Here is a 230,686-nt window from a genome sequence, read left to right on the forward strand (position 1 = left end):
TTTTGTCTTGTTTGACTTTCGTTTCCTGTCTATGTGGTTTTCTAGGTCCTTCCGGAAATCCTTCATTTTTCAAGGCTTTCCGTGCTCGCGTGTGCCGCGAACATTTAATATATTACCACCTGTTTACTCCCTTGTCAACATCTTTTTTTCGGATTTGCAAACTTCTTTTTTGACTGAAGTAAAATGGGCCGTTTCTACCTTTATACAGATCAATTCAGCACCTTCTCCATCCTACAGAATAAACTCTGCCTTCCGGTTCACCGTCGGCTGTGCAGTGATTCTAAATCTTAATTCTTGCCGGTGCAACAGAAATGTCTGAAGGATGTGTCACACTAAAATCACAGGAACACAAAAAATCCGCACAGAATTTATCGCACCGAATCTCATCAGATCACCTGAAGTAGTGCTGGAACTGCTCGTTCAGGTATTGCGTAAACGCTTTCCTTGCCTTCAGATAACAGTCCCTTCCGAGTTCCACCCTGCACCCGTTGCTGAACGTGATGCTTTGCTGCTTCATACACTCCACCTTTTCAAAATTGATGATGATTCCGTCTGAACACCTGTAAAACTGCCGTCCCAGACATCCCGCAATATTATCCAGTTTCTCATAATACTGAAAATCGCCGCTTTCTGCTTTAATCTCCAGTTTTCGATAATTCCTGGAAATCATCATTACATCGCTGATTCGCACTCTCGTCGTACAAGCTTTTGTTACAATCGGCAGGTAACCCACATTCGTATCCGTCATCATAAGCCTCCTCTCCGCTTCTGTTCATTTTTTCCTTTAAAAAACGCTCGTATCTAAAAATAGTATGTGTATTCTTTATTTTACAGCAAATGCGTGAATTTATCACCGGACATTTTCCGACTCTAACCGCTTCTTTGCCTCCCTTTCTCCGACCTTTTCCGACTTCTGCCGACCTCCGCCGACCTTTTCCGTATCGTTTCCGTCTACAGGTCTCCCGGTCATCAATAAAAAACACCCGCAAACGCAGGTGTCTTCATTCTTATATATCCATGCTCGCAGATTTTGACTCGCATGTCTGTGATTCACATATCTTCTCCCTGAGCCTCAGCTTCAGGGACAGTTCCTTCGACGGAAGGTTCTTCCTCAGAAAGGTTTTCCGTAGGAGCCGTATTCTGGAGTTCTGCACCATCCTCAGGATTCTCGAAATCTTCATCAGAAGCACTTTCATCACGGACATAGGTAATCAAGTCCTCCGCAATCTCCCAGGCCGCAATGGAAACCGGCCGGTCGCAGTGCGCGTCTTCCGTCAGCGCAGGCTTTCCATCGATCAGATCACGGGCTCGCTTGGCCGCCAGAATCGCGATTGTATAACGGCTGTCCGCTTTTTTTCTGATTTCATTTATTGACGGGTATAACATTTAGATCTCCTCCTTATATCTCTCAATCAGTTCGTTTATATTCTCCGTCACCCGGGAGTGCTCCGCGACGACGATTGCTTTGACGCGATCCACCGCCTCCTCCAGTTCCCCGTTTACGACGACATAATCATATTCTTCAATATATGACAATTCTCCCAGCGTTTTGGAAAGACGCATATCAATAATATCCATGCTGTCTGTTCCCCGTCCCGTCAGACGTTTGCGCAGAATCGACATCGAGGGCGGAAGGATAAAGATGAAAATTCCATCAGGATACGCTTTTTTTACATTCATCGCTCCCTGAATATCGATTTCCAGAACAACATCAATTCCGGCTTCGAGTTTTTCGATGACCTTCGCTTTCGGCGTGCCGTAACAGTTCCCGTACACCTCCGCGTGCTCCAGGAATCCGTCCGCGAGAACGTTCTCCCGGAACTGCTCCATTGTCACAAAATAATAACTGACCCCGTCTACCTCTCCCTTTCTGGGCGGGCGGGTCGTCATCGATACAGACAGTTCCATTCTGTCCGGATCGCTGTCTTCAATCAGTCTTTTGCAAATCGTTCCTTTTCCCGCTCCGGAAGGACCTGAAATGATAAACAGTTTTCCCGTATGCTGTGCGTAAGCTTCCATTCTAACTCCTCTGATTGTCATTTTGTCAAAACAAAATTATACCACGTTTGCGATCACGGTTCAAGTCCTGTCCGTCGGGTAATACACATGTCCGCCGGGTAATGCATATGTCCGTCGGGTAATGCACATGTCCGCCGGATTGCACAGGATGTCCACGGTGTCCTCGCGGGATGTGCTCGGGACCGCAGCACACTGTTTAGCGAACAAAGAGTTATTCGATGTTCTGCACCTGTTCGCGGATTTTTTCTATTTCCGCTTTAATCTGAAGCATCAGCGACGTGATCTCGAGATTGTTTGCTTTAGAACCGATCGTATTCGCTTCCCGGTTCATTTCCTGCACCAGAAAGTCAAGTTTCTTCCCGTCGGCTCCGCTGCTTTCAGTAATGATCGTCTTCATCTGATCCATATGGCTCTTCAGACGGGTGAGTTCCTCCGTTATGTTACATTTGTCGGCAAAAATCGCCGCCTCCACCATGATCCGGTCCTCGGGAATTTCAACGCTTCCCTCCAGCAATTCACCAATGCGGTCACGCAGCCGTTTCGCATACTCTCTCGGAACATCATCCGCTTTAACCTCGATCCGGGATACCAGCTCGCGAATAAGGTCTGCCCGCATCAGCAGATCCTGCGCCAGTTTCCTGCCCTCCGCTGCACGCATTTCTTCCAGATTCTCCACTGCCTGCATCACCGGCGTCAGAATGCAGCGGGTCATCTCATCCTCGTCCTCAACATCCGGAATCTGTTTCAGAACCTCCGGCATCTGCGCGATCAGAGACAGACTGATCTCACCATCCAGACGGAATTCATTTTTCAGCCGGTTCAGATTTTCGATATACTGATCGGCGACAGGCTCGTTCAGACGAATCGTCACATCGCTTTCTGTAATATTCTCCACAAGTATGGAAACATCCGCTTTCCCCCGGCTGATCTTTCCCCTGATCGTCTTTCTGACTTTGTCTTCCGCAAAAGAATATCTGCGCGGCATTCTGACCGCAATATCGCAGTAGCGATGGTTTACTGTTCTGATTTCAACCGTGACGTTCCGTTTTCCATCGGAAAACTCTCCGCGGCCGAAGCCGGTCATGCTCTTGATCATTTTCTGTCCTCCTGTACGTCCTCTGCCCTGTATAGTCTACCATAATCCGCCTTCATTGACAAACCAATATCGCTCAAGTAGAATAATACTGTTCCGCCGCAGCGGGCGTACCGACAGGATCAGCCGGACCGGAAGAAAAACCGCAGAGCGGCAGAGCGGCGGCTCTGTTCCGCCGCGCAGATTCCGGCGCAGCCTGCCGGACAGCGACAGAAAGGAAACAGAAATGGCATTTGACGGAATTATTACCCAGGCGATTGCCAAAGAGCTGGCAGAGCAGATCACTCTGGGGAAAATCGATAAAATTTATCAGCCGGAGGCGGACGAGCTGGTTCTCCACATCCATACCCGGAAAGGAAACCGCCGGCTTTATATCACAGTTGACAGTTCAGCGGCCTGCATCCGGTTCATCGGAGAGAATCCGGTGAATCCGCCGCAGCCGCTGCCCTTCTGTATGTTGCTTCGCAAGCACATACAGGGCGGCCGGATCGTAGCTGTGGAGCAAAAGGATTCTGAACGAATCCTGGAGATTTCACTCGAAACTCTGAATGAGCTCGGATTTACTGTGGCACGGAAGCTGATTATCGAAATCATGGGAAAACACAGCAATATCGTACTGGTAGACATGACGACAGGAAAAATCATAGACAGCATCAAGCGGATTTCCATCGATGTCAACCGGGCGCGGCAGCTCCTTCCCGGCAAGCTCTATGAATATCCTCCGGCCCAGAACAAAATCCCATATAAAGAGGCCACCGAAGAAGATCTGAGAAACGCCGGAGACACAGGGAAGGCTGTCCTTTCTAAAATCGGCGGAATTTCCCCTGCAATCGCTGACGAACTGGCTGCACGGGAAGATCGTTATGAATTTCTGGCGAGCGTGATGCGAAGCATCGAAGAACTTGAATTTGTTCCCCGTGTATACGTCGACGAATCAGGTACGCCCCGGGAATTTCATATCGTCCCGCTGACCGCATTTGAAGAGAGCTGCAGTGTCATGACTTTTGAAAGTCTGAGCCGGGCTATGGGATGGTACTTCGAGCATAAACGGAGCTCAAACCGGGTGCGGCAGAAATCACATGATCTGGTACGATCGGTGAACGCGTCTCTGGACAAGCTGTATCTGAAAAAGCAACGGCTTTCCGAAGACCTTCTGCAGGCGGAAAACTCAGACAATCTTCGCCTTTACGGGGAGCTTCTGACCGCGAATATCCATCAGATGCGCCCGGGAATGAAGGAAATCACAGTGACAAATTATTATGACGGCAGTGATGTGACCATCCCGCTGGATCCACGGTACTCTCCCAACAAAAATGCGCAGCAGTATTTCAAACGTTTCGGCAAGGCGAAAACCGCCGTGAAGGAGAAAAAGCTTCAGCTGGAATCGGCACAGCAGAACATCGACTATCTGGAATCCGTGCTGACATTTCTGAACAACACAGACAGCATCCGGGAAATCGAAGACCTTCGTGAAGAGCTGGAAGAAACGGGATTCGTCCGCCGACGCAGACAAACCGGACGGAAAAGGAGGCAGAAGTACAGGCCTGAACCCCGCCGTTATACGACAAGCGACGGATTCCGGATTCTGGTGGGACGCAACAACCGGGAAAACGATATCCTGACATTGCAGACGGCCGGAAAAACCGATTACTGGTTTCACACCAAGGATATCCCGGGGTCTCACGTGATCCTTTTCACCGAGGGACATGAGCCCACCGAAACTGCGATACTTGAGGCGGCTTCTCTGGCCGCGTTCCACAGCAAAGCCAGGGAATCCGAAAACGTTCCGGTGGACTATGTCCGGGTCCGTTACGTAAAAAAACCATCCGGGGCAAAGCCGGGGATGGTTATTTTCACAAATAATAAAACGGTATGGGTAAATCCCGGAGAGCCGGTGTCAGAGAATAGCACGCGCACCTGAACACACATACGTACGCCCGCGTGAGTCCGGAAATCTGCTTACGTACGCTCGCGCGGGTCCAAAACACGCGGAGTCTGAAAATCATTTCTTCTTTTCTTTGTCGCCGCGAGTTCCCAGTTTCTCACGGATCGCCAGCATTCTGCGGTCGGTGTCCGCGATGGTATCCGCACAGGCCTTCAGTTCTGCAGCGATTTCATCCGCCTTATACTGCGGCAAATCTTTTTTGTACCTGATCTGATGCTCCAGGCTCGCCCAGAAATCCATAGCGACAGTACGAATCTGCACTTCGACCCGGATCGGCTGTTTCTCGTGCGTAAAGAAAACAGGAACCTCCAGAATCATATGATAACTCCGATATCCGTTGGGTTTGGGATTCTTGATATAATCCTTCACCTCGATCAGCGTGATGTCATCTTGCTGTACCAGCATTTTCGCAACTTTGTAGATGTCGTCCACAAATGCACAGATCACACGCACGCCGGCCACATCGTTCAGATTTTCTTCAATCGAACGCAGATTGATGTCATTTCCCTGTCGAACAAGTTTTTCGTAGATGCTTGCCGGTTTCTTCAGCCTGGAATGAATAGAGGAAATCGGGCTGTCATCCTGTGTCAGCGTCAGTTCGGAATTCAAAATCTCCAGTTTGGTCCGTACCTCCAGAATTGCAGACTCGTAGCGCATCATCAGATACTCGAAATCATCGAATGCGATGAGCACATCCTCCGGATGGCTCGGCATCAGCTGTTTCAGAAGATCGCTGGGAATCTCATTCACACTGGCAATTTTCGCCTCGCTCATTTTCAAGACCTCCTGCAGTTCATTTCTGCATTTCGACATTCAGAGTCGAATCCATGACATCAGAAAAAGTTCCTCTTGCTTTCCCCATACAACGGTTTTACAGTATCCATACAGCAGTCCCTCACTGTGCGATGTATCGGATAAGAGAGGAGGAACCCATAAAAGAGTGCAAATATACACATTGCTGATCGCATGAAATCAATCGACAAACCAATTCAAATTCCCCTGTCTCACAATACGAAGAAAATCACTCCCCTACCGTCATCCTCAGTACCGGGTCTGCATCGGAACGTCTCTCACGGGCGTTCCGTTTTACTTCTCAGCGTGCAGACCACACGCCGGAACTCTTCCGGAGGATCAACCCGGAATTCCATATATTCTCCGCAGGAAGGATGGACGAATCCGAGAATTCCTGCGTGAAGCATCTGCCCCTTAACATTGAATATCTGTTTTTTTGATCCGTACAGCGGATCGCCGATAAGCGGATGCTTGATATAGGCCATGTGAACCCGAATCTGATGAGTTCTTCCAGTCTCCAGTTGACAACGGATCAGCGTATATTCTCCGTAGCGCTCCAGCACGCGGAAATGCGTGACCGCATCCTTGGCTCCTGCGCCGTTCACCGCTTTTTTCAGTCGGTTTTTCGGGTCTCTTCCAATCGGCAGATCCACCGTGCCCTCGTCCTGACGGATGTTGTCCTGCACCAACGCTAGATATTTCCTTGTGATTGTGTGCTCATACAGCTGTCTTGAAAGGGAAACATGTGCCCGGTCATTCTTCGCCACCATCAGAAGTCCGCTGGTGTCTTTGTCGATCCGATGCACAATTCCCGGACGGATGACCCCGTTGATGGATGACAGGCTGTCGCCGCAGTGATACATTATCGCATTGACCAGTGTTCCATCCAGATTCCCGACGGCCGGGTGCACGACCATTCCCACCGGTTTATTCACAACCAGAACGTCATCGTCCTCATATACGATGTCCAGCGGGATGTTCTGGGGCTCGATTTCCAGCTCCACGGGATCCGGGAGAACCACATCGATTATATCACCGGCAGCAGCCTTATAATTCTTGGATGTGCACTGTTCGCCGTTGACGCGGATTCCTCCGAGATCAAAGATGTTCTGAACATGAGAACGGGACATCCCGTCAATTGCCTTCGCCAGCACTGAATCAAGGCGTTTGCCTGCTGTTTCTTCACTGATTTCATACCTGAATCTTTCGATCGTTCCTATCCTCTTTTCTGTGATAATTTCTCTCCTCGGAAAACAAATATCATCAGAAGGCCGCAACCCACTGTCACAGCAATATCTGCCACATTAAACACCGGCGGGAACAACGAGAAGGAAAACATATCCGTCACATAACCGAATACAATACGGTCAATAAAATTCCCGATGCCGCCTGCCGCGATCATAGTCAGAGACAGCTTGCCCAGCCAGTGCATCTGACGGTTTTTCAACAGGAAAACGACGATCAGAACCGTCATGACCAAAGGAAAAACCATCAGAAATCCCCGCATGCCCGACAGGATTCCCCATGCAGCCCCGTTGTTCCGGATATATGTGATCCGAAAGAAATTGCCGAGTACAGCAACAGCGCCTCCCAGCGGCAGAGCCGCGCGGACGGCTGCCTTCACAAGCTGATCAGCAAGCAGAATCCCCGCCGCAGCAATAAAATATCTCATACAGTTCTTACGGGGCAGTAAACTGCCCCGCCTCCGCTTCATATTTCAATACTTCGCATCGAACCGACGACTTAACGGCCGTCCGGGTTCTGATGCAGAAAAGCCTCTGAACCGTTCATCACGATCGTCTTGGCGTTTTCGTCGAAGTCTGGCGAAGTTTCTCCCTGTTCCAACACCAGGTCGGTCAGGGTTTTGTCAGTCATATTTTCCGTCGGTTCCTCGTCAGCAACGTCCGCCTGGACCGCTACAGGTTCAGAGAACAGATCATCCATCGGGGTCCTGACCGGCGCGACAGGTTCATCACTGATCGTCTCGCTGAACAGCCCCGCAGCGATGGCCGGATCCTGCATATCATTCTCAACGGCCGGAGCCGGTTCTTCCTCCAGCTCTGTTCCCGGATAGAAATCACTCCGCAGATCTGCGAACAGATCGTTCTGAACACCGTCAATCCGGTTCAGTTCCTGCTTCAGAAGTTTCTTATAGTTGCTCCTGAACGTGTTCAGGTGCGACTTCATCGTATCACTCTGACTGGTCAGATTGGCGACGGATTCTCTGGCGTCCTGTACGATCCGGGACGCATCGGCGTGCGCGTTCTTAATGATCACTTCCGCTCTCTTTTCCGCACTCTCGGAGATGTCGCTCATGAGACTCTTCGCCTGTTCGATGGTTTCCATCACAGAAGACTCGTTCTGCTTGTGCTCCTGAATTTCCGCCTGCAGATCAGCAACGTTCTTTTTCAGTCGTTCGTTCTCCGCCAGGAGGGACTCCATTCCCATCATGATCTCGTCCAGGAACTTGTCTACTTCTTCCCTTTTGTATCCCTTCAGCGCGGAAGTAAATACTTTTTGTTCAATATCCTGTGGTGTTATCATATGCCTCCCCCTTCACATTGTTACAATGCGATTAAGACTATAATCCGTATCAGCACCCTCTCGACAATCTCGACCAGAAAGAACGCCAGCAATACTGAAAAATCAAACATACCGGTATTCCATCGGCTGAGCAGCTTCCGGCAGGGCGCCACCATCGGTTCCGAAAGCCGTACAAACGCCATATAGGCTTTCCCCATAGATGAATATGGATCTCTCGCAAACCAGCTGAGAATCGCTCTTCCCATCAGGATAAAAATCAAAATGTTGGCGAACCAGCTGATCGCTCTTATCAGTGTATAGACCAAATTTTACTTCCTCCAGGGGTTATCTGCTTTCATTGTCGCTCTGTCATCCGTAGGGAATTCCGGTCCCGACCGATCCTCGGAAATACCTCCCGCAATATCAACATTCTCTGGCGCGAAAATAAAGATATTATTCGCTACCTTCTGGACGTTTCCGTTCAAAGCATAGGTTGCTCCGCTCAGGAAGTCAAAGATTTTTCTGGCGGTCTCGGTCTCCAGTTTCTCCAGGTTGATGATGACCGGTTTTCTGCTCTTGAGACTGTCTACGAGTTTCGGACATTCCTCAAAGGTCTTCGGCTCCAGCAATACAAGCTTGAACGCATTGGTACTGGTCACTGTAAATCTCCTTTCTCCCCGGGCGGGACTGGAGGATGTCATCGGCGGTGTCTGATGACGCTCCGGCGCGGGCGCCGGTGCCGCCTGAGGAACCTCCTTCGCAGCGCTTCTCATCGGCGCCTGCTTCGTCAACTGATCTTTTGCCGCATTTACTTCCTCTTCCGTGATCTCATCAAGCTCCTCGATGCCGATCAGCTTCTTCATGGAATCCCCAATGCTCATAATTTCTCCTCCTGTTATTTCTCTTCTTTTCTATAATCACGATATCCGAAGATCGCAGTTCCTACCCGGATCAGGTTGGATCCCTCCTCCACGGCTACCTGAAAATCGTGTGTCATGCCCATGGACAGGTACCGGAAATCCACCCGGTCTGTTTTCTGACCCGCATATCTGTCATATATCTTCTTCACCGCCGCAAAATACGGTCGGGCGTCCTCCACATTCTCCTCGAACGGCGCAATGCACATCAGTCCGCGGATCCGAATGTTCGGGCATTCTTCAGAAATCTGCTGAATAAGCTCGTCAGTCTCATCTGTAGTAATTCCGAATTTGTTTTCGTCCATTGCCGAATTGACCTGAATCAGGATATCCATCGTCAGATCATGCTGCGCAGCCCGTTTGTTAATCTCCTTCGCCAGGTGGAAACTGTCAACGGAGTGAATCATGCAGACCTTGTCGATGATATACTTGACCTTATTCGTCTGCAGGTGGCCGATCAGATGCCAGCGAACTGGTTTCACCGAGTCATATTTGTCCATAATCTCCTGGACTTTATTTTCCCCGATATCTGTAATCCCGGCGTCGATCGCTTCATTGATCTCTGCCGGAGTATGGAGCTTGGTCACCGCGACCAGAAGAACATCCTCCGCCTTCCGTCCGGACTTCTCCGCCGCCTGCGCCTTCAGCTCGTTTACATAATCGATGTTTGATTTAATTGACATTACTCTCACCGTCTTTTCTTATAAATCTTTATTTCAGGCTCTTCTGAGCACCTCATCGTAATTCTGCACGGTACTGACCGCATTTCCGTCGGAATCATAGAAACTGGAGCTGCTGATCACGGATTTCTTTCCGTCTGTGGTAATCACCTGAACAGGCGTGAATCTGTATTTCCCGTTGTTCTGCCGGACATAGACTCCCTTCCGCCCGTTCTTTTTCGTGATGCTGGAGTTGTAAATCACAAGCCCCGTCGCATCGGATGTGATGATTTTCACCGGCACCGTCCGCACCGATGCGAAGTCTTTATAATAATAATCTGTCCGGATCACCAGTTTCAGACGGCCTTCCTCTCTGTTCACTCCCGTCACCCTTCCGTAGATCTCTGTCTTCTGATTCAGCACCAGAGTGTACCGTTCGCCGGTCTTGTACCGGCTCCTGTTTTCGAGAGGAACATAGCACACCATATACCAGCCGGACCGATCCACAATTTTGAAGACCGGGTCGCCCTTCGCGACCTCGCTCCGTGCCAGATCAATGCTTTCCGCCTTTCCCAGTTCCCTGAAATCATCGTATTTCTTTTTGTCAATATCAGAGGGGGTAAACTCAGCCTCGTATCCGTCGGCATAATAACTCACAACTCCCTCCGCCTGTGCAGCGAAACTGCTGGTCGTGATTCCCGCGTTGCCGACGTTCTCCCGAATCCTCCGGTATCTGCGCTGTTCCCGGTCATCATTGCTTCCTGTCAGCGTCATGACCTTTGTGCCCTTCCGAATCAGTTTGCCGGCACTGATGTAGCGGTTTTCCTCTCCGCCCGTACCGGCAAAGTAGATCTTCTCATTCCGGACAATGTATCCGTCTGTTTCATCGGAAATCTGAAGTTCACCATATTCCACGGTATAGGAAGACCTCAGCGCACCGGTCAGCGTTGGAATCACATAGATTACACAGTAGAGCGCCGCCAGCACGAGAATGAACAATAAAATTGGCTTTCCTTTAATACCCTTCATAAAATCCTCTTTTACCTATTCTACAACATTCCCAGTACTTTTTCCATCACTTTCTGTTCATCTTTTGGCAATTCACCGTGTTTCTTCACAAAATCTTCAAACAGCTCCGGTCTCCTCTCCGCCGTCAGCCGCAAGGCCTCTTCAAACCTCCAGAGATCTATTTTTCTGTGATCCCCGGACAGCAGAATTTCCGGAACCTCCAGTCCCCTGAAGGAGCGCGGCCGGGTATACTGCGGATACTCCATCAACCCGGAATACACTGATTCCCCCATCGCGCCCTCTTCGCTTGCCAGCACTCCGGGAATCAGTCTGGACAGCGAATCCATCAGTACCATCGCCGGAAGTTCTCCTCCTGTTACGATATAATCTCCGATGGAAAGCTCCTCTGCATTCCAGTAATCCAGAACCCGCTGATCTACACCCTCGTAATGGCCGCAGAGAATCACCAGTTCCAATTCCTCTGCCAGAGATTCCAGAATCTCTCTGCTGATGATCTTCCCTCGAGGAGACATGTAGATAACTTTCTTTGTTCCCGCATCCACAGCCTCCATCGCACCGAAAATCGGTTCTGCCATCATGACCATGCCCGGCCCGCCTCCGAAGGAATAATCGTCCGCCCGATTATGTGGATCGCGGCTGTAATCCCGGATATTCACAAAATTGAATTCCAGAAGTCCCCGGTTCGCAGCCCGTCCCAGGATGCTCGTCGTCATCGGAGTGAACATCTCCGGAAACAGCGTCAGAACATTGAATTTCATGGCAGCATCCCTTCTATCAGAGCGACCGTGATGCGCCGGGTCGTCTCATCGATTTTTTTAACAAAGACAGGTACCCCCGGAATCAGAACCTCCCCACCGTCTTCTATGTTCACGACATACACCGGCTGCGCCCGCTCAGTGAGTACATCCTTCAGCGTCCCGACGATACGGCCGGAGGGTTCATCATACACCTCCATGCCGATCATATCCCGGATATAGTGCTCGTTCTCTGGTAGCTCCGGAAGTTCCTCCTCACTCATATAGACGTTTTTCCCCCGCAGCCGCTCCGCCGTGTCGCGATCATCCACGCCCTCCAGTTTCAGCAGGATCATGTTCTTCTGATGACGTACCTGCTGAATGCGGTACCGGTTCCCGCCGGCAAAAATCTGTTCCAGTTTCTCGTAGCGATCCTCCGACCCCGAATAATTATAGACCTTTACTTCGCCGGAAAGGCCGAACACGTTCACGATTTTTCCGATCAGTATCTTCTCACTCATAGTTCTCCGTATTCATCCGCAAAAAATCATCAAAGCACATGGAACCCTGCCCCAGAAGTTCAGGTCTTCCATGTGCCGATCTACTCTTAGTTCACACCGTTTTCCAATGCTTCCCCTCCGCCGTTTTCCTCCTCGAATTCCTCCTCCGAGATGATCTCGACGATCACTTTCTTCTTCTCTCTGGTAGCGGCCGCCTTGACAACCGTTCTCAGAGCCCTGGCGATGCGGCCCTGCTTACCGATCACCTTGCCCATATCGTCGCCGGCGACCCGAAGCTGCAGAACGCTGCCCTGCCTGTCATCCTTTTCCGTTACAATTACCTGATCCGGATGATCCACAAGGGATTTTGCAATGGTTTCGACTAACTTTGTCATTGCGTATCACCGCTTTCCTATTCAATGATTCCGGATTTCTTCAGCAGATCCTTTACAACATTTGTCGGCTGCGCACCCTGGGCCAGCCATTTTTTCGCCTTTTCGTCGTCGATGCGAATGACATTCGGCTCCACCATGGGATCGAAATAGCCGATCTCCTCGATGAATCTTCCGTCTCTCTGTGTGCGGGAATCTGCAACAACAACTCTATAAAAAGGCTTCTTGTGTGCTCCCATTCTCTTCAATCTGATTTTTACCATTTTATTTCCTCCATCTTTTTATATGTTTTGTTAAACAAAATATGAAACAATTTGTTCCGCCGCTTCCGGCACTTTCCGGCGCTCATCGCGCTGCGGCGCTCTCAAAGTTGTGCTGCGGCGCATCCGGGCGCTTTGCTTCAGACTCCGTGGAGCTTTCATCCCGGTCCTGATGCAGTCAGGTTTTTTAAAACAGTCCGCGCAGCATGCGGTTTTTCTTCATGGCACCGGGTCTGCTGAACTGCTTCAGCATTTTCTTTGTTTCCTCATAACGCTTGATCAACGTATTGATCCGGCTCACCGGAAGTCCGCATCCCGCTGCAATCCGCTTGCGCCGGCTGGCGTTCAGGATACTCGGATCCTGCCGTTCTTCCTTTGTCATGGAATAGATGATGGCTTCATACTGACGGAACTCTTTTTCGCTCTCGTCGAGGTTGACATTCTGCATCTGCTTACTGCTGACGCCCGGCATCATCTCCAGGATCTTGCCTATGCCCCCCATGCGTTTGACCTCGCCCATCTGCTCCAGAAAGTCCTCCAGCGTGAACTGGTTCTTTTTCAGGCGCTCCAGCTGCTTTTCCGCCTTCGCCTCATCGTAGTCCCGCTCAGCGTTCTCGATGAGGGAGAGCAGGTCTCCCATTCCCAGAATGCGGCTGGCCATACGATCCGGATGAAAAGCTTCCAATGCGTTGTATTTCTCGCCGGTTCCCAGAAACAGGATCGGTTTTCCCGTAACTTTTCTTGCGGACAGTGCGGCTCCTCCTCTGGCGTCTCCGTCCATCTTTGTCATGATGATTCCGTCCACATCCAGCTTTTCGTTAAAGCCCTTCGCCGCATTAACCGCATCCTGACCGGTCAGTGCGTCCACTACCAGCAGAATCTGGTGAGGCTTGACCTTTTCCTTGATGTTCTGCAGTTCCTGCATCAGCTCTTCATCGATCTGCAGGCGGCCGGCGGTGTCTATAATCAGAACGTTATATCCCTTTTTCTCTGCCTCCGCTCTGGCGTCATTTGCGATCTTAACCGGATCCTGGCAGTTGCGGTCGGTATAAACCGGAGTCCCGCAGGCCTTTCCCACAACCTCCAGCTGGTCGATCGCCGCCGGACGGTATACGTCGCAGGCCGCAAGCATAGGCTTTTTCCCTGATTCCTTCAGGTAGTTGGCCAGTTTGCCGCAGGTGGTCGTCTTACCTGTACCCTGAAGTCCCGCCATCATAATGGTCGTAAATCCTGTCGGTGAATAGCTGAGTTTGACATTTTCGCCTCCCATCAGCTCCGTAAGCTGCTGATCGACGATTTTAATCACCTGCTGCGCCGGGGTCAGACTCTTCATGACCTCCTCGCCCAGACACTTTGCCTTGACATCCGCCACGAATTCCTTCACGACCTTGAAGTTGACGTCTGCTTCCAGCAGAGCCAGTTTGACCTCGCGCATCGCCGCGTCGATATCCTTCTCTGTCAGAACGCCTTTCCCCTTCAGATGTTTAAAGGTATTCTGTAATTTATCTGATAAACTCTCAAATGCCATCTCATGCCCTTTCCAGTTCCCCCAGAAGTTTCCGGAGTTCTGCAAGTTTCTTCTGCATAAGCGGATTCTCTCCGCAGTCCTCTGCAAGCTCCGCAACGACTCCGAGAGCCTGTCCGCAGGTACTCCGCAGCGCAGTCATATGCGCCACCATTCCAAGCTTCCGCTCGTATTCCGCCAACTGCCGTTCCGCACTTTTCAGGGAATCATGTACAGCGGCTCTGGAGATCCCGAAATTTTCCGCAATCTCTGCCAGGGAAAGATCCTCCTCGTGATAGAGTTCCATGACCCGGCGTTTTTTATCTGTCAGGAGGCTTCCGTAGAAATCGAACAAAAGACTTTCTTTTGCTATTTCATTCATCCCGCATCCTCCGTTCACAGTATTAACGGGGCTCCTCACCTTTTATTCCTTCTGAGAATACACGGAGATGCTCCGCCCCCTTTCCACGTTACCTGACAAATATACCACAGGCCGCATGCGGTGTCAAGTATTTTTGCTTAACATCCTGTTCGTATCTTTGACTGACTTCTTCTCCGTTCCGGAACAGTCTTCATCCGTTCCACATATACGATGATGAGGTGACATTATTTCCTCACCTGAGACAGATATGTGATCGTGAAGGTCTGGTTTTCCTGCATAACCGATTTCAATGCCTCAAGCTCCGAAGCGCCGGAAGAGTTCCCTTTTCCCAGCACCCTGCTCAGGCTCTCGCTCAGAAGGCTCTGCAGAAATCCGGTATTCTCGTCGTATTCGATTTGCTTCGCCTTCACAGCGGAGCTCATCTTATAGCGTGCCTTCATATCGGCGACAGCCTCGTCATAAGTTCCGATCTGATCAACCAGACCCAGCTTCTTCGCCTGCTTTGCGGTATATATTCTGCCGTCTGCAAGTTTCCGAACCTTCTTCAGACTCATATTCCGCCCTTCAGCCACGATGCCGGTGAACTGTTCATAGGCCTCGTCCACCAGACCCTGCAGGATTTTCTTTTGTTCCCCAGTCATCTTCACCGTGGAGCTGCCCATGGCTTTGTTCTTCCCGGAAGTGATGGTCACTGTTCTGATGCCGTATTTCTTCAGCAGTCCGGTTATATCATACATAGTTCCCAGAGTGACTCCGATGGATCCGGTCCAGCAGTTGCGGTTCGCAACAATGCGGTTGCAGTTCGAACTGATGTAGTAACCGCCGGAAGCCGCCTCGCTGGCCATGTAGGAATAAACCGGCCTTCCCGTCTTTTTCTGATAATGCCGGATTGCCAGATACAGTTCGTCGCTGGCATAAACACTCCCGCCCGGCGAATTGACATAGAGAATCATGCCTTTGTTATTTGAATCCTTAATCATATCGTCGATGCGGCTCAGAATCCAGCTGTGATGATAGCTCGAGCTGCTCAGCAGCCCGGAAGTGTCAGACTCTGATATCGTCCCCTCTACCGAAAGCACTCCGATATACGGATCACTGAGTTTCAGCGTTCCCCCGTCGCCAATGACCGCGTCAGATGATTTCATATGCCCCCTGATCAGAATTCCCGCCGCGATGATCACCGCAAGAATAATCAGAAAGACCAGGATGCCCTTCTTCCAGGTGAACGGCTTTTTCGTCTTTCCGGCCTGAGAATCGAATGTATTTACTCTGTTTTCCATAATATTAATCTCTCCTTATCATTCCTGCTGAATAATAGCCCCTTCGGATTAGTGATATTCCAGGCTTATCCAATCATATTCAATGAATGAGCGTGTATTTAGTATTATACCATTGAGCCGCTTTTGTTGTAAAGAAATCGCACAGAACAAATTCTCTCTTGACAGTGTACTATCCGGAGTAGTATACTTAGCACACAACAGGGGTAAGTTAATACATCAGCGTCTGTCCTCCCGGGCAGGCGCAAGAAGAAAAGGAGGATGCGATGTTTCAGCTCGATATGAAATCAGGAAAATCGATTTACGAGCAGATTATCGACAACATCAAAGAGCTGATCATGACTGATGTTCTCGCGGAAAACACCAGACTTCCGTCGGTAAGAACACTCTCCCGTCAACTGACCATCAATCCGAACACAGTCCAAAAGGCCTTTAAGGAACTGGAACGTGAAGGCTACATCTTCACTGTTTCCGGCAGGGGGACCTTTGTCGGCCCGAAGAGCAGCATCAAGGCGGATCCGGCCCAGGTGAAAAGCGCCCTGACAGACGTGATCAGCGCTTTTAAGCAGCTGCTCTATCTGGGACTGTCGCCGGAGGATGCACGGGATATGAGCGTCAGCGCCATCGACGCGCTGATAGGATCAGTCGGAAAGGAGAAGGGACTATGATTGAAACAAGGGGACTGACAAAGAAATACGACGGCTTTCAGGCATTGTCCGGTCTGGATATGACAGTACCTTCGGGCTCGATTTACGGCCTGATCGGCATTAACGGTTCCGGCAAGACCACGGTACTCCGTCATCTGGCCGGAGTACTGCGACAGGACGCAGGCGAAATCCGCTTCGACGGAGAAGATGTATGGGAAAATGCCGCCGTAAAGCAGCACATCGGACTGGTTCCCGATGATCTGTTTTTTCCGAACGGATATAATCTGGCCGGCATGAAAAAAATCTTTGCGGGCAGTTACGCCGCCTGGGATGATCGGAGGTTTCACGAAATGACACAGGCCTTCCGTCTCAGCGAGACCGCACGTTTGCGGAACTTCTCAAAGGGGATGAAAAAGCAGGCCATGTTCTGTCTGGTCATGTCCACCATGCCGAAATACCTTCTGCTGGACGAGCCGATTGACGGCCTTGACCCCATCGTGCGCAAGCTGGTTTGGAAGTATATCGTGGACGACGTGGCCGACCGGGAAATGTCAGTACTGGTTTCCTCCCATAACCTCAGAGAAATGGAAGGAATCTGCGACCATATCGGAATCCTGTCTGCAGGGAGCATGAAGATGGAGCGGGAGATGGATTCTCTGCGGGGAGATCTGCACAAAGTCCAGATTGCCTTCGGAGCCGGCGTGCCGGAGAATCCCTTCGCAGGGCTGAACGTGCTCCATCATGAAAAAAGAGGCTCGGTAGAACTGCTTCTGATCAGCGCTCCCAGAGATGAGATCGAAAGCAGACTCCGGGTTCACGATCCGCTTATCTTTGACATCCTCCCGCTTTCATTGGAGGAAATCTTTATCTATGAGTTGGGAGGTGACGATGATGAAATCAGCAGTCTCATTTTCTAAGACCTGGATGCGGGAAAACTTCCGGCGCTACTGGATTGTTCCCGTTCTCGGATTTATGGGATATTTTCTGTCTTCAATACTGCCGGTGCTCCTTTGCTATCAGCGCTTTGACATCGTCAGCAGTTACGCTTCTATATCAATTTCCAATCAGAATCCCGCGATCATTGGAATTGACTGCATTCTCGCTGTCCTGATGGCAGTCTGCGTGTTCAGTTATCTGCACAACAGCGCCTCAGTCACGATGATTCACAGTTTTCCGTCGGGGCGCGGTCAGCTGTTCGACGCCTCCGCTCTCAGCGGATTCTTCATGATGCTGATTCCCGTCGCCGCGAACGGCATTCTGATGATGTCTCTGTCGGGCGCCAGAACCGATGTCAGTGACACGGTTCTGGCATCGGAACTATTTTCGCCGCTTCGCTGCCTGGAATGGATCGCAGAGACGATGATCATCATCTTCTTTGTCTATGCGCTCTCTGTACTGGCCGGAGTTCTGGCCGGGAACCGGACGATTCATACGCTGCTGGCGCTTTTCCTCAACGGACTTCCCTTTGTCCTGGTCATCATCATCCGCATGGCGGAATCGATGTTTCTCTACGGATATTCAGACGAGATCCTGGCAAACTGGACTCTGAGGCTGTCGCCGGTCAGCTATATGGCGCTGAAAGGAACCGGGAGTGTTCCGTCCGGTCTGCAGTACGAGCTTCTATATCTGCCGGCGGCGGCCGCGGTACTGATCATCGCGCGTCTCGTCTATCGGAGAGTGAAGCTTGAGCGTGAGGAGCGCGCCTGCGTCTTCCCGCTGATTGCGGACATTATCTGCATTCTTCTGACCTTCATCTGTGCGGTGCCGTCCGCATGTCTCATGATGGTTGTCTTGACCTCGGGCGCACATATCAATAATTCGTTCCGGATCCGCTATCTGATTCTGTTTGTCATATTCTCCGCGGTATACTACCTGATCAGCCGCGCCATCGCAGACGGAATCACCCATGTATTCAACCGGAGCACGTTGAAGAAATTCGGCATTTACGCAGTTATCGCAGCGGTCTTTCTCTGTTTCACGGTCTTTGATCTGAGCGGTTACAGCACCAGAACTCCCGAAACTTCCGATGTCGCTGCGGTCGAAATCACCGCCGATCTGGTCTCGGACGTCACTGGATACGCACCCTTGCGGCTTACGGGAAGAGCTGCGGTGAACAAAACCATCGCCCTGCAGAAGGAGCTTATCGACTCTCGCGAGGTAAACGACGCTGATGCTGACTGGAGTACCGATATCACGATAACCTATCGCCTGAAAAACGGAACCGCAATGCGCAGAACCTATAGCTGCATGTACAGCAAGGATCACCCTGAATCCTTCCGGGCACTCCAGACTCTGTTCGCGGCTCCTGAGGTAATTGAGAAATTCACCGGCAGAATTTCTAAATTCCAGTCAAGGGCTTCCAATATCAGCCTCAGTCTCGATGAAACGGCGCTGCAGATCCACCGCTCTGACTGGAGCCGACTGTTCAGCGCATACAGAAAGGATCTGCGTTCCATCTCAGGCAGCACCCTGAAAACTCTGATGAAAAATTCCAACCTGTACTTTCTGAATGTCGAGCAGGGAAACAATGAGAGTACCATCTATCTTCCGGTTCAGAAGAGCGACCGGAATACTATGAAATTCCTGCAGAGCCGGGGATATCTGAAGGAATTGAAAACGCTGAACTCCGAAAGTGACAAATAGTGTCTGCCTGCTAAGTCCCCGCCGGACTTGGCGGGCGCCGAAGGCAGTTTGTCAGAAGCGCCGCGGCACACAGCACAGTCCGGCTGAAGGCTGTGTGCCGACGCGAATTAATGTATGGAAGCCTTTCCGGTTTCCGCTCCTCACAGAAAAACGGCTGTGTGCCGGCGTTCCTAATATCGCCGGCTTCACAGCCGTTCTTTAATGCGTGCTCATCTATCGAATATGCCTGAAATACCAATCCAGACTCTACTCCACGGAAACAGCTTCGCAGTCGTCCAGATCTACCGGAACGATGACGTTCCTCGCGTCCTCCAGACACTCCGCTGGCACATACAGTTCGATTTCACCTACCGTATTCGTCCCGAACACGATCTCCAGATAATTACTGGAACCGACATATTTTTTCTCACAGGGGATGTTCTCACTTCTCAGCTTGGATTCCAGAATATCCGCCTGGAAGCTGTCGGTGACCGTACAGAGATAAGCCCCGTCCCGCCAGCGATAGCTGTCTTCCTGCTCCGGAGAGGCCTTTCCTCCCCGTCTTCTGAATATTTCCGCCATCCGGATATGACCTCCTTGACTGTTCTCCTGTCTGCAGCCCCGCTATTCCTCTTCCGCGGCTTACTCGCCGCCCTCTGCCGTTCCTCCGCCGGTACCGCCTGAACTGCCCGAACTTCCGCCTGAACCTCCGGACGAGCTTCCCCCGGAGCTGCCTGAACTGCCGGAGCTGCCTGAACTGCCGGAGGACCCTGAGCTTCCCGAGCTTCCTGTGCTGCTGCCGGAGGATTTCGATGCGGATGAGCCGGACGAACCGGAGCTTCCGGAAGTTCCGCCGGAGGTGCTCCCTCCGTAGCTTCCGCTTCCGCTGTAAGTGCTGCCCGAGGTGCCTGCCGTTCCCCCGGAACTCTGTGTCGAGCCTCCCGCCGCACCGGCAATCTGCGCGGCGATAGTAGAGACCGTTCCTGAAACGTTATAATCCTTCTGCCCGAACATCTGCTGATGTAATTTCACCACATTCGCCGCCAGATCGGACGGGAACACATAGGAAACGCCGTTCAGGTTCCCTGTGGTCACATTATACGGCCAGCCGATGCTCTTGCCGAACTCCATCTTGGAGAGCCGCTGCGCCAGACCGATCATATCGTTATTAGACAGATTCGTTTCAATCTGCGGAAGCAGATCATCCATAATGTCCATCAGCTCCGCCAGATTCTTCTCCTGCAATTTTTTTGTCACCTTCTTAATAACCACACGCATCCGGCTGGTACGCTTGAAATCGTCCCCGACGCCCTTGCGTATACGGCCGTACGACACTGCCTGCACGCCTTCCAGCGTCTGCTTTCCCGCCTTCTTGACAAGCTTATATTTTTTTTGTCCTATATTGTGGGCAGTCTGCTTTGTATATTTGTTCAGCTCTTCAATTTCATAATCATGGACGTTCACCGTAATTCCGCCGACCTTGTCCACCAGGTTCGCCACCATCTTGAAGTTAAACAGCACATATTCCGAAACATTCAGATCCATCGTCTGATTGATGGTCTTCATGGCGCCGGTCGCACCGCCGGAGGCGTATGCGCTGTTGATTTTGTTGTAGGTGTCGGTTCCGTTGATCCTCGTATAGGTGTCGCGGTATACGGAAATGAGATTGACCTTCTTCGTCTCCACATTCATGCTGACGATGATAATACAGTCTGTATTATGCTGCTTCAGGTTTTTTTTCTTCATGCTCCGCGAATCCACACCAAGCAGTGCGATATTCACATACCCGTCCACGTCTACGCAAGACAGTTCCTTTGTGCTAAGCTTCTTTGTCTTCTGCACCCTGTTCAGCATACTGTAGACAGAGGTTGCCACCAGCGCGCCCGTCACAATCAGGAACGCCACCAGAAGCAGTGCGACAACCGCCGCCGGTTTTTTCCTGAGTTTCTGAATCAGCTTCATAGAGTCTCCTTTTTCTCCAGCGCCCGCTTTTCCGCAAGGCGCCGTTCTCTCTTTTTCCTTCTTCTCTCTGCCTTCTCGGCATCCTCCCTTTCAATCATTTCATCGTAAAACGCCGCAGCCTCGCTGATTCCGCCGTCGAAAATCAGTTTTCCCTTCTTCATGACGAGACCGCGGGTACAAAATTCTTCGGCCACTGCTGTGGAATGAGTCACGAAAAGAAATGTGACATTTTCGTCCTCTACCAGTTCCCTGATTTTTTCTTTGCACTTCTTACGGAAGGATTTGTCTCCCACGCTCAGCGCCTCGTCCACGATCAGGATCTCCGGATGGATACTCACGTTAATCGCGAAGCCAAGACGCGCTTTCATTCCGCTGGAATACGTTCTTACCGGCTGGTCCATATAATCTCCCAGCTCAGCGAATTCAATGATCTGCGGTTCCAGTTCCCGAACGTCCTCCTCCTTCAGTCCCAGAAGGTTTCCTCGGAAATAAATATTCTCCCGCCCTGTGAATTCAGGGTCGAACCCGGCGGTCAGCTCAAGCAGTGCACTGACTCTCCCGTTGACCTCGACCTCTCCGCTGGAGGGATAGGTGACCTGGGTAATCATTTTCAGCAGTGTGGACTTTCCGGCGCCGTTGCGTCCGAAGAGTGCCACCGCTTCCCGCGGCATAACGTCAAAGGAGACGTCATTGATCGCCTTCCTCTGCTTGCACTTCACATTTTTGAAAAAGATTGCGCGAAATCGCTGCTTATCATCTTTATACAGTTTATAGGTTTTTGTGACATGACGAAATGAAATCGCCGTCTTTGTAATACTATCTTCCATATCTCATTATCTCTTTGTGTTCGGTCTTGCTTCATCGGTGCCGCTTCACGAAGGGATCCTCATCGGTGTCCGCCTCACGAAAGAAGCCTCGCTCGGTGTCACCGTACAGGATTCTGCCCGGCCCGCAGGGCGAAGCAACTCTCGATGCCGCTGTACGAGACGAAGTGACGCTCCAGAGAGCCGTCAGATCACGTCCGGAATCTCCTTCTTCAATCTTTTGTACGCCCAGATTGCAAGGACGCACATGATCACCGTCATGATCACAAAGTTCCTGATCTGTCCCGGATATTCCCAGATCCAGCGGTGATAAATCATGGCGTTGCGGTAACCGTTGGCAACCAGTGTAATGGGGTTGAACAGCATCGTCTCACGAATCCAGGGAATGGTGATCCGATTTGCATCGTAAATAACCCCCGACAGCCAGAACAGCGCCTGCGTCACAGACTTCACCAGGTTCAGAAAGTCCTTGCTCATGGCAGACAGCATCCCCGCCATAAGACTCCATGCGGTGAAGAAAATAAACATTCCGATAATAATCAGCGGAATCTGCAGACAGTATTTCGTGGGCATGAATCCGAAACCCATAAAAATGAAGATCATAATGATCTGCAGCGCCAGATTCACGATCAGATTCGACAGACTCACGAAAGTCGGAATCGTATCCACCGGAAACTTGATCCGCTTCACCAGATACTTATACTTCCGTATAGAGCCCGCGCCGCCGGTCAGCGTCGCCTTCATATAAAACCACGGAATGAATCCGCTGATCATCCACAGAAAAAAAGGATACCCGTCCACATCGTGTCCCCGCCGGACTCCGATGGAGAACGCGAACCAGAACACAAAAATCGTAACGGCCGGTGATATGACCGCCCACATCCATCCAAGCGCCGCGCCGCGGTACTGCTTCACGATATCGGATTTCGCAAGCTTCAGCAGCTGCCTGCGGAATTTAATATGATCGCTGACGATCTCTGAAAGTGTATTCAAATCCCTTCTCCAATCCATTTTTTGCAAATCAGTATATAGTATTATAGCCTAAAATCCTTCCCTTCGCAACAGTGCATTGCGGCCGGGTAGTGTAAAATAAGTGTGGAACTTTTCCGAGGGATTTAGAAAAAAGAAAATAGAGGTCAACTCTTTGTGTTAAAATAGAATTTGCAAAAAACAACACGAAGGGAGCGACCTCTATGAATTATAGTAATAGTATACACCAGATCGCAATGGATTTGAGAAGAAAAATCATAAAAAGAACAGAAAACGGTGAGATTCAGGATCTGGATCTCATGGCGAAGGACATTGCCGAGGATTGCCGCACATCAGCCAGAGCTATGGTGGAAGCGACACTGAAGTATCTGAATGAATCTATTCGCGAGGACAAAAGCGAACGTAAACAGCGAAATCAGCCGTCAGACGGTGAGAAACCATACAGGTTCCGGAAAAACAGCCGGACGAGAAACGAAGTCCGGAAGTCCTGCACATATACGCAGACGAAGACCATGTCCATATGCAGAAACCGAAGAAGGAGAGGGGAAAAGGAAATCAGATCGTCCCGCTGGTCACAGTGAGCGAGGGAATTGAGAAAGTGAGCGAGCGGCGAAACCGGACGATCCGGCCGATGCACTTTGTGGATGAAGAGTTTAACGGAAAGCAGTTATGGGAAAGTGTAGAGGGCTATATATCCAAAGCGTATGATACAGAAGCGCTCAAACACATTTATGTACATGGAGACGGCGGAAAACGGAAGGTCAGATCAGTCATGTACTCTCCGAACGATTCAGCCGGAATCCGATGGGATGGAGCAGGAAAGGACTGACGAAACTGAGCAAAATCAGGGTATTGAACCTTAATGGACAAAAAATCACAGCGGCTGATTTCAGAGGCGAGCAAGAGGAGACCTACCGGGAATATGGAGAGCGAATGATATAGGAATACGTGAACGGATATACAGACTGAAGTGTATTTGAGCGAGAAGTCCCCATCTACGATACAAACGCAGGAATGCAGAGATTGCTGCAGGCGTATGGACAGAATCACGGGGTTTTAAATTAGAAGCAAATTAAAAATACAAGAGAATTGTCAACCGAAAAACTCTACAACAAGTTGACACCGCCGTGCGGCCGGGGCGTTATTGCCTTTTCTCAGAATATATGGTATATTTAATTCGTGTTTCGTGCGCATCTGTCTTGTCAGCGGAAGCTTCGCGGAGGGCAGCGCGCACACTTCAAACCGGGTCATTATCGTTACAGAGAGAAAAATGTGAATGTGGAGGTGTGAATGAGTATCAGGGCGATACTGCTTAACCTTGCAGATCGGGGCGTGACAGGCACTTATGATCTGCACAGAAGAAGAAAGAAAGCGCGGAGTGTCTACGCAGAGCTGACGGACTATTACAAAAAACGACCCTTTCTGCATATGGATGCCCGGCAGCGCAAGGAAACGATGGATCATATTCTGGAACTGGAAAATTCTTTTCAGGGTCTGGATCACGTTCTTGCCAAACAGTATCGCAGGGAGGTAAAGGCCTATTATCTTAAGGGCCTCGGTCCTCAGTGCTATGCGAAATATGCGAAGCAGCCTGTGAAGGACAAAGTTGTATTTCTGGAAAAAGGCGGTCCCAGGAGCGCTCCAAACGGATATCTATCTGATGTCCTGAAGGCTCAGGGGAAATACCGGGTCGTCATGATCGGCGCTCAGCTGCGTAAACGCTCTGACATAGAAGCCTATGAAAACATCCTGAAGTTTTATCGCGAAGCCGCTGACGCAAAGGCCATCTTCATCTCCTCCGCCAACGAATTTCTGAGCCAGTTTGATCTCCGTCCGGAAACAAAGCTGATTCAGCTCTGGCATGGTCTGGGAATCCTAAAAAAAGTGGGATACAGCACAATCGACAATGAGAAGTTCGGACGTTCCCGGAAAGAGGCGGAGGAGTACGATTCATATCGGAACTATGATTTTGTTACCCTCCCCTCCATGGAGCAGGCGTGGATCTTCGAGGAATCCATGCACATCCCCGCAGATTCCGGAAAGCTCCTTCCGATCGGTGTTTCCCGCACGGATCAGTTCTATAAGCCGGACATCATCCGCAAAGGCTACGAGGATCTCCACCGGAAATTCCCCGCAACTGCCGGGAAAAAAATCATTCTCTACGCGCCGACATATCGCGGCAGGCTTTCCAACGCATCCGCACCGTCCGCCATGAACTACAGAGCGATGGCGCAGGCACTCGGCAACGAATACGTGCTGCTGATTAAACAGCACGGCTCCGTCAGGAATCTCCCGGGCTATCCGGAAGACCTCCTGAACACCTTCCTCTTTGATATGAACCGGACTCCGATCGTCGGCGCCATTGAGCGACTGCTGATGATTGCAGACATCTGCATCACGGATTACTCCTCAATCGCTTTTGAATACGCGCTTCTGGAGCGCCCGCTGCTGTTTTTCGCCTACGACCTGGATGAATATTATGTAGATCGGGGCTTATACTACAAATATGACGAAATCACGCCCGGACCGATCTGCTCCACGACAGAGGAACTCATCGACTGCATTCAGCATATCGACCTGTGCTTCGATAAACAAAAAATCATCGACTTTAAAAACCGCTTCGTCGGAGCCTGCGACGGCCATGCAACTGAACGGACGATCGCGCTGATCGAACAGGCGCCGCAGGCCGCGCGCCCGTGAAATACCCTCGACGAAGCGCGTGAACGTGCCGCCGCGAAACGAAAGATGAAAAAGAAATAAAGAAGGTGCGAGACTGATGAAGAGAGTTATTACCTACGGAACCTTTGACCTGCTGCATTACGGTCATGTAAATCTTCTCCGGAGAGCAAAAGAATACGGCGATTATCTGATCGTCGCGATCTCAACCGACGAGTTCAACTGGAATCAGAAGCACAAGAAATGCTACTTTACCTACGAACAGCGTAAAAACCTCGTAGAAGCCATCCGCTATGTGGATCTAGTTATTCCTGAAGAGAACTGGGAACAAAAACTCAGCGATGTAAAAGAATTCAAAATTGATACCTTTGTCATCGGAGACGACTGGAAAGGAAAATTCGATTTCCTTAAAGACTACTGCGATGTTGTCTACCTGCCGCGAACTCCGGAGATCTCCACAACACAAATCAAAAACGAACTGAAAAAATAGGGAATAGGGTTCTTCATCAGCATGTGTGGGTGACTGAAGTGCCGTGACCCTTGAAAACAATTGAAAAAGCATACAATTTCCTGTAGGATTTTTTTTGCAACAAAAATCTCTTACGTAAAGGAATCTGTATGCTTACCAAAACAATACTCAAAAAAGCACTGAATGTCAAGCACACTGCCATCGATAATGTAACTTTTGGTTCGGACGATTCGATTATCGTCCGTGTCCACCCGACGAAGGGTGAACAATGTCGCTGCGGCAAATGTGGACGGAAAGCTCCGCGATATGATGCCGGCAGCGGGATCAGACGCTGGCGGACCTGCGACATGGACACGCATAAAACGTATCTGGAGTCAGAGGTCTATCGGGTCAACTGCCCCGAGCATGGTGTTGTTGCCTGTGCTGTTCCATGGGCCAGACACGACTCGGCATTCACATACGAGTTCGAGCATATGACTGCATGGGTCGCGGTGCACTGTTCCCGTAAGGTGACGGCTGAGTTCATGCGGATCTCATGGAACACTGTCGGTCCGATCATCAGTCGAATCCGGCAAGATGCGGACTTCGATCAAAAGAGCCGTTTCGATGGACTGGTGAACATCGGCGTCGATGAGACCAGCTACAAGAAGGGCCACAAATATATCACTGTCATTGTGAACCATGATACCGGCAAGGTCATCCGGGGATACGCCAAAGCCAGATACCACAGCGAAGGACATCAAATCCAGTAAGTTCGCTCTCGGAAGGCTCCGGAGAACCTGACCGAGAAGCAACGGGCGAAGCTTGAACTGATTGCCAAGAAAGACAACCGCCTGTATCGGGCATACCTTCTGAAGGAAGAACTGCGGCTGGTGTTCCATCACGGATTGGATGCAGGGAAGGAACAACTGGATCACTTCATCAAGTGGGCACAGCACTGCAGGATCCCGGAGTTCGTGGAACTGCAGCGAAAGATCCGCCGGCACTACGATGCAATTCTGGCAACACTGGAGCACAAACTGTCCAATGCGCGCATTGAGGCAGTCAACAACAAAATCAAGCTGACGATCCGTATGGCTTACGGATTCAGAGACATTGACAACATGATGGGCATGATCATGCTGCGATGCTCAGATATCGAGGTGAATCTGCCGTGGAAAGGTCAGATTCTGACCCACATATGTTGATGATGCCTCAGAAATAGGAGACAACTCTCTGGTATTCGGGAGTCTGTATTGTCCCATCAAATCAGAAGATTTGAACCATAGCTGTCAGTTTCAACCCATCTCACTCAGGCCTTCAGATAGTTAGTCGATTAAGGTTAGGAACCCGGCCGCCGTAGGCTTATGCGGGCACCGGCCTATGCCAGCGAGTTCCCGTCGTCGTTTCCGAAGATCAGGTCGATTACGCGGTCCGTTGAATGGCCGTCCAGGTCGCGGAAGTTCTTCGTCAGGAAGCCCTGCAATTTTTCCGCTTCGTAGTCCTCGTTTCCGATAGCTTCGACGAGGGCCCGGAGGGTCTTCACGATTTTGCCGGGCACGATTTCCTCGTAGGGTTCGTAAAAGCCTCTGTCATCGTTGTAATTGTCCAGATCGAAGGCGAAGAACAGCATCGGGATGTTCAGAAGAGCCGCCTCATAGATGACCGAGGAATAGTCCGTGACCAGAACATCGGTTACCGTCAGCAGTTCGTTGATGTCCGGGTAGTCGGTCGCGTCAATGAAGTAGTCCTGATATTCCTGCGGGATGCGGATTTCACTCTTTACAAAGGGATGCAGCTTGATCATCATGCAGTACCCTTTGTCCCTCAGAAAATCACCGAGAATATGGAAGTTGATGATCTGCAGCGGGAAAGACGCACTTCGGGCGTTATTTCCCCGGAAGGTCGGGGCGTAGAGAATCACCTTTTTCGCCTCCGATATCTGCGGATAATGGGCGCGAACCTTTTCTGCAGTGCGTTCCAGATATTCCCGGTCAAAGAACACATCTGTTCGGGGGATTCCTACCGGATAGAATTTGCTCTCACTGAGGGCGAACGCCTCCGCGTTATGACGGGCGGAATGCTCCGAACTCACAATCACATGAGTGTAATTCTTATGTGTCTTAGTCAGGAGCATCGGTGCGCCCTTCTTTCCCAGTCGTTCAAATCCGATGGTTTTGAATGCGCCACAGGCATGCCACAGCTGCACCAGCTTGACATCCGGGTCGTACTCATTTTTATACAACTCCGGCTGATAATCATCCGTGAAAATCACATCCGAGGTTGCCAGATCATGGGTAAAGCGGAATTTCTCCCGGAAACTGCGCCGCGCCTTGATGCCGTCCTTGAAAGAAAATTTGAATACATATTTGTCCCCCAGACCCCGCTCGAGCATACGTTCATAGACGAACTTCTCGTTCCCGGCCAGCTCGTTAGTCCGGTCGGAAGTGAAGAATACCTGGTTCCCCTTCTTGGGCTTGTTGCTGAATATATTGAAGGCCACATGAAAGCCCCAGGTGGCCAGACTGCGATACTGCCGATACACAGTCTCCTTCAGCTGCTGTGTAAATTTCCGGAATCCGGTCAGCTGCTCCGGAAAAATAAAGGTGACGTCCAGATAATAGGTCCAGTCTTCAGTATTTAAAGCCGAAATGCCTTGCCAACTTTCGCCCTCGTTATTGTCCATTACAAAATTTATTTTTATTTCGTCCATGACAGCCATGTGTACTTGGTCATAGACTGAGTCGGAAACATAATCCTTCAGCCGTTTCTCATCACCGATGTCAGCGCGCAGATACCATTTCCCTGTCCGGATCGGGTATTCCCCGTCCAGTTCCATGACATTGACGCGCAGACGGAAGCGATTCCCCTCTGTCTCCACAGCCTCAATATCCAGTTCCCGCTTCTGCTTCTGTTCCCGCAGATAAAAACGGGCGCCTTCGAGGCTGTCCACATCCTCCACGTGCCCGATGATGTGAAGAATAATCCTCTGATACTTTACCTGATCGATAATCAGCTTCGTCATATACCGATTCCTTTACTTCTCCCAGACCATCACGGTTTTCCCCCCGCTCTTGCGAATGTCCGCGTCGAACGCGCGGTTCATGTCCGCAATGGAACGGACCGTAATGGTCTCTCCAATGATACTCTCCAGATATTCCTCCACGTCCTTGTTGGAGTTGTACAGCTGAATCGTATCCCGAAAATCCTGTACGCCGCTTCTGCTGGAGCCGAACACATTCAGTCCCTTCTCCAGAATCATGCGGGTGTTCAGGGGCACCGGATTCTCCGACACTCCCATGATCGCAATGGTCCCTTCCGGATTAATAAAATCGATAATCTGATTGATGGCGATTCCCGAGGCCTCCGTCCCGACGCATTCGAACGCGTGATCCACCCGCAGCTCCGGCGGGATGTCCGTGATGTCATACGTCGCGTCCGCAAACACGAAATCCGCCATCTTGTAGTCGTTCTTTCCGAAAATCAGCACCTGACTGTCCGGCATCCTCTTTTTCAGCAGCAGCGCCGTGATAAACGCCAGATTTCCGTCGCCCCAGACGCCGATCCTGTCACGGCGGCGGTGTGCCCTGACATCGAAGCGGTTAATCGTGTGGTAACTGACCGACACGAGTTCTGTAAACGCCGCCACTCTTTTGTTAATCCCTGCCGGCAGAAGCACGAGGCGGTCTCTGCCGATAGCGACACTGTCCTGCATGAAACCGTCGAAGCCGCTGGCCCGGAACTTACTGCTGCGCAGATAATTCTCCGCGATAACATCGTCCTTTTCCACCGGCGTATTCGGCACCATCGCCACCGACTGCCCCGGCTTGTACTCCCCACGGGGGTCGTACAGCACATCGCCGATGCCTTCGTGAATCAGCGCCATCGGAAGCTTCTTCTTCAGTACCTCCGGCGCCCTCTTGCCCTGATAATATCTCTGATCCGCATTGCAGATCGACAGATGAGTGGGCCGAACAATAATATTGTCATCCTTCAGGCTGATATCAGAGAACTCCGCCTCGAAACGCCGGGGCGCTACCAGCCGGTAAATCGTATTCAGCACTTTTTCTCCCCTCCCAGCAAAGTTTCTGCCAGCTGCAGATCATACGGATACGTTACCTTGATATTGAACGTCTCGCCCTGTACCAGCGTGACCTTTTCTCCCTTCATCACAAAGACCTTCGCCGCATCTGTCAGGACTTCCCGTTCCTCCTCCGTCAGCTCCTGATAAAGTTGTTTGAAGGCCGCCGCCCGGAAGCTCTGAGGCGTCTGCCCCTGATAATAGAACTTGCGGTCCGGAATCGCGCTGATCACCGCTCCGTCCCGGCTTTCCACAATGGTATCCGTCGCGGGAATCACCGTATCACAGATCACGCCCTGCTGCGCCTTCTCGATATTCTCTTCAATGATGCGGTGAGTGACAAAGGGCCGGACAGCATCATGCGTAACCATGATGGTATCCTCATCCAGTCCATAATTTTCTTCGACATACCGGATCGCATTCATAATCGTCTCATTGCGAACCGCGCCTCCCTGAATCACTTCCACTCTGCTGCCGTCCGGAAGATACTTGCGGAACAAATCCTTTGTATAAGAAATCCACTGCTCCGGGCAGAGCACGATTACCTTCTCGAACTTGTCATTCATTACAAACTTTTCTACCGTATGAACGATAATCGGCTTTCCGCCGATGGTCAGAAACTGCTTCGGTTTATCTACATTGCCCATGCGGGTTCCCTTGCCGCCGGCCAATACTGCTCCAAAAATCATATCTGTCCTCCTCTCCATGTATCAGACGTTAATAGATTTATTATATAATAATCTCACAAACTGCGCAAGTTTATTCGTATTTCGTGTTCCGCCCGCCACGAAGCGATCTGCAAACGCTTTCTGCTTCACCGGATCCCAGCGTTCCTCCTCAATCGCCTTCATGACCTTCTCCGGTTCGCGGTACAGCTCCTGCGGCATTTCTGACGGAAAGTCAATACAGAAGCCCCGGCGCTGAAGATAGACGTCGAGATCCCATGTATAGAAGAACAAAGGCCGGCCCGCAACGGCTGCCTCAAAAAGAAATGCCGAATAATCCGTAATCACATAATCCGCCACAGACAGCAGTTCCATACTGCTGTACTCAGGGCACCGAAAGACTCCCTCCAGATCCAGTTTTCTCCGTTCCACCGGATGGAGCTTGACAATCAGATTGAATCGGGTCCGGTCCGCCGCATCGATCAGCCCGCGGACCGCCTCCGCGGTATCCACTCCCTTCCTGAAGGTGGGCGCGTAGAGGATGTTCTTTTTTCCGTCTCCCAGCTCCGGATAAGCAGCACGGATTCTGTTTCCTCTCTCCTCCATGAACACACTGCTCCGCAGCAGATCCACACGCGGAAGCGGCAGAACCTTCACCGTTTCCTCCGGATAATGAAACGCCTTTGCGTAATACGGGCGACAGAATTCACTGCTTGCCAGAATCGCGTTGTAATTGCGGTGCATCCGCAGGGCACGGATAAGTTTCGGACTGTAGCCCTCTGCTTCACCCTCAACATAGTATCCGAATTTTTTACAGATCCCGAGGGCATGCCACATCTGCAGGATCTGCAGTGAACGTCTGTGCCGCAGCACGCTGGCAGTGATACAGTATCCCTCTAGAATGACGACTCTGGAAGTCGCAAGTGCATGCATCTCCGGTCCCATCATATGAAAGAGATATTTCACCTTTCCGAACAGTCCCGGAGGAATCATCCGATACAGGGCCTGTGTTTCAATCTCCGGATATTCCTTTCCGATTTCCTCAAGAAGCAGCTTCACATCAGGCGACGGGGCCGCGCTCTGTCTGCTGATGACAGAAACCCTGTTTCTGACCGGAGCAAGCTTGTGAAAGCAATAGATCAGGTTCAGAAACGCAACGCCGATATTAATCACGATTTCCATCTGTTCCCACCTCCTTCCCGAATATCCACTTACAGGTTCTCTCCGTGGAATGACCGTCGCATGCGCTGAGGAAGCGCTGCCCGAAGGCTGCTCTCTTTTCTTCCGCCATGTCCCCCTCCCGGACGGCGCGAATCAGTTCCTGCTGTCCGGTCACAACCGGACCGTACAGATAATCCTCATAGGGATAATACAGCCCCCGCCCGTCAGCATACACCTCCCGGTCGTAGGCGTAAAATACAATAGGTTTATTAACAAAGAAATAGTCGAAGATAACCGAAGAATAGTCAGTAATCAGAACATCTGTCACAAGCAGAAGATCATTAATTTCCCGATGCTCCGACAAATCCAGATAAAAGTCTCCGTATTTTCCGGGATCCCATTCTCCCCCCTTATGGCGGAGAATATTGTTGTACACCGCCGGGTGCCATTTGAACACAAAGATATAATCCTCTCCCAGTCCCTCGCGAATCCGCTCAAGATTCAGACGGTTGAAATCATACCCCGCATCGTCTGCCCGGAGCCCCCGATAGGTGGGTGCAAACAGAACGACCTTCTTCCGTTCGAGCTGCGGAAATTCTTCATACAGGGCGTTCTGCGTCTCCCGAATCTTCTGTGCATCGAAAAACAGATCCGTCCGCGGAACTCCGGTGGCCCTCACCTTCTCCGGCGGCAGCCCGAAGGCCTCCGCATAGCAGCCCCGGATACTCTCCGCACTGACGATGGCCTTCGCGTATTTCCGATACCCTTTATGAATGCGGATTTTCTCATTTCCGGCGGCGCGGCTGTAGCCGAATTTTTTGAACGCGCCGGCGCCGTGCCAGAGCTGACAGATCTGCTGTCCCGGCCTGACGCTGTAATAGGAGGTATATCGGAAATAATCCTCCAGGAGAATCGTTCCCGCCGTGGTCATATCGTAAACGAACCGGAGGAATTTCCCCGGTCCTGTGATCTGTCTCCGGTCTGCTTTCAGGTATGTCACTTTTTCGTAACTTCCGTCGAGATAATCATAAACGTCCTTCAGATTTCCGCCCAGCTCTGCCCGGACATCGGAAACGAAAAAGACTTTGTTTTCCCTTACCTCTGTAAAAATAGCGATCAGCCGGCTCAGTAGGATAAACGCCACCGCGCTGATTCCGTTCTTAAAATATCTCATGAATGCTCCAGTAGTTTTCTGCCGTGCCGCCTGCGGCACGCACTCTGTGTCACCGTTTCTCTGTTCCCGGGTTTCTTCTCGCCCTCCTACACTATACCATAATCCGGCGGGCCCGGTAAAGTCCGCCTCCCGAAATCTGCGCGCCGAGAACCGCTCTTTGTGATATAATCAAGAGGTATCGCACAGTACACAGTAACAGAAACGGAGGTTTCATCATGACAGCTTCAGAATATATCCTCGCATCCGCATCTCCCAGAAGGTCCGAGCTGATGAGGGATCACGGCCTGCGCTTCCGGACGGTCCCCGCGGAGGTCGATGAGACGCTGCCGCCGGACACGGACGGACCGGACGCCGTTATGTATCTGTCCCTGAAAAAAGCTCTCTGGGTGGAGTCCCGTTATCCTGAGTTTGCCGGCAGACGGATCATCGCCGCCGATACGGTCGTCTGCACCGGGCGCATTCTCGGAAAGCCCGCCGATATCGGTGAGGCGCGGGAAATGATTACGGAGCTTCGCGGCGCAGTGCATCACGTGTACACCGGCGTGACGCTCCTGATCGCGGGGGAACCGCGCCGGAGATGCTTTTGTGAGGGTACAAAGGTATTCGTCCGCGACATCAGTGATACGGCTGTCGAAGCATACATCCGTACGCAAGAGCCATATGACAAAGCCGGAGGCTACGCCATTCAGGGAGCCTTCGGGAAATATATCGATCACATTGACGGCGACTTCGAAAATGTGGTAGGACTTCCCTGCCGGCGTATGCTGCAGGAACTCGCGCTCCTCTGACCGAAGATCAGTAATTCCGGACCAGCTTCCGGAATTTTTTCATGGTCATAAACCCGTTGACCTTCAGCCTGCGGATGTTATAGGGATCATCGCTCCTGCGGGCGTACACGTGCCGGTCGAAGCCGAACGCCATTTTCATTTCGCTGTGTCTGGCCGCCTGCAGGTAGTTTTCCGGTGCGAAGCCGTAGGGATATGCGATGTAGTCATATCCTGCGTCTGTGCATTTTTTCAGATCCTCCGTCAGTTCATCGTAGCTTCTGCTATAAACGGCGCCTTTTCCGTTCTCATAATGATGCAGATCCCATGAGTGAGCCTGGAATTCAAACTGCGGATATTCCTCCCGGACTTCACGAACCTTGTCCCATCCGATGAATCGCTCTTTGGCCGAGCCGTCGTAAGGCTCTGTTGTCTCCTGCGTTCTGGTGCCGACCAGAAAGGACGTCATTTTCATTTTGTATTCGCGGATCACCGGATAGACGAGATAATATCCCTCATAGAACCCGTCGTCCATGGTCAGCATCACACTGTTCTGAGGAAGCTCAATGTCTCCGCGGTACCACTTCCGGAACTGATCTGCGGAAATGGTTTTGAATCCGTTGTCGTGCAGATAACGGATCTGTTTTCTGAAATCTGACAGAGCCGCCACCCACTGGTTATCCGCATAATAACGTTTCTTTATCTTATCCGGCACGATTCGATGGAACGTGAGGATCGGCACAGTTCGGATTTTCTGCTTCGGATCCACTCCGACCATGACATGAATTTTCGCACGCTTCCCGTTGTGAGCGATACAGTAAATATAGCATTCGCCCTGATCCTTCGCGCGTATCCTGCCTTTCGCGGAGACCGCGGCAATGCTTTCGTCACTTGAATACCAGCTCTTTGTCATTTTATGCGGCTTCTGTCCGACACGTCCCGTTTTCAGCGTAACAACAGGTTTCACCGTCGCTCCTGTCACCAGGCGGTAACTCTTTTTTTTCGTCGTTAAACGGCTTACATTATTCTTCTTTGATCCGTCAGGCGCCAGATATACACCGATGCTTCGGGAGGTTTGTCCGTACAGCGCGTTTCCGTCCACGTTTTTCCGAGCCCGGATCCGGTAGCGATAATACCGTCCCTTTTTCACTCCGCGGTCCACATAACGACATGTCAAGGTTCCGGATTTCGCAGTAAGCACTGCGATTTCCCGATATAGTCCGGTGCGCTTGCTGTACCGCTGAATAGAGTACGCATCCGCCTCAGTGTTTCTCTTCCACTTCAGAACGATCTCCTTTTTCTTTGCTGCTCCTCCCCGGAACTCGCGGATCGACAGCTGGGAAATTTCCTTCCGGACCGTATCACTGCTCTTCTCTGATGCAGCGACTGCCGTATATAAAACCGCCGGGTCAGTATCTTCCGCCCAGACCACCGAAAAGAGTCCGGGAATCATCAGTGCCGCCAGAGCCACGGACGCAACTTTCTTTCCGACTCTTGTTCTGATCTTCTCTCCTATATGCTCCTCTGTTCTCATTATCTTCAATACGCCGCCTCTCTGCCGGCGAAATAATCTCTCTTCCTTCCGCACTGTATTTTCGCAATCACCATTTAGCGGCGATACGGTTCACAATACGCTCCGCTGAATGCCCGTCGCATTTCTTCATAAATCTGTTACGAAACGCCTCCCTGTCATCCGGGTCAATCCGCGGATTCTTTAAAGCGTCAATCAGCTCCTCCTCTGAAAAGACCTGCTGTCCCCACGCATATTCGGTCAGCCTGCGGCCGGGCTTTTTCCGCAGAAGATAGTCGTTAGCGTCGAACCAGTAATGTATCATCGGCCGATCCAGGAGACTGTACGCGAACCCCAGGTCAGTATAATCTGTAATTAGAATGTCTGCGGCCAGCAGCAGCCCGTTGAGATCCGTCTCCCGAGACAGGTTGAGATCAAAGGATTCCACCGTTTCCCTATCGCGAAACTCCGTCTCATCCTCCAGAAAGCTCTTTGTCCGGGGGTGCCAGCAGAGCGCCAGCACAAAATCCTCCCCAAGAGCGTCACTGACGCGCCCGGGATTAAAATATTCAAAATCATATCCGGTCTGAACAGAGAGTCCCTGGTGGAAGGCCGGTGCGAACAGCGCCAGTTTCCGCCCCCACAGACGGGGATAACGGCGCTCCAGGCGCTTCCTGGCCGCCAGGGCGGCTTCCCTGTCGAAGAACCTGTCCGTTTCCGGAATCCCGTACTCCTGCGTCTGCGGGCAGACCAACGGCGAATGCTCAACCAGATCCCCTCCTCTCGTATGCCAGAGACGGATCAGCTCCTGGTTTTTTCTGAGCTCCAGTCCGTCCGTTGCCACATCGTCGTCCTCCGCAATCAGCGTCCCGGCAGTCGCATAATCTGCGGCGTAAGCGACGTTGATCTGTTCGCTCTGTTCCAGCTCCGCCGCGGCCGCATCCTGCAGAACATCACCTCCGCGGTCGTTCAGGGCGTCTGCCAGAGGTCTCAGGTTCCCTCCCGGCTCATGAGCAACCACACCGAGGAACAAAGTTTTATCTGCCTGTACTCTCCGCAGCTTCCGGGCGATACGGTAGGAATTTCCCAGAGGAAGCCCGTTCCGATCCTTCTCTCCGTCCTCCTCCGTCCCGAAAGGCTTCAATCCCTCCGGTTCCGCCGGTGCCTTGGGTTTCTTCGGTTCATATCCGGACTGAAGGCCAATGCGCACATTAGCGACGCGCCGGTATGTCAGCTTCCCGAAGGCGGTTCCACAGACCTGCTCCGGGCCGGCGGTTTCATCCAGTTCCTTCAGAACATCCATAAGGGCGTTTCTTCGGAAAAGCTTGTTGAACAGGCGGCAGTCGATTTCATTGTGTCGCGCCATCACCTTCGGATTTTTCTCCGCATTTCTGCGTCCTTTCTTTGTAAAACAGCTATTCAGACGGTCGATGCGTTCTGTCGTTCCCTCCCGGTATCCCAAAGGAAGAACGGAGATGAAGTCAACATCAAGCTTCTGCAGGTTCCGCAGCATCAGCCTCACCGTATTCTCGTTATATATGGCGCTCCCGTCGATAATCTGCAGGCAGCGACCCTTCGTCTGCGAAGCCAGTTCTCTTAACCCGCAATTATCCTGTTCGGAGATATACAGATTCTCCTTTTTCGTATATTCCTCCGGAACGCTCTGACGATAGCAACCGTCCAGCCAAACCTCGAAATTCGGGCAGTCCTGATAGTACAAAGTGTCAAGGAATCGGGAAAGTTCCTTTTCCTCCAGCCCTGCGGCGACCGCCACACTCAGATACGGATCCTCCAGAATTTCCTCTTTCGTTTTCAGCCTCTCCTCAGATTCCAAATCTGTCATCGCCGGTCCCAGCGCGGCCAGGTCTTCTTCCGTCAGCTTTTCACGGTACTGCTCCGCTGTCGTCATAACCTTTGAAAGAGTCTCTTTCTCCAGAATCCAAAGATGCCTGTAATACTCATTCACAATGGATGTACGGAATATCCTTGCATTAAGCGTTCTCTGCATAGATTCCGTTCTTCTCTCCTTCACCAGTTTTTGGATCTCCTCCACAGCCACAATCAGATCGTCAAACATAAGCGCGTCCAGCCTGCTCAAAGCGCTTTTCGCCTCAAAGGGCAGTGCTTTGTGATATTCGTACACGACTCTGGGGCATCCGATGATTTTCCCGCAGACATCCAGAAAAGAATGCAGGAATACGCCATCCTCCGCATGTCGGATTATAGGAAAACGGAGTCGGTGCTCTTCAATTATACTCCGCCGGAACATTTTATTGCAGACACTGAAACTGTTTATGAACCCCACGTCATCTCTCTGTATTATCACCTTTTGTGAAAGCAGTCTGCTGTTTTTCAGGATGCTTTCACCGAAGCTCTGAATTCTGCGAAACTCTCCCACCACGAGATCCGCTTCCCACTGCCCGGCGAGGAAAAGCATTTCCTCAATCGCATCAGGACGAAAGGTATCGTCTCCGTCCAGAAAGGCCACGAACTCCCCGGAAGCAGCATCCAGTCCCGCGTTTCGCGCTGCGGATACACCGCGGTTTTCCTGGGTGATGACCCGGATGCAGGAATGCTTCCCCGCCAGATCCTCAAGAATTTCTGCGGAATTGTCGGTAGACCCATCGTTAATTACAATCAGTTCCAATTCCTCAACTTCCTGATTGATCACCGAATTCACCGCGCGTTCTATATACTTCCCGTTGTTATATGTTGGCAAAATTACTGAAATGTCCAAAATCCCACTCCTTCTGTATTTTGTGAAACCTCAACTTCACGGGTTCATCCTACTGTTTCCCCTTATAAAAAAAATGAATAAACGTGTTCAGCAATGCTGTCAGCAAAGCACTGCCCGCAGTCCCTGTTAAGCCCGTCAGAGGCTTAATAATCAGACACCCAACTACTTTTTCAGTATACCATATTTTTTCGATTCGCCCAATAGAAAATCCCCGGCAAGCCGGGGATCGGTAAGCATTTAACGAACTTTATCAGTTCTTCTTGGTCGCTGCGTCGTGGAGGTCCTCTGCCTTATCCCACTCTGCGATAATTTCCGGAATAACCTTATACAGGTCACCTACGATACCATAGTCCGCAACCTCGAAGATCGGAGCATCCGGATCTTTGTTGATCGCGACGATGATGTCGGAGGTCTGCATTCCGGCCAGGTGCTGGATAGCACCGGAGATTCCGCAGGCGAAATAGATTTTCGGCTTAACGGTGGTACCGGTCTGTCCAACCTGATGAGAGTGATCGATCCATCCTGCATCGACTGCCGCACGGGAAGAACCGACAACTCCGCCGACTTTATCAGCGAACTTCTTGATCAGTTCAAATCCGGAAGCATCGCCCAGACCACGTCCGCCGGAGCAGATGATGTCAGCATCCGTCAGGGAAACCATTTCCTTAGCGGATTTAACAACATCGACAATCTGAACATGGATATCGGACTCGGAGATCTCCGGCTTGACGTTGATGATCTCGCCGGTCGCTCCCTCTACCTTTTCTCTCTTCTGCATTACGCCGGGGCGTACTGTGGACATCTGCGGTCTTGTCTTCGGGCAGATGATGGTGGCCATCAGGTTTCCGCCGAAAGCAGGACGTGTCTGCTTGATTCCTGTGGAAGGATCATTCGGGTCCAGAGTGGAGGTGTCCAGAGTGGTCTTCTTCTTGGCGAAGTCGATGTAGCTGGAAACCTTGACGTCCAGTCTGGTGCAGTCTGCGGTCAGACCGGTGTTGCATCTCGCGGCGATTCTCGGAGCCAGGTCGCGTCCGATATGAGTCGCACCGTACAGAACGATTTCCGGCTTGTATTCGTCGATAGCATCGGTGATAACCTTGGTGTAAGCATCTGTGGTGTAGTGCTCCAGAAGCGGATCCTGGATCATGTAGACCTTGTCAGCGCCATACTCGAAGCACTCGGAAGCCAGATGGTCGATGTTGTTTCCGACCAGAACTGCGCATACCTGCGTGTCCTCACTGATTTCCTTCGCCAGTCTGTAGCCCTCGCCGATGAGCTCAAGAGCAACATTCATCAGTTTGCCGTCTCTCTGCTCAGCGTAAACCCAGATGTGCTTGTAAGCGGAAAGGTCAACTGCTCCGCCAACCTGAACTTCCTTAATCGCGCCGAATTTGCAGGATGTCAGACACTGGTTACAGAAATTGCACTTGTCATTCACTTTGCAGACTCTGCCGAGCTTATTTCCATCATAAGGCTCAAACTCGAAGGCGTCATATGGGCAGGCTTTGAAGCAAAGTCCGCAACCGGTACATTTTTCTTTTATAATTTCAATAGCCATTGTTACTCCTCCTCATTAGATGACTTGCTTTTCCTTGAGATTTACCAGCAGTTCGTCAGCGATTTCCTTCTCGGTATCGCCTTCCAGAATCACGCCCTTGCCCTTAGGAGCAGGTGTGAAGGATCTGAATACGTTTGTCGGAGAAGCCTCCAGACCTACTGTGTTCAGGTCAACCTCGATATCCTTTGCGTTCCATGTAGTCATCTTCTTCTCGCCGAAGATTCCGGACATCGACATGTATCTTGGCTCGTTCAGCTCTTTAATCGCAGTCAGCATGCAGGGAGTCTGCAGCTTGATCACTTCATATCCGTCTTCCAGCTGTCTCTTGACCGTGATGTTCTTCAGATCGTCATCGATCTCGAAATCCTCAACATAGGTAACCTGCGGCAGACCGAGTTTCTCAGCCAGCTGCGGTCCGACCTGCGCAGTGTCTCCGTCGATTGCCTGACGTCCTGCCCACAGAAGGTCGAAATCTCCAACCTTTCTGACTGCCGCTTCCAGAGTGTTGGAAGTCGCCCAGGTGTCGGAACCGCCGACCGCTCTGTCGGATACCAGGATGCCTTCGTCAGCGCCCATTGCGATGCACTCGAACAGCAGATCGTTCGCCTGAGGAGGTCCCATGGTGATTACTGTGATATGAGTATCAGGATACTTGTCCTTGATCTTCAAAGCTTCTTCCAGCGCGTTCGCATCGTCATTGTTCAGAATGCTCGGCACGCCTTCTCTGATCAGAGTACCAGTCTTAGGGTTAATCTTGATAACGTTCGTATCCGGTACCTGTTTTGCGCATACGATAATCTTGAATGCCATTTCTATTTCCTCCTACTTTTTATTTTCCGAAAGTGTTAGCAGCAATTACGATCTTCTGAACCTCAGAGGTACCCTCATAGATCTCGGTGATCTTGGCGTCTCTCATCATTCTTTCAACCGGATAGTCTGCAGTGTATCCATATCCGCCGTGGAACTGTACACACTTTGTTGTTACCTTCATTGCGGTCTCAGCAGCAAACAGCTTCGCCATGGCAGCAGCCTCGCCGTACTTCGCATGCTGATCCTCGAGGAACGCGGCTTTGTAAACCAGCAGTCTCGCTGCCTCGATTCTGGTTTTCAGATCCGCCATCTCAAACTGGAGCGCCTCCATCTGAGACAGCTTCTTGCCGAACTGCTTTCTCGCCTTCATGTAATCTACGGTTACATCGAACGCACCCTGCGCGATTCCCAGGGCCTGGGAAGCGATTCCGATACGGCCGCCGTCCAGTGTGGACAGAGCGATCTTGAAGCCGTCGCCGACCTCGCCCAGCAGTCTGTCCTTCGGGATTCTGCAGTTCTGGAAAATAAGCTCTGTGGTGGAGGAAGCGTGGATACCCATCTTGTCCTCGGTCTTTCCGATGGAGAAGCCCGGGTCACCCTTCTCTACGATGAAGGAACTGATTCCGCCGTGTGTTCCCTTCTTCTTGTCTGTCATCGCCATAACAACAAATGTGCTGGCATATCCGCCGTTGGTGATGAATACCTTGGCTCCGTCGAGAACCCACTCATCTCCGTCCAGGACAGCTCTCGTCTGCTGTCCGGCAGCGTCGGTTCCTGCGTTTGGCTCAGTCAGACCGAATGCACCGATCTTTCTTCCGGAAAGAAGATCCGGCAGATACTTCTGCTTCTGCTCTTCTGTACCATATGCGTAGATCGGCCAGCAGCACAGGGATGTATGCGCAGATACGATAACGCCCGTCGACGCACATACTCTGGAGAGCTCCTCAACAGTAATCGCATAGGATACTTCATCTCCGCCTGCTCCGCCATACTCAGTAGGGAACGGAATGCCCATCATGCCGTACTTCGCCATCTTAGCGACAGTTTCCTCAGGGAATCTGTGCTCTTTGTCGATGTCAGCCGCCAATGGTTCAACTTCGTTAGTGGCAAACTCTCTTACCATTTTCCTTACGAATTCCTGTTCCTTCGTCAGTTGAAAGTTCATGTAAATGCCTCCTTAAATTATAATAACGGCCCCTATCCCACAGGGAGGTTTTTAACCGTTTAACTTTAGTCAGATGAACGCACGCAAAAAAAATGCGAAAATTCTGCGGACGCACAAATGCACCATCTATAGTTAACCACGAATGTATACTTTTTGCAAGTGATTTTTGCCATTTTGAAGGGCATGAATCTTCAGATTTCCGATGATGCGCAAACGAATCACCCGTCAAATCATCCCACATCGATACGGACAATCTCCTCAGACTTCACCGCAGCGTCCACCAGACCTTCTACGTCCAGAAGCGCCTCCGACGCTTCAATCTGCGCCAGTCTGGGCTTTGTGGTAGGATGCTTGGGCAGGAACACCGTACAGCAGTCCTCGTAAGGCTCAATGGATTTTTCGTAGGTTCCGATCTCCATCGCCTTGTCCATGATGTCCACCTTGTCCATGGCGATCAGAGGACGCATCACCGGCATCTGCACGCAGGCGTCAGTCACCACCAGAGCTTCCGCCGTCTGACTGGCCACCTGGCCCAGATTTTCTCCTGTAATCAGCATCATACATCCGCTGCGTCGGGCGATTCTCTCCCCTATTCGCATCATAAAACGACGCACCAGAATAGTGGTCTCCTCTTCCGGGCAGTTCTGTACTATCTGCTCCTGAATCGGCAGCAGATTAATCACATGAATTTTCATCCGGCCGCAGTAGGACGCCACTATGCCGGCCAGTTCCTCCACCTTCTGCTGTGCCCGCGGACTTGTATAAGGATAACTGTGAAAATGCAGCGCCTCGATTACCATCCCCCGCTTGGCCATCATCCATGCTGCCACAGGGGAATCAATACCGCCCGACAGCAGAACCAGACCTTTCCCGTTAGTGCCCAGCGGAAGTCCTCCGAAGCCCTGGATTTTTTCATCGTAGAGATATGTCCGATCTCTGCGGAGATCAACGAACAGCTTGCAGTCCGGCTCATGGACGTCCACCTTCAGCACTTTACAGCCGATCAGAACGCTTGCGCCGATAATCCGGGCAATTTCAGGCGACTTGACCGGAAACGTCTTGTCCGCCCGTTTCGCCTCTACCTTGAAGGTTCGGATTCCCCTCTCCCTGATCTGCTGCTTCATGAATTCCACCGCCGTTTCGCCGATAGCGTCCAGATCGCTGGGAGCTTCCACCGCAGGGCTGATTGAGGACACGCCGAACACTCTGGACACCTGCCGAATGATTTCCTCCGAATTCAGTTCTTTAGGGCTGCGTACAAAGATCAGTCCTTCGTGCCGTTTAACCTCCACGCCATCGTAATCCTTCAGATTCCTGCGGATCCGTTCCGCCAGTGTTTTCTCAAAATACGGTTTGTTCATTCCCTTCAGTGCGACCTCGCCGCACCGGACGATAAAAATATTTTTCTCGTTCATTTACCGAAAACTCCCCAATCTTCTGAACCGGTTCACAGCCGCTGTGAGGCGGCCGAGCACCACGTCCATCTCTTCTACGGTGTTGTAACGACTGAAGCTGAATCGAATCGCGCCCTCGATTTCCTTCGGAGAAAGCCCCATAGCGCTCAGCACATGACTCCTGCCTTTTTTGTTGGAAGAACACGCCGACCCGGTCGACACATAGATTTCATCCTCTTCCAGTGTATGAAGAAGCACCTCCCCTCGGGTTCCGAGAAAACTGATGTTCAGCACCGATGCAGCCCCGTCCTTCGGAGAATTCACCCGGATGTCCGGAATCTGTTCACGGATTCCCTCCAGAAGATACATTCTTGCCGCGGCCATCTTTTCTGTGGATTCCCGCTCCAACAGCCGGCACGCCTCGCCGAGACCAGCGATTCCGGGCACGTTCTCCGTGCCGGATCTCATGTTTTTTTCCTGGCCGCCTCCCGGCAGCAGCGGCGGAAGATGCGTCCCCTTTCTGATATACAGTGCGCCGGTTCCCTTAGGCCCGTGAATTTTGTGACCGCTGACAGTAATGAAGTCTGCGCCGATCCCTGCGAGAGGGATTTTCCCCAGCGCCTGTACAGCGTCTGTATGGAACAAAATCTTCTTCGCATGGGCTGCCTCCGCCATCCGGCGGACAGGCATAACCGCTCCGGTTTCGTTATTGACTGTCATCACGGAAACCAGAACAGTCCTCTCATCCAGTTCCGCTTCATACCGCTCCATATCAATCCGGCATTCTCCATCCACAGGAATACGAACCACCTCGAAGCCTTTATGCTCCAGGCGCGCGCACGCCTCTAGCACCGCCGGATGCTCCACCGCGCTGGTGATGATTTTGTTCCCCCGGTGCCTGCGGCTTTCCGCAACGCCGGAAATTACTGTGCTGTCACCTTCTGTACCGCAGGAGTTGAAGCAGATCTCCTCCGGAGTTGCCCCCAGGGCCTTAGCCACCTGCTTCCGCGCCAAGGTTACGCGGTTCTGCGCCGAGAGCCCCAGCCGGTGCAAGGAGGACGGATTTCCGAAATCCTCGCGGGCGACCTCGCTCATCAACGCTGTAACCTCGTCCGCCTGCCTCGTTGTCGAACTGTTATCCAGATAAATCATATCCACCTCTTAACAAAGGAAGAGCCGGCACCAGCGGTGCAGGCCCTTCGCGTCTTTTCTCTGTGTCGTTACTTCGCATACTCAATCGCGCGGGTCTCCCGCACGACGTTGACCTTAATCTGTCCGGGATATTCCAGTTCGGATTCGATCCGCTTGGAAATATCTCTCGCCAGCAGTGCGATCTCATCATCCTTGACCTCCTCGGGCTTCGCGATGATGCGAATCTCGCGGCCGGCCTGAATCGCATAGGACTTATCCACGCCCGGCGTCGTATTGGCGATTTCCTCCAGTTTCTCAAGCCGTTTGATGTAAACGTCCAGAGTTTCCCGGCGAGCACCCGGTCTCGCAGCAGAAAGCGCATCCGCAGCTGCAATCAGCACAGCTTCCATACTCTTCGGCTCATAATCGCCGTGATGTGCCGCCATTCCGTTGATCACAGCCTCCGATTCTTTATATTTCCTCAGGATCTGAATTCCGATGTCCACATGAGTTCCCTCGTATTCATGATCCAGCGCTTTTCCGATATCGTGCAGTAATCCGGCCCGCTTGGCGAGCTTCACGTCTAGTCCCAGTTCTCCTGCCATCAGCCCGGCCAGATGACTGACCTCGATAGAATGCTTCAGAACGTTTTGACCGTAGGAAGTTCTGAAATGCAGGCGTCCCAGAAGTTTAACCAGTTCCGGATGCAGATTGTGGATGCCGACTTCGAACGTAGCCTGCTCTCCTTCTGCCTTGATCGTCTGATTCACTTCCTTCCGGGCCTTCTCTACCATCTCCTCGATTTTCGCCGGATGGATGCGCCCGTCTACAATCAGTTTCTCCAGCGCCAGTCTGGCGACCTCTCTGCGTACCGGGTCAAAACCTGATACAATCACAGCCTCCGGCGTGTCGTCAATGATCAGATCCACTCCGGTCAGAGTTTCAATTGCCCGGATATTACGTCCCTCACGTCCGATAATTCTGCCCTTCATATCATCGTTTGGCAGATTCACAACCGAAAGGGTCGTCTCTGCCACATGGTCGGCAGCGCAGCGCTGAATCGCTCCACAGATGATTTCTTTTGCATTTCGATCCGCTTCTTCTTTTGCTTTTGTCTCAATGTCTTTAATCATCTGTGACGCTTCATGCCGGCAGTCCTTCTCAATACCTTCCAGCAACAGCGCCTTGGCCTCTTCCGCTGTGTAACCTGAGATCTTCTCAAGTTCTGCGATCTTACGGTCAAAGACCTTACTGATTTCCTCTCTTTTCCGTGCGATATCCTTCTCGTGCTGTGTAATGCGTTCTTCTTTCTTCTCGATTCCCTCGAGTTTGCGGTCCACATTTTCTTCCTTCTGGACCACTCTTCTTTCCGCGCGCTGGATCTCGGCCCGCCTCTCGCGAACCTCCTTCTCCACGTCGCTCCTCATTTTGTGCGCTTCTTCTTTGGCTTCTAATGTAACTTCCTTCTTTATCGTCTCAGACCGGTTCTCTGCGTCGAGTATCAGGTTTCTGGCCTTCTGCTCAGCACTTCCGATCGTCTTTTCTGCAACGTTTTTTCTGAGTATATATCCAATCAATATGCCCAAGGCAATTGCTACAATTCCAACGATAACAGCTAAAACAACTGGAGACATTAAAGCACCTCCTTTTCTGTCAGAATTTATTCAGTTTTCATCTATAGAAAATCTGCATTACTTATATTGCACGGTGATATATTCAATATCTTTTATATTATAATTGTTTATCTGACGCAATGTCAAGTGTATCGGAGTGCATTTCTCGGTGAATATGCTGCATTTCTCGACAAATGCAGAGATTATAACAGATCTCAAAAGTTCTTTTACCCTTCAAATTCTCATACAATACCGATGATCTACCCGATTTTCAATTCTTACCTCAAGCAATTTTCGGAAAATAGATAATAATATCAAAACATTGCATTGAGCCATTTAAGTCCTTGTAATTTCATCCGAAAGGCTGTACAATACTGGCATATGGTCAAAAAGGCTGTCTCTTAAATACGATATACAATATATTCTCATTAATAAATATGCACTATAAAACTGTGTGTCGGACTAAATATGTAATGACTCTGCGATGCATGGAGTACGCCGTCTGTCTGACACTTTCTGCGTTAACGATACTATTTAATTAATATCTCAGGAGGGATATTTACCATGCTACCAAAAATTTCCATTATTGTCTCCACATCTTATGCTACTGACAATTCAGTAATTCAAACGTTAGACTCTATTATCTTACAAGCCTTCACTGATTTTGAAATAATAGTGATTAGCGACAATTCTTCCGCCAACACCATAAAAACCGTCGATTCTTACCGTCACAAAGATGAACGCATTAAATGCGTTTCTAAAGATAACAACAGTGTTGGCTGCGCACAAAACGTCGGTCTCAATGTCGCTGCCGGTGAATATGTTTTATTCTGTTCTGCAGGCGATTATATTCCAGAAAACGCTTTATCCACCATGTACCATCGTGCACGGACGAGGATGGCAGATCTCGTCATCGGTATGCAGGAAATACATTACATGGAAGAAGTGTTCATCCCTGAAGCATCCAGGGAACTTGCCGAAAAAAAGGATATCGATAAATTTGATTTTATTCTGAACCAAAACCTTATATTAGAGAATAAATTGTTCAAAAGATCCGTTATCGAAGACCATGGGCTGCAATTTAATTCTACAAAAAATGGGGCTGATGCAGTTTTTGTTTTCAGCTTCATCCACGGTTGCAAAAGAATCACAGGATGTCCCAAAGTAGTGTATATACAAAACAAGAAACCATTTTGGCATAAATTCTCAACAGATCAAATTTACGATTTGAATTCTCTAAATAATGCCGAGAAAAATTTCAGAGAAATTGCTGAAATTGCTGACAAGTCAATCGCCGCAGAGGAAGAGCGCCTGAGTTCCTCAGATTATTCCCAGATGCTTCGGATAGAAAGGCGAAACATGCATGAACGTTACCGGTCAGATCTTTATAGAAACTTTATTTCGCTGACACTTCTGAACGAATACTACCGGTATATCTGGAAGTTGACAGAACCTGTTCTCCAGAAACTCAAAACACTTTTGGATAAATATAAATTAAATTTATTTCCGACAGCGTGGAAATCAATCATTGACGAGCATCCGGATCTGCGTCTCCAAAACGGCATGATGTCTAAAGAAGAACTTTGTAAACAACCTCTTCTTTCAATCCTGATTACGGACAATGTAAACAAGGCTCGAGTTTCAGACATATTGCAGAGTTTTTACAACCAATCTTTCCCGGCCTTTGAAATATACCTAGACAGTACTCTGAAGGCCTTTGTTCCCGATGCTCTGAAAGAGTGTCCTAATTTTCATTATATCACACATGAAATATTTTCCGAATCCTTCCATCGGAATGCGCTCCAGATGTTTAACGCACCGCACGCCTTATTTGTAGAAGAAGACGTAATTCCATCTGAACACACAATTAGACAGATGATGCTAGAAATAGGAAATTATACCTTCATTTCCGCACCGGTATTACATATGAATATCAATAATGAAACTTTTCACCCTCTTATCACACAGAATACGGTTTATGTAAACGATCTGAACATCGTCAGATTGCGCTCCGCTTATAATCAACTGGACTGGTTAAGCGGAAATAAGATTTTCAATGTAAAAGTTCTACGGAGCAGAATAATTTTATTTAGCGATAATTACGTCCATGACATAAACAGACTATATAGAAATGCGAAATATATAAAAACAACAACAACCCACTTTTTTACTACATTAACTGACAAAGATATTTTGCGGAACACTAAGGGATTCCGCGTCAGAATAGGATATAAATACAAAAATCGGCAAGAGTTAAAAAGGATCCAACGCATTGAAAAGGAGAATACCCGAATTACAACAATAAAACAAAAATTCCTCCATATGCGCGAGCGTAATATGCGCAAATGGTATAAAGCCCTAACGGTAAAATATTTGTATCCCCTGCAGTATAAACGCATGTCGAGAAAACCAATTGACAAAAGTAAAGTCGTAATAATTGTCAGCACACAAAAAAAACTCACTTCCGCAACGCAACATATGGCTGATGTCCTACAAAAAGAAGGATATGATGTTCATGTGCAGTGTCTGCTCCGTTTGTCTCTTCGGTTCCGAGACAAATTCAAGACAACTATGTCTCTGATTGCGGATATTGCAACAGCAAAAGCGATATTCATGGATGAGGCTAACGTTGAAATAAGCCGCATAAAGTTTCGCCCAGAAACATGCGTTGTTCAATTGTGGCATGGATGCGGTGCATTTAAAAAATTCGGCTATAGCACAGTTGATAAAATTTTTGGCGGGGACAAAAAACAGCAAGATATGTATCCCCCACACCAAATCTATGACCTTGTCACAGTCAGCAGTCCTGAAGTTATCTGGGCGTATGAAGAAGCAATGCAACTAGAGGGTCAAAACAAAGTTAAAGCTACAGGAATCAGCCGAACCGATGTTTTTTTCGATAAAACGTATATCAACAAGGCTAGAGAGCGAATATATAACTTAGTCCCAACCGCGCGCAGTAAAAAAGTAATACTTTATGCTCCAACTTTTCGCGGAAGAGTAGCACGCGCCACAGGACCGAGCCGTTTGGATTTTGAACAGTTGTTCCAGTCACTTTCGGAAGAATATATACTTCTCATCAAACATCATCCATTGGTGAAGAAATTGCCTGAAATCCCAACGCAATACAAAAATTCTTTTGTATTTGATGTTACCCGTACAGCAGACATAGAAGATCTGATTTGCACTGCAGATATCTGCATATCCGACTATTCCTCATTGATCTTCGAGTATTCCCTTTTCGAGAAACCAATGATTCTATTTGCGTACGATTTAGATACATATTTTGATTGGCGCGGATTTTATTATGATTACTTTGATATGGCTCCCGGACCGGTTCTGTTCAGTACAGAAGAAATCATAGATTATATCGTTCACCTCGATGAACGTTTTGACAAAGAAAAGGTCATCCGTTTCAGAGAAAAATTTATGGCATCTTGTGACGGTCATTCGACAGAACGTATTCTGAAAGAGGCGGGACTGAACAAGCAACCCGTTAGTTTAAAAATTCCGTCTGTCGTAGGAGACACAAATTAAACACGGTGTATTATAAAGAACTCGATGCATCTTCAGAAGGACCCGGAAGCGTCTGTTACGAAACAAACGTTTCCGGGTCTTTCATCATATAAATCCATTTTTTTGAATCAGTTATCTGTCAGCGCACGTGTCGCTTCATACAGCCGCTTCGCCGCCTGATGATCGTCGTGAAGGAAGAAATCCTCAATACGTTTTTCATATGCCGGTTTCAGGACACAGCCGTGTTCCATATAGTCGCAGAGCACCGCAACAAGCTGTTCTGCGGAACGGCAGATTTCGCCGAATCCGATTCCCTCATAATCGAAATTTGTTATACGCCAATAGGGCAGCGCAGGGTCGTGATAGTAGACAACCGGTTTGCGCATATACGCAAAATCGTATTGAACGCTGCTGTAATCCGTAACCATCAGATCGCTCTGACGCATAATTGTCACGTAATCGATATCCACAGTACAACTCAGAGACTGCACTGTTTCATCAGACTCATGGTCTCCGGCCTGCGCACTCATCTTGGGATGCAGGAAGAACTTTATCTTATATCCGTTCTTCTTCGCCGTATCAAGAAGCCTCTCATCACGCAGCACCTGTTCATACAGGCGAAAATACGCGGATGATCGATAGTCACTGTTATACCGCGGTTTTCCGTCTTTTCCTATGCCGCTGCACAATGATGGTCTCCAGGTTGGAGCAAACAGAATCTGTTTCCTGCGGTCATCAATCAGATCATCATATCGCGGCATCCCGGACTCAATGATCTGTTCTGGTAGGAAACAGTTTTCCTCATTTGTATAAAGAATCTTTTCATATGCGGATCCCACAGCCACAGCGGCTGCATCATTTGCCATCTGTGCGTAGGATGCGCTTCTGGTAATCGGGAAACCGTGATAGAGCCGGATGATTTTGGGATTCATAAGATCCTTCAGATACCTCAGCATACCATCCGCAATCCCAAGCTTTCGATACGGCGGAACATGGGTCATATAAATGACTTCCGCGTGCAGAGCCGCGAGCGCGGCCTCATCTGTACCGGGGCGCATCACAGTATATCCCTGTTTCCGGAGTCTCTCACCGTCCACACTTTTCTCAATGTAAAACAGTTTTTCGATACCGTCACTCTGTCCGGCTGCGTATCGCAGCGCGTATTCAGCGTTGTCGCCGGCTTTGAACGCCTTGTCGTTATAGGTCCAGATCCTTCTGTCTTTGTATTTTTCAAAAGTTTCCCAGTACAGTTTTCGCCACCGCAGCGCCTTCTGCAGCTGCTTTCTCTCCCGAGTGCCCTCCTTCATGGAATCAAGGCGTTTTTCGAGTGTCTCAAGATATTTTTTCTCGGCGGTCTGCCGAGCTTCCTCTGAAGCCGGGCGAATCCGGATTATGCCGTCTGTGCAGTCGATCAGCATGGAATCCGTATACCAGTAGCTGCCCTCCAGGTTGCTGCTCAGCTTGTTCTGCCAGACATCGGAAAAACTGATCCGTTTCGGATAAATATATTCCCCGAACTGCATCTCTCCGCGAACGGACAGCCTTCCCCCTGTCACAGGGACAAACACATGGTAGGCGTCTCTTCTCGCCGCGTCCCGGTCGAAGAATGTCACCGTTCCCGCCAGTTCCGTCAGAAGCTTCGCCTTATATTTCTCTTCTCCTTCATCATCTTCGCGTACAAAATAAACTTCAAACGAATCTGACGGATAGCAATGCATGACCTGGAATATGATATCCAGACCCGGTCTGCCTGCAGAATCTGCTTCATAGTGAAATATGACAACAGAGAGACGGATATCCGAAAGTCCGCAAAGCGCGGATTTCGCATCGGAGCCTCTGAGATACAGCCGCGCGTCCTCACGATCCTTTCGGATGTCAAACCGCAGGGGTTCATGCGGATTCCTCAGCTGTGCCAGATAAATTTTCTTATACCGCTCCCATTTTGTCGCTCTTGTCCGGATACAGAGAACCTCATCACTGATATTTCTCATGACTGCTCCGGCCTGTTCCAGATATTCGACGCAGCGCTCCGGCGTATCAAAGACCATTTTAATTTTCTGCCCCTGATTAGAACGGAATCTCTGTATGAGAAGAAAAAGCAGAGCAAACTGGGCGATCTCCGAAAGCTTTCCGTCTCTCTTCATCCTGTCCATCAGTTTTACAGCAGAATCAAAATACCAGTCGATATTCTGGCTCTGCGGAGTCATGTCCGATGACTCGTCCAGAATAAGACTGGTTTTGTATGTGCAGTGATTGAGGCGCACGGAAACAGGAGCCTGCTCAGCAAACTGTACCGCAAACAGCTCATCCCTGCAGTAATTCAGTTCTTCATCGAAGCGGAGCCCCGCCTTCCGGATCACCTCCGTCCGGCAGACCACCCCGCAAAGGTGCAGGTTCACAAATGTGAACCTGGTTTCCGCATCCAGCCGCACACATTCCTTCTTCGGGTCTCCGGAACAGGGAACCGGGTTCCCTTTGTGGTCGCAAAGACTTCCAATCGCAGAATCCGCTTCTCCGTCCATCACAAGCTCTCTGAGAAGTTTCAGAAAGTAATCCTCTCCGAAACCCGCCTGCGGATCTGTGAATCCGACAAACGGGGTCTCTGTCTCCGCAAGGATTTTATTAATCTCGGCGGCTTTCTGTGTGATGTCAATCAGACGGATATCCTTCTCCGAATACCGGGCCGCTCTCACCGAACGGCAGATCTTTTTCACTCTTCTCCTGATACCTCTCAAACGCATCTCTCTTTATCTCCCCTCTTCCTCAATCAGCCTGTCGCAGATGTTTTCAAAATTCTGCTGAATATATGTTCCTTTCTTCAGCACAATAGGCTGCCCCAGATTGGTCGATATGTTGATGTTCATATCGAACTGGATTATTCCGATCAGCTTCGCCCGCATGATGGAACTGATTACCCGGAGCCGCGGAATATAACCGGAGTTCATCATTTCCGCAATCAGTTTGTTCAGAACGAGATATCGTTTCTTCACGCCCAGCCGAACCAGTTCCCGGTCTACCGCATCAGCGTCCCGAAGCGCTGCGTATTCCGGCGTCGTAACGATGATCGCCGCGTCCGCGCCGGCGCTGGCGAGCACAAGCCCGTCGTCGATACCCGACGGCGAATCGATGATGATATAGTCAAACTGCTCCTTCAGTTTTTCACAAAGAACCTGTATATGCAACGGAGTAAGGTCGCCCTTGTCCCGCTCCGGGGAAGATCCGATCATGTACAGTCCGTCGATGCGCCGATCCCGGATCAGCGCCTGACGAATCGGGCAGACCCCTGTCACTACGTCATAAACGTCAAACACAACGTTGTTCTCCAGCCCGAGATACAGATCCAGGTTCCGGAGTCCCATATCCATATCGACCACTACGACACGATATCCCTTTTGTGCATAAGACGCACCCAGGTTCACAGAAAACATCGTCTTTCCCGTGCCGCCCTTTCCGGATGCTACTAAATACACCTTGCTCATTGATTTCCTCCGTTTGATTCTGTCTATTGCTCTATAAGCCCCATTCCTCTGAGGCTGGCGTAGGCGCCGTCTCCAATCACGATATGATCCAGCACCCGAATTCCGAGAACCTCTCCGCCCGCAATCAGTCTCTTCGTAGTCAGGACATCTTCCTCGCTGGGCGTGGGATCGCCGCTGGGGTGATTGTGCACAAAGATCAGTCCGGCAGCGCTCCTGCGCACCGCCTGACGAAATACCTCCCGCGGGTGAACCACCGTGCTGGAAAGTTCTCCAACGGAAACATCATCAATTGAGATCACATCTCCCCTGGAATTGACCATAACCGACTTAAAGTGCTCTTTCTTTTCATACCGGAGTGTCTCCATGAACAGCCCCGCCACCTCGTCTGCGGACGATGCGGACAGCCGCCGGGCTCCCGGACTGGTTGCTATTCTTTTTCCCAGCTCGATCGCAGCCAGCACGGTCGCTGCCTTGCTCTTCCCGATTCCCGGAATTGATGTCAGTTCCTCCATCTCAATCGCACCGAGATCAGACAACCCCCGGGCACAGACACTTAAAACATTCTCCGCGAGGCGTATGGCCGAACCTCCCGGCGTCCCCGTGTGAATGATCAGCGCCAGAAGTTCTGCATTCGACAGAGTTTTCTGCCCCGATCTGGCAAGTTTTTCCAATGGCCGTTCTTCTTCAGGCAATGATTTGATACGCATAATAACCTCCAAATCCCTTCGCCTGAAACCAATCTAACTCAATTAAGGTCTTACAACACTCATAAAAGAATACAGTAATGTAAATTATACCATTGTTTCCGCCCGCTCACAAGTGCAACTGTCTCAGTTCTGCCCGTCTTTAATCCGGCGGTAAATAGCGTCAATCACTTCCTGCGGACTCATGTCCGTGGAATCCACCTCAATGGCGTCCTCCGCCTTCCGCAGCGGATTCAGTTCACGGTGGGTATCGTTATAATCCCTCTGCCGGATGTCTTCCAGCACCTGCTCCATCGTCTCTGTCCCGCCTTTTTCCTGAAGTTCCAGGAACCGTCGTCTGGCCCGTTCCTCCGCATCCGCCGTCAGGTAGAATTTGAACTGGGCATCGGGAAATACATTGGTTCCGATGTCCCGGCCGTCCATGACAACGCTGCGCCGGTGGCCGATTTCGCGCTGCGCTCTCACCAGTTTCTCCCGCACCGCGGGAATCGCCGAGTAGACCGAAGCAGCTTCAGAAATTTCAGGAGTCCGGATCCGCCCGCTGACATCCTCTCCATCCAGGCAGATTACGCCGTTCTGAAAGTCGATTTCTGTATCCGTCAGAGCGGCTTCCAGTCGTTCCTCCTCTCCGGGGCCTATCCCTTCCCGTTTCATTTTGTATCCCACGGCGCGATACATGGCGCCGGTATCGACATATTCTATGCCCAGCCTCGCAGCCACCGCCTTCGCTATGGTGCTCTTCCCTGCTCCGCTGGGTCCGTCAATTGCGATTCTGATCACGCTGTCACTGCTGCTCATTCTGATTTTCCTGCACCCTTTCCGGATTTTCCCCGGCAGCGCCGGCCGATGCACCGCCGTTCGAATCCTTGTTCCCCATCAGTTTCTCAATTTCCTTAATGAATGTATTGACATCCGTAAACTGGCGGTACACGGACGCGAACCGGACGTAGGCAACCTCGTCCAGCTTCTTCAGTTCGTCCATCACAAGCTCACCGATGAATTCGCTCTTGACTTCCTTCTTCATCAGGTTGCTGAGTCCCCGCTCGATGTTATTGGTAATGCTCTCAATTTCCGCCATGGAGACCGGTCTCTTTTCACAGGCCTTGATGATGCCGTTTGCGACCTTGCTGCGATCAAAAGCCTCCCGTCTCCCGTCCTTCTTGATGATCATGATAATGGATTCCTCCACCTTCTCATAGGTGGTGAATCGCCTCCCGCATCTTTCACAGCCCCGGCGGCGGCGGATCGCGTGGCCGTCCTCAGTCGGCCTTGAATCGATTACCTTGGTATCCTCGTTTTCACAAAACGGACATTTCATCTTCTGCCTCCTTCGCCTGCACGGCCATTCTTACCGCCTGACCGTACATTATCATTTTACTACACATCCGTCCGCTTTACCATATTTTTTCCCCCTCACACAAAAAAACCGCCGCGTCGCTGCGGCTCCGCTGATTGCGGATGCCCGGCGCGGCAGTTTAACCGAATTCGATTTTCTGCAGTCATCCTTACTTAGATTTCTCTTTTCCGTACTTTATGACCTTGTTCAGAACCTTCTGCAACAGCAGATTGGTCTTATAGTCGTTGTCTTTTCCATACTCTTCAATGGACTGACCGTACTGGCTCTTAAAGCTTTCCTCGGTAAAACCTGCCTCTTTTAGGAGCTTGGACAGGTAGTTCTTATATTCCTTGTTCGTAACCTTCAGACCCTCCTTCTTGGCAATGGAGTGCATGACCAGTTTCTGCTTCACAACACTCTTCGCATAGGATTTCGCCTGCTTGTTGAAGCTCTTGGAATCTGTTTTCATGTAGGTCTTCAGGAACTTCGACCAGGACAGGTTATAGCTCTTGGCCATCTTCTTGTAGCGGGCGATGACCTGTTCCTGCTCGTACTGAAGCTGTTTCTGCGGATATTTCTTCACCTTGGAGGAGGCGACGACCTGATTCCATAGAGTGTTCTTGACCTCGTTCTCCTTCTCAGACTTCTTTGTTGCCAGCAACTCCTTCTTCACGGAAGCCTCATATGCTTTCAGTGTCTTGTAGCTCGTGTATTTCTTGACAAAGGCAAGATTGTATTTCGGCGTTGTCGTAACCTGTTTGGAATTAATCGTTAAGGTGAAGACGACCTTCTTGTTGGACAGCTTGGTGTTTGCGGAATAGTTCTTGGGGAACCGCAGATTCAGCTTCACCTTGCTTCCAACTTTCTTCCCGATCAGTCCGTCTGTAAAGCCGTCGATCATGGAGGTCTGTCCGATGGTGATATTGCTGTTTTCCGCACTTCCGCCGCTGAAGGTCTTGCCGTTCACTTTTCCGACATAGGATATGTTGATGGTGTCTCCGTCCTTGACGGTTCCGGTTTTCACGGATTTGGTGGTCGCTTTGGCCGAAACGTTGCTCTTGATCTGCGCCTTCACTTCCTTGTTGGTTACGGAAACCTTGATCTTATCGTAGGACAGTCCCTTATAGTTGCCGACCTTGACGTATTTGTCATAGTTCAGCTTATACTCAGAGGTAAACAGGCCGAACGTATCGAATACAAACACCATCAGCAGGATGATCACCGCAATGACTGCGACCGCAGCCGAACATCCAATGATAATCTTCTTTCTTTTTGTCATCTCTAAATCTCTCCTGTGTCGTTAATATGCGATAAAATTCGCCTCGGACAGTCCCGCCCTCAGCGTACTTCATAATTCTACCATCACGGATATACATTTTCAAATGATATCAATTTATTTCACTAAAAAAACACATAAAACCGCTTGCATTCATATTCAAATTCGCATATAATTAGTTTGTCAAAAGGAAGGGAAAATAATCCCCCTTTTGAACGTTCTTTCTTAATTAAATAAATATCGCAACCAAAAGACCCTGTTTCTTGAAATCAGGGCCTTTTGGTTTTTTGATTCATTTGTCCGGTTTTCAGCCCAGAGTACGGCGCAGGGTTTCAAAGCCGTAATCCAGCATCGCCGCACTGTGACAGTCGCTGGACAGCAGGACCGGACAGTCCAGCCGATCGATTTCATCCAGCAGGAACCGCGCAGGATACGGACGGTCCATATAGCCTCTGGCCATAGCTCCTGTATTGATTTCAAAAACCGGTCGGTTCCGGGCTGCTTCTCTGAGTGCGCAAAGTGCCGTTTTCCTGTACCATTCACTGTCCTCATCGAAGAAACGGTTCCCCCGGTTAAACTTTGTTACAATATCAAAATGCCCGACGATGTCGCAGCCGGTCTTCTCCACCACCTGCGCCACTGTGTCATAATACTGCTCCGCCACGGCTCTGTAATCCCCGCCGAAAAGCTCTTCAGTCTGCCGGATCAGCCGCTCCGGCGTATCCTCCACACACATGTATACGCCGTTCTTCCTGAGATAATGCACCGATCCGATGACGAAATCGTAGGGGAAATCGTCCGGTTCACCGTAAAAATCCTTCTCGATTCCGAGAAGGATCCGGATCTGGCCTCTGTATTTTTTCTTCAGCTTGAGGATCTCGTTCCGATACTGCACCGTCCCCTCCAGGCTCATACAGACGTCCGTGTCGTATGGGGCGTAGCCGTGCCCGGAAAACCCCAGCTTCGTAAAGCCAAGCTCAATCGCCCGGCGCACCAGTGTCTCCGGCTCGTCCTTTCCGTCGCAGTATTTTGTGTGCGTATGGAGATTCCACCTTCCGTCTGCGTTCAGGATTCTCATTTCGTCATTTTCTCCTGCTTCACTTTGTGGTCGATGATGTGGCGGTCTGCAAGCTCCTTCCGGATCTCCTCCACGCTGATTCCCAACTCCACCATCAGAACCAGCACGTGATAAGCCAGATCCGCAATCTCATAAACAGTCTCCGCCTTATCCTCCGCCTTTCCGGCGATAATTACCTCTGTGGATTCCTCGCCGACCTTTTTCAGGATCTTGTCCAATCCCTTTTCAAAGAGGTATGATGTGTAGGAACCCTCCGGCATCTCTGCCTTCCGTCCCTCCAGCATTTTATACAAAGAATATACAGAGAAGTCATCCTTTCCCGGCTCCTCACCGCAGCCCGGATCTACTTCTCCCATCAGCGGATATTCAAAGCAGGAGTCGGTTCCCAGATGGCATGCAGGCCCGTCCTTATCCACCAGAACCGTCAGCGCATCCCGGTCGCAGTCTGCGATAATGCTCTTCACATGCTGATAATTCCCGGAGGTTTCACCCTTCCTCCACAATTCCTGCCGGGACCGTGACCAGAAACAGGTTTTCCCTTCCTTCAGCGTGATTTCAAGGCTTTCTCTGTTCATGTAGGCCAGTGTCAGCACTCTCTTTGTTACAGCGTCCTGCACAACTGCCGGAATCAGTCCCCTGTCATCGAATTTAAGTTCATCTATATTAATCATCGTCTATCTCCTTACATTAATTCCGGCTTCCGCCAGCTGTCTCTTCAGTTCCGGGATCTGCACCTCGCCAAAGTGAAAAATCGAAGCTGCAAGGCCCGCATCGATATCCGGAATCTCCCGGAACAGATCAATAAAGTCCTGAATGCCCCCGGCGCCTCCGGAAGCGATTACCGGAACGGAAACGATCTCCTCCACAGCCTTCAGCATCTCGATATCAAAGCCCGACTTCACGCCGTCTGTATCTATACTGTTGACCACAATCTCCCCGGCTCCGTCAGCCTCACCTCTGCGGATCCATTCGAGGGCATCCATACCCGTGTTCTCTCTGCCTCCTTTTGCGAATACAGTAAACCTGCCGTCCACCCGTTTCACATCCACAGAGAGCACCACGCACTGGTTTCCGTAAAGTTTAGCCGCCTTTCCGATCAGGGACGGATCCCGGATCGCCCCGGAATTGACCGAGACTTTATCAGCCCCGCATTTCAGCACTCTGTCGAAATCCTCAAGCGTATTGATTCCGCCGCCGACTGTCAGAGGAATAAAAATTGTCGCAGCCACCTCCCGCAGGATATCCGCGAAAAGCCTCCGTCCTTCCGCAGAAGCGGTAATGTCGTAAAACACCAGCTCGTCCGCGCCGTTTTCACTATAATATCTGCCCAGATCCACCGGAGAGGAGACGTCCTGAAGTCCCTCGAAATTGACGCCTTTCACTACTCTCCCGTCCCGCACGTCCAGGCACGGTATGATTCTCTTTGTTATCATCTCTCAGCTCCGTCTGTTCATTTCCGTCTATTCATTGTATCGTTCTACGGCTCCGGCAAGATCGATGGCCCCGGTGTAGAGCGCCTTTCCGATAATCACGCCGTCCACGCCGATCTCCGCCAGCTGCTCCAGATCGTTCTCCGAGGAAATCCCGCCCGATGCGATGATGTCAGCGTAGCCGCCGTATTCCTTCACAAGATGACGATACAGATCCATGTTCGTTCCCTCCATGGCACCGTCTTTAGAAATATCCGTACAGATAATCGTATGCACTCCGTCATCAATGAGCGTTTCAAACATCTGATCTACAGTCGTCTCGGTCACCTGCGTCCAGCCGTTAATCGCCACCCTGTCGCCGGCAATGTCCACTCCGACCGCTACGTTTTTCCCGTGTCTGCGAATCATCCTGGCCGTAAACTCCGGATCCCTGATCGCCATGGTTCCGATAATGACGCGAAGCGCACCGATAGATGCATACTCCATCACGATCTGTTCGGTCCGGATCCCTCCGCCGATCTCGACCTTCAGATCCGTCCCCTCGATAATTTCACTGACCGCAGCGAAATTAGGCGTGTTCCCATCCTTCGCACCATCCAGATCCACGACATGAAGAAACTCCGCCCCGGCATCCTGAAAACCGCGCGCCACCTCCAGCGGATCTTCCCCGTATACCGTCATCTTGCTGTAATCTCCCTTGAGCAGACGTACCACATGTCCATCTTTCAGATCAATTGCCGGAAAAATCTTCATCGTTATCCCTCCATGTCACAAAATGCTTTCAATATCTTCATGCCGGTTTCCCCGCTTTTCTCCGGGTGAAACTGCAATCCGTAAACACTGCCCGCGGACACCGCTGCGGTGAGTTCCGGTCCGTACTCGGTGGTGGCAATCACCGCTTCGCTGCAGTCCGTGCCGTAGTAGGTATGCACAAAGTAAACAAAGTCGCCCTCCCGGACATCCCTGAAAATCGGACTCTTCGGCCTGTCTTTCGGAAAGTGAAGGGCGTTCCACCCAATATGCGGAACCTTATAGCCTTCCGGCACCACCGGTTCCATCGAAACCACACATCCGGGAATCAGTCCCAGTCCTTTGTGCTCCCCGTATTCAAAGCTTTTCTCAAAGAGCAGCTGCATGCCCAGGCAGATCCCCAGAAGCGGTTTCCCTTTCTCCGCCTCCTCAGTAACAACGTCTGCAAGCCCACTGTTCCGCAGCTTACGTGCAGCGTCCCCGAAAGCGCCCACGCCGGGCAGAACGATCTTGTCCGCCCGCCGGATTTCTCCGGGGTCCGAGCTGAGCCGCGCATCCGCACCGATATGCCGGAACGAGCTGTAAAGAGAAAATATATTTCCTACTCCGTAATCAACTATTGCAATCATCTAAAGAACACCTTTCGTTGACGGGATCTCATCCCTGTATTTTTCGTCAATGGCGGCCGCCTCTCCCATTACCCTTGCGAAGGCCTTGAACATTCCTTCTATAATATGATGGGAATTTTCACCTGCCAGCTGCCGGAAATGGAGTGTGACTCCTGCCTTGCGTACAAATCCGAGAAAGAATTCCTTCACCAGTTCGGTATCCATGTCCCCCACCTTCTGCGTAGGTATCTGCACATCAAAGCCCAGATAATCTCTTCCGGAAATGTCAACTGCGCAGAGAATCAGCGCCTCGTCCATGGGAAGCGTGATATCCGCATAGCGCCGGATTCCGGCTTTGTTCCCCAAAGCCTCATAAAAAGCCTCTCCCAGGGCGATTCCGATGTCCTCCACCGTATGGTGATAATCCACGTGAGTGTCTCCCGCACATTCCACGAACAGGTCGAATCGCCCGTGACGGGCGAACAGCTCCAGCATATGGTTGAGGAAACCGCATCCGGTATTCACATCATATCGTCCGCTGCCGTCAACGGTCAGCGCCAGATTGATCTGGGTTTCCGTTGTGCTTCTGTCAATTCTGCTGCGTCTCATATGCTCTCCTCCTCCCTCAGGATCTCACGGATCGCGGCCATCAGCCGTTCCATCTCCTCCTGTGTTCCGATGGTGATTCTATTGTACTGTGTAATCCGCGGGTTGTCAAAGTGTCTTATCAGAATCTTCCGTTCCTTTAGTTTCCGATAAAGGGTTCCGCCGTCGATACGGTCGCTTTTGGCGAATACAAAGTTGGCAATGGACGGAATAACCTGAAAGCCCGCTTTCTCCAGTTCAACTGTAGTCCATTCACGGACAGACATGGTCCGCAGGCAGTTCGCCGAATAGTAGTCGTCCTCTCCGATTGCGGCTACTCCCGCCGCTGCCGTGATGGAATTGACGTTGTACGGGTTGGTGGAATATTTGATTCTCTCGAGATCTCCGATAAGCGTCTCTGACGCTATAGCATAGCCCAGACGAGCTCCGGCAAGGCTCCGTGATTTAGAGAAAGTCTGCACCACCAGAAGGTTTTCATATTCCTTTGTCAGGGGAATCGCTGATGTGCCGCCGAAATCAACATAGGCTTCGTCAATCAGTACGACGTGATCCGGATCGAAGGCACAGAGATCCGCGATGTCCTCCTGCCGGATCTCCAGACCGGTAGGCGCGTTGGGATTCGCGATCACGATCATTCCGCCCCTTCCTTTGTAATCCTCCGGATTCAGTGTGAAATCCTCCCGCAGCGGAATCTGCGTATAATTCACCTGGTGCAGATCGCCGAAAACCGGATAAAATCCGTAGGTGATATCGGGGAAGACCGCTCCGTCCTCCGCAAACGCCATGAACGCGAAATTAAGGATATCGTCAGAGCCGTTGGAAACAAACACATTGCTTTTTCCGACGCCGTAACGGTCCGCGATGGCGTCCTTCAGTCTGACGGAATCCGGATCCGAGTACAGGCGTAGTCTCTGCGCCGTCTCCCTGCTGCATACGGCCTTTTGGGTCTCCGGTCCCGGCGGATACGGTGATTCATTGGTGTTCAGTTTGGTATACACGGTGTCCTTCGGCTGTTCGCCGGGAGTGTAGGCGTCCAGCGTCCGAAATCTCTGATTCAGATATCTGCTCACCTGCGGCCTCCTTTCTGTTCTCCGCCGGTCTTCACCGCCTCCGGCGCCTCCTTCATGTTTTCCTTTGTCACATCCTCTGCGAGAGCGTCCCGAATCGCCTCAATCTCCCCGGTCTTGAACCGAAAGCTCGCCTTGTTCGCGATCAGCCGGGCGCTGATGGGAACGACAGTCTCTATGACCTCAAGATTGTTCTCCTTAAGCGTCTTCCCCGTCTCCACAATGTCCACGATCACGTCGGAAAGTCCTACCAGCGGCGCAAGCTCGATACTGCCGTGAAGCTTGATGATGTCGATGTCCCTGTTCTCCCTGGCATAATAGTTCGATGCGATATTAGGGAACTTGCTGGCCACCCGGAGAGTCCGCTCCGGATTGTCGTGGTACCCCTTCAGAGCCGCCACAGCCATCCGGCATTTTCCCATGTTGAGATCCAGCAGTTCGAACACGTCTGGCTCGTACTCCAGGATGATGTCCTTTCCGGCAATACCGATATCCGCGGCGCCTCGCTCCACATAGATAGTCACATCGGTAGGTTTCACCCAGAAATAGCGTATTCCCTTTTCTTCATTCTCAAAGATCAGCCGCCGGTTGTCTTCTCTGATCGCCGGACACTCATAGCCGGCCTTCTCGAACATATCGTATACTTTTTTGCCCAGTCTGCCCTTCGGCAGCGCCACATTAATCATTTTCTTCAACCGTCACAACCTCACTTCCATCCAGTCTGATCAATTTGCGGTAACGCAGTTTCTCCGGGATTTCCTTCTCCACCAGCACCGTACTTCCCTCCTGAATCATCTGCCGTACAGCCTTGTACATCGCGCCCAGATCGTCCTCAAGCGTATACAGGAACACGATATCCACGTCGTATTCCCGGTCGCTCCCCTCCATCCGATCCAAATCGTCCAGATAGACAGCAAACCCCAGTGCACCGCCCTTCTTCCCCATTCGGCTCATCAGTCTGTCGTAGCGTCCGCCGGAAAGCACCGCTTTCGGCACACCTTCCACAAAGCCTTTGAACAGGATCCCGCTGTAATAGGTCAGGTCATTGACGATGGAGAAATCAATGTTCACCCTGGAAGCCATCTTGTACGAAGCAAGCAGACTGACAACGTCGCTGAGCTGATCCAGCGCCTCTCTGCCCCTCTCCGTCAGCGGCAGTTCCCTCATTTTCCGGATCACACGCTTATGATCTCCGTAAGTGGATACCAGCATCTCCAGCGCCCGTATCGTCTCCTCCGCAATTCCGTTCTCCTCTGCGACCTTTCTCAGTTCGTGGATGTTTTTTTCTCCGATGCACTCTACGATTCTGTCCTGCACCTCTGTCTCCACATCCCTCAGCAGGTCCGCCACAACGCCCATATGGGAAATCTCCAGTACGTAGTCGCTGTGGATGGACGCGAGCGAGCGGAGCGCCAGCATCGTCACCTCGAAGGTGTCATACAGACCGACGTCTCCCAGGCACTCCAGTCCGGTCTGCGCGATCTCCCGATAGCGGCGGGAGTTCTGGGACGCCCTGTAGATGTTTTCGCTGTAATAGACCTTCTGCACAAAGCCGGGACGATAACGGTAATTTTTTACGATGGACAAAGTAAGATCCGGCTTCAGCGCCATCAGTCTCCCGTTCAGATCGCTGAATGCGATGATGTTTTCCGTCCCGATAAAGTCTTTGTTCCTCAGATACAGATCGTATTCCTCGAATTTTCCCATCTTGTATCGGGAATAGCCGTATTTCTGATACAGAGAATGCAGCTCAAGCTGTGTCTTCTCCTCCGTTGTCATTCGGTTTCTGTCGATTCTCATTATTTCTCCCTTCACCAGTATAGAATTGAGGACGCCTCCGGGCTCAGCATTTTCAGACTCCGCGCCGCATCTGCCCGTCAGCCATAAAAAAAGCACCCCGGCGAAAAAGTTCGTCAAGGTGCCATCATGCGCCAATACACGTCAAGACCGCACCTCCTGTCAATGGACAGGGGCGCTGGTATGGTTGTTTTCCTGCTTGCCGCAGTTTCCGGACAGGGCACAGCCGCTGCATCCCATGCTGCAGCTCCAGCCGTCGCTGCTCGATTCTCCGTCTGCCTTCTTCTGTTCCTCCCAGCGGGCGGCGGCAAAAGCCCAGACACAGCAGATTGCACCGATCACCAGTCCTGCAATTATGATATAGATGATGTGATCCAGAAAATATTCCATTGCAATCTCCTTTCATGTTCTCTTAACGCCTATTAGTATACCACATCTGATACAAAAAACAACACAAAAATTGAAAATACAGCCTAAATAACAGGCTGTATTTTTGTTGTTTTTCACAAAAGCCAATTGGCTGCGGCAAGCCGCTGCGCAGACACACGGCGCGTCAGACAATACGGCGCTCCGCCGGTAATGTCTCTGCGGCTCCGTCCGCCGTTTTATTTGCAGTGCTCCTGCACCGCGACGGCAGTGGCCACACTGGCACCAACCATCGGATTGTTTCCCATGCCGATGAAACCCATCATTTCAACGTGAGCCGGCACGGAAGAACTTCCCGCAAACTGTGCGTCTGAATGCATTCTGCCCATGGTGTCGGTCATTCCGTAGGAAGACGGTCCCGCCGCCATGTTGTCAGGATGCAGAGTTCTGCCTGTACCGCCGCCGGAAGCAACAGAGAAGTATTTCTTTCCCTGCTGGATACGTTCTTTTTTATAGGTACCCGCGACAGGATGCTGGAATCTCGTGGGGTTCGTGGAGTTTCCGGTAATGGAGACATCCACGTTCTCATGATGCATAATCGCGACGCCCTCTCTGACGTCAAATGCACCGTAGCATTTCACCTTCGCCCGGTCGCCGTCGGAATAAGGAACCTCCTCTACAATTTTCAGTTCCCCGGTGAAAAAGTCGAATTCTGTTTTCACGTAGGTGAAACCGTTGATTCTGGAGATAATCTTCGCGGCATCCTTTCCGAGACCGTTCAGAATGACGCGGAGCGGTTTCGTTCTGACTTTGTTTGCAGAGTTCGCGATTCCGATAGCTCCCTCTGCAGCGGCAAAGGATTCATGTCCTGCCAGAAACGCGAAGCACTCGGTCTCCTCATCAAGAAGCATGGACGCCAGATTTCCGTGCCCGATTCCCACCTTCCGGTCATCCGCGACAGATCCCGGAATGCAGAAGGCCTGAAGTCCCTCGCCGATAGCACGAGCCGCATCTTTCGCGTCCGTCGCTCCTTTTTTTATCGCAATAGCCGCTCCCAGCACGTAAGCCCATGCGGCATCCTCAAAGCAGATGGTCTGGACGCCCTTAGTGATTTCATAGGGGTCAAATCCCTTATCTGTACATATTTTTCTCGCTTCGTCGAGACTGCCGATACCGTACTGGCTCATGACCTTCTCGATACCTTCAATTCTTCTCTCGTAGTTCTCGAATACTGCCATAGTCCGCACCTCCTATTCCTTCCTCGGATCGATCTTTTTGACCGCTTCATCGAATCTTCCGTAGGAGCCTGTGGCCTTGTCAATCGCTTCCTTCGGATCCATTCCGTCCTTGATGAATTCCAGGAGTTTCCCGGTATTGATATATTTGTACCCGATAATGTTATTGTCCTTATCCAGTCCCTGCTCCAGAATGTATCCCTCTGTCAGCTGCAGATAACGGGGACCCTTCAGTGCCGTGGAATGAATCGTTCCCACCTGGCTGATCGTGCCTTTTCCGAGATCCTCCAGACCGGCGCCGACCGCCAGACCGTCCTCGGAGAATGCGGACTGTGTTCTGCCGTAGATAATCTGAAGGAACAGTTCGCGCATAGCAGTATTGATTGCGTCACAGACCAGGTCGGTGTTCATCGCTTCCAGGATCGTCTTCCCTACAAGGATTTCTCCGGCCATAGCCGCGGAATGAGTCATGCCGGAGCATCCGATGGTTTCAATCAGAGCCTCCTGAATAATCCCTTCTTTCACGTTCAGAGTCAGCTTACATGCTCCCTGCTGCGGCGCACACCAGCCCACGCCATGCGTCAGGCCGGAAATATCGCTGATCTCCTTCGCCTGCACCCATTTCCCCTCTTCCGGGATCGGAGACGGACCGTGAGTTGCATCCATCCTGCCAACAGGACACATGCTTTCGACTTCTTTTGTATATATCATAAGCCAAAACCTCCATAAAAACAGTGCAATCACGTACTCAGGCGAAGCGCAGCCTTCCCGGAGGGAGTACCCGCCAAAGGTAAAACGACCGCCTGCTTCCGGAGACTCCGCCGTCGTACATTGCCGCGGCAGGTGCGCCTGTGCCCCATCAGCTGCAGACGCGCGCTCCGGTATGAGTTAAGTATAGCATCAGTTGATTTTTTTAGCAACTAAAAACCGGCACCCTTCGATGCCGGTCTGTCTTATCGGATTCATCCCTGCGCCGCCTCTGTTCAAAGCCCGAACTGATTGTCAAAAAGCGCGGGACAGCCTGCACCTGGCCACTCTTAGCCGGTCGTCTGGAAATCGAATCAGCCCGCGGCTACTGGTTGACTGCCTTCTTCGGCGGCTCAACCGCCTCACCCGGAAGTGACTTCCCAGTTTCTTTGTCCCAGAGTTCTTCCGCATACGGTTTCCAGCATTCCGCATACTCCCGGCACTTGGCGCAAAGATGCTCTACACTCTCCGGTGACTGCAGATCTGTGGACTTCGCTCCGCTCTCATGAACAAGCTTAGGCAGCACGTCCGGGTTCTCCAGCATCGGACAAGGCCTCAGATGATTGTCGTTGAACGGCTGATTGTTGTGATACGCCATAAACAGCGGTGACTGCAGAATCTCAAGCAGTGAATTCTTCTTGATATTCGTGTTGGAATAGTGGATAAACACACATGGCTCCGCATCTCCGTTAGCGTTGATATGGAAATAGTTTCTACCACCGGCGATACAGCCGCCCACATACTCTCCGTCATTCTGGAAGTCAAAGCAGAACAGTCCCTTACCGTCCTTCATCGCTCTGATCTGTCTCAGTCTGTCCTTAATCATTATTCTCTGATCCGGCGTCGGCATCAGCTCAGGCGATGCGTCGTTTCCTACCGGCATCAGATGGAAATACATCGAGAACTTGACGCCCTTCTGGATTTCCATATCAATGAATTCATCTGATGTAACATAGTCGATATTATTCTTTGTATACGCAATCGAAGTGCCGAACAGGCACCCGTTCTCCTTCAGCAGATCCATCGCATGCATGACCTTCTGGAAAACTCCTGAGCCGCGTCTGTCATCGTTAGCCTCCTCGAAGCCCTCCAGGCTAATGGCCAGGTAGAGGTTTCCGACCCTCTTCAGCTCTGCAACAAAAGCCTCGTCCACCAGCGTTCCGTTGGTGAAGGAAATGAATGCGCAGTCCGGATGCATCTCACAAAGCCGGATCAGATCGTCCTTCCGCACCAGCGGCTCTCCGCCGGTATACATATAATAGTAGATTCCCAGTTCCTTGCCTTCGCGGATCACCTTGTCCATGTCCTCAACGCTGAGGTTCAGACGGTTTCCGTACTCTGCCGCCCAGCATCCGGTACAGTGCAGATTGCATGCGCTGGTGGGATCCATCAGAATCAGCCATGGCACATTGCACTGATACTTTTCCCTCGCCTCATGCATGACCTTGGTTCCGCAGAACATCGCCTCATAGAGGAAATTCAGCAGGAATGTTTTCAGAACATGCTCGTCGGTCTCATCAATGATACGGCAGATGTACTTGTTCAGCGCACTGTTCTCGTCCTCCAGGCAGGCTTTCATGCCGCTGAGATCTATGCCCATACCCAGATTATTGATATACTTTTCGGCGAGATTGAAAATGTCCATCATTCCCTTCTGCCGATCCTTGCCAACTTTATTGTAAGCCACATCAAACGCTTTGCTGAACGCCATGCGTCCCATCTTATGTTTCATTGTCGCCATAATGTTACTCTCCAATCTCTAAATTTTTACCAACATAAATCACAATTCTCCCGAATCTGTGCTTATTATAAAGCATGTTTTCGCGGATTCCTATTTACAAAAAAGCCCGTTTGTCTAAAATTTTGTCAAACGGGCAAAGTTTATCACCATTGTTATTTCTGTTTTGCTGCCGTGTCGCTGCCGCATTGCTCACCGCGCGCCCCGACCGAGGCAGCCGGCGCATATGCCGTAGATCACTGAATTTCTGCACTGGATCTGAAACCCGTGTTCCTTCATGATATGTTCTTCAATCTCATCCATGAACCCGCAGTCCAGATGCTGAATGCAGCCGCAGCGCACGCATTTCAGATGCAGATGCTCGCTGCACCTGCGCTCCCGGTTCGTCAGCTGATAGGAGGTCTTTTTCCCGTTTTCTTCTACAAAACGCGCTGCCGTCCCTTCCCTTTCCAGCTTGTCGAGATAACGGTAAATTGTGGTTTTGTTCACCGCAACGCCCGTCTCGTCCAGATGCGCCTGAATCTGAGCGACGCTGACCGCACGGTCTCCGTTCTCCTTAAGAAACTCCAGAATTTTCATCCTGCTGTTTGTCTTATATTCTCTGCCTGCCATAACTTTGTTCTCCCTAAAAACTGATTCCCAGAACCTCAATCACAACGCCCCAGAAGACGCTGACCACATAGAGGATTCCGATGACCATTCCGTCCTGCTTCCAGTGATGATTTTCCCGAATCAGGACAAGCAGGCCCACTCCGGCGCTGCACAGAAGTCCGCTCATCATCGGACCGGCGCCGATGACCCCCTCCAGATACATCTGCGTGATCACAACGGACGCCGCACAGTTGGGAATCAGCCCCACAAGTGCCGCAATCAGCTCACCCGCAACGGGCAGATCCTGAAAAAGACCTGAAATTGCCTGGTGTCCAACAGCTTCGATGGCGCATCCGATGACGATTGAAACAAGCAGAATGAACGCGAAAACCTGCAGTGTCTTCTGAACAGATTCAATGAAGAGCCCCGTCCCGCATCCACAGCCGCAACCCGGTCCGGATTCACCGTCATAACCTTTCGGCACTCTGCGACGTCTGGCCAGCCATCCGAAAAAGAATTCCACCGCATATCCGGAAATCACGCCGATGATCACCTTGGCTGCCATAATGGACACAATCGTCCCGACCGGAACCTTCTCAGAAATAAAAATCGGAAGCATCTCATCCGAAGTGGACAAATAGATGGAGATAAGCGTCCCCAGTGTAACAACCTTTCCCACATAAAAATACGTCGCCGCCGCGGAAAAACCGCACTGCGGGATTGCACCCAGTAAGCCGCCCCAAATCGGTCCGACCTTCCCGGCCTCTTGTATAACTGCTCTGGCATGCCGACCCGCAGCCCGTTCCAGCGCTCCCATCACCAGATAGGTGACAAACAGAAACGGAACCAGCTTGACGCTGTCTACCGCCGCCTCAATAATCGCTTCCTTCATAAAACTCCATATTTCCCATTATTTGCAACTTGATATCATTTGCAACTCAGTTGCATTTTGTATTATAACAGGAGATTTGCTTTTGTCAATATGCAAAAGTCGTCTGGCGGCGGGAAATTCATGAGGAGTCGCGGCGGCGAGGACAAAAGCCATATGGGGCCGGCCCGCCCTCGTCATCGTTTTTTTCGGGCTATGCTTTCAGTTCTGGAGTTCCCGAATCCGGTCCGCGATGAGTTTTGCCACATCGGCTTTGCTCATCAGGGTATGTGCCTCGTCTGTATTGGCGGTGATCAGCGTCACGAGATTTGTATCGGTACCGAAGCCCGCGCCGTCGTCCTTCAGATTATTTGCAACGATCATATCTACATGCTTGCGCTCCAGTTTCCTGCGGGAATTCTCCAGCAGGTTCTCCGTTTCCATGGAAAATCCGCAGAGAAACTGCCCTTCCCTGCGATGTTCACCGAGATACGCCAGGATATCACGGGTTCGTACCAGAGGAATCGAAAGGTCGCCGTCCTTTTTCTTGACCTTCTCCTCTTTATATTCGGCAGGCGTATAATCCGATACTGCGGCCGCCATCACGATGACGTCCATTTCCGGCGCACGGGAGGTGATTTCGTCAAACAGCGCAGAAGCACTCACGGCTTCCACGATGTTGCAGAACATCGGCGGCTCAGCAGTGACGGCCGCCTTCACAATCGTAACGTCCGCTCCCCGCAGCATATACTCCTTCGCGATGGCGAATCCCATCTTGCCGCTTGAATGATTTGTGATAAAGCGGACCGGATCCATCGCCTCCCGCGTCGCGCCCGCGGAAACCAGCACATGCTTTCCGGTCATATCCTTCGGACGGGCGATTGCCTTCTCCACGTATGCATACAGCACTTCCGGCTCAGGCATCTTGCCGGCTCCGACGTCGCCACAGGCCAGATACCCTGAAGCCGGTTCGATCACCTCAAAGCCGTAAGCCCTGAGCTTCTCCAGATTATCCTGCGTTACCGGATTTTCATACATTCCGGTGTTCATCGCAGGCACCACAATTTTAGGACAGGAGGCGGCCAGAACCGTGGTCGTCAGCATATCATCCGCAATTCCACAGGCCAGCTTCGCCAGAACGTTTGCCGTTGCCGGTGCAACCATGATCAGATCCGCCTTCTTGGCCAGTTCCACATGCTCAACTTCATAATGCCCCTTACGCGCAAAAGTGTCAGTCACACACTCCCGGCCGCTGAGAGTTTCAAAAGTCAGCGGCGTGATGAACTCACAGGCGTTTTTTGTCATAATCACATGAACCTCCGCCCCCGCCTTATGCAGGCGGCTGACCAGATACGCTGTTTTGTACGCCGCTATTCCTCCACTGACTCCGATTACTACCGTCCTTCCATTCAGATTCATGCCTGCTTCCTTTCTCCGCAAGCCGCCGCAATTTTCTCGACGGCATCCTCAATCAGATCCGATCCCGACTGTGCGTTGACACCCGCAATGAGATTGTCGCACATGTTCATCGGGATCAGGACACGCACCGCAGCGCTCTGGCATACAGCCATCGCCATTCCGGGCGTGACCTCGCCCATCAGAGAATCCGCGATTACTATTCCCAGCGGTCCCACAATAAAATCCGCGTGACGGCATGCGACAACCACGGGATTCTCCCCCGTCGCGCCTTCGTTTGCGCCCGCCTTCAGCATCGTTGCCGTCGCCACACTGTTCGTCCCGATCGCCTGAATCACTGCATCCGGAAAACGCCTTCTCAGAGAACTCACCAGTTCCCTTCCCAGCCGACCGCCCTGACCGTCAATTGCAACAATAATCATTCCTTCTCTCCCTTCATGTCGATCAGCGAACCGTCCCGGCTCCGCGCCAGCTCCGCCAGATCTTCATATTCCGGTTTGCTTCGTTCCACGCCGTATCCGCGGTAAGACTTGACCCGGAGACCGTCTCGTTCCGTACTTTCTCTTTGCAGCACGTATCGCACAAAATCCTGTCTGCGGATCCCTGCGGTGCGGGTGTGTCTGAAGATCACTTCCGCCATGGCTTTCGCTTTCTCCCTTCTGCAAAGGCAGGACAGCTTCACGGCCGGTCTCGATTTCTTCATTACTATGGGCGTATAATAGACGTCCAGCGCTCCCGCTTCCAGGATCCGTTCCATTGCAAAGCCAAGCTCTTCTCCGGTCATGTCATCGATATTCGCAGAGAGTTCGCAGATCCGATCCATCTGAGAGTCATCGCTGCTGTCACAAAACATTTCTTCGTCTGCAGCCGGCCGGAAATCTCTGACTTCCGGCTGTGTTCCGTCATCATCGCCGGAGGTTTCCCGGGCTTCACCCAGGAAAACCCTCAGAATGTTCGCCTTAGGAAAATCCTTTGTTCCTGCACCGACACCCACAGAATCAACCCTCATGCGTGGTCTCTCCGCAGTCTCATCAGCAAAATGCGTCAGGATTGCCGCACCCGTAGGCGTACAGAGCTCGCCCCGGATCTCATCACTGTAATATTCTGTTCCCTTCAGGATTTCTGCAGTTGCAGGAGCCGGCACCGGAAGAATTCCGTGCGCACACCGGACGCTTCCTGACCCAACATTGACCGGAGAGCTCACGATGCGCTCTGCACCGATGGCTTCCAGCAGAAAGCAGTTACCTACCACATCTGCGACAGCGTCCATAGCGCCGACCTCGTGGAAATGAATTTCACTGACCGGCTGTCCATGTACCTTGGATTCCGCGGATGCGATACGTGTGTAAATGGCCAAAGCATTTTCTTTGACCGATGCCGGCACGGGGAGCCCGTTGATAATGCTTCGGATATCCTCTATTCCATAATGATGGTGTTCGTGGTGATGAACATGCTCCGCGTCATGGTCGTGTCCGCCGTGGCTGTGGTGATGAGCATGCTCCGTGTCATGATCGTGTCCGCCGTGTCCGTGGTGATGAACATGCTCCGTTTCATGGTCGTGTCCACCGTGGCCGTGCTCCCCGACGCTGCCCTCTTCCTCTCCGTGTACCAGGACGTGCGCACGCGTTCCGCCGATGCCGCACTTTTCGCCGTGCTCAAATGAAATCTCTGTTCCCGGGATTTTCAGAGTGCGGAGCTTTTCAACCGCTTCAGCCGGCGCGATTTCCGCCAGCGCTCCCATCAGCATATCGCCGGCGATGCCCATATTGCATTCAATATATAAAGTTTTCATACAGCAACTCCTTTGTGATTAATCATGCTGGCCAGATAGCCGGCGCCGAACCCGTTATCGATATTTACGACGCTGACGCCGCTGGCGCAGGAATTCAGCATTGAAAGCAGGGCGGTCACTCCGCCGAAGGCCGTCCCGTAACCTACACTTGTGGGGACGGCGATCACCGGACAGTCCGCCAGTCCGCCCACGACGCTGGCCAGCGCGCCTTCCATTCCTGCGATGGCGATGATAACGTTGGCTGCCATAATAGAATCCGTGTTGCTCAGCAGGCGGTGAATTCCGGCAACGCCCACATCAAACACCCGCTCTACTTTGTTCCCCAACGTTTCCGCTGTAATCGCAGCCTCCTCCGCGACCGGGATATCACTGGTACCGCCGGTAATCACAAGTACCGTGCCTTCGCAGTCCGGCTCGATCATCGAGCCGACCACTCCCGCATGTGCATCGCTGTAATAGGTGAATGGAATGTCCTTTGTCAGCGCATCCGCGGCCTCCTGTGTCATACGCGTGATCAGGATCGTCCTCTGTCCGTCCTTCCACAGCGCATGAGCGATGCGGTCGATCTGTTCAGGAGTTTTGCCCGCACCGTAAATTACCTCACCGATGCCCTGCCGCAGTCCCCGGTGAGTGTCCAATCTGGCGATATCGATATCATCATATGGCGCCATTTTCAGTTTCATTACTGCGTCCTCCACAGAGGATGAGCCTTCCGCAACCGCCTGCAGCAGTGCTCTTGTCTCCGATTCAGTCATGAGCTTTCCTTCCTTCAAGATCCAAAGCGATTTTTTCAAAATAGGGACGTATACCCAGAGCGATTTCCTCACGCAGCCGAATTACTGAAACCATCTGGCATTCCGGGACCTGAATCAGCCCCGTATCGCCTCTTTTGCGAACCCGGAAATCAGAGAATCCCATCATTCGGAGCACGTTTTCCGCGCCCTCTACACGATGCAGTTTATCATCTGTGATTTCCTCGCCGTGGGGAATGCGGGTCGCGAGACATGCATAGGACGGCTTGTTCCATGTGAACAGTCCGGCCTCCCGGGACAGGCGTCGGACATCGTCCTTGGTGAGTCCGCATTCGCGAAGGGGCGACCGGACCTTCATTTCCGCCAGAGCGCGGGTTCCCGGACGATCCGATGCATCGTCAGAAGCGTTGGTTCCGTCAATGATTACAGAATAGCCGTCCTTTGCCGCCTGCGCAAGGATGTTTCCAAAGACGTTGTTTTTACAATAGTAGCAGCGGTCCTCGGGATTCCTCGCGACATCCGGATCGCACAGCGCATCCAGCTCCATTATACAAAGTCCTGCTCCGACTTCATCGGCAAGACGCCGGGCGTCCTCCAACTCAAACTCAGGCTGGAACTGACTTTTGACAAAATACGCCTGAACGTCCGCCCCATATTTGGTCGCCGCATAAAGCAGATACGACGAGTCAACGCCTCCGGAGAACCCGAGTGCAACTTTGTTGTTTTCGCGAAAAAAATCCTGTAATGTCATATTGTTTGTTCCTCCATCTGAATCAGCGGCGTCCGGCTGTTATACAGCCATTCCCAGGTCTGCCGGGGGGCGGTCAGCCCCGCCCCCCGGTGCTTCAGCGCGCTGTTCTGCTCTGCCGCCGGTACTGCCGTGCCTGTCCCCGGCACGCATTTAAGTAAAGGATAGTACAGCGCCAAAGAAAAATCAAGTTATTTCGGCAGCAGTCTCCGGTGCCGCGGATTTGCAACAAAATATGCGTAATTGCAACGCTCTGCCCTATTGACTTGACCTGCTGTCACTGCTAAAATATGTGAAACAGAGGTCACGAAGACCGAAAGACACCCACGAAGGGCTGCTCAACGCGGACAATCCGCGGATTTTACGATACAGTACCCTTGGTGGTTTTTTTGTAGGAGGTAAGCAATATGCATATTCCTGACGGATATATGGCGCCGCAGACGACGATTCCGGCGCTGGCGGCGATGGTTCCGATGTGGGGAATCGCCGCACGGAAGGTCAAAAAAGAAGTCGGTGAAAAGAACCTGCCGACACTGGCTCTCGGAGCCGCTTTTTCCTTTACTGTAATGATGATGAACGTACCGGTGATCGGCGGAAGCTCGGCCCACGCGGTAGGAGCGGTTCTGGTGGCTGTCCTGCTGGGACCGTGGGCCGCCGTAATCGCTGTGTCCTGCGCCCTGCTGATACAGGCGCTGATTTTCGGTGACGGAGGGATTCTCGCCTTCGGGATGAACTGCCTGAATATGGCTGTAATCATGCCGTTTGCGGGATACGGCGTTTACCGGCTCATTGAGGGCCGGAACAAAATCGGGAGCAGCCGCAGTATTCTCGGTGCGGCGATCGCCGGCTATATCGGCATTAACCTGGCGGCGTTCTGTGCCGCCGTCGAGTTCGGCATACAGCCTCTGCTTTTCCGCGCCTCGGACGGAAGTGCGCTGTACTGTCCATATCCGCTCTCTGTCTCGATCCCCGCGATGATGCTGCCGCACCTTCTTGTTGCGGGCGTTCTCGAGGGCGCGGTCACAGCCGCTGCAGTTGCGTATATCCGGAAAGCCGCGCCGCAGATCTTTCTGCGTAACCAGACGCTTTTACCGGCGAATCCGGGAGCAGCGTCAGAAACGCAGCCGGGAACCGTGCCGGCAGCTCAGCCGGAAACGCAGACAGAGCCTTTCCTGCGGCGTTACAAAAAACTTCTGATTCCTCTCGGCGTACTCGTTCTTCTGACACCGCTGGGGCTTCTGACCGGTGCAACCGCCTGGGGTGAATGGGGCGCAGATGAACTGAAATCCCTTGCCGGATACGTGCCGAAGGGATTCGCCGCCGCCGCGGAATGGTGGACCGCAGCTATACCGGATTACTCTGTTGCGGGACTCGGCGAAACCGGAGGGTATATTCTCTCGGCTGTAATCGGGATTCTGCTCATCACGCTGCTGATCCTCGCTCTGTCTGTCTTCATGAAGAAATCCGGCAGAAGGGAGCAGTAAATGCGAAAATCCGTAAATGTCTGCGGAACGGGATTCCTCGCTCATACGCTGGACCGTTTCGCAGCGCTTTTTGAGAACGAGCTGTACAACGACTATTATTCCAGAAACGGAAAAATGCTGCAGAGCCTTGATCCCCGGATCAAGGTTATTGTTGTTCTCGCCTTCATTATCTACGGGAATTTCACCACAAGTCTTGTGATTCTTCTCGCCCTCGGAATCGTCGCGGCGCTGTACGCCGCTGCCTCCGGTCTTCCCATGAGCAGTTATCTCCGCCGAACCTGGCTGTATCTTCCCGCACTGCTCTTTCTCTGCTCGCTGCCCGGCGCCTCAAGCCTTCTGACACACGGAACTCCTCTGATCGGAAATGAAACATTTTATTTCACCGCCGCCGGACTTCAGATGGCGTGCCGGATCGGGCTCCGAACAGGTGATTCCCTGGCCTTCGCTTTTCTTCTTCTGATGACCACGCGCTGGACGGACCTTATGGCAGGTCTGCGGGCGCTGCATCTTCCGTCGCTTTTCATTTCCGTGCTGAACATGGCCTACCGTTATATCTTTTTAATCGCAGAAACCGGAAGTTCCATGATGCAGGCACGGTATCTCCGGACAGTCGGCCGGATATCCGCACGTTCAGGGCGGCAGTATATGGGGAACAGCTTCGGGCGGATTTTCGTCAGTGTTCATTCATTCAGCGAAAACATCTACGACGCCATGGTCCTGCGAGGCTACGACGGTACGCCCCGGACGATGCGCTGTCTGAAAATACAGGCTGCGGACTGGCTATTTCTCCTCATTAATATTATAATATTGATGATTCTAACAGTAGGAGGTTTCATCTTTGGATAAATATGCGTTTGAACTGAAGGACATCACCTTCTCCTATCCCGTCTCCGAGCCGGTTCTTCGAGGTCTGACGCTGCGGATACGCAGCGGCGAGAGCCTCTGCATTCTCGGTGCGAACGGCTGCGGAAAGTCCACACTGCTCAGAATTCTAGGCGGGCTGCTGATTCCTCAGGAAGGTAGTTTTTATTTTTACGGAAGCATGATCGACTGGCGGTCGATCACAAAAAAAGACGCCGCTGCTTACCATCTCCGGGTCGGCTACGTTTTTCAGGACTCCGACGTCCAACTGTTCTGCGGCAGCGTCCTGGATGAAATCGCCTTCGGACCTCTTCAGACCGGACTTCCGCGGGAAGAGATCATGGATCGGGTAACCTCTCTGGCCCGTTCCCTTGATATTGAAAAGCTCCTGGACAAGGCTCCCTACCACCTCAGCGGAGGAGAGAAGAAAAAGGTCGCCATCGCCAGCACTCTGATTCTTGATCCTGATGTTCTCATCCTGGACGAACCCACCAACGATCTGGATCCCCGCTCCCAGACCTGGCTCCTGAAGCTTCTGAAAGATCTGCGGAATCAGGGAAAAACTCTGATCTTCGCCACCCATAATCTTGAACTTGTTCCCCACGTCGCCGACCGTGCGATTCTGTTCGCGGAGGATCACACGCTTCGCGCGGACAAACCGGTACGCGAGCTCCTGGAAGACACTGCGCTCCTGCGGAAGGTCAATCTGGTGGACGAGCATTTCCATACCCATCCCTGGGATTTTGAATAACGTTATTTTCCTCTGACGATGATACAGGAGAGCAGCATCTGAACAATTTCATTTTCGTTCAGGTCGTCCAGATGCACTCCCAGAAAGTTCTCCGCAGTCTGAAGGCGATAGGTCAGCGTATTGCGATGGATAAACATCTCCCGGGCCGTCGACGCCACACTGCGGCCGTTGACGAGATACATCCGGATACTTTCCAGCAGTTCCTCCCGATTGTTGCGGTCGCTCTGACTCAGCGCCAGAATGCCCGGATCGCAGAGAGAACGCAGTTCCCCCGTCTTTTTTAATTCATCCAGAAGAAATTCCATATATTTTTCGGTAAAGGCGACGCATCGCTTCTCATCCGCGTCGAGCTCCGCATAATGCAGCGCATTGCTGCACTGTACAAAATACGTCCCCAGATCCATAAAATCATGGAAACAGTTGCTGACGCCGCAGTACATCCGGCTTCCCAGACAGAAATTCTCCAGTTCCCCGCGCTCTCCGGGCTCCAGCAGATCACAGTCTTTTTTCCTCATAACGGTAATGATGTAATCGTTATAATAGAAAATCAGCGCCTTCGGATATTTCTTCTGGATCCTCCGGTGATAGGAATGCCCCTCGCGGGAAATCGTAAATCCGTCGGAAAACCGGAAAGCCGCCATGTAGTAATCATCCTTTGTCGTCCACCCCAGACGCGCCAGATGCTGCTCCACAGTCCTGGTGTCATTGCTCTTCCCGGCAATCAGCTGCAGCGCATAAAAGACATCCTCCTCGTTGGAATAGGCGTGGGTTCTGAACTTGAAAATATAATTCAGTAGCTGTCCGATGCGATGGCAGAGTTCCAGCTGTCCCTGAGTGATCGGCTCCCGCAGATCCACCATTCCGATTGAACCGATCTGCCGCCCGTCCGCCCGTATCGCGCCCATCAGATAACAATGTTCCGGATCCCGTCGGGGATTCATCAGCACCGGTTTGTCCCCGGACATGAATTTCCGGTTGACCCACTCGATTTCAGAGCGGCTGAAAAAACTGACCGTCGGATATTCCTGTGCCAGTGATTCCTCCCATATTGTCCCTCTGGCTTCCTCCGGGGTAATGGATGAATGATAGATCAGCGCCTGGGCTGCGTCATAGATGCCGATCGGATTTTTCAGTTTCTGAATCGCAATGGCCATAAAGTCATCCAGGCTACGCTCCTCCATCACCTCGGTACACAGATCCGAGTCCCAGGCGGAATATTCCTCACAGATACGCGCCACGGCGGGAAATATCCGGTCGACGGAAATATTTTTTCGCAGCACAAGCATATTGGCGTAGAGCGCCCTCCCCAGCTCATTCTTTGTCTTCTCTGAACAAAAAATAAGATTCCCCGGAATCTCTTCTGCCTCCTCCAGCAAATTCTCGTCCTCCGCGATGTACAGATATCGAGGATCGCCGGCCCCGTCTCCCGGCTTCCACCAGCGGATCCCCCTCGTTCCGGCAGCATCCGGAATCATCTCTATATATTCCGGGGCAAACCCGTTCAGCTCGTCTTTTATCACAGCCAGATGTACGCTCAAAAAAACATCCTTTCGTCATATCGTGAGAAAAAATTATAACTTTTTCTAATTATATGACCATTCATCGTAAAAAGCAACAGTGCTACAATTCTTGTATTAAAACAAATACATACGCACAGGGTATTCAAAGTTACTGGCCACACATTGAATTCTTCTCCTGAAGTCACGAAGACTTTCAGGTAACTGTAGTTGCTGTATGAGGAGGTACAAATTATGAGTAGCACAAACAAAGGAGCGGGCGGAAAGGCCTGGGCAATCGTAATATTTTTTACACTGTTCATGGTCACGATGACGTTCAATCTGATCGTCTACCCCGCATGCGCCGCGGATACGATGCGGCAGTACGGCATTTCACAGGCGGGTCTGACGACACTGTCGTCCGTCACCTCTGTCGTCGGTCTGTTCGCCGGATTTATCTTCGGGCCGATTCTCGACAAACGGGGCTCCAGAAAAACCATTCTTTTCGGACTTCTTGTCGGAGCGGTTCTGTTCTTCGTGAGGGTGCTGGTTACCAGCTACGCACTCGCTATCGTTCTGACCTTCCTGGCGTCCTTCTTCGTCGGAGTCTGTCAGGTGGCAGCATCTAAAGTTCTGGCCACCTGGTTTACGCCGCAGACGGTTTCCGTCGCTTATTCGTTTCAGGCCGCCGGAGCCGGCTTCGGTTCTGCGGGGGCGTTCATTATCGGCGCGGCTCTCGGACTGAAAGGCTCGCTTCTTTTAATCGCCATCGCCTACACTGTTCTGTTTATCTATTGGCTTATCGCCGGGAAGGACGGCCCAATCGCCGTACAGGGCGCGCAGCCGCCCAAAGGAAGTTCCGCCATGGTCTGGAAGAGCCGGACGCTCTGGCTCATGGCCATCGCCGCTTCCTGTGCAGTCGGCTCCACACTGCTGATCAATTCCTACTGCATCAACGCTTTTGTCGGAAAGGGAATGAACCCCGGACAGGCCGCTCTCATCGGCACCGTGCTGAATCTGTCACTGCTGGTCGGCGGATATCTGGGAACCTTCCTGATGAGTGTGATCAAGCGCTACAATATCGTCACTCTGATCTGCTTTATCGGGGGCGCTGTCGGTTATCTGATGAGCTGGTTCTCGCCTCTGGGCGCCGCAACATGGTGCTGGCTGGTCATCGGCGGACTTCTGATGGGAGGCACTGTCGGACTGACCATGGGCAGAACCGCCCTCATCCCTCTTACCGGACAGTTTCCCGTGGAGGCAATCGGGAGCGCCGGGGGTGCGCTGGAAGCCATCAAGGGTGCCATCACCTTTGTATTCCCCATCGTGATCGCGAACATCTTCGCCACAAATTACAACGCGATTTTCATCACCTTCGGGGTGCTCTGCGTCATCGGATTCGTGACCGGCGGTCTTCTGGTTCCGGAACTGGGACCGAAGGGGAAGCTGCAGCAGGAGCAGGCACAAAACTCACACTGACCGGTATCTGCCGACGCGCTCTGCAATTGGCTCTCGCGCCGAGGCGCTGCCGAAAGAGCGCCGTCAGCGCCCGCCGGATCCGGCAGGGGCACAATAAGCAGACATTATTTTTCAATATTTATCGTATTTAACACATAACAAGGAGGTTTACATTATGAAGGATATGCTGAAGGATCAGGTCGCTATCGTTACAGGAGGAGGCTCCGGAATGGGAGAAGCCACCGCGAAACTCTTTGCACGGGAAGGAGCTAAGGTCGTCATTGCCGATTTCAACGAAGCAAACGCGAATAAAGTCGTAAAGGATATCACCGACGAGGGCGGCGTTGCCAGATTTTATCAGAAAATGGACGTTTCTGACCGGGCGCAGGTCGAGAAGATCGCAGAAATGACTTATGACGAATTCGGACGCATCGACATTCTCGCCGCATACGCGGGCGGAACCTTCGACGGAGATCCGAATCTGAGCCAGCAGGAGGTGCTGGAAAAGACCACTGCTGTGAATCAGTGGGGCATGTATTACAGCTGTTTTGCTGTCGTTCCGTATATGAAAAAGGCGCACAGCGGCAAAATCATCATTTGTTCCTCAAACGGAGCCTTCAACCCCACCGCACCGGCCTATGAATATCATATGGCGAAGGGTGCCTGTGAATCTCTCTGCGTCAACCTGGCCATGGATCTGGCGAAGTTCGGCATCCGTGTGAACTGCATCAAGCCGGGCCCCATCGTCACCGCCTTCTGGGACGAGCTGATGGAGGACGGGCCGGAGCGGAAGGCGATTCTGAAGGGAATCGCAGACGTGGAGATTCCGCTGGGACGCACCGGAACCGCAGAGGACATCGCCGGGCCCGCTCTGTTCTTCGCATCTGATCTTTCGCAGTATGTCACCGGTCTGTGCATGTATGTCGCAGGCGGCGCGGGATATGTCTACGCCTTCGGACAGTCATCCATCGCTCACGCCGGCGTCGGGCGCAGTGATCTTTAATCGGTGACAGAGCACACACAGACTGATCATATTTCGCTAACAAAGAATAATTCGGAGGACTTTCTGATGAAAAAGGAAATTGATTTTGGGAAACGCCTCGCCTACGGCTGCCTGCGTCTCCCGATTGTGGAGGCCGGTTTTGTCGCTCCGGGATTTCGGGACGATTCCAATGTGGATGAGGCCGCATGGCAGAAAATCGTGGATCGCGGCATGGCGAACGGATATAACTACTTTGACACCTCCTGGTTTTACCATAACGGTAATTCCGAACGGGCCATCGGCCATTGTGTAGCCGACAGATATCCGAGAGAATCCTTCATTCTCTCGGATAAGATGCCGGTCAAGTTCATGAAGGACGGGTCGGAAATGGAGCCGATCTTTGAGGAACAGCTGAAAAAATGTCACGTGGACTACTTTGACTTCTATCTGATCCACGCCATCAGCTCGGAAACCTATGACAAATGGACGAAGGAAGGACTCTTTGACTTCCTCGTCAAAAAGAGAGAAGAAGGAAAATACCGCGAATTCGGGCTGTCGCTCCACGAGACCCCGGAATTCCTCGACCGGATTCTGACGGAACATCCCGAAGTGGATTTCGTAATGCTGCAGATCAATTATCTGGACTGGGATTCTCCTGCGATACGCTCCCGGGAACTGTATGAAACTGCCGTCCGGCACGGAAAGCCCATCGTGGTCATGGAGCCCTGCAAGGGCGGCACACTGGCGAATCCGCCCGAAGAGGCAGTAAAGCTGATGAAGGACTACAATCCTGACGCTTCCATCGCCTCATGGGCATATCGATTTGTCGGTTCCCTGCCGGGAGTCCGGGTCGTTTCTGTCGGTATGCCGAGAATGGAATTCCTGGAAGACAACATGAAGACCTTCGACAACTTCCAGCCGCTGAACGATGAGGAATACAAGATCCTCGATCAGGTTACAGACATCATCAACAGCAAAACCGCCATTCCCTGCACCAACTGCAAATACTGTGAGGAAGCATGCCCCTTCGACATCCCCTCCGGCGACTATTTCCAGCTGTTCAACGACTATTACCGGATGACGGAAAGCTCCGACTACAACGATGTCTGCACACCGGCCATCACTTACGGTTTCATGAAGGAACGGCGCGCCGGTGCAGATAAATGCGTCGCCTGCGGCAAATGCGAGAAGGTCTGTCCGCAGCACCTGGATATCGCGAATCTGCTGAAGGAGAAAATCGCCGGCGAGCTCTACTCACATAACCCCGATTCCATGCTGACTGACAAAACCGATGAAATGGGGAAGCCGGAATAAAAAAAACTCACCAAAGAACTTATTATAAAAGGGAGTGCGAAAAAATAAATTATTTCACACTCCCTCGATTCGCTTAATGCGAATCTGGTATTATCGGGAGAAAATGGGGGTTTGTTTTATCGGATCTTTGTACTTTTCGCTTTACTCCAGGAGGAATAAATCTTAGTCCCCTTGACTTTTTTATATGTGCGAACCCGGACATAGTACTTTCCCTTCTTCGCCTTCAGCGTTTTCAACAGTTTGGCTCCGGCTTTTATCCCGGTTTTTCTCTTCACCGTATACGTTTTCGCTTTCCTGAACGATTTCTTTGCCGCGATCTGAAGCTGGTATCCGGAGATCTGTGTCGGCTGTGCATACCAGTAAACTGTGACTTTTTTCTTGCTCGCCTTGAGTTTTTTCAGTTTGGTTCCCACCGGATGAATCGTAACCTTAAAGGAAGTGCGGTACTTATATCTGCCGTTAAAATCAAGTTTTACAGTATAGATACCGACGGAGCCGGAGAGTGTTGTAACAAGATACTGATCTCTCGATACGTTCTTCTTGTTCGAGTCTTTCACCTTGATCTGCGGTATGATCTCGACTCCTTCATAAATATAATCTTTGACAGGTGACACAGTTGTCAGTTTCGGGATCGTTTCTTTATAACTTCCTCCACAAATTTCACATGTATAGGTCAGCACGCCGTTTTTTGTCCTTGTCGCCTGCTTCGTGACGTTACCGGAGTCGAACGCACAGTCTTCAGTCTCAATGATTTTTCCTGTATCTTTATCGATCACATCATGCCTGCGAGTCGATTTATCATACTTGTATTCGTATTTCAGTTCGTATTCATAATCGGTTCCGTCGGACCGATCGCTCTTCAGCGGCGCAGATTCAATCTTTTTCAGATTCCATGCGGCATCCCAGTCGAATCCGTCGGTAACGGCCATAGCATCCTTATACGACGAGATATTTCCCTTTGCGACTGAATGAACCTTGCCGCCCTTCATAAAGGAAATATATGGCAAATACGGGTTAGAATACACGAAACTGTCTTTCGAATCAATATGCTTATACATATCATAAGCCAGTTTCTTGTCTCCGTTGCTGTCGATCAGTCCGAACGACGCATTGTTCTTCGTTTCCGCTTCATGATCTACAAGGCGGTAGTAACAAAGTGCCTTAACTGCATCCAGGTTCGCACAGCGGTAGTATAGCTGCGCAATGTATGCGGCCTGCCGTTTTTGGCCGACCTCAGAGCAGTCTCCTGAGGATACGCCGGTCTCTGTCAGATAGATGCCTCTCGGTTTGCCGTCATACATCATATCTGCCTGTGACAGATATTTCTGAAGTACTTCAAGGTTCAATACTGTTATGAACTGGGACGTGTTGTAATCCCCTGTAATTTTAAAGTACGGATGCGTCGAATCGGCCCCGGTATCGACCATACCTATATCCGTAGCCGGAAGGCTGCCGCTGTAGTTATGCTGCGCAACTCCCCAGTCGTAATCTCCACGGGCGGATTCCCGTTTCTCAATCCAGCTGAGAACGGCTTTCGGAGCGTATGTATTACGAATCAGCGGAGAATAATTATGCCGTACAGATTGTTCATTGTACGCCCAGTCATGTGTCAGCGAAACGAGCACGGCTGCATCCGCAGCATATTTTTTAACAGCCAGGTTGGCAATGCGAAGCGCTCTGGTATACTCTTCCATAAAGGTGTCCAGGGATTCTCTCTTTTCGATCCATTTGCCCTTCCATGCACCGCTTTTATACTTCGCAGTGTTCTTTGAGACCTTCCAATAATTGTACGGATGATCAATTTCATTCCCGATTACATAGCTGGATATCACTCCATGTCCGGTGTTCGAATAACGCGAAGCCAGAAATTCCATGACGGCCTCGAAATACCCGAGCCCCTTCCGGTTTGATGTGTTGAATCCCATGACAGGGGTCAGCGCTCCGTCTCCGTAAGTCAGGGACACCGGATGGGATGAGTAATCTGAATTCGGCATTGCAACCATAATGGCGGTAACGTTAATCCCGGCAGCGGTCGCTTCAGATATGGCCTTGTCGTAATAGTCAACGCGTTTTTTATTAAAGAAATATGTTTTCCCGTTGGAACGAAATGCGATTCCGCCGTGCTCCCGTTCGTCGACAGGTTTCCCGTTTTTGTCTTCGTTCGCATACAGGAGTTCGGTTACATCAATATTCAAAGCTGCCTGCTGTGCACCCAGATCCTTTGCCGGAGTGACCGGGTCGTCTCCTTCCAGAAGGATGCCTTTTTTACTCGTCGTTTCAACACGAATCCGATTTTTCTTTGATTGAATATCGGTTGCATAGACCGGCCCCGCAAGAATTTTTTTGTCCTGTATGACATAATATTTATCGTACAGACGGTCTTCGCTTTTCTCGTTGTATCTGTCGATCGTCAGCGTTTTGCTGCCTCCGCAGGAATATGTACCGATAAGATCGCCATTCCCGCGTATCGTGCTGATTCCGTGAATCGAATCACCCTCTGCATACTCATTTGCTGATGCTGCGTATACCTGCGCTGTGCCGCTGTCACCAATATCAGAAAGGGTAATTGTAATCTGATCTGATCTAACAGCAACCTTCATATTTCCGGAATCGGCATATACCGGTCGGAACATTCCCAGGCAGAGCATACCGATCAGCACTATCAGGACAGGACTCAGTCTGATGATCCGTGCTGATCTGCAACCTGTTTCTTGTAATTTTCTCATCATTTTCTCCCCTTTAATATCTGAGAAAAAGCCGCCGCAGTTTTCCGCTGCAGCGGCTTTTTGAGCGGTTTATGCCGAAATTCTTATCTCACCTTAGCGCTCTTCACAGAACTCCACGATCCGTAAAGTTTCACCTTTTTACCCGAGATGTTCTTTACCGTCTTGTAGGAGCGTACCTGTACATACTTTTTCCCCTTCTTGACTTTCGAGAACTTATAGGATGTTGTCTTATAGCTCTTGATCGTCTTGACCTTCGCACTCTTCATCGACTTCTTCGCAGAGTAGCGAACCTGATATCCGCTGACTTTGGAATCCTTTTTCCAAGACGCTTTCAGCGTCTTTTTGCCGGCCTTGACCGATTTCAGCGAAGTCTTCTTCGGGTTGATCGTATAGGTCAGCTTCTTCGTTCCGTCATATTCATTCTGGAATTTCACAGTCAGTGTATAGTAACCGATGTTCTTGCTCGATTTAGCACGAGTCACCAGATAGTGATCATTCTCGACGATAGTCTTGCCGTCCGCATCTATTACTTCCACGATCGGCTTAATGGTCTTTCCTGTGTATGCATAGGCGGATTTTGAAGTCTTAACGGACGCAATCTTTGCGATCTTGCCGGTCACAACATGCTTGTGGCACACTGTGCAGGTCTCCGCATACTCGCCGTCCTCTTTATCAGTGGCTTTCTTGCTTACAATTGTCTTTCCGTCAAGCTTATGACCGAGTGCCGGGATGAAATCCTGCTTCGTTTCACCGCATAATTTACAGGTGTATGTACCGGAACCCTTGTCTGTACAGGTCGGTTCACTCTCCGTTTTTGTCAGCTCCCACTCATGTCCGGTGATCTTGACATTTTCGATCGTCTGAATCGGATAATCATATCCTGCGTCTCCGTAAAGGATGATCTTATATGCTCCCTCGTCCAGACGATTCTTCCAGTCCTTGTTTTCCCGGTTATTGGATACCGCATGAAGAAGATCGACCTCTTTACCGTTTTCCCAGGAAAGTGTCGTCTTGTCGGCAGGATCCTTCCAGTAGCCTGTCGTTTTATCGACATCATCGGAACCGTCTACATAGTACCAGAAATAGGACTCTTTGCCGCCCTTCGAATGGTTCGTGTTCTCATCCGACTGCTTGTAGATTGCGACCCACGCTCCGGAATCTTTCGGAGCGGACGCCGTTACCGGAAGCTTACCGCACGACGCATAGGACTTCGTGTTATCAACCGAAAGCTTATAGTCATCCTTGTTGATGACCTTCTTGATGCTCACATCAAAGCTCTTCTCGATGATATACGGATTTCCACTGCCACTTTTGATCAGTACCAGCTTGTACTCGCCCGCCGGAACCGTACGATCCTTAGTATCGTTATCCTTCAGCAGATTGAAGGTTCCCTTGCGGTCTGAATTAATCATTGCAAATGTTGCAGATGTATCTTTGTTAATAACATTATCACCCTTCTTATACAGACCAACCCATGCTTCCGTATCGCTGTCCGGAACAGAAGCCTTGATGTTCAATGCTTCACCGTCATTGATTTTTTCATTCTCAACGGTCAGATCGTAGCCGGCATCCGCTTTCACCGTAATGTCCTTCGTTGCGTACTCTGTGTACGGCGGCTGAGCTCCGGTCTGAAGAGAAATGATATATTTGCCCGGCATAAGCTGAGTCAGCGATTTCGGTCTTCCCGTACCCGTTGTTCCTTTGGTGATGTCCGCGGTTTTATTTCCATCGATCCACCAGTATGACGCCTGCGTACCATCCAGGTAATCTCCCTCGTCCACGCCGTAAATACCGACCCAGGAACCGCTCGGACCGACCGAAGTGACATTGATCGCTTCGCCGACCGTGTACTCGTCTTTGTCCGTCGTTACACTGTAACGGCTGTCCGCCTTTACAGTAATAGTTTTTTCGGCGTACTGCGTGTACGGCGGCTGAGCTCCGGTGAGAAGAACAATCTTGTACTTTCCCGGCTTCAACTGAGTCAGCGATTTCGGTCTTCCCGCACCCGTTGTTCCTTTGGTGATGTCCGCGGTTTTATTTCCATCGATATACCAGTATGACGCCTGCGTACCATCCAGGTAATCTCCCTCGTCCACGCCGTAAATACCGACCCAGGAACCACTCGGACCGACCGAAGTGACATTGATCGCTTCGCCGACCGTGTACTCGTCTTTGTCCGTCGTTACGCTGTATTCGCTGTCTGCATAGACCGATCCCGGCGCAAATGCCGCAAATACGGTAATACACAGGAGCGCAATAAGCCATCTGACAGACTTTCTCTTGCGTGCTGTTACCATTTCTTGTCCCTCCTTATATCATGATATGCAGCGCTTGCGGCAGTGCAGGCGCCACATATCGTCTAAACGTGTGTCTGAAGATTTATTTAACGGTTACTTTCACGTCTTTTCGGTTCATCGTCTTCGTTCCGCTTCCGTCCGAGGTGATCGTGATGACAGCTGTTCCCGCCTTCTTAGGCGTCACTTTTCCAGAGCTGCTGACCGTCGCGATCGAGGCGTCTGAGGAAACATAGGACAATGCCGCATTTGATGCAGACTTTGCATTCAGGCTGTATGCCTTTGATGTCTTCTTCAGCCTGACAGATGTCTTTGATACGGTAATCGGATCTTTTTCTACAATGAACATTGCAGACGGGATCCATTTGCCGTTCACAAAGTCACGGCCCAGCACCGCGATCTTATCATTATATACGCGGATATAATATCCGTTCGATCCCTCGGTGTACTCCCCGGCTGTCTCATTGTAGCTTGTCCAGAGATATCCGACCGAGGCGGTATTGAATGCAACCGGCGCATTCGTACTGCCGCTGAACATACATCCGATTGAATTCAGCTCCCAGTGGCTGTGTCCGTTGTACAGGATGATCTGTCCGTATTTTTTCAGGATCTGCTGGAACGATTCTGTGTTGTCCACGCCATCCCAGCCCTGTCCGCTGAAACTTCCCGCTACGGTGTTTTTCATGGACTGATGCAGGAATACGAATACAGGTCTGTTCGGATCTTTTTCAGTGTCTTCCTTCATTTTTTCGTCGAACCACTTCAGTTGCGCATCGGACATCTGCGCGTGCAGACCTTCCTTTTCACCACCCAGATAAATAAAGTGATATCCGTTAATCCACTCGTCATAATAGACATTCTTCGGCGTTGATACCGACGGATTGAACAGGTGCACAAAATCCTGGAACTGATTGTTCGGGTTCCCAGCCATCCAGTCGTGGTTTCCGATAGCAATGTGGAGTTTCGGCGTAACGCCGGCGGAGTCGTACAAGGATTTCATCTTGTAGAACTGATCTTTTCTTCCGTTATTCGCCATATCTCCGTTGATCACAATCGCACGGCTGTTCGGACTGTTTTTCTTCACATCGTTCAGCATTTCCGTGAAGTGCTCGTTATTGTACTTATCATAGTATTGCAGCGAGCTGTCATTTGTGATATGGACGTCACTCACGATCTGGAATTCCATGATCGGTGAACCGAGCTGATAGCTGCTGCCTTCCGGAAGATCAACTGAAACCGCTTTGGAAGACAGTTTTTTTCCGTTTGCCGCATAAGCGATCAGTTTCTTCGCACCCTCCGGAATAATCGTATGCTCGTACATGTGGAATGTGGTCGTATCGCCTGTCAGCCTGAATTTCGCCAGTGCATCGTATCCGGCCAGCGGGTTGCCATCTGCACCTGCCCAGTACATCACGCAGTCTGTCGCAGTTTCGTTCGCAGCATCTTTTGTTATTGTAACTGTGCCATTCGCATAACCGTCCGAGGTGTTATCCTGCGAATAGTGAATCGATTTCAACGTGTCCGGAGCTGATTCTCCAACGGAGATCTTAGTCGACGCTACTTCATCATACCCAGAGCCCCTGAACAGAATAACCTTGTATTTTCCTGCCGGGATCTCATGTGTAGGAACCCTGTCAGTCCGGTTATAGTTTGTATTCTGGAGAATGACCGGAACACCGGCTTTCTTTCCACTGTCCTTATCGTTTACATAATACCAGTAGATTGAAGTCGTCGTTCCGCTTCCCGTACCATAGGTGTCATCTTCATTATATATGCCGACCCAGTACGCTCCCTCTCCGGTTGCTGTTGCGATGATGTTTTCTCCGACATGGTAGCTGGTCTTGTTCGTTTTGACCGATTCCTTCGCTGTATCAATGCTTCCGGTGATGGTAATGTCCCGGCTCGAGACCACATCAGTACCGTCTGAAAGCAGCGCAATCTTGTATTTACCGGCGGTCAGCGTCGCTTCATCATAGCGTGAATCGCTGATCTGCCCGGCGGCGCGAACATCATAGGTCTTCCCGGAAGTGTGACTGATTCCGTTATTCGTATTTCCGACATAGTACCAGAAGATCGGTGCTTTCGATTCCGGATCATCTCCTGCTTTGTAGAGTCCCACAATATCGCTGGATGCCCCGGCAGCCGTTACCCTGATCGAATCGTTTGCATCATAAGAATCTGCACTTACAGAAAGAGACCGTTCGACCTTGCCAGTTTTCCGTTTTTCAATCTTTCCTGTGCTCCACTGCGTATCCCAGTTGAATGTGGAATCGACGACCTTCATCGCATCCTTCCAGGTGCTGATGTTGCCGTTGGCCTTCTTGTATACCTTTCCGCCCTTCTGGAACTGAATATATCCAAGATACCGGTTTGAATAGTCAAAACTCTTATCCGTATCAATGTACTTCCACAAAGTATATGCCGGCTTCTTCTTTCCATCCATTCCGATCAGACCGAAGTTCGCATTGGCCTTTTCAAGTTCCTTCGTATCATGCAGCCGGAAATACATCAGACTGCTGACGCAGTTCATATGCGCCGCTTTGTAATAAAGCTGTGCAATATATGCAGCCTGCCGATACTTATCGGCTTCTGTATTCTTCTCCGAGGACACACCGGTTTCCTGCAGAATCACGTCACGGACTTTTGTACCATAGCGCATTTTATTCTGTTCCAGGTATTTCTGCAGGATTTCGAAGTTCGAAATAGTGAGCCATTTTGACGAATTGTAATTTCCGCCGACTTTAACATTCGGGTACATCGGATTCATTCCCGTATCGTTATAGCCGACATCCGATGCCGGCAGGTTGAATCCGTATATATGCGGCGTGATACCCCAGTCATAGCCGCCTCTCCGGTTCGAATACTTCGCCAGCCATTCCAGCATTGCCTTCGGTGCATAGGCAGTTCCGCCTACAGCTTCATTTCCCGGAGCTGCCCAGTTATGTGTAATGGAGATATGAACCTTCGCATCCCCCGCATATTTTTTTACTGCCGCATTCGAAAGGCGAAGCGCTCTCGCATACTCCTCCATATATTCGTTGAAGCGAGCCGTTTGCTTTTTGCCCTTTGCTTTTTTCTCCGGCATAAAGCATCCGGTGAAATCCACTTCATTTCCGATCACATAATTATTGATCATCCCATGTTCCTGACCTCTGGAATAACGGGATGCCAAAAACTCCATACATGCGATAAAGTAGTCTCTGCCGGAGGAATTGGATGTGTTCATTCCGAAAGATTCTCCCGTACGGTTGCTGTACAGAAGTGCAGACGGAATTCCGTTACTCTCGCCGTTGTCCATCAGAAGTATTGTCGCCGTAGTATTGAGACCATTCTGCGTATTTGCTGAAATCAGATTGTCATACTGTTCAATCTTACTCTTATTGAAATAATATGTTTTTCCGTTTGACTTGAAGCGAATTGCATTCGAATGATATTTCGGGTACAGAATTCCAGCCAGATTGATATTGATCGCCATCGAGGATGCACCCAGGTCCTTCGCATCACTCAAAGCGGCAGCATCATCCATAAAGAGTCCCTTCTTGGAGGCCATTTTTATGGTTACAGACTTCACCGGGGAATAAATTTTCGATGCATAGATCGGGCCTTTGACAATCTTCCCTTTCTTGTCCACGAGATAGTACTTGTTATACAGCAGGTCAACACCTTTTTTGTATCGTTTGACTGTAAACGTCTTGTTCGATCCCATCTTGTACTTACCGATGTACGTTCCCTTGACCTTTGCAGATTTGCTGATACCGTTAAGCTTATCCTTTTTATTGTACTGGTTCGCCCGGCACATATAAAGCTTGGCTGTGCCTTTCTTTCCGACTCGTTTGATCTTGATTTTGACTTTTGACTTCTCCACGCTGACCGTCATGCCGGAGGATTTCGCATCCTTTGAGCTGACCGCATACGTGTCATGGCAGACAAAAGAGAATGCCGCCGTGACAAAGATGATCGCGAGCAACGTAATGACAGCCGTATGAATGCCTCCTTTTCTTAATTCAGCACGGAGGCTAATTTCTTTCCTAAACATTTCCTTTCTTCGCCTTCTTCCCTTTCTTCACTTTCTTCGCACTTTGATTTAACTGTTGCCCTATACCGGGAAAATCTGTTAAACCCTGAAACCCAATCCTTCAGGCAACGAGCACATAAATCGGCCTGATACCTCTGGTATAACTGAATCATCCGATATTGAATACTAAATTCACCGAAAGTTCATTACACCTTATCAGATTATCTGCAATTGCAAAAAGGACCAGAATAATGCGACTTACTCTGATCCCTCATTCAAGTTCTGTTTTAGCGGACGATTTTGACAGAATACAAACTGCATATTACATTCCCGGCCGAATTCCGCAGCAGCCGGACTGCAGCCGCAACGCCCTGTATCAGACCGGATATCATCCAGTTCATATAAGCGCATTTTATAATAACGTCCCTTTTCCCGATGTTAAAAGCTCATTTATTTCGCGACAGCGGTCTTCGCTGTTTCACAGAGCTTCGCGAATCCGGCCTCGTCATAGATCGCCATCTCGGAGAGCATTTTTCTGTTGATTTCGATTCCGCTCTTCTTCAGTCCGTCCATCAGACGGCTGTAGCTGATGCCGTTCATTCTCGCGCCGGCGTTGATCCGGGCGATCCAGAGTTTCCGGTAATCTCTCTTTTTGCGCTTTCTTCCGACGTATGCGGACCGCAGTGATCTCATCACCGCGGGATTCGCCGCGCGGAAGACCTTGCTCTTCTGTCCGTAGAAGCCCTTTGCCTGCTTCAGAATTTTCTTATGTCTCTTGTGAGCGTTTACGCCCTTCTTTACTCTTGCCATATTCTATACCTCCTGTATACTGATATTTCAACCTTTAGTAACGCGATCCTTCCGATGCGCTATTTCGCCATTGATCTGAGCATTCTCTTCTGATCCGCTGAGGTCAGAACCGTGGATTTACGCAGACCCTGTTTTCTCTTCGGCGTCTTCTTGGTCAGAATATGACTCTTGTATGCCTTATGTCTCTGGATCTTTCCGGATCCGGTGACCTTCATTCTCTTGCACGCGCCTCTGTGAGACTTCATCTTGCATTTTGCCATAATTATACCCTCCTATGTCAATTATTATTTCTCGTTATCCTTGGATTTCTTATGCTTCTCAGCAGGCTTCGGCGACAAAAACATGGTCAGACTTCTACCCTCGAAGGAAGGTTTTTTGTCCATAACCCCATATTCTCCACAGGCCTCTGCAAAGGAATTCATGACCTGACGTCCTCTGTTGACGTAGTCGCGTTCACGTCCTCTGAACCGGAGACTGACCTTGACTTTGTCCCCGTCCTTCAGAAACTTGCTGGCAGTCTTCGCCTTCACCAGAATATCATGCTCCTCGATAAAGGTGCTCAGTCTGATTTCCTTGACCTGAATCGTCTTCTGCTTTTTCTTGGCCTCTTTTTCCCGCTTCTGAAGTTCATAGCGGTACTTTCCATAGTCCAGTATTTTCGCAACAGGCGGCTTCGCGTTCGGTGAGATTTCCACTAAATCCAGCTTCCGCTGTTCTGCCAGTTCCAAAGCCTCGCTCCGGCTCATGATTCCGACCATTTCTCCATTGCTGTCGATCACTCTCAGTTCTCTGGCACGAATCTCTTCGTTGATTCTACTTTCTCTGCTAATTTCTCTACCTCCTACTAAAAAACGGATACCTTCTGTATCCGCTTCAAAAAACGCAAGCTACGCTGTTTTCAACTATTTACCCAACAAACACGATCGTCTGAAAGGTGAGAAGCGGATAACTTCTTCTTGATTACTTCAACAGTATACCATCCGTTTCCGTCCCTGTCAAATATTTTTCAGGAATTCAGAGGCCGCCCGGACAATCCGGGCGGCCTCTGAAAATGTAATTATTTCTTCCGTTTTATTTACTCAATCATTTAACCTAACTGCCGCAGAACCGCGATATCTCATTACAAGTCCGCGATCTGCTTATGCACAACCGGAATCGGCGTCGGATCCACCTCGTCGATGTTGTGTACATATTTATGCACGTCATCCATCAGATGCCCGCTCAGCAGCCACACCCCGATAACGTTCGGGATGACCATCAGACCGTTCAGGATATCCGCAATCGTCCAAACGGTATTCAGTGCGATTACGCAGCCGACAAAGGACAGAACCACAAACGCGATCTTATACGGCATAATGATCTTCGGTCCACAGAGGTATTCCGCACACCGCTCACCGTAGTAGGACCATCCGAGAATCGTTGAGAATGCGAACAGTGCCAGCGAGAGGGCGATGATCGGACGTCCGACAACCGGAATCAGTCCGAACGCATGGAAGGTCAGAACTGTCGTGTCAGTATTGCTTCCGGCCTCGATGAATTCAGGATGCGCCAGTGCGGAGCTTACCAGCGTAAGTCCGGTCAGCAGACAGATGACTACTGTATCCCAGAAGGTACCGGTCATGGATACCAGAGACTGTCTCACAGGGTTTCTGGTCTTCGCCGACGCCGCTACGATCGGAGCGGAGCCCATGCCGGACTCGTTGGAGAACAGGCCTCTCGCACATCCGTAACGCAGTGCGACTGCAACGCTGTAACCGAACAGTCCACCGGCGCCTGCCTGTACTGAAAATGCCGATTTGATAATGAGAACGAGCGCTTCACCGACGAAATGACCGTTCATAATCATGACCCAGATGGAACCGATTACATAGAACGCCGCCATAAACGGTACCAGCTTCTCGGTAACCATCGTGATGGACTTGACTCCGCCGATGATCACGATCGCCGTGAATACCGCAACCAGTATTCCGGCCACCCATTCAGGAAGTCCGAAGTTCTGCTTCAGGGCTGTGGAAATGGAGTTCGCCTGCGTCATACAGCCGATTCCGAACGCCGCGATAGCACCGAACAGTGCGAACAGGACGCCCAGCCATTTGGCGTGCAGACCTCTCTCCAGCGCAGTGAACGCGCCGCCGATCATGCGTCCGTCTTCCGTCTGCTCTCTGTACTTGACAGACATCGCGGTTTCCATGTATTTGGTCGCGATGCCTAGAACGCCGGTCATCCACATCCAGAAGACTGCTCCCGGTCCGCCGCTCGCCACCGCAGTGGCGACGCCGATGATGTTTCCGGTTCCGATTGTCGCCGCAAGGGCGGTCGTCAGCGCACCGAACTGCGATACTTCGCCTTCTCCATCCGGATCCGGCGTAACGGATAACTTGATCCCCTTAAATGTATGCTTCTGGATAAAACCTGTTCTGATGGTGCAGAACAGATGTGTTCCGAGCAGAACAATAATCAGGGGCAAGCCCCATAGAAAAGCGTCAAAGTTGTCTAGGGCCTTTACCATACTCTCATGCCTCCTTTGCAAAAGTGCTAAGACAATAACGAATAATAATTACGTTCTTATTATATCACACACTCTTCACAAAGCAAACCCCTTTTCTAAATAATCACATTATTTTAAGTGACTTTTTTGTGATTCACATACAAGCATACCGTATATTTTATATTTTAAGCGCACAAAAAGCGCTCCGCAATATTCGGCGAAGCACTTTTTGTGTATATTCCGTGTATATTTCAGAGGCATTTCAGCGGAAATTATTCCGTGCCGGATCGTATCCCCTACTTCAGAAGCGCGATCAACTGGCCGGCTTTGACCTGCTGTCCCTTCTTGATAAAGATTTTCTCCACCTCTCCGGAGGTTCTCGCAATGATATTGGTCTCCATCTTCATGGCTTCGATTACCGCGATCGGCTGCTGATCCGCCACAGTATCACCCTCGTTGACCAGCACCTTGACGATGTTCCCCGGGATGTTTGCGCCGATCTCCATGGGGTTCTCCTCATCCGCATAGCGTGCTGATGAGCTGGAGACTGCGGCCTCCACCTGATTATCCTTGATGCGGACGACCCTGCGGTTTCCGTTGACCTCGAAATCCAGATCCCGGAACCCTTCTTTGTCCACATCCCTGACCTCCGTCAGACGGATGACCAGCTCTTTTCCTTCGTCCAGCTTGACCTCACAGGTTTCGCCCTCACGCAGCCCATGGAAGAACACATCAGAGCCCATCAGGGTGAAGTGCCCGTCCTTCTTGATACTCTTCTGGTACTCCTCGTAGACCTTCGGATACATGGCGTAGCTGATGACCTCACGGTCTGTTCCCTCCAGTCCGAAATAGTTCTGCAGGCCCGTGCGTATGTACTCGAAATCCTCCGGCTCCAGCAGTTCTCCCGGCCGTTTGGTAATCGGCTCCTTGTCCTTCAGCACCAGTTTCTGCAGATCCTTCGGGAAACCGCCCTCCGGCTGTCCCATCATTCCCTCGAAGAAAGCGACGATGGAATCGGGGAAGTCGATGCTCTTTCCCTTCTCCATAATATTCTCCGGTGTCAGGTCATTCTGCACCATGAAGATCGCCATATCGCCGACCGCCTTGGAGGACGGAGTAACCTTGACGATGTCGCCCAGCATATCGTTGACGCGCTTGTACATCTCCTTGACCTCACGGAGCTTGTGACCCAGTCCGAAACTCTCCACCTGCGACTGCAGATTGGAGTACTGCCCGCCCGGAATCTCATATTTGTAGATCTCCGCGGAAGCCGTCTTCAGATCACTCTCAAACGGCTGATACACCGGCCGCACATCCTGCCAGTAATCCGAGATCTCCTGCAGTCTGTCCGCGTCGATTCCGGTCTCTCTGTCGGAAAATTCCAGCGCGGCGACGATAGAGTTCAGCGCCGGCTGCGAGGTGAGGCCTGACATGCTGTTTACCGCGGCATCGATAATATCCACTCCCGCATCCGCCGCCCGCAGACAGGTCGCAACACCGTTTCCGCTGGTGTCGTGGGTATGAAGATGAATCGGTACGCCCACTTCCTCCTTCAGTGCGCGGACCAGTTTATACGCCGCTTCCGGCTTCAGCAGGCCGGACATATCCTTGATTCCGATAATGTGCGTTCCGCGCTTCTCAAGTTCTTTTGCCATCCGAACATAATACTGCAGATTATATTTGTCTCTGCTGGCGTCCATGATGTCGCCGGTATAGCACAGCGTCGCCTCTGCGATCTTGCCCTGGTTCAGCACCTCGTCCAATGCGATTTCCATTCCCGGAATCCAATTCAGCGAATCGAAGATGCGGAACACGTCGATGCCGCCCTTCGCCGCCTGCTTCACGAACTCCCGGATGACATTGTCCGGATAGTTTTTGTACCCCACCGCGTTCGCGCCGCGGATCAGCATCTGAAACAGGATGTTCGGAATCTTCTCACGCAGCTCGTCCAGCCGCTTCCACGGCGATTCCTTCAGGAATCTGTACGCGGTATCGAAGGTCGCGCCGCCCCACATCTCCAGAGAGAACGCATCCTTCTCGTACAAAGCCACTGCCGGAGCGATCTTGGTCATATCGATGGTCCTCACCCGCGTCGCCATCAGGGACTGCTGCGCGTCCCGCATCGTAGTGTCGGTGACCAGCAGTTTCTTCTGGTCCAGGATCCAGTTTTTCACAAATTCCGGTCCGTGTCTGTCCAGCAGCTGCTTGGTTCCGGACAGCTGATTGATCTGAGTCATCTTGATTTTCGGGAATACCGGTACGTTAAACTCCGGCTTGTTCCCGTGGGTCTCGTTAACCACAATATTCCCGATGTAGCTGAGCACCTTCAGCTCGCGGTCCACCTTGGTGCTGATGTCCAGCAGTTCCGGGTTCGCCGCGATAAAGCCCGTGTCGCACCTCCCCGCAATGAAGTCCGGGTGGTTCAGCACGTTAAGCAGGAATCCGATATTGGTTTTAACTCCTTTGATCTGGGTTTCCTTCAGCGCCCGAATAGCCTTCCGGCGCGTATCCTCGAAGGTGAGCGCGCTGGCCGTAATCTTGACCAGCAGGCTGTCGTAATACGGGGTGACCACCGAGCCGGTGAAGCCGTTCCCGCCGTCCAGACGGATTCCGAATCCGGAAGCGCTCCGGTACAGTTCAATCGTGCCCGTATCCGGCGCGAATCCGTTGGCAGGATCCTCGGTCGTGATCCTGCACTGAATCGCCGCTCCACGCACGTTCACATCGCTCTGCCCGCGGATCCCGATCTCATCGGAATCCAGGGTATAACCCTGTGCGATTTTAATCTGCGCCTGCACAATGTCGATGCCTGTCACAAGCTCCGTCACGGTATGCTCAACCTGAATTCTCGGGTTCATCTCGATGAAATAGTGATTTCCGTGCTTATCCAGCAGGAACTCCACCGTTCCGGCACTGCGGTAATTCACATGTCTTGCGATTTTCAGCGCATCCTCACAGATTGCCGCTCTCTGATCTTCTGTCAGACACAGCGCCGGCGTGAACTCAACTACCTTCTGGTGTCTTCTCTGAATCGAGCAGTCGCGCTCGAACAGATGCACGATGTTGCCCTCTTTGTCCCCCAGAATCTGGACCTCGATGTGCTTAGGATTCTCCAGATATTTTTCGATGAAAATGTCGTCGTTTCCGAACGCCTTCGCCGCTTCGCTCTTCGCCGTCCGGTACTCATTGATGATATCCGCCTTTTCGCGGACCACACGCATTCCCCGGCCGCCGCCGCCGGCTGCCGCCTTCAGAATCACCGGGTATCCGCATTTGTCAGCGAATTCCACTGCCTCGTCCTCACTCCGGATCGCCGCCTCGACGCCCGGAATCGTCGGAACTCCTACTTCCTCCGCCACCAGCTTGGACTGGATCTTGTCACCCAGCTGATTCATCATATCCGCAGTCGGTCCGATGAACTCGATGCCTGCGTCCTCACAGGCCTGAGCAAAATCGGGGTTTTCCGAAAGGAAACCGTATCCCGGGTGAATCGCATCTACGCCCTTCGCTCTGGCGATTTCAATTATCTCATCGATTCCCAGATAGGCGTCCACCGGTGATTTACCCTTGCCCAGCTGATAGGACTCGTCCGCCTTGGTACGGAAAAGGGACGTGTTGTCCTCCTCCGAATAAATGGCGACCGTCCGGATCCCCAGTTCACTGCAGGCTCTGAAAATCCGAATCGCGATCTCACCGCGGTTGGCGACCAGTACTCGCTTGAATCTCTTGATTTGCTTCATCTCTCGTTTCTCCTGTTCTCTAAAGATGCTGTTAAAAAGATGTTGTTTCTGTCTCTCCGTTTTCTGTACACCGATACATTTCATCCTCGCGTTACCGCGTCAGATCCTGTCCGGTTTTCGTAACCTCGATATGTGGATACGGGATTCGTATCCCTCGCCTGTCGAATTCTTTTTTGATTGCTTCTTCCATATAAATCAGGGCTTCGCCGCGGTTCTCGGTCCGGCACCAGATGCCGACGTCGAACACAAGTCCCCTCTCGCCGTGCTGTTTCAGGCATATCCAGGGCTCCGGCTCTTCCAGAAGCATCGGTCCCTCGCGAACAACCTGACGGATAGCGTCTCTCGCCTGATCGATGTCCGAGTCGTAACTGATGATGAATTCTCCGCTCACCCGACGCAGCTCGCGCCTGGACGCATTGATTACCATGGACGTCGTTACATTTCCGTTGGGAACGATGATATCCCGGTTATCATAGGTATGCAGATGCGTCGTCAACAGATCGATCCGGTCAACGATGCCGGTGGTTCCGTTAATCTCGACCTCATCTCCCGCCACAAAAGGCTTTGTGAACAAAAGAATGATTCCGCCTGCCACATTGCTCAGCGAGTCGCGCAGTGCCAGCGCAACCGCCACCCCCGCAGCGGCAAGCGCTGTCACCAGAGGCGCCATGTCCACGCCCAGTTTGGACAGAATCGTCAGAATCAGCAGAATCCACAGGACGATGCCGGTGGTTCGCATGATCAGAGTATGAACCGACCGGTCCAGGGCGGACTTTTCCAGCGCCGTTCTCTCAATGCGGCGGACGACCCGGATGAAAATCCAACCAATAACCAGAATGAGCAGTGCCTCTCCGAATTTTTCCAGCAACGCCCATCCGTTTTCCGCCGTAAAAATATTGCTGAAATTCATGAAAGGAACCTCCTATCTCCCCGCTCTGCGGCGATCCAGTTCATGCAGGAGTTTCTTGCGCAGGCGGATATCGTCCGGCGTAACCTCCACCAGCTCGTCGTCGGCGATAAACTCCAGCGCCTCCTCCAGTGTAAAGGTTCTCGGCGGTGACAGCTTAATCGTCTCATCGGATCCCGCCGCGCGCATATTGCTGACTTTCTTGGCCTTGCACGGGTTGACATCCATATCGTCACTCCGGGAATTCATCCCCACAATCATGCCTTCATACACATGTGTTCCCGGCTCTACGAACATCTGAACCCGCTCGCCGATATTGAACAAAGCATACGGGGTGCAGTTTCCTTCCTCGATGGCGATGGCGACGCCGTTGGTCCGTCCGGGGATCTCCCCTTTATATGGTTCGAAATCGAAGAACCGCCGCTCCATGCTTCCCTCTCCCCGGGTATCGTTGATAAACTCAGAACGGTACCCTAGCAGTCCTCGGGTAGGCACATGGTATTCCAGCCTGGAATACCCGTTTTCTCCGCTCATCTGCACCATCATTCCCTTTCTCTGATTGAGCTTGGAAATCACAGATCCTGAGTACTCATCCGGAACGTTGATGACGACCTCCTCCACCGGTTCCAGTTTCCGTCCGTTCTCATCCTTATGGAAAATAACCTCAGGCTTGGAAACCGCCAGTTCATAGCCTTCCCTTCTCATATTTTCTATCAGAATCGACAGATGCAGCTCGCCTCTTCCTGAAACCTTGAAGCAATCGGTCGAATCCGTATCCTCCACCAGAAGTCCCACGTTGACTTCAAGTTCTTTGTTCAGGCGCTCCCGGATGTGGCGCGAGGTCACATATTTCCCCACTCTGCCGGCAAAGGGCGATGTGTTGACCATGAAATTCATGGACAGGGTCGGTTCTTCAATGTGAATCATCTCCATCGGCTGCGGATCGGAGGGATCGCAGATGGTTTCCCCGATGGAAATATCCGAGATTCCGGAGACCACAACGATGTCTCCGCACTCTGCCTGCGGCACAGCCATGCGCTTGAGGCCCCGGTAAACAAAGACCTGGTTGATTTTTTTGTTCTCGATAGTTCCGTCTTCTCTGGCGACAGCGACAGTCTGTCCCTCCCGGATCACGCCCCTGGTGATCCTGCCAATGCCGAGCCTGCCGATGTAATCGTCATACGCCAGCGTGGAAACCTGAAACTGCAGCGGCTCATCGCGCAGATCAGGATAAGGCGCACAGTGCTCCACAATCGTGTCAAACAGCGGCGTGATATCCAGTCCGCCAATTCCTCTTGGCGTATGGCGGAGTTTTTTGTCGCCCTCGCCGACCTCGATGCCTTTTACCTCCTCCGGATCGCGTACCGCGATTCCCTGACGGGCGATGCCGTAAAGAATAGGGAAATCCAGCTGCTCATCATTGGCGTTCAGATCCATGAAGAGTTCATAGACCTCGTCCACCACCTCGTCGATGCGGGCGTCCTTCTTATCGATTTTGTTGATCAGAAGAATAGGATTCAGCCCCTGCTCCAGCGATTTGCTCAGCACGAATCTCGTCTGGGGCATCGGTCCTTCGCTGGAATCCACCAGCAGGATCACCGTATCCACCGTCTTCATGATCCGCTCCACCTCAGATGAAAAGTCCGCATGTCCCGGAGTATCCACGATGTTGATCTTTGTATCTCCATGCATAATGGAACAGTTCTTGGAATAAATCGTGATTCCCCGTTCTCTCTCTATATCATCGCTGTCCATGACACAATCCACGACCTCTTCGTTTTCACGGAAAACGCCGCTCTGGTTCAGGAACGCATCCACCAGCGTAGACTTTCCCGCATCTACATGGGCAATCACAGCGATATTGATTATTTTTTGTTTTTCTGCCATAAAATATAATCCCCTCCAATGTGTAGGCTTAACAATTAATGTTACCATAATTTCAAAGCCAATTCAACACCCGGAAGGGATTTTCTTACACTCACCCGGAAGGGATTTTCTCTCACTCATCGGCAGAGCGATCTTCTCATGCTCTCCCATGACTTCGCAGATAGCGGGCAAGAAAAATCTCGTCTTCGATTTCCAGGCCTCTCTCCCCGGACAGACTCTCCAGATGATGACGGAACTCATGGCGAAGCACCTCCCGGATCTTCCGGGTCACCTGTTCCTCGTCAGCGTCCTCCATCATCCGGACAAATGAACCGTAATACAGCGTGATTCCTCTCCCGAAGTTCGGCGAGCGCGTATACTCTCCGAGGATGTACAGATCGTCCGCTACGCCTCTGGGATGGGGCCTGGCATATTCCTGAACGATCACGCCGTTATTCAGCTCCCGGAAAAACGCCGCCGGAAGCTCATCCATCATATCTCCCGTGATTTCGCGGAAGCGTGCGAGGCTTACCATGCTCCGCCTCCGCCGCCTCCGAAACCGCCTCCGGAAAAGCCGCCTCCGCCGAAGCCTCCGCCGCCGTCACCGCCGATGTCGCCCCAGCCTTCTGACACAGCATCCGCGACAGCTGAATCGAATTCGCCGGCGATTCCCCGTCCCCAGGAGTTCAGCATACTCCCGTACCACAGCGGAGTCCATACAGAAGCGGTATCGTAGCTGTCGTACCATTCCGGCTGCGGAACCTTGATATCGGTGAATTTCTTCGCCCATCGGGTTGACATTCCCATGACATACGCATACGGCATGATATCGAAAAAATATTCCGGATCCTGATCGGACAGCATTTTCAGCCGGTCGTACTCTGCGTCCCGGATGAAGTCGCGGAAGCCCAGGATCTTTCCCTGCCACTCCGCGCTTTTCTTTGTGCGGGCCTTCATCAGCGCCACGAAGACATAGGATATCGCAATGGAAACAAGCACTGCCGCCGCAACCGGCATGCTGCCCAGCCGGTCGAAAGCAAGCGACGCCGCCAGCATCGCTCCGGCTCCGGTCAGAGCGATTCCCGCGGAAAAGCGGACGATATTTGAACCTCTGGTCCGGGCGTCCTTGTGATCGAAGGCGCTCATAACGCTTCCGATTCCGATGATCTGAATAATCAGTTCGATTGCGATCCACAGAATGCTCGTGCCCGCGCCTGTTTCCATCCTGGGCAGCTGAATCGCCGCAAGCGGCGGAACGACCAGAAGAGCCATTCCGATCCCTCGGCAGACCTTGGACGCTTCTGTGAACAGCCTGTTCTTTTTCTTATTGTAATGACCGATCAGCTTATCCTTTGTCACCATCAGCGCATCGCCAAACCCGGCGGGCGGGTTCTGCATATCCGCCTCATCTCCCTCGGCAAACAGCTGATTGAACAGATATTTCACAAAGCCCTTTTCCTGTTCGTCAATCTCCCGGAGCTTTGTCACCCGGAAGGCATTACGCTCATACTCCCGGATCTTCAGATAGCCCTTCGATGCGTAGTACATCAGGAGAGAGGAAATATCCGTTCCCTCCACGTTCCCGTCGATGATGTACCCCAGTTCTGCCGGCGTCATATTGTCCGGCGGATAGAATTCCACCGTCCTGACCACCCTGGGATCCCGTCCGAACAGGAACCACAGGAGCAGGAGGATCAAAGGAATCAGCGCCAGCACACAGTAAAGCAGAACCCTGAAAATGTGTCGGCTGGCAGGATCCACCCAATAGCCCTGCGGCAGCGTCGCCTTGACCGTCACGCCGTAATGGCGCGGCAGACTGCTGCCCTGAATAGTGAGCGTATTAGTCTTCTTATCCACTGTCCTGCTGAACATCGGATCCAGGCCGCCGACCGTCCGGTACGCGCCGCTGTAATAGCTGACCTTATCCCAGTCTATCGCTTTCGGCATGGTCAGGGTCAGCTTCGTCTTTCCTATCGCGGTCACCCACTCGGTGGGAAGCAGATCCAGCGACAGGTAGTCCTCCTTTTCCGAGTCGTCCTCGTAGCAGACCAGATCGTAGGAAAGCGTATAGGTATGCTTTCCGGTGATGACCTCGTCGGGATCGCCGATCTTGATGTAACAGAAGGAATACTGACCGCCCAGACTGCTGTCGGAGCCGGCTTCCATCTCATAATCCGACGGATCCTTACCGCTGTCGATATTCCGTATTTTATAATACTTCTCCGGTACAGGTATGTACCGGGTGATGCCGTGGTGCGCAGACTGATTGAAATTGACCCGTATAGTCTCCTTCACATGGATCACATGGTTTTCACTGACGGTCGCGCTGACATTGAATATCTCCGTTTCAAAGTCGTCCGATGTCGCGAACGCGTCGTGTGGCGAAGACCAGATCACCGCAATCAGCGCCAGAAACAAAACAAAGGCTGCGATCCGCGGCCTTTTAAATGATGCGCTATGCATTGAAATCCACCTTGACGTTCCGGCGTTCCTCCTCGTTTTCCACCTCAAACATCGGCTTCCGGGTATAATGGAAAACGTTCGCAATGATGTTGCTCGGGAACATCTGACATTTGTTGTTGAAAATCTTGACGACCGCGTTGTAGTACTTCCTGGAGTTCGCGATCTCATCTTCGATTCTCTGGAGCTGCGACTGCAGATCCATGAAATTCTGATTCGCCTTCAGATCCGGATAAGCCTCCGAAATCGCAAAAAGAGACTTCAGCGTGCCGGACAGAATGTTCTCTGCCTGCGCTCTTTCCTCCACTGTCGACGCGCTCTGCGCCATGTTGCGGGCCTCCACGACCTTCTGCAGTGTGTTCGACTCATGAGCCGCATACCCCTTGACGGTTTCCACGAGATTCGGAATCAGATCGTATCTCTTCTTCATGTACACGTCCATGGTGGCAAACGCCTCTTCACAGTTGTTGTTCGCCCGGACAAAGCCATTGTACGCGGCAATCAGCCACACTACAATGACGCCGACGATGACGGCGATAATAATACCGGCAATAGCAATCATTCAACTACCTCCCTGTCTCCCAGTTGACCGGTTCCTGACCGGTGCTGACCAGGAATTCATTCGCTCTGGAAAAGTACCGCCCTCCGAAAAAACCGTTATAGGCCGACAGCGGACTGGGATGCGCTCCTGTGAGTACGAGGTGTCTGCGGTTGGTAAGCAGCGGCCGTTTCGCCTTTGCGTTCCCTCCCCACAAAATAAATACCAGCGGTTTTTCCCGTTCGTTCAGCAGCTGGATGATCCGGTCTGTGAGAATCTCCCAGCCCCTGCCCTTGTGAGAGTTTGCCTGATGTTCTCTGACCGTGAGCACCGTATTCAGAAGAAGCACGCCGTCTTTCGCCCAGTTCACCAGGCTGCCGTTATCCCGGGGCGGCGGAGAGATTCCGAGATCCTCCTGCAGCTCCCTGAAAATGTTCACCAGCGACGGCGGCTGCGGTACTCCCGGCATCACGGAAAAAGCCAGACCGTGCGCCTGTCCCTCTTCATGATACGGATCCTGCCCCAGAATCACAACCTTCACATCATTGTACGACGTATATTTCAGCGCATTGAAAATATCGTACATATCCGGATAAATTCTGCGGCTGCGGTACTCCCGGATCAGAAACTGCCTCAGTTTCTGATAATAATCCTTATCAAATTCTCCCTTCAGGATTTCATCCCATTCATTTCCAATACTAACCATGTCACAATTATACCTGAAAGACACATGAGATTCAAGATAAATGCGGAACGGGGGCGGCTCCCGGCTCCATCTCTGACGACAAAGGATCTGCCCCGACGCCGCAGAGCGGCGGATTCCCAAAGCCGCGAAACGACTGCTCTTAAAGGCGGAACGCTTCAGACAGCGCGATGACCGCTTCGTTCTTTTTGTCAGAATCAATCGCCGCGGAAATCGAAATCTCCGAGGTCGTGATGTTATAATGCCGTATACCGTTTTCCGCCAGCGTTGCAAAGGTTTTTCCGGCAACTCCCACATGAGTAGTCATCCCCACGCCCACCAGCGAAACCAGGCAGATGTCTTCCTTCTTCATGACCTCCAGATTACAAAATCGGGAATTTCCGGCAAAAGCTTTGTCGATAGCCTCAATATCCCCGCCGGAGCAGCTGAAGGATACCGCGCACGCATTCTCCGAATACGTCTGCTGCGAGATCACATCGACATTCACGCTGAGATCACCCAGCATCTCAAACAGTTCCGATATCGCGTCCCCGCTGGTGGCGATATCCTTGATAGTATAAATCACGATGTCATCCGACACGCTGATTCCGCTGACCGCAGCTTCCTGCACAATCACACTTCTGTCCACGATGAATGTACCTCCAATCCTGTTTTCATTGAACGCCGGACCCACAAAGACCTCAACGCCCAATGTCTTCGCCAGTTCTATGGCGCCTGCCTCCAGATCCGTTTCACCCAGAGCTGTCAGCTCCATCGCCTCTTCATAGCTTATTTTCGGGAACACGGTACGGCTTTCCGAAACCTTCGGATCCACGACACAAACGCCCTCAGCATTTCCGTAGAGTTCGCAGCCGCATTTCAGGCCGCCCGCAATCGCCACGGCCGTCGCGGCGGAACCGTACCGTCCCAGCCGGTCCTCCATGCCGAAATCTCCAAACCCCTGAAATCCGGGAATAACCGCAACCTCTCCGGCAAGGAACGCGTGCTCTATACGATCCAGCATAATCTCATGCTTCCCCCGATACCGATCCACGATATCCAGAGACTGCCCCCGGATATCCTCGATCACACGGGCTCCGACACCTCTCTTTTCCAGAGCGCACGCCATCAGTGCCGCAGTCTGAAGCTCCGACGCCGAAAACAGCGCGTCCAGCTTATCCCGGCTGATCTCTTCCCCGAAGGTTTCTGCACGTGTCAGCGTCTGCTCCGCGATTTCGTGCATAGACGCCATAACGAGCACCAGCCCGTCCACGCGGCTGCGGTATTCCGCCACATGATCCGCGATCCGGTTCAGATCCTCCATGTTCCTGAGGTACTTTCCCCCATATTTCTGTACCAGATTCATAGTTCCTCCATTTTCTCCCGGTTCTTCACAACCCTGTCTTATATCGGATATTCTAACATAATCGCACAATTTAACAAGTCTTTTTTTGTTGTTTTTCAACAAATAATATTGTGCGCCGCCTTCGCGAAAAATACTGCCCGGCATTTACATTTCCGTTCCGCACGTATATAATGTTGGCAGCGTTATCCCGCCGGCAGTTACTGCATAACGACGGCCGCCGGCTGGCATCCTGCAGCAGATTCTGCACCGGTGACGAATCAAAAAGGAGAAATCTGAAACTGATATGAAGAAGCATGCGATCATCCCGATATTCATTCCGCACCTCGGATGCCCCTATAACTGTATTTTCTGCGACCAACGCACGATTACGGCTCACACGGCACCCGTCAGCGAGGAGGAGGTCACGGAAACCATTGAAACCTGGCTCTCCACACTGGAACACGTGGAGACGCGGGAGATCGCCTTTTACGGCGGAAGCTTCACGGCCATTCCCATGGAACTCCAGAACCGGTATCTGCGGATCGCCGGACGATACAAGGATAGCGGCAGGATTCACAAAATACATCTGTCCACACGGCCGGACGCCATCAGTCCGTCCATTCTGGAAAACCTCAGACGACATGGCGTCGATACTGTCGAACTGGGCGTGCAGTCCTTCGATGACCGGGTTCTGACCCTGAGCCGCCGCGGACATGACAGCGCCGTCGTTTACCGGAGTGCCCGTATGATACAGGAATACGGCTTTGAACTTGGAATTCAACTGATGATCGGCCTTCCCGGTGACAGCCCCGAAGCCTGCATCCGCAGCGCCCGTGAGACGGTTCGCATCCGTCCGCAGATCGCCCGGCTCTATCCTGTCATTGTCATTGAAAACACCGAACTGTATCATCTGTGGCAGAGAGGCGCCTATCATCCGCTTACGCAGTATGAGGCAGTGCAGTGGACAAAGGAAATGTACAAAATCCTTGACGCCGCCGGTATCAATATCATCCGCGTCGGTCTGAAAAGCAGTGATCATATCCGGACGGGCGGAAGCATCGCGGGAACCACTTTTCATCCCGCTTTCCGTCAGCTGGTGGAGGGGGAAATCGCAAAAGAGCGAATCGAAGAGCAGCTCGCCGCATCCGGCTTTGTTCCCCGCAGCAGCAGAAATCCGAAGAGGGAAGTTCTGTGCATGGCAAACGCCCGCGGACTCTCGAATCTCGTGGGAAACGGAGGCCGCAACCGCAAATATTTCCTTGATAAATACCCCGGAATTGTTTTATCATATAGAGTATGCAATGAACTACACGATGGTGAATACATCGCGAGAATAAAGGGAGACAAATAATGAACGAAACACAGAAAGCAGTCGTTACTGTCATCGGAAGGGATATGGTCGGAATTCTGGCCAGGGTTTCCACCGCGGCAGCAGAAGGAAACGCGAACGTTATGGAAGTGACTCAGTCCGTTCTGGACGGTTATTTCTGCATGATCATGATCATCGACATCACAGAAGCGACCCGGTCCATCGAGGAGCTTCAGGACAGCATCCGCACGGCCGTACCCGATATGCAGGTCCATGTCATGCACGAGAACATCTTTAATTCGATGCACCGGATCTAGGAAAGGGGTGGGCACAGTATGCTGAATATGAGCGACATCATGGAAACCATCACCATGATCCGGGAGGAAAATCTGGACATCCGGACCATTACTATGGGAATCTCTCTGATCGACTGCGCCGACGCAGATATCGACCGATCCTGTGAGAAAGTCTACCGGAAGATCTATTCCCACGCAAAGGATCTAGTGAGAACCGGCGAAGTCATTGAAAAAAAATACGGTATTCCCATCGTGAACAAGCGTATCTCCGTCACTCCCGTCTCGCTTCTGGCGGGAGTCAGCGGTGGCGATCCTGTAAAATACGCCCGGACTCTGGACCGGGTTGCGCATGATGTAGGCGTGGATTTTCTGGGCGGCTATTCTGCGCTGGTGCAGAAGGGCTTCAGCGCCGGAGACCGGGAACTGATCGATTCCATTCCGCAGGCGCTTGCGGAAACGGAGCTGGTCTGTTCCTCTGTCAACATCGGATCCACCAAAGCGGGAATCAACATGGATGCGGTAAGTCTGATGGGCGAGAAGGTTCGAGAGGCTGCAGAACTCACAAAAGATCGTCAGTGCATCGGCGACGCCAAGCTGGTTATATTCTGTAACGCCGTGGAAGACAATCCATTTATGGCAGGGGCCTTCCACGGAATCACGGAGGCCGACACAGTTGTCAGCGTCGGCGTGTCGGGCCCCGGCGTGGTTCGCTCCGTACTCTCGAAAATGCCTAAGGACGCTCCTCTGAACGAGGTGGCGGAAACTATCAAGCGCACCGCCTTCAAGATCACGCGGGTCGGTCAGCTGGTGGGGACGGAGGCCGCAGAGATGCTGGGCGTCCGGTTCGGCATCATCGATCTGTCACTGGCCCCCACTCCTGCAGTCGGAGACTCGGTCGCCCATATCCTGGAAGAAATCGGTCTGGAGCAGTGCGGCGCTCACGGGACGACGGCTGCGTTGGCAATGCTCAACGATGCGGTGAAAAAGGGAGGTCTGATGGCTTCTTCCAGCGTCGGCGGACTTTCCGGCGCCTTCATTCCGGTCACTGAAGATGCGGGGATGATTGCCGCCGCCCGCGCCGGCACCCTTTCCATTGAAAAGCTGGAGGCCATGACAGCTGTCTGCTCTGTCGGGCTGGACATGATCGTCATTCCGGGCGATACGCCGGCGGATGTGATCTCCGCAATCATCGCCGACGAAGCCGCCATCGGTATGGTCAACTCCAAGACCACCGCCGTCCGTGTGATTCCGGCGATCGGACTGGCCGAAGGCGAGGAGCTGGACTTCGGCGGTCTCCTGGGCAGCGGGCCGGTCATGAAGGTCCGGAGTCAGTCCCCCTCCGTCATGATCCGCCGCGGAGGAAGAATCCCCGCGCCGATGCAGAGTCTGAAGAACTGACATCACATGCCAAAGCGCCCTGCGGGCAGCAGCGTCACACAGCTGTCCGCAAGGCGCTTTAGTATTTCAGCGTTTTGGCATCTCAGCGGATTTTTGTTTTCAGACTTCCAGCGCTTGCGGTTTACTGAATCGACAGAACCTTGTAATCCTTCGCCTCTACCGCCTGCTTCAGCACATCATCCGACACGTCTCCGCTCAGTGTGACCACAGCTTTGTTCGCCTCGTGGCTCACTTCAGCGCTCTCTACGCCCTGCACCTCTTCCAGCGCCTTCTTCACGGTCGCTTCGCAGTGTCCGCACATCATTCCTTCGATATTCATTGTCTTTTCCATTTCTGTAACCTCCTGATTTACATTTTCCTTTCGCTTTATCTTTTTATCCTTTGAAGCGTCATGCAGTCTGAAAAGATTCAGGCGCAGCGCGTTCATACACACGCAGAAGCTGGACAAGCTCATGGCCGCGGCTCCCAGCATGGGATTCATGGACCATCCCGTCAGGTGGACATAGGCGCCTGCCGCCACCGGAATAAGGATGGCGTTATAGAAGAACGCCCAGAACAGATTCTCATGTATATTCTTCACCGTCTGACGGCTCAGCCGCAGCGCCGCCGGAACATCGCTGAGTCTGCTGTTCATCAGCACCACATCCGCCGCGTCGATGGCAACGTCCGTTCCCGCACCGATGGCGATGCCGGTATCTGCCCGTGTCAGAGCAGGCGCATCATTGATTCCGTCCCCGACCATGGCGACCTTGCCCTGCTTTTTCAGTCTGCGTATTACGGCCTCCTTGCCGGTCGGCAGAACGCCCGCGATAACCTCGTCCACGCCGGCCTGCCTTCCGATCGCCCGGGCGGTACGCTCGTTGTCCCCCGTCAGCATGACCACATGGATGCCCATATTTCTGAGCTGCCGGATCGCCTCCGGGCTGTCCTCCTTGATGGTATCCGCCACCGCGATCATTCCGGCGAACCGGTCGTCCTCTGCGAAATACAGACAGGTTTTTCCTTCCTCTGCAAGCTTCTCTGCCCTGTCAAGGATCGCCTGAGGCACCGGGCATTTCTTTTGTACAAAATCAAGGTTTCCCCCGGTCAGAGACAAGCCGCTCCGCATCCCATGCAGCCCGTGACCGCTGACGGCCTGAAAAGCCGTAACATCGTCGGGTACGACTCCCTGCGATTCCGCCCGGGACAGCACTGCCCGCGCCAGCGGATGCTCACTCTTTCCTTCCAGCGCCGCGGCCAGGGACAGCAGTTCAGTTTCTGTGAAGCCTTCTGCAGGAACCATATCCGTCACCTGCGGCTCGCCTCTGGTAATCGTTCCGGTCTTATCCAGCGCGACGATCTGCGTGCGGCCGGTTTCCTCCAGCGACTCCGCAGTTTTAAACAAAATCCCGTTCTTCGCGCCCAGGCCGTTTCCGACCATGATTGCGACCGGCGTCGCGAGCCCCAGTGCGCAGGGACAGCTGATTACCAGAACAGCAATTCCGCGGGCCAGCGCATATCCCGGATCCTGCCCGACGAGGAGCCAGATAATCATCGTAACGATTGCAATTCCGATGACAGCGGGAACGAAAATCCCCGAAACCTTATCTGCGATCTTGGCAATCGGAGCCTTTGTCGCCGCAGCATCGCTGACCATCTGAATAATCTGCGCCAGGGTAGTATCCTCGCCTACGCGGGTCGCTTCGGCCCGGATGAATCCGCCCTGATTCACCGTCGCTGCTGAAACCATATCGCCTTTTCCTTTGTCCACCGGAATACTCTCTCCGGTCAGCGCCGATTCGTCAACCGCGGTCTCACCCTCCAGAATCACTCCATCCACCGGAATGTTCTCCCCCGGACGGACCACGAACTGATCTCCCGCACGGACCGAATCAACGGCAACCTCCGTCTCCACGCCGTCCCGCAGAATCGTTGCGGTTTTCGGTGCAAGTTTCATCAGGCCTTTCAGCGCGTCAGTCGTTCTTCCCTTCGACATCGCCTCCAGCATCTTTCCGATTGTGATCAGCGTTACAATCATCGCGGCTGCTTCGAAATAAAAGTCGTGCATATCCGCCATCACTGCCGCGCTGTCTCCGGCAACCTGATCCCCTGTCATGCGGAACAGAACGAATACGCTCCATCCGAAGGAAACCGCCGACCCCATCGCCACAAGAGTGTCCATGTTCGGCGCGCCGTGCATCAGGCTTTTGAAGCCGCTGACAAAGAATTTTTTGTTGATCATCATAACGACGACTGCCAGGATCATCTCCAGAAGTCCCATGGCCACATGATTCCCCTGAAAGAACGCCGGCACCGGCCAGCTCCACATCATATGTCCCATGGAGAAATACATCAGCACCAGCAGAAATCCCACGGACGCGATCAGGCGGCGCTTCAGGACCGGCGTTTCGTGATCCGCAAGAGCCTCCTCCTCCGCCGCGTAACGGTCATAACCGGTTCCGGCCGCCGATGCTGACGCGGCCACTGGTGATGACGCGTCCGTTGATGCTGACGCGCCCACTGATACGGGCGATCCCGGAGTTCCTCCGACAACTTCTTTTGCCGCGCCCTGCACCGAAACGCCCCCTGCATTTCCCCGCGTCTTCGGCGAAGCGCCGTATCCCGCGTCCTGCACTGCTTTGATGATTTCCGCATCCGATGCGGTGCCTTCAACCCCCATGGAATTGGTCAGAAGACTGACTGAGCATCCGGTAACTCCCGGTACTCTGTTCACCGCCTTCTCCACCCGGCTCTGACAGGCCGCGCAGCTCATTCCCGTAACAATATACTGCTTCAAAATCTCGCCTCCCTTGCGTTGTATCTCATTATTTCATCAGTTTCTGAAGTGTCTTCAGAAGCTCGTCAATCGTTTCGTCATTTCCCTCACGAATATCGTCAGCCACACAGGTGCGGATGTGATTCGCCATCAGTACCCGGTTGAAACTGTTCAGCGCCGAGCCGGCCGCCGCGCTCTGGGTCAGGATGTCAGGACAGTAGGCGCCCTCCTCCACCATGCGTTTCAGCCCGCGAATCTGGCCTTCAATGCGGCTCAGCCGATTGATCAGATCTTTATATTCCTCCGGAGTCCGCTCCTTGGTTCGATGCTGGCAGCAGCAGTTCGGTGCTGATCCTGCCGCCATATCCGGCGGCGTTGGCAGAGTCGTCGGCTCGGCTGACGGCGAGACCGCGGGCACTGTTGACGGCGAGACTGCGGACGAAGTTCCGGACTTTGACGAAGCACCGGATGCTGACGAGGCTGTGGTCGCTGTTGGCGGCGAGGCCGCCGTTTCCGCTGTTTCTATTTCTGATTTAGTACGGTTCTCCATGATTTTCCCCTTCCTTCTTCCACCGGCACTCCGCAGACTGTGCTCCACCTGCCGCGGCACATACATGCCGCATCGTTTTTCTTTTGTTGTCCCTACATACCCCATCGGGGTATCTGCCAGACACAGCTATTATATACCCACCTGGGGTATCAGTCAAACATCAGATTCTCTGCAGTCTGCAGCAATAATTTCCGTCGGTTATTGCGAATCATCTCACTCTGTGGCATAATGACCGCAAGGAGGAATCACTCATGAAAAAAATCAGTCTTGGAAAAACAGGAATCACTTCCGACAAAAACGGATTCGGTGCGCTGCCCATCCAGCGCATTTCCTTCGAAGATGCCGAGCGCATCATTCTCAGGGCCATCGAAGGCGGCATCACCTATTTCGACACCGCCCGTTTTTACACAGACAGTGAGCAGAAGCTGGGACGCGCACTCGCGGGCCGGCGGCACGAAGTCACTATCGCCACAAAGACAATGTGCAAAACCACCGAAGAATTCTGGACTCAGCTTAATCAGTCGCTGACCGATCTGCGCACCGACTACATCGATATCTACCAGTTCCATAACCCGGACTTCTGTCCCAGGCCAGGCGACGGCACCGGACTTTATGAGGCCATGCTGGATGCGAAAAAGCAGGGGAAAATACTCCATATCGGCATCACCAATCATCGTCTTCCGGTAGCCGAGGAAGCTGTTGACTCCGGACTCTATGAAACACTACAGTTCCCGTTTTCTTATCTGGCGGCCCCACAGGATCTCGCGCTGGCCGAAAAATGCGCACAGAGCGGAATGGGATTCATCGCAATGAAAGCTCTTAGCGGCGGTCTGATTAACCGCGCCGACGTTGCTTATGCATTCTGCGATCAATACGATTATGTACTGCCTATCTGGGGAATCCAGAAAATGTCCGAGCTGGAAGAATTCCTGGAATGCAGAAAGAATCCACCCGCCTACGACGAGGAAATGCAGGCTTTCGTCGCTTCCGAGCGCGCCCAGCTCTCCGGTGATTTCTGTCGCGGATGCGGTTATTGTATGCCATGTCCCGCAGGTATAAAAATCAACGATTGTGCCCGGATGTCACTGCTGATACGCCGTGCGCCTGTCGAGATTTATATGAACAAAGAATACCAGGCTGAGATGCAGAAGATAAAAGGATGCTTGCACTGTGACAGTTGCCGGCAAAAATGTCCCTACGGCCTGGACACACCGGCACTGCTGGAGAAAAACCTCCTGGATTACGAAGAAGTTCTGGCCGGAAAAGCTTTGTAACTGCAGCAGCGCTTACTTTGCTACAACGACGCAGCGAGGCCTCGTACCCCTGCAAGCAGACGGACAGCCCCGGGAGGCCTCGCAAAGCCCGGCATTGTTTCATATCTATTGTCAGCAGCAAGCACTGCATCACAATGTATCGTAATTAGCCGATTTCAAAGCTTCCTAAATGGCCCTTGATCTGAAAATCTGCCACATTTCTCGAAAAATCCAAAAATGTGGCAACTCTGACCATCATCTAACCCGTACCTGGCTTTAACTCCGGCACCGGCCGTTCTTGGCCGACAGTCTCCAGGCTAATCCGAGAAAGTCCGACATAATCAACATAATCCGAAAAGACCGCCGAAAAAAAGAGGCTGTACATCAGCTTTTTGTATTGCCAGATGCCGCAGCCTCCTGTTTATGCATATTCCGATGTTTTAATTTCGTCCCTGCCCAGTTCCGCAGGTTAATCTGCGTTTTCTCCGGTCTTATTGTCCCCTGTGCAGCAAATCCGATTAAATTCTGTCAACTTCGCCGGACTCGGCTTCATTCCCTTGCGGGCTCGTTCGCAGTGCCTTGTGGATTCGGTCGCAGTTTCCTACGGACTCGGCCGCAGCTATTTAACCTTTACGGTTTTGGTTGCGGAGAATTTGCCGAAATAGTTTTTGCCGCCGACTGTCTTGTACGCGCGGACTTTGACGGAATACTTCTTTCCTTTCTTCAGGTTCTTAATGGTCTTTTTGGTCAGCTTCGTGTTGACCTTGAACCACTTACTTGAGCCCTTCTTCTTATATTTGATCTGATACTTCGCGCCTTTGATCTTTTTTACGGAAACTGTGGCTTTCTTTGTTCCTGCCTTAAGCCCTGTAATCTTCGCGGTCGCGATTTTCGGGGCTTTGACAGTGACAGTCGACGCCTCACCGAAGATTTTGCCTGTAATATTTGCGCCGGTCCAGTCCTTAATGTTGACGGTTCCTGTCGGCGCAATTGTATAGGTACCCGGCTTTGTCAGAGTAAATGTCGCCGCACCGTTCTTGTAGGATGTCTCGACGGCGGTCAGTTTTCCGGTACTCTTATCGACTGTATTCAGCGTTACGGCGGCCGGCTTGATGCTGCTGTTGCTTACGGCGTCATATACTGAAACCTTTGCCGTGATTTTCTCGCCTGCCGTCGCGGTGTACGCGGTCTTTGTCAGATAGCTATACTGATCCGAGTAATTTTTGTCGCTGTAGGCTCCTGCGAAGAGCCTGTCTCCATCCTTCACCGCGATTTCAGAAACGCCCATCTTATTATATTCGCCGTTTGTAAAATAGTATCCGACGATATCATGCCCGAACTGCTTTGTGACCAGCGAACCGTAGTCGGTTCTGGAGAGCCCGAGATACTCCGTCACCTTGTCTTCTCCGTATGTCTGAATGGTTGCCGCGACAAGGACGTCAGCGTAGGACACACCGTCCGCCTCCACGGTTTTCAGATCCGGGAAATACTTCTCCGCCAGATCGCCGGTGGCCGTAACCTTCTCATTTACCATATCATACTGATCCGGAATGCCGGCACTGAACGTAACCGTCGCCTTCTGCGACGCCGTACCCTCCGCGAACGCCATTCCCGGCATAAACGCCATTACCATTGTCAGGGCGAGCACCGCGATCAGTGCTCTGGAAAACTTCTTCATCACTTAACCTCCTCTGATAATCTACTTTACCTTCTTATATACGATACCGGAATATGCTCCGTATATCTTCTTACCGCTTACTGTGCGGTATGCGCGAACCTTGTAATAATATGTCTTGCCTTTTTTGAGCTTCTGGTTGGTGTATTTCACGGAAGATCCCTTCTTCAGGGTCGCGGCGGTTTTATACTTTCCGCTTTTACTGGTGGCTCGAACTACCTGATAACCGCTGGCTTTAGACACCTTTTTCCAGCTCACGGTAATTTTCCTGCTTCCCGCTCTGGCTTTCACTGAACCCGGCGCCGGTGGCAGAGCCTTCACCTTGAGTGTCGACGAATTGTCCGTCACCGAACCGTCCATCAGCTCCGCGCGAATCCGGAGGTAATAGGTTTTCCCTGTTTTCAGACTTCCGACGGCCGCCGATGTGGCGCTGTTCTTTGCGGTTTTCACCTTCCTGTAAGTCTTTTTGTCTGTACTCTGGTAAATAACAAAGGATCTTACATTCTCCCGCGGCGACCAGGACAGCGTGACCGACTCGGTCGTCTTCGGCGCGGATTTCAGACCGGTCACTGCCGAAGTGCTCTTGCCGCTGCCGACGGCCATAATGTCGCCGGCGTCATTTTTGTAGTACAAATTCCCGTCCGCGTCGCTCACGACCGGCGAAATGCAATACTGCTGCAGGGGCGGTATAAAGGTTTCGCCCTGAGCCGAGACTCTCAGATCGTCAGTCAGTTCTATGTAATAAATCCCACCCGGCGGCCGGTTGTAGGTGGAGTAGATGCAGATTTTTCCGCTGTTTCCTGTGGAGATCAGCATTTCGCCCTGTACGTTTGCGGGAGCCTTCACGGTTGTCGCAATCTCCATCTTATCCTTGTCAATCGCGTAGATATTCCCGCCGTTGCTGCCTATGTAGAGGTTATCACCGCTGATGAGCGGCGTGTTGACAGAGGGAGCGATTTTGACCTTTCCGGCTTCTGTCAGACTCGTTCCTGAAACCTTGTACTTTGTCAGATAGCCGACCCCTGTGCTGTCCATGGACATGTATGTGGCAGTCTTGGATGCAACATAGACACTGTTGCCGTCAGACACCGGGGTGGAACGGATGGTCATGCCATCTCCGGCATTCAGGACCTTGGTAACAGTTGTTCCTGTTTTCGACGCGATGTAGAGATTCCCGCCGTCGCTTCCGAAGACCACTGAATCGCCCACCTCACAGGCGCCGTCCCAGTAATACCCTTCTTTGTCATACTGTCCCTGCTCCCAGGCAAGGGAAAGGTCTGAAAGCTTCAGCGCAAAGTATGTTCCGCCCTCAGCACTGTCGTTCCAGGTTCCGCCGTAGATCCGGTCTCCGATGATCTTCAACGGTCCTTCGTTCTGTCCTTGAAATTTCTTGCTCGTTGCGAGCTTCTTCAGATCGCTGCTGTACTTCACCACGGAGGAGCCGTTCACAAAGACATATACGTTGTGGCTGCTGTCGACGGCGACCGGCGATGTACCAAAGCCCGCCGTACCGGGCAGCGTGCTGCCGGCCAGCACCTTGCCGGTGTCTTTGTCCAGCTTGTACAGCTTCTTTCCCGCGACGAAGTATACATAATTTCCGTCCACTGCCGGCGGTGTCGGCGCGTTTGTGAAGTCCATCGGCTTACTGGACGTGATGAAGCGCCACTTCAGATGTGTATTCCAGGTTCCGACCGGCGTCGCAGCCGTTGTAACCGCCGCAAACGCACTGGCCGGCATCAGCATCGCAACTGCGATGACAAAGGTCAGAAGACCGATTGACATTTTTTTCTTCATTTACTCACTCCTCATTGAAACAACAAAAAACTGCGGCTTGCGCCGCAGTCCGTTTTCACTGCTGTGCATTCTGCATAGGAGTACACCGCTCCCGCAGAATTCCATTCATGCAGGTTTCCTGACTCGTGCTCTTCATCCTGACCCCGTCTTCCCGGAAATACCAGTGACTGCCCGTGCGGGCGGGGGCCGGACTCCCACTTACAGTGGCGGTACCGCGCAGGTCTCTCACCTGCTTCCCTCTCAGCGCCGCGTTCCACGCGGCGAACATGAACTGACTTCTTTTACTATCGTACCCGTCTTCACAGAAAAAGTCAATCATTTTAATGTTCTTGATTATATATCGGTTGACCGTTATAATATAGATGAAAGCAGGTGAAAAAATGTCCCTACGTGAAGCGTTAAAGAAAAAAAATATGTCCATATACCGGCTGTCCAAAATAAGCGGACTCCCTTATACAACTGTACATGATATTTACAATAACAAAGCACAGCTGAAAAAATGTAGCGCCGAAACAGTTTATAAGCTCGCTCGTACGCTAGGGGTTTCCATGGAAGAACTTCTGGCGCCCTCCTTCTTTAAACGCGGCAGTTTTGAAAACTTCAAAAGCGCTGTCTGCCATCGTGTCAGGGAACTGGGAGATATTGATTTTATTATCAACACACTGGAAAGCGGGGATATCCGCACTTATTATAACCTGCAGTGGTATCCTGAGAGCCTTTATCTTCTTGGTATGCTGGATTATATAAGCCGGGAAAATGACATACCGCCGGACAGCGAATATGATGACCTCCGTCAATGCCGTCTGGAAAAACCAATTTATCCGTCCAGCCTCCTGGCTCTGTCCGCAGCAGCCGGGAACAGCAGCGCTTTGGAAGAAGCGGTGAAAACAGCAATTCCAGAGTTTATTCGATTTAATATTGTAGAAAATGAGGTTCGAGATATCATCTGATCTGCGATTTGAATTTACCAAAGAGAATATTGACATTTATCTGAAAGAGCTTGGAAAGGAATATCGCAGGCAGCGTGGTAAGGGTATGCCTGCCGAACTGATATTGATCGGTGGAGCCTCAGTTCTGATCAATTACGGTTTCCGGAACATGACGACAGATGTCGACGCTGTGATTCAGGCAGCTTCCGGCATGAAGGATGCAATCAATGCGGTCAGAGATCGATATGGGCTTCCCAACCATTGGCTGAATGATGATTTCAAGAATACGAGTTCATACACGCCAAAGTTAATCGAGTTTTCCGTCTACTACAAAACCTTCTCCAATGTTCTCTCCATCCGCACCATAGCATCGGAGTATCTGATTGCAATGAAATTGCGTTCCGGGAGACAATATAAAAGCGATTTATCCGATGTACTGGGCATCCTGGCAGAGCATGAAAAAGAAGGAACACCGCTCAGCATGAAACAGATACGAAAAGCTGTAACTGACCTGTACGGTGATTGGAATTCTCTTCCGAACGTATCTCAGGTATTCATAGAAAATGTCATGGAGAACTCCGGATTTGAACAACTGTATGAGCAGATCACACGAGAGGAGCAGGAAACTAAAGAATTGCTGATTCAGCTTGAAGAAAACTATCCGGGTATAATCACCAGAGCCAATGTGAACGGCATCGCTGAAAATCTTCAAGAAAAGGCTGACAGAGCTTCAATTCTTGCTAGGCTCAGACAAAAGAAATCTGTCGATACGAAAATAACTGACGAAAAGAAATCAGGCGGCTGAACGTATCTGGAGAAACTTTATTTTACTGTAACTCACATCCAGCCGCCTTCTTCATCACACCATCTTCGACGGGTCCACCCAGGCGTCGAAATCCTCCTCAGACACCAGCCCCAGCTTGAGGGCCGCTTCCTTCAGCGTCGTTCCTTCCTTATGCGCCAGCTTGGCGATCTTCGCAGCGTTTTCGTATCCGATGTGCGGGTTCAGCGCGGTGACCAGCATCAGCGATTTCCGCAGATTTTCATCTATTCGCTCCCTGTTCGGACGAATCCCCTCCGCGCAGTTTCTGCGGAAGGAATCGCAGGCGTCCGCCAGCAGGTTCACTGACTCCAGAAAATCGTAAATCATCACCGGCATGAACACATTCAGCTGAAAGTTCCCCTGCGACGCCGCCAGCCCGATGGTCGTGTCGTGACCCATGACCTGAACACAGACCATGGTCATCGCTTCACACTGCGTGGGGTTGACCTTTCCGGGCATGATGGAGCTGCCGGGCTCGTTCTCCGGAATCGTGAGTTCGCCGATTCCGCATCGCGGGCCTGATGCCAGCCACCGGACGTCGTTGGCGATTTTCATGAGATCCGCGGCCAGCGCTTTCACGGCTCCGTGAACAAAGACCAGTCCGTCCTTACTTGTCAGGGAGTGAAATTTGTTTTCTGCGGTAACAAAATCCCTGCCCGTGATCCGGCTGACGGCGGCAGCCGACTCTCTTCCAAATTCTTTGTGTGCGTTCAGACCCGTTCCGACTGCCGTGCCGCCCAGCGCAAGCTCCCGCAGATAGTGCAGAGAGTCCCGAAGCATGGCGGCGTCGTGCTCCAGCATAGACCTCCACCCGCTGATCTCCTGACCCAGCGTCAGCGGAGTGGCGTCCTGCAGATGCGTCCGCCCCGTCTTGACGATGTCCATGTACTCCGTTTCCAGCCGCCGGAAGGTCTGCGTCAGACACTCCACTGCGGGAAGCAGACGGTCCTCTGTGGCGCAGAGCGCCGCGATATGCATCGCGGTCGGGAAGGTGTCGTTAGAGCTCTGAGACTTGTTGACATGGTCGTTAGGATGAAGGAGCTTTTTCCCGGCGATTTCGTTTCCGCGATTGGCGATGACTTCGTTTACATTCATGTTCGACTGCGTTCCGCTTCCTGTCTGAAAAATCACCAGCGGAAAATTCCCCTCCAGCTTCCCCTCTGTAATCTCATCGCAGACACGGCCGATTAACTCCGCACGCTCCGCGTCAAGCATTCCGAGCTTTTCGTTGGCCTGCGCCGCCGCCTTTTTCAGCACCGCGAATGCGCGGATCACCTCTGGCGGCATCCGGTGCGTCCCGATTTTGAAATTCTCAAAGCTTCGCTCCGTCTGCGCGCCCCAGTATTTGTCCGCGGGGACTTTTACCTCGCCCATCGTATCGTGCTCGATTCTGTACCGTTCCATTCGTCTCCCTCCTCATTTGTGTTCCGTGCTCCGGCTTTCATCTTCGTGCTCCGGCCTGTCGCCCGGTTTTCGTATCATGCTCCGTATTTTTTCCAGGCCTCTTTTACCGCTGCTGCCACACGCTCCACCACAAGGGGGTTGAATCCGTCCGGGAGCACATAATCCGCCCTGAGTTCCTCCTCAGGAATTACGGCCGCGATCGCCCTCGCCGCGGCCTCCTTCATCTCCTCGGTAATCTTTGTCGCCCGGCAGTCAAGCGCGCCGCGGAAGATTCCCGGAAAAGCGATGACATTATTGACCTGGTTCGCGAAATCTGAGCGTCCGGTTCCCACAACCGCCGCACCGGCTTCTCTGGCCAGTTCAGGCATAATTTCCGGGACCGGATTGGCCATCGGGAACACGATGGGATCCTTCGCCATAGAGCGGATCATATCCTGCGTCACGACGCCGGGTCTGGAAACGCCAATAAAGATATCCGCACCTTTCATCGCGTCCGCGAGAGAACCCTCCAGGTTGTCTTTGTTGGTCACCCTCGCCATGGCCTCCTGCTCCGGATTGTTGTACGGCGCTCCCTCATAGATCGTTCCCTTACTGCCACAGAGAATGATATCGCCGAAGCCGAACCGCAGAAACATCTTTGCGATGGAAATTCCCGCCGCCCCGGCACCGCTGAAAGCGATCCGCAGTCCTCCCGGTTTCTTTCCCGTGACCTTCAGCGCGTTCAGAATTGCAGCTGCGGTGATGATGGCGGTTCCGTGCTGGTCATCATGGAATACCGGAATATCACATTTCTCAATGAGCCTGCGCTCAATCTCAAAACAGCGCGGAGCACCGATATCCTCCAGGTTGATACCGCCGAAGCTTTTGGAAATGTGGAACACCGTATTCACAATCACATCCGGATCCTTACTGTTCACGCAGATCGGCACCGCGTCGATATTCGCGAAGGTCTTGAACAGCGCGCACTTTCCCTCCATGACCGGCATTCCGGCCGACGGTCCGATGTCTCCGAGCCCGAGGACCGCGCTGCCGTCTGTAATCACAGCCACGGTATTGCCCTTTCCCGTGTAGGTATAGGCCAGCGATTCGTCCTTACTTATCTCCAGGCAGGGCGCGGCGACTCCCGGCGTATAAGCGACCGACAACTCATCCCGGTTGGTTATCGGAGCTTTGCTCTCGACGGAAAGCTTTCCTCTCCATTCCGCATGTTTCTTCAACGCAATTTCATTATAGTCCATAGTATATTCCCTTTCGTTCAAAAAGAAAAGGGCTGCGGTCTTCGCGACAGCCCTCTGTTTCCATTATTTTCAGTTCTTCAATGATTCAAGCCAGCTTCTTCCGACACGAATCTGGCGGCGAACCTCATCGGGAGCTGTCCCGCCGAAGGATTTTCTGGCGCTGACACACGCCGGAATGCTGATGTCGCCCAATGCCTTCCGGCTCAGCCGCGAGTCGATGGACCGCAGAGATTCCTCATCCAGTTCTTCCAGCTGACAGCCGCGCTCTTCGCACGCCTTGACCATGCGTCCCACGATATTGTGTGCCTCACGGAACGGAATTCCTTCCATCGCAAGATGCTCCGCGACATCAGTCGCGTTCAGGAAGCCTTTTGACAGCTGTTTTTCAATCTGATCCATGCGGAACTCGGTTTTGTCCAGCATCTTCGTAAAGATCTGTATGCACGCCTTCCAGGTGTCCACAGCGTCAAACAGCCCTTCCTTGTCCTCCTGGAAATCTTTGTTGTAGGCGAGAGGCGTTCCCTTGAGCACGGTGAGCATCTGCATCAGATCGCCGTAGACTCTTCCGCTCTTGCCCCGGAGCAGTTCTGCCATGTCCGGATTCTTTTTCTGCGGCATGATGCTGGATCCGGTGCAGAAGCTATCATCGATGGCGATATAGGAGAATTCCGAGGTATTCCACCATGCGAATTCCTCTGCCCAACGGGAAATATGCATCATGGAAATTGATGCATCGCTGAGGAACTCAATCGCATAATCCCGGTCGCTGACGGAATCCATCGCATTCTCCGTCGGTGCACGGAATCCCAGAAGCTCTGCGGTTCTGGCACGGTCTGTGGGGAAGGTGGTGCCGGCGAGAGCGCATGCTCCCAGCGGACAAAGATCCATCCTCTCATAGGTGTCCGTCAGACGCTCGATATCCCGGCGGAACATCTGGAAATACGCCATGAACACGAATCCGATGGTGATGGGCTGAGCGTGCTGGATATGAGTAAAGCCGACAGTAATCTCCTCCGCATACTGATCTGCCTTGCGCAGGATCACCTCCTCCAGCTCAATGAGTTCTGCCACAATAGCGCGAATCTCCTCCTTCAGGTACAGCCGGCCGTCCACCTGGCACTGATCGTTGCGGCTGCGGGCGGTATGCAGTTTCTTGCCCACTTCGCCGATCTCCTCGATCAAACGGCTTTCAATCCCCATATGGATATCCTCATCCTCCACTGTGAATACGATTTCACCGCTGCGAATCTTTTCCCGGATCCTCTCCAGACCATCTATAATCTGTCTGCTCTCTTCCTCCGTAACGATTCCCTGCGCCGCCAGCATGGTCACATGCGCAATGCTCCCGTCGATATCTTCATTATACATTCTCTGGTCAAACCCGATGGAAGCGTTGAACTCCTTCACGATCTGATCCATGTCCTTTTCAAATCTGCCTCCCCAAAGAGCCATATATGTTTACCTCCTGCAATTAAATTCGTTTATATTATACAACAAAAGGGAATATCATTCATCCTGTTTTTTGCTGTACTCCGCAATTTCACCGCATGTCGCGAACCAGACGTCCTTCTCTGACTGCATATGATCCAGCAGCTCCTCCAGAAGGCCCGTTCTCCCCGGCGCGCCGATCATGGCAGGATCCAGCTGAAGCACATAGCAAAGTCCGTACTCAGCCGCCCCGTCGAATTCATCGATCCAGTTGTCCAGAACCCCCGTGTAATTCGCGATGCGTCCCTGACCCGCAGGGAACGCCGGATGATAGTTGAAGGCGAAATACGGCAGATCATAGTTGACCCAGTGAATGGGAATCTCTGTCATGGTTTCTCCGTTGCCGAGATCAATCTCACAGGGGCGGTCGTCGCAGCTGAGGTTGCTGGAATACGCGAGACCGAGCTCTTTTGCCGCCTGCAGGGTTTCCAGCGTCAGTTCTCCCTGAGGAGTACGGAACCCCCGCGGCGTTGTCCCGCAGACCCTTTCGACAGTTTCTATGCTCTTTTTCAGGGAATGCTTCTGCTCTTCCTTTGTGTACAAAGCCATATTCTCATCGCGGCTGCCCATGACGCCGATCTCATGCCCCCGCTCTGCAATGCTCCGCAGGGTGTCCGCATAATGCTCCGCCACCCATCCGGGCACAAAGGCTGTCGCGCGCAGCTTCCGTTCCTCCAGAATGTCCAGGATTCTGTCGATGCCCCGATTCATTCCATACTGGCCGAGGGACAGCGTCTTAGGCTTGTCCGCACAGTCCGGATCCAGATCCAGCCAGAACAGCTCCGCATTCAGATTCAACGTGACTGCCGCAGCACAGCGATTTCCCTGCGGCCATACCGGTCTTTCCAGTTCCATCATTCTGCCTCCTTCCCAATCGGATACTGCCGGCGGTACCAGGCAGCGATTTCGCTTCCGGTCGCTACCCAGACGTCGTCTCTTGCCGTAATGTTACGGAGCAGATGATCCAGAATCCGGATGCGTCCCGGTGATCCCAGAACCTGTGGATGCCCCATGAAGGAAATTGCAAGTCCGTAACGGTAATGCCCCTCGAATTCTCTGAGGAAATTGTCCTCTACGTTCCGGTAGCAGGAGATCCTGTCCTGTCCGCAGGGTTCTGCCGGATACATGTTATAGGCCATTGCCACATAGTCATCCAGCTCCCATTTGGTGGGAATTTCAATGAAGTCGGTCGGCTCTCCGTCGATAACGGTCCGATACGGCCGGTCGTCACCGCGCATTGAGCTGGAATAGCGGAAGCCTCTCTCATACAGAAGCTTCGGCGTTTCAACCGCCCAGTCGCCGGAGGGTGTCCGGAAACCGGTGATTTCTTTACCGATCAGTTTCCTGAAGATGTTCTGTGATTTCTCGATGATCTCAATCTGCTCCTCCGTGCTCCGTCCCGCGAAGCGCTCATGGGCGTATCCGTGGTGTCCGATCTCATGTCCCTGCGCGTCGATCCGCCGGATCAGATCGGGATATCTTTCTGCGGTGAGTCCCGGCACAAAGAATGTCGCGCGCACGCCGTATTCCTCCAGCTTCGCCATAATGCGATCCACACACCGGTTCGGTCCGTACCGGCCCACACTCAGCGACCGCAGGTACCTGTCGCCGTTGGGCAGGCCTTTGTTGCCGTTTTCCCAGGTCGTGTCCCCGTCCACATCGAACGTGAACATGACCGCACACCGTTTTCCGTCCGGCCATTTTATGCTGTTGTCCATGCTTATACCCTCTTTCTTCGTTCTTCTGTCCATATATCGGTATCCAATTCCAGTCCAATGTCCGATGCCACGAATCTGCGGCCGTCGTTTTCGACATAATCCCTCAGAGCGCGAAGCACATACTTTCCTCCGAACAGAATAATCGGTGCATTGCAGAACACCAGCGCAATATTGATCAGATCCGACACATACCAGATATTGTCAAGTTCCAGTCCGGCGAGTACGCAGAGTGTCCCGAACGGAACAAATACAAGCGCACCGAGAATCCGGATCGTATTTTTGCACGCTTTTCCCTTGGAAATCCTGGTTCCTGCAATTGATGCAAAGGAAACGAGTCCCAGCAAAGAAGTGAATGCGAACAATGCGTAGCATATACAGATTATCAGAACGATTATCGCATCCGCACCGGTTCCGGGGGCCAGAGCCTTGATTGAATCCATAAATACGTCAATTTTCGATTGTGACAGAGTTGACCAGTCAACCTTCGGGTCGTCCCAGATATGCGCTGTGCATACAACAAAAGCACTGATTGTACAGATGACGATCGTGTCAACGAACACACCGATTGCCTGTACAAAACCCTGATCACAGGGATGATCCTGTTCCGATACCGCCGCCGACATTGTAATTGTTCCCTGGCCCGCTTCGTTGGAAAGCAGTCCTCTCCGGATTCCCTGCGACAGCGCTACGCCAAAGGCTCCTCCGAATACGGATTCGGGCTTGAAGGCGCCGACAAAGACACTTTCAATAAATGCAGGGAAAAACCGAATGTTGATCACCATCAGAAAGAGGACGATCGCAATGTAGATCACTGCCATCACCGGCACCATCTTGTCAGTTACCTTTGTGACCCGACGGATTCCACCGAACACGGCAAAGGCTGTTCCTACAATAATGACAACGGCCAGAACATAATACAGTGTCGAGGTTCTCTCCGCCACCGTTCCAGTAACGGCTCCGATTGCTCCACCCGTTGCTGTAAATACATGGAATGTCTGAATCGGAATACTCAGCATGGCGAAGATAATATAAAATACCGTAAGCGCGATGCCGACTGCCTTTTTGTTACCGCAAAGCTTCTGTCCGTAGTACGGCAGACCTCCAACGTATTCATCGCCGTCGCGCTCCTTAAAGATCTGCGCCAGTGTAGATTCGACAAACGAACTGGCCATTCCGAACAAAGCCGAAACCCACATCCACAGCAGCGCTCCCGGTCCGCCAAGAGAAATCGCGCCCGTTACCCCAATGATGTTTCCGGGACCGACGCGCATACCCATGCTGAGCATAAACGCTGCAAACGGTGATACTCCGTTATCACTCGCCTTTTTTCTGAATAGGACCTGCCAGCCGCGCCTGAAAAAGCGAAACTGGACGCCCTTTGTACGGCATGTGAAATATATTCCCATACCGACCAGCAAAATAATCGCGAACGGAAACGATCCCAGAACCGGGATATTCGCATACCACTCAAAATTCTGAGGAAACACCCAGAGAATATCGCCGATCGGGACAATATTCGCGAAAAAAGAATTGATTGCTTCCAAGATTCCCATAAAACTTCTCCTCCTGCACTTCATGCGGATCTGAGTAATACAAATCTGCTTCCTGAGATTTAAATCAATAAATCCTGCTTTCTTCCACATCATAGAAGCAATTCGTATGCCAAATGAAAAGGCGTTGGAATCCCAACACCTTTTTAATATGCTTTTTGAAATCGCATCATTTTGTAGGTTTTGTGGGTTAATTATTAACCTATAAAACCTACAAAATCTTTGTCAACTCCCTAAGGACTTTCTCCCCATCAGGTGTAATCATGCTTCCGGCCCGTCCCCGGCCTGTCTTAACGAACCCGTATTGCGCGAGAATCCTGAGATAATGCCGCAGTTCACCTTGTGTGACAGGAATACCCTGCGTATTAAGTTCCACGCCGAGAGGCATTCTCCCGGGACGGATTCCCTGATCACAGAAATCGAGAAGGACACGGAGAATTTCCCTGTACAAAACCAAATCTGCCCCTTCGTTTATCGTAAATTTCTCAAAAATTCCGGTATCCAGAGCTGTATTCTCCACATTCTTCCAGGAGAGAGCCTTTTTGGGGCTCTCCATTCTCAGCATATTAAGATCCTCACGTCTTATGATATCCTTTCTCTGATTAGACAGATATTCTATAACATTGCGGAGTTCCCGGTAATTCCCCTTCCAGCCGTAACCCATCAGGCGGTTCATTGCATCATCCGAAAACGTAAAACTCCCTCCGAATTTCCGTACATAATGCTCCACCAGTTCAGGAATGTCTTCCGGATGTTCCCGAAGCGGCGGAAGATTCAGCGGAAGTACATTCAGGCGATAATACAGATCTTCACGAAATGTTCCTTCTTCGACCATCTCATGCAGATCTCTGTTAGTCGCCGATATGATCCTGACGTCGATATCGATTTCCTTATCCGAACCGACACGAATCACGCGGCGCTCCTCTATCACGCGAAGCAGCTTAGCCTGCAGCTGAAGAGGCATTTCACCGATTTCATCCAGGAAGATTGTGCCTCCATGAGCGATTTCAAAATATCCGGCCTTTCCGCCCTTTCTCGCTCCGGTAAACGATCCCTCTTCATATCCGAACATCTCACTTTCCAGAAGGCTGTCCGGAATCGCCGCGCAGTTGACCGCCACAAAACTGCGAAAGCGTCGGTACGATGCATTGTGAATGCTTTGTGCAAAAAGCTCTTTCCCTGTCCCGCTCTCGCCGGTAATCAGAACAGATGATCCTGAATTCACCATCCGTTCCGCCTGTTCCACGACCTGTCTCATCCGCCTGCTTTCGCCGATAATATCAGAAAAATGATATCGCGCCTTATGGTGCCCGCCCGCGAGCTGAGAACGAATCACATGCTGCGCCCGTTCACGTTCCTCAAAATCCGAAATTGTAATGATATAGCCGGTTACTTCATCACCCGACTTCACTGGCACAGAAGACGTGACCAGTGTAGCACGGTCCGCCTGAATGATATGTTCCCCTTCCGTACCGGGCCCGGCCTCCGGCAGAACATCCTCGATATTGAAGCCCTCCAGCACCTTTGTCCGAAATGACATCAACTGATTTGCCTTTTCATTTGTCAGATAAATCTTACCGAGGATGTCAGTAACCACGATTCCTTCTTTCATCAGTTTAACCAGCGCCCGCATCCGGCTGAGCATCGTTTCCTTCTCTCCTAGAAGACGATCTACGCTGGCACTGATATAAAAATATTCTTTCCGCGCCTCAATTGCCTCTCGAGTGGAAAACTCATCGTAAACACCCAGCTTGTCCGCAATTTCGTAGAGACTCCGTACATCTACGGAGCTTTCACCAAGATTGATTACATGCTTGATTCCCGGAGGGACAAGCTGCTCCTCGTTCGGTGTAATCGCCAGTTCAATAGAATGATCATAATCCTCATAACCGCAGTAGGAATACAGTTCAACATCCCGAAATCCGGCATCATACATACTCGTGATCGTGTGAAGACAGGATCGGTCGTCATAATTAACGAGGAGCGCCCGCGTACCCTTCGGAATCGACTTCAGTTTCTCCATCTGTTTTTTGTTCAGCGACAAAGATAGTACAATGATCTCAGTATGTTCAGTAACCAGAGATCTCACCTGCTGAAAAATATTAAATGCCGAAATCAGAACGAAATCCTCCGAAATACCTTTTTTCTGCTCAACCTCCCTGATCGAGTAATCCGTAAATTCCGCATACCGGCCAAGGTATTTTTCCGTATTTTCCCTCAGAAAACGCGCGTATTTCTTTTCAGTTGCCACGACTGCTACCGTCTTCATATCAGTTCTCCAATCTTCTGCAGTTTGTGCTCTATTATAAATTGAATGCCGGAATGCGTCAACGGCAACACTCAGCGAATGCGATCATCCGGAGCCCGGATGGCGGATGTCAGACGCTGCATCCCCTTGCAAAGAAGCGACCCTAACAGAACAACATCAAACCCGATACGGAAAAGTAAAGCCGATGTGGAAGACTTGACAATTAAAACTGCACTGCTGTATAGTCAAATCATGAATATTTTTTATCAATACAAAGGATTGCCGTCTCAAATATATTACCTTTCCATTTCCCGCATGATCACCGAAATGGGAGTTATGTTTGTGTTCCCGTTCATGTCGCTGCTTCTGACACAGCGGCTCGGATTCACCGAGATACAGGCCGGATACTTCCTGGTATTTACGTCGATAGGCAATATGGCGGGCTCGCTTATTGGAGGGAAACTCTGCGATGAATTCGGACGCCGCATCGTCTACTCTGTTCTGACTATGATTATTGTGATCTCGATGCTCATCGGCGGCTGGTTCTGTATGCATCGCATCGTAGTTCTCTTTGTATTCATCTCCTATTCTGCAACGAGTGCATTAATGCCGGTCGTTTCGGCAATGATCATCGATCAGTCCACCGAAAACAATCGCAGTGAATGCTTTTCTCTGCTGTACCTCGCGGGAAACATCGGATGTGCGCTTGGTCCGATCCTGGCCGGACTGCTGTTCTACAATCATATGCCCTGGGTTTTCTACTGTCAGGCGTTTTTCTTCCTGGCCGCATTCGTCCTCGTCATCACCAGAATAGAAGACAGTTATATTCCGAACCGTCACAGAATGCAGGAGCACTGCGAGGTTTCTTCGGAGAGTCTGCTTTCCGTCACCCTGCACAGACCGGTTCTGCTGGCTTTCCTGCTGATACTCGTCGCACTCACGGCGTGCTATATTGAAATGGATTATGTATTTCCACTTCAACTGAATGAAGCTTATGGCCTGAACCTCGGCTCCAAACTTTCTTCCGGTGTATGGACGCTGAACGGAATCGCGGTTCTTCTGCTGACTCCGTGGATCGTTGCTGCCACAAAGAAGAACTCCGCTTTGTTTAATCTGATCTTTGCAGGCACGCTGTTTGCCGTCGGATACTTTTTATACAGCATAAACGTCGGCCGGCTGATTTTTATTGTCGCACCGTTCTTATGGACCGCCGGAGAAATACTGCTGACGACCTATTCGGGAGTATTCATTGCGGAGGTTTCGCCCGATACCCACAAAGGAAGATGCATGAGCCTGTATGAATTCACCCGCGGAATCGGGAAATGCATCGGTCCGGTTATTTTCGGCTATGTTATCACATACGGCAGTTATCGCTCTGCCTGGGTCATCGTCTCTGTCGTCTGTCTGACCTGCTCTCTGCTCACATACTGTCTCTACCGTAAGAACCGCAGTCTCTGACCGTTTTCGAGTGGTGCTGATGGATGCCGCCCCCGACATTTTCGTCCGGCCGGATGATGCTTGACAGAAAAATTCATACTGATATAATTTTTTCAGGAGGTACATGAACATGACATTAGGACGCGAAAAGGTGTGTTTTCTGAACACGCCGACTCCTCTGGAGCAGCTGGAAACCGTATCGCGGGAGCTGGGAATCCGGTTCTACATGAAACGGGACGATCTGACCAACTACGGAACGGGCGGCAACAAGCTTCGGAAGCTGGAATATTTTGTAAAGGATGCGCAGGACCGCGGTGCGACGATGCTCCTGACTGTAGGCGGAGCGCAGACCAATCACGGCAGACTGACTGCGGCGGTCGCCGCCCGCTACGGATTCCGTTCTGCCATCGTGGCGGTGGATCCGTATCCGGGAGAGATTTCCGCCAACCTTCTGCTGGACGGGATCATGGGATGCCAGGTATATCTGGTCCGCGAGGACGGCAGAACGCCGGACAGCCAGCTTCTTCAGGACGCTGTGGCACGGGTCACAAAGGAATGGGAGGAGAAGGGGGAAAGGGTCTACTTCATCCCTATGGGAGGTTCTGACGAACTGGGAGCGCTGGGTTATTACGACTGTGCTCTGGAACTTGATGCTCAGATCCGGGAGCAGGGAATCACAAATCCCCATATAATCGTCACCGTCGGGAGCATGGGCACCTATATGGGTCTTGCGACGGCCATCGCAAACGAGCATCTGGATATGAAGCTTACAGGCATCGGAATCATGCCGTACCGGGACATCGCCGGTCACGCGCTGGATTATTATGAACGGGTGAAAAAGACTTACGGTCTGGAAGCAGTTCTGAAAGCAGAGGATTTTCATATCAACACTGATTTTGACTATGGCGCCTATAACAATCCTGTGGAGGACGTTCGCAAGGCCATCTACTACATGGGACGCAAGGAGGGAATCATCCTCGATCCCTGCTACACCGGCAAGACATTCAACGCAGTAAAAAAGCTCGCCGAGCGCGGCGAACTTCCGAAAGAAGATTCCTATATCATGATCCATACCGGCGGTATCCCGGGCATCTATACAAAGCACCATCGCTCCGAGATGGAGGTGGAGCTGATGAACTATATGCATATCATCTGAAACACACCGCAGCCGAAGTGTGTGCTCCAAAAGCAGATTCCTCCGGGCGCCGGGTTGCGGATTATTCTGATGTGCACGTTCTGAGATACACGTGCTCCGGAGCATCCTCAGCAGCACAGACAGAATGGGAGTGCGGAACAGCAGGCCAGCGCGCCGGCGTCCATGCTCCCGTTTTCATTATAGCCGTAAGCATCGGAGCGCTGGCGGTACACTCCGCCCAGAGTGCTCATCTGCTGCAACGCGTCCCGGTACTCCGGATTTTCCGGATCCATGTTTATCGCCTGCTGCACGTTGGCGATTCCGTCCCGAACCTGCCCCTGATTGTAGGAGAGAACTCCGCTGAGGAAGAACCATTCTGCATCCCGGTTCTCCGCATGAATCAGCATCTCATACGCCGCCGCATTGTCTCTTCGCGCCAGCGCCGCACGGATCTGTGCATATTCCGGATTTCCACCCCCATAGGCGCTTCCGTAAGCACCTCCGTACTGTGCTCCGCCGCTGTACGCCGCACCGCCGGAAGCATTGCCGTATGCGCCGCCATAGGAACTTCCGGAGGCCGCCGACCCATCCTTTGTGAGCATATCATACGCCTCATTCACCTGCTGCAGCTTCTCCTCAGCGAGATCCGCCAGCGGATTGCCCTGATATTTGTCCGGGTGATATTTCTTTACCAGCTCGCGATACGCCTGTTTGATTTCCTTCTCCGAAGCGTTCCGCCGGACGCCCAGTACCTCATACGGATCATTTATCATCGTCGGCACCTTCTCCCGCGAGGACCTTCTCGGTGCGGCGGCGAAGGCCGCAGTAGACTATATTGTCCAGTATCGTTTTATTCTTATGGAACTCAATGAGATCGTAGGCCTTGACCAATCCGTCCAGGTAAAAATACAGCGCCGGCTCGATCATGTCACGGGCCCTTCTGCGGTCCGTAATTCCCAGATCCAAGAGCGGATTGAAGCGGTGCTCGTCCCGATCCTCCTCAAAGTCATCGATGATGTCGATGAGATACAGCCAGCAGCCGAGGTTCTCCGCAAACTCCCCGACACTGCGAATCTGCTCCTCCGGCATCACAAAGCCGGTGAATACCGCTTTCATGACACGCCCGAAGCAGGTGGACATCTTCCGGACGTTGGATTTCCCTTCTACCTCATAGGAATAAAGTTCCTGCAGGCTCTCATTGATGATTTTCGCCTCCTCCGGATGCATATTCGCCGCTCTCTCGTACTTCGACGCGATGCGGACGATCTTCCCCCGGTATTTGGAGCGCTCACCGTCGCGCACATCATCAATATACTGCTCCGCCCGCAGAATAATCATCATGTCCGCCGCGTATTTCACCGACTGCTCCTGCACCTCCACTGGCTTTTTCCGGAACGGATGCACGATGCAGTGCTCATATTTGATATGATCCTCTCCCGCCGTCAGCGCGCCGAGGAACATGGCGAGGAAGGTCATGTCGTTGCTGAGCCACAGCCGACTCACCTGCCCGTAAGACTCACTGACCTCCTTACACAGACCGCAGTAATAACCGTTATATGTTTCCAGATCACGAAGCTTCAGATCGTGTTTATCCGGTTCTATATATCCAAGCATGAATAATCTCTCCTTACTGAGTATGCGCCTGTCCGTTCCGCACAGGCCGGAGCGTGCGCAAATCACTTATCACAATAGAAAAATCTTATAATAAATTTGTGACATTTTCAAGTATTTACGGTGAGAAAGTGAAAAATCCGAGGTAAACTCTGGGGAAAACCCGAAGGAGCTTCGGGGTAAACTCCGGGGAAAATGCGGCGGAACCCTGGCGGAAATGCGGCGGAACTTAGGGAAAAATCCGAGCAAAGACGCTACTTCGATTTGAAAATTTTCCAATACCTGCTGTACAGTTCGTCCCCGTCGGGTCCCACATCCCGCAGGGATTCAGACTTCTCCAGCATTTTGTCAGAGGGGAACAGAATCTCGCTGTTCCGCAGCTTTGCGGGCATCATCCGACGTGCGGCATCATTCGGCGTACTGTAGGTCAGATACTCGAAATTACGGTACGCCACGTCGGCGCGGCACATATAGTCGATGAATTTACGGGCGTTGTCTTTGTGAAAGGCGTTCCGGGGGATGCACCAGCTGTCGATGAATATCTCTGTTCCTTCCCGGGGTACCACAAAGGCAAGGTCACTGTTCAGTTTCTGGCTGTAGAGCACTTCTCCGTTCCATACCACGCCCAGATCGGCGGAATTACCGATCAAAAGATCCCGGGCGGAATCGTTGGCATACTTATATACCAGCGGTTTCTGCGCAATCAGGTGCCGGGCGGCCGCTGCAAGCTGCTTTTCCTTCACGGAGTTCAGCGAAAACCCCAGAGATTTCAGGCTGATTCCCATCGTGTCCCGGAGACTGTCCTGCATCAGAATCTTACCCTTGTATTTCTTTCTCCACAAATCATTCCAGGAAGTGACCGAATCCTTTCCCAGCTTTTTTTTGTTGTACATGATTCCCGCGACGCCGTACTGATAGGGTACGGAATACCGGTTCCCGGGATCATAGGACTCGTCTGCGATTTTCAGATACCGCCTTCCGATATTCTTATAGTGAGGCATGGATTCCGTGTGGATCTCCGCCAGCAGGCCCTCGTTAATCATCCTCTCCACCATGTAGTCGGAAGGACAGATCACATCGTAGACACCCGCGCGGTTTTTGATGACAGGGTACATCTCCTCCACAGTATCATAGGTGTCCAGAACCACTTTAATTCCGGTTTCCTTCTGAAAACTTTTTACAACAGCGGGATCGATGTAATCGCCGTAGCAGAAGACGCGGACCTCCTTTTCATCCCGATGTCCGCATCCCGTCATCGCGCAAGCACAGACAATGATCATTACCACCGCCAGCAATGCGGAAAGCACTCTGCGTATTTTGTCAGCCCTGAGCAACCTCATAGAAAAAGTCATCCTCCTCTGCGCCGCGGTCGGACGCTACATTGGCGATCGTCAGCACGATCAGAACGATAACGAAAATCACGGTGGACAGCGCGAACAGTGTCGGCCGGATACCCACCTTTACCTGACTGTAAATCAGGGTTGAAATCGTGTTGATGCCGGCGCCCCTGGTGAAGTGGGTGACGACAAAATCATCAACCGACATGGTGAATGAAAGTAAAAAGCCTGTGACTATGCCGGAACGGATCTCCGGAATCACCACCCGCCAGAACGCATAGGCCGGCGATGCGCCCAGATCCTGCGCCGCTTCATAACTGGCGGGTCCCACCTGCTTCAGTTTGGGCATTACCGACAAAATCACATACGGTATCGAAAACGTAATATGCGCCAGAAGCACTGTCCCCCAGTTCAGATAGAAGCCGAAAGCGATGAAGGTGAGCATCAGAGAGATTCCCGTCACGATATCCGCATTCAGAAGCGGAATGTTGTTTAGCCCCATGATGAAGTTCTGCGTCTTTTTCCTCATCGCCAGAATCCCGATGCTGGCAAGTGTGCCGATGACCGTGGCCACCGCCGCAGACACCAGCGCGATAGAAAAGGTATTGAAAATCGCCGACAGCATCTGACTGTCCCGGAACATCTCCCGGTACCATTTCAGCGATACGCCGGTCCACCTGAACATGGATTTACTCTCGTTGAAGGAGAACACCATCAGCGTCAGAATCGGCAGATACAGAAACAGCAGGATCAGAATGAGGTAAACTGATGTGAATATTTTTTTCATATGAAGTTTCCCTCCCCGTTTTTGTCCAGAGCGTTCAGCGCCGCCATGCTGACGATGATAAACAGCATCATGACCAGAGACAGTCCGGAACCCAGATTCCAGTTTGCGCTGGTGGTGAACTCCTGCTCGATGATATTACCGATGAGATAGATTTTACCGCCGCCCAGGATGTTAGAGATAACAAAGGTAGTAAGGGACGGTACAAAGACCATTGTGATGCCGCTGGCAATCCCGGGAATGCTCATAGGCAGAAGAATACGCCGCAGAACCGTGGACTTTCCCGCTCCCAGATCGTAAGCCGCTTCAACAATGCTGTCGTCAATCTTCATCATCGCGTTATAAATCGGCAGAACCATGAATGGAAGGAAGTCATAGACCATGCCCAGCACCACCGCCGCAGGCGTATTGATAATGGTCAGAGCCGGCAGATGGAGGTGCGCCAGCACCGTATTGAAAATTCCGCCCTTTTCCAGAATCACCTGCCACGCCATCGTCCGCAGCAGAAAATTCATCCACATCGGAAGGATGAAGATGAATATGATGAATCCCCGGCGTCCCAGATTGCTGTCCTTCAGGATCATCGCCAGGGGGAAAGCCAGAAGCAGACAGATTACGGTGCTGATCAATGCAAGCAGCAGGGACAGACCCAGCGCCTGTCCGTGAATCGGCTGAAAAATCGCCAGGATATTATTCAATGTAAACGCTCCGGTGCGGTCCGTCAGTCCGTAGTAGAGAATCATCGCAAAAGGGATGACGGTTCCCGCAGCCAGCCACACCAGAAACGGCACAGCACAGTATTTTTTAGACATCGCGGCGTATCGCCTCCTGTTCTCTGGTCTTCGGTTTATGCATAATCTGAATGTTCTCCGGCGCGACGTCGAGGCTGACCCTGTCTCCCACAGCGTGGCTGGTCGTGCTTTGTACAAGCCACTCAAAGCCTCCGGCCAGGATTTCCATCTCGTAATGCACACCGATAAACACGTTGTGAATTACCTCTCCGTCCAGTTTGCCTTCACCAGGCCGTCTCACAATCAGATCCTCCGGGCGGATCACCACATCCACGGGCGCATCGTTTCCGAAACCCTCATCAATGCAGGGGAACAGCGTGTCGCAGACGCACACCAGACGGTCCCGCAGCATGATTCCGTCCAGAATGTTGCTGTCGCCGATAAAATCCGCCACAAAAGCGTTCTGAGGCTCGTTGTAGATATCTTCCGGCGTCCCCATCTGCTGAATGAAACCGCCGTTCATGACCACCACCTTGTCGCTCATGGTCAGCGCCTCCTCCTGGTCGTGAGTCACATAGATAAACGTGATCCCCAGTTCATTTTTCAGTCGGATCAGTTCGTATTCCATATCCTGACGCAGCTTCAGATCCAACGCCCCGAGCGGCTCATCCAGAAGCAGAACCTTCGGCTCGTTTACTATCGCCCTCGCCATTGCGACCCGCTGCTGCTGACCGCCGGACAGCGATTCGACTCTCCGGTTTTCAAAGCCCGCCAGATTCACAAGGCGCAGTCCGTACCGTACCTTGTCACGGATGTAGGCATCACTCTTACCGCTGATTCTTAGGCCGAAGGCTATATTCTCTCCCACATTCATGTGCGGAAACAAAGCATATTTCTGAAAAACTGTGTTGATCTGCCGAAGGTTGGGGGGCATGTCTGTAATATCCTCCCCCTCGAAGAAAACCTGCCCTTTATCCGGCGTCTCAAAGCCGCCTACGATACGCAGCGTTGTGGTTTTCCCGCAGCCGGAGGGACCCAGAAGAGTGATGAACTCATTCTCTCCCACCTGCAGGTTCAGATTGTCCAGGACCACGTTATTTTCAAAGGTCTTGGTAATATTTCTCAATTCAATCAAGGTATCTCTCATTCGTCTGTCTCCATTTTCTATTTGATTATAACCGCTTGACGAGACAAAAGCAATAACATGAAAAAAAGAGCCTCCGCATCAGATCCGGCGCGCCTTTTCCGGGCATGCACCGGATTATTTCTGATGCGGAAGTTCCATGTAATCTTTAATGCGGCAGTCCTGTAAAATTCTTAATACGACGGTTCTGTGTAATTCTTACTGCGACAGTCCCGCATAATTCTTATGAAAACAGCTCTCTGACCTTCTGAGCGAAGCCGGACTTCTTTTTGTAGCAGTCTGTCCCGACTTTCTCTCCCATCTCACGAATCGCTTTTTTCTGCGCTCCGTTGAGCTTGGTGGGAACCTCCAGAAGAACCTTCACATAGAGGTCTCCCATGCGGCCTGTGCGTACATTTCTGACGCCCTTGCCCTTCAGCCGGAACACCGTCCCGGGCTGAGTTCCCGCAGGTACCTTGTAGGAGACCTTTCCATCCAGGGTGGGCACTGTGATCTCGTCTCCCAGTGCCGCCTGATTGAATCCGATGGGGATATCGATGTACAGATTATCCCGGTCTCTGCGGAACAGTTCATGGGGCCGAACAGAAATCACGACATAGAAGTCACCGTTAGGACCTCCGTTTTCTCCGGGGTCGCCCTGCCCGCGGATAGGAATCACGCTGTCATTATCGACTCCCGCGGGAATATCGACCTTGATTTCAATGGTTTTCTTAACTTTTCCGCTTCCATGACAGTCCGGACACGGCTTGTCAATAATCTTACCGGTACCTCCGCAGTCCGGACAGGGACCGCTGCTCTGGAATCTGCCGAAGGGCGTGTTCTGCACCGTATGCACCTGGCCGCTGCCGCCGCATTTGGGGCAGGTCCTTTTCGCTGTTCCCGGAGCCGTTCCCTCGCCGTTGCACTTGGGACACCGGACGAACTTCGTCACGCGCAGCGTTTTCTTTGTTCCAAACGCCGCCTCCTCAAAACTGATCGTAATATTCTTCTGCAGATCTCTGCCCTTCCGCGGGCCGGTTCTGCCGGCTGCCTCTCCGAAACCACCGCCAAAGCCTCCGCCGAACATATCGCCAAAAGCGCTGAAGATATCCTCAAACCCTCCCGCGCCGCCGCCGAAGCCGCCAAAGCCTCCGCCTGCGCCGCCGAAGCCCGCATTCGGATCCACTCCCGCAAACCCGAACCGGTCGTATTTGTTCTTCTTGTCAGGGTCTGACAGAATACTGTACGCCTCATTTACCTCTTTGAATTTTTCCTCGGCTTCCTTATCCCCCGGATTTCGATCCGGATGATATTTCAGAGCCATTTTGCGAAAGGCCTTTTTGATTTCCTCTTCACTGGCACCTTTCTTCAGGCCGAGGACCTCATAATAATCTCTTTTCTCTGCCATACCTCTCACCATCTAATAATACTATACCGTTAACCATAACGAACCGACGCCGCGAACCGACGCCATACGCACCAAAATTTGCTCCGGCGGCAGGGCGTCTCCCCGCCGCCCGCAAGCAAATTCTAAAATTCAGCTATTCCATTCCGCCGCTTTTGTTCACTTTTTCCGCGCAGAACGACGGATTTTTTTCGCATCGCACAGGATCGCAAGGCGGAAGCGAGGGCGCGTACTTCGGCGTACGTAACCGAGCGACCGCCGCCGGGATCCGCAGCGGCGCGGGGAAATTTTGATTTTTCGTCGCTTTTGTTCGCTTTTTCCGCGCAGAACGACGGATTTTTTTCGCACCGCACAGGATCGCAAGGCGGAAGCGAGGGCGCGTACTTCGGCGTACGTAACCGAGCGACCACCGCCGGGATCCGCAGCGGTGCGGAAAAAAGACTAGTTCTGCGGTTTTTCGTCATCCACGACAGTATAATCCGCATCCACCACATTATCATCGTTTCCGGCCGGACCGGCGCTGCCTGTGCCGCCCATGTTGGGGCCGGCTCCGGCGGCTCCGCCCATTCCGCTCATGTCGGGGCCGGCGCCCTGGGCGCCCTGCTGCTGATACAGCTTGGCCGCGATGGAGTGGAATTTCTCGGTCAGGATTTCGGTCTTCGCCTTAATGTCGTCAGGATTGTTGGCCTCGAGTGCCTTCTTCAGATCTTCCTTGGCGGCTTCAACATCCTGCTTCTCGCTTGCATCGACTTTGTCACCGAGTTCCTTCAGGGATTTCTCGGTCTCATATACCAGGGTTTCAGCCTTGTTGCGGTCTTCGACCTCCTGTTTTCTCTTGGCGTCCTCGGCGGCGTACTGCTCGGCCTCTTTCACCTTCTGATTGATCTCGTCCTCGGACAGGTTGGTGGAGGAGGTGATGGTGATCGCCTGCTCTTTACCGGTTCCGAGGTCTTTGGCGCTGACATTCACGATGCCGTTGGCGTCGATATCGAAGGTGACCTCAATCTGCGGGATTCCACGGGGCGCAGGTGCGATTCCGGTGAGCTGGAAGCGTCCAAGCGTGATGTTTCCGGCTGCCATCTCACGCTCACCCTGCATGACATGAATGTCTACTGCAGTCTGATTATCTGCGGCGGTGGAGAAGATCTGGCTCTTCTTCGTCGGAATCGTGGTATTTCTTTCAATCAGTTTAGTCGCCACTCCGCCCAGAGTCTCGATGGACAGGGAAAGCGGGGTGACATCCAGCAACAGTACGTCGTTGACTTCACCGGTCAGAACGCCTGCCTGAATTGCCGCACCGACTGCGACACATTCATCCGGGTTGATTCCCTTGAACGGCTCTTTGCCGGTTACCTTCTTGACTGCGGCCTGCACTGCCGGGATTCTGGTGGAACCGCCGACCAGAATTACTTTGGAAATGTCGCTGTTGGACACTCCGGCATCGGCCATGGCTTTGTTCATCGGCTCGATGGTCCGATTGACCAGATCGGCAGTCAGCTGATCGAACTTAGCTCTTGTCAGATCCATGTTCAGATGCAGCGGACCTGCGTCGGTTACGGTGATGAACGGCAGATTGATGTTGGTGGTCTGCGCACTGGACAGTTCCTTCTTCGCCTTTTCAGCCGCCTCCTTCAGTCTCTGGAGCGCCATTTTGTCCGCTCTCAGATCGACACCGTTTTCCTTGGCGAAAGTGTCCGCCATGTAGTTCATAACCGCATTGTCGAAATCGTCTCCGCCCAGGTGAGTATCACCGTTGGTGGCCAGCACCTCGAACACTCCGTCGCCCAGCTCCAGGATGGAAACATCGAATGTTCCTCCGCCCAGGTCATATACCAGAATCTTGTGGGAGCCTTCTTCTTTGTCCAGACCGTATGCCAGAGAAGCAGCGGTCGGCTCGTTGATGATTCTCTTTACGTCAAGTCCCGCGATCTTTCCGGCGTCCTTGGTCGCCTGCTTCTGCGCGTCAGAGAAGTACGCAGGTACGGTGATTACAGCTTCTGTGACCTTCTCTCCCAGATAAGCCTCAGCATCCGCCTTCAGTTTTCCCAGAATCATCGCGGAGATGTCCTGCGGTGTGTATTTCTTTCCGTCAATTTCAACGGTGTAATCCTCACCCATATGCCGCTTGATCGACGTGATGGTTCTCTCCGGATTGGTAACCGCCTGTCTCTTGGCGGTTTCACCGATCAGCCGTTCTCCGCTCTTGGCGAAGCCGACTACGGACGGGGTCGTTCTGTTTCCTTCTGCGTTTGTGATAACAGTCGGATCGCCGCCTTCCAGCACTGCGACGCAGCTGTTTGTAGTTCCAAGATCTATACCAATTACTTTAGCCATAATATTACCTCCTAATTATTGACCTTCACCATGGATGGCCTGATTACTTTACTGTTCAGTCTGTATCCCTTCTGCATGACTCCGGTAACCTTGCCGCTTTCATAGTCCGCATTGTCCTCGGTCATGACAGCGTTGTGGAAGTTCGGATCGAAATCCTCTCCCAGCGCCTTGATCTCTTCCAACCCGGCTTTTTCCAGCACGTCGGACAACTGTCTGAAGATCATTTCCATCCCTTTCGCATAGCCTTCGTCCGCACACTCGTGGGAAAGCGCTCGCTCGAAGTTGTCCAGAACCTCCAGAAGCTGGGTGACGATTTTTTCGTTCGCATATGCGTAGATATCGCTCTTTTCCTTTTCCGTTCTCTTCTTGTAGTTCTGGAAATCCGCCATCAGACGCATATACCTCGCATTCAGCGCTTCGTCCTCCTCCGGCTGCGATTTGTTCTCCGGCTGTTTTTCCGTTTCCTCCTCCGGCTCCGGTTCGGCTCCCGCATTAATATCCTCGTTCCGGGAATCCTCTGCGGGCGTTTCTTCCTTTTCCGGTTCAGCCGCCTTCTGCTCCTCCTTCTTCAGTTCTTCTTCGTAACTTTTTCTGTCTTCATTCGCCATCTTCTTCTCCCTCACCGCCTTCTAATCGAAATGTATTGTTCAGGTTTTCTGTCAGGTACTTCACAATGGAAGTGACCTCTCCGTACTTCATCCGGGTCGGTCCGATCACTCCGATCTTTCCGACCATTTCACCGTTCACATGATAGGTTGCCGTAATCAGCGAGCAGTCGTTCAGATCATCATCGCCGTTTTCTGTTCCGATGGTCACGATCATTCCATCGTCCCGGTCGAGAAGCTTCTTCGCGAATTCGTCTTTCCTGTCGAACAGGGAGACAAAGTTCTTCGCTCTGGTCAGATCGCTGTACTCCGGAATATCGAAGATATTGGAGAGCCCGTCCAGATACAGACGGACATTCAGCATATCCGACAGCGTGCGCATGAAGTTCGGCATGATGTTCCCCGCCAGCTGGCTCAGCGCCTCGATGTCCGTCCGAAAGTCATCGATGATGTTTCCGGTCAGCACCTCCGTGATCGTCCTGCCTCGATAGTTGCAGGTGATATTCCTCGCCAGAATGTCCAGGGCTTCATTGGTATACGGAACCCTGAGCTTCAGCGCGGTATTGGAGATTTTCCCGCTCTCAGCCACGATCATCAGGATCACCGTCCGTTCATCCACCGGAAGCAGATTGACGAACTTGAGCTTATCCTCGTCCTTCTTCGGTGAAACCGCAAAGGACGCGAGATTTGTAATCTCTGACAGAAGCTCCGCGGCTCGCTGAATGGTTCTGTCGAACTCATCGATATCCGCCTTCAGCGTCTCGTTGATGAACTGCCGCGTCTGCGGTGAAATCTGAAAATCTCCCATCATATTGTTGACATACAGGCGATAGGCCTTGTCCGACGGAACGCGCCCTGCAGAGGTATGGGGATGCGTCAGGTATCCCATCTCCTCCAGATCGCTCATCTCGTTGCGGATCGTAGCCGGACTCACTGACATGTCTAACTTCCTGGAAAGAGTCCTCGAACCAACAGGCTCGGCCGTCTGAACGTAGTCATTGATGATGGCCTGCAAAATTTTAAGTTTTCTTTCTGTTAATTCCATATTCATCTCTCCTTGTTAGCACTCGACTTGTGCGAGTGCTAAACACTACATATAATGTACTACCACGAAACGTCGATGTCAACCATATTTCTCAAATATTTTTTGTAAAATCACAGCAGGAAGGGAGTTTCACCTGATGTTCACAGATTCCTCACGCCGCACACTGCCGCTATGGACGTATCCAGCCCCGGGAGCGTTTCACCGCCTCCTGCCAGCCCGCCAGCTTTGCTTCCCGATCAGACACGCTCATCTGCGGCGCAAAGACCCGGTCGACCTGCCAGTTGTTCCGGATATCCTTCTGGTCCTGCCAGTATCCTGTCGCCAGTCCCGCCAGATAAGCCGCTCCCAGCGACGTGGTCTCAATGCATGCGGGGCGAAGCACTTCACAGCCCAGAATATCCGCCTGAAACTGCATCAGATAATTGTTCGCACAGGCTCCTCCGTCCACCTTCAGTGCCGGAAGTTTTTCGCCCATATCACGGGACATCGCTCCCAGCAGATCATAACATTGGAACGCCATGGATTCCAGTGTCGCCCGTACCAGATGATTCTTGCCCGCTCCTCGGGTAATTCCGAAAATCGATCCTCTGGCGTAGGGATCCCAGTATGGCGCTCCGAGGCCTACAAAGGCAGGTACCACGTAAATTCCGGCCGAATCCGGCACAGACATGGCCATGCGCTCAGACTCCGCCGCATCATCCAGAATATCCAGTTCATCCCGAAGCCACTGAATTGCCGCTCCGCACACAAAGACCGATCCTTCCAGCGCATACTCCACCGGACCGCCTGCGTCCAGCCCCCACGCAATGGTTGTCAGCAGCCCATTTCCTGATTTCACAGGGGTTTTCCCCGTATTCATCAGCAGAAAATTTCCGGTGCCGTAGGTACTCTTCGCCTCTCCCGGACTGAAGCAGGTCTGACCGAACAGCGCCGCCTGCTGATCTCCCGCGGCGCCTGCGATGGGAACAGGCCCGCCGAACAGTTCCGGCATCGTCTCTCCGTAAACGCAGCTGGAAGGCACGGGCTCCGGGAGCATGCATTTCGGGATATCCATGATTTTCAGGATCTCTTCATCCCAGCATAGATCGTGAATATTAAACAACATCGTTCTTGACGCATTGGAATAATCCGTCACATGAACCCTTCCGCCGGTCATTTTCCAGATAAGCCAGGTCTCGACAGTACCGAACAGAAGTTCACCCGCCTCAGCACGTCCACGAGCCCCCGGCACATTTTCCAGAACCCAACGCAGCTTGGTTGCGCTGAAGTAAGCGTCCAGCAGGAGGCCTGTCCTGGACCTGATCCGCTCCACCAGTGCTTTGTCCTCCGCAAGCTCGTCACAATACCCCGCCGTGCGCCGGCACTGCCACACGATGGCCCGGCAGACCGGCTCCCCCGAGACTTTGTCCCACACCACCGCGGTCTCCCGCTGATTGGTGATCCCGACAGCCTCGATATTCTCCCAGGTCAGTCCCGCCTTCAGCAGCGCCTCATGAGCCACCGTCATCTGCGTCGTCCAGATTTCATTGGGATCATGTTCCACCCAGCCTTCATGAGGATAATACTGTCTGAATTCCATCTGCGCCACGCTGACAGTATTGCCCTTCCGGTCATAAATAATGCTGCGGGAACTCGTGGTTCCCTGATCCAGCGCCAGAATGTATTTCTTCATCGTATGCTCCTCCGTTACACAAAAATCGCCATGATGCTGTTGGAAATATCAATTCCGCGCTCCGAGAGCCGGATCACATCTCCCTCCTCCAGCAGCAGACCTTCTTCAAAATATTCTTTCAGATATCCGCGCCGGCTGCCGTATACCTCCCAGAACTCCCGGCCGAACCGCCGGGCGAAATCCGACTTGCGGATCCCTTCTGTTTTTCTCAGGCCCGTGAACACGTATTCACCCGTGTTGTCCGCGAAATCGTTTTCGTGATACTCCTCCCGGGGTTTTTCCGTCCACCGCACCCCATTCATAAAGGAAGATGCACTGTCCCCGATTCCCAGGTATTCTCCGAATGACCAGTACTTCAGATTGTGACGGCAGCGCATTCCCGGCTTCGCCATATTGGAAATCTCATAATGTTCGTAACCGGACCGGCGCATTGCCGCGATCGCGGCGTGATACATGGCGCGGTCTGTTTCCTCGGGCACAAAATCAAGTTCACCGGTCATATACGCCTCGTAAAACGGAGTGTCCTCTTCAATCTGCAGGCTGTAAAAGGAAATGTGCTCCGGATCCAGCCCGATGACCCGGTTCACCGTATTCATCCACTGCTCCATGCTCTGCCCGGGAACAGCGAACATAAGATCCAGATTGATGTTCCGAAAACCCGCCTTCCGCGCCAGCCGGTATGCCTCCACCGCATCACCGGCACTGTGAATCCGTCCCAGCGTATGCAGGATTCCGTCATCCAAAGACTGAACTCCCATCGACAGCCGGTTCACTCCGGCCGCACGCCAGCGCCTCAGGTTTCGGAGATCCACAGTATCCGGATTCGCCTCCAGTGTCACCTCCGCGTCCGAGGACAAAACAAAGTGCTCACGCACAGCCCCCAGTACCGCCTCAACACCGGCGGCGGGCATCATGCTCGGAGTTCCGCCGCCGATGAATACACTGTCCGCCACATACTGCCTGCGGTACATCGCGCCCCTCTCCGCGATTTCTCCGATTAATTTCCATATATACTGTTCCATCGCCTTCCCGGAATCCGGGGAGTTCTCTGCCGCCCTGGAATAAAATCCGCAGTAGCGGCACCTGCTCCGGCAGAAGGGGATATGAATATAGATTCCAAGAGCTTTTTTTCCGTTATCTGTTTCGTTATTTGTTGTCATCGTATTTCAGAACCGCCGTGAACGCCTCCTGCGGCACCTCCACCTTTCCGAACTGGCGCATCCTCTTCTTTCCTTCTTTCTGTTTCTCCAGAAGTTTCTTCTTTCTGGAAATGTCTCCGCCATAGCACTTGGCGATTACATCCTTGCGATAGGCCTTGACCGTTTCCCGGGCGATGACCTTCTGTCCGACCGCCGCCTGGATAGGCACCTCGAACTGATGCATCGGGATGATCTCCTTCAGTTTCTCACAGACGAAACGACCTCTCTGATAGGCCTCCGATTCATGCACAATCATGGAAAACGCGTCCACCAGTTCTTTGTTCAGGAGCACGTCAAGCTTCACCAGCTGCGACCGCTCGTAGCGGATAAATTCATAATCCAGCGAGCCGTAGCCGCGGGTCTTCGACTTCAGCGCGTCGAAAAAATCATAGATTACCTCGTTCAGGGGCAGCTCGTAGTGGATGTCTACCCTCTCTGTCGTGATATAGTCCATCCCCAGCATCTTTCCTCTGCGCTGCTGGCACAGTTCCATGATAGCCCCCACATATTCTTTCGGGATCATGATGTCCGCCTTGACGATAGGCTCTTCTATATGATCGATTTCAGAAGGATCCGGCAGGTTGGTGGGGTTCTGGATCATCCGCACGGAACCGTCAGTCATCACGACCTTGTACACGACACTCGGCGACGTCGTCACGACGGAAAGGTTGAATTCCCGCTCCAGCCGCTCCACGATGATCTCCATATGAAGAAGTCCCAGAAAGCCGCACCTGAATCCGAAGCCCAGCGCCGTTGAGGTTTCCGGCTCGAACAGAAATGCCGCATCGTTCACCTGCAGTTTTTCCAGCGCATCCTTGACCGGTTCGTATTTTTCGCCCTCCGCCGGATAGATACCGCAGTATACCATGGACTGAATCTGCTTGTACCCCGGGAGTGCCTCTTCTGTCGGGTCATCGTCCAGCGTAACGGTATCTCCCACACGGGCGTCCTTCACCTGTTTGATGCTGGCGCAGATGTATCCGACGTCTCCGGCCCGAAGCCATTTGGCGGGAACATGTCCGGGGGCCATGACGCCCACCTCTGTCACCTCGTATTTCTTATTCGTGCTCATCAGGCGGATCATATCGCCGACCCGAACGACTCCGTCGAAGATCCTCACGAAAATCACAACGCCTTTGTAGTTGTCGTAAACCGAATCAAAGATCAGAGCCTTCAGCTTTCCGTTTTCGTCACCCGACGGAGCGGGGATCTTTTGCACGATCTGCTCCAGAAGATTGTCGATGCCGATACCCTCCTTCGCCGACACCAGCGGCGCATCCTCTGCGTCGATGCCGATCATGTCCTCAATCTCCTTCTTCGCCTCCTCCGGCCGGGCAGAGGCCAGATCGATTTTGTTCAGACAGGGCAGAATCTCCAGATCCTCATCCAGTGCAAGGTAGACATTCCCCATGGTCTGCGCCTCCACGCCCTGAGTCGCATCCACCACAAGCACCGCGCCCTCGCAGGCTGCAAGACTCCTGGACACCTCATACGTAAAGTCCACGTGCCCCGGTGTATCGATCAGATTGAACACATACTCGTTACCGTCCTTCGCCTTATATACGAGTCGTGTGGTCTGAAGCTTGATGGTGATTCCCCGCTCCCGTTCCAGATCCATGTTGTCGAGAAACTGCTCCTTCATATCACGATGCGCGACCAGTCCCGTGTTTTCGATAATCCGGTCCGCCAGCGTGGATTTGCCGTGATCGATATGAGCAATAATGCTGAAATTCCTGATATATTTCTGATAATCCATACTCTGTTCCTTTTACGTTTTACGTTCCTATATATTTGTTCCGTATTCCTTTTATGTCTTTATTCTGTCCGCGATTGTCACCGCACCCGGGGGCGGACACTATTTAATAAGGTACGCCTTCTGTGCAACCTCCTGCTGGTACTGACCAAACACCACAAGGTTCAGCATATCGTTTTTCTTTAATTCCCCAATGTCAAACACGAAAATGCTTTCCGGTTCATTTTTCTTCGCGGTCTGCCGGTATTTTCTGCGGTCAACCATGACAGCGACCCTGTCGCCCCTGCGGATATTATGCACTCTGACCACAATCCGGCTGCTTCCCGCCTCATATTTATCCGAACGTATCCAGGTTTTCGGGAGCACCTTGCCCGGCTGCTCAAAACTCAGGATGCCGGACCGGAACTGCACGATGTACTTTGTCCCCGCGGAGACCTTTTGGATTTCCGAAATACGGAACCGCCCTTCTTCATCAGCTCTGGTCCGGTACACATCACCGCCTATCCTCAGATTCACAGAAGCACCGGCGCCCGTAAACCCTACTGCGGCATTTGTTCCCTCCCGCAGCTCCGCCACCGACGCCGCCTTAAACGAGGCCATCTCTCCGGAGGACCGCCGATGATCGAGATGAGACCGCAGACCAAGCAGACCCGCGAAAAGCGCCAGGCTCAGAAGCGCTATAATAACGGCACGTTTTCGGATGCCATTCTTTTTCATTCATTTTCTCCATTCATTTCTGTTTTCTGCAATACGTTAGATTATATCACAAAGAACAGTTCACCGAAAGACACACGTGCGCACAAAATTATGTAAAATCGACCGCGAAGCCGGCGCGGAAGCGACGTTTCAGCCTGCGCAAAGGGCGCTGCAAAATGTTCCGCGAAATCATGTATAAATTGCAAAAAAGCCTTGAAATGTGTTCACTGCTAATGTATACTAGTTGTTGCGAATTTACGTAAACAATTGCTGAATTAGATAGTGGGGTGAAAATTATGGCAAATATCAAATCCGCAAAAAAAAGAATCAAGGTTATTGACAAGAAGACAGCTCAGAACAGACGAATCAAAGAGAACCTGAAGAAAATTCTCAAGGATTACAACCAGACGCTGGCTTCAGGCGACTTAGAGGCAGCAGCAGAGAAAAGGACGCTTGCAGAAAAGGCTCTGAAAAAGGCCGCTTCCAGGCATACCATTTCCAAGCAGGCCGCTAACAGAAAGGTCTCCCAGATAACCCGGAAACTGAACGCAGCGAAGGCTGCAGAATAAGTCTCACCCGTCCCCACCAGTGTATAAGCTAAATACACATGAATGAGCAAAACCAAGGAAGTGTCTCCCTTGGTTTTTTTATTTCATTCATGACCTCTGCTTTTTCTCACGCTTTCCTCTCTTCATTTCCTCCAGCATATCGCGGCGATCACGCTCCTGAATCAGACCGTTGCTGAACGCGGCGAAGCAGCCCAACGCCTCCGCCTTCTCGGACAGCGGGAAGCCCTTCTCCTTCATATAATCATACAGGGAACGCACCGCCCTGCCCGGATCCCTGTGCAGGAACGCCTTTCGATAACGGATTTCCCGCATCAGACGCCTGCCGAACCGGGCAGCCAGCCAGATCAGAAGCAGCGCCGACAGCACGCACAGTGCCGCAAGCCCGAAGATCCACAGCACGCGCCGCTCACGCGCCCTGTTCTTTGTTGGCTCCTCAGTGTCGCGCCCGGTGCTGCTCTGCGGACTCTGCGCCTGCTCTCTCGCATCCGTACCGCTCAGTCCGATGCTCAGATCCGCCTGTTTCATCAGTTTCATGTATTTCGGAACCGTCTCGACCGGAACCCATCCGTAACCGTCCACATAAATCTCCGTCCATGCGTGAGCGCGATTTTCCGGGAGCAGCCAGTCCTTCCCCGCTGTCATCTCCGCTTCATCCCCGACAGTCACAAGATATCCCTCCACATAGCGGGACGGGATCCCGCAGCAGCGGAACATCATGGCCGCAAGTGTCGCATAATGCACATCGCACCCTCTGCGCGTGCTGAGAAAGTTCTCCAGAAAGTCGCTGCCGCCGGAAACCGGTCGGATCTTCTCTGTGTAGACAAAGTTTCCGCTGAGGTATTTCCGGACAGCTTCGATTGCCTCCCGGTACTCCATATGCTTCGCGCCCTCGGCGCCGATACCGGTCCTTTTTTTCAAAAGCGCCCTGAGTTCTGTACTCACCGTCGTATCGTTCTCATATACGAACGCATTGTAATGACTTTCGCTGACAAAATACCGCGCCCTCGCGTCGTTCCAGACGCCGGAAAACAGCCGCCCCACCTGATCTGTCCAAACGCCGGTCTGATTGTCTGTGATTTTCACGCTGTAGTCCGAGGCTCCTCTGAAGCCCGTCGGCTTCTCCGCCGCATCCGCGAAATTCACCATTCCGTCGATATTTCCGTCCATAAGCTCATACGGCAGATAACTGTTTCTGCGGTCTGCGGACTCCGTCCGGATCCGGATCCTGTTCCCGCCCTGTTTCTGCCCGATCAGTTTCTGGACGCACGCTGCCTGTGTCAGCGCGCTGAACCCCCGCTTCTGCAGACCGTACCCGGTGTCCCGAAAGGAATACGCAGTCTGATTGCTCAGTCGGTTCCAGCGGCTTCCTGTGTATATTTCTCCGACATAGCCGCGCAGGTACATCGACTGCGGCTTCTCCATTGTGATTTTCAGCGCCGTCCGGTCTCCCGCTCTTCTGTTGTCCAGACCGTTCAGCTCGCCGTTTTTCAGAATCCCGCTTCCGTAACGGACATCCTCCAGCCGCGACACAATTCCGGCTCCCGCGTCCGTCAGCAGCTGAGGTTCCGTGATTCCCGCAGCATGAATCCACACTGTCATGACCGCCGCCAGAATCAGCACCGTAACAGCCGCCTCCCGAAGAATCGGCAGTCCGGTTCCGGAACAGCTCCCCATTACAGTAAAAGAGAGCAGAACCGCCGCCGCGAACATAATCCCTGTCCACGGCCGCATATCCAGACCCAGAGCGAGCATAAATGCGAACGGAACCAGATAGAGCAGCAGCAGCGGACGAAGATGGCTGCGCACCACACATATGCTGAACAGAATCAACATGACGCCGATCAGCGCGACGGCCGGTCCCGTACCGACGTGCTCCGCTGCGTATTTCGGCAGGATCAGAAAGTTATTCTCCCCGAACCGGTCCGCCGCCGTGTTCCACAGGCTGATGAATCCGTCCGCCGGATTACCTGCCGGCAGATCCGCCGGCGACAGGCTGATTCCCAGCGCCGAACACAGCGCCGCCATAAACGCCGCCGCCAGTAGAATCCCGACCAGGCATTCCTGGATCATATTCAGTTTTCTGCCGTTACCTGCTTCGGAATATTTTAACTGCACCGTACCTCTCCAGTTTCCCGATATCTCGCTCCGCCTGTGCGGTTACAAAAAAATGATTGCTGAACTTACGCCTGTCTCCCGACTCAAGGAACCGGAAAACGGTGGAAATCCCGTCTCCGGAAAAGGGGGCCGACAGCACATGCGGCAGCGCCTCCCAGAGATCCTCAATTCGCGCAATCTCCCTGGTCTCAAAGACGCCCTCCCCGGCGTCATACCAGCCCAGTGTGTGACGGATCCGCTTCTCCGCCAGCGTCCCCGACAAAGACGCATACAAATCCATCAGCGCGCTGCGGCTTTCCGGAGGCAGCGCGCTCTCCGGATCCTCCTCATTGTCGAGCAGCAGAATCAGGCTGTTCTCAATCGGGAAAGACGGAATCTTCACCATCAGGTCGTTCATTTTCGCCGAAAGTTTCCAGTGAACCGCCCTCAGACTGTCGCCGCTCTGATATTCACGGATTCCGAACACCTCTCCGGGGTCTTCGCCGGGCCGGCGGGAGGAATAGTGATAACTCTCCATATCATAAGAATCCAGAAAATGCTCCGGAATCCCGATTGTCTCTATGGACGGGAGCACCACAGCGTCCGTATATTCCTCAAGCCGGATATGACGTGCGACAAGACCTGCTCCGTCGCATATCTCCGCATCGCGGATCCGGATTCTTTCACAGCCGCAGTACGGATCACATATCGTAAAGCGTTCTGCCGCCTCTCCTCCCGATCCGAGAGAAACCGCCGCGGAAATACTTTGTTCCTCCCCGGTAATCCGATTCTCCATCTGAATCCTGAACCGGAGCCTTGAAACCGGGATGCGGCTCTCGTTCTTCAGCCGAATCTCCATCGGAATATCCCGGGATTTTTCCGCAGAGCCTCCGCCTCCGAATTCAACCTTCAGTCTGCGCCCCGAAAGATTCACCGACAGAAGCGCGACAGCCGGATAGATCAGCGCCATCAGTACTGCCGCCGCCGCGGCGTCGTTCCCGTGAATCATGTAAAGGACCCCGAACGCAAAGACCCATAGCGCCCATATCGTCCGGTTCATCCATGTACTCTCTCTGAAGCTCTTTTTTTCTTTCCGCCGCATCATATCCATTCCGCCGCTTTCGGGGGCTGCACCGCGCCCATCACCTCCTGCAGGATCCGGAACTCATTTTTGTTCTGTAGCTGTGCCTTGCCGTTCAGAATGATTCTGTGCCTGCATACATCGAAGAAGATGTCCTGCACATCCCCGGGAATGACATAGCCGCGGCCGTGCATCAGCGCCCAGGACTGCGCGAGTCCGCACATAGCCAGCGCACCCCGCGGACTGACGCCGAGCCGGATCAGTGGATGCTCCCTTGTCTCGCTGCACAGCCTGCTGATGTAGCGATAGATTTTGTCGTGTACAAAGACTTCCCTGCAGACTTTCCGCAATGCCAGAATATCGGCCCGATCTGCCACCGGACACACCTGTTTCAGTGGGTCGCTGACCTGCCGATCCTTCAGGATATTCACCTGCGCCTCTTCATCCGGGTATCCGATGGACAGCTGCACCATAAACCGGTCCAATTGCGCCTCAGGGAGCATCTGTGTTCCCGCGGTCCCAATCGGATTCTGGGTCGCGATCACGAGAAACGGCTCCGGCACCGCATGCGGCTGACCGTCCACGGTGATGCGTCCTTCCTGCATGACTTCCAGAAGCGCGGACTGCGTCTTGCTGGACGTCCGGTTAATCTCATCCGCCAGCAGCACATTGCACATGGCTGCGCCCTCTTTGTATTCAAAAGCGCCGGTCTGTCTGTTATACACTGTGAACCCCGTTATGTCTGAAGGAACCACGTCCGGTGTAAACTGGATGCGGTTGAATTTCAGATCCATCGCCTTACTGAACGCCAGCGCCAGCGTCGTCTTTCCTACGCCCGGAATATCTTCCAGCAGAATGTGCCCGCCGGCAATGATCACCGCCATAACTCTGCGAATGATCTCATCCTTCCCCACAATGGCCTTTTTCACTTCCTCCTGTATCGAGATGATTTTGTTTTCCATTCCCTGTCATTCTCCTCCGTCCGGTTCAAACGTCTGCAGCACACGAATGCCGCACACGAAAAAAGCCCTCCCGACCAGGAAGGCTGCTGACTCCACGCAAATATCAATCTACATACCATCCGGTCGTCTCCTGACTCAGATTCATCCTCCTCAGACGCCTTCTCAGAATTTCTTCCAATGGCATACCTGTCCGATTCGTCATCCATACAGTAGCTTGCGCTGTCGGGGATTCACACCCCGTTCCGTTTACCGTATTACAAAAGTTTTTCTACCTCGTTAATATAACATTCTGAATTATATTTGTCAATACCACGCCGGCCTTTCAGGCCGCCAGATACCGCCATCCGCCGGCTCTCTGACTGCTGCAAGACGCCACCCTCCTTCCGTTTCACATAATAAACAGACCTTGCTCTTCTTATACCCGTCCGGGCAGCAGCACCGGAGGTCTTCCGGCAGTGTTTTTGGAAATTAACGACAAAATAGGTTTTGCAGGTTAGTCATTAACCCACAAAACCTGCAAACTCGCCGTGTCACAAAAAAGTTTCCGTAAAAGGGAGGTGCGCCCGGGCGAACCGTCTGAGCGGATCGTCTGAGCGCCCCCGTCTGAGCACCCCGTCTGTGCGGACCGTCTGCGCTACTTCCTAAGCGCTTCGGCGATTCCGATGTCCGCAACGATTACATCACCGAGAAAATTGGACAGGCGTCTGTGATCATGAACAGGTTTTTTCGCATGGAAGGTAATCGTATAATCCGCCATAACGCTTTTCTCCGGTTCCTTCCAGTCGTCATAATCTCCCGGCAGCCCGCTGGGAATATCCAGCGAGAACACATCCGCTTTCTGATAGCCGAACTTGTTGATCAGTTCCACGGCGTTCAGCCCCTCATCCTTCAGCGCCCCATGGAATCCTGTTCCGTAGATGGCGTCCACAACGACATCATATCCCCCCGTGGCGGCCGCTGCCCGGCGGTTCATGACCTCAATTCTGTCGCGGATCAGCAGGTAGTTCTTCTTCGCATCCTCTGTCGCCGGTTCCCCCTCTACCAAAACAGCGGCAACGCTCCAGCCTGCCTCGCTCAGCCTGCGGGCGACCACAAAACCGTCTCCGCCGTTATTGCCTTTGCCGCAGAAAACCGCAGCCCTCGGCTTTTCGATGGATTTCGGAATGTTTTCTCTTATAATTTCAGCGGCGCGGGTCCCCGCATTCTCCATCATCCGGCTGTACGACAATCCGGCTGCATCCGCCGCCCTCTCCAGTTCCTTCATTTCTTCGCAGGTCACGGTTTCCTTTTCGTATAATTCCATAAGTATCCCTCCAAATCATCGAAAATTCTGTGATTAATACCTACATCATACACCTTTTTCCGGATTCCGTAAACAGTGTCTGCTTATTAAGCCCCCGTCGGACTTAATGGGCGCTGGCAGCAGCCTGTCAACAGCGCCGCGGCGCACCATCCAATGTCAGTGTGCGCCGGCAGACACTGTTTGATGCTTATGCTCAGGGATTCGGCCGTTTCCGAATCCCGCTGCCGCAGGATTTCCGGATGAAACGCCTTAAAATCCTTGCGGCAGGCCACCGAATATGCTCTTTGTATTATTGATCTTTCAAGCATATTCGATGGCTGAGCATGCATTAAACAGTGTCTGCTCATTAAGTCCCCGTCGGGCTTAATGGGCACCGACATCAGCTTGTCAGCAGCGCCTCGGCATCATCAGAACACATTTGAACAGGTCGCCGTCAATTGACACGCGGAACCGGCCTCCCATCACAGCCGCCAGATCCCTGGCGATAGCAAGTCCGAGTCCGCTGCCCTCCGTGTTCCGTGCATCGTCGCCTCTGGTAAACCGGCTCATCAGCTCATCCGTGTCGATATTGAGCGGCGCATCCGAAATATTTTTGACCGTCATGATACGCATGTCCGGTTCCCCCGCTTTGTGTTCCTCATCTATATCGATGTAGACGCGGCTGCCCTCCAGCGCATATTTCCCGACATTTGTCAGCATATTTTCCATAATCCGGTAGAGCAGCCTTCCGTCTCCGAGGATCATTGCCGGTTCCTCCGGAGGCGTAAACACCACGGAGAGATCCCTTTCCTTCAGCTGGTCCGAAAATTCTCCCAGCGCCTGTTCCGTCAGCGCTCTCAGATCAAGCGTTTCCAGAGAAACCGGAATGTCCCCGCTGGATGCTTTTGCCGCCTCGAACAGATCCTCCGTCAGCTTGTACAGACTTTTTGTCTTTTCATCGATCACCTGCAGATACTCCTCCGCATTGGGGCTGTCCAGTCCTTCATTTTCCAGAAGATCCACATAGGTAATCATCGAAGTCAGCGGTGTCCGCAGATCGTGGGACACATTTGTGATCAGCTCCGTTTTCATCCGTTCATTCTTCAGCTCGTTTGACACCGCAATCTGCTGCGCGTCCGCAATCGAGTTGACCTTTTCCGCCAGGCGCTCGAACTCACCGTCCCCGGGCAGATTTATTTTGTACTCCAGATTCCCCGACGCAACCTCAGTGATTCCCTGCTTCACCGCGTCATATCTTGCAAAATATTTCGGGACGACAACAAAGATAAGTATCAGAACCGCGATCGCGCCCACCATGGTTGCCGACGCCAGCGTCAGCAGCACCAGCACGATCATCAGATTACGATAGGTTTTCTCACTCTGAGCCAGTCCGTGATAGATTCCGATTGCCAGCCAGCCGATGAATGTGCCCTTCCAGAATCCGCGGTTTTTCAGTTTCTTTGCGATGGCGTGAATGATCAGCAGCTCAAACAGAGCGATCAGCGCCAGGAGAATCACTGCAAGCGCGATCTCCATTGACGCGGAAAACAGCAGCGCCTCGTCAGAAACCCCGGCATAGGTCCTAATCAGTTCTGAATAACTGACATTGCCGGCGCCGGTCAGATGACCGAGCAGTCTGACGTGGCGGTATGCATTCTGCAGAAGCCATCCGGCGGGAACGCAGATACAGGCAGCGCATATTCCAAGCAGCAGATGCACCTCCGCGAAGATCCGATCAAACCAGGTCATGCACACACCTCCCCCTTCTTTCAGGCGCCCGCATTTCATCACGGATATTACCAGGCTGACAAAGAATACCGCAATCCCGGCAAACAGAATCGCCCAGAACGGAGTCATCACGTTATTCACCCGGCTCGTCGTCAGTCCGAAGTCATAAGACTGATTCTCATACCGGAATCTGATCAGAGTATCCAAAAAGAGCCCGTCCGCGAAAACCGCCACAAAGGACAGAATCGCCAGCACTGACGCAACGTCGCAGACTCTCTTTCTCTCATATCCTTCCATATTGTTTTCCATTCGCCATTTCCCCTTTCGTCAATTTCCTCTTCATCATTTCCCCCTTTCAAACCTCACGCGTCTCTTTCAGCCTTACGTTTACCCCCTTTCAGCCTCAGGCTTCCCCCTTCAGACCTCACGCTGATATTTCTCCACCTTGTAGCCGGTTCCCCAGACCACCTTCAGATACTGCGGGTTCCCCGGGTCGATCTCAATCTTCTCCCGGATATGACGGATATGCACCGCCACAGTATTTTCCGGGTTGTACGCCGGCTCGTCCCAGACCTTCTCGTAAATCTGTTCGATGGAGAAAACGCGCCCCGCGTTTTTCACCAGAAACAGGAGGATCCGGTATTCCGTAGGCGTCAGTGAAACCGGTCTGCCGTCCACTTCCACGCTTTTCTTCGCGTCGTCCAGAGTCAGACCGCCGCTGCGCCAGACATCGCCGGACTCTTCTTTGTGCAGACTCCCCAGATCCGTGTACCGCCTCAGCTGCGACTTCACCCTGGCTACCAGCTCCATGGGATTGAACGGCTTTGTCACATAGTCGTCCGCGCCGACATTGAGTCCGTTGATTTTGTCATAATCCTGCACCTTCGCCGACAGCATGATGATCGGAATGTTTTTCTCCTGCCGAATCCGCATAGTCGCCTGAATTCCGTCCATGCGCGGCATCATGACATCCATCAGGATCAGGTGGATATCGTTTTTCTTTACCGCATCCAGCGCCTCAAGTCCATCCCGGGCCTGTATCACATGATAGCCTTCATTCCTCAGATAAATCTCAATCGCCCGGGAAATTTCCCGGTCGTCGTCACAGATCAGAATATTCATTTCCGCTTCCTTTCCTGTTTCTGACAACAGTATAATAAAGAGACTTTAAGAAATTGCTGTGAAAAATCTTAGGAATTTCTTAAAGTCCCGTCGTGTACCTTCTGCGTCTAGTGTCCGCAGGTTCCGCCATGGCCGCAGTCTCCGCCGTGGCCGTGGTTCTCTCCGTGGCCGCAGCCTCCGCCGTGTCCGTGCTTCTCGCCGTGACCGCAGCCTCCGCCGTGCCCGTGATCGTGATGGCTGCAGACGGTTTCCGGATTGTAGTCCAGAGTTCCCGCTGCCAGCGCCCGTGCAGCTTCATCCGCCGGTCCGCTCACTCCGGGGTACAAAGCGATGCCCGCCTCGGCCAGAGCCGTTCTGGCTCCGCCGCCGATTCCGCCGCAGATCAGCGCATCCACATCCGCTTTCTTCAGAAATCCGGCCAGCGCTCCGTGGCCTGCTCCGCGAACCGGTATCACAGTTTCGCGCCGAATCTCTCCATTCTCAATATCATAAATTTTAAACTGCTCCGTGTGTCCGAAATGCTGAAATACCATTCCGTCCTCGTATGCTGCCGCAAGTCTCATCGTATTACTCCCTTTCTCCGAAAAATCCGCCGGGAGGTCCGGACGGCTTCCGGAAAGCCGGTAGTCGCCGCCCGAGATCCGGAGAGTTTTTCCGTTCACAAGTGCATCCGCCAGCTTTCCGCGAGCGCTGTCGTAAATTGCGGTAACCGTCGTCCTTGCAACCTCCATCTGCTCCGCGCACTGCTGCTGCGTCAACTTCTCATGGTCGATCAGACGAACAGCTTCGTATTCCTCCAACGTCATCACAACGGTTTCCGTGGCATCGCCCGGAGATTTCCTCCCGACTTCGTCCGTCGCCGGTGAAAACTCCCAGTAGTCCGGAAAGCAGCATATTCTTCTGCATCTCTTGGGTCTCGGCATATTTCCTCCCTGTTAACTGTAAAAGCTTTTTGACATATGTCAATAACTATACTACTCCCGTTTACGACATATGTCAATAACCATTCTTCGTCATCCTGTGATATAATTTTGGGTGTACACAAAAAACGAATGCTGCGAAAAGAACAGGAGGTAAGCATCATGTCATTACATATCGCCGTTGACCATCGTGCGCCGGTGGCAGAATCGGTGCTGATGCCGGGAGATCCTCTCCGGGCTCAGTTTATCGCGGAGAATTTTCTGGACAATCCGATCCGGTACTCCGAAATCCGCAATATGTACGGTTACACCGGAACATACAAAGGCGTTCCCGTTTCCGTACAGGGAAGCGGAATGGGAATGCCCTCCATGGGAATCTATTCCTGGGAACTGTACAACGAGCACGGGGTGGAGAACATTATCCGGATCGGCACAGCGGGCTCCTTCCGGGAGGACATCAACGTCGGAGAGATCGTGGTCGGACTAGCCGCATCCACCGATTCCAACTTTCAGCACGCGTTCGATGTGCCGGGGCAGTACTCGCCCTGCTGCAGCTATCCGCTTCTGAACAAGCTGCAGGAAGCCGGCAAAGAAACCGGGATTCCCTTCACGGCAGGCAACATCGTTTCCTGCGACGTATTCTATGAAACCACCGAAGACTGGTGGAAACGCTGGGCACGCATGGGCGTCATGGCTGTGGAAATGGAGGCTGCCGCCCTGTACATGAACGCTGCGTACTGCAGGAAAAATGCACTGGCCATCATGACCATCAGCGACAGTTTTGTGACCGGAGAGAAGACCACCGCCGAGGAGAGGCAGACCACCTTCACCGATATGATGAAACTCGCTCTGGAGGCCGCCGTGAAGTAACCGGCTCGTCCAGTCAGGCAAGGGGACTTCACCCGTTTCATGTGGCCGGGGTGCCTTCCCCCATCTAATACGATCAGCCAAGGAGCCGTCACCGGCTCCCTGTTTTCATGCCAACAGAAGAATTCGTTCCGTTCATTCGTTTCTGCTGTCTGATGTGAGCGGACTCCAGAACATCCATGCCATGAGAGATACTGAAATCCTGATTCTGTCGATGGGTCTCAAAATATTCCCGGACCTTGTCCGTAAAGTCTAGTGCATCTTCCTCGGACACGTCGATCAGCAGTACCGCGTACTGCGTCGGTCCGGAGCGCGTGAACACCGTCTTATAGTGAAGCATGAAGGCGATAGCATTTTCCAGAATTCTCAGGTGAACCTGCTTTTCTTCCTCCGACGCCTTCGCACCCTCCCGAAGTTTCAGAGAGTACACAGAAAGACGGGCGATCCCGATCGCCTGACCCAGTTGACGTGCCACCATACGGTAAATCTGTCGGAAATCATCGTATTCCACGAAAAATCCGGATACATAATCGAGTTTTTCCTCCAGGTCCGAGGTAAGTTCCCCCGGTGACAGGTCACGTTCCGGCATTCCACTTTGGGAAAGGCGCGCCGCTGCCAGGAACACGTCTTCTGCGGGATTCAGGTCTTGTTCGTGTGTCGACTCGCCGCGGGACAGAGTTTTGACCCGGCTGTACATCTCGGAGGCGGCGCTGTAATTCCCCATGGCCACATAGGCGGAAATCAGGTAATAGAAATAAACTTCCTCGTCGGGCTGACGCATCAGTGCATCATTACAGACGCTCACCACCTTCTGATATTCGCCCCGCCCGGTCAGAATCGTCCTCAACTTTGTCACCGCATCGCGATACAGAGTTCCGAACCGGGTACGCAGCGCGGTCAGCCACGGGTGGCCCTCTGCCATCTCAGACACATCCCCCTTATACAGGGACAGTGCCCTGTACAGGAGCTCCATCCGCTCATCCTCACTCCGCGCTCCGCCCGAAGCCGTCTCGACCAGCTTCTCAAACTCCAGCGCATCGATTTCATGAGGAATTTCGTTATTAAAGAAGTATGTTCCGTAGGCGCTCTGGATAATCTCGCCGCCCGGCCGGAATCCCAGGGAGTCCAGTTCCCGGCGCAACTTGAACACCAGTACCTTCAGCGAGTTCGTCGGATTCACAACCTCTGTTCCGTACCACAGAACGTCAATCAGTTCCTTCTGTCCCACTGCCCTGTCATAATTCATCAGAAGATATCCGAACAGCAGCCACATCTTCCTGGCGTTGCCTCTGGCCATCCCGGTTCCGATTACCTTGTCACCGCAGCTGACCCGGAATCCGCCCAGGATCTGAATCTTAAGCACATCACTCAATTTCATCCCCCCTGCCGATGCTCCGCAGTTTTCTCAGCGCCTCCCGCGCCGCTTCATTGTCCCCGATCCAGGGAACCCGTCCGTCTTCATAGTACATATAGGACTCATCGCCCTTGCCGAGGATGAGCACCAGATCGCCGGGCTTCGCCATGCATATCGCCTTCTCTATGGCGGTTTTCCGGTCTTCCACAAAAACCCCGCTACCGCCGCTTTCCTTCACGCCGGAAAGTATGACAGCTCCAATGTCAGAAGCCTTCTCGTTTCTGGGATCCTCTTCCGTAACCACCACCTGCGCGCAGTGCCGTCCGGCGATGGCTCCCAGTACCTTCCGCTTGACTTTGTCCCTCTTTCCGGCGCTGCCGAAGACCGCGATGATGTTCCCGTCATCCTTTGTAATCGCATCCCCGTACTCAAAGACCTTGTCGAAACCGTCCGGCGTATGGGCGTAGTCGACGATCACGCCGAAGTCCTGCCCCTCGTCGATAATTTCCATCCGGCCGTCTACCTGCGGAATATCTTCCAGCAGAGGAAGCATTTTATCCAGCGGCATCCCGCATTCGTGCATGGCCGCAATAGCCGCCAGCAGATTGTAAATGTTGTAGAGCGCGATCAGATTGGTGCGCACAGGGCGGGCGCCTTCCTTTGTAACAAGCGTAAACGCCGTTCCCTCCGTGGTCAGTCTCACGTCCTCCGCCATATAGTCCGCCGGTTCCAGAACGCCCGTGCCGTAGGTCACGTAACGGCAGGCACAGCACTCCTTCAGCCCCTCGATGCTCGCCTCGTCGTCTGCGTTCAGAACGGCGACGCCGTCCTTTTTCATGTGACGGAACAAAAGCTTCTTAGCCTCGAAGTAGTTCTCCATCGTCTTGTGGTAATCGAGATGGTCATAGGTCAGATTGGTGAAAATCGCACAGTCGAAATCCACCGAGTCCACCCGTCCCATGGAAAGCCCGTGGGAACTCACCTCCATGGCGGCAGCCTTCATCCCGTGCTCCGCCATTTCTGCGAGGTCGCTGTGAACCTCAATCTGGTCGGGCGTTGTCAGCGTCGGCACCCGGCTGTAATTTCCGTAGCGCACTGCGATGGTTCCCATATATCCGCAAGGGACCTCTGCAGAGAAAATATCACTTATAATGCTGGCAGTCGTGGATTTCCCGTTCGTTCCCGTAACGCCGAACATGGTCAGTCTGTGGCTCGGGCTTCCGTAAAACAGGTCGCAGATCCGGTTCAGTTCCTGCATAACATTCTCTCTGTGAAGATAACAGACACCGTCGCGCTTCTCCACAGGCTCGCTGTGAACAATCGCCGCCGCACCCGCATCGGCAGCCTTCCCCGCAAAATCGTGGCCGTCCGCCTCCAGACCTTTCAGACAGAAAAAGATGCTGCCCGGTTTCACTTTGCGGGAATCCATGGCAAGTCCGGTAATCTCGATTTCCGGCGCGCCCTCAAACAGTAAAGACAGTTTCATCAGAACCTCCTACGCCCGGATCGGGCCGTTATGCTCATAGGCCGGCATCAGTTTCAGTTTGAAGAGATTCTGCGCATGCTTCCGGTCAATTTTTTCCTTTGTTTCCGGATCCTCGCAGACGCCGGTCCGAATGTAGCGGTCCAGGGCGTCATATGTAAATCCCAGGTGTTCTTCGTCCGTCAGCGGTGTGAGTCCGTCGATGGGAACCTTGAACACGAGTTCCTCCGGCAGCCCCAGCTCCATACCGACCGCGCGAACCTCCTCCACAGTCAGCTGTGACAGCGGAGAAAAGTCTCCTGCACCGTCGCCGTATCTGGTGGCGTACCCCACCCAGTCCTCGGACAGGTTGCAGGTGTTCGCCACGCGTCCGTTCATCGACTGTGCCACTGCATAGACGGTCGCCATCCGGAGGCGCGCCGGCAGGTTAGTCACGGTCTGATCTGAAATTTCACAGTCAAGCTGCGCCTTCAGTTCCTTCATCAGCCCGCTGTATCCGTCGCGGATATTAATGACCGCATGAGGAATTCCGAGGTGCGCCACCAGTTTTTTCGATGCGTCGATATCCGCCTGCTCCCCGTTGGGCAGAAGCACGCCGAATACCCGGTCTTTTCCCAGGGCCCGGACACAGAGCGCTGCGACGACAGAACTGTCCTTCCCGCCGCTGATGGCCACCACTGCCCGGCAGTCCTTTCCGTTCTCTTCAAAAAAATTGCGGATCCACGCCGTAATGCTTTCTGTTACCTTTGCAGCGTCAAAATCAGGATCGTATAATTTCATAACTGACCTCCTCGTATCATTTCCTGTCGCGGCTCCGCACGTCCGCCGCCGCAGGATATCGTAATATTATAGCACACTATTGCAAGGAGGTACAGATTCCGATATAATTAGTGCAAATCAGTGCAGGTCTTTTATCCCGTCGCACTCAGCGTGCGGGGACAAAGGATGTCCGCGGCGGCGCGGCGCGCAAAACTCCTGCAGCATACGCCGGCACGCACTGAGTAAGTATATTGGGAGAAGCTTAATTTGAGAAGCTTAATCGGAGAAACTTAATTCCTGTAGAGAAAGGAGCCGCAGATGCAGTACAGAATCGAAGGAACGCCGCTTCCGGTGGTCATTTGCAACGTAGAACCGGGAGAAACACTGATCACAGAAAAGGGCGCCATGAGCTGGATGAGCCCGAACATGAAAATGGAAACCAACGCGGGAGGCTTTGGAAAAGCTCTCGGACGGATGTTTTCCGGAGAAAGCATATTCCTGAACCGGTACAGCGCCCAGGGCGGCCCCGGAGAAATCGCATTCGCGACCTCCTTCCCCGGAAGCATCAAGGCTTATGACATCGCGCCGGGACGGGAGATCGTCGCACAGAAATCCTCATTTCTGGCCAGTGAGGCGGGCGTGGAGCTTTCTGTATTTTTCCAGAAAAAAATCGGATCCGGGCTGTTCGGCGGAGAGGGCTTCATCATGCAGAAGCTCTCAGGACACGGAACGGCTTTCCTTGAAATCGACGGGTCTGTGGTGGAGTATGAGCTGGGATCGGGACAGAGCATCATCGTGGACACCGGATATCTCGCGGCGATGGATGCCACCTGCTCCATCGAGATCGTCACCGTGCCGGGCCTGAAGAACATGGTCTTCGGAGGCGAGGGCGTCTTTAATACGGTAATCCATGGACCGGGGAAGGTTCTTCTTCAGACCATGCCGATTAACTCTGTAGCAGGCGCTCTGATTCCCTATCTCCCCACAGGAAACTGAACCCCTTAAGCGACCCGGGCGGAATCCGCCTGGAGCCCGAATGAAACCCGGCGGAAGTCCCGGCCGGAATCCGGATGTCATGCGGCGAACATCCGCGGATATCCGGCGAACATTCACAGACATCCGACCGGCAAAGGATGGACACGATACAATGAACAATATTATCAAAAATAGCAGACGTATTGTAATCAAGGTAGGAACCAGCACGCTGACCTACCCCAGCGGAAAAATCAATTTCCGTCATATGGGCAATCTCTGCCGGGTCATCACAGACCTGCAAAACTCGGGACGCGAGGTGACGCTGGTCACCTCCGCCGCAATCGGCGTGGGAATGGGGAAACTGGGCGTCGAAAAACGTCCGCAGGACACCAGCCGGAAACAGGCTCTGGCTGCCGTCGGACAGTGCGAGCTGATGTTTCTGTACGACAAGCTGTTTGGCGAATACAACCAGACCGTCGCTCAGATCCTGCTGACCGCTGACGTCGTGGACAGCGAGATCACCCGAAACAACGTCATCAATACCTTCACCCGGCTGCTGGAGCTAGGCATCATCCCCATCGTCAACGAGAACGACACAGTGGCCACCGCAGAGCTGGAGGGCCGCAGAATCGGAGACAACGACACGCTCTCCGCTATTGTCGCGAAGCTCATCGGCGCGGAAACACTGGTACTGATGACTGACATCGACGGACTGTATACCGCCAATCCGGCGGAAGTTCCGAACGCCACTCTGATTCCCGTTGTGCCTGAAATCACGCCGCAGATCGTAAAGCTCGCCGGAAAACCCGGTTCGCGGCTGGGAACCGGCGGGATGGCCACCAAAATCAGCGCCGCCCGGATCGCCACGGCGGCCGGCATTCCCTGCTGCGTAATCCAGGGCGCCGACCCGGAAAATCTGTACCGTCTGTTTGACGGAGAAAGCATCGGCACGCTGTTTCTGCCGATGCGGGAGGAGACAAAATGACTGAGTTGGAAAAGATGGGAGCCCGGGCGAAGGACGCCGCCGGAATCCTGCGCATCGTTTCCTCGGAAGACAAAGAACTGGCCCTCAAGGAAGTCGCCGGAGCACTGATTCGCCGGCAGTCCGAGATTCTGGAGGCGAACCGGCAGGATCTCGCTGCCGCAGAAGCCGGCGGGATGCCACGGTCTATGCTGGATCGTCTGGCTCTCTCCGAAGAACGCATCCGCGGCATGGCTGACGGCGTGACTGCCGTCTCGGAATGGCCGGATCCCGTAGGCCGCGTTCTGGAGGAATACGACCTGCCCAACGGACTTCATGTCCGCAGAGTCAGCGTCCCCCTCGGCGTCATCGGAATCATCTTCGAAGCGCGCCCCAATGTGACGAGCGACTGTGCCGCCCTCTGCATCCGGGCCGGCAGCGCCTGTATCCTGCGTGGCGGAAAAGAAGCGTTCCGGACGAATCTGGCGGTAACCCGCATCATGCGCGAGGCCCTCTCCGACAGCCCTCTGCCCGCAGACTGCGTTCAGCTCGTGACCGACACTGACCGGCGCTCCGCCACGGAAATGATGAATCTGACGGAATATCTGGACGTGCTGATTCCCCGCGGCGGCGCAGGGCTGATCCGCAGCGTCGTGGACAATGCCCGCGTTCCGGTCATTGAAACCGGAGCCGGAAACTGCCACATCTATGTGGACAAAGCCGCCAGCGTGGAGATGGCTGCCGCCATCGCGGTCAACGCCAAAACCTCCCGTCCCTCCGTGTGCAACGCGGCGGAAAAGCTTCTGGTTCACCGGGAAATCGCGGACATGGCTCTGCCGGTTATCGGAAAGCGGCTCCGCGAGAAGGCGGTTGAGCTCAGAGGTGATGACGCCTCCCGGGAGATTTTCCGCGATATCCGTCCGGCGACGGATGATGACTGGGGGAAAGAGTATGTCGACTTAATCATGGGCGTGCGGATTGTGGATTCCATCGAGGAGGCCATCCGGCACATCGAGCGCTGGTCCACTCATCACAGTGACTGCATCGTCACGGAGGATCCCGCCGCCGCGGCAAAATTCCAGACAGAGGTGGATTCTGCAGTGGTGTATCACAACGCTTCGACCCGATTTACGGACGGCGGTGAGCTGGGCCTGGGTGCAGAAATCGGCATCTCCACCCAGAAACTCCACGCCAGAGGCCCCATGGGCGTAAACCAGCTGGTCACCTACAAGTACATCATCGACGGGAATGGGCAAATTCGATAAAAATTCTTTGATTTTTTTGTTGACAAAACCAAATCGGGGTAGTATGATAGAGAAAAATCAACATTGAAAACCGTTGAAGGAGAAGAGTACATGCGGAAACCGCCTTCGGAGAGAGCAGCCGATGGTGAGATGGCGCAGGCACGGGTCGTATGGAATGGACTCCCGAGGGCAAACCGAACAGGCAACTCAGTAGGGGCGACGGAGAAGCAGCTCCGTGAACAAAGGCAGCATATGATTGTATGCGCAGAGCGGGCGCGCAAGCGTCAAGCCGGGTGGCACCGCAAGAGAGGATTACGGCTCTTGTCCCAGCATTTTCAGGTTGGGACGGGAGTCTTTTTTGTGCGGAGCACAGAACGGCACTGCCGTCCCCCAGCAGAATACAAGGAGGAGACATTACCATGACTGACAAAGAAAAGAAAATCCCTTACAAAATCTATCTCTCTGAGAACGAAATGCCGACGCAGTACTATAATGTCAGAGCCGACATGAAAAAGAAACCGGCTCCGTTGCTGAACCCCGGCACGCTGAAGCCCATGACCGCCGAAGAGCTGGGGCATGTCTTCTGCGACGAGCTTGTACAGCAGGAGCTGAACGAGACGGACCCCTACATCGATATTCCTGAGGAAATCCGGAACTTCTACAGAATGTACCGTCCCTCTCCGCTGGTCCGCGCTTACTGCCTGGAGGAGAAGCTTCAGACGCCGGCGAAGATCTACTACAAATTTGAAGGGAACAATACCAGCGGTTCCCATAAACTGAACTCCGCCATCGCTCAGGCCTATTACGCCAAGAAGCAGGGTCTGAAAGGCGTTACCACCGAAACCGGCGCCGGTCAGTGGGGAACAGCCCTTTCCATGGCCTGCTCCTACTTCGGACTGGACTGCAAGGTCTTCATGGTCAAGGTGTCCTATGAACAGAAGCCCTTCCGCCGGGAGGTTATGAGAACCTACGGCGCTTCCGTCACACCGTCGCCCTCTATGGAGACGGAAGTCGGAAAGAAGATCAATGCGGAATTCCCGGGAACAACCGGTTCTCTGGGCTGCGCCATCTCCGAGGCGGTGGAGGTCGCCACCTCCACTGAGGGATACCGTTATGTTCTGGGCAGCGTGCTGAGCCAGGTCCTGCTCCATCAGAGTGTGATCGGTCTGGAAACAAAGATCGCGCTAGACAAATATGATATCAGGCCGGACATCATCATCGGCTGCGCCGGCGGAGGCTCCAACCTGGGCGGCCTGATCTCACCGTTCGCAGGCGAAATGCTCCGGGGCGAGGCGGATTACCGCATCATCGCAGTGGAGCCGAAATCCTGTCCGTCATTGACCAGAGGAAAGTATGTATACGACTTCTGCGACACCGGCGAGGTCTGCCCGCTGGCCAAGATGTACACCCTCGGGAGCCAGTTCATCCCCTCCCCGAACCATGCGGGCGGACTCCGTTTCCATGGCATGAGCTCCATCGTTTCCGAGCTTTACGATCAGGGATATATTGAGGCGAGAGCCTACGAGCAGACGGAGGTCTTCGCCGCGGCTGAGGAATTCGCACGCTGCGAAGGTATTCTGCCGGCGCCGGAAAGCAGCCACGCCATTAAGGGTGCGATAGATGAGGCGCTGAAATGCAAGGAAACCGGAGAGGAAAAGACCATCGTCTTCGGCCTCACCGGCACAGGCTATTTCGACCTGACGGCGTACCAGCAGTTCAACGACGGAACCATGACCGATTCCATCCCCACCGACGAAGACATCGCCGCCAGCCTTGCCAAGGTACCGCAGTTCCCCGGCAACGAAACGAAATAAAGTAAAATACCCATAATATAAAATCCGAAGCTGCCCGTATTCTCGCGGCTTCGGATTTTATTCTGCCGATATCACCAGTTTTCGTTATTTTTCCGGTTCGAGTAATATTTTTCCAGTTCCTCCAGATACTCGTCGGTATATCTGACTTTGTGCCTGCTGAATTTTTTTATCTGGTGCGAAATCTCCTTCTCTTCTTTGTCGAGCTTTTTCGTTCCACTGTTTTCATATTCTATTTGAACATTCCAGACATAGGTTCCAATGTTCTTTGTCAGCACCGCCACCTTACTTTTCCGCAGAGCTTTCTGCTCCTCTTCTTCTGCATAATATGCGGTAAGTTTCTGAAAAAATCCCGCTCCGTATTCTGCTTTCATTATCGCGGTTTCGCTCTGCCTCACCTTCGGACAATTGTCCAGCATCACATTCAAGTTCTTCCTGACCCTCTTTTTCATTTCACTGCTGAGCTGTCCCTCTCTCTGGATCGAAACCACAATCAACTCGGCTTCTTTATATGCTTTTTCCCATTGCTCCATGATTTTCTTCTGCCGAATGCTTTCTTCAGATTCTGTCCGAGTTTCATTTTCTGCACATCCCGTCAGAATAAGTACGAGCATCAGCAGTATCATGGAAAATTCAGCCATTCTCTTCATCGCGCCCCTCCTGCAGCATCAGTTTTCCTGAATCCATCAGGAGCACCTCGTCGCACATATTTCTCAAATCATTGTCATGGTGTGTGGCAATCACGATAAGCGCCCCACGTTTCTTTTCCTGTTGAATCACATCATAAATCTGCTGCACGCCTTTATGATCAACAGCATTTGTCGGTTCGTCCAGTAATATTATTTTCTGTTTCTCAAAGAATGCCTGTGCGATATTCAGTCTCTGTTTCATCCCCAGAGAGAATTTCCGGACTTTTAATTCTGATTCTGGGTCAAGCCCTACCCTTTCCAATGCAAGCCTGATGTCATCCTGCGACGCCACGTTTTTAATCTTTGAAAGCCGGATAAGATTCTCATATGCCGTATAGTATGGCAGAAGTTCCATATTCTCAATTACAACGCCTACATCCGGCAGCATGGGAATCTCCTCATGCAGTATTTTCCCTTCATAGAGAACCTTCCCTTCTGTAGGGCGAATCAGGCCGGAAAGCATTCTCAAAAGCATTGTTTTCCCTGATCCGTTAACGCCAAACAGCCCGTATACCACGCCGCTCTCAAATGTATAGGAAATATCATCCAGCACGGTTTTCTTTTTCAATCTCTTTGTCACATGAACTAATTCTAGCATTTCCCCCTCCTAAATTAATGCGTGCTCAGCTATCGAATATGCTTGAAATATCAATAATATAAAGAGCATATTCGATGGCCTGCCGCAAGGTTTTCAAGCGTTTCGCCCGAAAACCTTGCGGCTGTGGGATTCGGAAACGGCCGAATCCCTGAGCACAAGCATCAATTAGTGTCTGCCGGCGCACCCTTCCATTGGATGGTGCGCCGCGGCGCTGCTGAAAAACTGCCGTCAGCGCCCATTAAGTCCGACGGGGACTTAATGAGCAGACACTAAATTATATCTGACCTGATGTAAATCCGACAAAAAACTATTGATATTAAAAAAGCCAATCCAATTACATACAGTATATCACTCATCGGGAAATCAGAGACCGCATAAAAATTGGATTTGCCCGCGTCATTTGAAAATGCATAATACGCCGGAAACAGCAGCCCGATAAATCTGTTTTTTCCATTGCTGTTCAATAATACCGGCAACACGACGGAAAGGATGAAATACAGATTGGCAATTATAAATGAGACTGTCATATCTGTGAACAACTCAAGAAAATACATGATCATAGTTACAAAAAGCAGCCCTGAATAATATCTGAATATCTCCTGTAACCACACTTCTGTTTTCAATTCGCCGGCCGCCTGATGAAATATCAGAAAGAAAATCAATACCTCCGCAGTTACTATCATCGCTAATTGCGCAGCAGCGCCCGAAAACGCATTTACGATAATATGATATCTGCTCTTATTTCGTACGATTTCAAGCACTGCATAGCCGGAAATCAGATTTCCGGCACCGCCCCAGAAAATCAGTAGAATAAACGGAACCACAAAGTACACCTTCATAAGTGACAGCACGATCCCGGATGCGCCGGAAATGTGCGGTTCGAGTTCGCAGAACATCAACGGACTTTCATAACCGATAAGATATTTTCCGGCTAATGCCTGAAACAACACGGCACAAAGCAACACGACATATGTTCCCTGTTTGTTCAGATTATTGCATAACATCCCTTTTCTCCTCAACCGCTCCGGCGATAATACACAGCGCTACAGCTTTTGTTACACACAATATCATTGTAAATACAACCTCCGGCAAGCCGCAGGATCCTTTAAAATACGCCCCCGGTACCGAGAGGCTCCGAGGGAAGAGGAATTCCTGAAAATGGACGAATACGACAGGATAAAGCTGATATTCCACCACGTTTATTAAAACCACAATAACTACGGAGATCACAATTCTGTGCAATATCTTCCTCAGAATTATAAATATCAAAGACATACACAGGAAATACAGACCTCCTATTCCGAAATCGATGGCGAGGCTCCACGCCAGCTTAATATATGCTTCTTCCGTCAGCCTGAACACATTGCAGATAAACAAGACAGACGCCGTCTGATGTATCGCCATAAATGTAATCGAATATAACAGGATATGTCTGATTTCCATATTGACATAATCCTGCCTCGATGAACATCTGCATATGATCACACTCTCGCTGCGCGGCAGTGCAATCTGAACAGCAATCAGAAAAAAGCAGCAATAAATTTTCATATATGCATTCGCGCCAAAATATCCATGCTTACTTAACATTTCGCCGACAAGATACTCATCGTCAAAACCGAAATCCCTCAATGCAACCAATGGAGATGTCGATAAAATGCAATCCGCCGCCAGAAACCCGATATATGCCGTTACAATTAAAATCACTCCAACGCGCTCACTCTTATTTTCCAGAAACATAATACCCTTATCAATATCAAATACCCTGCAGTAACAATCAGAAAGATCGGCAGCAATGTTTCAAAATCATATTCTGTAAAAGGCTGCATCACCAGTAATAGTGACGAATTGGTTGACGTAGGAACAAACCACAGAAAAAAGGTCACCGCATAAACTATTTTTCTATCTGCCGTCACTAGCGCAAGGGCCGTTCCCACTGTCGATATCAGCCCTGCCAAAAAGGCTGTAACAAAAATAAATCCCAGATTGGCCAGAAACGGATGTGCATTGCTTAAATTATACAACAGGTTTTCAGGGGAATCATCCACCTCTATTGGAATATATTTCCCTCCATGACACAGTATTGACACCAGTCCTAAATTTATCAGCAAGGCAATGCTGATCAGAAAAAAAACAAATATAAATGAACACTTTATGTTCTCTGTGTAATATGCATTTCTTCCCATTCTCCCCATGAGCGCCCGGTGATAACCTCTATGCCGGTCCTCCAGAGGTCCCTCCCCCGTTATAACCAATGTATAAAGCGGAAGAAACCACAGCAGTATAATCTGAACCAGATGATCTGTCGTATTGCTGGCTAAAAATGTCCCATATGCGGGGGCAATTGTGCTGCCCCCGCTTCTAATCAGATTACAGCAATATATTACAATGTCCAAAACAGGCAACAGAAGAACGATGAGTGTAACACAACATCTGATTTTGTTTCCATAAATTCTGGCAACAAAGTCTTTCATAAACATAATCTGCCCTCAACCCACATCAGATTTTCATTCCCTGAGTACATTTCCTCTCAATCAGGTCTTGTCATATTACCGTTGTTGCTATTTCCTCGCAAGGCTTCAAGTATCTTGTACAAAAGCTCCTCGATATTGGATTTTTTGCGACAAAGCCTGACGATGGCATAGATTATTGCTCCATAGATCGCTAAATTTACAATCAAAACAATCTCATTTAAAAATGGCATATCTTTCTCCTCCCATAACCACTGTATTAATATTTCTATGCAGATTTAAATAATTATTCACATATTTCTTACTTCTGTGCTCTTATATTAACATTTCAACAATTTCCCGTCAACCGAAACTCAAAAACGGGCAGCTGCCGCTGCCCGGAAAACAATTCTTTTTAATTTAATGCGCGTTCACACCGAATCTCTCTCCTTTGCGGTTCCGTTCTGGAATCGATCCACCAGAAAGGCAAACAGCAGCGCCTCGATTCCGATGCAGAGCCATTTCAGGAAAACCGAAGGAATCTTTGTCAGCGCCTCCATGGCAAACACCTGCGCCACAATCAGAACGACTGTTTTGTCGTCAAGGCCGCTCCCCGCCCTGCTCCTGCCTTTCTGCTTTTCCTTTTTCACGGACACTCCGATAAACAGCATCATTACCGCAAGCACCGCCGCGATCAGAATCAGATGAAGGATGCCGGCGGTAAATGTTTCTATTGCGGCAACAGACATCACACATACAAGAGTAATAATTACAATACGAATATTCATTTTCTATTTCGTCCTCCCCATACTACAGGCAATATCGATTTTTTTGTCGACACATCACTCCCTCCGTTCCCCTTCTATTAGTATATATATATATATATATACGATAAAGCAACGTAAACGGGGACGCAAAAAAGAAATTTCCTTCATTTTTCGGAGGGAAAATCCGATTTAAAAGAGTTCTTCAGATTTCTGCGTGGTTTCCAAATACGGATGTCACCGCGACCTGACCGCCGCCTTCACCGCTTCCTCTCCAGCGAGAGCACTGTACCGATGACACAGAGGGCAACGAATACCAGGAAGCACCAGTGCATGGTTTTTACCAGCTGAGAAGGCGCAGCCTCCGTCAGAGCTGCGTTTCCGAGGACCATTCCGACAACGATGGTCACGATGGCCATGCTGGCGGAATGTCCGAAGGTCCGCATGGTCGCCAGAATGGAGTTGGCCACGCTGTACTCCTCTTTGTTCACGCAGTTCATAATAGCGTTGGTGTTCGGCGAAGAAAACAGTGCGAAGCCGAAGCCCTCCACGACAAGCGCTGCAATAATCCACGCGAAGGGAGTATAGAGACCGAGAAGAGAAAACATCCCCAGCCCCGCCACACAGAGTCCCATTCCCAGGCTGGCCAGCTTGTAGGGCGGCACCCGGTCCGACAGCCTCCCCATCAGCGGCGAAAAGAGCGCCTGCACCGCCGGCATGCAGATCAGAATGACGCCGGCCGTCTGGGAGGAATAATCCATAACCACCTGCAGATAGATGCTGACCAGATAACTGATGGCGAAGGTGGCACCGTAATTCAGGAGAGCCGCCAGATTCGAGAACGCGAACACTCTGTCCCGGGTGAACATCGTGAGCCGGATGACCGGTTCCTCCGCTCTCTGCTCCACCAGGATGAACGCCGCCGCGAGAGCCAGACCGCAGACCAGAATGAGCCATCCGTAACGGGAAATCGTCAGATTCGTCAGGCCGTAGAGAATCAGAGAAATCATCGCAATGAAAAGAAGGTTCCCCGCCGCATCCGTCCGGCACTGCGGAGGGTCAGGCTTTGTTTTCGGCGCGCCCGCCCATGCCAGCACAAAGGAAAGTACCGTGCAGAAAAAGGTCACTGCGAAGATAGACTGCCACCCCATGCGATGGTTCAGGATTCCGCCGATCACCGGTCCCATGGACAGTCCGACATACGTTGCCGCCGTGGAGATTCCCAGGACTCTTCCCCTCTCCGTTCCAGGAAACACGCTGATCAGCAGGGCGTTGTTCGTCGCATAGATCATAGACGCCGCCACTCCCTGCAATCCGCGGAACAGTATCATCATCCAGATATTCACGGAAAAAATACAGAGCACCGACAGCACGCCAAAGGAGGCGATGCCGATCAGCAGCACACGTCGCCTTCCGGTGGCATCCGCCAGTTTCCCCATAGGCACACTGAATGCGGCAACCGTAAGCGTGAAGGCGGTGACCACCCATCCCACCAGCGCCGCGCTGACCTGAAACTGTTCCTCCAGCGCCGGCACCGACAGATTGAGCGCACTTCCCATAAACGTCGTGATAAAGGCGGTGACCACCGCCATCCGCAGGGTGTTCTTCTGTTGTCTGATCGTTATCTCCGTCACGGCTTTCCTGTCCTGTCTTCCTTTCCGTTTTTACTTCTTGATGAACTCTGTGTAAATCGCCCGGACTCCGTTTTCATAATCACCTTCATCGATTCCAACCAGCGTACTGATGCCTTCTACGCCGTAGTCAATCATCCGCACGTTGATCCGGCGGGAGGCCAGCGCGGTCAGAACCTTGGCGCCGATCGCCGGCGAGCTGCTCATGAACCGGCTCACCACCGCGATCATGGCGATTCCCGTGGCAGCCGTTACTTTGTCAGCGTTAACCGCAGACCGGATCTGTGCCGTCAGCTCCCGAACATGTCCGCGGATGTCTTTTTCATTCACAAAGATATTCAGGCTGTCCACGCCGGTCAGGATATTCAGAATCGGAATTCTCTGTTCCCCGAAAATACGCATGACTGTCGTCCTCAGGGCTTCATCCTCGTTCAGACGCTCTTTCTCCACTACGATGCTCGCATACCCCGTGCCGCCGGAAATACCTGAAATTTTCAAAAGCGACGGATAGTAGTCGGCGTTCTTCACGATCAATGTGCCGGGATCCTGCGGCCGGTCCGTATTCCGGATATTGATGGGAATTCCCATTTTCCGCACAGGGAACACCACATCCTCATGCATTACCTCAGCGCCCATGAACGCCAGCTCCCGCAGCTCTTTGTACGTGATCACCGGTACTGGAAGCGGATTTTTCACCACCTTCGGATCCGCCATCAGAAGGCCGCTGACATCCGTCCAGTTCTCGTAGATATCCGCGGTCACTCCGGCAGAGACCGCCGCCCCCGTGATATCCGAGCCTCCCCGCGAAAAGGTCACGATGCGTCCGTCCGGCCCGGATCCGTAGAAGCCTGGAATCACAGCACGTTCATGGCCGGAAAGAACCTCGGCGATCCGGCGGCGGCTCTCCTTCTCCAGGAAGTTCCCCTGCCCGTCGAAGAGAATCAGCTCTGCCGCATCCACAAAATCCGCTCCGACATATTCCGCCATAATCCGCGCACAGAGATTTTCCCCCCGGCTGATCAGAAAGGCGTCTGAACCGTTCTGTTCATATTCCCGCCGTATCTTCTCCATCTCTGCGTCCAGGTCGAAGGAGAGCTTCAGACCACGGACGATTTCGCGGAACCTGCTCGTGATGTCAATGAACCGCTGATCCATAAGCTCCGGGTTTCCGGCACACTCGATGAGCATGTCCGTGATCTTGACATCGTCCTTTCTCCGCTTTCCCGGTGCGGACACAACAATGTACCTTCTGGCCGGATCCTCGCGAAGAATTTCGGCGACCTTCCGGAACTGCGCCGCCGTCGCCAGAGATGTCCCTCCGAACTTCGCAACTTTCAGATCCGCCCGTTCCTGCAGCGCCGGAGCCAGATCCTCCCTGCTGATGGTGCTGATATCATATGGCGTGGACTGATAAACGAAATAGTTCAGCCAGTTGGAATACAGCAGATTGGCGCAGGACCGCCAGCGCACCACCGGCGGCTGTGTGTCGTCATCCTCCGGGAAATAGTGGTCGGGGACAGCAGGCTCCAGTCCCGCTTTTTTGTCCCTGAGATATTCGTTCAGCAATGTGTCCCAGTCATATTCAGAATGTCCCATCACAAAGATCTGGCGGTCGTTTTCCGACTTCACGGCGAAGACCCCCGCCTCCGGGGAGCTGGCGATCACCTTCAGCTCGCTCACCGCCTCGATATCCTCCCGGTTCACCGTAGTATTTCTGGAATGCGGCACATAAAACACGTCGTCGAAGCCCCGGAACAGCATCCCGTTTTTGTAGTCCAGGTGATGCTCATAGACGCCGGACAGCTTCTTCGGCAGGACGTGCTTGGGAATCCCGTAATGGTAATACAGCGCCGCCTGCGCTCCCCAGCAGATATGAAATGTGCTGTGGACGTGGCTCTTGCTCCACTCCATGATTTCACAAAGCTCGTCCCAGTATTCCACCTCTTCGAATTCCATGAGTTCAACCGGCGCACCGGTGATTATCATACCGTCATAGTAATTGTTTCTGATCTCATGAAATGTCTTATAAAAGGCCAGCATATGCTCCTGCGAAACATTGTGCGCCTTGTGTGTGCTGGTCTGAAGGAGCTCCAGCTCGATCTGCAGCGGCGTGTTTCCCAGAAGCCGCGTCAGCTGTGTTTCTGTCTCTATCTTGGTGGGCATCAGGTTCAGCAGCAGAATATGCAAAGGACGGATATCCTGCGTCATCGCCCTGGCATCCGTCATCACAAATACATTTTCCTTTGTTAAGGTATCCACCGCCGGCAGATTATTTGGTACTTTAATAGGCATACCGACCACCCCCTGATCTGTCATCCGTTACAAAATAATACAAACTGAATTTTATCACAAGACACCGCATACTGCAAAGGAAACAGCGCGGCCCGCGTTTCTGTGAAAGGCCTGTGAAAGGCTCTGCAGAATACCGTTTTCCCGCGTTCTGCGCGAAGAATGCGGCGGCGTTCACGGACGAATTCCCTCGAAAATCATGTTGTCGCAATGGAGTTCCGCCCTTGCCTTTGTCCTCTCGTCACTCACCGTCCAGCCCAGCACGACAGTCCGTCCGCCCCGGTGCAGAGGAGTCAGAAACGGTCTGGGATCCTTCATTTTACGGACATTATAGGAAATGAAATCCGGTCGGGTCCACAGGTTGAACCGGCAGTTTGTCAGCGCGTCGCGAAGAGCCCATGGAATCTCCTTTTTCCCGGAATAATCATCTGACAGTTGCCCCACCGGCGTCTCAGGCAGATTCCTCCGCATGAACCTCACGGTAAAAGGGTTGAACGACTGTACCGCAAATTCGCCGTCATACTCGCGCATTCTGGCGCAGAGCCGCCGTTCCAGACGCCCCGCCGGAGATCTGCGGTTTTTCACTTCAATCAGCAGAGGAACCCGCCCGCGCACCAGATCCAGCACCTCCTCCAGACGGGGAATCGTATGCTCGGTATCCATCAGCGCGATGCATTTCAGTTCCCGGCTGTGCAATGCTGCCGACATCCTCTGTATTCCCGTCATCCTCAGCAGATCCCAGTCATGCAATACGAACAGTTCTCCATCTGCGGTCATCTGTATATCCAGTTCGATGGGATATCCCGCATCCATCGCCGCCTGAAAAGCTCCCATGGAGTTCTCCGGAATCCCCCTGCTTCTGTCATGAAGCCCCCGATGGGCGATCGGTCTCGTCAGGAGCCAGCTGTCCTTTTCAATTCTGTTCAAATGTCTCCTCCTTCAGACATCAAAGAGTGTCTGCCGGCGCACAGCACACTGTCGCTATCGGATTGTGCGCCGCGGCGCTGCCGGCCGGCCGTCGTCCGGCCGCTGTCAGCGCCCATTAAGTCCGACGGGGACTTAATGAGCAGATGCTACGTATAACTTTATCAAATGCGTCATGCCATGTCAAATCTAACAGGAGAACAGATTCAATCCGCTGTTTTCTCTGATTTCCTGACGCAGCCTCAGCCGGTACAGCGACAAGCCACAGCAGGCGGCCAAATATTTTATATCTTTTTCACAAAAAATTCGTTTTTATCTATTGACAAAGCACAACAGAAGGTATATATTTCTAACATAAATTAATAAAAATGCATATAACATTGAAAGGCAATGAACGGGAAAAGTACCATGGAGGTTCCGTCACAGTGAGCCGGAGACAGTGAGAACCCGGCACCAGGAGGCCATGCGAAGAACACCCGGGAGCTTCGAGCAGAACGCGCGTCCCGTCGGAGAAATCCGATTCTGCCGCGCCAGTAAGTAAGACGAGTTGTGATCGTTACATCACACGGGCTTGTTGGAGCCCAGAGGGATCGCTTCAGCGATAAATTAGGTGGCACCGCGGATAGCAGCTATTCGTCCTAAACGGATTGAGAAGCTGCGACAGAAATATTCGGAGGTGCTTTTTATGTGTTCGATTATCGGTATAACCGGAAGAAAACTTTCCCGTGAGGAGGTTTCTGCTCATTTTCAGGAGACCGCATCCCGCGGACCGGACAAGATGCGGCTGGAGGAGGCCGGACCCGGATGGCTGGGTTTTCAGCGTCTGTCCATCATGGATCTGTCCTGCGGCGGCATGCAGCCCTTCCACGCAGGCGGCGACAGTCTCGTCTGCAACGGCGAGATCTATGGATTCCGCGATCTGCGGGAACGGCTTTCCGGGGAATTTCACTTTGTCAGCGAAAGCGACTGCGAGGTGATTCTCCCTCTCTATCACAAATACGGGTTCGCCGCGTTTTCCATGCTGGGCAGTGAATTCGCCCTGCTGATTTACGATTCCGCTCTGGACTCCTTTGTCGCCGCTCGGGATCCCATCGGCATCCGCCCTCTCTATTACGGATATGACGCAGCGGGGGAAATTGCCTTCGCCAGCGAACCTAAGGTGCTGGTCGGACTCTGCGATGTCATCCGCCCCTTCCCTCCCGGTCACTACTGGGCGGGAGGCGCGTTCCATCCCTACATTTCCCTCACCGGGTCTTCCCCCGCTGTTTCCGGCGATCTGGACGATGTCTGCCGGGGTATTCGCAGCCGCCTGATCCGTTCGGTAGAAGCGAGACTGGACGCGGACGCGCCTCTGGGCTTTCTTTTGTCCGGCGGCCTGGACTCCAGTCTGGTCTGCGCCATCAGCGCAAAGCTTCTGGGAAGAAAGATACGGACCTTCGCCATCGGCATGGACACGGATCCCATCGACCTGAAGTACGCTAGAGAAGCGGCGGATTTCATCGGTTCCGAGCATACAGAATTTCATATGACGCGGCAGGAGGTTCTGGATGCGCTTCCTGAGGTCATCCGAATCTTAGGAACGTGGGACATCACTACGATCCGCGCCAGTCTGGGCATGTATCTCTGCTGCAAAAAGATTCACCAGACTACCGATATCCGCGTGCTGATGACCGGCGAAATCTCCGATGAGCTTTTCGGGTACAAATACACGGACTTCGCTCCGGACGCCGAGAGCTTTCAGCAGGAATCCGTCAAACGGATCCATGAGCTCCATATGTACGACGTTCTGCGGGCAGACCGCTGTATTTCCGTAAATTCCATGGAAGGGCGAGTGCCCTTCGGGGACACAGATTTTGTCCGTTACGTGCTGAACATCGACCCCGCGATGAAGATGAACACCTACGGAATGGGGAAATACCTGCTCCGCCATGCTTTCGAGGATGACAAACTCCTGCCGGAGGACATTCTGTGGCGGCAGAAGGCGGCCTTCTCTGATGCGGTGGGACACTCGATGGTGGATGACCTGAAGGAATACGCGGAAGCACGTTACACTGACGAGGACTTCCTCCAGGGCGCTGCGAAATACGATTACGCTCGGCCCTTCAGCAAGGAGAGCCTGCTCTATCGTGACATCTTCGAGACATATTATCCGGGACAGGCAGAAATGATTATCGACTTCTGGATGCCCAACCGAGAGTGGGAGGGCTGCGACGTGGACGATCCCTCCGCGAGGGTACTGACAAATTATGGTGAAAGCGGCAGATAGCCGCGGAAAGGATAGAAATATGGATATGAAAGCATCACCGGCAGAATATTACGGCTCCATGGTTTTCGATGAGAAAACGATGAAGGAACGTCTCTCCGGCGCATCCTTCACGGCATGGAAAACCTGCATCACTTCCGGGGAATCTCTGGACATCTCCACCGCGAACGAAATCGCCGAAGCCATGAAGCAATGGGCAGTGGAGCGGGGCGCCACCCACTACACCCACTGGTTCCAGCCGATGACCGGTGCTACCGCGGAAAAGCATGACAGTTTCATTTCCCCTGCGGAAGACGGCCGGGCACTGATGGACTTCTCCGGCAAGGAACTGGTCAAGGGTGAGCCGGACGCCTCCTCCTTCCCCTCCGGAGGGCTGCGGAGCACCTTCGAGGCACGGGGTTATACTGCCTGGGATCCCACATCCTTTGCCTTTGTGAAGGAGCATTCTCTGTACATCCCGACGATCTTCTGCTCTTACTCCGGGCAGGCGCTGGACAAGAAAACCCCTCTGCTGAAATCCATGGATGCGGTAAGTCGCGCGGCAGTGCGGATTCTGCGGCTCTTCGGAGATACCGATACCAGACGGGTCGTGGCGCAGGTGGGGCCTGAGCAGGAGTATTTTCTGATCGACAAATCACTGTACAACAGGCGTGAGGATCTCCGGATGACCGGTCGCACGCTGTTCGGTGCAAAGCCGCCCCGTGGGCAGGAGATGGAAGATCACTACTTCGGCATGATCAAGCCGCGAGTAGCCGCCTTCATGCAGGATCTTGACGAGGAACTGTGGAAGGTGGGTGTTCCTTCCAAAACAAAGCATAACGAGGTCGCTCCGTCACAGCACGAGATGGCTCCTGTTTTCAGCGATGCCAACACCGCCAACGATCATAACCAGCTGGCCATGGAGATGCTGAAAAAGGTGGCTGATCGCCACGGCTTCGTCGCCCTGATTCACGAAAAGCCCTTCCGGTACGTGAACGGATCCGGCAAGCACGATAACTGGTCTCTTTCCACCGATACCGGAAAAAATCTGTTCCGTCCGGGCTCTACGCCCAGCCAGAACGCACAGTTTCTGCTCTTCCTGGCAGCCTTCATCAAGGGCGTCGATGAGTACCAGGAGCTGCTGCGGGCCACAGTCGCATTCCCGGGGAACGATCACCGTCTGGGCGCACAGGAGGCACCGCCGGCCGTTATTTCCATCTTCCTGGGAGATGAACTCAGCGCTGTTGTGGATTCCATCATCAGCGGCACCGACTACACAGATGCAGGAAAGAAGACTCTTGAAATCGGCGTAGACGTGCTTCCGGAAATTCCGTTGGACAACACGGATCGCAACCGGACCTCCCCCATGGCCTTCACCGGCAACAAATTCGAGTTCCGGATGCCGGGCTCTTCCCAGTCCATCGCCGGACCTAATGTAGTTCTGAACGCCGCGATGGCAGAAGAACTGCAGCAGTTCGCGGAAGAGCTGGAAGGCTCCGAGAATTTCATGGAGGATCTTCAGGCTCTTCTTAAGCGAGTATTCACAGAGCACAGGCGGATTCTGTTCGACGGAAACGGCTACGATGAGGCCTGGATCCGGGAGGCGGAAGCCCGAGGCCTCTCCAATCTTAAATCCACCGCAGACGCACTGGCTGCCTACACCGACAAAAAAAATGAAGAACTGCTGATCCGTCACGGTATATATATGGAAGAGGAAATGGAAGCCCGCGGCATCATTCACGTGGAAAATTATAAGACGGTTATCAACATCGAAGGCCGTACTATGGCGGACATGATCCGGAAAAGTATCCTGCCCGCAGCGTCGGAGTATTCCGCCGTGCTGTGCAGCCGCGCTGCACTGAAGAATGACGCCGGTATCAGCGCCTCTTATGAGACGGAACTCGCCCGTCAGATCAGCGATGAGACAGACGCGCTGGCAACGGCGTGCAGCAGGCTGGAACAGAGCCTGAACCGGATGCCCGGCGACGACATTGAAGCACTGCACTTCTGTCATGATGAGATTATCCGCGATATGGACGAGGCCCGGGACATCGCCGACCGGCTGGAGCTCATGGTGGACAAAAAATACTGGCCCTTCCCCACCTATGCGGATCTGCTTTTCAGCGAACGGTGAAGCTGCTGAGAGCTGTATAAATGATGGCCGTCGCGTAACACCTGCGGCCGGGAGCACAGCAAATAGAGCAGGAGGTGAGTGACAATTCACTCACCTCCTCTCACATCAACGTACATTTCTCGTATACGCCGGTTTCAATGGCTGACATGCATCCGACTGTCTGTCAGCGAATGTCCCACTTGCTCCGAACCACTTTTTCCCGCGCAGTTGAATAATAGTTGGGAAACGCCTCCTTCAGATACCGGGCGTTGCTCACCCAGTTCATCAGCATCAGTTTCAGCACGCGGCTGAAGTCCTCATTGAGATGGCGGATATCCTCCTCGCTCAGCCGGGAGTAATCCCCTCTGAGCCGGAATTCGTCAATCAGATGAAACACGCCCCACAGCATATCCGTGAAATCCTCATGTTCCAGCAGCATAGGATTGGATGAAATAACGAGAAGGGCAACTCTCCGATCCAGAATCAGTTTTCTTGAACTCTCATAGATCTCCTCGTTAATGCTGACCCGGATATCTCTCTCCGAAAGTTCTCTCCTCAGCCGCCGTTCCTCCTCTTCACAGTCTACACTGCGGTCCGCCAGTGACGCCAGCTCCGCACCGTCGTCAGCCGCCCGGAGAATCAGCGCCATCAGCCTTGCTCCCAGCTCCGTATAGAAGGTGCTGGTCAGCATACGGGTCTTCTCCTGTCGCTCTTTTTTCTCCTGCGCCGCGATCAGTTCTCCCACCACCAGGGTGGCGATGGCAATGGTCACCGGCATGAAGGCGAAATCCTGAAGGATATAGAACGCCGTGTTTCTCACATCATGAAAAATCAGAATCTGAAGTCCGTAAATCAGTGCGGAAACCGCAATCAGCAGGAGGACAATCCTGCGCATCTTACCTCTGTCCATCGTTTTCTTTCCCTTTTACTTTTCTTCTGCTGTACTCCTGCTGTGGCCGCACCGGACGCAGGTGCCATCCGGCAGAATCGTTTTTCTCTTCTGTCAGAACGTCTTTACTTTCTTTGTTACAGCTGCGCCAGCCGGCGGTACAGGCTGCGGATGTCCTCTGCCGAGGGAACTCTCGGGTTCGTCTTCAGGCAGCGATCCTTCAGCGCGTTTTCCGTCATACGGTCGATGGCAGCCATATACTCATCCCAGTCTATTCCCAGCTCCTCCAGATTTCCCGGAATACCGATGCGATCCATCAGCGCACGGATATTCCGCACCAGCAGATGAATCGTAGCCTTATTTGTTCCGGCTGAAACGCCGATCACACGGGCGATGTCGAGATACTGCAGCAGAGAATCGCCCTCTCCCGGCAGTTCAAGCCCCGCATTATATTCGATGCTCAGCGGCAGGAACATGGCGCAGCAGCGTCCGTGAGGAATATGGAACTGTTCTCCGAGCTGATGCGCCATGCTGTGGCATATCCCGAGAGACGCCACATTGAAGGCCGCCCCCGCCATACAGGACGCGTTATGCATATGCGCCCGGGCGTTCAGATCCGATCCGTCGGTCACACACCGCTCCAGGAAATCGAAGACCGTACGGATGGACTTCTCTGCGAAAGCATCCGTAAAATCGTTGGCGTTCGTGGAAACAAATGCCTCAATGGCATGTGTCAGAACGTCCATTCCGGTATCCGCTGTGATTTTCGGCGGAACAGTCTCCGTCAGCAGCGGATCCAGGAATACCACATCCGGCGTCAGATCATCGTCCACCAGCGGATATTTGACGCCCGCCGCCTTGTCCGTTATGACCGCGAACGCGGTAACCTCGCTGCCGGTTCCGCTGGTCGTGGGCAGCGCCACGAGCCGGGGCAGCTCCACGCCGCAATACTGAGCGTAAAGCTTAACCACCGCCTTCGCCGTATCGATGGCAGAGCCTCCTCCCATCGCAAAAACCGTGTCCGGCCGGAAGTTCACAATGGCGTTCAGGCAGTCCTTCACCACTTCCATATCCGGATCCGGCACCACCCGGGCAAAGATATCGTAGGGAACATTCATTTCCCGCAATGTTTCGGTGACTAGCTCTGTCTTTCCGGACTCCTGCATGAACGGATCGCAGATGACGTACGCCCGCCGCATCTCGAAATTCCGGATCTCCTCACAGCATTTGTGCCCCATGAAGATTCTGGTGTTCATTACGAATTTTTCCATATAGTCGATTTCCTTTCTGTTCGTGCATACCGGCGTCCGTTTTTCAGCCGAATATCACGTCTTCAATGTCCTCGCAGGAGGAGGCGATGCAGCCCGCACGATTCAGCATCAGAAACGCCCTGCTGCGAAATCCCCAGTCCACCGATATGCAGTCTAGTCCGGAATTCGACGCCGTCTGGATGTCCACCTCGGAATCTCCGATGTAGACCGCTTCCCGACGGTCAGTCTTCAGTTGCCCCAGCGCCTTCTCCACCATATCCGGGTACGGCTTGCGGCGGATTCCCCGAACCTCGCCTGCCGCGTAATCGAACAGTCCCTCAAAGTGTTCCCGGTTCAGGCTCTGAACTGCCTCATCCGGCTTGTTTGAGACCACCGCGATTCCGATGCCCCGCCGTTTCAGATTTCTGAGCATCGGCAGGATCCCGGGATAAGGACCGGTTTTTATATTACAGTGCTCCGCATAATACGGAGTGTATGCCGCCCGGATTTCCTCCGCCAGCTTCTCATCGACGGAAAGGGGCGGCTCGTCCTTTGTTCCGATCTGCTCCAGCCTCTCCAGAGGAAATCCGTTCTCCACCGCCAGCGCTCTTCGAATCGCTACAGCGGCGCCGCTTCCGAAGAAAAGCTTCACCTCGTCCTCACTGAAGTCGCTCCGATGGTCGAAATCTCTGAACGTATGGTTCAGCGCATCCCGCAGATCCGCAACGGTATCCAGAATCGTTCCGTCCATATCAAAAATTGCAGCCTTATATCCCATGTATTTTCCGTCCTATGCTTTCGTAAACTTGTCCTTCGCCTGCCCGCATCTCGGACAGTTCCAGTTCTCCGGCAGTTCTTCAAACTTTGTTCCTGCCGGAATTCCGTGATCGGGATCACCGATTTCCGGATCATATACATATCCGCAGACCGTGCAGACATATTTCCCGGTGGATTCCTTCACAATGGCCTCTTTCGGAGGAATGCTCTCCGGTGGATTATCCAGATCGCATACCCTCTTTGCCTCCAGATTCTCATAACCCAGTGGCGTATGCGTGGAAACATAGACAGTAGGATTGTTTCTGATGAATTCTCTTACCATGTCCAGCGATGTTCTTGCCGCATCCAAATCCTCAAAGATCGTGGACAGTTTGTTTTCATACAAAGCCTCATCAGTATATGTAATATCTCCATGAATCATGTAGAAGAGACCCCCGTCTTCCACAATGACGATGCTGTTTCCCTTTGTATGACCCGGCGCAGGGATGTATCGGATCCCTTCCGCAATCTTCTGCGAACGCGGGAAATTATGATAGGGTCCATCCTCAAAGGTCGCTGCAACAGTATTTTTGTACGGCTTCATTTCGTCAGAATCCAGATCTTCCTTGCTGCAATAGATGGTCGCATTAGGAAAGCTTCTCAATTCACCGGTATGATCCGCATGTTTATGAGTGACCAGGATCTTAGAAATCTGCTCCGGCTGGTATCCTGCCTCTGCCAGAGCCGACACATAATCTGTGATCTTGTTCCCCATGAAGAGAATCGTCTTTTCATCCGGAACCTGCTCCGGAAATTCCTTCGGCAGGCCGGTATCTACCAGGATAACCTCGTCACCGGTATCGATTACATAATTCTGCAGACTGGATCTGTACCGGATCGCAGGATCAAACTTCTCCATCCCTTCTTCTCCCCCAAAAGGAAGAGGCTGCAGCATATAGCCGTTCTCAAAAAGCTTTACTGGTTTAATCTGCATAATATTTCTCCTTACCGTAGATTTTCCGGAACAAAGAGTCCTCTGTCCGCGAGGTCTACGCCCTCGTTCTGAAGCAGTTTTATCTTCTTGTCTATGCCGCCGGCGTAACCCGTAAGGCTCCCGTTTTTTCCGACAACCCGATGGCAGGGCACGATGATCGTCAGCGGGTTATGGCCGACCGCACCACCGACCGCCTGAGCCGAAACCCGGTCCTTTCCGGTCTTCTCCGCGACAGTCTCTGCAATCCGTCCATATGTCGTTGTCTGTCCAAATGGAATCTTCAGCATTTCACGGGAAACCATTCTGCGAAAATCCGAACCAGTGAGCTCCAGCGGCGGCAGAAATCCCGGATCCTTTCCCTCGAAATACAGATCCAGCCATTCCTTTATCCTCAGAAAAACCGGCAGTTTCCGCTCTGCAGGCTGCTCCGCTTCATCCATCAGACTTCTGTCGTATTTCTGCCGGTCGAACCAGAGGGCATAGAGTTTCTCTCCGTCCTCCGAATACATCGTCATGGTTCCCAGCGGCGAATCGTATTTCATGCAGCAGCTCATCTCCAACCCCCTTACAGATATTACTCAGAAACCGATTCATTGCAGTTCCGGACTGCGGATGCACCTATCCGAAGAAACGCCGGATCTCCGCTTCCGCAGACTCCGGGGAATCTGATCCGTGAATCAGGTTGTATCTTGTCGACGCGGCGAAATCACCGCGGATCGTCCCGGCCTCTGCATCTTCGAAACGGGTGGCCCCCATCAGGATGCGCATTCCCCGGATTGCGTTTTCTCCTTCTACGATCATCGCCAGCACCGGCCCCGACGTCATGTATTCCACGATGTCCGGGAAGAAGGGTTCATCCTTCAGATGCGCGTAATGCTCCCGCAGGATCGGCTCGTCCAGCGTCATCATTTTCGCGTCAGCGAGGCGATAACCCTTTCTCTCGATGCGGGCGATCACCTCTCCCGCAAGTCCGCGTCGGATGCAGTCCGGCTTAAGCATAATATATGTGCGTTCTGTTGCCATTATTGTTGTCCTTTCTCCACGGCTGCCGCCGTTACTGCGTTTGCGGTTCTTCGCGGTTTCCGCAGAGGCAGCGTCGCTGCGTCCGCGGCTGCCGCCGTGCCTGCTACCTCTCTCCAAACAGATCTGCCAGCACCTTGTCGGCGCTCATGCTGCGGTATTTCTCCGGATCCGCAAGTTTCTTACTGCTCCAGCGGAAGCGGCCGTAGTCCCTGTTATATGAGGAACCGTAGGTCAGGGTCGTCGACGGGAAACGGCTGTACCAGGAAGGATAATATTTCTTCATGTACTTTCTGGCAAGTTTTGCAGCCTGACTGTTTTTCACGCCTGCCCTGCTGTAGGTTCCGCTGAGTTTAACGCCTGCCGGAGAGCTGTGCAGCACGACGGTGCTTCCGTCCTTGCATTCGCCCAGAGAAATCCAGATATGCTCCGGTCCGCTCATGATGTCCCCGGCCTGATGCTTCTTCACCTTTCTGGCTTTGGTCCAGCTCCCGTAGCCGAGGTCGGCGAACCATTTTCCCTGCTTGTCGGCGCCTTTCACAAAGCCCTTGCTTCCGTTCACAGTATGCAGGGTATTGTACATGAGCCACCCCACATATCCGGAGCAGTCCAGCCCGCTGTTAATCTGATATCGGTAATTATTATAATTGTAGTACTTTGTTTTCGTCGCCGCAAAGGCTCTCCACCTGGGAGACGTTCCGACGGTGCGCGCAGGAGTGCCTGCTCCGTTGTCGGCTTTGTTCCATCCGCCGCCCCAGACGTACATCGTACTCCCCATCGGCGCCAGCGCAGTGCGCAGGAAGTTCTTCACCGTGGAAACGCCCGCGGAAGCCACTGTCGTATAACGCACAGCGCTTTTCTTTGTCTTGAGGTAGGAATTTCCCTTCTTTGTCCACGCTCTGACCGCGTAGCCGTAGGTCACGCCTCTGGTCATATTCTTCCGGATCACTTTACAGGATGTCACCTTTGCGACCCGGGTCAGTTTGCCGTTTCCGGCCTTCTCATAGACAATATATCCCTTCGCGCCGGACACCTTCTCCCATGACACGGCGATCCTTGTGTTCACCGCCGTCGCCATCACACCCTTAGGCGCGCTTTTTGTAAAGGACGCGGCACTGCACTGCCGCGGTACAAACAAAACCAAGAGTATCAGGCACAAAGCCGCCGCCACCGGCGTCATTCTTTTCATCATCGTTTTCATATACTCTCCTTCTCCCTTCCCTTATCCCGGGGAAGCCCGATTTCAAACTGCTGGTAGTCCCAGGCATCCAGCCACCGGCGCAGACGCTCCGTGTCATATGGAACATTGTTTCCGAGCTCCTTTGTCAGCCCCGGGTCCTTCGCGTAGAAAACGCCCCGGTCATATTTCCAGAAACACAGCACATGCCCGTTATGGACCTTTCTTTTGTTCCCGCGGATATCATAAAAACCGGTTTGCCGTGAAGACGCCCAGATTACTGTATTCTCCCCAGACAGCGCCGTGCGGAAAGCCTCCGTGCTCCGTTCAAGGGGCCTGGCCTCTATACCGAACAGCCGCCGGTTCATCTCGTTAAATCTGAGCTGGGCGTCACCGCCGCAGATGCTTGTGGCCTCCCTGTCGCAGACCCGCCGCTGATCGATTCCCGCAGAATCCCGCATACGATACACATCCTCCGGCGTCAGCTCCCGGCCGGTGAGAATATCAATGCACATGGTCATCGCCACCAGTCCACAGCCGTTGTAGTCAACCGCTCCCTCCCAGTAAGGAAGTGATTCCCAGGGCGCACCGTGCCGCTGCGAAAAAAACAGATTTTCTCCCCGCCGTTCCAATTCATTGCGACTCATTTGTTCCCCTCACGCTTTCCACAGATCGGAAACAAAATACATCATGGCGCACCAGGTCACCATCGGATACCGGTGACCGTGAGGATCCTTTCCTTCCCGGAGCAGGCAAAGCACCTCTTCCCGGGTGGCCAGAAGGAATCCCGCGAATTTCTCACTTCCCACGGCGCCTTTCTGATTCAGTTCAGAAAGGTCATCCAGATGAGCCGTCATGGCGATCAGTGCCGTACACTCATCGGTAAATCCGGGGCTGTTGAATACCAGCGGATTGACCATGCGGATGTCGTCCGTGACCTTCAGCATAATTCCGGTTTCCTCATAGATTTCCCGTTTCATCGCCGTGAACAAAGGCTGATCCGATTCTTTGTCGCTCTCGTCCACCAGACCTGCAGGAATGCTCAGCATATACTGCCCCGTAGGATAACGATATTCATAATCCAACAGCAGCCGGGGTTCGCTGTCCGGCGTCTTGATTACCAGAAATCCGCTGACCGCATCCGGCAGCATGGAATTAAAATCATTTTCCGATTTGATCGCTGCGATGTTTTCCAGTTCCCTGCGCGAGGCATCGTAGTAATGTGCACCTTCCTCGTACTGAAGGTCGAAAACTCTGACGAATCTGGTGTCCGCGACGGTCTTCACGTTATCTTTTCGGATTGCCATACTTTGCCACTCCTCTCAAAGAAATCCTGATTTCATTATATCGGTAAAACTGAGAATGTCAATCTTTCCGATGTTCCGATACATCAAACCGCACATTCGACATTCCGATACATCATACCGCACCGGTGTGCCCGACCGGACATCCGGCCCGGCGATCCCGCAGCATACACGGCGCATCCTACAGAAAAACCGCGGACGCTACCGCGGTTTCCTTCATTTATTAATGTGTACTCAGCCGTCGAATATGCGCGAGACATCAATAATGAAACGAGCATATTCGATGGCCTGCCGCAAGGTTTTCAGGAGTTTTATTCTGCGGCTACACTGCGACTCCGGCCGGCTCCACCAACTGACGCGGACCCGCATCAGCGATTTCCGGATCAATGTCCGGGTATTTCTCTGCAAAATTTTTCTCAAACAGCGCTGCCAGCTGGTTCGCCTGCAGGTCGTAAGCATCGCGATCCTTCCATGTCGCCCGCGGATCCAGGATTTCCGCCGGAACGCCGGGGCAGCTGACGGGAACATCCAGATTGAACTGACGGTTATGAACAAACTTCACATTATCCAGTTCTCCGTTCAATGCCGCCGAGATCATGGCTCTCGTATATTTCAGACGGATGCGGGCTCCCTCTCCGTAAGGGCCTCCGCTCCACCCGGTATTGACCAGATAGACGCGGGTACCGTATTTTTCAAGCCGCTCTCCCAGCATCCGCGCATACACCTCCGCGCGCAACGGCATGAACGGTTCGCCGAAAAGTGTGGAAAAGGTGGGCTGAGGCTCTCTGACGCCGCGCTCCGTTCCCGCCAGCTTTGCGGTAAATCCGGTAATGAACTGATACATCGCCGCGTTGCCGGACAGTCGTGAAATCGGAGGCAACACTCCGAACGCATCCGCTGTCAGGAAAACCACAGCCTTTGGCACGCCTCCGCGTCCCGGTTTCTGCGAATTAGAGATGAAATCCACCGGATATCCGACACGGGTGTTCTCCGTCAGCGACCGGTCTCCAAAATCCATCTCCCCGGTTTTCGGATCCATCACCACGTTTTCCGCAACCGCGCCGAATTTCACTGCGTGATAAATCTCCGGCTGCTCATCCTCCTTCAGGTCGATGCACTTAGCGTAACAGCCTCCCTCAATATTGAACACTCCGGTATCCGACCAGCCGTGCTCGTCATCGCCGATCAGCTTTCTTGCCGGATCCGCCGACAGGGTGGTTTTACCAGTGCCCGACAGTCCGAAGAACACCGCCGTTTCTCCGGTCTCCGGATCCATATTGGCGGAGCAGTGCATCGGGAGCACCTGATCCTCCGTCGGGAGCACGAAATTCATTACTGAAAACACGGATTTTTTTATCTCGCCGGCATACTGCGTTCCCGCGATGATTACAAAATGAGCTTCATAATCGATGATGATCGCCGCCTCCGAATGTATCCCGAAACGTTCCGGGTCACATTTGTACCCCGGTACTGCGAGAATCGTAAAGTCCGGTTCACCGAACTGCTCCAGTTCTTCGTCCTCCGGACGGATGAGCAGATTCCGGATAAACAGATTCTGCCACGCCTTCTCATTGATGATTCTGAATTTCCTGCGATGCTCCGGATCCGCTCCCGCGAAGCCGTCGAACAGAAATACCTCCCGACCGTCCATGTACCGGATCATTTCGTTTTTTATGGCACGGAAGGTCTCTCTGTCGATGGGGCGGTTGACCTCTCCCCAGTGAATAAGGTCATGCACGCCCTCTGAATCGACGATATATTTGTCATGAGGCGATCTTCCTGTATATTTCCCGGTCTCCACCACCAGGGCTCCCGTGTCCGCAAGATGTCCCTCGCCGCGGCTCAGCGCCTTCTCCACCAGCGCTGCCGGATACAGGTTGCGATACACCCGGCCGGGTTTCATTCCAATACGTTCAAGACTGCACATCTCCATTTCTCTCCATCCTTTCGTATGTCATCGAGTTTCGGATTTCTTCTTGATTTCATTATAGGAGCATAGTAAACTATAATCAAATACTTATGTATTTATATTTTATATAACTCCATAATTATACTTTAGGAAAAGAGGAGCATCAGCATGTTCAGAGGAATGCATTACGTGTACAGCGTGTACAAAGAACGGAGTTTTTCCAGAGCCGCCGCGGCGCTTCACATCTCGCAGCCATCTCTGAGCGCCAATATCCGGCGCATTGAAGAGAAGGTGGGCTGTCCTTTGTTCGACCGGAGCACAAAGCCTCTGGAGGTGACGGAATGCGGCGCGCGGTACATCCGCTGTGCAGAGGAGATCATGGCTATCGAGAACGGTTTTGAATCGTATATAAACGATCTGGAAGGACTGAAGACAGGAACGCTTAATTTCGGGGGAAGCAACTTCTTTTCATCCTGGGTGCTGCCGCCAATGATTTCTGATTTTTCACGGGAATACCCGGATCTGAATATCACGCTGACAGAAGCGCGATCCGTGGAACTCACGCGGATGCTGCAGGATGCAGTCATCGATTTCGTGATGGACAACAAAGAACTGGACCTGGAGGTCTTCGACCGCAGGCAGGTGGGAAACGAGCGGCTTCTTCTGGTCGTGCCCGAAGGCTTTTCCGCAAACAGGACGCTGGGGGAATTTCAGATTCCTCTCTCCGAAATCCGCAGTGGTTCTTTTCGGGAAAGCCGGACGCCGGCAGTGCCATTGTATCACTTCACGAACTGCCCGTTCATCCTGCTCCATCCGGAAAACGACACCGGGAAGCGCAGTTACCAGATCTGCCAAGAACAGAGCTTCCACCCCCACGTCGTTCTGGAACTGGATCAGCAGCTGACCGCCTACAACATCGCCAGTTCAGGGTTGGGAATCACCTTTTCCGGAGAGCGTCTGCTGTCCAGCGTTCCGCCGAACCCGAAACTGGTGTATTACAAGCTCGCCAGCCGCTTTGTGACTCGTAACATCTATCTATACTGGAAGCGGGGTCGTTATGTGAGCAAGGCGATGCAGGTCTTTATGGAATTTATCGCATCGCCGGGAAATTCAGCAGAAACAAAAAAAGCCGCGCCCGGAGAGGCCGCGGAATAAAAAAAAACCGCACTCGGACAGACGACGTCGTCCGATAGTGCGGTAAAGAGTTGACCGGCGCGGCATTCGACTGCTGCCGCGGAATCTGACTCTTCAGCACGAAACCGGTCGCGCAGCGAAGTCCGATGGCGCGTTGAAAAGCCGGCCGGCGCGGAGGGCATCATTCCCGCTCTGCGGGCTGCCCGTTCCCTTTGTGGCCGCAGTTCTCCAGCTCCGCTAAGGCGCAATGACTGCAGTCGCCGCCGCAGCTGATGCTTTTCCCGGCTTTTTTCTGTTTATAAATGCTGTATAACGCCGCAGCAGCTGCTGCCGCAACGATAACGATTACAATTCCGGTTGCCATACTGTCACCCCCTTGTCTGGTCGATACGGTTCATTTATCCGAGCCCGAGCGCCGTGCCGACAAGATGCACCAAAAATGCCAGAATCCATGCAACGACGCATTGGAACACAACGGTTCCTGTCGCGTACTTCCATCCCTGCTCCCTCTTAATAGAGGCGATTGCCGCAATGCACGGCGTATAGAGGAGACAGAACACCAGGAAAGTCACCGCTGACAGTGTGGAAATCGATGCGGTCAGTTTCGCGACGCTGCCAAACAGAATGGAAATCATGGATACGATGCTCTCCTTGGCCATGAATCCGGAAATCACGGATGTCACAATTCTCCAGTCGCCCAGACCGAGAGGACGGAACACCGGCGCGATCAGTCCGGCGACTGCCGCCAGCATGCTGTCCTGAGAATCAGAGACCATATTAAGCCCGAAATCAAAGGTCTGCAGGAACCAGACTATAATTGTTCCCACAAATATCACCGTGAATGCCCTCTGAAGGAAATCCCGCGCCTTGTCCCACATCAGCCGCAGTACGTTTTTCAGGCCGGGCAGTCGATAATTCGGGAGTTCCATGACGAACGGCACCGCTTCTCCACGGAACATCATGTTTTTGGAGAAGAAGGCCACCAGTATCGCCATCGCGATTCCCAGAGCGTACAGACAGACCATGACCAGTCCCGCCTGACGGGGGAAGAACGCCGCACTGAAGAACGCATAGATCGGAACCTTCGCAGAACAGCTCATGAACGGAATCATCACCGTGGTCATGCGGCGATCCCTTGTGGAAGGCAGCGTCCGGGTTGACATGACCGCCGGAACGGTACATCCGAAGCCGATGAGCAGCGGAACGATGCTTCGTCCGGAGAGACCGATCTTTCGCAGCAGCTTATCCATCACAAAGGCAACACGAGCCATATACCCGCTGTCCTCTAGCATCGAGAGGAAAAAGAACAGCACCACGATAATCGGCACAAAGCTCAGTACGGTTCCCACGCCGTTAAAGATAGCATCGATAATCAGCGAATGCACCGGAGCAGACACGCCGGCAGCAGTCAATCCATGGTCTACCGCCTGCGTCAGCGCACCAATTCCGGATGCCAGAAGATTCTGCAGAAACAGTCCAACAACACTGAATGTCAGATAGAACACACCAGCCATAATCAGCACAAACAGTGGAATGGCCGTCCATTTTCCGGTAAGAACCCTGTCAATTTTCCGACTGCGGGCGTGTTCACGACTTTCCTTAGGCTTGATCACTGTCTCCGCACAGAGTCTGCGTATAAAGAGAAACCTCATGTCCGCCATCGCCGCGGCGCGATCCAACCCGCGCTCCTCCTCCAGCTGCCGGACGATATGCCCCATCGTATCCTTCTCGTTCTGCGTCAGCTTCAGCGCCTCCTCGACTAGATGATCTCCTTCGATGAGCTTGCTCGCCGCGAACCGAACCGGAATTTCCGCCCGTTCCGCGTGATCCTCGATCAGCCTCATTGTCGCATGAATCGTTCTGTGCACGGCGCCGTTGTGATCGTTTTTGTCACAAAAATCCGCCCGCCCCGGCACTTCGTGATAACGGGCGATATGAATCGCATGAGTAATCAGTTCCTGAATTCCCTCACCCTTAATTGCGGAAATAGGAACTACCGGGATCTGCAGAATCTCTTCCATCTCATTAATCCGGATCGACCCTCCGTTCCCCCGCATCTCATCCATCATATTCAGCGCCAGCACAACCGGTATGCCCAGTTCCAGCACCTGCATGGTCAGATACAGATTCCGCTCTATGTTCGTCGCGTCGATGATGTTGATGATCGCCGACGGCTTTTCCTCGAGAATGTACTGGCGGGAAACGATTTCCTCGCTCGTGTAGGGAGACAGCGAATATATCCCCGGAAGATCCACAACCTCTGTTTCCGGATGCCCCTTGATGCTGCCGCTCTTACGGTCCACTGTAACGCCCGGAAAGTTCCCCACATGCTGGTTCGATCCGGTGAGCTGGTTGAATAGCGTTGTCTTGCCGCAGTTCTGATTTCCGATCAGAGCGAAGGTCAGTTTCCCTTCGCCGGGATCGCCGTCATCCGGTCTGTCGCTTTTCACGGGCCCTTCTCCGATTCCGGGATGAAAACTTTCCATCAGGTGTGCACCGGCTCTTTCCGCCTCATCATCCTGATAATCCCGATCCGAAGTCGCCCGGACATCCGTCACCCCTATGTTTTCCGCATCCGCGAGCCTGAGTGTCAGCTCATATCCGTGAACCATCAGCTCCATCGGATCCCCCATGGGTGCGAACTTCACGAGGGAAACCTGCTCGCCCGGAATCAGCCCCATATCCAGGAAATGCTGCCGCAGCGCGCCGTCGCCTCCCACCGAAACGATAGTCGCAGTCTTTCCTATTTCTAAATCACGTAGTGTTGCCATATGCTGTCCGTCTCCCTTTTTACGTTGTTTCCGCTGATATCATACCACAGAGTTTGATATATCTAACATCATATCACAAAGTAATCTTCAGCGCACGAGAAAACTTTCTGCCGCAAAGGAACCTTCAACGCACGGAAAACTTCATTTTTCATATAACAAAGAAATCCTCGAAATGTATCCGATCCGCAAAGGGCACGAGCCGAGGATCCTTCAGGTACGTTTCCGCCTCCACCTTTCTGTCCCAGTAATGCATCGGAAAAAGCTCCCGCGCTCCCGCACATTCCATGAACAGGGCGATTCCCCTCGGAGCATGCTCCCGCAGACGGGGATCCAACGGAAGAAATGCGACATCGATCGGCTGCCCTTCCAGTTTTTCGTACTCCCTTCGGCAGTTTGCCTCTGAGGCGAGATTCTCCTTCTCCGGCTCATCATACCAGTACCAGACATTCAGATCCCCTGCATGGAATATTTTGTGCCCCTCTGCCTCAACCAGAAAAGCGGAGCCCTGATCGGTAGAGCGAAGCGTCTGAACGGTAAGATCAGCAATGTTATACGTTCCGCCCGGTTCCACCGTTTTCACATTCCGGGTTCCCGGCGGCACGGCCGCCGTGCTGTCAATCACATAAATCAGTTTCCGAAACCGCTTCTTCAGCGACCAGATGCAGTCACCGAAATGATCTCCGTGGCCGTGGGAAACAAAAACAACAACCTGTTTCTCCTCAGGCAGTTCCGGCAGTATCCCCGTATACCAGTCAAAGATCAGAATCGTCTGCTCTAATTCGATGCAGAAACCACTGTGATAAATATGCGTTATTTTCATGATGTTTCTGTTCCTTTCGATTTTATTCTGTTTCAGTGTGCTGTGCTGCGGGTATTGAATCAGACGGAAAAACATATTGAATTGGGAGGTTTTAAATGAAGTTTAATGTTCCAGTCAATGCGACCGATATCGTCGTACTCATCATCATCGCTCTCGTGTTCGTCGTGGGCGTTCGCGTCTTAATCAGTTTTTTCCGGGATCCAAAGAAGAAGGCTGCGCCCGCGGCGAAACCCGTGAACCGGCTAATCCGATCCGGCAGCCGCATTGCTCTCTCGATTGACGGAATGCAATGCGGCATGTGCGAAAGCCACATTAAGGACGCCATTCGGCAGGCCGTTCCCAGTGCCTCAAAGATCACGGCATCTCATGTAAAGGGGGAAGCCAGCTTCGTCATTCCCGATGAAATTTCCAGCGGCGATTTGGAGACGGCGCTTCACGGAAGCATCGACCCTCTCGGCTACAGACTGAACTACGTGACGACAAAATAACTGCAGGGCGTAACCTGGCACCGGAGAACTCCGGAGACCGATACGTATACACGGAGGGGGACGCGGCCGAACAGCTACCGTCGGTGCACATCAAGTCCGGCGGAGACTTAATACGCCGACATCATTTACGGGTTCGCAAAACCTCTTGCCCCCGACGTGACAGCCGGTTTCCGAAGCTGATCAGCATCAGGATAATCAGAACGATAATGACGATCCCTACATATCCGCTTATACTCTTAAACTTATTGGTGATTTCCATTTTACTGAAGGCCTGGGACGGCTTGCTCTTATCGAAGTAGACCGTTTCATGGTCTCCTTTTTTGTATTCTCTGATTCCGCTGGTGCCGGTCGCCAGCAGAGACTTGTGGGTATAGGTTTTCCCCTTCACTTTATACTGAAAAACCGGGTAGACCTTCTTGCTGGACAGGAACCCGCCGTCAGTGATTTCCGTAACCACCGCCGGAGTTTTCGTCAGCCGGTCTGTGGTCGCGGCCAGCAGGGGGCCGGTCGACGCTGTAGCACGTACAGTCACGAACAGAATAATCATGATGGCAAGGAACGTACTGAGGCTGAGTCCGGGTCCGCCATCCTTTGCTCTGGCTCTTTTCTTTCTGGCCTTCACCGGATCCTCGCCGCGCTTTTTCGCCATATTGTCTCTGGCAATCCTCTGGGAATCCCGACGGCGCTGCTGTTTCTTATTCGTGTTCGACATGATTGCATTCTCCTCTGTTCATTCTTTCGTGCTCCGGGAGCACCAAACAGTCATAACGGATGAGTTTCCCGGTAATTGAATATCCCGGCCTGCAGCCCGCCAGAAAATCTCCTCTGACCGGCCGTTTGATGACGATCTTGCGGGGTCCGGCGTCCAGTGCTGCCCGGAGCAGACCCGATTCATCCTCACAGGGCTGTTCCAGCCGCTGCAGGAGCTGAAGCTTCTTTTTTGACAAAGAATTTTTCCTGCGCTCCGGGAACATCGGATCCAGCAGAATCAGATCCGGCGGCTCCACCAGCTCCCGCAAAAGGGTACGGCTGTCTCCCTCGATAAGTCGCATTCTCCCGGCAATCTCCTCAAGCTCCGGAATCTCCGCCGCCCTGCGGAGAGCGTCCCGAAGCAGCGCCGCAATCACAGGATTGTATTCACAGAGCTGAACATGGAAGCCCATCGCCGCCAGCAGAAGGGAATCCTCTCCCAGTCCCGCTGTCGCATCCACCGCTGTCAATTGCGGGAACATGCTGCGCCCGCAGTCTCCCTCTGCCGGTTTCCCGGGCGCAGACACATCTAAGTCTCCTGTCTCATTGCACGTTTCATAGCGTCCGCATGTTCGCCGAAACCGGGCGGCTCGCACCAGAGTCTCCCGTCTCAGGGCAGACGGCCTCAGCCGCGGCAGAAGCTTTGTAAAATCACCGCGAAGCGACTGACCTCCCACTTCGAGACACAGACCCTGCCGCCCGAAGCGGAGCACCATGCCTCCGTTTTCAGCTGGCCGATGCCGCTCCGGCGTCCCGCATTCTTCCGAGCGATCATGTCCCGGCGTCCGGAAGTTCTCCGTGGTTTGGTTGTGCTCCGGCGACCTCCATTCCAACGGTACGCACAGATGCTCCGCAAGCGTCTTCGCTTCCTTTATATATCTTTCCTCTTCGCAGATTATTTTGTCGCAGGTTTTGCGGTTATCACGGTTATCGCCGTTTACTTTCATCATTACCACCATCGCCTCCGGTGCCGCCGCAGAACTCCACAACTCTTTCCAGAACCCGCGTCCCGGTCTCCCTTCCGATCTGATAAACTCTTTCCAGCTCCTCCGGGTCCTTTTCCATTTTTCCGATGTTGAGTTCATCGGACGGCCGGATCAGCAGGAGCCCGGGATCTCCGGCTTTTTCTCTCTGCTCCAGATTATCGAGAACCGCATTATAGACTTCCGCACGCTCCGTCAGATCACGTCCCAGAGCAGGATACCGGCGAAGCATCAATCTGACCGCAGGGAGAAACGGACTTTTCTTTTTTCTGTAGCCGGGCGGCTGGGTCAGCAGCACCACGTTTTTCTGATAGCCGATGGATTCAAAGAATTTTATGGGAATGGAGTCCGAGCATCCGCCATCCAGATAGCCCCGTCCCTCTATCATAACGGGTCTTGACAGAACCGGCATGCTCGCAGATGCGCGGAACCACTCCATATCCGTTCCGTCGCCCCGTTCCAGTTCACGGTAAACCGGCTTCCCCGTCTCCGCATCCGTAGCCACTACATAAAAACGCATCGGATTTTCCCGGTATGTCTGGATATCAAAGGGATCCAGCCTGTACGGAAGCTGGTTGTAGCAGAAATCCGCCCCGTAAAGATCGCCCGTTTTTCTCCAGGACTTCAGACTGCAGTACCGCCAGTTCCCACAGAATCTTTTGTTATAGCGGATAACCCGCCCCGGCTGCAGCGATTTCAGATTGCAGCCGAAAACGGCGCCTGCGGAAACTCCGATGGCGCCGTCGAACTGTACTTTGTTCTCTATGAAAATGTCCAGTACGCCAGCCGTAAACATTCCGCGCATGGCGCCTCCTTCAAGAACAATTCCTGTCTTCAAAGCTTACCTCCGAACCTGCCTCTGCTGAAAATCATCGTACTGTCATCAGTATAACACAGATCGCAGAGTTCTGCACGGATAAGTCTTTCGGGCGGTCGTCCGAGGGTCTGGGCATGTCTTTCGGACGGTTACATATCTGTCGGGCAGGAAAGTTTTCTCCTTATCAGCACTGCCGCGCCCGCACCGGCTCCCGCTAGTACAACGATCCAAAGAGCCAGACCGGAGGCGTCTCCGGTGTCGGGATTGGACGATTCCGACTTCTGCGAAGTCTTTTTCGCTGTCTTGCCGCCATTCTCCGAGCCGCTCTCGTTCTTGCCCGGGTCATCCTTTCCTTCTGCTTTGCCCGGATCGTCCTTTCCCTCTTCTTTGTCCGGGTCGTTTTCCGCGCTGTTCACAACGCCGACCTCCGCGTCTTTGCTCAGCGTGCCCGAAGCTGCTTCTTTACTGCCGTTGTAGCTTGGCGTATAGCCCTCGCTTTCCTTTTCCTCCACGGTATACAGGCTTCCTGTGGGCAGATCCTTCAGCCGAATCGCCTGTCCGTGGGAAAGTGTGATCTCCGCGCTGCCGTCCCGGAACTCCAGGCTGCCGTTCTTCGGCGCAGTCACGCCCTCATCCTGTCCGGAAACAGTTTCGCCTTCATAATTGAAGGTTCCCGTCACCGGAGCTCCGTCCGAGTTCTTCAGTGTGATCACAAAGGTAAATTCGCGATCCTTCTGGTCTCCCGGCTCTGACAAAACCTTACTGACTGTGAGGTCATGGTCTTTCCTGGTATTGGTGAATTCCACCTCTGATTTCTGTCCGGCCGTGATGGTTCCTTCTGCGTTTTTCGCGCTGCTCGTATACTTTTCATTCTCCGCCTCAGTAACCTTATACTTTGTTCCTGCAGGAAGATGCAGCGCCGTCTTGCTCTCTCCACTCTTAAGCGCGAAGCTGGCAGTAGAGTTTCCTGAATTGTCATCGACCTTGAACGTCAGATCTCCGTATTCGCCGGAAATCTTCTGATTCAGAAGCTCCACAGTGAACCGGAACTCTCCGTTCGGGTTGTCCTCGCCCTCCACCTTCTTGCTGACGGAAAGGCTTCCCTCCTCGGTTTTCACTGTGAAATCAGTGCTGACAGACGCCCTCCGGATATCCGCACCCACCATATGCTGGAATCGTTTCCCGTCTGAGGCGATCACATCCTGGGCGGGTGAGTACTGATACAGTTCGTCGATCCACACGAGGCCGTCTGATTTCAGCGAAATTTCCTTTGTTCCTGTAATCTCCTTATCCGACACAAGCGAAAAACTCGTATCGGCCGTTACCGTATTTCCGGAGCTGCTGTTCTCAACGGTGACGCCGTCCGGCAAGTCGAGGGTGTACGTTCCCCGGTAGGTCGCCGGTTCATTAACCGTCAGAGTTCCGGTATGCCATTTCCCGTCCTGCGGATTGTAGGAAAATACCGCGTCCCCCGTCACACTGACCTTGTCGGAGGAAGGCTTTTCCTGCAGCAGGCGCGCCGAGGAGGACTCCGTCACGAGAGTCTTCGCCAACTGATTATCCGATATCTTATCATCGCTGAGATTGTTATCAGCTACATTGTATTTGTACAAAAGATTCCATACGGCAAGTTTTGTGGCCTCATAGGCCTGCTCTTCCGTGACAAAGTAGCCCTCCGCATACCATGCGGAATACACCTGCAATGGAGTCTGGCTGATGTCCGAGACTGATATACTGTACATTGCTTTGACAAACGGAGTAGCCATGAGTTGATTATAAGTCAACCCGGAAGCAGTCGTACCGTTCGGATAGAGTGCCCCCACCTCCTGCATAAACTGCTTGACACGCGCCAGGTTCTCTCGATTGTTTTCCTTGTAGTCCGCATAGGTGAACTGCACGCCGCCGATGCTATCCGGAAAATCTGAACGGATCACATCCGGCGCCTTCAGAAGCTCATTGAATTCGGCCTCCGTAATCTGATGTCCCTTACTGACGATCTCATAAAGATGCAGCCCGTTATAGGGATATCCGGCGTACAGAATGGCTTCCAGCTGCTGTATGCATTCCCGATATTCCTCCGCAGAATCAAAATCCTTCTCGGTCAGATATCCCTCCACATACTCCGGAACATCCGGGACGGACGGCGTCGTATGCGGCCAATGCAGTTTATTGTTCATGCAGTAGAGGATGATGCGTTCACTGGAATCATTCGGATTGGGCAGCCAATGAATCGTCGTATCCTCATCATAATTGATTTTCTGACTGGTTGCAGTATCGGCTGCAAAACAAGGCGCTGCAAGCGCGAGAACAATTAAGGCTACACAAAACAGCCGCCACAGTGATTTTCCGGCTTTCGTCATTATTGATATTCTCCCTTTTCTTACACACTTTTACACACTGACTGACACATGCTTCGCCGCGGGATTCACCCGCTCTGTCTTACGTCCGAGCGTATTCCGTCATCCGAAGCACGAATTTCCGGCTGTGTCTGTCGCCGCTCCACGACGCCCATCGCATTCCGCGAGACGCATCGAGTTCCGCGAAATCCGCGAGGTTCGCAATGTTCGCGAGGCGCACAGAGGTTTAGCAGACAGGCACTAACCATAAATTAATTGCACACTTTAGAACAAATCTAATTATGTCATTCTACCATAAATTTCCCATCATTTCAATAGTTTTTTCTCTCGACTGGTACGGGGGTTTTTCCTCGGCTGTTACGGCATTTTTCCTCGGCTGTTACGGCGTTTTATCTCGACTGATGCAGTGTTATTGTTTCAATTGACGTGATACGATAACATTTGTTCCTTTTTGTCTTAATTCGATCGGAGCGCATCTGTCAACGCTCAGTACGTCCAATGCATATTAGCGGAGAGTTAGACAGCGGTCAGGGGTACCGGCCCGCCGCATCGCGCTCATGTCGGCGGTTCGTCTCTGTAACGGGCAACCAACATCTTCACGTAATCGGTCTTCGGAGAGCGAAGAACTTCATCAGGCGTACCGTATTGTTGGATCTCGCCGCGATCCATAACCAAGATCCGGGTGCCAAGCCGGAGCGCCTCGTCGATGTCGTGTGTGACAAAGAAAACTGTGATTCCTGTCTTCTCATAGATCTGTTTCAGTTCCTTCTGAAGCTGTCCTCGCGTAATCGCATCCACCGCACCGAAGGGTTCGTCCATCAGAAGGATTTCCGGAGACGCCGCCAGCGCTCTGGCAATGCCAACCCGCTGCTGCTGACCGCCGGACAGCTCCGCCGGGTAGCGTTCCTTCAGACCGGCGTCCAGCCCGACAATGTCCATCCATTTATCCACCGCCCGCCTGGTCTTTTCCCTATCTCTGCGATTCCAGAGATTCGGCACATATGCGATATTCTGTTCCACCGTCATATGCGGAAAAAGTACGCTTCCCTGTATAGAGTAACCGATACTTCTCCGGAGCGCGATCAGATCCAGATCACGGATGTTTTTTCCGTTCACAAAGACATCTCCGCCGCTTGGCTCATACAATCCGTTAATCATTTTCAGAACCGTTGTCTTGCCGCATCCGGAGGATCCGATGATGGTTACAAATTCGCCTTTTTCAATGCACAGGCTGAAATCCGGAATCACCACTGTATCTCCGTAAACCTTGCGGAGATGCCTGAATTCTACTGCTGTACTCATATCGCACCTCTTTCATCTATCGCCGCGATCGCGTGTCACGCTGCTTTGTCATTCCGCCGTCGGTCTCGTCAGCGCAGCACCGGCCTTTCCAACTGCGCTGTCTTTACCGGAGCAGGCCCTTCTTTTTCAGAAAAGCTTTTGCCACCGCCGCAGGCTCTTTTTTCTGAGTTTCTACCTGATAGTTCATTTTCTGCATATCTTCATTTGTGATAATGCCGTTAAATTTACGCAGCACCGCGCGGAGCTCCGGATGCTTCTCCAGCGTCTCCATCTGCACCACGTTACCGCACCGGTAGGAAGGATACATATGCAGATCGTCCCTGAGCACGGTCACGTCCGCCTTCGCCAGCTGTCCGTCTGTGGTGTTAATCGGCATGATATCCACTTTGCCGTTGCTGATGGCCTGGTATTTGAGCCCCATATCCATGTCCCGGGTTTTCCTGAACTTCAGGCCGTAGGTTTTACAAAGCATATCGTACCCATCTTTTCGCTGAAAAAAGTCGTATTCCGCACCGAAAACCAGCTGAGACGCGACCCGTTTCAGATTGGAGCAGGATTCCAACCCGTATTTTTCCGCAATCTCTCCGCGAACCGCAATCCCGAAAGTATCGTTGAAGCCGTACATGCCGACCCACGTCAAATTCAGATTTTTCTCGTAGTCATTCCGCAGCGTGTCAAACTCCTTTTCCGAATACAGCCCGTCCCTCTTCAGCACCATATTCCAGCCGGTACCGGTATATTCCGGATAAAGATCGAACTCGCCCTTCTCCATAGCGGGCTCGATGTTCGACGTTCCGCCGCCGACTCCCTGCGTCAGTTCCACCTTCAGATCCGTGTCCTGCTGAATCATTGCCTTCAGCATTTCCCCAAGAATATACTGCTCCGTCATAGGCTTTGTCGCAACATGGATGACCCTGTCTTTGTGCCCCGGCGCCACAACTGCGCAGATTACGCATACGGCCAGGATTCCCGCAGCGACCGCCATGAAACGGTTCTGCCGCCTTGCTCTTCTGCCCCGGAGACCCGCCCGTTTTTCCACAAAGCCGAGTACAAAGTCTACGACCAGCGCCAGCACCGCGATCAGAAAGCTCCCGCTTATCGTCATCGCCGCGTTGTTGGTGGTGATACCGCGGTAGATCGCAACGCCCAGGCCGCCCGCGCCGATGAATGACGCGATACCGGCAAGCGCGATAGTCATGGTCACCATATTCCGGATACCCGCCATGATCACCGGCATCGCCAGCGGCAGCTGAATCCGGATTATCCTCTGCAGCTCCGTGCTTCCCATTCCTTTTGCAGCCTCCAGAATCGCGGGATCTACATTGGTCATGCCCGTGTATGTGTTCCTCACCATTGGAAGCAGCGCATAAATCGTAAGAGCGATTACGGCGGTGACATTTCCGATGCCGGAAAAGGGGATTAGAAACCCCAGCATAGAAATCGACGGAATCGTATACAGGAAATTGACGATGGACAGCGTCGGTTTTGCGGTACGGCGGTATTCGCTGATGAGAATTCCGGTCAGTCCGCCGAACACGATTGCGATCAGAATCGCCGCCGTGGAAATTTCAATGTGTTCCAGAAGCAGCGAGCCGAAAAAATCCCATTTCCCGGTCAGCAGACTCCCTATTTCTTTAAGCATTTCCCTCACCGCCTCAGAATCGCCTGCACCGGGCATTCCTCAAAGCACCGCCCGCAGTGAAGACAGTGCTCCTGCATGATCCGGAACGGCGTGCCTTCTTCAATACATTGCTGTGGACATCCGCGGAGACATTTGCCGCAGCCGATACAGGCGTCGGAAATCACAAATCCTTTTTCCGAAACCTCACCGCCTCCTACCGGAAAGCTCTCCCGGCTGATGGGAGTAACGCCCAGATCGAAAAATTCCACATTTCCGCAGTCAATCACAAAAGGCTCCAGGACATAACGGCTCTCGCCGGGATAGACATCGTTCATCGACGGATTTTCCTCAAAGATACGGTCGATCCACTCTTTCTGATTTGCCAGTCTGCGCGCCCGGCCGTTCAGTCTCACCATCTGAAATTCAGGAGTAAGTGCAGTTACCGCCACGTTCCCATCCCGCTCCAGCTGCTGATAAAAATCCTTTCCTCGACTGGTGCAGAAATACAGGCGTTCTCCCTCCACCAGCATCACATCAATGATCCGCACCTGTGGTTTTCCGACTTCGTCAACGGTGGCAAACGCCACATCCTTTATTTTCCGTAAAACCTCAAGGCAATTCCGTGCATTCATTTCGCTCATGTCACTATGCTCCCTTCTGCTCGGCGATTCGTTTTATACCTGTAATATACATCATTTCATAATTGTTGTCAATATTTTTATTACAAGTTTTTGCCTGATCCCCTGCGCATCCGATTGCAACGCCCAAGACCGGGCGCAAACAAAAGGCGGATCCGCTCTGCAACAGCGAATCCGCCCGGCTGTTGCGGCGAGAATTTCGTTTCCGCGGCACAGCTGACATCGCGACTCTTTGCCGCGGCGAGAATTTTGGTTCTGCGCCGCGGCGGGGGCATCGTCTTACTTTATTCTGACCTTCTTGAAGGTCTCTTCGCCGATATAGGTTTTTCCCTTGTACTTTCTGTACGGGGATGTCTTTACGTAATAATATTTTTTCGGCTTGAGGCCTTTAACTGTGTATTTCTCCTTTCCGGTCGTCTTCTTTTTGCTCCTGCTCATGCTTTTCGAGGCGGAGTACAGGATGCGGAAGCCGGAGGCTTTCCCGGTCTTCTTCATCCGGAGTGTCATTTTCTTCTTGCCCGCCTGAATCTTCAGGGATGTCTTTCCGACAAAGCAGTAGACGCTGCTGTATGCCCCTGTTCCGGCGCGGTTTTTCGCCGCGCACCTGATTTCATACAGACCGTACTTGGAAAGGCCTTTCAGGGTCAGGCTATTTCCGCTCACATCCCGACTGCTCCATTTGCTGCTGCCGGCCCTCCTCCAGGCAATCCGGCAGCTGTCGGCGCCGCTGACCGCCTTCCACGACAGAACGATCTTTTTCTTTGAGGCGCTCACATCCGCAGCGACGCCCGTCACACGTCCGGGCACGGTTTTGTCGATTGTAAAGACAAAGGACTTTGTCGCGCTCCTGACATTATTTTTGACAGCATACGCCTTGACCGTCACGGTTTTCTTCCGTCCCTTATCCACAGAAATGAGGAAAGGTTTATCATAGACGGTCGTATCATTATTTTCACTGGTCGTATAAATGATGGAAGCGCCTTTTGTTCCCGTCGAAAGACTGATCGTCTTATCCTCCCCGTACGTTCCCGGAACCGGAGAAACCGCTACATCCTGAACCGATCCTGCCTCTACGCGAACACGGATCTGCACGTTCAGACTGACCCCCGCCGTCTCCACGCCGGATGGAAGTTCCACCTTTCCGTTCACAATGAATTCCTGTTCAGAAACGACGTCCGGATCATACATCAGCTCCTTCGTATCCCAGCTGACGCCGCACCGGAGTGTCCTGCCGCTGTTCAGCCTTACGGAGGCGCCCACGCTCCGCAGCCGCGTCCGGAGCGACGACTCGGAAATGCCGCTGGCAAGACCGGTCAGTTCGGACTTCTCCAGCGTGATTCCTTCCACGGATCCGTCCGCGATCTGTGCCGCCGGCGTCAGACAGCAGACCGCGAAGCTGCCGTCATCGCCGACGGTGATTTTGCCCTCCGTGTATTTTCCGTCAATCAGGAACCGCACCGGGCAGCTGTCGCTGAAGGTATATCCTTCCTTAAGCTTCAGTTCCACTGACGCCGTACAGGCACCTTCTCCTGACGGAGTGTCGACTACGGTATCTCCGCTTTTCCAGACCACTGTTCCGGCAGAGACGCCGTCCGAAAGGGAAACGGCGGATGTCGTTAGCAGTTCTCCGAACGCCGGACGCGCAATTCCGGCGATTTCAACGGCGGTGATTTCCGTACCCTCCGCAAAGGTCTTCTGAACCGTAATACTGCCGTCCTCGTTCAGCGTACCCGCCGCATAGTTCTGATTCCCCAAATCGGCAATTACCGTTCCGGCAAATCGCTTTGTCTCCCGTGCGGCACTGTCAAGCTCAGCCTCCACTGTAACCCTGTTTCCGTTCCATGTAACTTTACGAATCTTCACATCCTTCGTCCCGGAGGAAACTGTTCCCGTCCCGGCTTCCGTCCTGCCCAGCCCTGTGATTTCAATCCTGTCTACCGCCTGACGCAGGTCAATCGTGTAACTGAAATCGACTGTACCGCTGTTCCTGTAACCGGAGCCTGCGGAAATCGCACGAATCCGGTAACTGATTTTTCTGCCGTTTTCGCCCAGCGTAATCGGTCTGTCGAAGGCCGCGCTGCTGCTCTTCGGCCTGGCAACGGCGGAGACATCCGATCCGTCCCGGTTATATTCATAATGAACCTTCGCGCCGGAGGACGCTGTGGACAGTACGATGTTCTTCTTCACAAAGTAAGTGCCGCTCTCTGTATCGGACATCGGCTTTTCCGCCTGCGGCTCCTCCACAATGATATGCGTGTGCGCTCTCTTGCTGACCGTACCGTCGGAATACCTCGCCCAGATTTCCGCTGTGCCGGCGCTGCCTGCGGATACATTTCCGCGGGAATCCACCGACGCTACGCCGGGATCCGTGCTTTCCCACGTGCAGTCCTCTGTCACATCCCGACCCTGCCACATCGCGGTCAGCGCCTTTGACCGCTGATTTCCCGCGGAATACAGAGTGACAATCCCGGGATGCAGAATCAGCGGTTCTTCGCCGACCTCAAGATGCTCCTTACCGCGAACCAGAGTAACGTTATACGACTTCGTCACATTTCCTCCCGCCGAAGTCACGATCACCTTTACCGTCGCAGAGGATTTATTCTTCACCCAGTACACCGGGTATCTTATATTGCCGTTGGCCGCCGTGAACGCTGTTATTGTGCCGTCCTCACTGAGACCTTTCGAGGTGCTGTTTCCTGCATTCTCGACCGGATATACCTTCACCTTCGCATCCTGATCCGACTTGCGGATCCACAGATTCAGGAAGGTCTTTTCCTCATTATACGTTCTGCTCACATAATCTGCGACTCCCGCGTCGAAGGCGGGATCATATCCCACGCCCTCCTGTCCGGCGGCGGAGCTGCTCGTAATAGTCTCAACGCCCGGCGATGTATTCGATGTGTTAATCACCAGTCCTGACAGATTTGCGTCGTCCGACGCCGAGGAGACAGTGAGACTGTATGTCCGCTTATAGGCGATGCCGTTCTCCGTTTTCGACGCTGTCACGAGAATGCGGTCCCCCTCCGGATCAACAGATACCGGCATCCGGCCTCCGGCAGTGTACGGCTTATCGTTCACTGTCGCACTGACACCTTCGGGCATATCAAGCGTCACGCTGACCTCTGATGTTTTCGCCGGCGCACGCAGTACGTATTTCAGCAGACCGGACTCAAACGCAGTGCTCCATTTCACCTCGTCATCCTTCACCTTCACACTGATATCCTTCAGCCATGCTTTGTTCGTGGAAATCGCCATGAGATAGCCGCTGTCGTTCTTGATGTAAATTGTCCCGTCTCTGTCACAGCACAAAGGACTGATGCAGTACTGCTGCATCTCAAGCTCAGGCCGGAACAGAAGCTTTGCGGACGGGCGGCTGCTGTCGTCATAGGAGGAAACACTCAGATCATCCTCCAGATAATAGATTCCGCCCGGGAACGCGTTAAACGTGAAGTAGAGCCGCACTTTGTTCCTGTTCCCCTTCTCCACCTTCAGCAGCGGCGCCGCCTGCGGGTAGCCCGGAACTGCAGCCGTGTACAGAAGAGAGCCTGCGCCTTCCGCTTCAGAAAGCATTTCATCGTTCCGGAGCACAGCGAACAAATGACCGCCATCTGCGCTGAACTGGCCGCCGGCGCCTGCCACGCCCACATAGATCCGGCCGCCGTAGACCACCGGCGATGCGGTCATCATTCCATTGAACGGCATCGTATATTTGGAGAAAGAATCGTGATCGAAAGTTCCGTCGTCATTCAGCTTTACCTTGCAAAGCCAGCCTCCCTTTGTCGTAAAATACAGCCACCCGTCGTGATGAACGATGGTGCTGCGGATATCTCCGCGGATCTCCGTAATTTTATCAATAATGTCCCCGGTTCTCAGATCCGCAGAATAGAGAATCGCGGTTTTCGTATACGCAGAGGAACCGGTGTCGGCAAAAGTATTATTCTGCCCGTCGTCGGAGCCGAAGATCAGGGCTTTTTCTGACGCATAGGCGCCGGCCCAGTAGAATCCGCGGGGCGTATCTCCGCTCTTCTGATGAACGGTTTCGGACGGTCTGAACTCCCATACCGTCTTCCCGGTTTCCCAGTCGAGGGCGTAATATACGCCGTCATCTGTTTCCGTCTCCCAGATTCCCGTATACACCAGACCGTCCCTGTATGTGATGGGGCTCAGCGTCTGCGTATACTTGTATTCCCTGCTGGTCCATTTAATGGAAAGATCCTCGGCACTGAGGCAGGCGATCCGTCCGTTCAGAATCGGGACGTAAAGCTGATTATGCTCTTCGTCATAGGTGATCGGATTCATCGCGTAACCGACATTCAGCAGCAGTTCGTCGCTGACTGCGACCGTCTCTCCTGTCTTCTTGCTGAGTTTATATACATTCTGACTCGACGCGGTGTACAGACAGCCGTCGATAATCAGCGGCGGCGTGAACGACGTGGTATACCCCTGAACCATCTGACGTCCCCACTTCAGTGAAGTTTCGCTGTAGCCGGCCGGCAGATTCCGGTCGGTTACCACGCCGTTGTTTTCCGCACTGTTCTGGAACCGTCCCCATTCCACATCGTGTGCCGCAGCCCATGCAATCTGCGGGGCCGCCAGCCAGGCGATTCCGCTCAGGCAGACGGCCAGCAGCAGAATCGTCAGAGTCCTTCTGCCCGGACGAGTGCCGCACGGCACGTTATTCTCTCTCATCATCTTCCCTCCTGCTGATAATCAGTATACATTCTGTGAAAGTGCGAAGAATACCCGGATTTCATCGCCGTCCTCCGGAACGCAGGAACCGATTCCCACGCCCGGTCTTTCGCCGTTCACACTGTACATCCATCCGGATGTGCTGTAAAAGTCCTTTTCCCGAATCCGGTCCTTACTCTGCTTGTCCGGATCCTTTTCGGTCGCCCGTTCCTCTCTGAGCTTCGCTCTCGCAGCTTCGGAAATCTTCCATCCGTTCGCTATTCCGGGTTTTCCGATCGCCGCCAGATATCCGCGGGAAATCACATAGTTGTATCCGCCCTCGTCGAGCGCTGTTTTCAGAAGCTCCTCCACTGACTCGCCGTCAGTGATATCGACTTTCCGGGACATCAGCGTGCCGAGGCCGATCACAGACGCGCTTACGGTCACTGTGACTGTTCCCGTCGCTTCCGCTTTCTTGCCTGTGTCACAGGTAATCCATCTGGTCACGGTACGTTTCTTCCCGTTTCGGTCAACGGCGGTGATTTTAAATGTATTCTTCCCGTCCTGAAGCACCGGCCGGAAATATGTCCTTGTTCCGGCGGCGCCGGTACTGCGGATCGTCACGCCGTTGCAGGTCACGGTGAAGATCCCGTCTCCCACCGAGTAGACGGGAATATTTCTGCCCTTGCTGTCAGTCGCCGTAACCCAGAATTTCCCGGATTTTCCGTTAATCTCATCACCGCTGATGAGACTGGTGGTAATCGATGGCAGTTCTGCCTTCTCATCCTCCGTTAAATTTTTTTCCGCCTCGCTGTCTCTTTCTCTGTTTCTGACATCCTCCGGATCATCCGTCTCAGGCGCGTCCGGATCCTCTGTCTTTCCGCCGGGCGTTCCGCTGTCCCCCGGTTCACGATTCGTGTTCTTTACGTCCTTTACCGGAACAGAATCATCCTCCTGAGTTTTCTTCTGCTCGTCCTGCCTTTTCTGCTGTTCCTCCGCAAGCTTCTTTGCTCTGGCCTTTTCAGTCTTATCGTGAGCCTTCGCCTGTTGGCTGTCGATGACATATCCCTTTCCGTTCAGATATACCTGGGACCGGCTCAGCTCTGTCCGATCTGTTTTATCCGACGGAACGTAAGGCTTCTGCGCATGCAAAACCAGGCCGGCCGCAATGATCATCACTGCAGCCAGCCCTAGAACGAAAAATCCGTATTTTCGTTTTCTCTTTCTTTCCATCACCCAGGGTTCCTTTGTCTGTTTATTTCCGTTCTTCCCCTTTTCTTTTCAGCGGCGCACCGCCCAAACGCCTTATCTGCACCGGACGCTCTTCGTATCGCTCCATTTGCCGAACACCTTTTTCCCGTCGATTACGGTGCAGCACCGGATGCGGAAATAGTATTTTTTCCCTTTTTTCAAGGTCTTTGTTTTCGCCGTCAGGGTCGTGTTGTTCTTTGTCACCTTCAGCGTCGCATACTTTCCGCCCTTCTTCTTATACTGCACCTGATACCCGTCCGCCTTGCTGTTTCGCTTCCAGGAGAGGATTCCTTTCCGGCTCTTCACAGACGCCTTGAGTCCTGTCACGCGCAGGCCCTCCGCCTCTTTCCGGGCGGCCTTTTCAAGCTTCGCTGCATATTCGGCAGCCTTGCGTTCCGCGGCTTCCTTTTCCTTCGTCAGCGCCTCCAGAGCCGCTTTATTTTTCGCCGCCTCTTCAGCCCTTACGACCGTTTCCTCAATGTCCCCGAGAGCAGAGGCTGTGATTTCCGCTACGGCCTCAACGCTCGCCGCTTCATTGATTTTCTTTTCCGCGTTTTTCGCAATCAGAGAAATCTCGTTTCTGAGTTCTCCTTCCGGCACGGCCGCGACTTTTTCTTCAAGCTGCTTCGCCGCGTCCTCCCGTGCCGACTTCAGCGCTTTTTCGACTGCCGCATCGGAATCGAGTTTCGCCTGTTTCAGCTTATCGATCTCCTCCTTCAGATTTGCCAGTGAGGCGTCCACAGCCTCCTCGGTTTCAGCTCCGCTGATTTCTCCGAGGCCGTTCAGAAGCAGGCTTGCGCCCTTTGAAGCATCGAGCTTGTTCTCATTATCCCGGTAATAGTTTATCGCTTCCTCCTGTGCGGATTTTTTCCTGTCCGCCAGAAGCTGGCTGATGGTTTTAATCTTGTCGATCTCACGCTGTGCTTTCGCCAGAGCGCTGTCCGCGCTGTCCTTGTCAGCTGCTTTGTCAATCGCAGTCTCACCTTCGCCGATCGCTTTCGCCAGTGCCGTCTGCTGCTCCGGCTTGTACAAAGAAGTGTCTCTGTATTTTTTCAGAGCAAGTCTGAGCGCATCCTTGTAAAGATCCAGTTCTGAAGCCGGCGTTGAGGACATTACCGCTACAGAGTCCTTTCCCTCCAGTTTTTTCGCCTCTTCTCCCGTCGGCACATAACGGTCGTCCACATATGCGCTTACCTTGAAGCTGTATTCTGATCTGGAGTCGAGACCGCTGATCTCTCTGCCCGCAGAATCGGCAGCCACGGATTTCCATTTGCTGTCATCGCTTTTTTTGTATTTCACAAAATATCCGTCGGCACCCTTCACGGCGTCCCATTTCAGTTCAACGGACTGATCCGTAGTGCTTTCACACCGCAGACCCGTGACCTGTCCGGGAGATACCTCCACGACGCTGACCGGCGGCGCGACACATGCAGAATCGGCGCCCTGATCCTCCTGATACCGGAAATCCGGTCCGCCGGAAAGATAGTACACGCCCGGGTCTTCAAACTTCGCTGTGAACGCTCCCTTGTCATCTGTCACATATTCCGTCTGCTCCCAGGTTCGTCCGTAATCACTGCTGATGCGAATCGGCTCATGCGCCATCACAGCTCCGGCATTAACCGTCTCCCCGTTCAGTCCCGCAGAGGTTCCTGAGGAGGTCATTTTCAGTGTAACGGAGGATCCGGCGCTGAGCTTCGGGTTGTTGTTGCTGAAGGTCGCAAAGGCTCCGTAGTGATAGAAATTCCAGTCGGTGAACATCGCCACATCGATTTCGTCTCCGTCATTCAGAAGAATATAGTCCGAGGTGGCGCCCCAGCCTTTGGCCATCAGCGGATATTCGTGATTCACGAAATACATCAGATTCTCATCGTGTCCCCAGAACTTCGCCATATACAGACTGGTCGGACTTCCGGTGATCGTCAGAGCGTCCGTGTTCAGATCACTCTTACTGAACTCGTGTCCCAGATAATACATTCCCAGAGCCTTGAGATACAGCATCAGCAGAGTCGGCTGCTCCACAATGACAGAGTTCTTGTATTTCCCGCCTTCCTCGAAGCTGTCCGCCTCAAGCCGGTTAAATTCCTCCAGACCGTAAATTCCCAGAGATGTATAGGAGATCCGGACAGGCACTCGCGCGAGCACGGTCTCATCCCGGTCGATCCCTTTCACAAAGTCACTATCATCTGACAAAGTAAAGTACACCGTGATGCCTTCCTCTGCCTTCTCCTGAGCGTCAGCTCCCGCAAAGGCCATGGCAGGCGCACATGCGACTGCCACGGCAAAGACGAGAAACAGAGTTACGATTCTTTTTGCAATTCTGTTTTTCTTCATATGAACATTCCTCATCAATGTCCTTCTCACTTCGTGCGCACTGAGCCGGAAGCAGACCACTTGCCGTAAACTCTCACGCCGTCGATTGTATTGAAGGACTGGACTCTGACATAATACTTCTGTTTTTTCTTCAGACCCTTCACGGTCTTTGTTCTTCTGGAGGACTTCTTCGCTGAAGACTTTGAGGTCTTTGGTTTGGCGCTCTTCTTTATGACCACATAGTGGCAGCCCTTCTTGAAGGATTTGCTCGTGCTGTAGCAGATCCTGTATCCAGATACGCCCGGAACCTTCTTCCAGGACGCCTTGAAGGACTTCTTTCCCTTTTTGAGCTTCAGTCCGGTCACTTTGTTCTTTTTCGCTTTGGCGATCTTCAGCTCCTTCGCCTTCTTTGCTGCTTCCGCGGCCTTTTCCTTCGCGGCGGCATCCTCGCCCTGCTTCTTCAGCTCGCTGATCTCTTTTTTCGATTCTTCAAGCTCCTTCTGCAGTGCGACGATTTTCTCCAGTGTCAGGAGATCGCTGTAATTTGTCACATCCTTCCTCTGCGTCTCTGTCAGAGCGTCGTACGCCTTGCGCACGGCCTCCACATCCTCAGATTTGACATCCTCCTTATTCCTCAGCGCCTCAATGTCACGCGAGACCCGGACGCCCAGAGTCGCTTTTTCTGCGGCTTCCAGTTTATCCAGATTGGAGACCTTCTCACGGCTTTCCGCAGGAAGAGCGTCATACGCCTTACGCGCCGCAACGATCTGCTCATAATCATCTGCCCCCGGATTTTCCGGCAGAGCATCGATGCTGCCCTCTGCCTCTCCGATCGCCGCCAGGGCTTCAATCTTCTCATCTCCGCCCTTTGTCGTCAGATGAATATATTTAATCGAAGGCTCTGACGTTCCCGTCTGGGTAATAATCCGGAGCATCTTCTTATCCGGCAGACCCTTGTAATGGCGGGAAGTCGTCCGCATATTGTTGATATATACATTGGCATCGCCCGGAGCGTCCACAGTAACGTCGTATTCATCCGCATTGTCCAGCGTCATATAATATACGTCACGTCCCTTTGTCAGATTCAGAGTCTTTCCGCCGACCGTGATCTTCGGATCCTCCGTCTGACTGTATGCAGAGCTGCTCTCTGCGGTTCTGACGATTGCAGAAACCTCGGTGGATTTTTCTCCGATAGCGCCGCCGTTAATGAAGGAAGCGGTCTGAACCTTGACATAGTGGATCTTGAGTTTCGAGGAATCTACGGGATCTCCGTTCTCATCCACAGCCCACTTCAGGTCAAAGCCATCGCCATAGCCGTCATACCCGCTGACATACGGATCTCCCACCGGCACCTCCAGCAGATTCACATTTTCTCCTGTGCCGCCAGTCGTGCTGGAATTGCGGTGCGTATCCACATATCCGAATGCAGGAAAAGCCGCAACGCCTGAGTTCTCAAGCCCTTTGTTTTCCGGAGCGTTGGGGCCCAGCATTCGCACGCCGGTGACCGTAAGCGCCTTATCCTCGCCGTCTCTGAATTTGTGGAGCGGGTACCAGCGTTTATCCGGCATACGGTATGGCGCCCAGCCTGTTCCGAGGCTGGCGGAGTTTCCCAGATTGTCTTCATAATCCGCAATCGCGCTGGTCGGATTCCTCTTATATGTCACAGAATAGTTCCAGATCGTCGCAGCGTCATAATGCTCGGATCCCGCCAGTGAATACCATTTTTCTCCGTCCTCTGACACCAGAACATTCCCCGGCTCAGAAAATCCGGTTCCGCCGTTGCTGTTTCCGAAAACAGTGAAGTCAACTCCGTATATATGACTCGGATCATCGGTAATCGCCTTATCGTACTTAAAGGTGATATATCCTCCGAAATTTCCCAGGGAGATGCAGGAATACCAGTTTCCCGCTCCCATATTGATTTTCTCCGGGAAAATTCCGTAAGTGCCCCAGCCCTGATTTCCGCCGGAGGTGTACTGGCTGCCCGGGCAGAGATAATCCACGATTTCATCATGAATGCCCCGCAGGACGCCTTTTGTCGTACCCACCTTATACAGGTTCAGACTGAACGTTCCGGCGACCGTGGTTCCGGCAGCGGTTTCCGCGGATACAACAACCTTCTGAGAATATGTGCCGCCTTGCTCGCTCAGCGGAGTCTTTGTCGTCACCTCATAGATGTCGTTTCCGTCGCTGTCTTTCCCCACCGAAGTCTGCAGATTGCTGTCACTGACAGAATTCACGTACAGTTTCGCGCCGGATGTGATGTGGTAGCGAACCGCCGCGTTGTCTGTGTCATGACCGACCACCGCGGCAGACTGCGAAAAGCCCTTTTCCCATTTCGGCGTGCACCAGGTCATCCCGCTGCCAAGCTCAATCTTCCGGATATTCATCACGCCTACGGAATCCGGATCGACGTTGACGCGCGACACTTCAATTGTATATGTCTTCGACGCGCCCGCGAACGGATCCTGTCCGGCGGCCTTCGCGGCATTGTAGGCCTTTTCGGATACGCAGCGCAGCTGAATCGTCAGTTTTCCCTCATCGCTGAGCGGGATTTTTTTCGTCGTCAGCATACCGCCGTCTTCCTTCCAGGTCGCGCCTCCGTCTGTGGAATATGCGAGATGTCCCGTCGTGTAATCCTGCGCTCTGGCGGAAAGAATGACGCCTGTAATATCCTTGTATACCGATGCGGTATATGCAGTCTTACTGATGCTGAACCGCGGAGACAGTGCACCCTCTTCTGTCGAGGCGGCGTCCCTGTCCGCCGGTGCGATGCTCAGCGAGTTCAGGCGATCCACCGAATTATATCCTCTGATTACTGTAAACTGATAAGTCACAGTCTTCCCGGTGCCGGAAGCAGGGGAAACCTTGACAGAGAATTTATTCTCGCCGGTTTCCAGACTGACCGAAGTCTCTTTCCCCGAGCTCAGGGAGACCTTTTTATCACCCTGCAGAAGCTCCGCGCTGACCTTGTCTTTGTCGAATACCGATCCGAGATTGATGCTTCTGGTTCCGTTCGCGACATACAGAGTTCTATCCGCGGCGTCTGTAATCGGGAAGTAATGCGCCGACTGAACCGTGTCCTCCGCGATATAGCGGTCTTCCTTGTTCAGACGATTTTTATATCCGGCGTCTGTGAAAACTGTGCTGTCGGTATACAGTTTTTCAGCGTAGCATTTGTCCGGATCCAGAACGTTCATAATATACAGAGCAGTGAAATCCGCCTGCCCGTCGCCGTCCTGATCCCATGCGGCTTTTATCGTCGTCGTTCCTTCGCCGATTCCCTTCACGAGGCCGTTCTCATCAACCGTCGCGACCGCCTGATTCTCCGTGGTCCAGGTGATCTGGCCGCTTTCGATGCCCTTTGCCGTAAGCTGCAGCGATGCGTCTTTTTTTACAAAGCCCTCGTTTCTGGTTCCTTCTTTGTCTTCCACAAAGAAGCCTTTGACGGTAACGTTTCCGGACGCCTTATTATCCTTGTTGTATTTGTCCGTCGCAGTCAGTTCAGCAGTCCCCGGCTGTTTCGGATTGACATAGCAGACGTTCTCGTTCTCATAGCGGATATCGAAATATGTATCGTTCTCCGCTTTCCAGTCTAGCAGTTTATAATCTCTGTACTGCCCCGGCGAAGCCAGCGCGTAGCTCTTGAAGGGTTTCACCGCTCCGTTTTCCGGAATTGTAACGGTCACATCCTTCTCCCACTTGACCGAAGGCAGAATGTAGATATTAATTGAGCCCCTCAGATTATTTCCGTGGACGGAGGTCGCCGTAAAGGTCACATACTGAGCGTCTGTCAGGCTTCCCACTGTCACGACACCGTCCTCGTCGATTTTGCAGACGGATCTGTTGCTGGACCAGGTCACTTTTGCGCTCGCTCCTTCAGGCTCTGCGGCTGCCTCCAGCTGAAAGCTTTTGTTCTCTCCCACAGCGCTGAAAAAATACGTGTCCCTGTGCAGATTGACGTTTCCCTTTTTGACCTTGACTGAAATGCGGTCAGGTGTCGCCGCTTTCTCCACATAAACAAGACAGCTCGCCTCCGCACCTTCGTATTCCGCAGTGATCTCCGCGATTCCCTGACCGACAGCGGTAACCCTGCCGTCCTCAACGGTCGCGACCTTCTTCGCAGACGTGCTCCACTCGATCTGCGGCGTGCTCTCCTGCGCAGGAGTGACTGTCGCAGTCAGTTCTGCCGTCTCTCCTGTCTCCAGGTTAAGCGTATGCCTGTCCAGTTTGACCCTGACCGCCGCGGTTCCATCCTCCGCGAAAGCCATGGACGGCATGAACGTGATCATCATCAGCATCGCGAGAAGCAATACTGTGACTTTCCTCATACTTCCTCTTACTTTCATTTATTCTCCTCTCTTCATCACTTCAGCTTCTGGCGTTCCCCCGTCGACACCCCCGCAAATCACATTTTCCAACGCCCGCTCCGACCGATATCTCTATTCCGGCCAGTAAATACAATAGCTCTGGTAATTCTCTCCCAGGTAGACCCAGACCTCGTCGCCCATGTCCAGCTGCTCATCGAACACCCGATTCGGCCGGAAAAGTTTCAGAGACGTGCGCCGCTTCCCCTTCAGGTTTTTCTCCACCCCTTCCGGGTCAAGACGGAATCTCTCGATCTCGCCCTTCAGATCGTCGATCCCTGTTTCCTTCCCGAAGTTGTCCGCAAACTGCTCCACTGTGGTGTAAACGACGTGATCCGGATTTCTGAACCAGTTAATATTCATTCCAACCTCCATTCTTCCGTCACTGAGGGCGGCATAAGGCACAAAGAATTTCCCGCGCGACCGCCTCATCCGTTCGCGGAGCACCTGTGTTTTTGTAATAAAAAAACACACCCTCCGCTCTGAAGGTGCGCCCACACGAAAAACAGTGCCGCCGGCCGGTACCTGTGCCGCTCTAACACAGAACGTTAACGCCGGTTTACCTGTTTTGACCGATGCTATCACTACCTCAGAGATCCTTCATCCATGCTACAACTCGTCTCCCGACTTATGCTCCGCCCGCGGCACGCCGCTGAGCAGAACCTTCACGGTTGCTGAGAAACAGCGGGGAATTTCACCCCATTCCGTTAGTTGTCCATGTATTTAACTACGATCAGTATATCATCGAAGAAAATAAAATTCAACCCCGTTCTGCATCCATTTTCAGAATCTGTTGAATTGTAATTCAGATATCGGGATTTCAGTTTTCCGTTCCATATAGCAGAAAAACCGCAAGCGATACAACAATCTGAAACTGATGATTCCTGAAGGCCGTCGTGATCGGCAGCGATGAGAACAAAGCGACGGCACGGTTCCGCCAATCGCCGCACAGAAAGAGCTGCCGCTCCAGCTGATATTTAAATCAACTGTGCGACAGCCCCTTTTTTCGAACGAGTCTTCAGCTCATATTGCCTAAATCAGTTTCTCCCGCTTCAGGTATTCTCTAGCGACGTCCTTCGGCTCCCGGCCCTTGACGTCCACCTGATAATTCAGCTTCATCATCACCTCGTCTGTCAGCTTCGGCGCGAGTTTATCCACAACCTCTCTCAGTTCCGGGTATTTCTTCAGCGTATCGGAGCTGAAGCACGGAACGGCGTAGTACGGCGGGAACACATGATCTTCATCCTTCAGGACTTTCAGATTGTATTTCAGCAGCATTCCGTCCGTCGCAAAGGCGTCGATCACGTCGACCTCTTTGTTGGCCAGCGCGACAAACCTCGGAGAGCCGTCCATCGCCGAAATCTTCCTGAACTTCAGACCGGGATAAGCCTTTTCAAGCGCATCCATACAATCATGACGGTTCTGGAATTCCAGAGAGCAGCCGAGATGCATCTGTGACGATTTGTCCACCAGATTCTCAATCGTTTCCAGATTATACTTTTTCGCGATCCGATGACTCACTGCCAGAGTATACGTATTATTGAATCCACACTGCCTGGTCAGCGTGATGTTCTGTTTCTTCATTTCCCTGACACAGGTATTATACACGCCCTCCATGTCATCAGTGCCGTCATGTTTCAAAACACTTCCGTACAGCGTCCCGGTATAATCGACATACATGTCGATCTCACCTTTTTTCAACGCCTCGTAGCAGACCTGACTTCCTCCCAGATTCTCCTTCCGGAAACAGTTGATATCCGTGTGCGCCTCAATATAATCGGAACAGAGGTTCACAAGAATGAACTGCTCGGTGAAATCCTTGCCCCCAATAGTAATTTCTTTGTCCCTCCCCGAAACCATATTATTAATGGCTCCGCCGGCGATTATGGCACAAATAAGAATCAGTGCGGCCGCAAGCGTAAACTTCTCTCTTTTGCGTTTGCGCTTCATCTGCGCTCTAGAGATCCCGCCGGTTTTCTGCAGGCTTATAGGCGTCACGAGTTTTTCCACCAGTCCCATCAGAAAATCCACCAGCAGTGCCAGAATGCAGGCCGGATTCGCGCCTGCAAGAATCTGATAATTATTTGTCGTCCGGATTCCCGCAAAGACTAGGTATCCGAGACCTCCGGCTCCGATAAACGCCGCCATGGTCATCAGTCCCACTGCTGTAACGGCCGAAATTCGCACGCCGGCCATGATTACAGGCAGCGCCATGGGAATCTTTACTCTGGTCAGGACCTGCCTCGGCGTCAGTCCGATTCCATTCGCCGCCTCCACCATCTGCGGATCAATTCCGGAAATTCCCGTATAGGTATTCTTAACGATAGGCAGCAGCGAGTAAATGATAACCATCACGACGGCCGGCAAAACGCCGATACCCAGTAACGGAATTCCAAGACCGAGCAGCGCCATGCTCGGAATGGCCTGAACTACATTTGCAGCACCGATCACCGGCTTGTCCAGTTTACGCACATAACTGATCAGGATTCCCAAGGGAACACCGATCAGGATCGCGATGCACACCGCAATCGCAGTCATCTCAATATGCTCCAGCGTCAGCTTCCAGATTTGCGTTGAATGTGCCCCGAAATATGCAAACATCTTAATCATTTTCCAGCACCTCCTCTGTCGGTTCCTCCAGATACTGACGGCTCAGTGTAGAAACAAGATTACTGTTGGTCAGCAGTCCCACAAGCCTTCCCAGATCGTCCACAACCGGGACGTTGCTGACGTCTGTCTGATCTATCATCTTCAACACGTCCAAAATGCTGTCCTCCGGATGAGCGGTATACTTCACCGGAAGCATGATATCCCTGGCGGGCTTCTCCGGCTGGCGATTGGAATACAGGGATTTTCGGTTAATGATTCCCATCAGCCGGTTTTCATTCCCGGTCACAAGCAATGTGTCCACGTGATGCATCGTCAGTTTGGTGATGCACCGTTTAGCGGTAAGCTCCGCGTCGCAGGTGACTGGCTCGCGAATCATGAAATCCTCCACTCTGATGTATTCCGGAGAATCCCAGATCCGGTTGAATCCCACGAAGTTTGCGACAAAGTCATTCGCCGGACGGCGCAGTATTTCCTCCGGCGTATCGTACTGCAGGATATGACCGTCCTTCATGATGCATATCCGATCTGCAATCTTAATCGCCTCGTCCATGTCGTGAGTGACAAAGATCATCGTCTTTCCCATCTTTCGATGCAGTTCTGTCAGCTCATCCTGCAGGGAACTTCTCGTCAGCGGGTCCAGCGCGGAAAAAGGTTCGTCCAGGAGCACGTACTCCGGATCGTTGGCAAGCGCACGAATCACGCCGATACGCTGTTGCTGTCCCCCGGACAGTTCGGTGGGATACCGCTCCAGAAACTCTCCCGGATCCATATCCACCATTTCCATAAGCCTCTCCGTTTTTTTCAGAATCTGATATTCATCCTTCCCTTCCAGCTTCTCGATGATTTCAATGTTTTGACGTATTGTCATATGCGGGAAAAGACCGCCCTGCTGGATAACATACCCCATGTTCCGGCGCAGCTTCACCTTGTCGATGGATTCGATATTCTGTCCATCGATGATGATTTTACCGCCGGTGGGCGAAAGAAGACGGTTGATCATTTTCAATGTCGTCGTTTTTCCACAGCCGCTTGGTCCGATCAGCACAGTCAGCTCACCGTCGTGAAAATCCATGGAAATTCTGTCCAGGACCACGTTGTTCTTAAAGGCCTTTGTGACCTCAATCAGTTGAATCATGCTCTCATCTCCTTATATGGTTGTGTAACATCTGGTAAATTTATGACATAACTTGTACATATTTGTCAAATAGAATTATAGCACAGAATTTTGTGCTTTACGTGAACCCGTGTTGTTTCTGTGAAATCCCGGTGCCCCCGGATCCCGCGGATTACTTCTCTGAAACAGGCCTGTGCTCCTCTTTCCAGAGTTTTCCGGCCACAGGCTCCCACGCCTCGGCATAGGCGTCGCATTTTCCGCACAGATGCTCCGCGCTTTCCGGACACATCAGATCCGTGCTCCGTGCGCCCGTTTCCGCTATCATTTTACGCAGATAATCCGGATTCTCCAGCATCGGGCAGGGTCTGAGCAGATTTTCATTGAAGGGCTGCTCCCTCCTGTAGGCCCGGAACAACGGCTGCTGAAGGCATTCCAGCAGCGTTTTGCTGTGAATATTCGCATCCGAGTAATGAATAAACACGCAGGGTTCCACATCACCGTTGGAATTGATATGACAGTAGCATCTGCCTCCGGCGATGCACCCGTGCACCTTGTCCCCGTCATTCTGAAAATCCATGAGCCAGATGGGTTTACCGCCCTCATAGCCTCTGACCTCGCGAATTCGGCGGAAGATATATTCTCTCTGCTCCGGCGTCGGCATCAGACTGACATCAGCATCTTGCCCCACCGGCATATAATGGAAATACCAGGAGAACTGGACGCCCTTGCTGATCAGGAAATCCAGAAATTCATCGCTGGTCACAGCCTCGATATTTTCCTTTGTATAACAAATGGAGGTCCCGTAGACCAGGCCGCTTCGATTCATCAGTTCCATGGCATCTGTGACCTTTCGGAAGGCTCCTGCGCCGCGGCGCGCATCGGTGGTCTCTTCGAAACCTTCAATGCTCATGATCAGGATGATGTTCCTGCACCTGCGGATATCCTCGCAGAACTGCTCGTCAACCAGGGTTCCGTTGGTGAAAATCATGAAACCGCAGTCGGAATGCTTTTCTGCCAGACGAATGATATCGCCCCGACGAATCAGCGGTTCCCCGCCGGTCATGGCGTATTCATGAATCCCGAGCTCCTTTCCCTGCGTAATAATGCTGTCCATGTCCTCATAGCTAAGGTTCAGCGTATGCTTGTATTCCGCCGCCCAGCAGCCGGTGCAGTGCATATTGCACGCACTGGTCGGATCGAACAGAATGACCCACGGAATCGGAATGCCCAGTTTCTCTCCGGTCTTCTGGCTCTGCCGATAGCCGGATAGCGCTCCTTCGTATCCGAAGGACAGAAAAATTCCCTTCAGAAATTCTGTATCGCGCGTGTCCAGCAGCCGGCAGAAAAAGTCTGTCCATTTCCCATCCTTGCCGAGCGCCGTTCTGAGTCGGTCAAACGCTTCCGGCGGCCACGTGTTCCCAAGGAGTTTCTCCATCGCGTTCACAACGCCGACAAAACCCTCTTCACGGGCGTTCTTTGATTTTTTCATTACACAGTTCAATGCGACCTCAAAGGCCTTTTTCTCCGCCGCATGAGTAATTGATGCCATGTTTTCCTCCTCCCCCTGATACATGCTCAGCAATCGAAATTTTTGAAATATCAGCCCATCGAATCATAAATGTATCAGCATATTAAAAAAACTGTTACTATATCACTATTATACGCTATATCATTGTTTTTTCAAACGACACTATTTTCAATCTGTTCAGGCCGCTGCCTTTTCGCACCCTCAAATCCTTGCAATTTCAATGTCAGAAAGAAATTGAACGATGCGTGCTTCGGGAGCACCGCAGGAACCGTGATGACCACATTGTCTTTTCCCAGGTCAGAGCCATGGTCGCATGCTTTGTCGTTCTTCGAGAGTGTCGGTCCTCCTACTGTATTCGGCGCACCGAATACTCATGTGCGTTAAAAGCAGCAAACAAAAAGCATTCCACGTCGTATAGACGCGAAATGCTATGATAACTCATTAAGGCCTCGTCAGACTTAACGGGTGCTGCCGGCAGTTTGTCAGCAGCACCGCAACACACAATCCAATGTTGGTGTGCGCCGCCAGACACTATTTGACGCTTGTATACAGCTCAGTCATGTCCGTGTATCCCGGCGCTACAGACTTTCCCTGAAAACGCGGATAATTTCATCACGGCTGAGTTCTTTGTAGCCGCCCTTCAGCGGAATCGTCCGGTCCGCCAAGTCCTCCAGCATGTCCTTACTGACGCCAAGCTCAGAAAGTTTCATCACGACGCCGATTTCCTTCATCCAGTTTTCCATCGCCGCAAGGCCCTCCGCAGCAATTTGCTCCTGCGTCTTCCCTGCCGGCGCGATACCCCAGACGTTTTCCGCGAATCTCACGAATTTAGCCAATCCATAGGGCATGATGTACCGGTAATACGGAAGTGAAACCGCCGCCAGAGTCATCCCGTGAGTTGCTCCGGTGTATCCGCCTGCCGCCTGCCCCAGCATATGCACCATCCAGTCCGTCGTTTTTCCTTTTGAGATCAGTGTGTTCAGCGCCCATGTGGCAGTCCACATGAGGTTGCTTCTGGCTTCATAGTTCTGCGGATCCTTCACCGCAGCACGGCTCGAATGAATCACAGAGCGCATCAGCCCTTCACTGATATAGTCGCTGGTATTGTCATCCTCTCCGGAAAAGTACTGTTCACAGATGTGATTGAAGATATCATAAATTCCTGCGACCATCTGATATTCAGGCAGCGTCATCGTATACACTGGATTCAGCACAGTGAACCGCGGCATTACATCCTCGCTCGCGAATACATGTCCGATTTTCTGTTTTGTTTCCTCATTTGTAATTACAGATCCGGCATTCATCTCGGATCCGGTTCCGACCATGGTCAGCACGCACCCTACCGGAATGAGCCGGCATTCAGGCTCCTCAAATCGAACAAAATATTTTTCCCACGGATCCTCCTCACAATTAACTGAAACGGAAACCGCCTTGGAGTAGTCGCAGACGGATCCGCCGCCGACAGCGAGAAGGAGATCAGCCTGATGCTCCCGCGCGATTTCGATCCCTTCGCGCAATTTGGACAGCGTAGGGTTCGGCATGACTCCACTGATCTCTGCGACATTTTTTCCGCTCTCTGTCAGAATGCGGAGCACGTCGTCATAGATCCCGTTCTTCTTGATTGATCCTCCGCCGTACACGAGAACCACGTTTTTTCCGTACTTCCGAAGTTCAGTCTTCAGATTGTTCAGCGAATCCTCTCCGAAATAGAGTTTCGTCGGATTGCAGTATGTGAAATTTCCAAACATTTTATCCCTCCAGTTCGTCACATTCCTGATCCGTCACCGGATCCAGCCATTCTGTTTCTGTTTCATAAACTTCCTTTGCCAGACGGAACGCCGCCCACGCCTTCGGCCATCCCGCATAAAACGCCACATGGGTGATGACTGCGGCCATCTCCTTCCGGCTCACTCCATAATTTTTCGCGTTCAGGATATGGAACTTCAGACTGCTGTCGGTCATTCCCTGTGCGATCAGTGCAGTCACTGTAATCAGGCTTCTGGTCTTCAGGTCGATATCCTCATTGTTCCAGTTTTCTCCGAACAGGATGTCATCATTGAAATGAGCAAACTCCGGAGCGAATTCCCCCAAAGCATCCCGTCCTGCCGTCTGCTTCACTGCCATAATTTTGTTCTCCCTCCTTCATATCCATTTGCGGAATACATCTTCCGCATTCTTCGCATCGCCGCCCCGGATCGCCAGGCCGTCCTCTACTTCCGCAGTCGGGCAGAGCTTCTTTATATCGCGGAGACTTCTTCCCATTCCGCTGCCTTCGTGAGTGCAGAACGGCTTTATCGTCTTTCCGCCGAAATCGAAATGCTCCAGAAATGTGAACACTGCCATCGGCATGGTGCTCCAGTAATTCGGATATCCCAGATAAATCACGTCATAACCACTGATGCTCTCCGGCCACTCCGACAGCTCCGGCCGGGCGTTCTTCTCCTGATCCCGCCGCGCCTGTTCAATACACTCGTTGTAGTCTTCCGGGTACGGCTGCTCCTGTTCAATCCTGAACAAGTCCGCTCCCGTGAGCTTCTGCAGAATTCCGGCCGCCACCTCGGTGTTCCCGGTCTTCAGCTTCTGAATCCTTCCGTTTAAATAATTTTCGTCTGCTCTTGAATAAAACGCAATCAGTGCTTTTCCCATATGCTTTACTCCTTTCTCTGTACCCTCACTGTATCACGAGTCTGATTGACAGAGAATCTCCGAAATGTTACCATAGTATAAACCACACGTTTATACTCATATAGGTTAACAGGTCTGAAACGCCATTTTTCATCACGCAGGAGGTTCATTATGTATAATCCGCTTTTAGATACATTCCTCGCTGTCGCGGATTCCGGCAGCTTCACCAGAGCCGCGGACCGGCTGTATATTTCCCCCACCGCCGTCATGAAACAGATGAACGCACTGGAAAAACATCTGGACCTGAAACTGATCGAGCGGAGTCCTGCCGGAGCGCACCTGACCGAAGCCGGCCGGATCATATACCGAAACGCGAAATTTCTGATCGATTATTCCCGCAAATCCGTCGAGGAGGCGATGGCGGCGACACGCGCCCGGGACACCACATTCTGCGTCGGAACCTCCCTGCTGAATCCGGCAAAGCCTTTCATGGATCTCTGGTATCGCGTCAACAAAGATTTCCCCGATTACAGGCTACACCTGGTCCCCTTTGAGGACGACCACAACGGAATCCTCTCAGAAATCGACCGGCTGGGCGGAAAATTTGATTTTCTGATCGGCGTCTGCGACTCGAGGACATGGATGTCCCTCTGCAGTTTTCAACCTCTCGGACGCTACAAAAAAATGGTCGCCGTGTCCCGGGAGCACCGGCTCGCCTCCCGGACACAGATCACTGTTGAGGATCTGTACGGGGAAACGCTGATGATGGTACCCCGTGGAGATTCGGGCACCAATGACTTTATCCGCAACGACCTCGAAACCAACCATCCGGAAATCCACATCGAGGATACGTCTCCGTTTTATGACCTCTCTGTATTTAACCGCTGTGCGGAAACCGGAAATGTGCTGCTCACCATAGAATGCTGGCAGCATGTGCATCCCGGACTGGTTTCGATTCCCGTTGCCTGGGAATACAGCATCCCCTACGGTCTGCTGTACAGTCTGAACGCTCCCGACGATGTGCTCCGGTTCGTGGACGCCGCCGCGACGCTTCATCCGGAAGACTGAATTTACAGTTCATACGCGCCGCCGCGACGCTGCAGTTTATTGTTTATGCACGGTTCATTCGCGACCGTGTCCGTAAGACCGGCACGCTGTCGCAGGCTCCCGCTATATACTTTTCATTTTACAATCAACCTACATATTATTTTTGCATATTAAGATTTTAGCGGCAAGGGCGAGTTTCTCATAATCACCGGATCTGATTGGATTAAGGCCGGTGATTTTTCCTATTTGATTGAATCTGTACCTCAAAGTATTCTCGTGCTGGTTCATATCAGTTGCCAGACGATGAAGGTCTCCTTCTAACAAAACATAATCGAGAAGGGTGTTCAGAAGCATTGTATTGTAGGAAGCATCATATTCAATGACAGGCTCCAGTAATCTTTCGGCATATGAGACCATTGCAGGATCTTCAGCAAGAGGCAGGATGGCCTGATATGATCCCAAATCATGATAGGCCGTGAAAATATCTTCTTTTTTACGATTAATGATCGATGCATAAATGGCCTCCTGCATGGCATGGTCCAATTCGCGGATATCATAATGCTTTTCACCTATACCTATGCTGTATTCGGATGGGTCTCCGACTATGGAATCAATAGCCTGATTTATGTAGTTGTTTCCGAAACCGGATTCCAGATCCTCAGAAGATATGATGTACATGAATCCATTCTGATAGCGATACAGGGAGTTGTGTCGATCATATATTTCTGATTTCTGATATTTAGTGACCTGCTTTACATATTCTTCATCACTTAAAAATGATTCTTTATGGCAATAAATTGCCGTGATCTGGGGCAGGAAAGAAGGATTCATTCTCATTGCACTCGTTTTTACTTCTTCTCTTGGAATCGGCGTGTTCAGGAGAGCCCCTATCTCCTTGTCACCGAATTCTGCACGTTCAATATCTTTGATATAATCATGGAGTTTTATAGTAAGACTGCAAAGATCGGCAGAAGGATCTTCCGTAACAAATATCGGGAATTCTTTGGCATCCGCATAACGAAGCACAGTTTCCGGTATATCGATTCTGAAGACATTGTTAACGATCAGACCGCTCACATCTCTGTCTATAAGGTGGCGAATGGCGTCTCTCGTCAAAAAAGCATTGTCTTTTGCATATAAAAAAGATGTCATTACCAGCTGACCTTTGTTAAATTTAGAATAATATTGCCTATTGCTTTGATATTTTACAAATTCGTAATCGAGCCATCCGATGCTGTCCACCTGCCTCCAAAGGCCTTTGCTTCCGGAAATAAGCCTTATATTCTTGAATTCATCCAGCCTTATCAACTCGTCTATCTTTATGATCATGTCAGTTTCCTCCATAAAAAGTATAATAAAAATTATAGTAAATTGAAACATATATTTGTAAATATTACTATATTTCCACTTTGATAATATGGCGTGCCTGATATATAGTGATAGCAGAAAGAAGAATCTCTAACATATCAGATAGAAATACGGAGGTAATGAAATGAGAATCGAAAAATTTGAACTTGAATCATGGCTCAATCCGCTTGACCCGCTTTGCAAATATAACCTTGGCGCCAGCTGCGTTAAGGCGTTCGGCCTAAAAGAGATGCTGGACTTCGTAGGAGAAGATTCCAATAAGATCATGGAAGAGCTCGCAAATAAGAGCCTTCACTATGGAGAATTTGATGGTTCTAAACGCCTTAAAAAGGCCGTCGCAGGCATTTACAAAAATGCCGATCCTGAGATGGTCATTACCACTCATGGAGGTACCGGTGCAAACAATATGATCCTTACAGAGCTTCTGAACCCCGCTGACAACATCATTGTCATTACTCCCACATATCAGCAGCACTATTCGATTCCTGCAAATCTCGGAGTTGAAGTAAGGAAAGTCCGCGGCACTGCTGATAATAACTGGCTTCCCGCAATAGATGAGATACGTGAGAGATTTGATGAGAATACCAGAATGATCATCGCGACAAGCCCAAGCAATCCGGCAGGAATATACATCAAGCCTGACCTCATGAATGAGATCGTTGAACTTGCGAGGACGACCGGAGCATATGTGCTTTTCGATGAGATGTACAGAGGTCTTGATGATGAATACATGCCTTCCATAATTGATGTTTATGAAAAAGGTATCAGTACAAGCAGTATGTCAAAAGTATACTCCATGGCAGGAACCAGAGTAGGCTGGATCGTTGTCAGGGATCCGGAACTATATGACCGCATCTTCAATCGTCGTTCCTTCGATACTATCTGTGGAGGCGTGATCGATGAATTCCTCGCAGCCATTGCACTTGAGCATTCTGATAAGATACTTGAAAGAAGCAGAAAGATAGTCAGAGCCAATAAAGAGATGCTTGATAAGTGGATGGAGGACCATCCCAGACTTCACTACTGCGGAGAAAGTTATGGTTCCACAGCAATGATCAGCTATGACTATGATATTTCTGCTACGGAATTCGGTCAGAGACTGTTCGATGAGGAAAAGGTTCTGATTTGTCATGGTGATGTATTTGAAGAAGAAAAAACATTCCGTCTCGGATATGGATTCGGAGAAACCGATCTCCTATCGGGTGGCCTTGATGCCCTCGGCAAATTCTTAAAGAGACTGGAGGATGAAGGAAAATGAAGATAAAAGTATTATCAAGGGCAAACTTGATCAATATTCTGGAAATGCCTGAAGTGATCAAAGGTGTTGAATCGGTATATAAGACAAAGGCACAGGGCAATGTGGTTGCCTGGCCCCTTGTAGAACATAAATTCAGCACAGGAGCACTTATGGATATCAGATCTGGTGGAGCCTTTGGAGAAGTGGGAATACATGGAGCCAAGCTGCTGAATAACTTTCCGGAGAATGCCGCAAAGGGACTTCCCGTATTCACCGGAGTTCTCATGGCCTTTGACTCAGAGACAGGCCTCCCTATAGGGGTTATGGATGCATCATATATTACGAGCATGAGAACAGGAGCTGCAGCGGCCATAGGCGCAGCGGCTCTTGCCAGGCCTGACAGCGAGAGTCTGCTCCTTGTAGGTGCCGGACTCCAGTCAATATATCTTCTTGGCGCCACGCTCGTCAAAATGCCGGGACTTAAGAAGGTGAGAGTAATCGATACCTTTGCACAGGACAACGCTGACAGATACATCACTACTATTCAGGAAAGGCTTAAGAATGAACTCGGTATAGATGCCTCAGAAGTCGTATTTGAAGCTGCTCATGATATGAAGGAAGCGGTAGAGCAGAGCGACGTTATCCTTACCATTACCAGGAGCACCAGCCCGCTTATTATGAAGGATTGGCTGAAGCCCGGAACACATTTAAGCTGCATCGGAGCTGATATGGTAGGAAAAGAAGAAATCGATCCCGAGATATTCAGAACAGCCAGATGTTTTGCAGATGACGCTAAGCAGTGCTGCACCGTTGGGGAGATGGAGATCCCTGCCAAGATGGGCATCCTTTCTCCGGAGACAGTTACAGGAGAGATAGGAGAAGTGCTGGCTGGTATGAAACCAGGACGAGTAAGTGATGAAGATATCACGGTATTTGACGCTACAGGACTGGCAGTTCTTGACCTGGTCACTGCCAAAACTGCGGTTAGAACAGCTGAAGAAAAAGGACTTGGAACTACCGTTGAGATCTGATACGGGAAAGAGAGTTCAGGCGGAAACTTTACATGTATTAGGCTTAGAAACAGGAGTGGACTTTTCCACTCCTGTTTTTGTAACCACATTCTTTGTATTCGAGTATGGCTCTCATGTCTGAAATCTTGAGCAGTGACTCATTTCCTTAGTCGTACAGATCCGTTTCGGTGATAATAGCAAGGTTCTTGAGCTTGCAGATAGTGTTTACAACGGAGAAAATGATGACGGCCCCAAGGCTTGCGGTCGTATCGTCCTGGTCGAACCGGGGTGAAATTTCACAGATATCGAACCCGACCAGTTTGCGTGTCCTGATAATATGTTTGATGATCGGCAGCACGGTTTCCGGGTCCAGACCTGTGGACTGCGGTGCGCTGACTCCCGGAGCAAAGGCCGAGGAGAAGACATCCGTACAAACCGTGATATAAAGTCGCTCATGTCCATAAGTAAATGTATCGATTTTTTCCAGAACTGAGGTGACGGTGCCGTTCTGGATCTCCTTCGCCAGAACATAACGGGCACCAAGCCGGTCGGCTGTCTTGAACAGACTGACTGTATTGCTGTGCTTCTGGATGCCGATCGGCAGATAACCGAACTTCATGTCTTTGCTTTTGCAGATGTCCGCAATCTGGCGGAACATGGAACCGGAGGAGCTGCCGTTATCATACGGGCGCAGGTCAAAGTGGGCATCAAAATTGATGATGCCGATGTCCGGAGAATCAACAACCTTCTCCGCATAATTCAGCTGACCGAGATAATGCCCGAAGGTTGTCTCATGACCGCCGCCCAAGACGATCGGGAACAGATTCAGGCTTCGGATCTGTTCGACTGCCTCGCCGAGAAGCTTTTGGCCCTCTTCCATGGAGATCTCCTGACAGAGAATATTGCCTGCGTCAAAAAGCTTGACGCGCTGATCAAATGTGCATGGCAGGTTGGACATCTGCTGGCGGATGAAATCCGGAGCAAGCGCCGTACCGACACGGCCTTTGTTCCTGCGCACACCCTGTTCACTGCAAAAGCCGATGAATGCAAATCCCAGATCACCTTCAAAGGCCTTTGGATCCCCATTCAGGTCAAGCTTTTCGACCCACTGGTGCCACCGCAGGGAATCATAATCCGTCTCGCTGTCCACACGGCCATGCCAGTCCTGCATCGCATTCACATAATTTTTAAGCATATATTCACCTCGTAATGTTGTGTGATAATAGGGTTCAAGCACAGTATAGCACAAAAATGCGGGATTGGCGGTAAGATACTTTCTGTGCAGGAAGAAAATACCGGAGAAGGGGAAGGAGCTCCGCTCCGATTTAAACTCTTGGTGGGGTTAACGATCACTGCATTATAAGAAACCGCCATGCTGCTGCAGGTAAAGCCCATATAATGGTGTAAATTCGAAAAATTGAAAAGAGCCAACGGCTCAGCCTTTAGGTATAATGGTAATCACGACATCAACATAATACCGAAAGGAGAACACGGTGGCTCAACTCAATATTACATTGAATCAGGAAGAAATTCTACAATTACTTTCGACAGATCACGATGAAGCATTCCGGATACTGCTCCAGAACTGCCTGAATTCTGTCCTGAAGGTGGAATCTCAGAAGCAGTTGAACGCGGCTCCGTATGAGCGTTCCGAGACCCGTACAGACTGCCGCAACGGTTTCCGGGACAGAGATCTTATAACACGGATTGAAACCATCACTCTCTCTGTTCCGCGTCACCGGAACCAGCCTTTCCGGACGCTGATCTTTGACAACTATTCCCGGAGCGAAGCCGCCCTCATCGTTGCGATGGCAGAAATGGTCGTGAACGGCGTTTCCACACGTAAGGTGACACGTGTCATAGAAACGCTCTGCGGAACGTCTGTTTCGAAATCTGCAGTCTCTGAAGTCTGCCATGATCTCGACAAGGATGTAGACGCCTTCCGAAACCGCCCGATCGAAGGGAGCTATCTGTTCCTTACGGTCGATGCCACCTACTTCAAAGTCCGGGAGAGCGGCCTCGTATTCTCAAAAGCAATGATGATTGCCTACGGGACGAACGAAGCCGGAAAACGGGAGATTCTGGGATTTGCGCCATACAGAAACGAATCACCCGACACATGGAAAGAATTCCTCAAAAGCCTGAAGAAGCGCGGATTGTGCGGGCTCATGATGATCACATCGGATGCGCATGAAGGTATCATTCAGGCAGTAAGGGAAGTATTTCCTGACGTACCGTGGCAGCGGTGCCAGTTCCATTTTTCAAAGAACATCGCAGACAAAGCTCCGAAGA

General features: G+C 52.2%; 197 protein-coding genes, 1 pseudogene, 2 riboswitches and 1 other annotated feature (1 of these 201 cut by a window edge). Of the genes and pseudogenes, 41 read left to right on the forward strand and 157 right to left on the reverse strand.

The genetic code is table 11. The features are described from left to right. Positions 1-391 precede the first annotated feature (391 nt). The 4 genes from FYJ64_RS05035 to FYJ64_RS05050 all read right to left on the reverse strand — a co-directional run bounded on the left by FYJ64_RS05035 (position 392) and on the right by FYJ64_RS05050 (position 3,115). Positions 392-748: a LytTR family transcriptional regulator DNA-binding domain-containing protein gene (locus tag FYJ64_RS05035; protein WP_206045546.1), complete on the reverse strand. Its 357-nt coding sequence runs from the start codon at positions 746-748 to the stop codon at positions 392-394. Positions 749-1,050: 302 nt separating this feature from the next. Next, complete coding sequence (gene rpoZ, locus FYJ64_RS11655; protein WP_154574125.1) at positions 1,051-1,386, reverse strand: DNA-directed RNA polymerase subunit omega; 336 nt, start codon at positions 1,384-1,386, stop codon at positions 1,051-1,053. After that, positions 1,387-2,040 (reverse strand): guanylate kinase, encoded by a 654-nt coding sequence (gene gmk, locus FYJ64_RS05045; protein ID WP_235897117.1) that lies wholly within the window; start codon positions 2,038-2,040, stop codon positions 1,387-1,389. It abuts the gene before it with no gap. 190 nt (positions 2,041-2,230) lie between these two features. Further along, complete coding sequence (locus FYJ64_RS05050) at positions 2,231-3,115, reverse strand: YicC/YloC family endoribonuclease (protein WP_154574126.1); 885 nt, start codon at positions 3,113-3,115, stop codon at positions 2,231-2,233. 223 nt (positions 3,116-3,338) lie between these two features. Between FYJ64_RS05050 and FYJ64_RS05055 the strand changes: the two genes are divergently transcribed. Continuing rightward, positions 3,339-5,033, forward strand: a complete 1,695-nt coding sequence (locus tag FYJ64_RS05055; protein ID WP_206045547.1) for an Rqc2 family fibronectin-binding protein — start codon at positions 3,339-3,341, stop codon at positions 5,031-5,033. 81 nt (positions 5,034-5,114) lie between these two features. Here FYJ64_RS05055 and FYJ64_RS05060 read toward each other — a convergent pair whose 3' ends face one another. From FYJ64_RS05060 to sppA, 15 genes are all read right to left on the reverse strand, one after another. After that, entirely contained in the window at positions 5,115-5,831 is a 717-nt protein-coding gene (locus tag FYJ64_RS05060; protein ID WP_154574128.1) for a GTP pyrophosphokinase, read from the reverse strand. Positions 5,832-6,127: 296 nt separating this feature from the next. Beyond that, positions 6,128-7,108, reverse strand: coding sequence for an RluA family pseudouridine synthase (locus tag FYJ64_RS05065; protein WP_427810759.1), 981 nt, complete (start codon positions 7,106-7,108; stop codon positions 6,128-6,130). After that, positions 7,066-7,521, reverse strand: coding sequence for a signal peptidase II (lspA, locus tag FYJ64_RS05070; protein ID WP_206045548.1), 456 nt, complete (start codon positions 7,519-7,521; stop codon positions 7,066-7,068). The genes FYJ64_RS05065 and lspA overlap by 43 nt, the downstream gene beginning before the upstream one ends. Positions 7,522-7,592: 71 nt before the next feature. Next, the gene (locus FYJ64_RS05075) at positions 7,593-8,393 is read right to left on the reverse strand and encodes a DivIVA domain-containing protein (RefSeq protein ID WP_154574131.1); all 801 of its coding nucleotides are present in this window, start codon (positions 8,391-8,393) and stop codon (positions 7,593-7,595) included. Positions 8,394-8,413: 20 nt separating this feature from the next. After that, positions 8,414-8,698, reverse strand: coding sequence for a YggT family protein (locus FYJ64_RS05080; protein WP_154574132.1), 285 nt, complete (start codon positions 8,696-8,698; stop codon positions 8,414-8,416). A gap of 3 nt (positions 8,699-8,701) precedes the next feature. Then, positions 8,702-9,253, reverse strand: coding sequence for a cell division protein SepF (locus FYJ64_RS05085; RefSeq protein ID WP_235897118.1), 552 nt, complete (start codon positions 9,251-9,253; stop codon positions 8,702-8,704). A 14-nt stretch (positions 9,254-9,267) separates the two neighbouring features. Next, complete coding sequence (locus tag FYJ64_RS05090; protein ID WP_154574133.1) at positions 9,268-9,972, reverse strand: YggS family pyridoxal phosphate-dependent enzyme; 705 nt, start codon at positions 9,970-9,972, stop codon at positions 9,268-9,270. A 33-nt stretch (positions 9,973-10,005) separates the two neighbouring features. Next, on the reverse strand, positions 10,006-10,977 hold the full coding sequence (locus FYJ64_RS05095) for a biotin/lipoyl attachment domain-containing protein (protein WP_154574134.1): 972 nt from the start codon (positions 10,975-10,977) through the stop codon (positions 10,006-10,008). Positions 10,978-10,997: 20 nt separating this feature from the next. After that, entirely contained in the window at positions 10,998-11,735 is a 738-nt protein-coding gene (gene trmD, locus FYJ64_RS05100; RefSeq protein WP_154574135.1) for a tRNA (guanosine(37)-N1)-methyltransferase TrmD, read from the reverse strand. After that, on the reverse strand, positions 11,732-12,232 hold the full coding sequence (gene rimM, locus FYJ64_RS05105) for a ribosome maturation factor RimM (protein ID WP_154574136.1): 501 nt from the start codon (positions 12,230-12,232) through the stop codon (positions 11,732-11,734). Before rimM ends, trmD begins: the two co-directional genes overlap by 4 nt. A gap of 86 nt (positions 12,233-12,318) precedes the next feature. Next, positions 12,319-12,606, reverse strand: a complete 288-nt coding sequence (locus FYJ64_RS05110; protein ID WP_154574137.1) for a KH domain-containing protein — start codon at positions 12,604-12,606, stop codon at positions 12,319-12,321. 17 nt (positions 12,607-12,623) lie between these two features. Further along, complete coding sequence (gene rpsP, locus FYJ64_RS05115) at positions 12,624-12,866, reverse strand: 30S ribosomal protein S16 (RefSeq protein ID WP_075712409.1); 243 nt, start codon at positions 12,864-12,866, stop codon at positions 12,624-12,626. A gap of 184 nt (positions 12,867-13,050) precedes the next feature. Then, entirely contained in the window at positions 13,051-14,391 is a 1,341-nt protein-coding gene (gene ffh, locus FYJ64_RS05120) for a signal recognition particle protein (protein WP_154574138.1), read from the reverse strand. A 1-nt stretch (position 14,392) separates the two neighbouring features. After that, the gene (gene ylxM, locus FYJ64_RS05125) at positions 14,393-14,749 is read right to left on the reverse strand and encodes a YlxM family DNA-binding protein (protein WP_154574139.1); all 357 of its coding nucleotides are present in this window, start codon (positions 14,747-14,749) and stop codon (positions 14,393-14,395) included. A 224-nt stretch (positions 14,750-14,973) separates the two neighbouring features. Then, complete coding sequence (sppA, locus tag FYJ64_RS05130; protein ID WP_154574140.1) at positions 14,974-16,029, reverse strand: signal peptide peptidase SppA; 1,056 nt, start codon at positions 16,027-16,029, stop codon at positions 14,974-14,976. 263 nt (positions 16,030-16,292) lie between these two features. Between sppA and FYJ64_RS05135 the strand changes: the two genes are divergently transcribed. The 3 genes from FYJ64_RS05135 to FYJ64_RS05145 are packed head-to-tail and all read left to right on the forward strand — an operon-like array spanning position 16,293 to position 19,316. Then, positions 16,293-16,694, forward strand: a complete 402-nt coding sequence (locus FYJ64_RS05135) for a GntR family transcriptional regulator (RefSeq protein WP_154574141.1) — start codon at positions 16,293-16,295, stop codon at positions 16,692-16,694. Next, entirely contained in the window at positions 16,691-17,590 is a 900-nt protein-coding gene (locus FYJ64_RS05140) for an ABC transporter ATP-binding protein (protein WP_154574142.1), read from the forward strand. The genes FYJ64_RS05135 and FYJ64_RS05140 overlap by 4 nt, the downstream gene beginning before the upstream one ends. Then, positions 17,562-19,316 (forward strand): hypothetical protein, encoded by a 1,755-nt coding sequence (locus FYJ64_RS05145; protein WP_154574143.1) that lies wholly within the window; start codon positions 17,562-17,564, stop codon positions 19,314-19,316. Before FYJ64_RS05140 ends, FYJ64_RS05145 begins: the two co-directional genes overlap by 29 nt. Positions 19,317-19,562: 246 nt before the next feature. On the opposite strand, the gene FYJ64_RS05150 is transcribed toward FYJ64_RS05145, so the two are convergent. The 4 genes from FYJ64_RS05150 to FYJ64_RS05165 all read right to left on the reverse strand — a co-directional run bounded on the left by FYJ64_RS05150 (position 19,563) and on the right by FYJ64_RS05165 (position 23,074). Then, a complete protein-coding gene (locus tag FYJ64_RS05150; protein ID WP_154574144.1) occupies positions 19,563-19,877 on the reverse strand; it encodes a putative signal transducing protein in 315 nt (104 codons plus the stop codon). 60 nt (positions 19,878-19,937) lie between these two features. Next, on the reverse strand, positions 19,938-21,257 hold the full coding sequence (locus FYJ64_RS05155) for an LCP family protein (protein WP_154574145.1): 1,320 nt from the start codon (positions 21,255-21,257) through the stop codon (positions 19,938-19,940). Next, positions 21,254-22,084: an ABC transporter ATP-binding protein gene (locus tag FYJ64_RS05160; protein WP_154574146.1), complete on the reverse strand. Its 831-nt coding sequence runs from the start codon at positions 22,082-22,084 to the stop codon at positions 21,254-21,256. Before FYJ64_RS05160 ends, FYJ64_RS05155 begins: the two co-directional genes overlap by 4 nt. 183 nt (positions 22,085-22,267) lie before the next feature. Further along, positions 22,268-23,074: an ABC transporter permease gene (locus FYJ64_RS05165; RefSeq protein WP_206045549.1), complete on the reverse strand. Its 807-nt coding sequence runs from the start codon at positions 23,072-23,074 to the stop codon at positions 22,268-22,270. Positions 23,075-23,274: 200 nt separating this feature from the next. On the opposite strand from FYJ64_RS05165, the gene FYJ64_RS05170 reads away from it, so the two are divergent. The 7 genes and pseudogenes from FYJ64_RS05170 to FYJ64_RS05200 all read left to right on the forward strand — a co-directional run. Continuing rightward, positions 23,275-23,652 (forward strand): hypothetical protein, encoded by a 378-nt coding sequence (locus tag FYJ64_RS05170; protein ID WP_206045550.1) that lies wholly within the window; start codon positions 23,275-23,277, stop codon positions 23,650-23,652. Continuing rightward, positions 23,592-23,900 carry a hypothetical protein gene (locus FYJ64_RS11785; RefSeq protein ID WP_407928772.1) on the forward strand — a complete coding sequence of 103 codons (309 nt, stop codon included), beginning with the start codon at positions 23,592-23,594 and terminating at the stop codon, positions 23,898-23,900. The genes FYJ64_RS05170 and FYJ64_RS11785 overlap by 61 nt, the downstream gene beginning before the upstream one ends. Further along, positions 23,876-24,013, forward strand: a complete 138-nt coding sequence (locus FYJ64_RS11790; RefSeq protein ID WP_407928773.1) for a hypothetical protein — start codon at positions 23,876-23,878, stop codon at positions 24,011-24,013. Before FYJ64_RS11785 ends, FYJ64_RS11790 begins: the two co-directional genes overlap by 25 nt. A 348-nt stretch (positions 24,014-24,361) precedes the next feature. Then, a complete protein-coding gene (locus FYJ64_RS05185) occupies positions 24,362-25,771 on the forward strand; it encodes a CDP-glycerol glycerophosphotransferase family protein (protein ID WP_154574150.1) in 1,410 nt (469 codons plus the stop codon). A 76-nt stretch (positions 25,772-25,847) separates the two neighbouring features. Beyond that, positions 25,848-26,237 (forward strand): glycerol-3-phosphate cytidylyltransferase, encoded by a 390-nt coding sequence (gene tagD / locus FYJ64_RS05190; protein WP_075712417.1) that lies wholly within the window; start codon positions 25,848-25,850, stop codon positions 26,235-26,237. A 128-nt stretch (positions 26,238-26,365) separates the two neighbouring features. Next, a complete protein-coding gene (locus FYJ64_RS05195; protein WP_154574151.1) occupies positions 26,366-26,968 on the forward strand; it encodes a helix-turn-helix domain-containing protein in 603 nt (200 codons plus the stop codon). Positions 26,969-26,989: 21 nt separating this feature from the next. Continuing rightward, positions 26,990-27,403: pseudogene (locus FYJ64_RS05200) on the forward strand (ISL3 family transposase); the annotation flags it as partial. Between the two features lie 173 nt (positions 27,404-27,576). Here FYJ64_RS05200 and FYJ64_RS05205 read toward each other — a convergent pair. Genes FYJ64_RS05205 through FYJ64_RS05225 form a run of 5 tightly spaced genes read right to left on the reverse strand, consistent with a single transcriptional unit; the run spans position 27,577 to position 33,276 of the window. Then, positions 27,577-29,220: a CDP-glycerol glycerophosphotransferase family protein gene (locus tag FYJ64_RS05205; RefSeq protein ID WP_154574153.1), complete on the reverse strand. Its 1,644-nt coding sequence runs from the start codon at positions 29,218-29,220 to the stop codon at positions 27,577-27,579. 12 nt (positions 29,221-29,232) lie between these two features. Next, on the reverse strand, positions 29,233-30,258 hold the full coding sequence (locus tag FYJ64_RS05210; protein WP_321073979.1) for a ribitol-5-phosphate dehydrogenase: 1,026 nt from the start codon (positions 30,256-30,258) through the stop codon (positions 29,233-29,235). Further along, positions 30,252-30,965 (reverse strand): IspD/TarI family cytidylyltransferase, encoded by a 714-nt coding sequence (locus FYJ64_RS05215; protein ID WP_154574154.1) that lies wholly within the window; start codon positions 30,963-30,965, stop codon positions 30,252-30,254. The genes FYJ64_RS05210 and FYJ64_RS05215 overlap by 7 nt, the downstream gene beginning before the upstream one ends. A 21-nt stretch (positions 30,966-30,986) precedes the next feature. Continuing rightward, positions 30,987-32,123 (reverse strand): CDP-glycerol glycerophosphotransferase family protein, encoded by a 1,137-nt coding sequence (locus FYJ64_RS05220; protein ID WP_154574155.1) that lies wholly within the window; start codon positions 32,121-32,123, stop codon positions 30,987-30,989. Further along, the gene (locus tag FYJ64_RS05225; protein ID WP_154574156.1) at positions 32,107-33,276 is read right to left on the reverse strand and encodes a CDP-glycerol glycerophosphotransferase family protein; all 1,170 of its coding nucleotides are present in this window, start codon (positions 33,274-33,276) and stop codon (positions 32,107-32,109) included. The genes FYJ64_RS05220 and FYJ64_RS05225 overlap by 17 nt, the downstream gene beginning before the upstream one ends. A 215-nt stretch (positions 33,277-33,491) precedes the next feature. Between FYJ64_RS05225 and FYJ64_RS05230 the strand changes: the two genes are divergently transcribed. After that, positions 33,492-34,064: a Maf family protein gene (locus FYJ64_RS05230; protein ID WP_154574157.1), complete on the forward strand. Its 573-nt coding sequence runs from the start codon at positions 33,492-33,494 to the stop codon at positions 34,062-34,064. 7 nt (positions 34,065-34,071) lie between these two features. Here the strand turns inward: FYJ64_RS05230 and FYJ64_RS05235 are convergent, their stop codons facing one another. The 8 genes from FYJ64_RS05235 to rny all read right to left on the reverse strand — a co-directional run bounded on the left by FYJ64_RS05235 (position 34,072) and on the right by rny (position 45,979). Beyond that, complete coding sequence (locus FYJ64_RS05235; protein WP_235897130.1) at positions 34,072-35,574, reverse strand: polysaccharide deacetylase family protein; 1,503 nt, start codon at positions 35,572-35,574, stop codon at positions 34,072-34,074. A 67-nt stretch (positions 35,575-35,641) separates the two neighbouring features. After that, positions 35,642-38,287, reverse strand: a complete 2,646-nt coding sequence (locus FYJ64_RS05240) for a bifunctional glycosyltransferase/CDP-glycerol:glycerophosphate glycerophosphotransferase (RefSeq protein WP_154574159.1) — start codon at positions 38,285-38,287, stop codon at positions 35,642-35,644. A gap of 250 nt (positions 38,288-38,537) precedes the next feature. Further along, positions 38,538-39,845 carry an FAD-binding protein gene (locus FYJ64_RS05245; protein ID WP_154574160.1) on the reverse strand — a complete coding sequence of 436 codons (1,308 nt, stop codon included), beginning with the start codon at positions 39,843-39,845 and terminating at the stop codon, positions 38,538-38,540. Between the two features lie 15 nt (positions 39,846-39,860). After that, a complete protein-coding gene (locus FYJ64_RS05250) occupies positions 39,861-40,655 on the reverse strand; it encodes an electron transfer flavoprotein subunit beta/FixA family protein (RefSeq protein WP_075712427.1) in 795 nt (264 codons plus the stop codon). A gap of 19 nt (positions 40,656-40,674) precedes the next feature. Next, the gene (locus FYJ64_RS05255; RefSeq protein WP_075712428.1) at positions 40,675-41,820 is read right to left on the reverse strand and encodes an acyl-CoA dehydrogenase; all 1,146 of its coding nucleotides are present in this window, start codon (positions 41,818-41,820) and stop codon (positions 40,675-40,677) included. A gap of 230 nt (positions 41,821-42,050) precedes the next feature. After that, complete coding sequence (gene thiI, locus FYJ64_RS05260; protein WP_154574161.1) at positions 42,051-43,235, reverse strand: tRNA uracil 4-sulfurtransferase ThiI; 1,185 nt, start codon at positions 43,233-43,235, stop codon at positions 42,051-42,053. Then, the gene (locus FYJ64_RS05265; protein ID WP_154574162.1) at positions 43,236-44,366 is read right to left on the reverse strand and encodes a cysteine desulfurase family protein; all 1,131 of its coding nucleotides are present in this window, start codon (positions 44,364-44,366) and stop codon (positions 43,236-43,238) included. A gap of 68 nt (positions 44,367-44,434) precedes the next feature. After that, positions 44,435-45,979, reverse strand: coding sequence for a ribonuclease Y (rny, locus tag FYJ64_RS05270; protein WP_154574163.1), 1,545 nt, complete (start codon positions 45,977-45,979; stop codon positions 44,435-44,437). A 543-nt stretch (positions 45,980-46,522) separates the two neighbouring features. Here rny and FYJ64_RS05275 point away from each other — a divergent pair. After that, positions 46,523-49,495, forward strand: a complete 2,973-nt coding sequence (locus FYJ64_RS05275; protein WP_154574164.1) for a bifunctional glycosyltransferase/CDP-glycerol:glycerophosphate glycerophosphotransferase — start codon at positions 46,523-46,525, stop codon at positions 49,493-49,495. Positions 49,496-49,602: 107 nt separating this feature from the next. Here the strand turns inward: FYJ64_RS05275 and FYJ64_RS05280 are convergent, their stop codons facing one another. The 27 genes from FYJ64_RS05280 to FYJ64_RS05410 form a co-directional block, all read right to left on the reverse strand. Further along, positions 49,603-52,215: a CDP-glycerol glycerophosphotransferase family protein gene (locus FYJ64_RS05280; RefSeq protein WP_154574165.1), complete on the reverse strand. Its 2,613-nt coding sequence runs from the start codon at positions 52,213-52,215 to the stop codon at positions 49,603-49,605. A 6-nt stretch (positions 52,216-52,221) separates the two neighbouring features. After that, positions 52,222-52,953, reverse strand: a complete 732-nt coding sequence (minD, locus tag FYJ64_RS05285) for a septum site-determining protein MinD (protein ID WP_154574166.1) — start codon at positions 52,951-52,953, stop codon at positions 52,222-52,224. Positions 52,954-52,976: 23 nt separating this feature from the next. Next, a complete protein-coding gene (radC, locus tag FYJ64_RS05290; protein WP_154574167.1) occupies positions 52,977-53,660 on the reverse strand; it encodes a RadC family protein in 684 nt (227 codons plus the stop codon). 123 nt (positions 53,661-53,783) lie between these two features. Next, on the reverse strand, positions 53,784-54,455 hold the full coding sequence (gene cmk / locus FYJ64_RS05295) for a (d)CMP kinase (protein ID WP_154574168.1): 672 nt from the start codon (positions 54,453-54,455) through the stop codon (positions 53,784-53,786). Next, complete coding sequence (nrdR, locus tag FYJ64_RS05300) at positions 54,442-54,975, reverse strand: transcriptional regulator NrdR (RefSeq protein WP_154574169.1); 534 nt, start codon at positions 54,973-54,975, stop codon at positions 54,442-54,444. The genes cmk and nrdR overlap by 14 nt, the downstream gene beginning before the upstream one ends. Positions 54,976-55,162: 187 nt before the next feature. Beyond that, on the reverse strand, positions 55,163-56,272 hold the full coding sequence (gene tig / locus FYJ64_RS05305) for a trigger factor (RefSeq protein ID WP_154574170.1): 1,110 nt from the start codon (positions 56,270-56,272) through the stop codon (positions 55,163-55,165). A gap of 304 nt (positions 56,273-56,576) precedes the next feature. Beyond that, positions 56,577-57,347 (reverse strand): histidinol-phosphatase, encoded by a 771-nt coding sequence (locus FYJ64_RS05310; RefSeq protein WP_154574171.1) that lies wholly within the window; start codon positions 57,345-57,347, stop codon positions 56,577-56,579. Beyond that, complete coding sequence (gene hisIE, locus FYJ64_RS05315; protein WP_154574172.1) at positions 57,344-58,018, reverse strand: bifunctional phosphoribosyl-AMP cyclohydrolase/phosphoribosyl-ATP diphosphatase HisIE; 675 nt, start codon at positions 58,016-58,018, stop codon at positions 57,344-57,346. Before hisIE ends, FYJ64_RS05310 begins: the two co-directional genes overlap by 4 nt. A 3-nt stretch (positions 58,019-58,021) precedes the next feature. After that, positions 58,022-58,780 carry an imidazole glycerol phosphate synthase subunit HisF gene (hisF, locus tag FYJ64_RS05320; RefSeq protein WP_154574173.1) on the reverse strand — a complete coding sequence of 253 codons (759 nt, stop codon included), beginning with the start codon at positions 58,778-58,780 and terminating at the stop codon, positions 58,022-58,024. A gap of 27 nt (positions 58,781-58,807) precedes the next feature. Further along, positions 58,808-59,530, reverse strand: a complete 723-nt coding sequence (hisA, locus tag FYJ64_RS05325; RefSeq protein ID WP_154574174.1) for a 1-(5-phosphoribosyl)-5-[(5-phosphoribosylamino)methylideneamino]imidazole-4-carboxamide isomerase — start codon at positions 59,528-59,530, stop codon at positions 58,808-58,810. Between the two features lie 2 nt (positions 59,531-59,532). Next, on the reverse strand, positions 59,533-60,156 hold the full coding sequence (hisH, locus tag FYJ64_RS05330) for an imidazole glycerol phosphate synthase subunit HisH (protein WP_154574175.1): 624 nt from the start codon (positions 60,154-60,156) through the stop codon (positions 59,533-59,535). Next, a complete protein-coding gene (hisB, locus tag FYJ64_RS05335; RefSeq protein WP_154574176.1) occupies positions 60,157-60,744 on the reverse strand; it encodes an imidazoleglycerol-phosphate dehydratase HisB in 588 nt (195 codons plus the stop codon). Next, entirely contained in the window at positions 60,741-61,811 is a 1,071-nt protein-coding gene (hisC, locus tag FYJ64_RS05340; protein WP_328596990.1) for a histidinol-phosphate transaminase, read from the reverse strand. The genes hisB and hisC overlap by 4 nt, the downstream gene beginning before the upstream one ends. Then, positions 61,808-62,494, reverse strand: a complete 687-nt coding sequence (gene hisG / locus FYJ64_RS05345) for an ATP phosphoribosyltransferase (protein ID WP_154574337.1) — start codon at positions 62,492-62,494, stop codon at positions 61,808-61,810. The genes hisC and hisG overlap by 4 nt, the downstream gene beginning before the upstream one ends. Beyond that, complete coding sequence (locus tag FYJ64_RS05350) at positions 62,487-63,608, reverse strand: ATP phosphoribosyltransferase regulatory subunit (protein WP_154574177.1); 1,122 nt, start codon at positions 63,606-63,608, stop codon at positions 62,487-62,489. The genes hisG and FYJ64_RS05350 overlap by 8 nt, the downstream gene beginning before the upstream one ends. Positions 63,609-63,767: 159 nt before the next feature. Beyond that, positions 63,768-63,995, reverse strand: coding sequence for a hypothetical protein (locus tag FYJ64_RS05355; protein WP_154574178.1), 228 nt, complete (start codon positions 63,993-63,995; stop codon positions 63,768-63,770). Positions 63,996-64,210: 215 nt separating this feature from the next. Then, positions 64,211-65,209, reverse strand: coding sequence for a GGGtGRT protein (locus tag FYJ64_RS05360; protein WP_154574179.1), 999 nt, complete (start codon positions 65,207-65,209; stop codon positions 64,211-64,213). A 12-nt stretch (positions 65,210-65,221) separates the two neighbouring features. Beyond that, positions 65,222-65,917 (reverse strand): iron-sulfur cluster assembly scaffold protein, encoded by a 696-nt coding sequence (locus FYJ64_RS05365; RefSeq protein WP_154574180.1) that lies wholly within the window; start codon positions 65,915-65,917, stop codon positions 65,222-65,224. A gap of 361 nt (positions 65,918-66,278) precedes the next feature. After that, positions 66,279-67,694, reverse strand: a complete 1,416-nt coding sequence (locus FYJ64_RS05370) for a radical SAM/SPASM domain-containing protein (protein WP_154574181.1) — start codon at positions 67,692-67,694, stop codon at positions 66,279-66,281. 189 nt (positions 67,695-67,883) lie between these two features. Beyond that, positions 67,884-68,303 carry a Fur family transcriptional regulator gene (locus tag FYJ64_RS05375; protein WP_154574182.1) on the reverse strand — a complete coding sequence of 140 codons (420 nt, stop codon included), beginning with the start codon at positions 68,301-68,303 and terminating at the stop codon, positions 67,884-67,886. 13 nt (positions 68,304-68,316) lie between these two features. Beyond that, the gene (locus FYJ64_RS05380) at positions 68,317-69,174 is read right to left on the reverse strand and encodes a putative manganese transporter (protein WP_154574183.1); all 858 of its coding nucleotides are present in this window, start codon (positions 69,172-69,174) and stop codon (positions 68,317-68,319) included. 198 nt (positions 69,175-69,372) lie between these two features. Then, positions 69,373-70,569 carry a bifunctional phosphopantothenoylcysteine decarboxylase/phosphopantothenate--cysteine ligase CoaBC gene (gene coaBC, locus FYJ64_RS05385; RefSeq protein WP_154574184.1) on the reverse strand — a complete coding sequence of 399 codons (1,197 nt, stop codon included), beginning with the start codon at positions 70,567-70,569 and terminating at the stop codon, positions 69,373-69,375. Further along, on the reverse strand, positions 70,566-70,988 hold the full coding sequence (locus FYJ64_RS05390) for a DUF3842 family protein (protein WP_154574185.1): 423 nt from the start codon (positions 70,986-70,988) through the stop codon (positions 70,566-70,568). Before FYJ64_RS05390 ends, coaBC begins: the two co-directional genes overlap by 4 nt. Further along, positions 70,985-72,358 (reverse strand): nickel pincer cofactor biosynthesis protein LarC, encoded by a 1,374-nt coding sequence (larC, locus tag FYJ64_RS05395; protein ID WP_154574186.1) that lies wholly within the window; start codon positions 72,356-72,358, stop codon positions 70,985-70,987. The genes FYJ64_RS05390 and larC overlap by 4 nt, the downstream gene beginning before the upstream one ends. Further along, positions 72,355-73,113: a nickel pincer cofactor biosynthesis protein LarB gene (gene larB, locus FYJ64_RS05400; protein WP_154574187.1), complete on the reverse strand. Its 759-nt coding sequence runs from the start codon at positions 73,111-73,113 to the stop codon at positions 72,355-72,357. Before larB ends, larC begins: the two co-directional genes overlap by 4 nt. Further along, positions 73,106-73,861: an ATP-dependent sacrificial sulfur transferase LarE gene (gene larE / locus FYJ64_RS05405; protein ID WP_154574188.1), complete on the reverse strand. Its 756-nt coding sequence runs from the start codon at positions 73,859-73,861 to the stop codon at positions 73,106-73,108. The genes larB and larE overlap by 8 nt, the downstream gene beginning before the upstream one ends. Then, on the reverse strand, positions 73,858-74,037 hold the full coding sequence (locus FYJ64_RS05410) for a hypothetical protein (protein WP_154574189.1): 180 nt from the start codon (positions 74,035-74,037) through the stop codon (positions 73,858-73,860). The genes larE and FYJ64_RS05410 overlap by 4 nt, the downstream gene beginning before the upstream one ends. 228 nt (positions 74,038-74,265) lie before the next feature. Here FYJ64_RS05410 and cbiM point away from each other — a divergent pair, with 228 nt between their 5' ends. The 3 genes from cbiM to FYJ64_RS05425 are packed head-to-tail and all read left to right on the forward strand — an operon-like array spanning position 74,266 to position 76,954. Further along, complete coding sequence (gene cbiM / locus FYJ64_RS05415; protein ID WP_154574190.1) at positions 74,266-75,342, forward strand: cobalt transporter CbiM; 1,077 nt, start codon at positions 74,266-74,268, stop codon at positions 75,340-75,342. After that, the gene (cbiQ, locus tag FYJ64_RS05420; RefSeq protein WP_154574191.1) at positions 75,343-76,188 is read left to right on the forward strand and encodes a cobalt ECF transporter T component CbiQ; all 846 of its coding nucleotides are present in this window, start codon (positions 75,343-75,345) and stop codon (positions 76,186-76,188) included. After that, positions 76,181-76,954 carry an energy-coupling factor ABC transporter ATP-binding protein gene (locus tag FYJ64_RS05425; RefSeq protein ID WP_154574192.1) on the forward strand — a complete coding sequence of 258 codons (774 nt, stop codon included), beginning with the start codon at positions 76,181-76,183 and terminating at the stop codon, positions 76,952-76,954. Before cbiQ ends, FYJ64_RS05425 begins: the two co-directional genes overlap by 8 nt. A gap of 2 nt (positions 76,955-76,956) precedes the next feature. Here FYJ64_RS05425 and FYJ64_RS05430 read toward each other — a convergent pair whose 3' ends face one another. Then, positions 76,957-78,492, reverse strand: coding sequence for a PucR family transcriptional regulator (locus FYJ64_RS05430; protein ID WP_154574193.1), 1,536 nt, complete (start codon positions 78,490-78,492; stop codon positions 76,957-76,959). A 213-nt stretch (positions 78,493-78,705) separates the two neighbouring features. Here FYJ64_RS05430 and FYJ64_RS05435 point away from each other — a divergent pair, with 213 nt between their 5' ends. From FYJ64_RS05435 to FYJ64_RS05445, 3 genes are all read left to right on the forward strand, one after another. Next, positions 78,706-79,929, forward strand: a complete 1,224-nt coding sequence (locus FYJ64_RS05435) for an MFS transporter (protein ID WP_154574194.1) — start codon at positions 78,706-78,708, stop codon at positions 79,927-79,929. Positions 79,930-80,083: 154 nt separating this feature from the next. Beyond that, on the forward strand, positions 80,084-80,911 hold the full coding sequence (locus FYJ64_RS05440) for an SDR family NAD(P)-dependent oxidoreductase (RefSeq protein WP_154574195.1): 828 nt from the start codon (positions 80,084-80,086) through the stop codon (positions 80,909-80,911). A gap of 66 nt (positions 80,912-80,977) precedes the next feature. Next, a complete protein-coding gene (locus FYJ64_RS05445; protein ID WP_154574196.1) occupies positions 80,978-82,204 on the forward strand; it encodes an aldo/keto reductase in 1,227 nt (408 codons plus the stop codon). A 116-nt stretch (positions 82,205-82,320) separates the two neighbouring features. Here the strand turns inward: FYJ64_RS05445 and FYJ64_RS05450 are convergent, their stop codons facing one another. The 15 genes from FYJ64_RS05450 to FYJ64_RS05520 form a co-directional block, all read right to left on the reverse strand. Further along, on the reverse strand, positions 82,321-84,930 hold the full coding sequence (locus tag FYJ64_RS05450) for a DUF5722 domain-containing protein (RefSeq protein ID WP_154574197.1): 2,610 nt from the start codon (positions 84,928-84,930) through the stop codon (positions 82,321-82,323). Positions 84,931-85,013: 83 nt separating this feature from the next. Further along, positions 85,014-87,227: a hypothetical protein gene (locus FYJ64_RS05455; RefSeq protein WP_154574198.1), complete on the reverse strand. Its 2,214-nt coding sequence runs from the start codon at positions 87,225-87,227 to the stop codon at positions 85,014-85,016. 82 nt (positions 87,228-87,309) lie between these two features. Next, on the reverse strand, positions 87,310-91,260 hold the full coding sequence (locus FYJ64_RS05460; RefSeq protein ID WP_154574199.1) for a DUF5722 domain-containing protein: 3,951 nt from the start codon (positions 91,258-91,260) through the stop codon (positions 87,310-87,312). 429 nt (positions 91,261-91,689) lie between these two features. After that, a complete protein-coding gene (gene rplT / locus FYJ64_RS05465; RefSeq protein WP_154574200.1) occupies positions 91,690-92,049 on the reverse strand; it encodes a 50S ribosomal protein L20 in 360 nt (119 codons plus the stop codon). Between the two features lie 59 nt (positions 92,050-92,108). Further along, positions 92,109-92,309 (reverse strand): 50S ribosomal protein L35, encoded by a 201-nt coding sequence (rpmI, locus tag FYJ64_RS05470; protein ID WP_075712468.1) that lies wholly within the window; start codon positions 92,307-92,309, stop codon positions 92,109-92,111. Between the two features lie 24 nt (positions 92,310-92,333). Next, positions 92,334-92,906, reverse strand: a complete 573-nt coding sequence (infC, locus tag FYJ64_RS05475) for a translation initiation factor IF-3 (RefSeq protein WP_276962161.1) — start codon at positions 92,904-92,906, stop codon at positions 92,334-92,336. A 263-nt stretch (positions 92,907-93,169) separates the two neighbouring features. After that, positions 93,170-94,558, reverse strand: a complete 1,389-nt coding sequence (locus FYJ64_RS05480; RefSeq protein ID WP_154574202.1) for an alanine/glycine:cation symporter family protein — start codon at positions 94,556-94,558, stop codon at positions 93,170-93,172. Between the two features lie 275 nt (positions 94,559-94,833). After that, positions 94,834-98,277, reverse strand: a complete 3,444-nt coding sequence (locus FYJ64_RS05485; protein WP_154574203.1) for a pyruvate carboxylase — start codon at positions 98,275-98,277, stop codon at positions 94,834-94,836. Between the two features lie 91 nt (positions 98,278-98,368). Continuing rightward, positions 98,369-99,187, reverse strand: coding sequence for a mechanosensitive ion channel family protein (locus FYJ64_RS05490; protein ID WP_154574204.1), 819 nt, complete (start codon positions 99,185-99,187; stop codon positions 98,369-98,371). Positions 99,188-99,199: 12 nt separating this feature from the next. After that, the gene (gene typA, locus FYJ64_RS05495) at positions 99,200-101,071 is read right to left on the reverse strand and encodes a translational GTPase TypA (protein WP_154574205.1); all 1,872 of its coding nucleotides are present in this window, start codon (positions 101,069-101,071) and stop codon (positions 99,200-99,202) included. Between the two features lie 136 nt (positions 101,072-101,207). Then, positions 101,208-101,585, reverse strand: a complete 378-nt coding sequence (locus FYJ64_RS05500) for a metallopeptidase family protein (protein WP_154574206.1) — start codon at positions 101,583-101,585, stop codon at positions 101,208-101,210. Further along, positions 101,579-103,513 (reverse strand): DUF2207 domain-containing protein, encoded by a 1,935-nt coding sequence (locus FYJ64_RS05505; RefSeq protein WP_154574207.1) that lies wholly within the window; start codon positions 103,511-103,513, stop codon positions 101,579-101,581. Before FYJ64_RS05505 ends, FYJ64_RS05500 begins: the two co-directional genes overlap by 7 nt. Further along, positions 103,506-104,072, reverse strand: coding sequence for a LemA family protein (locus tag FYJ64_RS05510; RefSeq protein WP_154574208.1), 567 nt, complete (start codon positions 104,070-104,072; stop codon positions 103,506-103,508). The genes FYJ64_RS05505 and FYJ64_RS05510 overlap by 8 nt, the downstream gene beginning before the upstream one ends. A 4-nt stretch (positions 104,073-104,076) precedes the next feature. Continuing rightward, a complete protein-coding gene (locus FYJ64_RS05515; RefSeq protein WP_154574209.1) occupies positions 104,077-104,754 on the reverse strand; it encodes a uracil-DNA glycosylase in 678 nt (225 codons plus the stop codon). 139 nt (positions 104,755-104,893) lie between these two features. Further along, positions 104,894-106,096: an amino acid kinase family protein gene (locus FYJ64_RS05520; RefSeq protein WP_206045551.1), complete on the reverse strand. Its 1,203-nt coding sequence runs from the start codon at positions 106,094-106,096 to the stop codon at positions 104,894-104,896. A 283-nt stretch (positions 106,097-106,379) separates the two neighbouring features. On the opposite strand from FYJ64_RS05520, the gene FYJ64_RS05525 reads away from it, so the two are divergent. The 3 genes from FYJ64_RS05525 to FYJ64_RS05535 are packed head-to-tail and all read left to right on the forward strand — an operon-like array spanning position 106,380 to position 109,078. Further along, positions 106,380-107,426 carry an elongator complex protein 3 gene (locus tag FYJ64_RS05525; protein ID WP_154574211.1) on the forward strand — a complete coding sequence of 349 codons (1,047 nt, stop codon included), beginning with the start codon at positions 106,380-106,382 and terminating at the stop codon, positions 107,424-107,426. Next, the gene (locus FYJ64_RS05530) at positions 107,426-107,701 is read left to right on the forward strand and encodes an ACT domain-containing protein (RefSeq protein ID WP_075712480.1); all 276 of its coding nucleotides are present in this window, start codon (positions 107,426-107,428) and stop codon (positions 107,699-107,701) included. Before FYJ64_RS05525 ends, FYJ64_RS05530 begins: the two co-directional genes overlap by 1 nt. A gap of 18 nt (positions 107,702-107,719) precedes the next feature. Continuing rightward, positions 107,720-109,078: a PFL family protein gene (locus FYJ64_RS05535; protein WP_154574212.1), complete on the forward strand. Its 1,359-nt coding sequence runs from the start codon at positions 107,720-107,722 to the stop codon at positions 109,076-109,078. Between the two features lie 121 nt (positions 109,079-109,199). Here the strand turns inward: FYJ64_RS05535 and FYJ64_RS05540 are convergent, their stop codons facing one another. Continuing rightward, positions 109,200-111,854 (reverse strand): heavy metal translocating P-type ATPase, encoded by a 2,655-nt coding sequence (locus FYJ64_RS05540; protein ID WP_235897119.1) that lies wholly within the window; start codon positions 111,852-111,854, stop codon positions 109,200-109,202. A 28-nt stretch (positions 111,855-111,882) separates the two neighbouring features. Further along, positions 111,883-112,488, reverse strand: coding sequence for a metal-sensing transcriptional repressor (locus tag FYJ64_RS11890; RefSeq protein WP_465250618.1), 606 nt, complete (start codon positions 112,486-112,488; stop codon positions 111,883-111,885). 146 nt (positions 112,489-112,634) lie between these two features. Between FYJ64_RS11890 and FYJ64_RS05550 the strand changes: the two genes are divergently transcribed. After that, on the forward strand, positions 112,635-113,657 hold the full coding sequence (locus FYJ64_RS05550) for an aldo/keto reductase (RefSeq protein ID WP_154574213.1): 1,023 nt from the start codon (positions 112,635-112,637) through the stop codon (positions 113,655-113,657). Positions 113,658-114,255: 598 nt separating this feature from the next. Here the strand turns inward: FYJ64_RS05550 and FYJ64_RS05555 are convergent. After that, positions 114,256-115,314: a fibronectin type III domain-containing protein gene (locus FYJ64_RS05555; RefSeq protein WP_154574214.1), complete on the reverse strand. Its 1,059-nt coding sequence runs from the start codon at positions 115,312-115,314 to the stop codon at positions 114,256-114,258. A gap of 21 nt (positions 115,315-115,335) precedes the next feature. After that, positions 115,336-117,105: a fibronectin type III domain-containing protein gene (locus tag FYJ64_RS05560; RefSeq protein ID WP_154574215.1), complete on the reverse strand. Its 1,770-nt coding sequence runs from the start codon at positions 117,103-117,105 to the stop codon at positions 115,336-115,338. Positions 117,106-117,196: 91 nt separating this feature from the next. Beyond that, a riboswitch (cobalamin riboswitch) is annotated at positions 117,197-117,390 on the reverse strand. Positions 117,391-117,467: 77 nt separating this feature from the next. Between FYJ64_RS05560 and FYJ64_RS05565 the strand changes: the two genes are divergently transcribed. Then, on the forward strand, positions 117,468-118,055 hold the full coding sequence (locus FYJ64_RS05565) for a helix-turn-helix domain-containing protein (protein ID WP_235897120.1): 588 nt from the start codon (positions 117,468-117,470) through the stop codon (positions 118,053-118,055). Next, positions 118,033-118,839: a DUF6036 family nucleotidyltransferase gene (locus tag FYJ64_RS05570; protein WP_206045552.1), complete on the forward strand. Its 807-nt coding sequence runs from the start codon at positions 118,033-118,035 to the stop codon at positions 118,837-118,839. The genes FYJ64_RS05565 and FYJ64_RS05570 overlap by 23 nt, the downstream gene beginning before the upstream one ends. Positions 118,840-118,893: 54 nt before the next feature. Here FYJ64_RS05570 and fumC read toward each other — a convergent pair whose 3' ends face one another. The 7 genes from fumC to FYJ64_RS05605 form a co-directional block, all read right to left on the reverse strand. Next, positions 118,894-120,261, reverse strand: coding sequence for a class II fumarate hydratase (fumC, locus tag FYJ64_RS05575; protein ID WP_154574216.1), 1,368 nt, complete (start codon positions 120,259-120,261; stop codon positions 118,894-118,896). A 74-nt stretch (positions 120,262-120,335) separates the two neighbouring features. Continuing rightward, on the reverse strand, positions 120,336-121,499 hold the full coding sequence (locus tag FYJ64_RS05580; RefSeq protein WP_154574217.1) for an NAD(P)-dependent malic enzyme: 1,164 nt from the start codon (positions 121,497-121,499) through the stop codon (positions 120,336-120,338). Positions 121,500-121,568: 69 nt separating this feature from the next. Beyond that, positions 121,569-122,951 carry an argininosuccinate lyase gene (gene argH, locus FYJ64_RS05585; RefSeq protein WP_154574218.1) on the reverse strand — a complete coding sequence of 461 codons (1,383 nt, stop codon included), beginning with the start codon at positions 122,949-122,951 and terminating at the stop codon, positions 121,569-121,571. Between the two features lie 54 nt (positions 122,952-123,005). Further along, entirely contained in the window at positions 123,006-123,845 is an 840-nt protein-coding gene (locus FYJ64_RS05590) for a polysaccharide deacetylase family protein (RefSeq protein WP_235897121.1), read from the reverse strand. Then, a complete protein-coding gene (locus FYJ64_RS05595) occupies positions 123,842-124,705 on the reverse strand; it encodes a polysaccharide deacetylase family protein (RefSeq protein WP_154574219.1) in 864 nt (287 codons plus the stop codon). Before FYJ64_RS05595 ends, FYJ64_RS05590 begins: the two co-directional genes overlap by 4 nt. Positions 124,706-124,707: 2 nt before the next feature. Beyond that, positions 124,708-126,258, reverse strand: a complete 1,551-nt coding sequence (locus FYJ64_RS05600; protein ID WP_154574220.1) for an alanine/glycine:cation symporter family protein — start codon at positions 126,256-126,258, stop codon at positions 124,708-124,710. 208 nt (positions 126,259-126,466) lie between these two features. After that, positions 126,467-128,524, reverse strand: coding sequence for a sigma-54 interaction domain-containing protein (locus FYJ64_RS05605; protein WP_154574221.1), 2,058 nt, complete (start codon positions 128,522-128,524; stop codon positions 126,467-126,469). 231 nt (positions 128,525-128,755) lie between these two features. Here FYJ64_RS05605 and FYJ64_RS05610 point away from each other — a divergent pair, with 231 nt between their 5' ends. Then, positions 128,756-129,961 (forward strand): MFS transporter, encoded by a 1,206-nt coding sequence (locus tag FYJ64_RS05610; protein ID WP_328596991.1) that lies wholly within the window; start codon positions 128,756-128,758, stop codon positions 129,959-129,961. 109 nt (positions 129,962-130,070) lie between these two features. Then, positions 130,071-131,096, forward strand: coding sequence for a 1-aminocyclopropane-1-carboxylate deaminase/D-cysteine desulfhydrase (locus tag FYJ64_RS05615; protein WP_154574223.1), 1,026 nt, complete (start codon positions 130,071-130,073; stop codon positions 131,094-131,096). 107 nt (positions 131,097-131,203) lie between these two features. On the opposite strand, the gene FYJ64_RS05620 is transcribed toward FYJ64_RS05615, so the two are convergent. The 14 genes from FYJ64_RS05620 to FYJ64_RS05685 all read right to left on the reverse strand — a co-directional run bounded on the left by FYJ64_RS05620 (position 131,204) and on the right by FYJ64_RS05685 (position 147,391). Next, positions 131,204-131,848: a DnaJ domain-containing protein gene (locus tag FYJ64_RS05620; protein WP_154574224.1), complete on the reverse strand. Its 645-nt coding sequence runs from the start codon at positions 131,846-131,848 to the stop codon at positions 131,204-131,206. Then, complete coding sequence (locus FYJ64_RS05625) at positions 131,838-132,689, reverse strand: DUF5685 family protein (protein WP_154574225.1); 852 nt, start codon at positions 132,687-132,689, stop codon at positions 131,838-131,840. Before FYJ64_RS05625 ends, FYJ64_RS05620 begins: the two co-directional genes overlap by 11 nt. A gap of 251 nt (positions 132,690-132,940) precedes the next feature. Further along, a complete protein-coding gene (locus FYJ64_RS05630) occupies positions 132,941-134,026 on the reverse strand; it encodes an ABC transporter substrate-binding protein (RefSeq protein ID WP_206045554.1) in 1,086 nt (361 codons plus the stop codon). Continuing rightward, on the reverse strand, positions 134,007-134,810 hold the full coding sequence (locus FYJ64_RS05635; protein ID WP_154574227.1) for an ABC transporter permease: 804 nt from the start codon (positions 134,808-134,810) through the stop codon (positions 134,007-134,009). The genes FYJ64_RS05630 and FYJ64_RS05635 overlap by 20 nt, the downstream gene beginning before the upstream one ends. After that, positions 134,807-135,619 carry an ABC transporter permease gene (locus FYJ64_RS05640; protein WP_154574228.1) on the reverse strand — a complete coding sequence of 271 codons (813 nt, stop codon included), beginning with the start codon at positions 135,617-135,619 and terminating at the stop codon, positions 134,807-134,809. Before FYJ64_RS05640 ends, FYJ64_RS05635 begins: the two co-directional genes overlap by 4 nt. Beyond that, positions 135,612-136,685, reverse strand: a complete 1,074-nt coding sequence (locus FYJ64_RS05645; RefSeq protein WP_154574229.1) for an ABC transporter ATP-binding protein — start codon at positions 136,683-136,685, stop codon at positions 135,612-135,614. Before FYJ64_RS05645 ends, FYJ64_RS05640 begins: the two co-directional genes overlap by 8 nt. 220 nt (positions 136,686-136,905) lie before the next feature. Next, entirely contained in the window at positions 136,906-138,069 is a 1,164-nt protein-coding gene (dnaJ, locus tag FYJ64_RS05650; protein ID WP_154574230.1) for a molecular chaperone DnaJ, read from the reverse strand. Between the two features lie 438 nt (positions 138,070-138,507). After that, positions 138,508-140,400 (reverse strand): molecular chaperone DnaK, encoded by a 1,893-nt coding sequence (gene dnaK / locus FYJ64_RS05655; RefSeq protein ID WP_154574231.1) that lies wholly within the window; start codon positions 140,398-140,400, stop codon positions 138,508-138,510. A gap of 11 nt (positions 140,401-140,411) precedes the next feature. Continuing rightward, positions 140,412-141,008 (reverse strand): nucleotide exchange factor GrpE, encoded by a 597-nt coding sequence (gene grpE, locus FYJ64_RS05660; RefSeq protein WP_154574232.1) that lies wholly within the window; start codon positions 141,006-141,008, stop codon positions 140,412-140,414. Then, positions 140,998-142,050, reverse strand: coding sequence for a heat-inducible transcriptional repressor HrcA (gene hrcA / locus FYJ64_RS05665; protein WP_075712502.1), 1,053 nt, complete (start codon positions 142,048-142,050; stop codon positions 140,998-141,000). Before hrcA ends, grpE begins: the two co-directional genes overlap by 11 nt. Positions 142,051-142,219: 169 nt before the next feature. Then, complete coding sequence (gene glpK / locus FYJ64_RS05670; RefSeq protein ID WP_154574233.1) at positions 142,220-143,722, reverse strand: glycerol kinase GlpK; 1,503 nt, start codon at positions 143,720-143,722, stop codon at positions 142,220-142,222. A 14-nt stretch (positions 143,723-143,736) separates the two neighbouring features. Continuing rightward, the gene (hemW, locus tag FYJ64_RS05675) at positions 143,737-144,882 is read right to left on the reverse strand and encodes a radical SAM family heme chaperone HemW (protein ID WP_154574234.1); all 1,146 of its coding nucleotides are present in this window, start codon (positions 144,880-144,882) and stop codon (positions 143,737-143,739) included. After that, positions 144,869-146,677, reverse strand: coding sequence for a translation elongation factor 4 (lepA, locus tag FYJ64_RS05680; RefSeq protein WP_154574235.1), 1,809 nt, complete (start codon positions 146,675-146,677; stop codon positions 144,869-144,871). Before lepA ends, hemW begins: the two co-directional genes overlap by 14 nt. A gap of 99 nt (positions 146,678-146,776) precedes the next feature. Next, positions 146,777-147,391 carry a hypothetical protein gene (locus FYJ64_RS05685; protein WP_154574236.1) on the reverse strand — a complete coding sequence of 205 codons (615 nt, stop codon included), beginning with the start codon at positions 147,389-147,391 and terminating at the stop codon, positions 146,777-146,779. A gap of 275 nt (positions 147,392-147,666) precedes the next feature. Between FYJ64_RS05685 and rpsT the strand changes: the two genes are divergently transcribed. Beyond that, on the forward strand, positions 147,667-147,939 hold the full coding sequence (rpsT, locus tag FYJ64_RS05690; protein WP_154574237.1) for a 30S ribosomal protein S20: 273 nt from the start codon (positions 147,667-147,669) through the stop codon (positions 147,937-147,939). Between the two features lie 87 nt (positions 147,940-148,026). On the opposite strand, the gene FYJ64_RS05695 is transcribed toward rpsT, so the two are convergent. The 7 genes from FYJ64_RS05695 to FYJ64_RS05725 form a co-directional block, all read right to left on the reverse strand. Further along, positions 148,027-150,009 (reverse strand): transglutaminase TgpA family protein, encoded by a 1,983-nt coding sequence (locus FYJ64_RS05695; RefSeq protein ID WP_154574238.1) that lies wholly within the window; start codon positions 150,007-150,009, stop codon positions 148,027-148,029. Positions 150,010-150,025: 16 nt separating this feature from the next. Continuing rightward, positions 150,026-151,144: a DUF58 domain-containing protein gene (locus tag FYJ64_RS05700; RefSeq protein ID WP_154574239.1), complete on the reverse strand. Its 1,119-nt coding sequence runs from the start codon at positions 151,142-151,144 to the stop codon at positions 150,026-150,028. Next, on the reverse strand, positions 151,135-152,076 hold the full coding sequence (locus FYJ64_RS05705) for an AAA family ATPase (protein WP_154574240.1): 942 nt from the start codon (positions 152,074-152,076) through the stop codon (positions 151,135-151,137). The genes FYJ64_RS05700 and FYJ64_RS05705 overlap by 10 nt, the downstream gene beginning before the upstream one ends. Positions 152,077-152,180: 104 nt before the next feature. After that, positions 152,181-152,345, reverse strand: a riboswitch (cobalamin riboswitch). A 365-nt stretch (positions 152,346-152,710) separates the two neighbouring features. Then, positions 152,711-153,379 carry an NAD(P)H-hydrate epimerase gene (locus FYJ64_RS05710; RefSeq protein WP_154574241.1) on the reverse strand — a complete coding sequence of 223 codons (669 nt, stop codon included), beginning with the start codon at positions 153,377-153,379 and terminating at the stop codon, positions 152,711-152,713. A 387-nt stretch (positions 153,380-153,766) separates the two neighbouring features. After that, positions 153,767-155,395, reverse strand: a complete 1,629-nt coding sequence (locus FYJ64_RS05715) for a HAMP domain-containing sensor histidine kinase (protein ID WP_154574242.1) — start codon at positions 155,393-155,395, stop codon at positions 153,767-153,769. Between the two features lie 108 nt (positions 155,396-155,503). After that, positions 155,504-156,208: a response regulator transcription factor gene (locus FYJ64_RS05720; protein WP_154574243.1), complete on the reverse strand. Its 705-nt coding sequence runs from the start codon at positions 156,206-156,208 to the stop codon at positions 155,504-155,506. Between the two features lie 107 nt (positions 156,209-156,315). Then, positions 156,316-157,131 (reverse strand): DUF134 domain-containing protein, encoded by an 816-nt coding sequence (locus tag FYJ64_RS05725; protein ID WP_154574244.1) that lies wholly within the window; start codon positions 157,129-157,131, stop codon positions 156,316-156,318. 159 nt (positions 157,132-157,290) lie between these two features. Here FYJ64_RS05725 and deoD point away from each other — a divergent pair, with 159 nt between their 5' ends. After that, positions 157,291-157,998, forward strand: coding sequence for a purine-nucleoside phosphorylase (gene deoD, locus FYJ64_RS05730; RefSeq protein WP_154574245.1), 708 nt, complete (start codon positions 157,291-157,293; stop codon positions 157,996-157,998). Between the two features lie 88 nt (positions 157,999-158,086). On the opposite strand, the gene FYJ64_RS05735 is transcribed toward deoD, so the two are convergent. From FYJ64_RS05735 to nadE, 3 genes are read right to left on the reverse strand one after another with little or no spacing between them, the layout of a single operon-like run. After that, a complete protein-coding gene (locus FYJ64_RS05735; protein WP_154574246.1) occupies positions 158,087-159,373 on the reverse strand; it encodes an AfsR/SARP family transcriptional regulator in 1,287 nt (428 codons plus the stop codon). Further along, on the reverse strand, positions 159,360-160,835 hold the full coding sequence (locus tag FYJ64_RS05740) for a UDP-N-acetylmuramoyl-L-alanyl-D-glutamate--2,6-diaminopimelate ligase (protein ID WP_154574247.1): 1,476 nt from the start codon (positions 160,833-160,835) through the stop codon (positions 159,360-159,362). Before FYJ64_RS05740 ends, FYJ64_RS05735 begins: the two co-directional genes overlap by 14 nt. 9 nt (positions 160,836-160,844) lie before the next feature. After that, positions 160,845-161,612 carry an NAD(+) synthase gene (gene nadE, locus FYJ64_RS05745; protein WP_154574248.1) on the reverse strand — a complete coding sequence of 256 codons (768 nt, stop codon included), beginning with the start codon at positions 161,610-161,612 and terminating at the stop codon, positions 160,845-160,847. Between the two features lie 297 nt (positions 161,613-161,909). Here nadE and FYJ64_RS05750 point away from each other — a divergent pair, with 297 nt between their 5' ends. From FYJ64_RS05750 to FYJ64_RS05765, 4 genes are all read left to right on the forward strand, one after another. Further along, on the forward strand, positions 161,910-162,587 hold the full coding sequence (locus FYJ64_RS05750; RefSeq protein WP_154574249.1) for a TIGR00266 family protein: 678 nt from the start codon (positions 161,910-161,912) through the stop codon (positions 162,585-162,587). A gap of 151 nt (positions 162,588-162,738) precedes the next feature. Then, positions 162,739-163,551, forward strand: a complete 813-nt coding sequence (gene proB / locus FYJ64_RS05755; protein ID WP_154574250.1) for a glutamate 5-kinase — start codon at positions 162,739-162,741, stop codon at positions 163,549-163,551. Beyond that, positions 163,548-164,792, forward strand: a complete 1,245-nt coding sequence (locus FYJ64_RS05760) for a glutamate-5-semialdehyde dehydrogenase (protein WP_154574251.1) — start codon at positions 163,548-163,550, stop codon at positions 164,790-164,792. The genes proB and FYJ64_RS05760 overlap by 4 nt, the downstream gene beginning before the upstream one ends. Positions 164,793-165,190: 398 nt before the next feature. Continuing rightward, positions 165,191-166,585: a TrpB-like pyridoxal phosphate-dependent enzyme gene (locus FYJ64_RS05765; RefSeq protein ID WP_154574252.1), complete on the forward strand. Its 1,395-nt coding sequence runs from the start codon at positions 165,191-165,193 to the stop codon at positions 166,583-166,585. A gap of 71 nt (positions 166,586-166,656) precedes the next feature. On the opposite strand, the gene FYJ64_RS05770 is transcribed toward FYJ64_RS05765, so the two are convergent. The 10 genes from FYJ64_RS05770 to FYJ64_RS05815 form a co-directional block, all read right to left on the reverse strand. Next, on the reverse strand, positions 166,657-167,232 hold the full coding sequence (locus tag FYJ64_RS05770; protein WP_154574253.1) for a hypothetical protein: 576 nt from the start codon (positions 167,230-167,232) through the stop codon (positions 166,657-166,659). After that, positions 167,216-167,869, reverse strand: a complete 654-nt coding sequence (locus FYJ64_RS05775) for an ABC transporter ATP-binding protein (protein WP_154574254.1) — start codon at positions 167,867-167,869, stop codon at positions 167,216-167,218. Before FYJ64_RS05775 ends, FYJ64_RS05770 begins: the two co-directional genes overlap by 17 nt. Positions 167,870-168,138: 269 nt before the next feature. Next, complete coding sequence (locus FYJ64_RS05780; protein ID WP_154574255.1) at positions 168,139-168,873, reverse strand: DUF2705 family protein; 735 nt, start codon at positions 168,871-168,873, stop codon at positions 168,139-168,141. Further along, the gene (locus FYJ64_RS05785; RefSeq protein WP_154574256.1) at positions 168,860-169,606 is read right to left on the reverse strand and encodes a hypothetical protein; all 747 of its coding nucleotides are present in this window, start codon (positions 169,604-169,606) and stop codon (positions 168,860-168,862) included. The genes FYJ64_RS05780 and FYJ64_RS05785 overlap by 14 nt, the downstream gene beginning before the upstream one ends. Then, positions 169,570-170,346, reverse strand: a complete 777-nt coding sequence (locus FYJ64_RS05790) for a DUF2705 family protein (RefSeq protein ID WP_154574257.1) — start codon at positions 170,344-170,346, stop codon at positions 169,570-169,572. Before FYJ64_RS05790 ends, FYJ64_RS05785 begins: the two co-directional genes overlap by 37 nt. A 50-nt stretch (positions 170,347-170,396) precedes the next feature. After that, positions 170,397-170,570, reverse strand: a complete 174-nt coding sequence (locus FYJ64_RS05795) for a hypothetical protein (RefSeq protein ID WP_154574258.1) — start codon at positions 170,568-170,570, stop codon at positions 170,397-170,399. 177 nt (positions 170,571-170,747) lie between these two features. Further along, positions 170,748-171,104, reverse strand: a complete 357-nt coding sequence (locus tag FYJ64_RS05800) for a hypothetical protein (protein ID WP_154574259.1) — start codon at positions 171,102-171,104, stop codon at positions 170,748-170,750. Positions 171,105-171,340: 236 nt separating this feature from the next. Further along, positions 171,341-172,714, reverse strand: coding sequence for an MFS transporter (locus FYJ64_RS05805; protein ID WP_154574260.1), 1,374 nt, complete (start codon positions 172,712-172,714; stop codon positions 171,341-171,343). Positions 172,715-172,744: 30 nt separating this feature from the next. Beyond that, positions 172,745-175,003: a homoserine O-acetyltransferase MetA gene (gene metA / locus FYJ64_RS05810; RefSeq protein WP_154574261.1), complete on the reverse strand. Its 2,259-nt coding sequence runs from the start codon at positions 175,001-175,003 to the stop codon at positions 172,745-172,747. A gap of 171 nt (positions 175,004-175,174) precedes the next feature. Continuing rightward, complete coding sequence (locus tag FYJ64_RS05815) at positions 175,175-175,927, reverse strand: glycerophosphodiester phosphodiesterase family protein (RefSeq protein WP_154574262.1); 753 nt, start codon at positions 175,925-175,927, stop codon at positions 175,175-175,177. A 378-nt stretch (positions 175,928-176,305) separates the two neighbouring features. Then, positions 176,306-176,568 (forward strand) — a binding site (T-box leader). A 41-nt stretch (positions 176,569-176,609) separates the two neighbouring features. Between FYJ64_RS05815 and asnB the strand changes: the two genes are divergently transcribed. After that, complete coding sequence (asnB, locus tag FYJ64_RS05820; RefSeq protein WP_154574263.1) at positions 176,610-178,190, forward strand: asparagine synthase B; 1,581 nt, start codon at positions 176,610-176,612, stop codon at positions 178,188-178,190. Between the two features lie 19 nt (positions 178,191-178,209). Beyond that, positions 178,210-180,300 (forward strand): glutamine synthetase III family protein, encoded by a 2,091-nt coding sequence (locus tag FYJ64_RS05825; RefSeq protein WP_407717138.1) that lies wholly within the window; start codon positions 178,210-178,212, stop codon positions 180,298-180,300. A 163-nt stretch (positions 180,301-180,463) separates the two neighbouring features. On the opposite strand, the gene FYJ64_RS05830 is transcribed toward FYJ64_RS05825, so the two are convergent. The 10 genes from FYJ64_RS05830 to pckA form a co-directional block, all read right to left on the reverse strand. Further along, positions 180,464-181,189: a hypothetical protein gene (locus FYJ64_RS05830; protein WP_154574264.1), complete on the reverse strand. Its 726-nt coding sequence runs from the start codon at positions 181,187-181,189 to the stop codon at positions 180,464-180,466. 116 nt (positions 181,190-181,305) lie between these two features. Further along, on the reverse strand, positions 181,306-182,439 hold the full coding sequence (locus tag FYJ64_RS05835; RefSeq protein WP_154574265.1) for a 1-propanol dehydrogenase PduQ: 1,134 nt from the start codon (positions 182,437-182,439) through the stop codon (positions 181,306-181,308). A gap of 43 nt (positions 182,440-182,482) precedes the next feature. After that, positions 182,483-183,196 (reverse strand): HAD family hydrolase, encoded by a 714-nt coding sequence (locus FYJ64_RS05840; protein WP_154574266.1) that lies wholly within the window; start codon positions 183,194-183,196, stop codon positions 182,483-182,485. Between the two features lie 12 nt (positions 183,197-183,208). Then, the gene (locus FYJ64_RS11745) at positions 183,209-184,168 is read right to left on the reverse strand and encodes a rubredoxin (protein WP_154574267.1); all 960 of its coding nucleotides are present in this window, start codon (positions 184,166-184,168) and stop codon (positions 183,209-183,211) included. An 11-nt stretch (positions 184,169-184,179) separates the two neighbouring features. Continuing rightward, positions 184,180-184,710: a methylated-DNA--[protein]-cysteine S-methyltransferase gene (locus FYJ64_RS05850; RefSeq protein ID WP_235897122.1), complete on the reverse strand. Its 531-nt coding sequence runs from the start codon at positions 184,708-184,710 to the stop codon at positions 184,180-184,182. A gap of 76 nt (positions 184,711-184,786) precedes the next feature. Beyond that, the gene (gene ndk / locus FYJ64_RS05855) at positions 184,787-185,191 is read right to left on the reverse strand and encodes a nucleoside-diphosphate kinase (protein WP_154574269.1); all 405 of its coding nucleotides are present in this window, start codon (positions 185,189-185,191) and stop codon (positions 184,787-184,789) included. A gap of 103 nt (positions 185,192-185,294) precedes the next feature. Next, entirely contained in the window at positions 185,295-186,389 is a 1,095-nt protein-coding gene (locus FYJ64_RS05860; RefSeq protein ID WP_154574270.1) for a fibronectin type III domain-containing protein, read from the reverse strand. Then, complete coding sequence (locus FYJ64_RS05865; protein ID WP_154574271.1) at positions 186,386-187,012, reverse strand: hypothetical protein; 627 nt, start codon at positions 187,010-187,012, stop codon at positions 186,386-186,388. Before FYJ64_RS05865 ends, FYJ64_RS05860 begins: the two co-directional genes overlap by 4 nt. Before the next feature lie 9 nt (positions 187,013-187,021). Continuing rightward, a complete protein-coding gene (locus FYJ64_RS05870; RefSeq protein WP_154574272.1) occupies positions 187,022-187,672 on the reverse strand; it encodes an NUDIX hydrolase in 651 nt (216 codons plus the stop codon). Positions 187,673-187,991: 319 nt separating this feature from the next. Then, positions 187,992-189,596, reverse strand: coding sequence for a phosphoenolpyruvate carboxykinase (ATP) (gene pckA / locus FYJ64_RS05875; RefSeq protein WP_465250619.1), 1,605 nt, complete (start codon positions 189,594-189,596; stop codon positions 187,992-187,994). A 150-nt stretch (positions 189,597-189,746) separates the two neighbouring features. Here pckA and FYJ64_RS05880 point away from each other — a divergent pair, with 150 nt between their 5' ends. Then, entirely contained in the window at positions 189,747-190,733 is a 987-nt protein-coding gene (locus tag FYJ64_RS05880) for a LysR family transcriptional regulator (protein ID WP_154574274.1), read from the forward strand. A gap of 160 nt (positions 190,734-190,893) precedes the next feature. Here FYJ64_RS05880 and FYJ64_RS05885 read toward each other — a convergent pair whose 3' ends face one another. The 3 genes from FYJ64_RS05885 to FYJ64_RS05895 all read right to left on the reverse strand — a co-directional run bounded on the left by FYJ64_RS05885 (position 190,894) and on the right by FYJ64_RS05895 (position 194,303). After that, the gene (locus FYJ64_RS05885; protein ID WP_154574275.1) at positions 190,894-191,076 is read right to left on the reverse strand and encodes a FeoB-associated Cys-rich membrane protein; all 183 of its coding nucleotides are present in this window, start codon (positions 191,074-191,076) and stop codon (positions 190,894-190,896) included. Between the two features lie 34 nt (positions 191,077-191,110). Next, positions 191,111-193,483 carry a ferrous iron transport protein B gene (feoB, locus tag FYJ64_RS05890; protein ID WP_154574276.1) on the reverse strand — a complete coding sequence of 791 codons (2,373 nt, stop codon included), beginning with the start codon at positions 193,481-193,483 and terminating at the stop codon, positions 191,111-191,113. Positions 193,484-193,631: 148 nt separating this feature from the next. Continuing rightward, the gene (locus FYJ64_RS05895) at positions 193,632-194,303 is read right to left on the reverse strand and encodes an MBL fold metallo-hydrolase (protein ID WP_206045555.1); all 672 of its coding nucleotides are present in this window, start codon (positions 194,301-194,303) and stop codon (positions 193,632-193,634) included. 95 nt (positions 194,304-194,398) lie between these two features. Here FYJ64_RS05895 and FYJ64_RS05900 point away from each other — a divergent pair, with 95 nt between their 5' ends. Continuing rightward, positions 194,399-194,791 (forward strand): hypothetical protein, encoded by a 393-nt coding sequence (locus FYJ64_RS05900; RefSeq protein WP_154574278.1) that lies wholly within the window; start codon positions 194,399-194,401, stop codon positions 194,789-194,791. Between the two features lie 121 nt (positions 194,792-194,912). Here FYJ64_RS05900 and FYJ64_RS05905 read toward each other — a convergent pair whose 3' ends face one another. From FYJ64_RS05905 to FYJ64_RS05990, 18 genes are all read right to left on the reverse strand, one after another. Further along, complete coding sequence (locus tag FYJ64_RS05905) at positions 194,913-195,503, reverse strand: DUF3592 domain-containing protein (RefSeq protein ID WP_154574279.1); 591 nt, start codon at positions 195,501-195,503, stop codon at positions 194,913-194,915. After that, positions 195,487-196,491 (reverse strand): class I SAM-dependent methyltransferase, encoded by a 1,005-nt coding sequence (locus tag FYJ64_RS05910; protein WP_235897124.1) that lies wholly within the window; start codon positions 196,489-196,491, stop codon positions 195,487-195,489. The genes FYJ64_RS05905 and FYJ64_RS05910 overlap by 17 nt, the downstream gene beginning before the upstream one ends. Next, a complete protein-coding gene (locus FYJ64_RS05915) occupies positions 196,469-197,362 on the reverse strand; it encodes a patatin-like phospholipase family protein (protein WP_154574280.1) in 894 nt (297 codons plus the stop codon). Before FYJ64_RS05915 ends, FYJ64_RS05910 begins: the two co-directional genes overlap by 23 nt. A 128-nt stretch (positions 197,363-197,490) precedes the next feature. Continuing rightward, complete coding sequence (locus FYJ64_RS05920) at positions 197,491-199,701, reverse strand: DUF7601 domain-containing protein (RefSeq protein ID WP_154574281.1); 2,211 nt, start codon at positions 199,699-199,701, stop codon at positions 197,491-197,493. A 552-nt stretch (positions 199,702-200,253) separates the two neighbouring features. After that, positions 200,254-201,000 carry an ATP-binding cassette domain-containing protein gene (locus FYJ64_RS05925; protein WP_154574282.1) on the reverse strand — a complete coding sequence of 249 codons (747 nt, stop codon included), beginning with the start codon at positions 200,998-201,000 and terminating at the stop codon, positions 200,254-200,256. 103 nt (positions 201,001-201,103) lie between these two features. After that, positions 201,104-202,642, reverse strand: a complete 1,539-nt coding sequence (locus tag FYJ64_RS05930; protein ID WP_154574283.1) for an ABC transporter permease/substrate-binding protein — start codon at positions 202,640-202,642, stop codon at positions 201,104-201,106. A 5-nt stretch (positions 202,643-202,647) separates the two neighbouring features. Beyond that, positions 202,648-203,262, reverse strand: a complete 615-nt coding sequence (locus FYJ64_RS05935; protein WP_328596992.1) for a pyridoxamine 5'-phosphate oxidase family protein — start codon at positions 203,260-203,262, stop codon at positions 202,648-202,650. Between the two features lie 276 nt (positions 203,263-203,538). Further along, positions 203,539-207,951: a chitobiase/beta-hexosaminidase C-terminal domain-containing protein gene (locus tag FYJ64_RS05940; RefSeq protein WP_154574284.1), complete on the reverse strand. Its 4,413-nt coding sequence runs from the start codon at positions 207,949-207,951 to the stop codon at positions 203,539-203,541. An 18-nt stretch (positions 207,952-207,969) separates the two neighbouring features. Continuing rightward, a complete protein-coding gene (locus tag FYJ64_RS05945; RefSeq protein ID WP_154574285.1) occupies positions 207,970-209,160 on the reverse strand; it encodes a DUF4430 domain-containing protein in 1,191 nt (396 codons plus the stop codon). Positions 209,161-209,232: 72 nt separating this feature from the next. After that, positions 209,233-211,509 (reverse strand): fibronectin type III domain-containing protein, encoded by a 2,277-nt coding sequence (locus FYJ64_RS05950; RefSeq protein ID WP_206045556.1) that lies wholly within the window; start codon positions 211,507-211,509, stop codon positions 209,233-209,235. Between the two features lie 26 nt (positions 211,510-211,535). After that, positions 211,536-215,837, reverse strand: a complete 4,302-nt coding sequence (locus tag FYJ64_RS05955) for an Ig-like domain-containing protein (RefSeq protein ID WP_154574287.1) — start codon at positions 215,835-215,837, stop codon at positions 211,536-211,538. 93 nt (positions 215,838-215,930) lie between these two features. Next, entirely contained in the window at positions 215,931-216,218 is a 288-nt protein-coding gene (locus FYJ64_RS05960) for a hypothetical protein (RefSeq protein WP_154574288.1), read from the reverse strand. A gap of 669 nt (positions 216,219-216,887) precedes the next feature. Then, positions 216,888-218,465, reverse strand: coding sequence for an ABC transporter permease/substrate-binding protein (locus tag FYJ64_RS05965; protein WP_235897125.1), 1,578 nt, complete (start codon positions 218,463-218,465; stop codon positions 216,888-216,890). Beyond that, a complete protein-coding gene (locus FYJ64_RS05970) occupies positions 218,458-219,600 on the reverse strand; it encodes a betaine/proline/choline family ABC transporter ATP-binding protein (protein WP_154574289.1) in 1,143 nt (380 codons plus the stop codon). The genes FYJ64_RS05965 and FYJ64_RS05970 overlap by 8 nt, the downstream gene beginning before the upstream one ends. A 151-nt stretch (positions 219,601-219,751) precedes the next feature. Beyond that, on the reverse strand, positions 219,752-221,128 hold the full coding sequence (locus FYJ64_RS05975) for a radical SAM/SPASM domain-containing protein (RefSeq protein WP_154574290.1): 1,377 nt from the start codon (positions 221,126-221,128) through the stop codon (positions 219,752-219,754). Between the two features lie 557 nt (positions 221,129-221,685). Next, complete coding sequence (locus FYJ64_RS05980) at positions 221,686-222,855, reverse strand: iron-containing alcohol dehydrogenase (protein ID WP_154574291.1); 1,170 nt, start codon at positions 222,853-222,855, stop codon at positions 221,686-221,688. 1 nt (position 222,856) lies between these two features. After that, the gene (locus FYJ64_RS05985) at positions 222,857-223,231 is read right to left on the reverse strand and encodes a carboxymuconolactone decarboxylase family protein (RefSeq protein WP_154574292.1); all 375 of its coding nucleotides are present in this window, start codon (positions 223,229-223,231) and stop codon (positions 222,857-222,859) included. A gap of 18 nt (positions 223,232-223,249) precedes the next feature. Continuing rightward, complete coding sequence (locus FYJ64_RS05990; RefSeq protein WP_154574293.1) at positions 223,250-223,753, reverse strand: flavodoxin; 504 nt, start codon at positions 223,751-223,753, stop codon at positions 223,250-223,252. A 150-nt stretch (positions 223,754-223,903) separates the two neighbouring features. On the opposite strand from FYJ64_RS05990, the gene FYJ64_RS05995 reads away from it, so the two are divergent. Then, positions 223,904-224,800 (forward strand): LysR family transcriptional regulator, encoded by an 897-nt coding sequence (locus tag FYJ64_RS05995; protein WP_154574294.1) that lies wholly within the window; start codon positions 223,904-223,906, stop codon positions 224,798-224,800. A gap of 129 nt (positions 224,801-224,929) precedes the next feature. Here the strand turns inward: FYJ64_RS05995 and FYJ64_RS06000 are convergent, their stop codons facing one another. Next, positions 224,930-226,108: a PucR family transcriptional regulator gene (locus tag FYJ64_RS06000; RefSeq protein ID WP_206045557.1), complete on the reverse strand. Its 1,179-nt coding sequence runs from the start codon at positions 226,106-226,108 to the stop codon at positions 224,930-224,932. A gap of 163 nt (positions 226,109-226,271) precedes the next feature. Here FYJ64_RS06000 and FYJ64_RS06005 point away from each other — a divergent pair, with 163 nt between their 5' ends. Both FYJ64_RS06005 and FYJ64_RS06010 read left to right on the forward strand, forming a co-directional pair. After that, positions 226,272-227,405 carry an aminotransferase class I/II-fold pyridoxal phosphate-dependent enzyme gene (locus FYJ64_RS06005; RefSeq protein WP_154574296.1) on the forward strand — a complete coding sequence of 378 codons (1,134 nt, stop codon included), beginning with the start codon at positions 226,272-226,274 and terminating at the stop codon, positions 227,403-227,405. Beyond that, positions 227,402-228,415 carry an ornithine cyclodeaminase family protein gene (locus tag FYJ64_RS06010; protein WP_154574297.1) on the forward strand — a complete coding sequence of 338 codons (1,014 nt, stop codon included), beginning with the start codon at positions 227,402-227,404 and terminating at the stop codon, positions 228,413-228,415. The genes FYJ64_RS06005 and FYJ64_RS06010 overlap by 4 nt, the downstream gene beginning before the upstream one ends. Positions 228,416-228,560: 145 nt before the next feature. On the opposite strand, the gene hutG is transcribed toward FYJ64_RS06010, so the two are convergent. Further along, positions 228,561-229,589: a formimidoylglutamase gene (gene hutG, locus FYJ64_RS06015; RefSeq protein WP_154574298.1), complete on the reverse strand. Its 1,029-nt coding sequence runs from the start codon at positions 229,587-229,589 to the stop codon at positions 228,561-228,563. 298 nt (positions 229,590-229,887) lie between these two features. On the opposite strand from hutG, the gene FYJ64_RS06020 reads away from it, so the two are divergent. Beyond that, on the forward strand, positions 229,888-230,686 hold the 5' portion of the coding sequence (locus FYJ64_RS06020; protein WP_328596993.1) for an IS256 family transposase. 443 nt of this gene lie beyond the right edge of the window; 799 of the gene's 1,242 nt are visible here — the first part of the coding sequence; it begins with the start codon at positions 229,888-229,890; the stop codon falls past the right edge of the window.

The sequence above is a fragment of the Hornefia butyriciproducens genome, assembly GCF_009695915.1.
In the GTDB taxonomy this organism is placed as follows: domain Bacteria; phylum Bacillota; class Clostridia; order Peptostreptococcales; family Anaerovoracaceae; genus Aminicella; species Aminicella butyriciproducens.

Bases quoted from the DNA above. Each gene is read 5' to 3' on its own strand.
- FYJ64_RS05035 (WP_206045546.1), bottom strand. From the start codon at position 748: ATGACGGATACGAATGTGGGTTACCTGCCGATTGTAACAAAAGCTTGT.
- rpoZ (WP_154574125.1), bottom strand. From the start codon at position 1,386: ATGTTATACCCGTCAATAAATGAAATCAGAAAAAAAGCGGACAGCCGT.
- gmk (WP_235897117.1), bottom strand. From the start codon at position 2,040: ATGACAATCAGAGGAGTTAGAATGGAAGCTTACGCACAGCATACGGGA.
- FYJ64_RS05050 (WP_154574126.1), bottom strand. From the start codon at position 3,115: ATGATCAAGAGCATGACCGGCTTCGGCCGCGGAGAGTTTTCCGATGGA.
- FYJ64_RS05055 (WP_206045547.1), top strand. From the start codon at position 3,339: ATGGCATTTGACGGAATTATTACCCAGGCGATTGCCAAAGAGCTGGCA.
- FYJ64_RS05060 (WP_154574128.1), bottom strand. From the start codon at position 5,831: ATGAGCGAGGCGAAAATTGCCAGTGTGAATGAGATTCCCAGCGATCTT.
- lspA (WP_206045548.1), bottom strand. From the start codon at position 7,521: ATGAGATATTTTATTGCTGCGGCGGGGATTCTGCTTGCTGATCAGCTT.
- FYJ64_RS05075 (WP_154574131.1), bottom strand. From the start codon at position 8,393: ATGATAACACCACAGGATATTGAACAAAAAGTATTTACTTCCGCGCTG.
- FYJ64_RS05085 (WP_235897118.1), bottom strand. From the start codon at position 9,253: ATGAGCATTGGGGATTCCATGAAGAAGCTGATCGGCATCGAGGAGCTT.
- FYJ64_RS05090 (WP_154574133.1), bottom strand. From the start codon at position 9,972: ATGTCAATTAAATCAAACATCGATTATGTAAACGAGCTGAAGGCGCAG.
- FYJ64_RS05095 (WP_154574134.1), bottom strand. From the start codon at position 10,977: ATGAAGGGTATTAAAGGAAAGCCAATTTTATTGTTCATTCTCGTGCTG.
- trmD (WP_154574135.1), bottom strand. From the start codon at position 11,735: ATGAAATTCAATGTTCTGACGCTGTTTCCGGAGATGTTCACTCCGATG.
- rimM (WP_154574136.1), bottom strand. From the start codon at position 12,232: ATGAGTGAGAAGATACTGATCGGAAAAATCGTGAACGTGTTCGGCCTT.
- FYJ64_RS05110 (WP_154574137.1), bottom strand. From the start codon at position 12,606: ATGACAAAGTTAGTCGAAACCATTGCAAAATCCCTTGTGGATCATCCG.
- rpsP (WP_075712409.1), bottom strand. From the start codon at position 12,866: ATGGTAAAAATCAGATTGAAGAGAATGGGAGCACACAAGAAGCCTTTT.
- ffh (WP_154574138.1), bottom strand. From the start codon at position 14,391: ATGGCATTTGAGAGTTTATCAGATAAATTACAGAATACCTTTAAACAT.
- ylxM (WP_154574139.1), bottom strand. From the start codon at position 14,749: ATGAATGAAATAGCAAAAGAAAGTCTTTTGTTCGATTTCTACGGAAGC.
- sppA (WP_154574140.1), bottom strand. From the start codon at position 16,029: ATGGAAAACAGAGTAAATACATTCGATTCTCAGGCCGGAAAGACGAAA.
- FYJ64_RS05135 (WP_154574141.1), top strand. From the start codon at position 16,293: ATGTTTCAGCTCGATATGAAATCAGGAAAATCGATTTACGAGCAGATT.
- FYJ64_RS05140 (WP_154574142.1), top strand. From the start codon at position 16,691: ATGATTGAAACAAGGGGACTGACAAAGAAATACGACGGCTTTCAGGCA.
- FYJ64_RS05145 (WP_154574143.1), top strand. From the start codon at position 17,562: ATGATGAAATCAGCAGTCTCATTTTCTAAGACCTGGATGCGGGAAAAC.
- FYJ64_RS05150 (WP_154574144.1), bottom strand. From the start codon at position 19,877: ATGGCGGAAATATTCAGAAGACGGGGAGGAAAGGCCTCTCCGGAGCAG.
- FYJ64_RS05155 (WP_154574145.1), bottom strand. From the start codon at position 21,257: ATGAAGCTGATTCAGAAACTCAGGAAAAAACCGGCGGCGGTTGTCGCA.
- FYJ64_RS05160 (WP_154574146.1), bottom strand. From the start codon at position 22,084: ATGGAAGATAGTATTACAAAGACGGCGATTTCATTTCGTCATGTCACA.
- FYJ64_RS05170 (WP_206045550.1), top strand. From the start codon at position 23,275: ATGAATTATAGTAATAGTATACACCAGATCGCAATGGATTTGAGAAGA.
- FYJ64_RS11785 (WP_407928772.1), top strand. From the start codon at position 23,592: ATGCAGAAACCGAAGAAGGAGAGGGGAAAAGGAAATCAGATCGTCCCG.
- FYJ64_RS11790 (WP_407928773.1), top strand. From the start codon at position 23,876: ATGGGATGGAGCAGGAAAGGACTGACGAAACTGAGCAAAATCAGGGTA.
- FYJ64_RS05185 (WP_154574150.1), top strand. From the start codon at position 24,362: ATGAGTATCAGGGCGATACTGCTTAACCTTGCAGATCGGGGCGTGACA.
- tagD (WP_075712417.1), top strand. From the start codon at position 25,848: ATGAAGAGAGTTATTACCTACGGAACCTTTGACCTGCTGCATTACGGT.
- FYJ64_RS05195 (WP_154574151.1), top strand. From the start codon at position 26,366: ATGCTTACCAAAACAATACTCAAAAAAGCACTGAATGTCAAGCACACT.
- FYJ64_RS05205 (WP_154574153.1), bottom strand. From the start codon at position 29,220: ATGACGAAGCTGATTATCGATCAGGTAAAGTATCAGAGGATTATTCTT.
- FYJ64_RS05215 (WP_154574154.1), bottom strand. From the start codon at position 30,965: ATGATTTTTGGAGCAGTATTGGCCGGCGGCAAGGGAACCCGCATGGGC.
- FYJ64_RS05220 (WP_154574155.1), bottom strand. From the start codon at position 32,123: ATGGAAATCGTGATTAATATCGGCGTTGCGTTTCTGAACCTGATCTAT.
- FYJ64_RS05225 (WP_154574156.1), bottom strand. From the start codon at position 33,276: ATGAGATATTTTAAGAACGGAATCAGCGCGGTGGCGTTTATCCTACTG.
- FYJ64_RS05230 (WP_154574157.1), top strand. From the start codon at position 33,492: ATGACAGCTTCAGAATATATCCTCGCATCCGCATCTCCCAGAAGGTCC.
- FYJ64_RS05235 (WP_235897130.1), bottom strand. From the start codon at position 35,574: ATGAGAACAGAGGAGCATATAGGAGAGAAGATCAGAACAAGAGTCGGA.
- FYJ64_RS05245 (WP_154574160.1), bottom strand. From the start codon at position 39,845: ATGGCTATTGAAATTATAAAAGAAAAATGTACCGGTTGCGGACTTTGC.
- FYJ64_RS05250 (WP_075712427.1), bottom strand. From the start codon at position 40,655: ATGGCATTCAAGATTATCGTATGCGCAAAACAGGTACCGGATACGAAC.
- FYJ64_RS05255 (WP_075712428.1), bottom strand. From the start codon at position 41,820: ATGAACTTTCAACTGACGAAGGAACAGGAATTCGTAAGGAAAATGGTA.
- thiI (WP_154574161.1), bottom strand. From the start codon at position 43,235: ATGAACGAGAAAAATATTTTTATCGTCCGGTGCGGCGAGGTCGCACTG.
- FYJ64_RS05265 (WP_154574162.1), bottom strand. From the start codon at position 44,366: ATGATTTATCTGGATAACAGTTCGACAACGAGGCAGGCGGACGAGGTT.
- rny (WP_154574163.1), bottom strand. From the start codon at position 45,979: ATGTCTCCAGTTGTTTTAGCTGTTATCGTTGGAATTGTAGCAATTGCC.
- FYJ64_RS05275 (WP_154574164.1), top strand. From the start codon at position 46,523: ATGCTACCAAAAATTTCCATTATTGTCTCCACATCTTATGCTACTGAC.
- FYJ64_RS05280 (WP_154574165.1), bottom strand. From the start codon at position 52,215: ATGCGTTTGAGAGGTATCAGGAGAAGAGTGAAAAAGATCTGCCGTTCG.
- minD (WP_154574166.1), bottom strand. From the start codon at position 52,953: ATGAGCAAGGTGTATTTAGTAGCATCCGGAAAGGGCGGCACGGGAAAG.
- radC (WP_154574167.1), bottom strand. From the start codon at position 53,660: ATGCGTATCAAATCATTGCCTGAAGAAGAACGGCCATTGGAAAAACTT.
- cmk (WP_154574168.1), bottom strand. From the start codon at position 54,455: ATGAGCAGCAGTGACAGCGTGATCAGAATCGCAATTGACGGACCCAGC.
- nrdR (WP_154574169.1), bottom strand. From the start codon at position 54,975: ATGAAATGTCCGTTTTGTGAAAACGAGGATACCAAGGTAATCGATTCA.
- tig (WP_154574170.1), bottom strand. From the start codon at position 56,272: ATGACAAAAAGAAAGAAGATTATCATTGGATGTTCGGCTGCGGTCGCA.
- FYJ64_RS05310 (WP_154574171.1), bottom strand. From the start codon at position 57,347: ATGAGAATCCTGAACGCAGACGGAAGGTGGAATCTCCATACGCACACA.
- hisIE (WP_154574172.1), bottom strand. From the start codon at position 58,018: ATGATTAATATAGATGAACTTAAATTCGATGACAGGGGACTGATTCCG.
- hisF (WP_154574173.1), bottom strand. From the start codon at position 58,780: ATGATAACAAAGAGAATCATACCGTGCCTGGACGTGCGGGACGGGAGA.
- hisA (WP_154574174.1), bottom strand. From the start codon at position 59,530: ATGAAGATTTTTCCGGCAATTGATCTGAAAGATGGACATGTGGTACGT.
- hisH (WP_154574175.1), bottom strand. From the start codon at position 60,156: ATGATTGCAATAGTTGATTACGGAGTAGGAAATATATTTTCTCTTTAC.
- hisB (WP_154574176.1), bottom strand. From the start codon at position 60,744: ATGAGACGCAGCAGAATTGACAGAAGCACAACGGAAACCCAGATCAAT.
- hisG (WP_154574337.1), bottom strand. From the start codon at position 62,494: ATGATTAATGTGGCGCTGCCGAAGGGCAGACTGGGCAAAAAAGTATAC.
- FYJ64_RS05350 (WP_154574177.1), bottom strand. From the start codon at position 63,608: ATGAGAATCGACAGAAACCGAATGACAACGGAGGAGAAGACACAGCTT.
- FYJ64_RS05355 (WP_154574178.1), bottom strand. From the start codon at position 63,995: ATGGAATATTTTCTGGATCACATCATCTATATCATAATTGCAGGACTG.
- FYJ64_RS05360 (WP_154574179.1), bottom strand. From the start codon at position 65,209: ATGGCAGTATTCGAGAACTACGAGAGAAGAATTGAAGGTATCGAGAAG.
- FYJ64_RS05365 (WP_154574180.1), bottom strand. From the start codon at position 65,917: ATGATATATACAAAAGAAGTCGAAAGCATGTGTCCTGTTGGCAGGATG.
- FYJ64_RS05370 (WP_154574181.1), bottom strand. From the start codon at position 67,694: ATGGCGACAATGAAACATAAGATGGGACGCATGGCGTTCAGCAAAGCG.
- FYJ64_RS05375 (WP_154574182.1), bottom strand. From the start codon at position 68,303: ATGGCAGGCAGAGAATATAAGACAAACAGCAGGATGAAAATTCTGGAG.
- FYJ64_RS05380 (WP_154574183.1), bottom strand. From the start codon at position 69,174: ATGAAGGAAGCGATTATTGAGGCGGCGGTAGACAGCGTCAAGCTGGTT.
- coaBC (WP_154574184.1), bottom strand. From the start codon at position 70,569: ATGAATCTGAATGGAAGGACGGTAGTAATCGGAGTCAGTGGAGGAATA.
- FYJ64_RS05390 (WP_154574185.1), bottom strand. From the start codon at position 70,988: ATGATTATTGTTGCAATTGACGGTCAGGGCGGTCGGCTGGGAAGGGAA.
- larC (WP_154574186.1), bottom strand. From the start codon at position 72,358: ATGAAAACTTTATATATTGAATGCAATATGGGCATCGCCGGCGATATG.
- larB (WP_154574187.1), bottom strand. From the start codon at position 73,113: ATGACTGAATCGGAGACAAGAGCACTGCTGCAGGCGGTTGCGGAAGGC.
- larE (WP_154574188.1), bottom strand. From the start codon at position 73,861: ATGACATTACAGGATTTTTTTCGCGAAAACAACAAAGTTGCACTCGGG.
- cbiM (WP_154574190.1), top strand. From the start codon at position 74,266: ATGCATATTCCTGACGGATATATGGCGCCGCAGACGACGATTCCGGCG.
- cbiQ (WP_154574191.1), top strand. From the start codon at position 75,343: ATGCGAAAATCCGTAAATGTCTGCGGAACGGGATTCCTCGCTCATACG.
- FYJ64_RS05435 (WP_154574194.1), top strand. From the start codon at position 78,706: ATGAGTAGCACAAACAAAGGAGCGGGCGGAAAGGCCTGGGCAATCGTA.
- FYJ64_RS05440 (WP_154574195.1), top strand. From the start codon at position 80,084: ATGAAGGATATGCTGAAGGATCAGGTCGCTATCGTTACAGGAGGAGGC.
- FYJ64_RS05445 (WP_154574196.1), top strand. From the start codon at position 80,978: ATGAAAAAGGAAATTGATTTTGGGAAACGCCTCGCCTACGGCTGCCTG.
- FYJ64_RS05450 (WP_154574197.1), bottom strand. From the start codon at position 84,930: ATGAGAAAATTACAAGAAACAGGTTGCAGATCAGCACGGATCATCAGA.
- FYJ64_RS05455 (WP_154574198.1), bottom strand. From the start codon at position 87,227: ATGGTAACAGCACGCAAGAGAAAGTCTGTCAGATGGCTTATTGCGCTC.
- FYJ64_RS05460 (WP_154574199.1), bottom strand. From the start codon at position 91,260: ATGTTTAGGAAAGAAATTAGCCTCCGTGCTGAATTAAGAAAAGGAGGC.
- rplT (WP_154574200.1), bottom strand. From the start codon at position 92,049: ATGGCAAGAGTAAAGAAGGGCGTAAACGCTCACAAGAGACATAAGAAA.
- rpmI (WP_075712468.1), bottom strand. From the start codon at position 92,309: ATGGCAAAATGCAAGATGAAGTCTCACAGAGGCGCGTGCAAGAGAATG.
- FYJ64_RS05480 (WP_154574202.1), bottom strand. From the start codon at position 94,558: ATGGTAAAGGCCCTAGACAACTTTGACGCTTTTCTATGGGGCTTGCCC.
- FYJ64_RS05485 (WP_154574203.1), bottom strand. From the start codon at position 98,277: ATGAAGCAAATCAAGAGATTCAAGCGAGTACTGGTCGCCAACCGCGGT.
- FYJ64_RS05490 (WP_154574204.1), bottom strand. From the start codon at position 99,187: ATGAATTTCAGCAATATTTTTACGGCGGAAAACGGATGGGCGTTGCTG.
- typA (WP_154574205.1), bottom strand. From the start codon at position 101,071: ATGGCAGAAAAACAAAAAATAATCAATATCGCTGTGATTGCCCATGTA.
- FYJ64_RS05500 (WP_154574206.1), bottom strand. From the start codon at position 101,585: ATGGTAAGCCTCGCACGCTTCCGCGAAATCACGGGAGATATGATGGAT.
- FYJ64_RS05505 (WP_154574207.1), bottom strand. From the start codon at position 103,513: ATGCATAGCGCATCATTTAAAAGGCCGCGGATCGCAGCCTTTGTTTTG.
- FYJ64_RS05510 (WP_154574208.1), bottom strand. From the start codon at position 104,072: ATGATTGCTATTGCCGGTATTATTATCGCCGTCATCGTCGGCGTCATT.
- FYJ64_RS05515 (WP_154574209.1), bottom strand. From the start codon at position 104,754: ATGGTTAGTATTGGAAATGAATGGGATGAAATCCTGAAGGGAGAATTT.
- FYJ64_RS05520 (WP_206045551.1), bottom strand. From the start codon at position 106,096: ATGAATCTGGTACAGAAATATGGGGGAAAGTACCTCAGGAACATGGAG.
- FYJ64_RS05525 (WP_154574211.1), top strand. From the start codon at position 106,380: ATGAAGAAGCATGCGATCATCCCGATATTCATTCCGCACCTCGGATGC.
- FYJ64_RS05530 (WP_075712480.1), top strand. From the start codon at position 107,426: ATGAACGAAACACAGAAAGCAGTCGTTACTGTCATCGGAAGGGATATG.
- FYJ64_RS05535 (WP_154574212.1), top strand. From the start codon at position 107,720: ATGCTGAATATGAGCGACATCATGGAAACCATCACCATGATCCGGGAG.
- FYJ64_RS11890 (WP_465250618.1), bottom strand. From the start codon at position 112,488: ATGGGGTATGTAGGGACAACAAAAGAAAAACGATGCGGCATGTATGTG.
- FYJ64_RS05550 (WP_154574213.1), top strand. From the start codon at position 112,635: ATGAAAAAAATCAGTCTTGGAAAAACAGGAATCACTTCCGACAAAAAC.
- FYJ64_RS05555 (WP_154574214.1), bottom strand. From the start codon at position 115,314: ATGAAGAAGTTTTCCAGAGCACTGATCGCGGTGCTCGCCCTGACAATG.
- FYJ64_RS05560 (WP_154574215.1), bottom strand. From the start codon at position 117,105: ATGAAGAAAAAAATGTCAATCGGTCTTCTGACCTTTGTCATCGCAGTT.
- FYJ64_RS05565 (WP_235897120.1), top strand. From the start codon at position 117,468: ATGAAAGCAGGTGAAAAAATGTCCCTACGTGAAGCGTTAAAGAAAAAA.
- FYJ64_RS05570 (WP_206045552.1), top strand. From the start codon at position 118,033: ATGAGGTTCGAGATATCATCTGATCTGCGATTTGAATTTACCAAAGAG.
- fumC (WP_154574216.1), bottom strand. From the start codon at position 120,261: ATGGAACGGTACAGAATCGAGCACGATACGATGGGCGAGGTAAAAGTC.
- FYJ64_RS05580 (WP_154574217.1), bottom strand. From the start codon at position 121,499: ATGGACTATAATGAAATTGCGTTGAAGAAACATGCGGAATGGAGAGGA.
- argH (WP_154574218.1), bottom strand. From the start codon at position 122,951: ATGGCTCTTTGGGGAGGCAGATTTGAAAAGGACATGGATCAGATCGTG.
- FYJ64_RS05590 (WP_235897121.1), bottom strand. From the start codon at position 123,845: ATGATGGAACTGGAAAGACCGGTATGGCCGCAGGGAAATCGCTGTGCT.
- FYJ64_RS05595 (WP_154574219.1), bottom strand. From the start codon at position 124,705: ATGGACAACAGCATAAAATGGCCGGACGGAAAACGGTGTGCGGTCATG.
- FYJ64_RS05600 (WP_154574220.1), bottom strand. From the start codon at position 126,258: ATGGGAATCTTGGAAGCAATCAATTCTTTTTTCGCGAATATTGTCCCG.
- FYJ64_RS05605 (WP_154574221.1), bottom strand. From the start codon at position 128,524: ATGAAGACGGTAGCAGTCGTGGCAACTGAAAAGAAATACGCGCGTTTT.
- FYJ64_RS05610 (WP_328596991.1), top strand. From the start codon at position 128,756: ATGAATATTTTTTATCAATACAAAGGATTGCCGTCTCAAATATATTAC.
- FYJ64_RS05615 (WP_154574223.1), top strand. From the start codon at position 130,071: ATGACATTAGGACGCGAAAAGGTGTGTTTTCTGAACACGCCGACTCCT.
- FYJ64_RS05620 (WP_154574224.1), bottom strand. From the start codon at position 131,848: ATGATAAATGATCCGTATGAGGTACTGGGCGTCCGGCGGAACGCTTCG.
- FYJ64_RS05625 (WP_154574225.1), bottom strand. From the start codon at position 132,689: ATGCTTGGATATATAGAACCGGATAAACACGATCTGAAGCTTCGTGAT.
- FYJ64_RS05630 (WP_206045554.1), bottom strand. From the start codon at position 134,026: ATGAGGTTGCTCAGGGCTGACAAAATACGCAGAGTGCTTTCCGCATTG.
- FYJ64_RS05635 (WP_154574227.1), bottom strand. From the start codon at position 134,810: ATGAAAAAAATATTCACATCAGTTTACCTCATTCTGATCCTGCTGTTT.
- FYJ64_RS05640 (WP_154574228.1), bottom strand. From the start codon at position 135,619: ATGTCTAAAAAATACTGTGCTGTGCCGTTTCTGGTGTGGCTGGCTGCG.
- FYJ64_RS05645 (WP_154574229.1), bottom strand. From the start codon at position 136,685: ATGAGAGATACCTTGATTGAATTGAGAAATATTACCAAGACCTTTGAA.
- dnaJ (WP_154574230.1), bottom strand. From the start codon at position 138,069: ATGGCAGAGAAAAGAGATTATTATGAGGTCCTCGGCCTGAAGAAAGGT.
- dnaK (WP_154574231.1), bottom strand. From the start codon at position 140,400: ATGGCTAAAGTAATTGGTATAGATCTTGGAACTACAAACAGCTGCGTC.
- grpE (WP_154574232.1), bottom strand. From the start codon at position 141,008: ATGGCGAATGAAGACAGAAAAAGTTACGAAGAAGAACTGAAGAAGGAG.
- hrcA (WP_075712502.1), bottom strand. From the start codon at position 142,050: ATGGAATTAACAGAAAGAAAACTTAAAATTTTGCAGGCCATCATCAAT.
- glpK (WP_154574233.1), bottom strand. From the start codon at position 143,722: ATGAAGAAATACATTCTGGCGCTGGATCAGGGAACCACGAGTTCCCGC.
- hemW (WP_154574234.1), bottom strand. From the start codon at position 144,882: ATGACAACAAATAACGAAACAGATAACGGAAAAAAAGCTCTTGGAATC.
- lepA (WP_154574235.1), bottom strand. From the start codon at position 146,677: ATGGATTATCAGAAATATATCAGGAATTTCAGCATTATTGCTCATATC.
- FYJ64_RS05685 (WP_154574236.1), bottom strand. From the start codon at position 147,391: ATGAAAAAGAATGGCATCCGAAAACGTGCCGTTATTATAGCGCTTCTG.
- rpsT (WP_154574237.1), top strand. From the start codon at position 147,667: ATGGCAAATATCAAATCCGCAAAAAAAAGAATCAAGGTTATTGACAAG.
- FYJ64_RS05695 (WP_154574238.1), bottom strand. From the start codon at position 150,009: ATGATCCAGGAATGCCTGGTCGGGATTCTACTGGCGGCGGCGTTTATG.
- FYJ64_RS05700 (WP_154574239.1), bottom strand. From the start codon at position 151,144: ATGGATATGATGCGGCGGAAAGAAAAAAAGAGCTTCAGAGAGAGTACA.
- FYJ64_RS05705 (WP_154574240.1), bottom strand. From the start codon at position 152,076: ATGGAAAACAAAATCATCTCGATACAGGAGGAAGTGAAAAAGGCCATT.
- FYJ64_RS05710 (WP_154574241.1), bottom strand. From the start codon at position 153,379: ATGGAATTATACGAAAAGGAAACCGTGACCTGCGAAGAAATGAAGGAA.
- FYJ64_RS05715 (WP_154574242.1), bottom strand. From the start codon at position 155,395: ATGGAAAACAATATGGAAGGATATGAGAGAAAGAGAGTCTGCGACGTT.
- FYJ64_RS05720 (WP_154574243.1), bottom strand. From the start codon at position 156,208: ATGAATATTCTGATCTGTGACGACGACCGGGAAATTTCCCGGGCGATT.
- FYJ64_RS05725 (WP_154574244.1), bottom strand. From the start codon at position 157,131: ATGCCGAGACCCAAGAGATGCAGAAGAATATGCTGCTTTCCGGACTAC.
- deoD (WP_154574245.1), top strand. From the start codon at position 157,291: ATGTCATTACATATCGCCGTTGACCATCGTGCGCCGGTGGCAGAATCG.
- FYJ64_RS05735 (WP_154574246.1), bottom strand. From the start codon at position 159,373: ATGAAATTGAGTGATGTGCTTAAGATTCAGATCCTGGGCGGATTCCGG.
- FYJ64_RS05740 (WP_154574247.1), bottom strand. From the start codon at position 160,835: ATGAAACTGTCTTTACTGTTTGAGGGCGCGCCGGAAATCGAGATTACC.
- nadE (WP_154574248.1), bottom strand. From the start codon at position 161,612: ATGAAATTATACGATCCTGATTTTGACGCTGCAAAGGTAACAGAAAGC.
- FYJ64_RS05750 (WP_154574249.1), top strand. From the start codon at position 161,910: ATGCAGTACAGAATCGAAGGAACGCCGCTTCCGGTGGTCATTTGCAAC.
- proB (WP_154574250.1), top strand. From the start codon at position 162,739: ATGAACAATATTATCAAAAATAGCAGACGTATTGTAATCAAGGTAGGA.
- FYJ64_RS05760 (WP_154574251.1), top strand. From the start codon at position 163,548: ATGACTGAGTTGGAAAAGATGGGAGCCCGGGCGAAGGACGCCGCCGGA.
- FYJ64_RS05765 (WP_154574252.1), top strand. From the start codon at position 165,191: ATGACTGACAAAGAAAAGAAAATCCCTTACAAAATCTATCTCTCTGAG.
- FYJ64_RS05770 (WP_154574253.1), bottom strand. From the start codon at position 167,232: ATGAAGAGAATGGCTGAATTTTCCATGATACTGCTGATGCTCGTACTT.
- FYJ64_RS05775 (WP_154574254.1), bottom strand. From the start codon at position 167,869: ATGCTAGAATTAGTTCATGTGACAAAGAGATTGAAAAAGAAAACCGTG.
- FYJ64_RS05780 (WP_154574255.1), bottom strand. From the start codon at position 168,873: ATGTTATGCAATAATCTGAACAAACAGGGAACATATGTCGTGTTGCTT.
- FYJ64_RS05785 (WP_154574256.1), bottom strand. From the start codon at position 169,606: ATGTTTCTGGAAAATAAGAGTGAGCGCGTTGGAGTGATTTTAATTGTA.
- FYJ64_RS05790 (WP_154574257.1), bottom strand. From the start codon at position 170,346: ATGTTTATGAAAGACTTTGTTGCCAGAATTTATGGAAACAAAATCAGA.
- FYJ64_RS05795 (WP_154574258.1), bottom strand. From the start codon at position 170,570: ATGCCATTTTTAAATGAGATTGTTTTGATTGTAAATTTAGCGATCTAT.
- FYJ64_RS05800 (WP_154574259.1), bottom strand. From the start codon at position 171,104: ATGAATATTCGTATTGTAATTATTACTCTTGTATGTGTGATGTCTGTT.
- metA (WP_154574261.1), bottom strand. From the start codon at position 175,003: ATGCCTATTAAAGTACCAAATAATCTGCCGGCGGTGGATACCTTAACA.
- asnB (WP_154574263.1), top strand. From the start codon at position 176,610: ATGTGTTCGATTATCGGTATAACCGGAAGAAAACTTTCCCGTGAGGAG.
- FYJ64_RS05825 (WP_407717138.1), top strand. From the start codon at position 178,210: ATGGATATGAAAGCATCACCGGCAGAATATTACGGCTCCATGGTTTTC.
- FYJ64_RS05830 (WP_154574264.1), bottom strand. From the start codon at position 181,189: ATGGACAGAGGTAAGATGCGCAGGATTGTCCTCCTGCTGATTGCGGTT.
- FYJ64_RS05835 (WP_154574265.1), bottom strand. From the start codon at position 182,439: ATGGAAAAATTCGTAATGAACACCAGAATCTTCATGGGGCACAAATGC.
- FYJ64_RS05840 (WP_154574266.1), bottom strand. From the start codon at position 183,196: ATGGGATATAAGGCTGCAATTTTTGATATGGACGGAACGATTCTGGAT.
- FYJ64_RS11745 (WP_154574267.1), bottom strand. From the start codon at position 184,168: ATGCAGATTAAACCAGTAAAGCTTTTTGAGAACGGCTATATGCTGCAG.
- FYJ64_RS05850 (WP_235897122.1), bottom strand. From the start codon at position 184,710: ATGAAATACGATTCGCCGCTGGGAACCATGACGATGTATTCGGAGGAC.
- ndk (WP_154574269.1), bottom strand. From the start codon at position 185,191: ATGGCAACAGAACGCACATATATTATGCTTAAGCCGGACTGCATCCGA.
- FYJ64_RS05860 (WP_154574270.1), bottom strand. From the start codon at position 186,389: ATGAAAACGATGATGAAAAGAATGACGCCGGTGGCGGCGGCTTTGTGC.
- FYJ64_RS05865 (WP_154574271.1), bottom strand. From the start codon at position 187,012: ATGAGTCGCAATGAATTGGAACGGCGGGGAGAAAATCTGTTTTTTTCG.
- FYJ64_RS05870 (WP_154574272.1), bottom strand. From the start codon at position 187,672: ATGGCAATCCGAAAAGATAACGTGAAGACCGTCGCGGACACCAGATTC.
- pckA (WP_465250619.1), bottom strand. From the start codon at position 189,596: ATGTGCAGTCTTGAACGTATTGGAATGAAACCCGGCCGGGTGTATCGC.
- FYJ64_RS05880 (WP_154574274.1), top strand. From the start codon at position 189,747: ATGTTCAGAGGAATGCATTACGTGTACAGCGTGTACAAAGAACGGAGT.
- FYJ64_RS05885 (WP_154574275.1), bottom strand. From the start codon at position 191,076: ATGGCAACCGGAATTGTAATCGTTATCGTTGCGGCAGCAGCTGCTGCG.
- feoB (WP_154574276.1), bottom strand. From the start codon at position 193,483: ATGGCAACACTACGTGATTTAGAAATAGGAAAGACTGCGACTATCGTT.
- FYJ64_RS05895 (WP_206045555.1), bottom strand. From the start codon at position 194,303: ATGAAAATAACGCATATTTATCACAGTGGTTTCTGCATCGAATTAGAG.
- FYJ64_RS05900 (WP_154574278.1), top strand. From the start codon at position 194,399: ATGAAGTTTAATGTTCCAGTCAATGCGACCGATATCGTCGTACTCATC.
- FYJ64_RS05905 (WP_154574279.1), bottom strand. From the start codon at position 195,503: ATGTCGAACACGAATAAGAAACAGCAGCGCCGTCGGGATTCCCAGAGG.
- FYJ64_RS05910 (WP_235897124.1), bottom strand. From the start codon at position 196,491: ATGATGAAAGTAAACGGCGATAACCGTGATAACCGCAAAACCTGCGAC.
- FYJ64_RS05920 (WP_154574281.1), bottom strand. From the start codon at position 199,701: ATGACGAAAGCCGGAAAATCACTGTGGCGGCTGTTTTGTGTAGCCTTA.
- FYJ64_RS05925 (WP_154574282.1), bottom strand. From the start codon at position 201,000: ATGAGTACAGCAGTAGAATTCAGGCATCTCCGCAAGGTTTACGGAGAT.
- FYJ64_RS05930 (WP_154574283.1), bottom strand. From the start codon at position 202,642: ATGCTTAAAGAAATAGGGAGTCTGCTGACCGGGAAATGGGATTTTTTC.
- FYJ64_RS05935 (WP_328596992.1), bottom strand. From the start codon at position 203,262: ATGAGCGAAATGAATGCACGGAATTGCCTTGAGGTTTTACGGAAAATA.
- FYJ64_RS05940 (WP_154574284.1), bottom strand. From the start codon at position 207,951: ATGATGAGAGAGAATAACGTGCCGTGCGGCACTCGTCCGGGCAGAAGG.
- FYJ64_RS05945 (WP_154574285.1), bottom strand. From the start codon at position 209,160: ATGGAAAGAAAGAGAAAACGAAAATACGGATTTTTCGTTCTAGGGCTG.
- FYJ64_RS05950 (WP_206045556.1), bottom strand. From the start codon at position 211,509: ATGAAGAAAAACAGAATTGCAAAAAGAATCGTAACTCTGTTTCTCGTC.
- FYJ64_RS05955 (WP_154574287.1), bottom strand. From the start codon at position 215,837: ATGAAAGTAAGAGGAAGTATGAGGAAAGTCACAGTATTGCTTCTCGCG.
- FYJ64_RS05960 (WP_154574288.1), bottom strand. From the start codon at position 216,218: ATGAATATTAACTGGTTCAGAAATCCGGATCACGTCGTTTACACCACA.
- FYJ64_RS05965 (WP_235897125.1), bottom strand. From the start codon at position 218,465: ATGATTAAGATGTTTGCATATTTCGGGGCACATTCAACGCAAATCTGG.
- FYJ64_RS05970 (WP_154574289.1), bottom strand. From the start codon at position 219,600: ATGATTCAACTGATTGAGGTCACAAAGGCCTTTAAGAACAACGTGGTC.
- FYJ64_RS05975 (WP_154574290.1), bottom strand. From the start codon at position 221,128: ATGGCATCAATTACTCATGCGGCGGAGAAAAAGGCCTTTGAGGTCGCA.
- FYJ64_RS05980 (WP_154574291.1), bottom strand. From the start codon at position 222,855: ATGTTTGGAAATTTCACATACTGCAATCCGACGAAACTCTATTTCGGA.
- FYJ64_RS05985 (WP_154574292.1), bottom strand. From the start codon at position 223,231: ATGGCAGTGAAGCAGACGGCAGGACGGGATGCTTTGGGGGAATTCGCT.
- FYJ64_RS05990 (WP_154574293.1), bottom strand. From the start codon at position 223,753: ATGGGAAAAGCACTGATTGCGTTTTATTCAAGAGCAGACGAAAATTAT.
- FYJ64_RS05995 (WP_154574294.1), top strand. From the start codon at position 223,904: ATGTATAATCCGCTTTTAGATACATTCCTCGCTGTCGCGGATTCCGGC.
- FYJ64_RS06000 (WP_206045557.1), bottom strand. From the start codon at position 226,108: ATGATCATAAAGATAGACGAGTTGATAAGGCTGGATGAATTCAAGAAT.
- FYJ64_RS06005 (WP_154574296.1), top strand. From the start codon at position 226,272: ATGAGAATCGAAAAATTTGAACTTGAATCATGGCTCAATCCGCTTGAC.
- FYJ64_RS06010 (WP_154574297.1), top strand. From the start codon at position 227,402: ATGAAGATAAAAGTATTATCAAGGGCAAACTTGATCAATATTCTGGAA.
- hutG (WP_154574298.1), bottom strand. From the start codon at position 229,589: ATGCTTAAAAATTATGTGAATGCGATGCAGGACTGGCATGGCCGTGTG.